148 protein-coding genes, 1 tRNA gene, 1 other RNA gene and 2 pseudogenes (1 of these 152 cut by a window edge) are annotated in these 161,632 nt (G+C 53.3%); 97 read left to right on the top strand and 55 right to left on the bottom strand.

The features are described 5' to 3' along the window. A partial coding sequence (locus K9G39_RS01045; protein ID WP_292003059.1) for an AAA family ATPase occupies nt 1–336 on the bottom strand: 336 nt, incomplete at its 3' end. 613 nt (nt 337–949) lie between these two features. Here K9G39_RS01045 and K9G39_RS01040 point away from each other — a divergent pair. After that, complete coding sequence (locus tag K9G39_RS01040) at nt 950–1,915, top strand: transposase (RefSeq protein ID WP_292003058.1); 966 nt, start codon at nt 950–952, stop codon at nt 1,913–1,915. Nucleotides 1,916–2,085: 170 nt separating this feature from the next. On the opposite strand, the gene K9G39_RS01035 is transcribed toward K9G39_RS01040, so the two are convergent. After that, the gene (locus K9G39_RS01035) at nt 2,086–3,300 is read right to left on the bottom strand and encodes an AAA family ATPase (protein ID WP_292003057.1); all 1,215 of its coding nucleotides are present in this window, start codon (nt 3,298–3,300) and stop codon (nt 2,086–2,088) included. Nucleotides 3,301–3,839: 539 nt separating this feature from the next. Between K9G39_RS01035 and K9G39_RS01030 the strand changes: the two genes are divergently transcribed. The 4 genes from K9G39_RS01030 (at nt 3,840) to K9G39_RS01015 (ending at nt 7,525) form a co-directional block, all read left to right on the top strand. Then, complete coding sequence (locus tag K9G39_RS01030; protein WP_292003056.1) at nt 3,840–4,271, top strand: thiol-disulfide oxidoreductase DCC family protein; 432 nt, start codon at nt 3,840–3,842, stop codon at nt 4,269–4,271. A gap of 56 nt (nt 4,272–4,327) precedes the next feature. After that, nucleotides 4,328–5,218 (top strand): methyltransferase domain-containing protein, encoded by an 891-nt coding sequence (locus tag K9G39_RS01025; protein ID WP_292003055.1) that lies wholly within the window; start codon nt 4,328–4,330, stop codon nt 5,216–5,218. Nucleotides 5,219–5,740: 522 nt separating this feature from the next. Then, nucleotides 5,741–7,144: an AAA family ATPase gene (locus K9G39_RS01020; RefSeq protein WP_292003054.1), complete on the top strand. Its 1,404-nt coding sequence runs from the start codon at nt 5,741–5,743 to the stop codon at nt 7,142–7,144. Between the two features lie 27 nt (nt 7,145–7,171). Next, the gene (locus K9G39_RS01015) at nt 7,172–7,525 is read left to right on the top strand and encodes a hypothetical protein (protein ID WP_292003053.1); all 354 of its coding nucleotides are present in this window, start codon (nt 7,172–7,174) and stop codon (nt 7,523–7,525) included. Nucleotides 7,526–7,789: 264 nt separating this feature from the next. On the opposite strand, the gene K9G39_RS01010 is transcribed toward K9G39_RS01015, so the two are convergent. The 4 genes from K9G39_RS01010 to K9G39_RS00995 all read right to left on the bottom strand — a co-directional run bounded on the left by K9G39_RS01010 (nt 7,790) and on the right by K9G39_RS00995 (nt 11,721). Beyond that, nucleotides 7,790–8,029 (bottom strand): GlsB/YeaQ/YmgE family stress response membrane protein, encoded by a 240-nt coding sequence (locus K9G39_RS01010; RefSeq protein ID WP_292003052.1) that lies wholly within the window; start codon nt 8,027–8,029, stop codon nt 7,790–7,792. 249 nt (nt 8,030–8,278) lie between these two features. After that, the gene (locus tag K9G39_RS01005; RefSeq protein ID WP_292003051.1) at nt 8,279–9,133 is read right to left on the bottom strand and encodes a transglutaminase family protein; all 855 of its coding nucleotides are present in this window, start codon (nt 9,131–9,133) and stop codon (nt 8,279–8,281) included. A gap of 52 nt (nt 9,134–9,185) precedes the next feature. Then, the gene (locus K9G39_RS01000; RefSeq protein WP_292003050.1) at nt 9,186–10,253 is read right to left on the bottom strand and encodes an alpha-E domain-containing protein; all 1,068 of its coding nucleotides are present in this window, start codon (nt 10,251–10,253) and stop codon (nt 9,186–9,188) included. A 19-nt stretch (nt 10,254–10,272) separates the two neighbouring features. Beyond that, nucleotides 10,273–11,721 (bottom strand): circularly permuted type 2 ATP-grasp protein, encoded by a 1,449-nt coding sequence (locus K9G39_RS00995; protein WP_292003049.1) that lies wholly within the window; start codon nt 11,719–11,721, stop codon nt 10,273–10,275. A gap of 313 nt (nt 11,722–12,034) precedes the next feature. Between K9G39_RS00995 and K9G39_RS00990 the strand changes: the two genes are divergently transcribed. After that, complete coding sequence (locus K9G39_RS00990) at nt 12,035–12,601, top strand: hypothetical protein (protein WP_292003048.1); 567 nt, start codon at nt 12,035–12,037, stop codon at nt 12,599–12,601. Nucleotides 12,602–12,655: 54 nt separating this feature from the next. On the opposite strand, the gene cimA is transcribed toward K9G39_RS00990, so the two are convergent. The 8 genes from cimA to ilvD are packed head-to-tail and all read right to left on the bottom strand — an operon-like array spanning nt 12,656 to nt 22,242. Then, entirely contained in the window at nt 12,656–14,257 is a 1,602-nt protein-coding gene (gene cimA, locus K9G39_RS00985) for a citramalate synthase (RefSeq protein ID WP_292003072.1), read from the bottom strand. Between the two features lie 13 nt (nt 14,258–14,270). Continuing rightward, complete coding sequence (locus K9G39_RS00980; protein WP_292003047.1) at nt 14,271–14,837, bottom strand: 3-isopropylmalate dehydratase; 567 nt, start codon at nt 14,835–14,837, stop codon at nt 14,271–14,273. A gap of 40 nt (nt 14,838–14,877) precedes the next feature. Beyond that, nucleotides 14,878–16,173 (bottom strand): 3-isopropylmalate dehydratase large subunit, encoded by a 1,296-nt coding sequence (locus K9G39_RS00975; protein WP_292003046.1) that lies wholly within the window; start codon nt 16,171–16,173, stop codon nt 14,878–14,880. Between the two features lie 41 nt (nt 16,174–16,214). Beyond that, a complete protein-coding gene (gene leuB, locus K9G39_RS00970; RefSeq protein WP_292003045.1) occupies nt 16,215–17,273 on the bottom strand; it encodes a 3-isopropylmalate dehydrogenase in 1,059 nt (352 codons plus the stop codon). Nucleotides 17,274–17,292: 19 nt separating this feature from the next. Continuing rightward, nucleotides 17,293–18,285 (bottom strand): ketol-acid reductoisomerase, encoded by a 993-nt coding sequence (gene ilvC, locus K9G39_RS00965; protein WP_292003044.1) that lies wholly within the window; start codon nt 18,283–18,285, stop codon nt 17,293–17,295. 42 nt (nt 18,286–18,327) lie between these two features. Further along, the gene (gene ilvN / locus K9G39_RS00960) at nt 18,328–18,807 is read right to left on the bottom strand and encodes an acetolactate synthase small subunit (RefSeq protein WP_292003043.1); all 480 of its coding nucleotides are present in this window, start codon (nt 18,805–18,807) and stop codon (nt 18,328–18,330) included. Between the two features lie 8 nt (nt 18,808–18,815). After that, nucleotides 18,816–20,537 carry a biosynthetic-type acetolactate synthase large subunit gene (ilvB, locus tag K9G39_RS00955; RefSeq protein WP_292003042.1) on the bottom strand — a complete coding sequence of 574 codons (1,722 nt, stop codon included), beginning with the start codon at nt 20,535–20,537 and terminating at the stop codon, nt 18,816–18,818. A 7-nt stretch (nt 20,538–20,544) separates the two neighbouring features. Next, the gene (ilvD, locus tag K9G39_RS00950; RefSeq protein ID WP_292003041.1) at nt 20,545–22,242 is read right to left on the bottom strand and encodes a dihydroxy-acid dehydratase; all 1,698 of its coding nucleotides are present in this window, start codon (nt 22,240–22,242) and stop codon (nt 20,545–20,547) included. On the opposite strand from ilvD, the gene K9G39_RS00945 reads away from it, so the two are divergent. The 16 genes from K9G39_RS00945 (at nt 22,241) to K9G39_RS00870 (ending at nt 35,241) form a co-directional block, all read left to right on the top strand. Next, nucleotides 22,241–22,660, top strand: coding sequence for a hypothetical protein (locus K9G39_RS00945; protein ID WP_292003040.1), 420 nt, complete (start codon nt 22,241–22,243; stop codon nt 22,658–22,660). The genes ilvD and K9G39_RS00945 overlap by 2 nt on opposite strands. A 93-nt stretch (nt 22,661–22,753) precedes the next feature. Further along, a complete protein-coding gene (locus K9G39_RS00940; protein ID WP_292003039.1) occupies nt 22,754–24,331 on the top strand; it encodes a DUF92 domain-containing protein in 1,578 nt (525 codons plus the stop codon). 20 nt (nt 24,332–24,351) lie between these two features. After that, on the top strand, nt 24,352–25,017 hold the full coding sequence (tolQ, locus tag K9G39_RS00935) for a protein TolQ (protein ID WP_292003038.1): 666 nt from the start codon (nt 24,352–24,354) through the stop codon (nt 25,015–25,017). Further along, nucleotides 25,014–25,436 carry a protein TolR gene (gene tolR, locus K9G39_RS00930; protein WP_292003037.1) on the top strand — a complete coding sequence of 141 codons (423 nt, stop codon included), beginning with the start codon at nt 25,014–25,016 and terminating at the stop codon, nt 25,434–25,436. The genes tolQ and tolR overlap by 4 nt, the downstream gene beginning before the upstream one ends. 9 nt (nt 25,437–25,445) lie before the next feature. Further along, nucleotides 25,446–26,351: a TonB C-terminal domain-containing protein gene (locus K9G39_RS00925; RefSeq protein ID WP_292003036.1), complete on the top strand. Its 906-nt coding sequence runs from the start codon at nt 25,446–25,448 to the stop codon at nt 26,349–26,351. 263 nt (nt 26,352–26,614) lie between these two features. Further along, on the top strand, nt 26,615–27,931 hold the full coding sequence (gene tolB, locus K9G39_RS00920; RefSeq protein ID WP_292003035.1) for a Tol-Pal system beta propeller repeat protein TolB: 1,317 nt from the start codon (nt 26,615–26,617) through the stop codon (nt 27,929–27,931). 37 nt (nt 27,932–27,968) lie between these two features. After that, the gene (pal, locus tag K9G39_RS00915; protein WP_292003034.1) at nt 27,969–28,445 is read left to right on the top strand and encodes a peptidoglycan-associated lipoprotein Pal; all 477 of its coding nucleotides are present in this window, start codon (nt 27,969–27,971) and stop codon (nt 28,443–28,445) included. Between the two features lie 82 nt (nt 28,446–28,527). After that, a complete protein-coding gene (pal, locus tag K9G39_RS00910; protein WP_292003033.1) occupies nt 28,528–29,025 on the top strand; it encodes a peptidoglycan-associated lipoprotein Pal in 498 nt (165 codons plus the stop codon). Between the two features lie 63 nt (nt 29,026–29,088). Further along, nucleotides 29,089–29,844 carry a tol-pal system protein YbgF gene (ybgF, locus tag K9G39_RS00905; protein ID WP_292003032.1) on the top strand — a complete coding sequence of 252 codons (756 nt, stop codon included), beginning with the start codon at nt 29,089–29,091 and terminating at the stop codon, nt 29,842–29,844. A 182-nt stretch (nt 29,845–30,026) separates the two neighbouring features. Beyond that, nucleotides 30,027–31,028 (top strand): LbtU family siderophore porin, encoded by a 1,002-nt coding sequence (locus K9G39_RS00900; RefSeq protein WP_292003031.1) that lies wholly within the window; start codon nt 30,027–30,029, stop codon nt 31,026–31,028. A 34-nt stretch (nt 31,029–31,062) separates the two neighbouring features. Beyond that, complete coding sequence (locus K9G39_RS00895; protein WP_292003071.1) at nt 31,063–31,353, top strand: ferrous iron transport protein A; 291 nt, start codon at nt 31,063–31,065, stop codon at nt 31,351–31,353. After that, nucleotides 31,350–31,577, top strand: coding sequence for a ferrous iron transport protein A (locus tag K9G39_RS00890; RefSeq protein ID WP_292003030.1), 228 nt, complete (start codon nt 31,350–31,352; stop codon nt 31,575–31,577). Before K9G39_RS00895 ends, K9G39_RS00890 begins: the two co-directional genes overlap by 4 nt. Then, entirely contained in the window at nt 31,577–33,925 is a 2,349-nt protein-coding gene (gene feoB, locus K9G39_RS00885) for a Fe(2+) transporter permease subunit FeoB (RefSeq protein WP_292003070.1), read from the top strand. The genes K9G39_RS00890 and feoB overlap by 1 nt, the downstream gene beginning before the upstream one ends. A 78-nt stretch (nt 33,926–34,003) precedes the next feature. Further along, nucleotides 34,004–34,228, top strand: coding sequence for a FeoC-like transcriptional regulator (locus K9G39_RS00880; RefSeq protein WP_292003029.1), 225 nt, complete (start codon nt 34,004–34,006; stop codon nt 34,226–34,228). Nucleotides 34,229–34,334: 106 nt separating this feature from the next. Next, nucleotides 34,335–34,691 (top strand): hypothetical protein, encoded by a 357-nt coding sequence (locus tag K9G39_RS00875; RefSeq protein WP_292003028.1) that lies wholly within the window; start codon nt 34,335–34,337, stop codon nt 34,689–34,691. Nucleotides 34,692–34,734: 43 nt separating this feature from the next. After that, complete coding sequence (locus K9G39_RS00870; protein WP_292003027.1) at nt 34,735–35,241, top strand: flavodoxin; 507 nt, start codon at nt 34,735–34,737, stop codon at nt 35,239–35,241. Nucleotides 35,242–35,335: 94 nt separating this feature from the next. On the opposite strand, the gene pscD is transcribed toward K9G39_RS00870, so the two are convergent. Together pscD and K9G39_RS00860 are read right to left on the bottom strand one after the other, a co-directional pair. Further along, nucleotides 35,336–35,770 carry a photosystem P840 reaction center protein PscD gene (pscD, locus tag K9G39_RS00865; protein WP_292003026.1) on the bottom strand — a complete coding sequence of 145 codons (435 nt, stop codon included), beginning with the start codon at nt 35,768–35,770 and terminating at the stop codon, nt 35,336–35,338. Between the two features lie 540 nt (nt 35,771–36,310). Beyond that, complete coding sequence (locus K9G39_RS00860; RefSeq protein WP_292003025.1) at nt 36,311–36,445, bottom strand: hypothetical protein; 135 nt, start codon at nt 36,443–36,445, stop codon at nt 36,311–36,313. Here K9G39_RS00860 and K9G39_RS11145 point away from each other — a divergent pair. Together K9G39_RS11145 and K9G39_RS00855 are read left to right on the top strand one after the other, a co-directional pair. Continuing rightward, nucleotides 36,403–36,816, top strand: a complete 414-nt coding sequence (locus tag K9G39_RS11145; RefSeq protein WP_363319346.1) for a LysE family transporter — start codon at nt 36,403–36,405, stop codon at nt 36,814–36,816. The genes K9G39_RS00860 and K9G39_RS11145 overlap by 43 nt on opposite strands. Beyond that, a complete protein-coding gene (locus K9G39_RS00855; RefSeq protein ID WP_292003024.1) occupies nt 36,807–36,932 on the top strand; it encodes a hypothetical protein in 126 nt (41 codons plus the stop codon). Before K9G39_RS11145 ends, K9G39_RS00855 begins: the two co-directional genes overlap by 10 nt. 64 nt (nt 36,933–36,996) lie before the next feature. Here K9G39_RS00855 and K9G39_RS00850 read toward each other — a convergent pair whose 3' ends face one another. The 8 genes from K9G39_RS00850 to K9G39_RS00815 all read right to left on the bottom strand — a co-directional run bounded on the left by K9G39_RS00850 (nt 36,997) and on the right by K9G39_RS00815 (nt 43,695). After that, nucleotides 36,997–38,271 (bottom strand): Y-family DNA polymerase, encoded by a 1,275-nt coding sequence (locus tag K9G39_RS00850; RefSeq protein WP_292003023.1) that lies wholly within the window; start codon nt 38,269–38,271, stop codon nt 36,997–36,999. Nucleotides 38,272–38,324: 53 nt separating this feature from the next. Continuing rightward, nucleotides 38,325–38,777 carry a translesion error-prone DNA polymerase V autoproteolytic subunit gene (gene umuD, locus K9G39_RS00845; RefSeq protein ID WP_292003022.1) on the bottom strand — a complete coding sequence of 151 codons (453 nt, stop codon included), beginning with the start codon at nt 38,775–38,777 and terminating at the stop codon, nt 38,325–38,327. 229 nt (nt 38,778–39,006) lie between these two features. Continuing rightward, on the bottom strand, nt 39,007–39,162 hold the full coding sequence (locus K9G39_RS00840; RefSeq protein WP_292003021.1) for a hypothetical protein: 156 nt from the start codon (nt 39,160–39,162) through the stop codon (nt 39,007–39,009). A 272-nt stretch (nt 39,163–39,434) separates the two neighbouring features. Next, a complete protein-coding gene (gene dnaK, locus K9G39_RS00835; RefSeq protein WP_292003020.1) occupies nt 39,435–41,366 on the bottom strand; it encodes a molecular chaperone DnaK in 1,932 nt (643 codons plus the stop codon). A gap of 86 nt (nt 41,367–41,452) precedes the next feature. Continuing rightward, a complete protein-coding gene (locus tag K9G39_RS00830; protein ID WP_292003069.1) occupies nt 41,453–41,857 on the bottom strand; it encodes an Hsp20/alpha crystallin family protein in 405 nt (134 codons plus the stop codon). A 380-nt stretch (nt 41,858–42,237) separates the two neighbouring features. Beyond that, a complete protein-coding gene (locus K9G39_RS00825; RefSeq protein WP_292003019.1) occupies nt 42,238–42,627 on the bottom strand; it encodes a metalloregulator ArsR/SmtB family transcription factor in 390 nt (129 codons plus the stop codon). Nucleotides 42,628–42,767: 140 nt separating this feature from the next. Continuing rightward, nucleotides 42,768–43,034, bottom strand: a complete 267-nt coding sequence (locus tag K9G39_RS00820) for a zf-HC2 domain-containing protein (protein ID WP_292003018.1) — start codon at nt 43,032–43,034, stop codon at nt 42,768–42,770. 28 nt (nt 43,035–43,062) lie between these two features. Continuing rightward, nucleotides 43,063–43,695: a sigma-70 family RNA polymerase sigma factor gene (locus tag K9G39_RS00815; RefSeq protein ID WP_292003017.1), complete on the bottom strand. Its 633-nt coding sequence runs from the start codon at nt 43,693–43,695 to the stop codon at nt 43,063–43,065. A 275-nt stretch (nt 43,696–43,970) separates the two neighbouring features. Between K9G39_RS00815 and K9G39_RS00810 the strand changes: the two genes are divergently transcribed. Next, nucleotides 43,971–45,482 (top strand): NAD(P)/FAD-dependent oxidoreductase, encoded by a 1,512-nt coding sequence (locus K9G39_RS00810; protein WP_292003016.1) that lies wholly within the window; start codon nt 43,971–43,973, stop codon nt 45,480–45,482. A 121-nt stretch (nt 45,483–45,603) separates the two neighbouring features. Here K9G39_RS00810 and K9G39_RS00805 read toward each other — a convergent pair whose 3' ends face one another. From K9G39_RS00805 to mfd, 4 genes are all read right to left on the bottom strand, one after another. After that, nucleotides 45,604–46,815, bottom strand: a complete 1,212-nt coding sequence (locus tag K9G39_RS00805) for an alanine dehydrogenase (protein WP_292003015.1) — start codon at nt 46,813–46,815, stop codon at nt 45,604–45,606. Nucleotides 46,816–46,882: 67 nt separating this feature from the next. Beyond that, on the bottom strand, nt 46,883–47,629 hold the full coding sequence (locus tag K9G39_RS00800; protein ID WP_292003014.1) for a 2Fe-2S iron-sulfur cluster-binding protein: 747 nt from the start codon (nt 47,627–47,629) through the stop codon (nt 46,883–46,885). Nucleotides 47,630–47,810: 181 nt separating this feature from the next. After that, complete coding sequence (locus tag K9G39_RS00795) at nt 47,811–48,485, bottom strand: 2Fe-2S iron-sulfur cluster-binding protein (RefSeq protein WP_292003013.1); 675 nt, start codon at nt 48,483–48,485, stop codon at nt 47,811–47,813. A 103-nt stretch (nt 48,486–48,588) separates the two neighbouring features. Then, nucleotides 48,589–51,915: a transcription-repair coupling factor gene (gene mfd, locus K9G39_RS00790; RefSeq protein WP_292003012.1), complete on the bottom strand. Its 3,327-nt coding sequence runs from the start codon at nt 51,913–51,915 to the stop codon at nt 48,589–48,591. Nucleotides 51,916–51,983: 68 nt separating this feature from the next. Here mfd and K9G39_RS00785 point away from each other — a divergent pair, with 68 nt between their 5' ends. From K9G39_RS00785 to K9G39_RS00770, 4 genes are read left to right on the top strand one after another with little or no spacing between them, the layout of a single operon-like run. Further along, a complete protein-coding gene (locus K9G39_RS00785) occupies nt 51,984–52,964 on the top strand; it encodes an ABC transporter ATP-binding protein (RefSeq protein ID WP_292003011.1) in 981 nt (326 codons plus the stop codon). A gap of 17 nt (nt 52,965–52,981) precedes the next feature. Then, nucleotides 52,982–53,683, top strand: coding sequence for a response regulator transcription factor (locus tag K9G39_RS00780; RefSeq protein WP_292003010.1), 702 nt, complete (start codon nt 52,982–52,984; stop codon nt 53,681–53,683). A 1-nt stretch (nt 53,684) separates the two neighbouring features. Next, nucleotides 53,685–55,484, top strand: a complete 1,800-nt coding sequence (locus K9G39_RS00775; RefSeq protein WP_292003009.1) for an ATP-binding protein — start codon at nt 53,685–53,687, stop codon at nt 55,482–55,484. Then, nucleotides 55,481–56,761, top strand: a complete 1,281-nt coding sequence (locus tag K9G39_RS00770) for a mechanosensitive ion channel family protein (protein ID WP_292003008.1) — start codon at nt 55,481–55,483, stop codon at nt 56,759–56,761. The genes K9G39_RS00775 and K9G39_RS00770 overlap by 4 nt, the downstream gene beginning before the upstream one ends. Here the strand turns inward: K9G39_RS00770 and K9G39_RS00765 are convergent. Then, entirely contained in the window at nt 56,758–57,291 is a 534-nt protein-coding gene (locus K9G39_RS00765; RefSeq protein ID WP_292003007.1) for an NUDIX hydrolase, read from the bottom strand. The genes K9G39_RS00770 and K9G39_RS00765 overlap by 4 nt on opposite strands. Nucleotides 57,292–57,369: 78 nt before the next feature. On the opposite strand from K9G39_RS00765, the gene bcp reads away from it, so the two are divergent. From bcp to K9G39_RS00730, 7 genes are all read left to right on the top strand, one after another. Next, nucleotides 57,370–57,840 carry a thioredoxin-dependent thiol peroxidase gene (gene bcp / locus K9G39_RS00760; RefSeq protein ID WP_292003006.1) on the top strand — a complete coding sequence of 157 codons (471 nt, stop codon included), beginning with the start codon at nt 57,370–57,372 and terminating at the stop codon, nt 57,838–57,840. Between the two features lie 8 nt (nt 57,841–57,848). Further along, nucleotides 57,849–58,412 carry a YqgE/AlgH family protein gene (locus K9G39_RS00755; RefSeq protein ID WP_292003005.1) on the top strand — a complete coding sequence of 188 codons (564 nt, stop codon included), beginning with the start codon at nt 57,849–57,851 and terminating at the stop codon, nt 58,410–58,412. Nucleotides 58,413–58,605: 193 nt separating this feature from the next. Continuing rightward, nucleotides 58,606–59,008: a transfer-messenger RNA gene (gene ssrA, locus K9G39_RS00750) on the top strand. Nucleotides 59,009–59,739: 731 nt separating this feature from the next. Further along, complete coding sequence (locus K9G39_RS00745; protein ID WP_292003004.1) at nt 59,740–61,185, top strand: DUF3375 domain-containing protein; 1,446 nt, start codon at nt 59,740–59,742, stop codon at nt 61,183–61,185. Next, on the top strand, nt 61,185–61,820 hold the full coding sequence (locus K9G39_RS00740) for a DUF4194 domain-containing protein (protein WP_292003003.1): 636 nt from the start codon (nt 61,185–61,187) through the stop codon (nt 61,818–61,820). Before K9G39_RS00745 ends, K9G39_RS00740 begins: the two co-directional genes overlap by 1 nt. Next, nucleotides 61,813–65,178, top strand: a complete 3,366-nt coding sequence (locus K9G39_RS00735) for an ATP-binding protein (protein ID WP_292003068.1) — start codon at nt 61,813–61,815, stop codon at nt 65,176–65,178. The genes K9G39_RS00740 and K9G39_RS00735 overlap by 8 nt, the downstream gene beginning before the upstream one ends. Further along, the gene (locus tag K9G39_RS00730) at nt 65,175–66,350 is read left to right on the top strand and encodes a DUF3322 domain-containing protein (protein WP_292003002.1); all 1,176 of its coding nucleotides are present in this window, start codon (nt 65,175–65,177) and stop codon (nt 66,348–66,350) included. Before K9G39_RS00735 ends, K9G39_RS00730 begins: the two co-directional genes overlap by 4 nt. 153 nt (nt 66,351–66,503) lie before the next feature. On the opposite strand, the gene K9G39_RS00725 is transcribed toward K9G39_RS00730, so the two are convergent. The 14 genes from K9G39_RS00725 to K9G39_RS00660 all read right to left on the bottom strand — a co-directional run bounded on the left by K9G39_RS00725 (nt 66,504) and on the right by K9G39_RS00660 (nt 78,891). Next, nucleotides 66,504–67,235, bottom strand: coding sequence for a PmeII family type II restriction endonuclease (locus K9G39_RS00725; protein ID WP_363319348.1), 732 nt, complete (start codon nt 67,233–67,235; stop codon nt 66,504–66,506). Nucleotides 67,236–67,535: 300 nt separating this feature from the next. After that, nucleotides 67,536–68,345, bottom strand: a complete 810-nt coding sequence (locus K9G39_RS00720) for a BRCT domain-containing protein (protein ID WP_292003001.1) — start codon at nt 68,343–68,345, stop codon at nt 67,536–67,538. Nucleotides 68,346–68,757: 412 nt separating this feature from the next. Beyond that, nucleotides 68,758–69,240, bottom strand: coding sequence for a phage terminase small subunit P27 family (locus tag K9G39_RS00715; protein ID WP_292003000.1), 483 nt, complete (start codon nt 69,238–69,240; stop codon nt 68,758–68,760). Between the two features lie 134 nt (nt 69,241–69,374). Further along, nucleotides 69,375–69,818, bottom strand: coding sequence for a hypothetical protein (locus K9G39_RS00710; RefSeq protein ID WP_292002999.1), 444 nt, complete (start codon nt 69,816–69,818; stop codon nt 69,375–69,377). A gap of 53 nt (nt 69,819–69,871) precedes the next feature. Beyond that, complete coding sequence (locus K9G39_RS00705) at nt 69,872–70,780, bottom strand: DUF6371 domain-containing protein (protein ID WP_292003066.1); 909 nt, start codon at nt 70,778–70,780, stop codon at nt 69,872–69,874. Between the two features lie 52 nt (nt 70,781–70,832). Then, nucleotides 70,833–72,293, bottom strand: a complete 1,461-nt coding sequence (locus K9G39_RS00700) for a phage/plasmid primase, P4 family (RefSeq protein WP_292002998.1) — start codon at nt 72,291–72,293, stop codon at nt 70,833–70,835. 115 nt (nt 72,294–72,408) lie between these two features. Beyond that, complete coding sequence (locus K9G39_RS00695) at nt 72,409–72,678, bottom strand: hypothetical protein (RefSeq protein WP_292002997.1); 270 nt, start codon at nt 72,676–72,678, stop codon at nt 72,409–72,411. A 3-nt stretch (nt 72,679–72,681) separates the two neighbouring features. Further along, nucleotides 72,682–72,912 (bottom strand): hypothetical protein, encoded by a 231-nt coding sequence (locus K9G39_RS00690; protein ID WP_292002996.1) that lies wholly within the window; start codon nt 72,910–72,912, stop codon nt 72,682–72,684. Nucleotides 72,913–73,007: 95 nt separating this feature from the next. Next, a complete protein-coding gene (locus K9G39_RS00685) occupies nt 73,008–73,700 on the bottom strand; it encodes a hypothetical protein (protein ID WP_292002995.1) in 693 nt (230 codons plus the stop codon). Between the two features lie 24 nt (nt 73,701–73,724). After that, on the bottom strand, nt 73,725–74,996 hold the full coding sequence (locus K9G39_RS00680) for a site-specific integrase (RefSeq protein WP_292002994.1): 1,272 nt from the start codon (nt 74,994–74,996) through the stop codon (nt 73,725–73,727). A gap of 126 nt (nt 74,997–75,122) precedes the next feature. Further along, nucleotides 75,123–76,046 carry a site-specific DNA-methyltransferase gene (locus tag K9G39_RS00675; protein WP_292002993.1) on the bottom strand — a complete coding sequence of 308 codons (924 nt, stop codon included), beginning with the start codon at nt 76,044–76,046 and terminating at the stop codon, nt 75,123–75,125. A gap of 459 nt (nt 76,047–76,505) precedes the next feature. Continuing rightward, nucleotides 76,506–76,787 carry a Txe/YoeB family addiction module toxin gene (locus tag K9G39_RS00670; RefSeq protein WP_292002992.1) on the bottom strand — a complete coding sequence of 94 codons (282 nt, stop codon included), beginning with the start codon at nt 76,785–76,787 and terminating at the stop codon, nt 76,506–76,508. Further along, nucleotides 76,769–77,026: a hypothetical protein gene (locus tag K9G39_RS00665; RefSeq protein WP_292002991.1), complete on the bottom strand. Its 258-nt coding sequence runs from the start codon at nt 77,024–77,026 to the stop codon at nt 76,769–76,771. Before K9G39_RS00665 ends, K9G39_RS00670 begins: the two co-directional genes overlap by 19 nt. 266 nt (nt 77,027–77,292) lie before the next feature. Continuing rightward, on the bottom strand, nt 77,293–78,891 hold the full coding sequence (locus K9G39_RS00660; protein ID WP_292002990.1) for a peptide chain release factor 3: 1,599 nt from the start codon (nt 78,889–78,891) through the stop codon (nt 77,293–77,295). A gap of 179 nt (nt 78,892–79,070) precedes the next feature. Between K9G39_RS00660 and K9G39_RS00655 the strand changes: the two genes are divergently transcribed. The 8 genes from K9G39_RS00655 to K9G39_RS00620 all read left to right on the top strand — a co-directional run bounded on the left by K9G39_RS00655 (nt 79,071) and on the right by K9G39_RS00620 (nt 88,818). After that, a complete protein-coding gene (locus tag K9G39_RS00655) occupies nt 79,071–80,402 on the top strand; it encodes a sodium:alanine symporter family protein (protein ID WP_292002989.1) in 1,332 nt (443 codons plus the stop codon). Between the two features lie 96 nt (nt 80,403–80,498). Next, nucleotides 80,499–81,032, top strand: coding sequence for an inorganic diphosphatase (locus tag K9G39_RS00650; protein ID WP_292002988.1), 534 nt, complete (start codon nt 80,499–80,501; stop codon nt 81,030–81,032). Between the two features lie 234 nt (nt 81,033–81,266). After that, nucleotides 81,267–82,151, top strand: a complete 885-nt coding sequence (locus K9G39_RS00645; protein ID WP_292002987.1) for an ADP-polyphosphate phosphotransferase — start codon at nt 81,267–81,269, stop codon at nt 82,149–82,151. Nucleotides 82,152–82,186: 35 nt separating this feature from the next. Continuing rightward, nucleotides 82,187–83,599: a class II fumarate hydratase gene (fumC, locus tag K9G39_RS00640; RefSeq protein WP_292002986.1), complete on the top strand. Its 1,413-nt coding sequence runs from the start codon at nt 82,187–82,189 to the stop codon at nt 83,597–83,599. 742 nt (nt 83,600–84,341) lie between these two features. Continuing rightward, complete coding sequence (locus K9G39_RS00635; RefSeq protein ID WP_292002985.1) at nt 84,342–84,875, top strand: 3-deoxy-D-manno-octulosonate 8-phosphate phosphatase; 534 nt, start codon at nt 84,342–84,344, stop codon at nt 84,873–84,875. 50 nt (nt 84,876–84,925) lie between these two features. Further along, nucleotides 84,926–85,798: an N-acetylneuraminate synthase family protein gene (locus tag K9G39_RS00630; RefSeq protein ID WP_292002984.1), complete on the top strand. Its 873-nt coding sequence runs from the start codon at nt 84,926–84,928 to the stop codon at nt 85,796–85,798. Between the two features lie 220 nt (nt 85,799–86,018). Beyond that, a complete protein-coding gene (htpG, locus tag K9G39_RS00625) occupies nt 86,019–87,899 on the top strand; it encodes a molecular chaperone HtpG (protein ID WP_292002983.1) in 1,881 nt (626 codons plus the stop codon). Between the two features lie 43 nt (nt 87,900–87,942). Then, nucleotides 87,943–88,818, top strand: coding sequence for a VIT1/CCC1 transporter family protein (locus K9G39_RS00620; RefSeq protein ID WP_292002982.1), 876 nt, complete (start codon nt 87,943–87,945; stop codon nt 88,816–88,818). A 43-nt stretch (nt 88,819–88,861) separates the two neighbouring features. On the opposite strand, the gene K9G39_RS00615 is transcribed toward K9G39_RS00620, so the two are convergent. Further along, entirely contained in the window at nt 88,862–90,424 is a 1,563-nt protein-coding gene (locus tag K9G39_RS00615; RefSeq protein ID WP_292002981.1) for a bifunctional aminoglycoside phosphotransferase/ATP-binding protein, read from the bottom strand. A 254-nt stretch (nt 90,425–90,678) separates the two neighbouring features. Here K9G39_RS00615 and K9G39_RS00610 point away from each other — a divergent pair, with 254 nt between their 5' ends. The 5 genes from K9G39_RS00610 to K9G39_RS00590 all read left to right on the top strand — a co-directional run bounded on the left by K9G39_RS00610 (nt 90,679) and on the right by K9G39_RS00590 (nt 96,558). Beyond that, nucleotides 90,679–91,143, top strand: a complete 465-nt coding sequence (locus K9G39_RS00610) for a universal stress protein (protein WP_292002980.1) — start codon at nt 90,679–90,681, stop codon at nt 91,141–91,143. Nucleotides 91,144–91,192: 49 nt separating this feature from the next. Next, a complete protein-coding gene (locus tag K9G39_RS00605) occupies nt 91,193–92,713 on the top strand; it encodes a fumarate hydratase (protein WP_292002979.1) in 1,521 nt (506 codons plus the stop codon). A 72-nt stretch (nt 92,714–92,785) separates the two neighbouring features. Continuing rightward, nucleotides 92,786–93,064: an OadG family protein gene (locus K9G39_RS00600; RefSeq protein ID WP_292002978.1), complete on the top strand. Its 279-nt coding sequence runs from the start codon at nt 92,786–92,788 to the stop codon at nt 93,062–93,064. Nucleotides 93,065–93,129: 65 nt separating this feature from the next. After that, a complete protein-coding gene (locus tag K9G39_RS00595) occupies nt 93,130–94,959 on the top strand; it encodes a biotin/lipoyl-containing protein (RefSeq protein WP_292002977.1) in 1,830 nt (609 codons plus the stop codon). Between the two features lie 48 nt (nt 94,960–95,007). Further along, a complete protein-coding gene (locus tag K9G39_RS00590; RefSeq protein WP_292002976.1) occupies nt 95,008–96,558 on the top strand; it encodes a sodium ion-translocating decarboxylase subunit beta in 1,551 nt (516 codons plus the stop codon). A gap of 276 nt (nt 96,559–96,834) precedes the next feature. On the opposite strand, the gene hisB is transcribed toward K9G39_RS00590, so the two are convergent. Beyond that, nucleotides 96,835–97,437 carry an imidazoleglycerol-phosphate dehydratase HisB gene (gene hisB, locus K9G39_RS00585; RefSeq protein ID WP_292002975.1) on the bottom strand — a complete coding sequence of 201 codons (603 nt, stop codon included), beginning with the start codon at nt 97,435–97,437 and terminating at the stop codon, nt 96,835–96,837. Between the two features lie 6 nt (nt 97,438–97,443). Further along, on the bottom strand, nt 97,444–97,686 hold the full coding sequence (locus K9G39_RS00580; protein ID WP_292002974.1) for a DUF2905 domain-containing protein: 243 nt from the start codon (nt 97,684–97,686) through the stop codon (nt 97,444–97,446). An 88-nt stretch (nt 97,687–97,774) separates the two neighbouring features. Between K9G39_RS00580 and secG the strand changes: the two genes are divergently transcribed. The 6 genes from secG to K9G39_RS00555 all read left to right on the top strand — a co-directional run bounded on the left by secG (nt 97,775) and on the right by K9G39_RS00555 (nt 103,356). Then, on the top strand, nt 97,775–98,143 hold the full coding sequence (gene secG / locus K9G39_RS00575; RefSeq protein WP_292002973.1) for a preprotein translocase subunit SecG: 369 nt from the start codon (nt 97,775–97,777) through the stop codon (nt 98,141–98,143). Nucleotides 98,144–98,159: 16 nt separating this feature from the next. After that, nucleotides 98,160–98,235: transfer RNA gene (locus K9G39_RS00570), tRNA-Lys, on the top strand. Between the two features lie 560 nt (nt 98,236–98,795). Next, nucleotides 98,796–99,110 carry a transposase gene (locus tag K9G39_RS11140; RefSeq protein WP_363319347.1) on the top strand — a complete coding sequence of 105 codons (315 nt, stop codon included), beginning with the start codon at nt 98,796–98,798 and terminating at the stop codon, nt 99,108–99,110. A gap of 23 nt (nt 99,111–99,133) precedes the next feature. Continuing rightward, entirely contained in the window at nt 99,134–99,892 is a 759-nt protein-coding gene (locus tag K9G39_RS00565; RefSeq protein ID WP_292002972.1) for an FkbM family methyltransferase, read from the top strand. A gap of 1,509 nt (nt 99,893–101,401) precedes the next feature. Further along, complete coding sequence (locus K9G39_RS00560; protein ID WP_292002971.1) at nt 101,402–101,704, top strand: H-NS histone family protein; 303 nt, start codon at nt 101,402–101,404, stop codon at nt 101,702–101,704. Nucleotides 101,705–102,153: 449 nt separating this feature from the next. Beyond that, nucleotides 102,154–103,356 carry an LptF/LptG family permease gene (locus K9G39_RS00555; RefSeq protein WP_292002970.1) on the top strand — a complete coding sequence of 401 codons (1,203 nt, stop codon included), beginning with the start codon at nt 102,154–102,156 and terminating at the stop codon, nt 103,354–103,356. 17 nt (nt 103,357–103,373) lie between these two features. On the opposite strand, the gene K9G39_RS00550 is transcribed toward K9G39_RS00555, so the two are convergent. Then, nucleotides 103,374–104,831 carry an SLC13 family permease gene (locus tag K9G39_RS00550; protein WP_292002969.1) on the bottom strand — a complete coding sequence of 486 codons (1,458 nt, stop codon included), beginning with the start codon at nt 104,829–104,831 and terminating at the stop codon, nt 103,374–103,376. 212 nt (nt 104,832–105,043) lie between these two features. Here K9G39_RS00550 and K9G39_RS00545 point away from each other — a divergent pair, with 212 nt between their 5' ends. From K9G39_RS00545 to K9G39_RS00385, 33 genes and pseudogenes are all read left to right on the top strand, one after another. Beyond that, nucleotides 105,044–105,862 carry a lysophospholipid acyltransferase family protein gene (locus K9G39_RS00545; protein ID WP_292002968.1) on the top strand — a complete coding sequence of 273 codons (819 nt, stop codon included), beginning with the start codon at nt 105,044–105,046 and terminating at the stop codon, nt 105,860–105,862. Further along, a complete protein-coding gene (locus K9G39_RS00540; RefSeq protein ID WP_292002967.1) occupies nt 105,850–106,518 on the top strand; it encodes a GNAT family N-acetyltransferase in 669 nt (222 codons plus the stop codon). The genes K9G39_RS00545 and K9G39_RS00540 overlap by 13 nt, the downstream gene beginning before the upstream one ends. Nucleotides 106,519–106,556: 38 nt before the next feature. Then, the gene (locus tag K9G39_RS00535) at nt 106,557–106,817 is read left to right on the top strand and encodes a hypothetical protein (protein WP_292002966.1); all 261 of its coding nucleotides are present in this window, start codon (nt 106,557–106,559) and stop codon (nt 106,815–106,817) included. Between the two features lie 183 nt (nt 106,818–107,000). After that, the gene (locus K9G39_RS00530; RefSeq protein ID WP_292002965.1) at nt 107,001–108,122 is read left to right on the top strand and encodes a putative porin; all 1,122 of its coding nucleotides are present in this window, start codon (nt 107,001–107,003) and stop codon (nt 108,120–108,122) included. 175 nt (nt 108,123–108,297) lie between these two features. Continuing rightward, entirely contained in the window at nt 108,298–109,113 is an 816-nt protein-coding gene (locus tag K9G39_RS00525) for a PstS family phosphate ABC transporter substrate-binding protein (protein WP_292002964.1), read from the top strand. A 167-nt stretch (nt 109,114–109,280) separates the two neighbouring features. Next, nucleotides 109,281–110,090, top strand: coding sequence for a phosphate ABC transporter substrate-binding protein (locus K9G39_RS00520; RefSeq protein ID WP_292003065.1), 810 nt, complete (start codon nt 109,281–109,283; stop codon nt 110,088–110,090). A 209-nt stretch (nt 110,091–110,299) separates the two neighbouring features. Further along, nucleotides 110,300–111,463: a PstC family ABC transporter permease gene (locus tag K9G39_RS00515; RefSeq protein WP_292003064.1), complete on the top strand. Its 1,164-nt coding sequence runs from the start codon at nt 110,300–110,302 to the stop codon at nt 111,461–111,463. A 49-nt stretch (nt 111,464–111,512) separates the two neighbouring features. Beyond that, nucleotides 111,513–112,859 (top strand): phosphate ABC transporter permease PstA, encoded by a 1,347-nt coding sequence (pstA, locus tag K9G39_RS00510; RefSeq protein WP_292002963.1) that lies wholly within the window; start codon nt 111,513–111,515, stop codon nt 112,857–112,859. A gap of 6 nt (nt 112,860–112,865) precedes the next feature. Next, the gene (gene pstB, locus K9G39_RS00505; protein ID WP_292002962.1) at nt 112,866–113,726 is read left to right on the top strand and encodes a phosphate ABC transporter ATP-binding protein PstB; all 861 of its coding nucleotides are present in this window, start codon (nt 112,866–112,868) and stop codon (nt 113,724–113,726) included. Between the two features lie 18 nt (nt 113,727–113,744). Further along, nucleotides 113,745–114,434 carry a phosphate signaling complex protein PhoU gene (gene phoU / locus K9G39_RS00500; protein WP_292002961.1) on the top strand — a complete coding sequence of 230 codons (690 nt, stop codon included), beginning with the start codon at nt 113,745–113,747 and terminating at the stop codon, nt 114,432–114,434. A gap of 130 nt (nt 114,435–114,564) precedes the next feature. After that, complete coding sequence (locus K9G39_RS00495; RefSeq protein WP_292002960.1) at nt 114,565–115,296, top strand: PhoU domain-containing protein; 732 nt, start codon at nt 114,565–114,567, stop codon at nt 115,294–115,296. Between the two features lie 131 nt (nt 115,297–115,427). Then, nucleotides 115,428–116,504, top strand: coding sequence for an efflux RND transporter periplasmic adaptor subunit (locus K9G39_RS00490; protein WP_292002959.1), 1,077 nt, complete (start codon nt 115,428–115,430; stop codon nt 116,502–116,504). Beyond that, nucleotides 116,501–119,626: an efflux RND transporter permease subunit gene (locus tag K9G39_RS00485; protein WP_292002958.1), complete on the top strand. Its 3,126-nt coding sequence runs from the start codon at nt 116,501–116,503 to the stop codon at nt 119,624–119,626. The genes K9G39_RS00490 and K9G39_RS00485 overlap by 4 nt, the downstream gene beginning before the upstream one ends. Nucleotides 119,627–119,751: 125 nt before the next feature. Beyond that, nucleotides 119,752–120,144, top strand: coding sequence for a DoxX-like family protein (locus tag K9G39_RS00480; protein WP_292002957.1), 393 nt, complete (start codon nt 119,752–119,754; stop codon nt 120,142–120,144). A gap of 16 nt (nt 120,145–120,160) precedes the next feature. Beyond that, nucleotides 120,161–121,471 (top strand): hypothetical protein, encoded by a 1,311-nt coding sequence (locus tag K9G39_RS00475; protein ID WP_292002956.1) that lies wholly within the window; start codon nt 120,161–120,163, stop codon nt 121,469–121,471. Further along, nucleotides 121,461–122,699 (top strand): pentapeptide repeat-containing protein, encoded by a 1,239-nt coding sequence (locus K9G39_RS00470; protein WP_292002955.1) that lies wholly within the window; start codon nt 121,461–121,463, stop codon nt 122,697–122,699. The genes K9G39_RS00475 and K9G39_RS00470 overlap by 11 nt, the downstream gene beginning before the upstream one ends. Nucleotides 122,700–122,738: 39 nt before the next feature. Continuing rightward, complete coding sequence (locus tag K9G39_RS00465; RefSeq protein WP_292003063.1) at nt 122,739–123,578, top strand: glycosyltransferase family A protein; 840 nt, start codon at nt 122,739–122,741, stop codon at nt 123,576–123,578. Nucleotides 123,579–123,597: 19 nt separating this feature from the next. Then, nucleotides 123,598–124,356: an SDR family NAD(P)-dependent oxidoreductase gene (locus K9G39_RS00460; RefSeq protein WP_292002954.1), complete on the top strand. Its 759-nt coding sequence runs from the start codon at nt 123,598–123,600 to the stop codon at nt 124,354–124,356. A 101-nt stretch (nt 124,357–124,457) separates the two neighbouring features. Then, entirely contained in the window at nt 124,458–124,721 is a 264-nt protein-coding gene (locus K9G39_RS00455) for a Nif11-like leader peptide family natural product precursor (RefSeq protein ID WP_292002953.1), read from the top strand. A 69-nt stretch (nt 124,722–124,790) separates the two neighbouring features. Then, nucleotides 124,791–126,026, top strand: coding sequence for a hypothetical protein (locus tag K9G39_RS00450; protein WP_292002952.1), 1,236 nt, complete (start codon nt 124,791–124,793; stop codon nt 126,024–126,026). Further along, a complete protein-coding gene (locus K9G39_RS00445; protein ID WP_292002951.1) occupies nt 126,007–126,261 on the top strand; it encodes a hypothetical protein in 255 nt (84 codons plus the stop codon). Before K9G39_RS00450 ends, K9G39_RS00445 begins: the two co-directional genes overlap by 20 nt. A gap of 40 nt (nt 126,262–126,301) precedes the next feature. Then, nucleotides 126,302–129,961, top strand: a complete 3,660-nt coding sequence (locus K9G39_RS00440; RefSeq protein ID WP_292002950.1) for a DUF3683 domain-containing protein — start codon at nt 126,302–126,304, stop codon at nt 129,959–129,961. A 60-nt stretch (nt 129,962–130,021) separates the two neighbouring features. Further along, complete coding sequence (locus K9G39_RS00435) at nt 130,022–132,679, top strand: cation-translocating P-type ATPase (RefSeq protein WP_292002949.1); 2,658 nt, start codon at nt 130,022–130,024, stop codon at nt 132,677–132,679. Between the two features lie 153 nt (nt 132,680–132,832). Beyond that, the gene (locus K9G39_RS00430; protein WP_292002948.1) at nt 132,833–134,317 is read left to right on the top strand and encodes an amino acid permease; all 1,485 of its coding nucleotides are present in this window, start codon (nt 132,833–132,835) and stop codon (nt 134,315–134,317) included. A gap of 609 nt (nt 134,318–134,926) precedes the next feature. Further along, nucleotides 134,927–135,469, top strand: coding sequence for a glucosaminidase domain-containing protein (locus tag K9G39_RS00425; RefSeq protein WP_292002947.1), 543 nt, complete (start codon nt 134,927–134,929; stop codon nt 135,467–135,469). A gap of 13 nt (nt 135,470–135,482) precedes the next feature. Continuing rightward, nucleotides 135,483–136,847 carry a hypothetical protein gene (locus K9G39_RS00420; protein ID WP_292002946.1) on the top strand — a complete coding sequence of 455 codons (1,365 nt, stop codon included), beginning with the start codon at nt 135,483–135,485 and terminating at the stop codon, nt 136,845–136,847. Beyond that, complete coding sequence (locus K9G39_RS00415; RefSeq protein ID WP_292002945.1) at nt 136,844–138,334, top strand: MBOAT family O-acyltransferase; 1,491 nt, start codon at nt 136,844–136,846, stop codon at nt 138,332–138,334. The genes K9G39_RS00420 and K9G39_RS00415 overlap by 4 nt, the downstream gene beginning before the upstream one ends. Nucleotides 138,335–138,388: 54 nt before the next feature. Continuing rightward, nucleotides 138,389–139,639, top strand: coding sequence for a GDSL-type esterase/lipase family protein (locus K9G39_RS00410; protein ID WP_292002944.1), 1,251 nt, complete (start codon nt 138,389–138,391; stop codon nt 139,637–139,639). A gap of 200 nt (nt 139,640–139,839) precedes the next feature. Continuing rightward, the gene (locus K9G39_RS00405; protein ID WP_292002943.1) at nt 139,840–143,214 is read left to right on the top strand and encodes a patatin-like protein; all 3,375 of its coding nucleotides are present in this window, start codon (nt 139,840–139,842) and stop codon (nt 143,212–143,214) included. 25 nt (nt 143,215–143,239) lie between these two features. Further along, the gene (locus K9G39_RS00400) at nt 143,240–143,908 is read left to right on the top strand and encodes a DUF2461 domain-containing protein (protein ID WP_292002942.1); all 669 of its coding nucleotides are present in this window, start codon (nt 143,240–143,242) and stop codon (nt 143,906–143,908) included. A 55-nt stretch (nt 143,909–143,963) separates the two neighbouring features. Further along, on the top strand, nt 143,964–145,295 hold the full coding sequence (locus tag K9G39_RS00395) for an MFS transporter (protein WP_292002941.1): 1,332 nt from the start codon (nt 143,964–143,966) through the stop codon (nt 145,293–145,295). Nucleotides 145,296–145,493: 198 nt separating this feature from the next. Further along, nucleotides 145,494–145,784, top strand: coding sequence for a DUF2589 domain-containing protein (locus tag K9G39_RS00390; protein WP_292002940.1), 291 nt, complete (start codon nt 145,494–145,496; stop codon nt 145,782–145,784). Between the two features lie 37 nt (nt 145,785–145,821). Further along, nucleotides 145,822–146,007 (top strand): annotated as a pseudogene (locus K9G39_RS00385) (hypothetical protein); the annotation flags it as partial. A 339-nt stretch (nt 146,008–146,346) separates the two neighbouring features. Here the strand turns inward: K9G39_RS00385 and K9G39_RS00380 are convergent. Next, on the bottom strand, nt 146,347–147,651 hold the full coding sequence (locus K9G39_RS00380; RefSeq protein WP_292002939.1) for a type II toxin-antitoxin system HipA family toxin: 1,305 nt from the start codon (nt 147,649–147,651) through the stop codon (nt 146,347–146,349). 3 nt (nt 147,652–147,654) lie between these two features. Further along, entirely contained in the window at nt 147,655–148,002 is a 348-nt protein-coding gene (locus K9G39_RS00375) for a helix-turn-helix transcriptional regulator (protein ID WP_292002938.1), read from the bottom strand. A gap of 447 nt (nt 148,003–148,449) precedes the next feature. Between K9G39_RS00375 and K9G39_RS00370 the strand changes: the two genes are divergently transcribed. The 3 genes and pseudogenes from K9G39_RS00370 to K9G39_RS00355 all read left to right on the top strand — a co-directional run bounded on the left by K9G39_RS00370 (nt 148,450) and on the right by K9G39_RS00355 (nt 150,001). Further along, nucleotides 148,450–149,001 (top strand): hemerythrin domain-containing protein, encoded by a 552-nt coding sequence (locus K9G39_RS00370; protein WP_292002937.1) that lies wholly within the window; start codon nt 148,450–148,452, stop codon nt 148,999–149,001. Between the two features lie 64 nt (nt 149,002–149,065). Further along, a pseudogene (locus K9G39_RS00360) lies at nt 149,066–149,633 on the top strand (NAD(P)H-dependent oxidoreductase). 53 nt (nt 149,634–149,686) lie between these two features. Beyond that, entirely contained in the window at nt 149,687–150,001 is a 315-nt protein-coding gene (locus K9G39_RS00355; RefSeq protein WP_292002934.1) for a carboxymuconolactone decarboxylase family protein, read from the top strand. Between the two features lie 26 nt (nt 150,002–150,027). Here the strand turns inward: K9G39_RS00355 and rimO are convergent, their stop codons facing one another. The 3 genes from rimO to K9G39_RS00340 all read right to left on the bottom strand — a co-directional run bounded on the left by rimO (nt 150,028) and on the right by K9G39_RS00340 (nt 152,903). Continuing rightward, complete coding sequence (gene rimO / locus K9G39_RS00350) at nt 150,028–151,317, bottom strand: 30S ribosomal protein S12 methylthiotransferase RimO (protein WP_292002933.1); 1,290 nt, start codon at nt 151,315–151,317, stop codon at nt 150,028–150,030. A 2-nt stretch (nt 151,318–151,319) separates the two neighbouring features. Next, complete coding sequence (gene tgt, locus K9G39_RS00345; protein ID WP_292003062.1) at nt 151,320–152,453, bottom strand: tRNA guanosine(34) transglycosylase Tgt; 1,134 nt, start codon at nt 152,451–152,453, stop codon at nt 151,320–151,322. Nucleotides 152,454–152,567: 114 nt separating this feature from the next. After that, nucleotides 152,568–152,903, bottom strand: coding sequence for a hypothetical protein (locus K9G39_RS00340; RefSeq protein WP_292002932.1), 336 nt, complete (start codon nt 152,901–152,903; stop codon nt 152,568–152,570). Between the two features lie 241 nt (nt 152,904–153,144). On the opposite strand from K9G39_RS00340, the gene K9G39_RS00335 reads away from it, so the two are divergent. Continuing rightward, nucleotides 153,145–154,155 carry an NAD-dependent epimerase gene (locus K9G39_RS00335; protein ID WP_292002931.1) on the top strand — a complete coding sequence of 337 codons (1,011 nt, stop codon included), beginning with the start codon at nt 153,145–153,147 and terminating at the stop codon, nt 154,153–154,155. Here the strand turns inward: K9G39_RS00335 and K9G39_RS00330 are convergent. The 3 genes from K9G39_RS00330 to K9G39_RS00320 all read right to left on the bottom strand — a co-directional run bounded on the left by K9G39_RS00330 (nt 154,152) and on the right by K9G39_RS00320 (nt 157,488). Further along, nucleotides 154,152–154,829 carry an ATP-binding protein gene (locus K9G39_RS00330; RefSeq protein ID WP_292002930.1) on the bottom strand — a complete coding sequence of 226 codons (678 nt, stop codon included), beginning with the start codon at nt 154,827–154,829 and terminating at the stop codon, nt 154,152–154,154. The genes K9G39_RS00335 and K9G39_RS00330 overlap by 4 nt on opposite strands. A 139-nt stretch (nt 154,830–154,968) precedes the next feature. After that, nucleotides 154,969–156,489 carry a lysine--tRNA ligase gene (gene lysS, locus K9G39_RS00325; protein WP_292002929.1) on the bottom strand — a complete coding sequence of 507 codons (1,521 nt, stop codon included), beginning with the start codon at nt 156,487–156,489 and terminating at the stop codon, nt 154,969–154,971. 69 nt (nt 156,490–156,558) lie between these two features. Continuing rightward, a complete protein-coding gene (locus tag K9G39_RS00320; RefSeq protein ID WP_292002928.1) occupies nt 156,559–157,488 on the bottom strand; it encodes a phytoene/squalene synthase family protein in 930 nt (309 codons plus the stop codon). A 252-nt stretch (nt 157,489–157,740) separates the two neighbouring features. Between K9G39_RS00320 and hflX the strand changes: the two genes are divergently transcribed. The 5 genes from hflX to K9G39_RS00295 all read left to right on the top strand — a co-directional run. Next, nucleotides 157,741–159,045, top strand: a complete 1,305-nt coding sequence (gene hflX, locus K9G39_RS00315; protein ID WP_292002927.1) for a GTPase HflX — start codon at nt 157,741–157,743, stop codon at nt 159,043–159,045. Continuing rightward, nucleotides 159,026–159,451 (top strand): rRNA maturation RNase YbeY, encoded by a 426-nt coding sequence (gene ybeY, locus K9G39_RS00310; RefSeq protein WP_292002926.1) that lies wholly within the window; start codon nt 159,026–159,028, stop codon nt 159,449–159,451. The genes hflX and ybeY overlap by 20 nt, the downstream gene beginning before the upstream one ends. A gap of 19 nt (nt 159,452–159,470) precedes the next feature. After that, the gene (locus tag K9G39_RS00305) at nt 159,471–160,043 is read left to right on the top strand and encodes a hypothetical protein (protein WP_292002925.1); all 573 of its coding nucleotides are present in this window, start codon (nt 159,471–159,473) and stop codon (nt 160,041–160,043) included. Nucleotides 160,044–160,089: 46 nt separating this feature from the next. Then, nucleotides 160,090–160,923 (top strand): DUF4412 domain-containing protein, encoded by an 834-nt coding sequence (locus K9G39_RS00300; RefSeq protein WP_292002924.1) that lies wholly within the window; start codon nt 160,090–160,092, stop codon nt 160,921–160,923. Between the two features lie 65 nt (nt 160,924–160,988). Then, on the top strand, nt 160,989–161,632 hold the 5' portion of the coding sequence (locus K9G39_RS00295; RefSeq protein WP_292002923.1) for a DUF4332 domain-containing protein. It continues 412 nt past the right edge of the window; 644 of the gene's 1,056 nt are visible here — the first part of the coding sequence; its start codon is at nt 160,989–160,991; its stop codon lies off the right edge, out of view.

The following is a 161,632-nucleotide window of genomic DNA, read 5'->3' as shown; positions in this document are numbered from 1 at the left end:
ATTCTGGATTTCATCGAAAAAAAAGGAGCATTCTTCAATGCGCATCTCCGGATAGAGTTCCTGCCATGCCTGTAACAGGAGATCGAGTTCCTCTGTTTTCAGATCGAGACGCTCATCTTCGAAGTTGATATAGAGTACCGTGGTTATCGGTATTCCCTTTTGCAGAAGGTCGCTGATGATGTTGAACAGCAGAGAGGTTTTGCCACTGCGGCGTACTCCCACCAGCGTTATGATCTTGCTCGTATCTACAGGTATCTGCTGAGACCGTCTTTTCAGGGTCGGCAGCGGAGAGACATGGAAGTCCCTGATGATCGTTTTTAATGTTTCTTTCTTCATGATAAGGACAATTTACGAGAATATTTCCTTACAGCAAGGAAGATTATTACTGCGATAATCGAGTTCGGAAGTTCTTTTTTTTTTCGGACTCAAATCGGAACAATTACATGGCGGGTTGGAAAAATTGCCATCTGCTCAGATTGACCGGGTTGTAGTCTGAAATTATCCGACACTGGGGCAACATCCGGGAGTGACAGGAGAAACGGTACGATGATGACAAGGATTTCCGTGTGTTGCGCGGGGATTCGTGGTTCAGGCATCAGGAACTTCTTCATCGGTTTTCGAGTTGTTCGTGTCAGTTATCTTTCTGAAAACCTGAACATCTGCTATCCGGAACTCCGGAGCAATACTTCGGGACGTTGATCCGTTGCCAAAAATGCTGTGATCTGGTATCTTGAAATCAGGAGAAAACCCGATTTCCGGGCAAAATAAAAAGGGGGCAAGTGCGATGCCGCGAGGACCGAGACTTGATGCACCGGGAACCCTGCATCACGTGATTATCCGTGAAGAGCAATACTTCGGGACGTTGATCTGTTGCCAAAAAAGCTGTGATCTGGTATCTTGAAATCAAGAGAAAACCCGATTGACGGGCAAAATAAAAGGGGAGAGTGCGATGCCGCGAGGACCGAGACTTGACGCACTGGGAACCCTGCATCATGTGATTATCCGGGGGATCGAGAGGGGCTGCATTATTCGTGACGATACGGACCGGAAAACGTTTCTCGACCGCATGGGACAACAGGCCAGGGGCTCGGGTACCTGCATCTACGCATTCGCCCTCATGACGAACCATGCGCACATCCTCCTGAAAAGCGGTCCGGATGGCATATCCACCTTCATGCGCCGCCTGCTGACCGGTTATGCCCAGTATTTTAACCGCCGACATACGCGGGTCGGGCACCTGTTCCAGAATCGCTACAAATCCATTATCTGCGAAGAGGAATCGTACTTCGACAAACTGGTTGCGTACATCCATCTCAATCCGTTGCGGGCAGGACTGGTCGAATCGTTCGAAGAGCTTGCACGGTATCCCTGGTGCGGCCATGCCGTACTGCTGAACAGGGTCCGGTACGACTGGATGGATCGGGACTACGTGCTGCAGTTTTTCGGTCAGAAGAAAGGGTCGGCACGGAAGGTGTATCTGCAGTTTCTCGAAGAGGAACTTGGTATCGATCGGGAAAAGGAGCTGTCGGGAGGCGGACTCGTGCGCTCGCAGGGCGGATGGTCGAAGGTGCAGTCCATGCGCAGGCGGGGCGAGAATGCGCTTGGCGATGAGCGGATTCTCGGGGGTGATTCGTTTGTGAAGGAGTTGCTGAAGGAGGCCGAAGAGCGCAGGGATGTGCTGCTGCCGGAATACGAGCGGCTGCGCTTGCTCGATGATGATATCGAGCGTGCGTGCAGGGATGCCGGCGTCACTCCGGTTTTCCTCCGCTCCGGGAGCAAGGCCGGCAAGCTGCCGACGCTGAGAAGAGAGCTTGCAAGGAAAGCCCTGCTGGAGTACGGCCTTTCGCTTGCCGAAACAGCAAGACAGCTCGGCGTGACTGCCAATGCCGTGAGCTATATGCTCAAGCCGCAATGAGGCTTTGCGATTTCTGATGACGGCAGGGAATGGGTCCGGGTTCGGTGAACCGTTATTCTTCATGTCGCGAACTGCATCAGCTAATTCCGTTGATTCTCATTGTCATCCGCATTACCGTATTGTCAAACTGAATTATCAGGGGCGTTACTGCTGGAATTCTAATCGGTTTGTCAGTAAAGAAAACCGAAAAGCCAGAGGGGAATGGTGTTGCGGGAGCCGATTTCAAGGTCGTCAGCAACGACGAAGCTGTTTTCGATGCCGCCGATCTGCCGGAATCCCTTGCTTTTACCACCGATTTCGAATGTGTACATGTTGTTGACGAAAAAATCACCCTTGGTTGATACTTCCACTGATGTGTCGAGAATGCCGGGGTGCAGGGTACCGGCGTTTCGAATCTGGTTTACAAAAAACTGTTCCCGTAGCGTTCCGGTGTTGATGTTCTCAGTAATTGCATACATCAGGTTACTGTTTTCAAGAAATATCTTTTCCGGTTTGCTCAGGACTTCATAACCTCTTCCCTGGGAACGGACGAGATTCAGCAGCCTCGCATTCTGAAGGTTTTCCAGGTACTCGTACAGGCGTGCTCTGGAGATTTCCGTTGCTTCGGCCAGTTTTGTGATATTGGGTGTGAACGGTACCGATGTGGCAAGCAGGTAGAGCAGTTTTTTAAGCTTCGAAAGCTGTCGCGTTTCGATGCGGTTTATATAGGGGAGATCAACTTCAAGAATGTGGTTTATAACCTCGCGTAACCGGAAAGGATACGTTCCGCTGCTTTCGAGAAAGAAGGGGTAGTAACCGTATTTCAGGTAATCACGCAGTTCCTTGCGTATTGTAATCTCCTTGCTGATGGTTTCGGCAATATCTCTGTGGTTGTGGAGAATTGCATCGAGCGGATGAACAGGATAATCGGTTTCATGGACAAAGTTGATATACTCACGGAGCGAGAGTCCATGAAGGTTGAAGATAATTGCCCTTCGGCTCAGGTCGGCTTTCTCTTTGGAAATCTGCAGGAGGCTGGATCCTGAAAAAACAATACGCAGCTCCGGGAGGGAGTCGTACATCGATTTGATGTGACTCGCCCAGTCGGGATATTTGTGGATTTCATCGAGCAGCAGGAGCTCGCCGCCAAGTTCATGAAATTCACTTGCAACTTCAAAAAGATTGTGAGCAAGAAAATATGGACTGTCAACCGAGACATACAGGGCTTTTTCCGAATTGCCGTATCGGTCCCTGACATGCTGCAGCATCATGGTGGTTTTGCCGGTTCCGCATGCGCCAAGGATGCCGATGCAGCGTTCATTCCAGTCGATCAGGTCGTGGAGGTACCGCTTTTTAGCGCTTACCGACTCGATCAGCCGCAGCTGCTCCTGTTGAAATCGTTCCATGTGTTTCTCGCGTGTTATATTGTAAGATCGTATAACGTATTATACAATAATAGTGAAATATTGTAATGCGTGTAATACGTTTTTTTTGTTTCGGGGGACTTGATGACGAGCATATTCGCAGAACTCAACGAGAAAGGGGCGTGAACAATTCCGCGAGGTACGAGACTGGATACGTCGGGAGAAGGTGCATCATGTCAAGATTGTGGGCTGTGAGCGGTTGGCTGTATAAACAGAAAGACTTGATGACACGGATTGGCATGAGAATCGGTACGATGATGACAAGGATTTCCATGCGCTTCACCGGAGCTCCTGATTGAGCGATACCTTGTATCTGCGATGTGTTGATCGCTACCCCGACAACCCCGGCATAAGGAACTTCTTCATCGGTTTTCGGGTTGTTTTGGCCTCAGTCAGCTTCCTGAAAACCTGAATATCTGCTATCCGGAACTCCTTGCTTGATGGGCCCGGTGGATGCATGTTGCGACGTACCCTGTGTCAGGAAGTCATCAATGCAATCGTGAACGTTACCTTGAAACCGGATGCATAAGTCCTCGGCCGCTCTTCCTGATAACATTGTCATTTTTGACGGTGTCTGTAATCTGTGCGAATTTTCGGTGAATTTTATTTTTGAGCACGATACCGCCGGGCAGTTCTCTTTCACGCCGGCCCAGTCTCCTCTTGGAGCTTCGTTACTCAGCCATTTCGGTATCAACACTTCGCGCCTTGACACCGTCGTTCTTGTCAGGGGTGAGCGCGCCTTCACCCGCAGCGCCGCTGCCATTGAAATCGCCTCCGGACTCGACATGCCGTGGAATCTGCTCGCCGTATTCCAAGCGGTTCCCGAACCCCTGCGGGATATGATATACGATCTGATAGCGCAGAACCGGTATCAGCTGTTCGGGAAAAAAGAGGAGTGCATGTTGCCGTCCGAAGAGTTGCGCAGGCGTTTTCTCGAGCAACTTCCGGGATAATGAGCCATCCCGAGCGACATCGACCTCATCATCGTCATCGAAAAGGCATAAAAAGCATGTCAGACAACACCCCGGGTGGTTTTTTTGCATATCTCAACTGGCTTCTCAATCCGTTCCACGGACTGGAGACGACTGAAGTCTATGATCTGATTGGCACCACCGCTCTTACCGAACACAGGCTGTATCTGAATCTTGGCTACTGGCGGGATGCCGATACCATTGATGAGGCCAGTGAAGCGCTTGCCCTTCTGGTGGCGGAACGGGGCGGTATGGCTGCCGGTGATGTGGTGCTGGATTGCGGGTATGGTTTTGGCGACCAGGATATCCTCTGGGCCAGGACCATGAAACCTGAAAAAATCATCGGTCTGAATATCACGAGGTCTCAGGTTGAACGGGCCCGGATACATGTTGCGGATGCAGGGCTCCGCAATATGATAGATTTGAGGGAAGGTTCGGCAACAGAGATGCCGATTGCAGATGAATCCATCGATCTGGTTGTTTCTCTGGAAAGCGCTTTCCACTACAGGAGCCGTGAGGATTTTTTCAGGGAGGCGTATCGGGTGTTGCGGCCGGGTGGAAGGCTGGTGACGGCCGACATTGTCCCGACCAAAGACTCCGGTAACCCCTTCAGGCGGATGGAGCAATGGATTTCATGGAGTCTTGTGGCCGGTAAATTCAATATTCCGCAGGAAAACTACTATCTGATTCCCTCATACACCAGCAAGCTCCTGAGCGCCGGATTCGATGGTATCGACATCAAATCAATACGCGACGATGTCTACCGGCCTCTTCATGAGTATCTGTCAAGAGATCAGACGTTTGTCCGCAAGCTGCCTCCGGTTGCAAGGATGCTTGCAAAATCGGCATTGCGTCGGTCAGCGGAGAGTGTCTACGCCGGCCTGGACTATATTCTGTCTTATGCGGAAAAGCCGGAGAAATCCGGGTGACATATGAGAACGGCGAAGTAGCTATCGACCGGCAAACAGCTTCGCTCAGGCGACGATTGTGCCGTTTTCTCGAGAGCCACTGATACACTGACAGAGGCTGCGACGTCGGTGTTTAAACTGAATTATTCATCAACTGCTATCCCGTCATGGCGTCGAGTCATGACTTCATCCATAGAAATCGCCGGGTTGCACCCGGGCGTTACCGATATCTCGCTCCTGCGGAGCTGGAAATATGGGGGGCTGATATGCCCTGGGGTTGCACCCCACGCTACCGATATGTCATCCCTGCGGGATTTGAAGAAAAACAGTGAATATTCCGGGATGCTCCTTATTACTATGACATTTCGTGGGAGCGGAAGATTGAGCGGGGAGAGATCAAGGGGTTTTTCATGCAGGCAGGTTATTGCAAAAGCAATAATATGTAATGCATAAAAAGTGGCACATTTTCATGCGTAATTTTGTGTGATAATGGTATATTTACGGAAGAATGCCCTTTTTCACTCCTGACAACCCAAATTCAGCATGTTTAACCGATCAGCTATCCGGGATATAACCGACTGGTATCAGCGCAAAGACCGGAAGCCATTAGTCATTCGCGGTGCCCGTCAGGTTGGAAAGACAACAAGCGTTCGGCAGGCGGCGGCTGACCTCGATGTTCCGCTCGCAGAAATCAATCTCGAAAAGCACATCACTCTTGAACCACTGTTCAGGAGCTATAACCTGAATGAACTCCTGCTCAATTTTTCGTTTATCACCGGTCGGCAGATCACTCCGGAGAGTAATACGATTCTGTTTCTCGACGAAGCTCAGGCAACTCCTTCAGCGTATGCGTGCCTTCGGTATTTCAGGGAAGAGATGCCTCGACTTGCCGTGGTCCTGACCGGATCGCTTCTTGACCAGGTCTTGCATAACGAAAAACTCCCTGTACCGGTAGGCCGGATCGAGCACTATTTTATGGGGCCACTGAGCTTCGAGGAGTTTCTCGCAGCGACAGATGCATCGAAAGCCCTCGATATTATCGGTATGATGACGCCGGAAACCATGCACATGATTCCGGACAAGGTGCATGAAGAGATGCTTTCACAGGTACGCCGCTATATTCTCACCGGCGGAATGCCTTACTCTGTCCAGACTGCGATTACAACTGATTTTCATCATGAAGCGATCCTTCGGGAGCAGTCAGCACTGGTGCAGACCTACAAGGATGACTTCGCAAAATATGTCGGACGAAGTGACGCTCTGAAACTGAACAATTTCTTTACAGGCCTTATCGGGCAGGTCGGCCAGCAGTTTTCAGCAAAGCAGGCAAATGAAATAGCACTCGGGACCAGTGGAGACGGTCGGCAACTGAAGGCAGCTCTTGAACAGTTTCTCGAAGCGCGTCTTTTTTACCGGGTGCAGCACTCCAATGCGGATGCCATTCCGCTCGGCAGCGACGTCAAAACAAGAATCAGCAAATTACTTTTTGTCGATGTGGGTTTGTTGCTTGCCGTCCAGGGAGTTCCTGTGCAAAGCATCCTCAGCATGCCGTTGGAGCTTGCGAATCGAGGGATTGTCGCCGAGCAGTTCGTCGGTCAGCAGTTGCTCTATTCCAAGCCGGGTTACCTCAATCCGGAACTCTATTACTGGCAGCCCCCGAAATCCGAAAGTCAGGCCGAAATCGATTACCTCTTCGAACAAGGCAGTACCATCTATCCCGTCGAGGTGAAATCCGCAAAAGGCAGTTCCATCAAGTCGATTCACGCCTATATCATCAAAAAACAGGCTGATACCGCATTCCGGATAAGTTCATCAAAACCATCCATTCAGGAACTGACTGCAAAAATAAGTCAGAAGGAAAAAAACTTCAGTCTCATCAACCTGCCGTTTTATATGGTCAACCGTCTTGAACGGTTTACGCGGTTGTTGGAACAGGAGGGTGCCTGAGGGGCGCAGATGACTACGTAAACCAACTTGCTTGCATTCGTAATATTCCTGGAGCCAACGGAATTGTTGCCAGCGTTTTTGCTGGTAATTGTCAGACAGTATTATCGAGGGTGGAGGACAGGGCGGGAAGCGCGTGATGAGGGCCTGTTTTTTTACAGGGATACGGACCAGCAGGAGGTTTATCTTGATATCGAATCAGGTGATACCCTGTATCCTGTGGAGATAAAGAAAACAGCGTCGCCTTCGCAGCATGGAAGGTTCGGGTTTGGTGCGCTTGATAAATTGGGGCGCAACGTTGGTCCGGGGGCGGTTGTGTGTTTTGTGGGGCGTGATGTTCCGTTATCGGAGAGTGTGACGGCGGTGCCGGTGGGGTATATCTGAAGATTGTGGGCCGTTGGCGGTTTGCGGTTGGCTGGAAGAATGTGGGGGGAGATTGTGTCCCCTCTCCGCCGGCTATTGGCGAAAGGAACGTGAGCCTTTGTTTTCCTGAACCTGTGGCTTACGATTAAAAGCTATCCGCTACTGTACTGTGTTCCCTATAGGATACTAATTCCCAAGTGCATCGCCGTTACATGCGGCGACGGGCGTACGAGTGAGGAGTACCGGAAGGTGTTCGGATGACGGACACCTTCCGGTATGCGGTCTTCAGCGTTTTATCAGCCGCAGAAGGGCGATCAGCACGATAGCGCCGATGGTTGCGGTAATGAGGCTGCCGAGCAGCCCTCCGGCGGAAATGCCCAGCACTCCGAAGAGATAGCCTCCAAGCAGCGCTCCGATCACACCCACGACCAGATCGCCTACGAGGCCGAATCCTCCGCCTTTCATGATCTGGCCCGCAAGCCATCCGGCGGCAAGGCCGACAAGCAGAAACCATAGAAGAGACATGATACACTCCGTTTGGTGATTGTTGGTATCGGTTACGGCAGGGTACTACTGGCACTTCTGTCTGAAAAATACGGAATGTTGCAGAAATAACCCGATTGCCTTTTCATCGCGGTTTATCGCCGGAAGGTCATGAGTGCCAGCCGAGCCGGTCTCGATAATTTTAAGGGACAGGCCGGGTCCGTTCGGTTTGTCGGGATTCATCGTTTGCTCCCGCAGGGAGAAAGGCAATACGGAGGTATGGCTGTGGAATCAGCCCGGATAGGACTGATAGACGGCTGCCGTGGATTCGAGGGAGCTGACCCGGACGGCCACGCTGAGCTTTTCGGAGGAGGTGCCCTTGTAGGTGCCCCTTACCGGCGGAACGTCGGCATAGTCGCGGCCGGAACCGATTTTGATGTAGCGCTCGTCGACGATCAGGGTGCTGTGGGTGGGGTCGAAGCCGGTCCACCCTTTTTCGGGACCGCAATAGACTTCACACCAGGCGTGGCTGGCTTCATCGCGGCCTTCCGGAGTACTGCCGCCGCCGAAGAGATAGCCGCTGACGTAGCGGGCCGGAATGCCGAGGCATCTGCATACGGCGATCATGATGTGCGAAAAATCCTGGCATACGCCGCGGCCGAGCGCCATGACCACCGCGCTGGTGCTGTGGACGTCGGTGACGCCGGGTTCGTAGCGGAATGTGGCGTTGATATGACGGCAGATGTCGAGCGCCTGCTGGTAGCTGTCGGTTATTCCCCTGAACGGCTCTGCAAAGCTTCGTATCTCGGGATCGAAATGCACGTAGCGGCTTTCTCCCGAAAAATCCATCAGAAATATCTCGTTCTCTTCGACGGTTCCCACCAGTGCCGAAGCTGTTTCCACAACCGAGGTGGCTACTATTTCGACCCGTTTATGGCTCTGCAGGATATTGAAGTGGTGAACCCTGTTGCCGTAGAAGTCGGTGTATTCGAAAACCATGGCTTCGGGGTTGAGCTGCAGGTTGAAATTCACGCACCGCTGCATGGTGGTGCCGTTTCCTACAGGTTCCAGGCGTACTTCCGTGGCTGTCTCGTAAATAGGGGAGTCGTATTCGAAAAGCGTGGTATGTTCAACCTTGAGTATCATTATGTAACCTACTTATTTCTCAGCGATTTTCCGCAGCTAAACGGCAGGAACTTTATTGTTGCTGCTGCTGTGACTGGCTCCAGTTGGCCCTTCCTCCGGCAAGTCCCGTGAAGGGGAGCGCCTCGGCTATGTCGTGCGGTTCTATTTTCGGCGTGTGGTAGGCAAAGTAAAGCAGATGGATCTGCTCGCCGATCCTGTTCAGTCCGATCTCGATCTCTTCGAGATAGTAGTGCAGGCCTTTGCGGTACATGTCCTCTACGGAGGTGTAGCTGAGCTCCGCCTCCATTTTGCCGATCAGCCGGTCGGCATTGTTGGCGTAGCGGTGGCGCGAGCTGCCGGAAATTCTCCAGAGCGCTTCCTGGGCCGCACAGACGGAAAAGGCGATGCTCCGCGGGAAGGTGCGGTCGAGCACCAGAAACCAGAGGATGTTTTCGGGGTCGATTTTCGAGAGGTAAACCTTCCGGAATGCCTCAAGGGCGCTGCAGCTTTTCAGCACGGCCATCCACTGGATGGTATCGAACGAATCGAGAACCGGATCGTGCTCCCGACCTTCCTTGGGCATGAGCATATGGTATTTCACGTCGATCAGCCTGGCCGTATTGTCGGCGCGTTCCAGATATTTGCCGATCTGGATGAAGTCCCACTCTTCGGTTCTCGAAAAGATGTTGTCGGTGATGCCCTGGAACAGATGCGAGGCGTTCTTGATTTCCCGGTAGAAGCTGAACGGATCGTTATGCACCTGCTGCGGCGTGACGCTCTGCAGGAAGTGGTAGAGATTGTTGACCTGCTCCCACATTTCGCTCGATATGCTGTCGATGATGCTCCGGGCGTTCTCTCTTGCCAGTCCGATCGAGGAGTTGATGGAGAAGCTGTTCTGCCGGTTGAAGACCAGATAATCGGTAACCGTATGGGCGTTGTATTCCGCATAGCGCTCCGTGAAGTTCGCCGGATCTCCGGTGACCCGGATGAGCGGGCTCCAGTAGTTGGGATGGTCGATTTCCGTGATGTCGTTAAGATCGAGCAGCAGGTTGAAATTGACCTCCAGAAACCTGGCGGTGTTTTCCGCCCGCTCGACATAGCGGCTCATCCAGAAGAGTGATTCGGCAACGCGGCTCAGCATGTTCGTAGTACGTTTATGGTTATTCGTCGATCACCCAGGTGTCCTTGCTTCCTCCCCCCTGCGAGGAGTTCACCACAAGCGATCCCCTTTTCAGGGCTACCCTTGTCAATCCTCCCGGTACGATGGTCGGCGATTTGCCGTACAGCACATAGGGGCGCAGGTCGATATGGCAGCCGCCCAGATCGCTGTCGTTGAAAAAGCTCGGATGCCGCGAAAGGGATATGGTCGGCTGTGCAATATAGTTTCTCGGATTCGCCACGATTTTTTCGGCAAACCGCTCACGCTCCTCAAGGGTCGATTCGGGCCCGACAAGCATGCCGTAGCCGCCGGACTCGTTGGCGGCTTTCACCACCAGTTTCTCGAGATTTTCAAGAATGTATTTCAGGTCTTTGGGATTGCTCGCCAGCCAGGTATCGACATTGTCGAGTATCGGCTCCTCGCCAAGATAGTAGCGGATGATTTTCGGCACGAAACTGTAGATGACCTTGTCGTCGGCAACGCCGGTGCCTATAGCGTTGGCCAGCGCCACGTTTCCCTTGCGGTAGGCGTTGATAAGGCCGGCTACTCCGAGTTTCGAGTCGGGACGGAAGACGAGCGGGTCGAGATAGTCGTCGTCGACTCGCCGGTAGATCACGTCAACGCGCTGCAGTCCCCTGGTTGTACGGGTGTATACCTTGTTGTTGTTGACCACGAGGTCCCGGCCTTCGCAGAGCTCCACTCCCATCTGGCGGGCAAGAAAGCTGTGTTCGAAGTAGGCCGAGTTGTAGATGCCCGGAGTCAGAAGCACCACGTTGGGTTCCGGCCTCGATGTGGGGCTGATCTCCTGCAGGGTGCGCAGCAGTTCCTGCGGGTAGTTGTCGATGGGCCGTACCTTGTAGCGGTCAAAGAGCACGGGAAACGCCCGCTTGAGCGCCTGTCGGTTCTGCAGCATGTAGGATACGCCGCTTGGAGTGCGCAGGTTGTCTTCCAGCACCAGATAGTGGCCGTCAGCGTCGCGGATGATGTCGCTGCCGGTTACATGGATATAGACGCCGAGCGGCGGCTTGATGCCCACAAACTCCCGTCTGAAGTGCTTGCTTCCCAGCACCAGTTCTGCCGGCAGAACCCGGTCCTTGAGGATTTTCTGGTTCGAGTAGATGTCGGCAAGGAATTCGTTAAGGGCTGTAATTCTCTGTATCAGGCCTTTTTCGATGTTCGCCCATTCGTGTGAGGGTATGATTCTCGGAATGAGATCGAACGGAAATATCCGTTCGATGCCCTCTTCGACACCGTACACAGTAAAGGTTATCCCCTGGTTTCGAAAGAAGATATTGACAATCTGACGGCGTGTTCGGATGTCGTCGAGAGAGAACTGGCCAAAGCGATGCACCATTTTATCGTAGTGGCCCCTCGGTTTTCCGTCCGGTGCAAGAACCTCGTCGAAAAACCTGTTGGGACAGGCATCGTATCGTTCGAACAGGCTGATCATAACAGATAATCCTTTAGCAGTTGAAAAATCATAACCGGATTATACCTAAACTTAAAATATTACGGGCAATAATAAAATTAATCTTAAAATTTAATACGGAAATGTAGTTAACGCCGTTAAATCATGGCTCCGCAAGCGCTTGCGTGACAGGGCCCCGGGTACGCCCTTGCGGGCATTTCAGCCCTGTTTTATTTTACAAATTAAGGTAAAAAAGCTTATAAAGAATAAATATTCAGGAAAAACTCTATTTTGACATAAATTAACTGTATGATTATATGGTTTTTTCTAATAATGCCGGGTTCGGCAATGAAGCGTGTCATCCGTACGGCTGGCTCTCGGCACCTGTTCCGGGACCGACAAAAGCGGCAGGGCAGTGGTGTCGGAAGATTCCGGCGTGCCGGATTATCCTGATGTGTTCGCCGGCGGTGATCAGGCCTCCTTTACCCTCCAAGACGGCGGCGCACTTCCCGGAATGGCTTCCGCAGCTCTCCGGGAGGGACGGACAATTGGCCGCAATATTCTGCTTTCAGTGCAGGGAAAAGCCGGAAAGAGCTTCCGTTACCGCGACAAGGGGCGGATGGCCACCATGGGAAAAAACGCGGCGATTGCCGAAAAGGGCAATGTGCGGCTGCACGGTTTTTTTGCCTGGATGATCTGGATCGGGGTTCACATCTACTATTCGAGCAGCGTCCGGCACCGCTTTTTCGTACTGATGCAGCGGGCGTGGTCGTACTTCACCTTCGGCCGTGAGGCACGGGATCGTCAGCAAGGAGTGGCGCTTTTACCCCGATCTTCCGGAACGGGCCGAACCGGTCGATCTGAAGGTTCATCCGGGGTGTCTGTACGTTGCGGAAGCGCAGCTTCAGGGAAAATGGGATGATAGGCTGCAGAAGGGGAGGCGTATCTCAGGCGCACCCTTTTCTGCAGCGCTCCTTCACTCCTGAAGGGCCTCCTGGCGGTCGGGGACCGAGGCTTTGACCCTGAAGAGATGGTAGTTCATGCTGTCGCTGAGGGCCTGCAGGCTCGCTTCGATGATGTTGGTCGAAACGCCGACCGTGCCCCAGGTTTCCTTGCCGTCTCCGGTTTCGATGAGCACCCTTACTTTTGCGCTGGTGCCCCGTTTTTCCTCGAGCACCCTCACCTTGTAATCCACCAGCCTGATGGTTTTTATCTGCGGATAGAACCTGATCAGCGCCTTGCGCAGGGCCTTGTCGAGCGCATTGACCGGACCGTCTCCGTCCGCGGCGATGTGTTCGATTTCTTTTCCTACCGAAACCTTCAGCACTGCCTGATCGACGTTTTTCGAGGCCTTGCTGGATTCGATGTACACCTTGGTTTCGAGCACTTCGAAATAGGGTGCGAAGTTGCCGAGTTCCCGGTGCAGGATCAGCTCGAAGGATGCTTCGGCGCCGTCGAACTGGTACCCTTTGTGTTCGAGCTCCTTGATGTTGTGTACGATGGTTTTCAGCAGCTCCCCTTTTTCGGGCAGCACGATGCCGAGTTCCTGCGCCTTGTAGCGGATATTGCTCTGGCCGGCCAGCTCCGAAACCAGCACTCTCTGGCGGTTGCCGACGAGTTTCGGGTCGATATGCTCGTACAGCGAGCTCTCTTTCATGACGGCGCTGACGTGGATGCCTCCCTTGTGGGCGAACGCCGACTTGCCGACGAACGGTGCCTTGCCGTCGGGCGGCATATTGAGGATTTCATATACGAACTTCGACAGCGAAGTCAGCTGTGTCAGATGTTCGACAAAGTTGAAACGGCCATCCATTTTCAGCATGATGTTGGCGATGATGCTGATGAGGTTCGCATTGCCGCACCGTTCGCCGATACCGTTGATGGTTCCGTGAATGTGTGTGGCTCCGGCCGTTATGGCGGCAAGGGAGTTGGCCACGGCCAGATCGCCGTCGTTATGGCTGTGGATGCCGACCGGGCGTCCGGTATTTTCACGCACGCTGCGTACGATTTCCGACACCTCGCCGGGCAGCGAACCGCCGTTGGTGTCGCAGAGCACCAGGCGCGAAGCACCAGCTTCCGCCGCCGAGCGCAGCATTCTGAGTGCGAACTCCGGATCGTCCTTGTAGCCGTCGAAAAAGTGTTCGGCATCGAAGAATACCTCGCGGCCGTGCGAACACAGAAATGATACCGATCGGTAGATCAGTTCGGCGTTCTCCTCCTCCGAAATGCCCAGTCCCTTGACGGTATGGGCTTTCCAGGTTTTTCCGAAAATCGTTATGACCGGAGTTTCCGACTGCAGCAGTCCCTGCAGGTTGGGATCGTTCTCGATGTTCTGAAGGGAGCGCGCCGTCGAACCGAACGAGCAGAGTTTCGAGTGCGTGAGCGGAAGATTGCGCACCTTCAGGAAGAACTCTTCATCCTTCGGGTTGCTTGACGGCCACCCGCCCTCGATATAGTCCATGCCGAATTCATCGAGCTTTTCGGTGATGAGCAGCTTGTCCTGTACCGAGAGATTGATGTGTTCACCCTGCGTGCCGTCACGCAGGGTGGTGTCGTAGAGTTCTATTGCCTTTGGCATTTCATTCATATCGTCAGCTCTTGGCCATTAAATTCTCCTGCCGGGCATAGGCGAAAATGCCTCCTGCCTGGACGATGCTGAACACGTCGCCGAGCGGAGAGAGCGTATAGGCTATTGCGGTGGTAAGGTTGGTTACGGTGTTCGCCTCGATGTCGATTTTCAGCTCGTCACCGGTTTTTATGGCATCAGTGAGCGGCTGTGAGGTTTCGTAGGGAATAACAAAGCCGCCGTCAACACAGTTGCGGTAAAAAATCCGGGCGTAAGACTCGGCGATAATGGCCTTTGCCCCGGCGACCTGCAGGGCGAAAGGGGCATGTTCGCGCGAAGAACCGCAGCCGAAGTTCGGTCCGGCGACGATGACGGTGTAGTCCGAGCGGAAGCTGCCCTCGCCGACGAACGGAATATTGCCCTCGGGAAGGCCGCCCTGCTCGGGCGGCACGCCGGAAAGGGCGTATTTGCCGTACAGCTTCACCTCTTCGGGATCGGAGAGGCTGTAGACGAGATGTTCGGCCGGTATGATCTGGTCGGTATCGATGTTTTTGCCCAGCACGTAGGCTTTTCCCTGAATGATGGTGTCCATGTATTCTTGTTCCTTAGCGTTTCATTCGTTCTCCTGCCGTTCAGAGGAAATCCCTCGGATCGGTAAGTTTTCCGGTAACGGCCGATGCGGCGGCGGTGAGCGGCGAGGCAAGATAGACCCCGGCTTTCTTGCTGCCCATGCGTCCGGGGAAGTTGCGGTTTGTCGTCGAGACCACGACGTCGTAATCGACCGAGCGCCCCACCGTGTCGGCAGGCCCGCCGAGGCAGGCTGCGCAGGAGGGAAGGGCGATGCTGCATCCGGCATCCTCGAAAATCTTTTTCAGCGTTACTCCCTCGAAGGTTTCGCATTCGAGATCGCGGGCGACCTTCACGGTTGCCGGCACGATATTGGTGTGGACGGCCACCTGCTTTCCTTTGAGAATTTTCGCGGCAAGCATGAAATCGGTGAGCTTTCCGCCGGTGCAGGAACCGATGTAGGATTTGGTGATTTTCGTGCCCTCGACGCTTCTGACGGTGGCGCGGTTGTCGGGGCTGTGCGGCTGTGCCACTACAGGCTCCATCTCCCGGACGTTGTAGCGCCTGACGCTGTGGTAGCTCGCGTCGGGGTCGCTCCGGAATACTTCATAGGGCTTGCTGCTGTGAGCCTTCACGTAGGCTTCGGTAACCGCATCGGCCGCTATGATGCCGTTCATGCCTCCGGCTTCGATAGCCATGTTGCAGAGCGTCATGCGTTCGTCTACAGGGAGAGAGTAGACCGCTTCGCCGTCGAACTCCATGGCCCGGTAGGTTGCGCCGTCGGTGCCGATGTCGCCGAGAATCTGCAGAATGAGATCCTTCGCGCAGAGGTATTCCGGCATTTCGTCCTCGAAGGTGAATTTCATGGACTCGGGCACCTTTTCCCAGAGCTTGCCGGTGCCGAGAATGAAGGCCGCGTCGGTGTTGCCGATGCCGGTGCCGAACATGCCGAAGGCACCCGAGGTGCAGGTGTGCGAGTCGGTGCCGAACAGCACGGTTCCGGGGAGGTTGAAGCCCTCTTCGGCAAGCGCGACGTGGCAGACCCCCCGGTATCGGCTGGTGCCGACATCGTAGTAGTTCGGAAGCCCCTGCTCGGCGGCGAATTGGCGCAGCAGGTCAATATTTCGGTGCGCATGTTCGTTGGCCGTAAAAATGTAGTGGTCGGGCAGGACGACGACCTTTTCGGGATCCCAGACTTTCGCGTCGGGGCCGAACTCCTGCTTGAAGATGTCGAAGGTCGGCGGACCGCACACGTCATGGGTGAGCAGGACGTCAACATTGAGCCATACGCTTTCGCCGGCCTCTACGAACCTTCGGTTTGCTGCTCTCGAAAGGATTTTCTGGGTTATGGTTTGTGCCATGGTTTCTTTAACCCTCAGTTCTGTAATGGTTTTCGGTTGTTTTAAGCGCCGAGGTTTCTGACTATAGCCGCGGTCATTTCCGTTGTCGAGACCGCGCTCCGGCCCGTGTTGGCGATGTCGGCGGTTCTGAGTCCCTCGGCCAGGGTCGCCTCGATGGCGCCGTAAATTTCGTCGGCGATATCCGGCATGCAGAAACTGTGTTCGAACATCATGGCGACCGATGCGATGGTGGCTATAGGGTTCGCCCTGTTCTGTCCGGCGATGTCGGGCGCGCTGCCGTGGATCGGTTCGTAGAGCGCATGGCTCTTGCCGATGCTCGCCGAGGGCAGCATGCCGAGGCTTCCGGTGATCATGCCGGCAATGTCGCTGAGGATGTCGCCGAACAGATTGCCGGTGACGATGACGTCGAACTGCTTCGGGTTCCGGACGATCTGCATGGCGGCATTGTCTACATACATGTCGCTCAGTTCGATTTCCGGGAAATCCCGGTGGACTTCATGCACCACGTTCCGCCAGAGCTGCGATACCTCGAGCACGTTTGCCTTGTCGATCGAGGTGACTTTTCCGCCCCGTTTCTGGGCGGCTTCGAACGCGATGCGGGCTATACGCTCCACCTCGTAGCGTTCGTAGACCATGGTGTTCCACCCCTTGTTCTCGTCGTAGCCTCTCGGCTGGCCGAAATAGATGCCTCCGGTCAGCTCCCTGAAGACGATGAAATCGGTTCCGCCTACCACGTCCGCTTTGAGCGACGATGCCTCGACAAGCGCATCGTACACCTTTGCAGGTCTGAGGTTGGCGAAGAGTCCGAGTTCCCTGCGGATTTTCAGCAGCGCGGCTTCCGGTTTGTGTTCGTGCGGCAGACTTTCCCATTTCGGGCCGCCAACGGCTCCGAGCAGCACGGCGTCGCAGTTCCGGCAGGCTTCGAGGGTTTCGTCGGTCAGCATTTCGCCGTGCAGGTCGTAGGATGCGCCGCCGAAAGGGTGCTCCTCGACCACGATTTCAAATCCGTGCTTTTGCGACAGCCGGTTCAGGATTTCCAGAGCTCCGGCTACGACTTCCGGGCCGATGCCGTCACCCGGTATGGATACGATCTTGTACATGCTTGTTGTTCCCGGTCCGTTATTTTTTAATCAGCCAGCTCATCATGTCGCGCAGTTTCGCGCCGACTTTCTCGATGGCATGGCCGCTGTTCTCGGCACGAAGCCTGTTCAGGTTGTGGTAGCCTCCGTTGCATTCGTCGATGAACTCTTTGGCGAAGCGTCCGTCCTGAACCTCTTCGAGGATTTTCTTCATCTCGGCTTTCACCGCCGGAGTGATGACGCGCGGACCGCGGGTCATGCCGCCGTATTCGGCGGTGTCGCTGACCGAGAAGTTCATTCTCGAAAGGCCGCCTTCGTAGTAGAGATCGACAATGAGTTTCAGCTCGTGCATGCACTCGAAATAGGCGAGCTCTTCGGGATATCCCGCTTCGACGAGGGTTTCGAAGCCGGCCTTGATGAGTTCTGCCGAACCGCCGCAAAGCACGGCCTGTTCGCCGAACAGGTCGGTTTCGGTCTCGTTCTTGAATGATGTCTCGATAACGCCGGCTTTGGTGCCTCCGAGACCTTTCGCCCAGGCGAGCGCCTGCTGGCGGGCTTCGCCGGTGGCGTCCTGATGCACGGCAATCAGGCAGGGTACGCCGTTGCCCTGCGTGTATGTGCGGCGCACGAGGTGCCCGGGGCTTTTCGGAGCGATCATGATGACGTTCAGCGACGCATCAGGCACGATCTGCTTGTAATGGATATTGAAACCGTGGGCGAAGGCAAGGGTATTGCCCGGCTGCAGGTTCGGAGCAATTTCGCTTTCGTAGATGGCTTTCTGGTACTGGTCGGGCAGGAGCACCATGACGATATCGGCCCATTTGACGGCGTCGGCAACGGTGTTGACCTGCAGGCCGGCTTCGCGTGCCCGGTCGCACGACGAACTGTCGGGGCGCAGGCCCACACAGACGTTCATGCCGCTCTCCTTGAGATTCAGGGCGTGTGCATGGCCCTGGCTGCCATAGCCGAGTACGGCGATATTTTTTCCCTGCAGATAACCGAGATCGGCATCCTGCTCATAATAAGCGTTCATTTCTTCAAGATGTTTTGATTGACTGTAAGTAAAAAATAGTGCTCAGGATTCACCCCGGTGAATGGCTACCGCACCGGAGCGGGCAAGCTCCCTGATGCCGTACGATCTGAAAATATCAATGGTTGTGTTGATCTTGTCCGGAGAACCAATGACCTCAATAGTAATGGATTTTTGTTTTATATCCACGACTTTGCCTTTAAAAACATTGATCAGTTCGAAAATCTCATGCTGCGTGGTTTTGCTGAGTTTCAGGGTCATAAGCAGCAGCTCCCGCTCGACATGAGGCTGTTTCGTCAGGTCGGTGACCTTGATGGTATCGATCAGCCGGTTGAGCTGTTTGAGCACCTGGCTGACGATCTGGTCGTCGCCCCGGGTGACGATGGTCATCCGGGAAAATTCCGGATCTTCGGTCTCCCCTATGGAGATGCTCTCGAGGTTGAAACCCCGGGCGCTGAACATTGAGGCGACCCTGTTGAGGGTGCCGAATCTGTTTTCGACCAGTACGGATATAATGTGTTTCATAGTGCGTTTCAAACCATTGTTTTCGGGTTCAGCCTCTCCAGCAGCATGTCGGAAATCGAGCCGCCCGCCGGGACCATCGGGAAAACCATATCTTTTTTGACAACCTTGAACTCGACAAATACGGGACCCTCGTTCCATGCCAGCGCTTCCGTGATGGCTTTTTTCGCCTCGACAGGGTTTTCGGCACGCATAGCCCTGCACCCGAAGGCTTCGGCAACCTTCACGAAATCCGGATTGCTGTCGCCGAGATCGGTGAAGGAGTACTTTTCCTGATGGAAGAGCTCCTGCCACTGGCGGACCATGCCGAGAAAGCTGTTGTTGATGAGGAAAATCTTGACCGGTACCTTGTAGTGCACGGCCGTGACCAGTTCCTGGACGTTCATCATGAACCCGCCGTCTCCGCAGAACAGCACGACCGGCCGGTCGGTGACGCCGAACGCCGCGCCGATTGCAGCCGGAAGGCCGTAACCCATGGTTCCGAGTCCTCCACTGGTGATGATCGAGCGGGGTTTTCTGAACCTGTAGTACTGTGATGTCCACATCTGGTGCTGACCGACGTCGGTCGTGACGACCGCATCTCCGCTGGTCTGCCGGGAGACTTCGTCGATGACGTACTCGGTTTTCAGCGAATCCTCTTCGTTCGTATAGACGAGCGGGCACTGCTCCCGCCATTTGCCGATCTCGGCCAGCCATGGAGTGCGGTCTTCGTGCTCCTTCGGCATCGTTTCAATCAGCGTCTGCAGAAAGTGCTTCGCATCGCCGACGACCGGCAGGTCCACCTTGATGTTCTTGTCGACGTTGGTCGGATCTATATCGTTATGGATGATATAGGCCTGCGTTGCAAAGGTGTCGGTTTTCCCGGTAACCCGGTCGTCGAAACGTGCGCCGACGGCAATCAGCAGGTCGCAGTTGTTGACGGCCTGGTTTGCCCAGAAGGTTCCGTGCATGCCGAGCATGCCCATCGAGAGCGGGTGATCGCCCGGAAAGGCGCCCAGTCCCTGCAGGGTCATGGTTACCGGAATGTTCTGCCGGATGGCGAGTTCGCGGAGCTCCTCGGACGCATTGGCGCTGATGACGCCGCCGCCTATGTAGAAGAGCGGTTTTTTTGCCTTTGCTATTTTCTGCGCGGCCTTTTCAACCTGATGCTGATGACATTTGACGGTGGGCTTGAACCCCCTGATTTCAACGGTTTCAGGCCACTCGAAGGCACAGGTCGCGTTCAGCACGTCTTTCGGCATATCGACAAGAACCGGTCCCGGCCGGCCGTTGGTGGCCAGATAGAACGCCTTGCGGATGGTGGATGCGAGCTCCCTGACATCCTTGACCAGGAAGTTGTGTTTGGTTATCGGGCGCGTGATGCCGACGATATCCGCCTCCTGGAAGGCGTCGTTGCCTATCAGGGAACTGGGCACCTGGCCGGTGAAGACAACCAGTGGCGAAGAGTCCATATAGGCATTGGTGATGCCGGTAACGGTATTGGTCGCGCCCGGTCCGGAGGTGACGAGCACGACGCCCGGCCTGCCGGTGGCCCGCGCGTACCCTTCGGCCATGTGGGTCGCTCCCTGTTCGTGACGTACGAGGATATGCTTGATGTCCTTGACGTCGTAGAGCGTTTCGTAAACTTTCAGCAGGGCTCCTCCGGGGTAGCCGAAGATATATTCAACGTTTTCACGCCTCAGACATTCGAAGAATATTTCCGATCCGTTCAGTTTCTGTCCTGATGCAGGCATAGTCGGGTTATTTTGGTTCACAGTAAACAGGGGTTTTCATGATCGCTCCGGTACTTGCCGAAGTAACAAGCTGCGAGTAGCGGGCAAGGTATCCCTTTTTGATTTTTGGTTCGAAAGGCTTGAGCGCGCTGAGCCTTGCGGCCACGACCGCATCGGAAAGCTCCATCGTGATGGTGCGGTTCGGGATGTCGATGGTGATCATGTCGCCGTTTTCAAGCGCGGCGATCGGTCCTTTTTCGGCAGCTTCGGGCGAGACGTGGCCGATGCATGCGCCCCTCGATCCTCCGGAAAAGCGTCCGTCGGTGATGAGCGCTACCGAGCCGCCGAGCCCGCGGCCCATGATTGCACTGGTAGGGGAGAGCATTTCAGGCATTCCCGGCCCGCCCTTAGGTCCCTCGTAGCGGATGACCACCACATCGCCGGCCTTGACGTCGCCTTCCATGATGCCTTTGAGTGCATCGTCCTGCGAATCGTATACTTTCGCCGGCCCGGTATGCTTCATCATTTCCGGACTTACAGCACCGGTCTTGATGACTGCACCCTGCGGGGCGAGGTTGCCATACAGGACGGCCAGGCCTCCCGTAGCGGAGTAGGGATTCTCGATGCTTCTGATGACGCTCCGGTCGAGCACTTCCGAGCCGGAGATGTTCTCTCCGAGTGTTTTCCCTGTAACGGTCGGTGCCGAGAGGTCGAGCAGGCCGTCGATATGGCTCAGCTCTTTCAGGATGGCTGAAATGCCCCCGGCGCGGTCGACATCCTCGATGTGGACATCCATGGTGGCCGGACTGACCTTGCAGATATAGGGCGTTTTTGCCGAAAGGGCATTGAGTTCCGAGAAATCGAAATCCAGTTCCGCTTCATTGGCTATGGCCAGGGTGTGCAGGATGGTGTTGGTGCTGCCACCCATGGCGAAGTCGAGCGCAAAGGCGTTGAGCAGGGATTTCCGGGTGATGATGTCTCTGGGGCGTACATCTTCCCTGACCAGATCGATGATACGGCGGGAGGCCTCCCTGACCAGTTCGTTGCGCCGGGGATCGACGGCCAGTACGGTTCCGTTGCCGGGCAGGGCTATGCCGAGCGCCTCCGAGAGGCAGTTCATCGAATTGGCGGTAAACATGCCTGAACACGAGCCGCATCCGGGGCAGGCGCTGTCCTGGATGGTTTCAAGCTCCGATTCCGTGATCTCTCCGGTGCTGCACTGGCCGACGGCTTCGAAAACCGAGATCAGGTCGACGGTTTTGCCCGAAGGGGTATGGCCGGCTTTCATGGGGCCTCCCGAAACGAAAATCACCGGAATATTGATGCGCAGGGCGGCCATCATCATGCCGGGGGTGATCTTGTCGCAGTTAGGAATACAGACCAGACCGTCCAAGCGGTGAGCCTCCGCGACGGTTTCGACGCTGTCGGCAATGATCTCGCGGCTTGCAAGCGAATAGCGCATGCCGATATGACCCATGGCTATGCCGTCGCAGACACCGATGGTGTTGAATTCGAAGGGCACGCCTCCGGCTTTGCGCACCTCCTCTTTTGCAATTCTTCCCAGCTCCTGAAGGTGCGCATGGCCCGGTATGAGCTCGTTGAACGAGTTGCAGATACCGATGAAAGGCTTTTTGAAATCACTGTTCGATGCAATGGCACCGGTAGCTTTCAGAAGGCTGCGGTGCGGCGCTTTTTCAAATCCGGTTTTTACCGTATCAGATCTCATGATGAAAGTGTTGACAATTAACAAAACAACCCCAGGGCCTGCCGTTCCCGAAGCCATCAGATTTGTTATTGTCAAAAAGGATAAATGGACTTGGGACCGGCTTTCTGTTCAGAGCACAGAAACAATAATCTGTACGGGAAGTACAGATACCGAAACTCCGATCCTGATACTGAGGGTATCGAGCATGCTGCCTGCATTGCCGCTGTTTTCAACAGGGCTCATGACTGCCGCATCGGCAGGAGTGTTTATTGCAGAGCGGTTATGTGTTCCTGTTTCAGGCATGTACTCGGTCAATACAGGTTTTCTTGTAATGCGTTGCACGAAAAGCAACAAAATAAATCCGGCGATAATTTACATTATAGCTTTTATTAAAGCAAACATGAAAAATAGTAAAAAGCTCCTCAGGATTTTTTTATAATTACAGTAACTGTTACCGTAATTATGGTGAATGTCACCCGCACGGTAATTGTTCCTGTTCCAGACGTATCTGCAACGAAAACAAGCAAGCAACATGCTGAATCTTCAGGCACCGCTCCCTCAGGATCTCCCGTCGTTTTTTATGACCATCTCCCTCGTGCTGTCCGTTATTCTGCTGGGGGAACTCCTTATCCGAAGGTTCAGCGTCAGCGCCTTCGTTGTTCGCAAAATCATTCATCTCGGCATGGGTATCGTGGTGTTTTTTGTGCCCTCTTACTTCGCCACGAACTTTTATCCGCTGCTTGCGGGCCTGCTTTTTCTTTTGCTGAACGGTCTGAACCTGTTCAGGGGTTGGTTCCTGTCGCTGCACTCCGATACGGTCGAGCCGGGAGGAGAGCCTGGTCTGAACAGTTACGGATCGATGCTTTTTCCTCTTGTATTCATGCTTCTTGCCCTGTTTCTGTGGGACGATAACAGGTGGATCCTGCAGTCGGCCATGCTCGTTATGGGTATAGGAGATTCGCTTGCGGCCCTTGTAGGCAGCACGGCGGGACGCCGCCATATCGAACATCTGACCGAGAGCCCGAAAACGCTGGAAGGATCGGCAACCATGTTCGTGGTCTCCTTTCTCCTGCTGCTCATGTGCCTGGTTTTTTTCGGCGGCGACATCAACGGGGCCCTTGCTTCGCAGCCTTTCTGGATAATCCTGCTCTTCGCTCTCTTTCTCGCCCTCGTTGCCACGGCGGTCGAGGCACTGCTTTCCAGGGGGCTCGACAACTTTTTCATTCCGGTCGCCATCGCCTATGTGCTCTATGTGCTCGAAATGAACCACACCGTCCAGCTCTGGAACTTTATTGCAGGCGGCCTGCTTGCGCTGTTCATGGCGGTGTTTTCCGTGAAGGTGAAATTTCTCAACAACAGCGGAGCCACGGCGACGTTTCTGCTTGGAACGACCATTTTCGGAATCGGGGGCATCGCATGGACCGTTCCGATGCTGACCTTCTATCTGCTCTCTTCGGTACTCTCGAAACTCGGCAAGAAAAAAAAGGCGAAATTCGACCTGGTTTTTGAAAAGGGTTCCCAGCGGGATGCCGGTCAGGTTTACGCCAACGGAGGTATCGCATGGATTCTCATGATCGTTTTCTCCCTTACCGGTCATCCGGCGGTGTTTTTTGCCTATCTCGGCACGCTTGCCGCCGTTCAGGCCGACACCTGGGCGACGGAGATCGGCACCATGTGGCCGAATCCGAAAGCATGGCTTGTGACCTCATTCAAGGAGGTGCCTGTCGGAACATCCGGAGGCGTATCGGTGCCCGGTACCTCCGGGGCGTTCATAGGATCGCTTTTCATATGCGCCAGTGCGCTCCTGGTCAATGTCGGGTGGCTCTTTGAGTTCGGCGTACTGCAATCGCTTCTGCTTATCGGTTTTTCAGGTCTTGCGGCAAGCCTTGTCGACAGTTTTTTCGGAGCCACCGTTCAGGCTCAGTACTACGACCCCATAAGGGAGAAGGTTACCGAAAGAACGCACAGTGTCGCTGCCGACGGCTCGCTTGTCGAGAACCGGCTGCTCAAGGGCGTTCCTTTTGTAAACAACGATCTGGTCAACACGCTTTGCGCGCTTTCGGGTTCGGCTCTGGCTTATATTGTCGTCGTGAACCTCGGGATTTTTTAATTAACCTCCATTGAACTGATATGGCTGATTCTCAATTCGGGCTTTTTTCGCTTGTTTCGGATTCCGGGCCGGTTGTGCTTGCCGTCCTTTTTCTGCTGCTCTCTTTTTCCGTTGTGTCATGGGCCATCATTGCGTATAAATTCGGCCATATCAGAAAATCCAGGCATGAATCGGATGAATTTCTCGACTGTTTTTTCGAGATCTCAAATCTTGACAGGGTTTTTGCCGAAAGCGAAAAGTACAGGAACGGCTCCCTTGCAAGGGTATTCCGTGCGGGCTATCTCGAGTACCGGGCGACTGGAAAAGTCGGGGAGACAGAACGGATCAGGCGTGCGATCAAACGGGAGGTCAACGTTGAAAACAAGCGGCTTGGCCGTCTTGTGCCGTTTCTTGCCACGGTCGGCAATACGGCGCCCTTCATCGGACTTTTCGGTACGGTCTGGGGCATCATGAACTCCTTCCACAACATCGGCCTGACGCAGTCAGCCTCCCTTGCCGCGGTCGCACCCGGTATTTCGGAGGCTCTTGTCGCTACGGCCGCCGGGCTTGCCGCGGCGATTCCCGCCGTTATGGGCTATAACTACCTGATCCAGCAGATCGGCACTATCGAGCGGGATCTCGAGGATTTTTCAGGAGAGTTCGTCTCCGCATGTCTTGAGAAATCCGATACTCCACCCAGCGCATGATGACATCAGGAAAAAAAGGGTTGATGAGCGAAATAAACGTGACGCCGTTTGTCGATGTCATGCTTGTGCTGCTCATCATTTTCATGGTGACGGCCCCGATGATGACCCATGGCGTGAAGGTCGATACGCCCCAAACCACCCATGAGAAAATGGATATCGATGCAAAGGCCCTCATTATCAGCATTGACGAGAACAGGCAGGTATTCATCAATCAGTATCAGCTTGACGCCGCTGAAGTGGGGGAGCGTCTTCCTGCCATTCTCGATGTGCGGCAGACCAGGGAGGTTTACCTGAAAGCCGATAAATCGTTGCCTTACGGTCTTGTCATGAGTGTGATGGCTCAGATACGGGAAGCCGGTATCGAAAAAATCGGTATGGTCACCGAGCCGCAGCCGGTTCAGGCGGATCGGGAGAGGTAGGCGCAGTCTATGAAAAGAAGTCAGGAATTCAGGATCGAGAGAAGGCGGTTTTCGTTCTGGCTTGCCGTCGCGGCAGGGACGCACCTGCTGGTGCTGCTTTCGGCGCTGGCCTATCAGCATTTTCTCGGAAGCAGTCCCAACCCTCCTAAAATCGTCAATGTCAGCCTTGTCTCGCTTCCCGGTCCGGGGGGGGCATCGCTGCCTGCCGGGGAAGGGGAGCCCGGACCGGCTTCTTCGGAAACAGTGCCTCGGGAGTCTCCGGACGCTGCTCCGGAAGCCGTCAAAACCGTCGAGCCCGAGCCTGTTGCCGTTCCGGTGAAAAAAACGGTTTCCAAGCCGGCAAAACAGAAAATCCCGGAAAAACCGGTCAAGGAAAAGCTGCCGGCAAGGAGTGAGCCGGTTTTGAAGACGCCCGAAAAACCGGCAGATATCGGCAAGGCGCTCGAAAAGCTGAAGCAGTCGGTGGACCGTAAATCGGCGGCATCCGGTCCCGCAAAGCAGGATAACCTCGGCAGTGCGCTTGCCCGCCTGCAGCAGAAGGTCTCTTCGCAGGGTTCAGGCAAAGGTACGGGCGGCGGCGGTTCGGCAGCCGGCAGCGGTACCGGGCGTGGCGGCGGCGGTAAAGCCGATCCCTACAAGGTACGTATCGCCTCGATTATCCAGAAGAACTGGGAGTTCTCATCGCAGATGCTGCAGAACAGTTACGGTATGGAAGTTAAGGTGCATATATTCATTCTCGACGACGGCACGATCAGCGAGATCACCTTCGACAGAAGGGCACCGAGTGCATACCTGAACAATTCGGTGAAAAGAGCGCTCGAAAAATCATCCCCCCTGCCCGCGCTCCCGTCGGATTACGGTTCCGGCGGCATATCGATCGGTTTCGTGTTTACCCCTGAAGGTATCGATATGTAGAGATGGTAACGGAGCCGGCCGGCGTGCAAGGGAGTTGTGTTGATCAAACAGAAGCATGTTATTTCTTGTATGTGTTTTTTATGCGTATATTCCATTTACATGTACCTGTTTAACCCTGTTTAACCGTCGTTGGCAGTTTTCGAGTGCTTTTGGACGGTTTTCCTCGTTGACCCCTGTGTTTAAAAGATAGCATTTTGCACTGATAAAGATATTTAGTAGTATAAACGTAACCGTTAACTGCCTTTTCTATGATCACTTGTGGCATGAATTCAGGAACTTCGAAAGGTGTGATTACCTCACTACTGTTGCTCTGGTGCCTGTTTCTTTCGCCATTTTTTCTGCATGCCGAGGAGCAAGGGGAGTACATTGCGATCCGCAAACAGGGCGGAGGCAAGATTGCGGTTGTTCTCGACCGTTCTGCAGCAAAAGGCGGAAAAGAGTCCGAATGGGCAAGGGAATTCGATAAAACCGTCAAGGACGGCCTGGTTTTTTCCAACCTTTTTACGATCCTTCCTCCACCATCGAATGTTCGTGCCGGGAGTGATGGCAAGGGCGGCAGCGTTAATTTCGGCGCCCTCAGTTCGGTAGGAGCCGAAGTGTATGCGGGAGGGGCAGTTTCAAAAAAAGGCGGCAAGGTCAACATCGACATGGAGGTCTATGATACCTTCGGTACAAAGCTTCTCCTGAAGAAGTCCTACAGCGGCAAGGAAGAACAGCTCCGCTCTCTGGGACATGCATTCTCTGCCGATCTCATCGAGCTTCTGACCGGCAAGAAATCCTTTTTCGGCAGCAAGATAGTTTTCATATCCAGCAAGTCGGGATCAAAAGAGGTATACCAGTGCGATTTTGATGGCTATGGCGTTGAGCAGGTTACCAGTTTCCGCTCTATATCCCTTACTCCGGTGCTTTCACCCGACGGTCGTTATCTTGCTTATACATCTTACACCTCGGGGCGTCCCACGCTCTATATCAAAAACCTGCACGACAACAAGGTTTCGTCGGTCGCCAAGAACGGGGTCAGCGTCGATCCCGCATGGAGAAACGCAAGTGAGCTGGCTACCACCCTCTCATTCGAAGGCGATCAGGAGATCTATCTCGTACGGCCTGACGGAGGTATTGCCAGAAGGCTGACCAACAGCAAGGGTATCGACGTCTCACCGACTTTTTCAGCCGACGGCCGTCAGATGGCTTTTGTATCGTCAAGAAACGGTCTTCCCCAGATTTTCATTCAGGATATGCAGTCCGGACTCACCAGGCGGCTTACCTACAGCGGACGTTACAATACCCAGCCTTCATGGTCTCCTGCAGGTGATAAAATTGCCTACTCGACATGGGAAAAAACAGGGGAAATCAATATATTTGTTATAAATGCCGATGGTTCTGGCTTGAAAAGGCTTACCAGTGGTGTACGTGAAAACGAATCGCCTTCATGGTCTCCCGATGGGAGTATGATAGTTTTCACCTCCAATCGTCAGGGAGGAAAGAAGCTCTATGTTATGAGTTCGAACGGAGAAAACCAGCGGCGTTTATTACAGATGGATGGCGATCAGATGCAGCCGTCCTGGTCTTTGTTCCGTTAGTATATTTTTTCGTTAATAACCTTAAAAAGGGGGAAGCATGAGAACCGTAAAACCACTACTCAGAAGCATGTTCATACCAGGCATGCTCTTTCTTGGAGCCTGCTGCTGCCAGGAAGATGTTGTCGTAGCTCCTGAAGTAATACCGCCGCCGTCTGTCGAGCTTGGCGATATTTTCTTCGATTACGACAAGTCTGAGCTCCGTGCAGAAGCTGTTCAGCAGCTTCAGAAGAACTTCGACTGGATGAAGCAGAACGTCACCGGTACCCTCATTGTCGAAGGTCACTGCGACGAGCGCGGCACCAACGAATACAACATGGCTCTCGGCGAGCGTCGTGCCAATGCAGCCAAGGACTACATGGTCAACATCGGTGCCGATCCTGCAAGAATGCAGGCCGTCAGCTTCGGTGAAGAGCGTCCTTTCGCTCTCGGCCACGATGAGGCTTCATGGGCTCAGAACAGAAGAGCGCACTTCGTCGGACAGGGCGCAGCTGCACCTGCACCTGCTGCAAAATAAGACAGGCAGCTTGCTTGTTTGTAACTACGGGGCAGGCAGTGATGCCTGCCCTTTTTTTTCACGATATAAATATCAGGATACCATGAGAACCAGATTAGGGGCATTGCTTGTAATAGCCATGATGGCCAGTGCCGGATGTTCGTCAAAAAGCGCCGTTACCTCTTCAGACAGCGATGCCGGACAGGGATCTTCCCTTCAGGGCAGCGCATCGGGCGCAAGCCGCGGATACGGATTCGACGAGTATCAGACCGGACCTATCGGAGACGTTTTTTTTGATTACGACAGTTCGATTCTCGCAGCCGAAGCTCAACAGCGCCTGACGGAGAATGCCTCGTGGATGAAAAGCAACTCAGCCAGGCAGGTCATTATCGAAGGCCATTGCGACGACCGCGGTACTTCCGAATACAACATAGCTCTTGGAGAGCGCAGGGCTATCAGTGCCAAAGAGTTCATGGTGAGGCTCGGCGTTGCCGCATCGCGCCTTGAAACCATTACCTACGGAGAAGAGCGCCCGTTTGACAAGGGTCAGAACGAAGAGGCCTGGGCAAAGAACAGAAGGGCTCATTTTATTGTAAAATAACCGGCATGCCCCGCAGTTCGGGGCGTATCCGACGATATGATGAACTAATCCTTATTCCGACCTATGAAAATCAAGGGCGTTTTATTCTTTCTTTTTCCGGTAGTAGCGCTTGGCGGCTGTGCGTCCAAATCCGATCTTGTTGTTGTTTCCGACGATGTCAGAAAACTCCGGACGGAATCGGAAACCATAAAATCACAGTCTGCGGCCTCATATTCCGACGTTCAGCAGGTTCGCGATGAGGTTTCACAGTTGCAGGGCAAGCTCGAGGAGATGGGCTACAGGAACCGGCAGACCTTCGGTCGGCTGGGTCTTGAGGATTCGCTCCTGGTGCAGAAGATGGACAATATCGATACCCGGCTCGGACGTATTGAGCAGCAGCTTGGACTCGGTTCGCAGAAGTCTGCGGTATCGAAGGGCAGCGTGGGTGCTGCGGGTTCTGTTCCCGCTTCAGTTTCAACCGACAGTGCGCTTCTCAACGACGGCGTGCAGAAGCTCTCAAAAAACAGTTACGCTTCGGCAAGGGAGAGTTTTACGGCGCTTATGCAGACCTACCCGAAATCGAGCCTGTTCGACGATGCGCAGTTCTATATCGCCGAAAGCTACTTCAGCGAGAAATGGTACGAAAAGGCCGTTCTGGAGTATCAGGTCGTCATCGCCAAATACACGAAAAGCAACAGGCGTCCGGCAGCACTCTACAAGCAGGGGCTTGCCTTCGAGCAGCTTGGCGATCAGGTCAATGCGAAAGCCCGGTTCAGGGATATCATGAACGTTTATCCGTCTTCGCCGGAAGCGGCCATGGCAAAAAAGAAGCTGCAGTAAAGTCCTTCAGGACTCGACTGGTCGGCGGAACCCCGGTAATTCCGGGGTTTTTGCTTTTCTGTTTATAATTTGTAATTAATCCAGATAATAATATATTCAACGATTAATTATAGATAATTCGTGAGCGAGGCTCAGCCCATTTTTTTTTCTCATCGTCAATCTTTAACCGCATTTCATTAGTCATGAACAGATTAAAAAAAACCATCTCACTCGTCTGTCTCGGCGTTCTGCTCTCTTTTCCCGTTTCAGCCGCCGAAAGCGAGTCGGGAAAAACCGAGATCATTAAAGGGGTGACTTTTTCCGGGCTTGTAGAGGTCGAAGGTACCTACGTCGACAGCGATGGCGCCAGTTCGAGCGATCTCTCTCTTGCAACTTTCGAGCTCGATCTTGAAGCCAGAGTGACTGACTGGCTCAGCGCCCATGTCGTACTGCTCTATGAAGAGGACGGCGACGACGAGCTGCTCGTGGACGAAGCCTACATCAGGATGAAAAAAGAGGATATGCCGTTCTTCGCCGAAGCAGGGCGTATGACCCAGGCCTTCGGTAATTTTGCAACCGGCATGATTTCCGACCCTCTGACCCTCGAACTTGGCGAAACCAAGCATCACGCTTCGCTTCGGGCAGGCTACGAAGCCGATCCGCTGACGGCGTCTCTCGCTCTTCTGAAGGGTGATGTGCAGAAAGCAGGAAAGGATGATATCAACACCTTTGTGGCGGCCATAGGCGCTGCCGGAGAGGTGAGTGAATCGTTCCGCTACGGGCTTGGTGCTTCATATATCAGCAACATCGCCGATACCGATGGTCTGCAGGACGCCTATGAACCCTATGGCCATGAGACCTCGGAGTTTGTCGGGGGATACTCCGTTTACGGTATCGCCGGCATAGGCAGCTTCGAATTTCGGGCAGAATACCTCACAGCGGCGGATACATTCTCCGATGGCGATCTGGCAGGCATGCAGCCGCAGGCCTGCAATTTCGAAATCGGTTATGATTTTCCGCTTCCGCTCCATCTGGCCCTTCGTTATGCCGGCGCGGATGATTTCGAGGTGGAAAAGCAGTACGGAGCCACACTTGCCTATGACCTTGCCGAAGAGGCTGTGCTTGCGCTGGAGTACCTGCACATGAAAAACGACGACAGTACGAAAAGCGATATGGTGACGCTCCAGCTTGCCATGGAATTTTAATAATCGGGGAGAAGAGGTGATGTGTCCATTGGCAATGTTGACCTGCGGTGAAACGGCAGAAATAGTAGGCGTAAGGCATGCCGAGCGGCATCAGTCTGGAGCGTGTGCCCGTCATGGCGAATGCGGCAGTGAAGGCAGGCACCGGCACGGCAGGGGTGAGGCGCGATCGGCCCGCCTTTCCGAGATGGGTTTTTCTCCGGGCCAGGTAGTCGAGGTGGTGCAGAACACTCCCGGTGTGCCGCTGCTGCTCAGGGTCAGGGATGGAAAAATGGCGCTTGATAAGCGAACGGCAATGCAAATAATAGTAAGAAGGATACTCAAATGAATTTATCGGAATTAAGAAAAGGGCAGGCCGGCAGGGTTGTGAAGATCGACGCTGTACCGGCTTTACGTAAAAGGCTTCTCGATATGGGGTTGCTGGCTGGCGAGGTAGTCAGGGTTGAGGGTGTTGCGCCGTTTGGCGATCCTATGGAAGTGTCTGTCAGAAACTACAGGCTTTCGCTTCGAAAAAAAGAGGTTGAAGGAATCCTTGTAGAGGAGGTGAAATGATGCAGACAGAGGAAATGATTGGAGCAGTGGTGAAGCCGGAAGGTATGAAGGTGAAGGGGAGTGTTGTAGCCGTCGTGGGGAATCCGAATTGCGGCAAGACCACGCTGTTCAACATGCTGACCGGATTGAACCAGCGGGTTGGGAACTGGCCTGGCGTGACGGTGGACCGGAAGATCGGTCACTTTACACATAACGGAACACTATATGAGCTTGTCGATCTGCCCGGCATTTATTCGCTTTCGGCACTTTCCCAGGATGAGGAGATAGCCCGGGACTATATTATGTCGGGTGAGGCGGATCTTATCGTCAACATTGTTGATGCTTCAAATCCCGACAGGAATCTCTACCTGACGAGCAGGCTGCTTGAAATGCAGGTTCCGGTAGTCGTTGCGCTCAACATGATTGATGTGGCTGCAGAAAAAGGCATTGAAACCGATGTCGCAGAGCTTTCCATGCGTCTCGGAACAGCGGTTGTGCCTCTGGTCGCATCGCGCGGTGAAGGAATCGGCGAGCTGAAAGCGGCTATTGCCAGCGGGGTTGTTGAAAAAAGGGTGGCAGGCAAACGGGTTACCTATCCAGGCGCTCTCGACAAGGCTATCAGGGAGATGTCGGCGGAGGTTTCCCCGGCAGCCGCAGCGTTGCGGTACGATCCGGCATGGCTTGCTCTCAAGCTGCTCGAAGGTGATCACAGTCTCGAAGCGAAACTCGACGACAGCATGCGGCAGATTGTCGAGCGTCGACGGGAAACGCTGGTCAGGCAGCTCGGGGATGATGCCGATATCGTCATAGCCGATACCCACTACCGTTTCGTTGGCGATCTGTCGGCAAGTGTCGTCAAAAGAAGTGACGATAAGAAGGTGATATTTACCGATCGTATCGACCGGGTGGTGCTTAACAGATTCCTCGGCATCCCGATGTTTCTGCTTGTGATGTATCTGATGTTTCTTTTTACCATCAATATAGGAGGCGCCTTTATTGATTTCTTCGACATCGCTGCCGGCGCACTGTTTGTTGACGGTTTCGGGTTTCTGCTCGCATCCCTCGGATCCCCCGAGTGGCTTGCCGCCATCATTGCAGGAGGGCTGGGCGGTGCTCTGCAGACCATGGCCACCTTCATTCCGCCCATCGGATTCATGTTCATTTTCCTCTCCATCCTCGAAGATTCAGGATACATGGCAAGAGCCGCCTATGTCATGGACCGGGGAATGAGGGCGATAGGCCTGCCGGGGAAAGCCTTCATTCCCATGCTTGTCGGCTTCGGCTGCTCGGTGCCGGCCATCATGTCGGCAAGGACCATGAACGACGAGCGCGACAGGGTCATGACCATCATGATGGTGCCATTCATGTCCTGCGGCGCAAGGCTTCCGGTTTATGCGCTTTTCGCGGCGGCATTCTTCCCTGTTGGAGGTCAGAACCTTGTGTTTCTGCTCTATCTTATGGGAATAGCCGTTGCCGTGATGACCGGATTCATCCTGAAAAATACCCTGCTAAGGGGCGACGTATCCCCGTTTATCATGGAGATGCCGGCATACCATCTGCCGACGCTGCAGGGTATTGCCCTCAGGGTGTGGGAGCTGCTGAAGTCATTCCTTTTCAAGGCCGGGAAAGTGCTGGTGCCGGTCATCATGGTGCTGAGCATCATGAACTCGCTTGGCACCGACGGAACCTTCGGCAATGAAGATACCGAACGTTCGGTGCTTTCAGTTACCGGAAAGGCCATAACGCCGGCATTCACCCCGTTCGGTGTCAGCGAGGAGAACTGGCCTGCCGCCGTTGGGCTCTTTACCGGTATTTTTGCAAAAGAAGCCGTGGTTGGAACGCTCGACAATCTCTATGCGCAGATGTCGTCAAGCGAAGAGGGCGAGGCGGAAAAGGAGGTGTCGTTCAGTCTCTTTGGCGCGCTGTCGGAGGCATTTGCCACGATACCTGAAAATCTTGCCGGTGTGACGGAAACGTTGCTCGATCCTCTCGGCATCTCGATCGGCGATGTATCCGACAGGGCAGCTGTCGCCGAAGATCAGGAGGTCGGCACATCTATTTTCGGCTCGATGGTATCGCTTTTCGACGGAACGGCAGGCGCCTTTGCCTACCTGGTGTTCATACTGCTCTATTTCCCATGTGCGGCAGCCATCGCCGCAGTCTATCGCGAAACCAATATCGGATGGACACTTTTTGCAGGTGCATGGACTACCGGACTTGCGTATTTCTTTGCCGTCATCGTCTACCAGACGGCAACATTCAGCCTTCATCCGGCATCATCGGCGGTATGGATCGGCTGCATGGCGCTTCTGCTTTTTGCGGCGGTCGGTCTGATGTATCTGAAGGGCGGACGTGCTGAAGTCCGATAGGCTTCGTCAAATGAAAAAAAGGGGCGGTTGCGTGCATGGACCGCTCCTTTCGCGCAATCATAACAAGAGGAGGATGGCATGACACTTACAGATCTCAGGGGGTTTCTCAGAGAGAGAAACCGGGTATCGCTCGGTGAAGTTGCCGGGCATTTCAATACCGATCAGGGTACCGCAGAGTCGATGCTCGACCACTGGGTCAGAAAAGGGAGCGTCGAAAAGAAAACCGGAGATGTTTTTTCAAGCACCTGCTGCGGCAAGTGCGGCGGGCACAAGGTAACCTGGTATCAGTGGATCGAGGGGTAAGCGAGCCGGCGGGAACGGATTACGACGAACGGTTTGTTCAGCATTCCGTTTTTTTTGTAACGGTTTTATTAATTATAAAAAGACTAAATAAATAAAAGGAGGAGCTATGAAGCCTGGTGGAGAGAGGAAAAACGGCTGCCATTTTCATTGTCAGGTTCAGAAATGCACATGCGGTGCATTTCATCTGCATTACCGGTATGCCATGGTGGTGCTGCACAAGCAGGCACTCTTCCAGATCATGGAAGAGTGCTATCGGAGGGAAGAGCAGTACGTCGGCGACAAATCGGGATGCAACCCTGCTCCCATGATCATCATGCTTGGAATCGTTTCGCTGATCGTTCCCGAAGAGGATTTCAGCATGTTCAGCAATGCAATTCATGAGGCGGTTTCAGAGGAACTTGGTTTGCCTGCGCTTTTTGGCGAAAGCTCTCCTTTGCCGGGAACGGAAGATGGCGGAATGTAAACAGGAGCACTATTCGATCAACAGTTAAAACACCAAACGGAACATGAAAAAAATAGGCCTTTTCTGGGGTTCGCAGACCGGTAATACCGAAAACGCAGCCGATCTCATTGCCGCCGTAATCGGATACGAACATGTGGACAACTACAATATCCGGGATGTTGGTGCCGATACGCTTGCCGGATATGATTCTCTTCTGATCGGCACATCGACATGGGGAGCCGGGGAGCTTCAGGATGACTGGTACAATGTATTCCCGAGTCTCGATTCTCTCGACTGCAGGGGAAAAACCGTCGCGTTTTTCGGACTTGGCGACCAGTTGAGTTACGGCGACTATTTTCTCGATGGCATGGGAATCCTTTATGAAAAATTTTTCGAAAGAGGCGCAAAGGTGATCGGGGCATGGCCCGCTGAAGGTTATGACTACTCCGGTTCGCGGGCTTTCGTTCACGGCTCTTTTGTCGGTCTGGCTCTCGATGCCGACAATCAGGACCATCTGAGCGCTTCCCGTATTCAGCAGTGGGTAAGCCTGATCAGACCGGCGCTGCTTTAAATGGCGGAATTGCGGCGTGGCCGGCATGAAACAAAAAAAGCTATGCAAAAGGTTGCATAGCTTTTTTTTGTACAGCTGAAGAAAATTCGGACGCTTATTTGAAAAACTCGTTAAGCGTGTAGGTGCGTCTGTCGATTTCCACGCACAACTCTTTGTTGAGCGAGTTATAAAACACCGGTATGTCTCTCATGGTCCACTTTACTCCCCGCTTGTCGAAATCGATCACATAACGGTTTTCGTTATCGAGAACCTTCTGCTCGAGATTGATGGCGATGTCGGGCTGGGTGGTCAGCACATAGATTTCGATCTCTCCGGCAATGAGTCTGCTGATCATCTCTTTGGTTGGAGAGAGCTTCGTTCTGCCGGATGCAGGGCATATTTCAAGTTGAAGGCGGTCGTTCCGGTCTCTCTTGGCCGAAGTAATGAAATATTTTTCGGCTTTATGAACTGCGTTCCCCGACCAGGGACCCGAGGTGCTTGATCGTACCTGGTTTTCTCCGGTAAATGGTCGACTGAGCTGAGGTTGCATCGTTTGCACATGATTTGGATTGGCAAATAAAACACACAGCGGTGTGTACCTTCAACAGTTTCCAAGTTAGCAAAACATCGTCAAATAAAAAAGGGATTCCGGTCGAATCGCCTCCAGTCGATCTCTTCTGTACTTTTCCCGGTTTTTTCGAAGGAGACGGTTTTTTCGCCCTTCGGCAGAAAGTCCTTGCGGCAGGGTCGCTTTTTTTATCTTTGATATACAAAGTGTTTTTCCGTATCTCCTTGCAGTTTCATAGCAGTTGCCCTGTTGGCTAACCCCTTCCCCGGTGAGGAGATTGCTGCTATTCTCTCGGCATGGTATTTTTCCTTAGGGATCTTTTTCAGCGTATGTGCTTTCAGACGCAGAAAAAAACGGCCGGGTCATGACCTGTGATGCACCGGTGGTGTTTCCTCTCTTTCTCGATGAAGTCTGCAGCGGTGAATGCCCGGGGAGCGAAGGGATGCTACACCTTTTTTACGGGAAAATGCTTACCTTCAGCGTAATACCCGATACCCCTCAGAGTTCCGTTTGTAAACCCTGTCAGCCTTTTTGCGGTATGGCCGCCAAACCGTTTCGTTTCAGGAAACGCCTTCCTGCAGGCATAAAAGCCTCATCTGTCGCCGCATCGAACCATGCGGGAGGAGATTTCTGATGGATTCCTTCGGTATTCAGCATTACGCGAGTTTCGTTTCGGCGATCGTGCTTTTCCAGCTCATGCCCGGACCGGGCACTGTGGTGATTCTCGATATCGCTGGGCGGCGCGGCAAACGGGCGGGATTGGCCGCAGTCGCAGGGACGCTTGCGGGCGACTGCGTTTTTACATGCTTGCCGCGGTGACCGGTCTTGCTGCGCTCATGCAAAGCGGGTCTGCGCTTTTGCAGACCTTGCAGTGGCTCGGGGCAGGGTATCTCTGCTGGACCGGATTGCAGCAGTTCCTTGTCGCCGGCAGGGGTTTCGCCGGCGAGCAGGTGAACGTGGGAGTTTTGTACGCTTTTTCCCGCTCTTTCTGCTTCCCGGTGTTTCGGCTTTCACGCTCATGGCCATGATAACATGGTGGCATCCCGGGCTTGTCTCCACGCAGAAAGTTCGGGGTCTGGCACGCCGGATTGCCGGTCTTGCGCTCATCGGCTTCGGCGTCAGGTTCGCCTTCGCCGGCAGGTAGTCTTCTTCGGGAGAGTTTTTTTCTGTGCGTTCGTGTTTGCCGGAAATCCCGGGTTTTTCGCTTTCTATTCTCCCAACGTGATGATGTCGTTCCAGCCAGTGGTGTAGTGCGCTGACTTCATTGTCTGGTTCGGTTTCCAGGCATTTTCGTTCTCTGCGGCTATCCGGACTGCTGCGGGGCCGTACCGGCGGTTGATGTGCTCCATCGCCTCCATGAGGCTCTTCTGTCGGTCATTTCCGGCCGCAGCCTCTGTGTCGAACAGCGTGAGCTCCCGACCGAATGATTGCGCCGGCGTGAGACCGCTGACGATAACACCCGCCTTTTTGTACTCGAATCCTTCCCTGTAGATCGATGCCAGCGCCAGTTCCGCGGCCCGGATTACGGAGATGGTGTCCTGCGACGGCCGGAGCATGGCCAGGGTCCGGGTTCCCCGGTATTTCAGGTGCGGTTCGTTGAACGGGCTGGTGCAGATGAAGACCGTGAGCATCGATGCCACGGAGCCCTCCTGCCGGAGCTTACGGGAGCATTTTCCGGCAAAGGTTGCCACTGCCTGCTGCAGTTCGTCCAGCGAGGTAACCGTGCGGCCGAATGAACGGGAGGTACAGATGCTCTGCTTTGGCGGTCTGATCTGTTCCAGCGGAAGGCATGAGTGACCGTTGAGTTCCTCCTGAATGCGGATTCCGGGGATGTGCAGGTTTTTCCGGATCCACGATGCCGGGGCGAGGGAGTAGTCGAGGGCGGTCCGGATGTTCCGCGTTTCGAGCAGCCGGTTCCATTGCCGTCCGATTCCCCAGATATCTTCAACTTTCAGGGTAGCCAGGGCTTCGGAAATTTCTTTCTGTGTGGAGAGCATGCAGACGCCTTCGTACCCCGGGTTTTTCTTCGCCATCCGGCTGGCCGCCTTGGCCAGGGTTTTCGTGGAGCCTATGCCGATGCTGACCGGAATGCCGGTGTGCTTTCTTACCGTGTATCGGATACGGCTTGCGTGATGTTCCAGTCCGAACCGGCTGAAGCCGCCGAGGTCTATAAAGGCCTCGTCGATGGAGTAGATCTCGATTTCAGGTGCAAGGTCGCCGATTGTGGCCATCACCCGGGATGACATGTCGCCGTAGAGCGGGAAGTTTGCCGAAAAGATCCTGACCTGGTGTTTTTTGAGGATATCCCGGAACTTGAAGGCCGGGCCGCCCATCGGCAGGCCGAGAGCCTTTGCCTCGTCGGAGCGCGCGATAAAACAGCCGTCGTTGTTCGAGAGCACGACCACGGGTTTTCCGGTCAGCGACGGGTTGAAGACCCTTTCGCAGGAGACGTAGAAGTTGTTGCAGTCGACCAGAGCGAACATGACCGGTGGTTTTTTTGATTTGTTGCGTGGTTGGCGGTTGTTTACCAGGAAATTCAGCGGGCCTTGTGGATGACGTAGGTGACGATACCCCAGACACTGAAGTCGTTTGCTTCAGTGATCCGGATCGGCTTGAACCGTTCGTTTGCCGGCATGAGGCAGAGTTCTCCATCCGTTCGGGCGATGCGCTTGACGGTGAACGCTCCGTCAATGAAGCAGACCGCAATATCGCCTTCCTTTGGGTCAAGGGCCTTGTCGATCACCAGCAGATCTCCGTCGAGGATGCCGGCACCGGTCATGGAGGTTCCTTTGGCGCGGGCGTAGAAGGTTGCTGCCGGATGCTTGATGAGAGCCTTGTTCAGGTCGAGCGTCACCTCTTCGTAATCCTCCGCCGGGGAAGGGAAGCCTGCGGAGATACCGGTTCCGGCAAGCGGGAGTTCAAGTTCCGAGGCAAGATCGGCGGTAAAAAAATCCAGCACAGGGCCGGTATGGATTCGGGATAGCTGCATAGTGCAATGTGTTGAGTTTTTTCCCGCTTTGCAAGAGCGATGTTGCAGCTGTAAACCCGATACGGACAAAACACGGGAAGGTGGTATGTCCTTTCGGTAACCGGAATTGGTTCTCAGGCTGTTGAGTCGTTGTGCGAGCGGGCAGGCGGCTTGCCGTGCGGCCAGTGTTGCCGGTAAAAGCGAATGCGGGTTTCAGGCTGGCGCCATGAAACTCACCGTGCTTTTTTGCTTAACGGATGTGAAAATAGAGGAGAGAGCGGGCTGCATGACGGCCAATGACGAAGCGAAGGTTTTCGCTATCCACCTCGACAAGGCGTCGGGAGCCTACGAGTACAGCCTCAGCGTCGATGCCCAGGGCCCGAAAGGCATGTTCTCGGGTTCCCATGTACCTCAACTTCACCGACCAGAGCGGAGAGCGCTACCTGCTGACCGTTTTCGACCATGTCCGCAAGACGCATGCCCTGCAGTACAACAGTGCCGCACGGCGATCATGAAGATTGAATGGAGCAACACCGCGAAATAGCCGTCCCCTTTGCACGGTTCCGTTCCGGTGACGGTGAAACAGGTTTTCATGTAAACAGACGAGCCCCGGGTTTTATCCCCGGGGCTCGTCTGTTTTTTTCGCTCAGTCCGTTACGACCATGTCGGTTCAGCGGCTTACTTGTCGTTGCCGTCGATCACTTCGTACTCGGCGTTTTCGACCTCGCCCTCTCCGCCTTTTTTGCCGCTCTGGTCGCCGCCGCCGGCCGAAGGGCCGGAAGCACCGGGAGCGCCAGCGCCTGCACCAGCATCCGGGGTCTGATAGAGGTTGGAGGCTACATCGCTCCACTCCTTGTTCAGGTCATCCATTGCGGACTTGATCGATTCTGCGGTGCCGTTCTTGTAGGCCTCTTTCAGCTTTTCAAGTGCGCCTTCCATGCGCGGCTTCCTGTCGGCCGGGATCTTGTCGCCAAGTTCGACGAGCTGCTTTTCGGTGCTGAAGATCAGCGAGTCCGCTGCGTTGCGGATGTCGATCTCCTCCTTCTTTTTCTGGTCTTCGGCAGCATGTGCCTTGGCATCCTGCTTCATTTTTTCGATTTCAGCATCGTTGAGCTTGCCGCTGGCCTCGATCCGGATGGTCTGTTCCTTTCCGGTGGCCTTGTCCTTTGCCGATACGCTCAGGATACCGTTCGAATCGATGTCGAAGGTCACCTCGATCTGCGGAACGCCTCTTGGTGCCGGCGGAATGTCCCCGAGGTGGAAACGCCCGAGGGTCTTGTTGTCGGAAGCCATGGGCCTTTCGCCCTGAACCACGTGGACTTCAACGGATGTCTGGCTGTCGGCAGCCGTCGAGAACACCTCCTGTTTCTTGGTAGGAATGGTGGTGTTTGCCTCGATAAGCCGGGTCATAACGCCGCCGAGCGTTTCGATGCCGAGCGAGAGAGGCGTGACGTCGAGCAGGAGCACGTCGGTCACGTCGCCCTTGAGCACGCCGCCCTGAATGGCTGCACCGATGGCAACAACCTCGTCGGGGTTTACGCTTCTGTTGGGCTCACGGCCGAAAAACTCCTTGACCAGGGCCTGTACTTTCGGAATACGGGTTGAACCGCCCACCAGCACGACCTCGTCGATTTCCTTCATTTCAAGCTTCGAGTTTTTAACGGCGCGGTGGCAGGGTTCGAGAATTTTTTCGAACAGGTCTGCGCTCATGGCCTCGAATTTTGCCCTTGTCAGGTTGATAACCAGATGTTTTGGGCCCTCCTGGGTTGCCGTGATGAACGGCAGGTTGATTTCCGTGTCGGTTCTCGACGAGAGCTCGACTTTGGCTTTTTCGGCTGCCTCCTTGAGTCTTTGCAGGGCAATGGCGTCACTGCGAAGGTCTATGCCTTCCTGCTTTTTGAACTCGTCGGCAAGGAAGTCGATGATTTTCTGGTCGAAGTCGTCTCCGCCAAGATGGGTGTCGCCATCGGTGGACTTCACTTCGAAAACGCCGTCTCCGAGTTCGAGAATCGAGATGTCGAACGTTCCTCCGCCAAGGTCGAAAACCGCAACCTTTTCGCTTTCCTTCTTTTTGTCGAGACCGTAGGCAAGTGCTGCGGCTGTAGGTTCGTTGATGATCCGTTTTACATCGAGACCGGCAATTTTTCCGGCGTCCTTGGTTGCCTGCCGCTGTGCGTCGTTGAAGTACGCCGGAACGGTAATGACGGCTTCGGTTACCTTTTCGCCGAGGAAGTCTTCGGCAGTCTGTTTCATCTTCTGCAGGATCATTGCAGAGACTTCCTGCGGAGAGTAGATTTTGTCGTTGATCTTTACCCGCGCCTCACCGTTTTCGTTGATGATATCGTACGGGGCCAGCTTTTTCTCGTTGGGCACCTCGTCATATTTGCGTCCCATAAAGCGCTTGATCGAAGATACCGTGTTTTTCGGATTGGTTATAGCCTGTCGTTTAGCCGCCTGGCCGACAAGCCTGTCGCCCGTTTTGGTCACAGCAACGATAGAGGGAGTCGTACGGTTTCCTTCGGAATTTTCTATAACCGTCGGCTGCGTGCCCTGCATGACGGCTACACACGAGTTCGTAGTTCCGAGGTCGATACCGATAATTTTTCCCATAGTTGTAATTCCTTTTTCCTGATTGTGTATGAATGATTATCCGGCTTTCATCCCCTAAGGGTTGGAAGCCGGACTGGTGAAGCTGTTTACCTGATCGATATTTCCTTGGTTTTCCTGACCGGCTGTGCTTTCGGCAGGGTAACATGCAGTACGCCGTTTTCGAAATCGGCGCCGATATTTTCCTGGTCGATCATCTCTCCGAGATTGAAGCTTCTTGAAAAGCTGCCGTAGGAGCGTTCGATCCGGTGGAAATCTTTTTTCTTTTCTTCTGATTCCTGCTTGCGTTCGGCCTTGATGGTCAGCACGTCGTCTTCGATATTCAGTGCGATCTGCTCTTTCGTGAGGCCGGGAAGTTCGGCATCGATGTGAAAGGCGTGCTCATCTTCCGATATGTCTACCTTGAATGCCGGTGCGCTGGCTGGAGCCATCTGGTTGCCCGACCAGATATCGTCGAAAAGTCTCAGGGGGTCTTTTGCCAATTTTACAAGCATCTGTGTGTCCTCCATGGTGTAATGTTAACTTACGTTGTTTTTTATAACAGTGTATGCATCTGTACATCAGTAAAAATGCAAATAGCATGCCAAACCTGTTTTTGCTGATTCCGGGGGTGTCAGGTGTGCTTGTTTGTCAGAGATATGGTCATTTTGTCATATCCCCGAAAGAGTTTTTCTTGAAATTGTGTCAGAGTTCGTCGGTATTGCCATGCAGCTGCTGCGGGAACGGAAAATTAAGCCCGAGGTAAACGGCCGTGAGAGGCGAGCGGGAAAGGTTGATGGAACACAGAAGGAAATGACAGGGCTTGGGCACGGAGCATGGTGAATGCGCCTTCGGGGAAGAGAGCGTAAGGTTTTCGGGGCGAGGAAGCAGGGGCTCAGGTGGTAAGATTGCTGTTGACTTTCTGAATCCAGCTCAGGCGGTCCTGCAGGTTTTCAACCACGCTTTTCGAAATAAGGTAACAGGCAAAGATAATGCTGTCGTCGGCGATGCGGTAATAGCATTTCAGTCCTTCCTTTCTGCGGTGGACAACTCCGTTGTCGTGCATGAGGGCGAGATGTTTGGAGATGTTCGCCTGACTCGCATTGACCTCTTTAACGATGTCCTGAACGGTGCGTTCCCGTTCGCAAAGCACCCGAAGGATTCTCAGTCTCATTGGCTCGGAAAGCAGCTTGAAGCGGTTCGATACGGCTTCGAGCATTTCATCAGGCATATTGAGATTCCACTTCTTTACTTCATCTTCGGATATCGTAATCGTTTTACCCATAACAATCTTTTTGTTGGCAGGCAGGTCATAACCACCCCGCACTGCAGAATGACGGCCCCATTTGTAGCGTTATAGCTATATAGCTATAAATTCATACTATTCAAACCAAAAAAGCCCTCTTGTCAGGGCTTTTACGGAAATTATGAAATTTGATCGAACAGGAGGGATTCTTCGGTTTGTCGGCTTGAAATGATTCCGAGCTGGAGCACGGAATCGACAAGCGACTGGGGAGCTTTGAATCGTACGATTTTCTCCCGGATAATCAGTTTGGTCTTTTTTGCTTCGGTGAACTCTTCGGCACACGCCATGCACTCGGAAAGATGCTGCTGAAACTCCTGCTCCTCCTTTGGCGTCAGCTCCCCGTCAAGTGCGCAGCTCATCAGCACTCGGGCTTTTTTGCAGTTCATAGTAAAAAAGGTCTGGATGTGTATTGTGTTACTCTTCTTTTTTATCGGTATTAAAGCCATATTTTCTGGCATAGTTTTCAAGTTGACCGCGAAGCAGTTTCCGGCCGCGGTACAACCTTGACCTTACTGTCCCGATAGGGCTTTCCACCATATTGGCAATCTCCTCATAGGTGAATCCCTCGATATCACACAACTGTATCACTTCCCTGAACTCTTCAGGCAGCGATTGCAGCGCCTGATAGACCTCTTCATGCATGAGCGAATGGAAATAGTCCGAATCGGCTTCGCTTGTGTCGCTTCTTGTATCCTTTATCGAATGATAAAAATCCTTTATAAGATCGTAATCAACTTTGCCCGGCTCCCGCGAATTTTTGCGGAATCTGTTGATATAATTATTTTTAAGGATTTTAAACAGCCATGCCTTGCAGTTTGTTCCCCGTTCAAAAGAATTAAAGAATTTGTAAGCCTTGAGGTAGGTTTCCTGAACAAGGTCTTCCGCATCGTCGGGGTTCATGGTCAGATGCAGGGCGTAGTTATAAAGAGAGTTGATGTGGGCAACAGCTTCTTCCTGAAACTCCTGCTGTTTTTTCAGTTCTTCACGGGTAAGGGTTTCCTTGACCCGTTTCTGTTTTTTTTTCTCTGGGGATTCGTTAGTATCCATAACATGTTTTGTTCTTTATACCGGCAATCGTCACCCAACCGTGCAGGTTCAAGGTGTTACGCGGTTAAATAGTTAATTTATAACATTTATTTTAAAGAAGACAAACTCGGCGGGCTATTAAAGGGTCCCGCTGTCATTTGTCGTGACAGATCCTTACCATGGTCGAGGGATGTTCCGCATGACGGGACGCGAGGTTTTGCGGGTTCATGCACGGAGAAGCAGGCTGCACGCGGTACTGATCGGCCGGGGAGTACTAAAACTACAGGTGTTACCCTATGAGTGAGCAGGCGGAAGTTATTGTGATCGGAGCGGGCATCGGAGGGCTTACTGCCGCCGCGCTGCTTCAGGAAAGAGGCATTCGTACCGTGGTTTTCGAAAAAAACGGCTTTCCCGGCGGAAGCTGTTCGTCATTCGAGAGGAGCGGTTACAGATTCGATGCCGGTGCTTCGGTTTTTTACGGTTTTTCCGAAAACGGCAAAAGCGGGACGCTGAACCTGCACACCAGGATATTCCGCAAACTCGGTGTAGAGGTTGCTACGGTTCCGGATCCCGTCCAGATTCATTACCATCTGCCCGAAGGTTTCAGCGTGGCGGCATCATACAGCCGGCAGGAGTTTCTCGACTCCCTTGCCGCCCGTTTTCCTCTCGAGAAGGAGGGTATAGAGGGCTTCTACCGTGAGCTCGAGGAGGTGTACGACATTCTCAGTTCCCTTCCGGCCGGTTCGCTCGAGGATGTTGCGCATCTGGCCTCTGTCGGCGGCCGCTATCCGCTCAAGACCGTCATGCTTGCCCTCAAGACTTTCCGTTCGATGGGTAAAACCGCCCGGAAGTATATCCGCAACGAAGAACTGCTCCGTTTTATCGATATCGAGTCCTATTCCTGGGCGGTGCAGGACGCTCTTTCGACTCCACTGGTCAACGCAGGGATATGCCTTGCCGACCGGCACCACGGCGGCATTAACTACCCTCTCGGCGGATCAGGCAGGATTCCAGAAGCGCTCTGCAGGGGCCTGGAGAAGTTCGGCGGCAGCGTTCGCTACCGTTCGGAGGTCACCGAAATCATCGTGGAAAACGGTATGGCCCGCGGGGTAAGGCTCGCCGGTGGTGAAACCGTTTTTGCAGGGTCGGTCATCACCAACGCCACCGTTTGGGACACCTTCAACCGCATGGTCAGGGATTCCCGCTACCGGGTGCCCGAAGATCGGTTTCTCAGGGCGCCGAGCTGGTTCCAGATGTTTCTCGGCGTTGATGCCTCGCTCATTCCCGAGGGCTTCCACGTGCACCATATTCTCGTTGACGACTGGAACGCTTACGATACGCCCGGCGGCACCATCTATTTTTCCGCACCCACCATTCTCGATCCGTCGCTTGCCCCGCCCGGCCGGCATATCGTGCATGCTTTCGTGACCTCGGAGACCGAAATGTGGGAACGGTACGATCGCGGCAGCGCCGAATACCGAGAGGCGAAGGAGCGCTATGCCGATTCGATCATCGCCCGGACGGAAAAAATTCTTCCGGGGCTCCTGAAAGCCGTGAAGCTGAAAGTTCTGGCGACCCCGCAGACCCACGAGCGCTACCTGAACCGCTGGAAAGGTTCATACGGCGCTATGCTCAAGCCCGGTCAGAATATCCTGCTGAAACCCCAGAACCGTACGCTGGTGAAGAATCTGTTCGCGGTAGGGGACAGCACCTTTCCGGGCCAGGGGGTCATTGCGGTGACCTATTCGGGGGTGTCGTGTGCTTCGCTGGTGGCGCGCAGGCTGGGAAAGCCTCTCGATTATCTGTAGATACCGGCAGGTCGGCCCTCTGCGGGTCGAATTGGCACTCGCGCCCCTCTAAAGGGGCTTGGGCTGGTGGTGGTGCGGCGTTTATCCGGAGCCGAAGACGGCTTCCTGGCGGGTTTTCTCTTCAGCTTGCTGCCAGCAGCATGTCGATCTCCCTGAAAGGGAAATCGGTCAGTTCGGAGAGGATCTTCTTGGTCACATACCCCTTGAACAGATAGGTGCCTTTTCTCAGGCTGTGGCTTTTCCACAGGATGTCGGCAACGGTTTCATGTTCGGTCAGTTTCAGAAGGAAGGGGAGCAGGGTGTTGGTGAGGGCGAACGATGCGGTTTTGGCTACGGCGGAAGGAATGTTCGGAACGCAGTAGTGCGTTACGCCGTGCTTGACATAGATCGGATTGGTATGGGATGTGTGGCGGCTTGTAGCGAAGCATGCACCCTGGTCTATGGAGACATCGATAATGACCGATCCCGGCTTCATCGACTTGATGACCTGTTCGCTCACCAGTGGATGGATGATTTTCTTTTTCGGGCTGAGTGCTCCGATCAGGACGTCCGAAGTTTTTGCAAGCTCGGAAATATAGTGGTCGTTGGCGATCGCCGTTACCAGATGGCGGTTGAAAAAGGCTTCGAACCGTCGCAGCCGGTTGATCTCCTTGTCGATCACCGTCACCTGGGCTCCAAGGCCAAGTGCATCCTGTGCGGCAAACAGCCCAACGGTTCCCGCGCCGATAATGGTCACATTGGCCGGAGGTACACCGGCAATGCCTCCCAGAAGAATGCCGCTTCCTCCGTATCCGGTCTCAAGATATTTCGCTGCAGTCTGGATTGCCAGCGAACCGGCTATTTCGCTCAGGGTCCTTACAATGGGGAGTTCGCCGTCGCGTGTTTCTATGAATTCGAAGCCCAGCGCGGTGACGTTTTTTTCGAGCAGCGTTTTTATGAGATGCCGGCTGATTGTGCCGAGATGCAGCGCCGAAATGAGCATCTGACCGGGTGTGAACAGAGGCAGTTCTTCCTGCTGCGGTGGGGATACCTTGACAATGACGTTCGACTGACCGAAAAGCTCTTCCGGCGAAGGCGCGATGATTGCGCCCGCTTCGGCGTAGTCGCTGTCGGAAAAGTTGCAGAATTGCCCGGCAGTTGTTTCGACGATAACCCTTATGCCGTGCTCGGTCAGTATCTGTACGCCCGCCGGCGAAATAGCCACACGCCGTTCATCCTGAGCTCTTTCCCTGGGAATCCCGAGAGAAATGTTCATGGTTTTTTCCGGCTTGATCAGCCATCGTTCAAGTGTTTTGACGCCAAGGTCAAACTCGAAATCGCAACCGTATCCCATCGAGGGTTCGTTTAGCAAAAGTTATAAGGCCGGGGCAGACCTTGGGCCTGCCCCGGCAGGCAGTGGCTTATTTCACTCTTATGGTTACACTTTCAACAGCTTTCGTCTGCGGCGTATTTCCGGATGTACAGGTCGATCCGGGCAGGCTGAGGCGTCCGCCCGAAACCGTGCAGAGCATGCCGGACGCTGCGTTGAAGATACCGCCGGCCGCTCCGGAAATCAGTGAAACGGGTGCTTGCAACGCACCGGATAGCAGTGAACCACTGCCTTGCAACGCACCCGAGACGAGGGCGACAGGAGCCTGGAGTACCGGAATGGCTTCCATTACTGTATGAACGGCGAGTCCGGCTCCGTACTGGAGGCCTCCCGCGATTTTACCGATGGAGTCCAGTGGATTGAGCTTTCCTTCCCTGACCCGCGAGACGAGATTGGCCGCACCGCCGGGAAGCTTCGTGACGACATTGAACCCTATGGTCTGGGCATAGGTGATGAATCCCGGTACGTTGAGACCGATCACGATCCTTCTGAGGTTTTCGGCTCTTGTGAGCACCCTGATGGTGCCTTCACCGGTTATGATCGTCTGGCACGCCAGCCGGCCACCTTCCTGGAAAAGTTTGTCGGAAATAAAAGCTTTTTCCTCATCGCTCGGCGGTGAAAGCAGCTCGGCCCCTTCCTTTACATACACAAAGCAGCTCTGGCATATGCCGTTACCGCCGCAGATGCATCCGATATGAGCGTTATGGCGCTGTGCCGCTTGCAGGAGAAGGTCGCCGGCCGCCACTTCGCATGGTTTGTCGTTGATGTAGATGATCATGGCTGTAGAGTGTTAGTGATGAACAGGCTGTTATACTACCCCTCGATATAAAATATAATCAATTTCATCACACCGCAATCACCGGGTGACCGGTCACGGGGCGGTTTCGATTGACCGGTGGATTTTGTGCGGCGTATCAAGCAAAAGAGGCCCACCGAAAGGGGCCTCTTTTGTAGGCAAATCAGGCCGGCACACCGTTGCCATTATGAGGCGCCGGGGCCGTTTTTCTGTCTGGCTGTGGATGGCTGGATGCGGTACTGGCGGCGCAGCATCCTGAAAGGAGATGGCTCATGCTTTCCCTGTCGAGCAGTTTTCCGGTGCACGGTTCAGGGGAGAGTGAGCTTTTTCCTTTCCCGGCTGGCGTTCCGAAAAACGCTTCGGCAACAAGCTGGATGGCATCGCCGATACCTTTGACGACGTCGGAGAAAATCTGTGCGAGGTCGAATTTTCCCTGGAGTGTACGGTTGATCTGCAGGGAAACGGTTTCAGGGATTTTCACCAGCGACTCCCATCCCATTATTGCCGAATAAGCCGGAAGCAGGTGGGGAGCGGTTTCAAACATCTCCTTGACCTCCTCGACGGCGCTCAGCACTTTTATGGTTCCGGGTTTTTCGATTGTGGTAAGACAGGCCATTCTTGTTCCTTCCTCGATCAGGCGGTCGGAAAGCATGGCTTTTTCCGTTTCGCTGAGGGGAGAGAGCAGCTCCGCGCCTTCGAGCACTTTTACGTAACAGGTCTGGCAGATGCCGTTGCCACCGCAGAAATATCCTATATGGCTGTGATTGGTGCGTGCAACATCGATAAGCCGCTCCCCGGTTGCAGCTTCACATGATCGGTTGTTTATGGTGATAGTCATTGCTTGTATCGTTTTATGCTTATTCAGTTGAACACTTGCAAATCATGTAACGAGACGGCAATGGTAAAAAGTTGCGGGGGTGTGAAGGTATGGGGGAAAATGTTCAGGAAATCGCTTCGGATTGCGGCTGTTCCTGCGCCGCATCCCTGAGCTGTCGGAGTACGTCGGTGTAAGTCGCAAGAAGGGCCTCCGCCGTAGCGGGCGTGTTTTCGGGCCGTCGGAGCATCAGTTTCATTTTTTTCTCCATCGAAAAACCCGGCCTGAACGGTTTCATCCAGGGTTGCTGTACCGAGGGGAACAGTGACTGAAAAAAGGTCAGATGATCGATGTTTTCCTGGGTGCTGTCGGGCAGGAAGATGGTGAAGAGGTCGGGCTGGATGTCGATTTTCGTGATGCCGGTCGATGCTCCGAGGAGCTTGAGCTTCGAGAGCATGAGCATGTTGGCCACCTCTTCGGGCAGGGTTCCGAAGCGGTCGACGAGTTCGGAACGGATGGCTTCCAGCTCGCTTTCGCTTCGGGCTTTGGAAATTTTTTCATAAAAGCTGAAGCGCTCGTGAACCGCATGAATGTAGTAGTCGGGAATAAGGGCATCGAAGAAAAAGACCAGATCGCAGCTTCCCGAAGGTTTGAGGGGTACGGTGCCTCCTTCGGCAAAAAGGTCCCGGAAGTGCGTCGATTTGAGTTCGGCGACGGTCTCTTCGAGCATTTTCTGATAGAGGTCGAAGCCAAGCTCGTGAATGAACCCCGACTGTTCCGCCCCGAGCAGGTTCCCGGCTCCCCGGATGTCGAGGTCGCGCAGCGCCACGGTAAAGCCGGATCCCAGTTCGGTAAAGCTTTCGATGACGGCGAGCCGCTGCACGGCTTCGCGTTTGAGGGTGTGCAGCGGAGGGGTAATCATGTAGCAGAACGCTTTCCGTTCGCTTCGGCCGACCCGTCCCCGGAGCTGGTAAAGATCGGAGAGCCCGAACATGTCGGCCCGGTTGATGATGATGGTATTGGCGTTCGAGATGTCGAGGCCCGAGCCGATGATCGAGGTCGATATGAGCACGTCGACCTCCTGCTGCATGAAGTCCATCATGATCTTTTCAAGCTGGCGTGAAGGCATCTGGCCGTGCGCGCAGACGATCCTTGCATAAGGCACAAGCTCGCGGAGCTTGTGCTGAACCTCTTCGAGCCCGCTGATACGGTTGTGCAGGAAGAACACCTGACCCTGACGCCGTATCTCCCGTTCGATGGCCGACTGGATGACGGCGGTGTCGTAGTCCGAAATGACGGTTTCCACCGGCTGCCGGTTTTTAGGCGGTGTCGAGACTATCGACAGATCTCTTGCGCCGAGCATCGAGAACTGCAGCGTCCGGGGAATCGGCGTTGCGGACATGGTGAGCGTGTCGACCTCGGGATACAACTCCCTGAGCCGCTCCTTGGCTTCGACGCCGAAGTGCTGTTCTTCGTCGATGATGAGCAGTCCCAGATCCTTGAAACGGACATCCCTGGAGACCAGCCTGTGTGTGCCGATTACGATGTCGATTTCGCCCCTTTCGATTTTCTTCAGCCGTTCCAGCTGCTCTTTTTTCGGTACGAACCGGCTGAGCACGGTTATGGATACCGGGAAATTGGCGAAGCGGCGTTCGAAGGATTCGAGATGCTGGTGGGCAAGAATGGTTGTGGGGGCGAGGATGGCTACCTGCTTTTTCGATTCCACGGCCTTGAAGGTCGCCCGCATGGCGATTTCGGTTTTACCGAAACCTGCGTCGCCGCATATCAGCCGGTCCATGGGGTGCGGTTTCTGCATGTCGGCCTTGACCTCCTCGATCGCCTTGAGCTGGTCGGGGGTCTCCTCGAAAATGAACGAGGCTTCGAACTCGCGCATAAAGATCGAGTCGGGCTCGAATGAAAATCCTGGCTTCATGGTTCGTTCGGCGTAGAGCCGGATCAGGTTGATGGCGATATCCCTGATTTTCTTGCGGACCTTCTCCTTTTTTGCCGCCCACTTGCTGCTTCCGAGTTTCGAGAGCGTTGGGCGCGAGCCCTCAGCTGCGGTGTATTTCGACAGCAGGTTGATGTTCTGGACATTGACGAAGAGCTGGTCGCCGTCCTCGTATTCGACCAGGACGCACTCCTGTTCCGAATTGCCCGCGGTTATGGTTTCAAGGGACTTGAAAATGCCTATGCCGTAATCCTCATGAACGACGTAGTCCCCTATCTTGAGCCGGTGCAGGTCCTTGAGCGAGATGCCCTTTATTTTCCGCTTCCGGTGCGTTCTGTGAGTGTGGAATTTTCCGAAAATATCGGATTCGCTGTACAGCTCGATTTTCCCGAACGAAAAGCCCGAATGGAGGTTAAGCGGTACCCACTCGACGCTGATGCGTCCGGTTCCGGCGCTTTCGTGCAGTTCGTCACCGAGAAACTCGGCAAGTTCGTCGATCTCCCTTTTCGAGGCCGATGCGAACACCGGGCTTCGTTTTTCTGCGGCGTTTTTCTGCAACTCGGCGGCAAACAGGCGGAAGTTGGCCACGAACTTCTGCTGCGTCTGCGAGCGGAAATCGAGCCCGTCGCAGGCAAGCGGCGATATTCGAATCTGGCGGAACTCCGAAAGCGCCTTTTCCAGGGCATCGCGATCATCGGCTGCCTCGAGCTCCATCGTGTCGTCGACGATGACGAGCGCCGAGGGGGGCAGGAAGTCGAGAATGGTGTTCCGCTTCGCTCCTTCGTCTTCGTCGCCGCCGGCGAAGTTGCCGGTGAGGGTTATGGTGCCGAGTGTTTTTCCGGAAAGCTGGGAGTTGATGTCGAAGAGCCTGATCGAGGTGACGGTGTCGCCGAAAAACTCGACTCTCACCGGCTCCTGCACTCCGAAAGAGAAAATATCGATGATCGATCCGCGAACGGAAAATTCGCCCTCATCCTCCACGAACTCGCGGTGCTCGAACCGGTTGGTGCGAAGGAAGGCCTTCAGACGCTCGTAGCCGCATTCCTTGTCCCTATGGAGCTGGAAGAGCTTTCCCGGCACTTCGTTCGGCCGGCAGAGCGGATCGAGCAGTTCGCTGAACGACGAAAGCAGCAGCACCTGCTGGCGCTGGGAGAGCGCCTTCATGGCGGGAGGCATCTGGTCGGAGAGGCTGAGAAAGAGACCTTCGGGAACGAGAAGGCCGAAATCGTTTTCGTACAGTTCGCCCTTTTCCGGTCCGGCGAGCACCAGCAGCGGCGTTTCGGCCTCAAGAAAAAGCGTTGCGGCGATCAGGGATGCGAGGGAGCCGTTGAGGCCTTTTATCCTGACCTGAGTCGGAGGTAGTCCGGTTTCGGTGAGGCTCTCTTCGAGCGACTGCTTCAGCTGGAGGAACGGTTCGCTCTGGCGGATGGTATCGAAGAGGAACGGGAGGGGTTTTTTTACAACCGGCATGCTGTTGCCGTCTAATGCGGATAACGTTTTCATATAAGTCTGACAAACCCTATTTTCAAGCTTGGCCCGGCATTCAGGCCGGACCTCTATAACCCTGGTCTATGCACATTCTCGAACTGAACAATCTCAAAACCTATTATGCTACCGGATACGGTGTGGCAAAAGCTGTAGACGGGGTGAGTTTTTCGCTCGCCGAAAACCGCACGCTCGGTATCGTGGGTGAATCGGGTTGCGGCAAGTCGGTTACGGCACTCTCCATCATGAGACTTGTTCCCATGCCCCCGGGCTACTTCGCCGGCGGGGAAATTTTCTGGAAAGGTAACAATATACTCAAATTGCCGGAAGAAGGAATGCAGCGGATCAGAGGCAACGAGATTGCCATGATTTTCCAGGAGCCGATGAGTTCCCTCAATCCGGTCTTTACCTGTGGCAACCAGATCATGGAGCAGATTCTGCTGCACCGCAGGATTTCGCGGAAGGAAGCCAGGGAGCGTTCCATCGAACTGCTTCATCTTGTCGGCATTCCCGATCCGTCGCAGCGCTTCTCCTCCTATCCCCACGAGCTTTCGGGGGGCATGCGCCAGCGGATCATGATCGCCATGGCGCTCTCCTGCAACCCGGCGCTGCTGATTGCCGACGAGCCGACCACGGCCCTCGACGTTACCGTACAGGCCCAGATTCTCGATCTGATCGGAAAGCTGCAGAGCGATACCGGCATGAGCGTGATGCTCATCACCCACGACTTCGGCGTCGTGGCCGAGCTTTGCGAGGAGGTTATCGTCATGTACGCTTCGGGTATCGTGGAAAAAGGCGCTGTCCGACGGATTTTCAGCAATCCGCTGCATCCCTACACTCGGGGGCTCCTGAAATCCATTCCCCGTCTCGGTTCGCGAAAGGAGAGGCTGCACGTTATCGAAGGGAGTGTGCCGAGTGCGACCCGGCTGCCCGACGGCTGCAGGTTCGCCGGAAGGTGTCCTCTTTCCGACGACCGGTGCCGGAAGGAAAAACCGCCGCTCATCGTCTACGAAGAGGATCATGAGGCTGCCTGCTGGAAGGCAGGAGAACGTTTTCCCGGCGAATAACAACTAATGCAACAACGATGTCTGAACCACTGCTACTCGTCGTCGAGGACGATCAGAACCTTGCCAAACTGCTCGGCTACAATCTTGAACGTGCCGGATACAAGTTTCATCTTTCCGGCACGGGAGAGGATGCTCTCGATCAGCTTGCCCGGCGCAGTTTCGATCTTATTCTGCTTGACATCATGCTGCCGGGGATCGACGGATTCGAAGTCTGCCGGAAGGTGAGGGAGCACCAGCTTCTCAAGGATATTCCCATCATCATGCTGACAGCGAAAGGCGAGGAGATCGACAAGGTGCTGGGTTTCGAGCTCGGCATCGACGACTACGTGGTCAAACCGTTCAGCCCCAGGGAGCTGAATCTGCGTATCCGCGCCATTCTCAAGCGCGATCGGCGGCAGCGGGCCGGTATTCATGAGGTGCTCAGCGCCGGAGGGCTCGATGTCGATATCACCCGCCACCAGGTCACCCTCGAAGGGAAGGCTCTGGTGTTGACCCTCATGGAGTTCAAGCTGCTCGTCGCCCTGCTCAAGCGCCGCGGGCAGGCCCAGTCGCGGGAGATGCTGCTGAGCGACGTGTGGGACGTCGATAAAACCATCAATACCCGAACCATCGATACCCATATTACCAGACTTCGCGAAAAGCTCGGAGAGACCGGAAAAATGATCAAAACCGTCAGAGGACTCGGCTACAAGTTCGAAGAGCAGGGAGAGGAAGCCTGAGATGCTTGCCAGGGTATCGGTAAGGCTCGGCATCGTTTTCGGTCTGCTTGTATTTTTTACCGCAGCACTCAGCTATTTCTCGCAGGGCCGCCTTATAAACCAGCTCCTGCTCGAAGGTATCCGGCAGGAAGTCTATCGGGAGCTCAGTCTCAGCCGCGAAATGCTTGAAAAGAGGCCTGCAGGGTGGGATGCCCTGTCGGCATCCGATCTCTGGGCGGACCGTACAGGAAGGATTCTCGATCTCAGGGTTACCCTCATCACCCCGGACGGGCGCGTAGTGGGGGATTCCTACGTTCCCCTTTCGAATCTCGGATCAATGGAAAACCATCTCGGGAGGCCTGAAGTACAGGCGGCGCTGAAAACCGGGTACGGCCAGCATATCCGCTACAGCCGAACCGTAGGCGAGAACATGCTCTATATGGCCGTTCCCCTCGGCAAGCCACGGCTCTACGGGGTGCTGCGTTTCGCCAAGCCGGTACGCGATATCGGCGCGCTTGAAACGGAGGTGCGCAAAAGTATGGAAGCCGGGTTGTTCTGGGCGCTGCTTTTTTCCCTGCTTGCCGGCCTGATAACGGCAGTTATTCTCGCCCGGCCGCTCAGGAGGCTTGCCGAAGCGGCTGAAAAGCGGGTTCACGGTGATTTCAACGGCCTCATACCGGTACATCGCAACGACGAGATCGGCAAGCTTGCCCGGGGTATCAACTATCTTTCGGAGGAGATCACCCGGCACCGACGACAGGAGGAGTGGTATCAGGCGGTGTTTTCCGGCATACGCGAGGCCATCATTGTAACCAACGCTTCGGGCGAGATCATTCTGGTCAATCCGGTCGCATCCCGTCTTTTCCGTATAGAGAGCTCCATTCGCACTTCGAGGCCACTCAGGACCCTTTCCGACCGGGGGCTTCAGGAGCTGCTCGAGGGTGTTCACGAAAAAAGGAGCACGCTCCTGAAGGAGGAGGTTACGCTTGCGACCGCCAAAGGCACCCGGATCATGCAGATCAGTTCCATGCCGGTGATGAAAGGGAGCCGCCCGGAAGGGACGGTTTTCGTGTTCAACGATATCACCCGGCTGAGGAACCTTGAAAGGATCAGGCGTGATTTCGTTTCGAGCGTTTCCCATGAGTTGCGCACGCCCCTCACCAGCATCAAGGGGTATACCGAAACGCTGCTCGAAGGCGCCATGCACGATCCCGAGCACGCAGCGGCTTTTCTGCAGATCATTCTCAAGGAGAGCGAACAGCTTACGGCCCTGGTCAACGATGTACTCGACCTGTCGAGTATCGAATCGGGCAAAATCCAGTATACCTTCGCTCCCGTGGATTTACGCGGCATTATCGACAGGAATGTCGAACTGCTCATGCCGGCCATCGGAAAAAAACAGATGCGCATGGAACGCAACTATAAGCCGGATGTCGTTGAAGTCTTCGGCGATGCGGGATATCTCGATATCGTTGTGCGCAATCTCCTCGACAATGCCGTCAAGTACGCCGACGACCTGAACGGCCGAATACGGATTTCGCTTTTCCGTTCAGGCGATGAGGTTACCATGGAGATAGATGACAACGGTATCGGAATCGCACAGGCCGACCTCAACCGTATTTTCGAGCGCTTCTATCGCGTCGACAAGGCACGTTCGCGCCGTCTCGGCGGTACGGGACTCGGACTCGCCATCGTCAAGCACATCGTGCTCGCCCACAAGGGGCATGTGGGAGTACGTTCAAGAATCAATCAGGGCTCGACCTTCAGCGTAACGCTCCCGGCGGCAGGCACCGAATTTTCTATCAAGAAGGAAACAATATGAAGGTGTTTATCGAATGGTTGCTTGCAGAGGGTTTTGAAAAAGAGCAGGCTACATTGCTGTCAACAGCACTGCTGGTTCTTGCATCGGTGTTGATCGTGGTGTTAATAGAGTTTGCATCGAGGAGAATCCTGCTCAGGGTGGTGACAGTTTTTACAAGAAAAACACCGACCAGAATGGACGACCTGCTGCACAAGCATCGGGTTTTTTCCTGGATGGTCCGTCTTTTACCGCCCGTTCTGCTCTACAATCTGGTTCATCCGGTTTTTTCGTTTTATCCCTATCTCATTGTCCCGGTACAGTCGTTGCTGTCGATATACTTTACTATTGTTGCCATTCTTCTGTTTCTCGGAGCTCTTGATGCCCTTCTGGAATATTACGACGGGCATCCGGCATCGGATCGGGTTCCGTTGAAAAGCTTCATTCAGGTCATTAAAACTTTCGTGGTGAGTTCCGGGGTGATTATCGTGATAGCGAAGCTGCTGGGGACTTCGCCTCTGGTGTTTTTCAGCGGTCTTGGTGCCTTTACGGCAGTGATCATTCTGATTTTCAAAGACTCGATACTCGGGTTTGTCGCGGGTATCCAGCTAACCACGAACAATCTTGTGAAGCCGGGCGACTGGATCGAAATGCCGAAATACGGGGCAGACGGAGAGGTGAGCGACATTTCGCTTGTAACGGTTTCGGTGCAGAACTGGGACAAGACTATTACGGTTATACCCGCTTATGCGTTGATTTCAGAAGGGTTCAGGAACTGGCGGGGGATGAGCGAATCCGGCGCGCGCAGAATCATGCGTTCGATCAACATCGACATGCGGAGCGTGCAATTCTGCGATGCGGCCATGCTCGAGAAACTGCGCAGCATCGTATTGCTTCGCGAATACCTTGATGCAAAAACCAGAGAACTTGAGGACTACAACAGTCGCTTTGCTTTCGATGCCGCAGTTCCGGTCAACGGTCGCCGGTTGACCAATCTTGGTACATTTCGTGCCTACGTAATGGCCTATCTCCGCACACACCCCAAGATCAACACCGATATGACTCTTATTGTCCGACACATGCAGCCCGCGGAAAACGGTATTCCCGTCCAGTTTTATGTGTTCTGCAACGATGTCGCCTGGGGGAATTACGAAAATGTTCAGGCCGACATCATGGACCACCTGCTGGCAGTGCTGCCGTTTTTCGGACTTCGGGTTTTTCAGAAACCGTCAGGTAACGACCTTACTGAAGCCGCAAGGGTGTTCGGAGGCCAGCAGCAGGATATCGCCCCACAGCCTTAAAGCACAGGGTTTCCTGTGACTCCGGCAAGGTTTTCGAACCTCCGGTTCTCCTCGATGATGTGCCGGTGCAGGGGGATGTTGATCTGCGGACAATTACACTCGCCGAAAAAACCCGCTTCAGATACCTCGTGGTTCGGGGTCATGCACTCATGGTCGACGACGACGACCTTGTAGGCTACAATCAGCAGTGATCCGTAAAGATCGACGTTGCGGTGGTAGATGCCGATAAGCCGTTCCACCCGGCCGTCGAGGGATGTTTCCTCCATCAGCTCCCGCAGGCACCCCTCGTGCGGTTCTTCGCCCTCTTCAAGAAATCCTCCGGGAAGGGCCCATTCGTTGATTGCCGGTTCGTGAGCCCGGCGGATTACCAGGAGCTCGTTGTGCCGGTTTACCGTATAGGCCACGGCAACCGGCAGTGGGTTCCGGTAGTGAACCCACCCGCAGGAGGCGCAGAACATCCTTGTCCGGCCCTCTATTACGCCCTCTGAAAGCGGCTTGCCGCATACCGGACAAAATGAGTATGAAATCATGGTGTTATGGAGAAACTTTTTGCCTGAGGCTTTGATTTAGTAGGTAAAACGTTTCAGTAACATAAATAAGTTTCACCGATGGCACTTCTTTCTCCAGGCTCTGCAGCACCGCCGGTTTCAGGGCCCGATCAGTTCGGCAGGCAGATTTCCCTCGAAGACTACCGGGGGAAAAAAGTGGTGCTTTACTTCTACCCGAAGGATGATACGCCGGGATGTACGAAGGAGGCTTGCGCTTTTCGCGATAATTTCCCTAACTTTATAAAGATAGGAGTAGAAGTCCTGGGGGTGAGCATCGACAGCGGTGCAAAGCACGCCAAATTTGCCGACAAGTACCAGTTACCATTCCGTCTTGTGGCCGACGAAGAGAAAAAGATCGTCGAGTCGTATGGCGTGTGGGGCAAAAAGAAGTTCATGGGAAAGGAGTACATGGGTACCAGCCGGGTAACCTATCTTATCGATGAACAGGGAATGATTGAAATGGTATGGCCGAAAGTGACGCCGGCCTCGCATGCAGAGGAAATATTGAACTATCTGGGTAAAAAAACGTGACATCTGGCATGGTAAACGAATTCGAGCATCTCAGGCCTGGCAAGCTCCTGCTTGCGTCGGCCAATCTACTTGAGTCGAACTTCAAGAGAACGGTTCTGCTCATGTGCGAACACAACGAACAGGGCTCCATGGGCTTCATTCTCAACCGACCCATGGAATTCAAGGTATGCGAAGCGATAGCCGGTTTCGAGGATATCGAGGAACCCCTGCATATGGGCGGTCCGGTACAGGTCGATACGGTTCACTTCATCCACTCCAGAGGCGAGAGCATCGACGGCGCCGTGGAGATTTTCGACGGCATATACTGGGGCGGTGACAAGGACCAGCTGAGCTTTCTCATCAATACCGGCGTGATCCATCCGGGCGAGATCCGTTTTTTCCTCGGCTATGCCGGCTGGGGAGCGGGGCAGCTCGAACAGGAGTTCGAAGAGGGCTCGTGGTATACTGCAGAGGCTACCAGGGAGGTGGTTTTCGGAGGAGAATACGAGCGCATGTGGAGCCGTTCGGTTCGTTCGAAAGGCGGCGAATACCGCATTGTTGCCAATTCTCCGGAACTGCCGGGTCTCAACTGACTGCCGTTCAGCCGCCGAATACAGTGAGGAGGATTACCACGACGATCCAGGAGATCACTCCCCAAACGAGAACCTTTTTCGACGAAATGTTTTTAAGCATGCTGCAATCTGAACGTTAGGTATTGTTTTGCGGTTATTATTTGAATGTATATATATGGTTGCCATCGGGCAACACTGTTCTTTGCATGGTATTGGGGATGACAGGCTTTCGACAGGGCAGGTGTGAAATAATGCTGCACTCCGAGTTTCAGCATGGACGGACTCGTTAAAGAAGTCTATGTAACAAATAGATGCAGACGATTATTCGTATGCAATGGCTGCCTGATTAGCACAAGTTAATTAATCGGCCATCGTTTTGCGGCGGAGGCGCTTACTCTGAAAACGCAAAATGGCATAATCCGCGCTTGAGCTAACGCTCGCGCAAGTAAGCTTCATTCGTTTTTGCCTGAAGGGGCGGATGAATACACATTCAGGATAAGGAACCGAACGCTGCCGGAGGTGTACATGGTTCACGAAAATTCAAACACCGGAGATGAGTGTGGTGGCCTTATTGAGCAGTGTTCTGGACGCGGGTTCGAGTCCCGCCATCTCCACAAAACCCCGGAAAAACCCGTCGCAAGACGGGTTTTTCGCGTTTTGGTCTGTTCGGTTTTCAGGTTTTCGGAAACGAATATGCGTTTCGAATCATGATGAAGAAACACCGTCGTTCCATTTGCCTGCAAGGCTACGATTATTCGCAGTCCGGGGCATATTTTGTTACAATATGTACGCATAATCGTCAGTGCCTGTTCGGGGGGCCTGTTTCCGGGTTAGTCCCACCCATAATCCTGTCGTAAAAATCCGCCGTAACCAAATATAGCAATGCCGGTTCATGCAGTTCCTGTCCAACGCAGCAGAGAAGGATATTGCAGCGCAATTATTGGGAACATATCGTGCGTACCGAACAGGAGTTGACCCGCCTCAGGGAATACATTAGAAACAATCCGTCCAATTGGCAATCAGACACATTGCATAATTCCCCGTAGGGGCAGGTCCTCGTGCCTGTCTGGAAGTGAAATGGTTCAATCCGTATGGAATGAAATTTCCGGGAATAACGCCGATCCGTTCGTAATTATGCCCGATCATGTTCATGCAATCGTGGTTCTATCGCGATTTCGCGGATGTGGTGCATAAAAAGGATGGCAACATAGTACATCAATGTGTTGTTGTGGTAATTTATCTGCAATGAAAGGCGATCGAAAGAAAACCGGAGAAAAAATTTTAATTTCGCCTCAAATCCGATACGCTTCTATGTGCGTCTTTTTTTACCAAAACCAATAGTGCACTTTTGGCTCTCGACTATACCACACTGGAGCTTCTCCGCCAGAATCATCCTGCATGGCGGCTTCTTCGCGCCCAGCATGCGCCACTGGTAGCCAGTTTTCTGCACCGGGTGTTTATTGTTCCCAATGTGCGGATACTTTCCCAGGCAGATCTGGTCGAGGCGCTCGAAGACGAGCTGTTCGCCTTGCGCCAGCAACAGGGTGCAGATCTTTTTCCCGGTACGGCTCAAAACTATCTGAACGATTGGGCCGACAACGAGAAGGGATGGTTGCGCAAATTTTATCCGGAAGGAACAGACGAACCGCATTTCGACCTGACTGCGGCAACCGAAAAGGCGTTGTCCTGGCTTGATGGGTTGAGCGAGCGTACTTTTGTCGGCACGGAGTCGCGACTTATTACCCTGTTTGAACTGTTGCGCCAGATGAGCACGGGAAGCCAGGCCGATCCTGAGGTACGTATTGCGGAACTCCAGGATCGTCGTCAGGAGATCGATGACGAGATCGATCGCATCCTTGCCGGCGAGATATCGCTGCTGGATGATACGGCTCTGAAGGATCGTTTCCAGCAGTTTTTGCAACTGGCACGTGACCTCTTGTCCGATTTTCGTGAGGTGGAGCATAACTTTCGTATTCTCGATCGCCGGGTACGTGAGCGAATTGCCCTCTGGGAGGGATCGAAGGGTGCGCTGCTCGAGGAGATCATGGGAGAGCGCGATGCCATCGCAGATTCCGATCAGGGCAAAAGTTTCAGGGCATTCTGGGATTTTCTCATGTCGCAGTCCCGCCAGGAGGAGTTGAGCCTGCTTCTGGAAACGGTGTTGGATTTGCCGCCGATTGTGACGATGCGCCCCGACAGCCGTTTGCGGCGCGTACACTACGACTGGCTGGAGGCAGGAGAGCACACGCAGCGGACGGTGGCCCGGCTTTCCGAGCAGTTGCGCAGGTTTCTCGATGACAAGGCGTGGCTTGAGAACCGGCGTATCATGGATATTCTTCGGGGGATTGAAACCCATGCGCTTGAGTTGCGCGAAGATTTTCCTTCGGGTGGCTTTATGCCTCTCGAGGGTTTTTCGGCACTCATCGAACTGCCTTTCGAACGGGCGCTTTATCGACTTCCATTCACTCCATTGATTGCCGGCATCGCCCTCGACGAAGGGGATGCGGAGATCGATACCGCAATTCTTTACGCCCAGGTGACGGTCGATCGGGCCGAACTGTTGCGAAATATCCGGATCGAACTTCAGACGTGCAGCCAGATCACCATCGGGGAGGTGGTTATGCGTCATCCGTTACGAAACGGGCTGGCCGAGCTGGTTGCTTATCTGCAGATTGCCGGGGAGTGGCCCCGGAAGACGGTGGATGAAGGTGAGGATGATGAAGTCAGGTGGCAGAGTGCGTCGGGAATCACCCGGCAGGCGACCTTGCCTCGTATTATTTTATTGAGAAACTGATGATGAACCATACAGACATAGAAAACAGCTATCCTCCCCACCCGGTTCAGGATCTCTCTTTTGTCGTGATTCCTCTTTTGAAGGGGGTGATCTACCAGGATGAAAGCCCTGCATTATGGAACTCTCTGTTTAACCTGTCGTCAGCCGTGCGTGATTACGTGGCGGTGCTTGGTCTGGAATTGATTTTCGACGAAGCTGAAGGGTATGCTTTTTTGCGTTCCCGCTCTGAAAGCGGAGCAGAGGGGACGATTCCAACTCCCCGCCTGATGGCACGCCGTCAGCTCAGCTATCCGGTCAGCCTGCTCCTGGCGCTGTTACGCAAAAAACTTGCCGAATTCGATGCCGGTGCCGGAGAGACGCGACTGATTCTGTCGAGGGATGAAGTAGTCGAACTGATCCGGATTTTTCTCCCTCCCGGCAGCAACGAGGTCAGGCTGATCGATCAGGTGGATGCCTCGCTCAATAAAATTGCCGAGCTTGGTTTTATCCGCCGTTTGCGGGGCGAGAGGCAGATGATCGAAGTCCGCCGGATCATCAAGGCTTTTATCGATGCCCAGTGGCTGGCCGATTTCGATCGTCGGCTCGACGAATACCTGCAGCGTCCTGCGGAACCGATGGAGGGTCGCGATGAGTGAGCTGCTTGAAATGGGATTTGTTGCCGATGATCGTCTGGCCGGTTTTCGATTGCAGCGTCTTGAGGTTTTCAACTGGGGAACCTTCGACGGGCGAGTCTGGACGTTGCGGCTTGGAGGAAAGAACGAACTTCTGACGGGGGATATCGGATCGGGAAAATCGACGCTGGTCGATGCCGTGACCACGCTTCTGGTGCCGAGCCAGCGTATTGCCTATAACAAGGCGGCAGGCGCCGATACCCGCGAGCGTTCGCTGCGTTCCTACGTGCTTGGCTATTTCAAGTCGGAACGTCAGGAGAGCGTCGGAGGCGCAAAACCGGTCGCCTTGCGCGAAATCAACAGTTATTCGGTGATTCTCGGCGTGTTCCATAACGAAGGGTATGACAAGACGGTGACCCTGGCCCAGGTTTTCTGGATGAAGGATGCGGTCGCACAGCCTGCACGTCTGTATGCAGCATGCGAACGCGACCTCTCCATCGCTCGGGACTTTACGGGCTTCGGTACTGATATCGCCGGTTTGCGCAAACGACTGCGCAGTGAAGGCGTTGAGCTGTTCGACAGCTTTCCGCCTTACGGGGCATGGTTCCGTCGCCGTTTCGGCATCGACAACGAACAGGCGCTCGATCTGTTCCATCAGACCGTTTCGCTCAAGTCGGTGGGCAACCTGACAGATTTCGTGCGCACGCACATGCTCGAACCGTTCGACGTGGCGCCCCGCATAGCCGCTCTTATCCAGCATTTCGAAAATCTCAATCGTGCTCATGAAGCGGTACTCAAGGCTCGACGTCAGATAGAGATGCTGAACCCTCTCGTGGCTGATTGCGATCGTCATCATGAGATTGCCGCGACAGCCGACAACCTTCGCTCATGCCGCGAATCGCTGCGCCCCTGGTTCGCAACGCTCAAGCTCGACCTGCTCGACAAGCGTCTTGCCTCGCTTGATGAGGAACTGAGTCGACACAGTATGGCTGTGGAGCGCCTGCAGGAACAGCGCCGGTTGCAGCAGGAACGTGAGCGGGAGTTGCGCCGCACCATTGCCGAAAACGGAGGCGACCGGATAGAGAGCATCGGCGCCGAAATCCGCCAGAAACAGGCAGAGCTTGAACGGTGCCGCCAGAAGGCGGCGCGGTATGAGGAGCTTGTTCGTCAGCTCGGGGAACATCCCGCTTCGAACGTGGATGAGTTCCTTAATCAGCGATCCGCTCATGGCGATATGCGCGAGGAGTGCGCAGACGGAGAGGCGAGGGTCCAGAATGATCTCAACGAGGCGGGTGTCCTTTTTACCCAGGGACGGCAGGAGCATGAGCGGCTGACAGCCGAAATCAGAGGACTGAAAGCACGGCGCAGCAACATCGATGAGAAGCAGATCGCCATTCGTCGTTCGCTATGCCATGCGCTGGATATTGCGGAAGATGATATGCCGTTTGCCGGCGAGCTGCTGCAGGTGCTCAAGGAGGAGCGGGAGTGGGAAGGGGCTGTCGAACGTCTTTTGCGGAACTTCGGTCTCTCCCTGCTGGTGCCTGACCGTCATTACGGCGCGGTTGCGGAATGGGTCGATCGTACCCACCTTCACGGAAGGCTGGTCTATTTCCGGGTGCGGCAGCAGTCGCAGGGGGGGCGGCAGCCTGATCATGAAGCCTCTCTCGTGCGCAAGCTCGCCATCAAGGCCGATTCGCCCTATTTCGACTGGATGGCGCAGGAGGTCGCTCATCGCTTCGATCTGGTCTGCTGCAGGAACCAGGAGGAGTTCCGGCGCGAGAAAAAAGCCATTACCCTCACCGGACAGATCAAGGCGCCGGGCGAACGCCACGAAAAAGACGACCGCCATCCGCTTGACGATCGCAGTCGCTATGTGCTGGGGTGGAGCAATGCCGCCAAGATCGCAGCGCTCGAAGAGAGTGCCGTGCGGCAGGAGAAGCATCTTGCCGGACTTGCCGGTCGGATGTATGCGTTGCAGCAGGAGCAGAAAGCTCTGAAAGATCGCCTCACCGTCCTTTCAAAGCTCGACGAGTATCCCGATTTCCGCGATCTTGACTGGCAGCCGATGGCCGTCGCCATCGCCAGGCTCGAAGCGGAAAAACGCCATCTCGAAGCAGCTTCGGATATTCTGAAAACCCTTGCCGGGCAGCTTGCCGAAGTGGAGGGCGAACTGCAGGCCACGGAGCACCAGCTCGACGAGCGCAAGGACAAGCGGTCGAAAACCGGGCAGAAGATCAGCGGGTTCAGGGAGTTGCGGCAGCAGGCGGAGGCGCTGCGGGACGAAGCCGGCGCGGAGGCAGCGGGGCAGTTCGCCCTGCTCGAGTCGATGCGCGACGAAGCGCTTGGCGGGCAGCCGCTGACGGTGGAGTCATGCGACAACCGCGAACGGGAGATGCGCGATTTTCTGCAGAACAAAATCGACTCGGAAGACAAAAAGCTTTCCCGCATCGCCGAAAAGATCATCAGGGCGATGACCGAGTACAAGGAGGAGTGGAAACTTGAAACCCGCGAGGTCGATGTGAACATTGCCGCCGGATTCGAGTACCGTTCGATGCTCGATCAGCTTCGGGCGGACGACCTGCCTCGTTTCGAGGTTCGGTTCAAGGAGCTGCTCAACGAGAATACCATCCGCGAAGTAGCCAATTTTCAGTCGCAGCTCGCGCGCGAACGGGAAAGCATCAAAGAGCGCATTGCCCGCATCAACGAGTCTCTGACGCAAATTGACTATAATCCCGGCCGCTATATTACCCTCGAAGCGCAGATGAGTCTCGATGCCGATATCCGCGACTTTCAGTCGGAACTGCGTGCCTGCACCGAGGGGGCCCTTACCGGCTCGGATGACGCGCAATATTCCGAAGCCAAATTCCTTCAGGTACGGCGGATCATCGACCGGTTCCGTGGTCGGGAGGAGCATGCGGATCTCGACCGGCGCTGGGCCGCCAAGGTTACGGACGTGCGCAACTGGTTCGTATTCGCGGCGAGCGAACGGTGGCGCGAAGACGACAGCGAGCATGAACACTACGCTGATTCGGGAGGCAAATCAGGCGGTCAGAAGGAGAAACTTGCCTATACCGTGCTTGCCGCAAGTCTGGCCTATCAGTTCGGCCTGGAGTGGGGGGCGGTGCGTTCGCGGTCGTTCCGGTTCGTGGTTATCGACGAGGCATTCGGGCGCGGTTCCGATGAGTCGGCCCAGTACGGTCTGCAGCTTTTCGCACAACTCAACCTGCAGCTGCTGATTGTCACTCCGCTTCAGAAAATCCATATTATCGAGCCCTACGTTTCGGGAGTGGGTTTTGTTTATAACGAGGACGGACGGGCTTCGGTGCTGCGCAATCTCACCATCGAGGAGTATCGCGCAGCGAAACAGGGAGAACCAGGATGAACTGGACGACTCCTGCTGATCTGAGGGCCCAGGTGCAGAAACTCTGGGATCGCGAACGGCTGCTATCAGCTCTGATGGATGGCGAGGAGCTTTTTCCCCGACGTCTGAGCCTGAAAAGACCCGATTCACGGCAGCTCAGCGAATCGTTTTCCGAGGTCCGCGACTGGATTGCGCAGCTTTCGGGTGCGGCGAAGCACTACCGGATCGTCTGGCGCACGTTCAATCATCGCGTTCTCGGTGTCAACGAAGTTCCGGCGGAACTATGGATCGATTCGCTTCGGGATGCGCTGGCCTTCATCGGCAAGGTGCGCGATGCCGAACGGTTTACCGATCTCGTTCGTCTGACTCGCCAGAGGCAACCCGAACTGATTCCGTGGCTCCGGAAGCGTCCGTTGCGCACACTTGAACTTGCCGAATCGTGGCCGAATCTTCTGCAGATCGTCGCCTGGCTGCAGATGCATCCGCGTTCGGATATTTATCTGCGTCAGGTCGATCTCCCGGGCGTGCACAGCAAGTTTATCGAAGCGAATCGTAGCGTGCTGAGTGAGCTGTTCGACCTCGTGCTTCCATCGGACGCTATCGATGCCGAGGCTTCAGGTGCAGGGGGGTTCTGCCGCCGTTACGGATTCCGGGAAAAACCCTTGCGGGTACGCTTCAGGATTCTCGATTCGGATCTCGCACTCCTGCCGGTTGATGCCGATCAGGATATTACCCTGACGCAGCAAGTCTTTGCCGGGCTCAACCTTGCGGTTGATAGGGTGTTCATTACCGAAAACGAAATCAACTTCCTTGCATTTCCCCCTGTTTTCCGCTCGATGGTGATTTTTGGAGCCGGTTACGGTTTCGAGAACCTTGCAGACGCCCAATGGGTGTGCGAGCGGAAGATCCATTACTGGGGGGACATCGATACCCACGGCTTCGCCATTCTCAATCAGTTGCGCGGGTTTTTTCCTGAAGTGAAGTCACTGCTGATGGACAGAGAGACGCTTCTGGCTCACAGAACGCTATGGGGCGTTGAGCCATCACCCGAGACCGTGGAGCTGACAAGGCTGACCGGTGAGGAAATGGCGCTGTACGACGATTTGCGCAGTGGCAGCCTGGGTGAGCGGGTCAGGCTGGAGCAGGAGCGCATCGGGTTTGATTATCTGCTTACTGCACTTTCGAAATTGTGACGTTTTTTCGGCGAAGCGCAGGAACAGTTGGTTGGTGGGTTGTGTTCCGGTAGTTGCAAAATGCTATAAAAAATGATTTTTTAGCCACGGGTTTTGAGCGGAATGAGGATGGGAAGGGGCGCGATCTGAAACAAATTTTGGAAGTCACATGTTTCAGCTGGCCGACGAGTTGAATTCCACGAGTTTTTTCCAGTCGATGGTCCCGTTGTCCTTGCAGTATTCGCAGGTAAAGGTCTTAGTGAACATGTTGATTCTCTGGGCGTAGGATTGCTGAAATTCATCGTTTTTTTCTTTCGCTTTATGTCCCAATGGTTCGATGATTTCTGTGTAAAGTTCGGCATTTCCAGAGATGAATTCCCAAAATTTTTGACCGCAGTACTTGTAATAATCCCCTTTATCGGGATTGGTGCTCTTTCCATAGCAACAGCCGTTGATCGCAACAACCTGCAGTCCTGAATTACTGGTACGAAGCGTTTTAGCCGCTGTTCTGAAGTCGGATTTCATTTTTTTTATCTGGCTTGCATTTCCCCAGTTCGGGCCGGACTTGATGTTAACCATGAATCGCTGCCCATCGTTATCAAATTCAAGATCTATTCCATCAATTCCTGATTTCCAGCCCCCATAGACTTTTCCGTTGATGAAAATTGCAAGTCCCTCAAGCCAGTCGCCGAAAATTGTTTCCTCGTTCGATGAAATATGAGCATCGACAAGGCCCCTGATGATTTCCTCGGCAGTCAGAACGTACTTCGCCTTGAAAAGGTAGGGATTTTTTCTCTTCAGGACTTTTTTCAGGCTCAAGCCGTCGAGGCTTGCAATCCTTTTCTGGTGAAAGGTACCGATATTGTTTTCAACGTATGTCGATACGTCGTTCAGGGATTCATACAGACATCAGTATTTACAGGCTTCTCCGGTCATTTCGTCACAAAACCATCACAAAAACGGAAAAACAGCCCCAGTGAGACAACAAAAAAGCCAGGAAAATACGTTCCCGGCTTCAATTCTTCTTATGACTATTGCTGATTAAGAAATTTACCCGCAAGCCATACTGGTAGATGGTTTCATTTCGGACACTCATCAATGAAATACTTTTTGTAAACCTGAAACTCCCGATCTAAGCCCGATAAAACCCCGAAAAGACACTACTGTAATTCATGCCCTGTCTAATTTGTTTTCTGACCGATAATATTAGAGTGCTGAAAGCCACATTTCCTCGTTGATAATTTTTACGATACACCCTTTTTGATCCCGATTGAGTACAGCGTTTTGTATTTTGAGCCCATAATTTGAAAATTTCCAATCTCTTGAGGATAATGCCCCTATTACAAGGTAATTCAGTTTTTTTGTAACTGACTTCATCGGTATGCCACCTCGTTTAGAAATGAGCGCTTCGCACTCTTTACGTTCTCCGTGCAGAAATGTTCCCGTAAGGCAGAAAGTACGTTCTGAGAAGATGATTTCAGCATCCGAATCAACAGGGAAACGGGTAGATAAGCCCTCAGTGATACCCTGAGCTATAGAATCACCAAACAATGAATTGATAGCATTCTTCAGAATCGTTCTTTCATTTTCCGTTATTACTCCATCCTGTAAAACAGCTTTTAGTTTTGAAAATAATTCAGAACCCGGCCAAGAATTTCGCAGAAAAGTGTTTCTATCAAGAAATTCGGCAAGGTATTCGATTTCAGTATCATTCAGGATACGGTCGGAGCTGATTCCTTTGCAAATACCAAGTAATAATTCATGACCATTTTCAGGGCCATAGTTTACTATTAGCTTGTCATTGTCGTAAACAAGAATACTTGCAGCTGCTCGGATACCCGCCACTTCTTCATGTGAAACATGGCATTGTTGGCATATCTTGCGGATTTTTTGTTGTAGCGAACCCATTAAGGCATTTCTGAATAACTCTTCATTTTCATCTATCCATACACTGAGAAATCCGATTTCAGAATCAGTGATAACCGTATCGGATTGGATACCCTCAATGATTCCCATCAGGCTATAGAGGGCTTTTCTACGATTCGCATAATAATTGAATGCTATGTTTTCAGGCTGGCCGTTCTGATCAAGATTGCAAGTACCCATTTTGATTCTCTTTAATGTTATGCTGCCAGACAATAATTTTTTTTAGATAAGATATTCATATAAAACAAAAAAAGCCGAGAAATACGCTCCTTGCAGTCATCCTGAACCTGCCCGATACGTCTCTTTATTTGTTCGTTTATTCGTTCCTTTGTTGCGTTTTGGTGGTATATCGCCAACGCTCTGAGCCTTAACCCCTGAGTATAAAGCTTTCCGGCCATTACTGGAATTCTTGCCTATCCATCGAATGCAAAAAACGCCACCTCTCTCATGAAAAACGACGCTCATAAATCGCCCACGTTGAACGATCTCGCGTAAAGCCATATCATTCATTACCCTGCATCCGGCCCCTGCTGGCTATCTCGGCTGAAAACTCATCCCACTCACTGCTCGGCTTTTGCTTCTCCGGTGCCGTCACTTTCGACCTTGAGACAGGCGACAAACCGAACTGAAGTCTCATCGCGTTTATCAGTTGGAGCATGTCTCGCGCAATCTGCCACGCCGGGTTTTTCACTTGCGCGCCGTCCTCTCTTGCGCTGTCCACGACAAAGCACCCGCCAATCTCCTGCATCAACGCTCGGTAGTCTGCGACAAGCTGGCAATAATCCGCCATCATAGAAATATCGGCAACCGTCAGAACTCCGTTCTCGATAAGTGGAACGGCTTCCTGTCGCCAAACTGCCCGCGCCGCCGGTGTAAGATGTTTCGGTGGTTTGGTGCTCGCTGCCGGGAACTCAGGTTCTCCGTCGTGCCGTGCAGGTCTGTATGTGCCTTGTAAGATGTGCATTTGCTTCGGTAGTCTTTTCATTGGTGTGAATCGCTTGTTGGTTGACAAAAATACTCGAAATTATCGGCGCACTAAAAAAAATCCCCAGCAGTGTTATTCTGGCAAGCCCGTTTTTAAAAGTTTCTTTCCGCCCCCTCCCTTCCCCGTCGCTCCGGTCACGTGATCTCGTACTCGTCGCCGTATCCATCCGTCCGCCGTCCGTCATTGTCGAATTCGATACCTTCAGATTGCAATGTTCCCGTAATATGTAGAACCTGATCCGCTACGATCTCCGCCACGTGCAGCGCCATATCCGGGTTTCCTGATACCCAAGAGTTATATAAGCTCAGCATCAAACAACGCACCTCCTGAGAGTTGATAAAGTCTGATTCAAAGGCTCGCCGGGATACATCGGCAATGGTCTCAGATAATTCAGGAGTTAGGAGCGGGAAGATTTTCTCAGAAAAAACCGGCCCCGTTTCCCTGAACGCTCTGTCTGCTATCCTCGTAACACTCCCCCAACTCTCTCTTTTTCTACTCATGTGCTTTCCCGTTTGTCCGGCTCGTGCCGATTGTTTGTAATGTAAAACCTTCATCTGAACCCCGATCCTTGCCGCCATATCGGCGCGCTGCTGGATCTTCTCGCTGGCTCTCCCATAGCCGCCGTTCTATCTCAAGCTGAAAGCGCCTGCCTGTTTTCCATCAAGAGATAATCTGCCAAGTCCAACCCTGCAGCCCTGTCCGTGTCGGTTGCTCGTCTCTCAAGAATATCACTCACCGTAAAGCCAGGCATTCCCTTTGCAATCTCGCTCCATTTGTCGAACGCGCCCAAGTCAGGGAATAACGTTACCTTGCGGTTCCGCAATACTCGCAGTGCCTCCCGTGTCTTGTCTGTATTGCCTCTCTTGCCGCCGAGCGCCAGCCATGAGTATTCCGGGATGAATCCTGCAGCAACGATAGCCGTCTTTTCGCTCTCAACAAGGGCAACGGGCTTTTCTTCCCTGATAAGCAGGTGCTCTCCGAACAGGCACTGTTTCAGGTGGAAAGGCTCGATATTGAGAACCTTGTGTACCCAATTGGTATGATTAAACGGTTCTTTCACCCTGCGCCCCGTCTCTGCGTTATAGAGCATGATTTTCCCGCTCCTGATCCTGCCTGCAACGTCCTGCTGCCAGAATATCGAAGCTCCCGGCCAATGCTTCGACGTGCCAACGTGATAAGCATCGACAAGCTCGAAAGCTTTCTCAATCCCGAACACGCTGGCAAGCCACCACGCGAAATTGTTCTCATTGTAATTCCTAAGGCTCTTATTCGCCATCTCTGCATCAATAAGCGAAGGCTCAGGCTCAAGTATCGGCCCCTTTCGTCTCGGTGCTGCTGGCGGCCTTGCGCCTGCCTGCCTTAAGTACTCACTCGGTCTCAGGTGATAACCGCATGAATCCTCTCTGTCGCATCGGCCTACATCGTCAGCAATCTGTTCGCCGGTCACGGTATCAACGTACCGAACAAAGCGCCGCTGCTGGCATGCCGGGCAGATATGTTTCGATCCGCTCCGCTCCAAGTGATAACGGTACTCAAACATTACGCTCAAAAAAAAGATTGTTTTACCACTGTCATAAATGTCACTTTTGTCACTAAAACGGCTCCTCATCCGCGCGCCGGGAACAACCGAAGCCCCACCCGGTACCCCTCTTGACCTTCTCAAACCCGCAAGCCTCCAAACGCTTTGAGAAATTCCGCTTATTTAATTCTCGGTAACCGTCATCAGCACAAAAGCTCTTATAGCCTTTGTAGAGGTCTCCCAGTGTCTCGAAGCCAACACCTGAAGGCTCAAGCGCTCGATCGTCAACGAACATTTGAACAGAATCGCTTTCACGTTTATACTGATCGACCGCGTGCCGTGCGGCATCGCAATTGCTGAAGTTTTTCTGTTGGAGTAACCGTCGCAAGCCTTCTAACGCCCAATTAAAAACGCCCGGCAATTCCGAAGCAATTATCTTACCGGCCAACTGCTTGTCCTGCTCGTGCTCAGGAATCGTAACCGTGAACGGAATAATCAGGAACCGCCGAAAATATGCGTTCGTGTGTTCAACATCTCTCGGCAGTTCGTTCGCATTGAAAATCAGTTTCGCGTATTCCTTCAGAATAAAGGGTTTCCCGTACGGTAACCTCGCTTCGACCGGCTCACCTGAAACGATCTGTTTGAATATGCTTGCTTCGACCTTACTGTTAATCTCAGAAGCGTAATTCACAAGCTTATCCGCAAGCATCGCCCGGTAGTAAGCATTTCGGCTGTCGGTCAAGCTGGCAAGGCTGTAGCTGCTGGCATTGTCTGACCCAAGCAGGGCAAGAAGTATGTCGAAAAAGACGCTCTTCCCGTTCGCGCCGCCGCCGTAAAGCATGAGCGCCTTTTCGAGTTTCAACCCACGGATGAAGACGTAACCCACGAACTCCGCTAAAACTCGCTGCGAATCCGGATCCGGTAAAACTCTCTCAAGGAACGACCGGAACAAAGGCGCCTTAGCATCCTCCCTGTACTCGAATGGTAAAACGTGCGTCAGAAAGTCCGCGCGCCGGAACTCTCGTAACTGCTGGCCGGACTGTGTAATTTCGAATGTCCCGTTCTGCAGGTTGATGAGTGTTCGACCCGTGCCCATGTCCGGCTGGGTTAGATGCGCCTCGCTATGAAACTGCTTTAACAGCTCTGCCCGGAATTTGTAATCATCTGCCCGATACCTCGGAACGCCTGTCCGGAGCGCCGCCGTACCCAAGAACGCTTCCATATCGTCATCCTCGACCCGCCGCCAATGCGACCCGGTGAAAACATAAACCGCCCCGTTTCTTTTGCATAAGCCCCAGTTCTTGCACTCAGCCAAACGGACAACGCTTTTGATAGAATAGATTCGGTGATGAACTGCTCGAACCTCTCCGCCGCCCGTGAATCCGGTAAAATTGACCGGCTCGATCTGCTCAAGAAGCTGCTCAAGAATCTCATTTGGTGACAAAAGTGACATTCCAGACAATCCCAAAACATCTTTTTTTTCTGGCTCCGACTCAAACGCTTCGGCTCTGATCTCGTCAATGATACTGGTCATAATCCAAGCCCTCCCATGAATCGGTTGAGCTGAACAAGGAAAGCTCTTAACCTGAGAATCAGGCTATCGTCGAATAGCCCGGTCGAATTCTTGCCGTGTGGGCGCTGTTGATTTGTCATTGACCTGCCCTCCGTTCGCAACGCGCAAGAAGCTTGCCATCTGAGCCGACGAAGTAGCTGAATCGCAAGCGTGACGGGAAGTCCTTCAGGAGCACGTAAGCATCAATGCAGGCCCGCCGGACATTTCGCTCGTAGGTCTCGAAGGCTTTGAAATTATCGGCAGGCTGGATATTTTGAGACTGTTCCCGCTGGTCTCGCCCATCAGCATCAATTTCCTTCTTAAGCCTCACCTTTCGCCCGGTGAGGCTTTTGCTTTTTCGCGTCATCGCTCAGCCCTCCCCTTGCTCGACGCTGCCGCTCTCGATCCATTGCTGAACCTTATCCACGGGAAAAAGGAGTCTGCCGTTTGGCGCTTTCTGGCAAGGAATTTTCCCAAGCATCGACCACTTGAATACTGTCGATTTGGAAACAGTCATGCCCGCATAGTCATGCAGGAAAGTGACAAGCTCAGGAGTAGAGAAGAACTTTTTCTCAGGTCTGGTAAGAAGTGTGCTTTCCATAATAGCAACATGTTTACTTGAAGTTCTGTTAACTGCAAGTGCATGTTACTAATGGATTTATAGGAAGGACGAATAGGTATAAGGTGTCCTTATTTCTACCTATTCTTTTTCTCGTTCAATTGCCTTTTGTATGTCTTAAATGCCTGCTCAAACACTGATAGCGCAACCAAAACTGGAGACTCTTTCTTAAAATCATCATATAGCTTTGCGATATAACCTGTCTTGGTTTTCGCTCCAACCGGTCTCCGCCCTCCTTTTAATGGGAGATAAAGCAGTTGATCATCAGGAGCCGCCAGTTTATGGCGTTCTTCGATGAACTGTAAGCATCGGGATTCAGCGTTTAAACTGTGTGCTTGATCGACTGGTTCCGATAAATCAGCCGGGAGCCGCCGTAGGAGATTATGAGCCTGAAACATGAAATACTGCTCATACGGCATCAATCCTTTTTTTAAGCTCCATTCTCCCGAATCGACAAGTTCTTTCGTCCACCGGCTGGCATCAGCCTTACTCGCCATTCCTAAAATGAGCCACCCCCGAACCCTATCGCTCAACAAAGAATCAATATCCTCCGTAGTCGCAACATCAGACAGCTTTTCCCGGAACGTCTCGACCTCAGTAATGCGCCGATATCCTTCTTTAACTATCCGGTCATGCTTTAAGCCCTCATCTGTCATTGCGCCACAGCAAAGCTGTTGTTCCCGGTGAAACCTCGCTTTGCCTTGCTCTTTCTCAATAAAGGATTCCGCTGCATCCTGAAGAACCTTGATGACGCCCCAATGAATATTCATATCATCCACTTGTTTTATTGTTGTTTACTGAACCTCAATTGCAAGTTCAACCGCTGTATATCGCTGCCCGTCGAACAGATAGCGCCCGTCATCATCCCGAGGCAACGATAACGCCGCTGCAATCTTCTGGCCTTTCACCTCAAGCGCCTTAGATAGCGTGCTCTTTCCCGTGCCGGCTGCTGCTGGTGGCGCCGGGAACACTGCCTGATCCGCCGGGAATGACTGAAGCACGTCTGGTAACGACTGAACCGCTGCAAGCCTCTTGGAATCAACAAGCCTTATATATCGCTGCGTAGTCCCTATGTCCGTATGTCCTAACAGTTTTGAAACCGTATAATGATCCACGCCGGCAGTAAGCGCCGATGTGGCGAAGGTGTGCCGGGAAACATGGAAGTGTAACCGAAATTTCAACCCTGCCGATAATCCCCAGACGTGAAGAATCTGCCCCAATCGGCTCCGACTCGGAAGGATGAACACGCTATCGCTACCCTCTGGAGCGAATTCCGCATAGATCCCCCGAACAGCTTGCAGAACCTTCACGGCATCGGCAGTAAGAGGATAGTTTTCATACTGGCCCGTCTTAACCTGCTGAAAGCGGATGTACGGGACTCCATTGACCAAAGAAACCTTCTGCCATGTGAGCGCCTCAATATCTGAAATTCTTAGCCCGGTGAAGCAACCGAAAAAGAACGCTTGCTTAATCATCTCATTACTGCATTCCGCCCGATGCAACGCCTTGAGCTGCTCGACCTGAAGGAATTCCGTCTCAATGGCAACCTTCTTTATTCCCGATACTTTGCCGGTAAAATCCTGCTCGATGTACCCAAGCCTCCAAGCTGCCCGAATGACTGTTTTCACGGAACGGAGATAATCCGTCGCCGTGTTCTGGCTGATAGTCTCAATAGTCAGTAGGTGCGCTTTGAACCGTTCCAACCAGATAGAATTCAGTTCACTGAACAATAGCTTGCCCCCGGTGAACCGCTGGAGAATCGGTATAACATTCATAAAAACGGAATGTCTCCCTTTTTCTGCGTAGCTCCGATAGTAATCAAGAAAATCATCCGTCTGTCTTGCTTTCCTGCTGAATGTGCCGGCAGGATCCCGCTCAAGCTGCTTTTCAATCTGTCGTCGCTGCTCTTCCGTCTCAGCCTTCGCTTTGGCGTACGCCTTACGGTCTTTCTGGCTTGCCTTTAATCCGGTAGACTGCCGGAAACGCCCGAAGTCTTTATGATAAACGTCTATCGAAAACGCTATATCTCCCGACGCTGCTTTTCGCTCGATAACCTTCACGCCCATATCGCCGATTCCCCTGTTTTTGTGACACGCCTTGTGAAATCTCACAAATTAATCACAAAACCATAAGAAACAAAGCGAAAAGTGAAGCAATCAAAGGATAGGGAGGAAGGCTGTAGAGTATTGTAATCAGTAAGAGAAGGGAAGAAAAGGGAAGGTATCGTAATACGTCAATATACACGGTACAAGAAATTCAGGGAGATTTGTTGCATAGCTGTTCTTTTTTTCCAGCAGGTAAAGTTCCGTCGGTTCGAGTTCGTTTCTGACCATCTCGTAGTACTCAGGGACAATTTCTATGCCGATCGAGTTTCTTTTCATTCTTTTGGCTACAGCGTTGGTTGTGCCGGAGCCCATGAACGGGTCGAGTACCGTGTCGCCTTCTTTGGTGAAGAGCTTGATGAACCATTCCGGAAGTCCTTGCGGAAATGCAGCACTGTGGTTTTTGTTGTTACACTCGGTTGCCAGATGGAGTACATTTGTTGGATATGCCTTTTCCCGGTCAAGCCAGTTTGAAATGTTTTTCCCGAATCCACTGCCGACTTTGGATTCATCACGGGTTTTGTCTGTTTCACTGAGCCTTTTGAGACGGCTTTTCGACCACTCGCCCATAGGAACCATGACGGTTTCCTGGTTCATGTAGAACTGCTTGCTTTTATTGAACTGTATCAGTCTTTCCCAGGAGTCTCTGAACCGGTTTGGCCATTTACCGGGATAGCAGTTTTTTTTATGCCAGATGAACTCCTCGGTCCAAAACCAGCCCTGTTGTCTTTTCATCTCAAGGATGAGCTCCATCACGTAGATACTTCTTTCTCCGTTGACAACCTTTTCCTTTATGTTGAGAACAAACGTGCCGGTAGGTTTGAGGACTCTCAGGAGTTGTTCAGTTATAGGCAGGAACCACGCAACGTATTTATCCGGATGAATTCCGCCATAGGTTTTTTCTCTTTGATCTGCATATGGCGGTGAGGTGAATATCAGGTCTACCGAGTTGTCCGGCAGCTCTTTGAGGATATTCAGGCAGTCACCCAAATAGAGATCGGTTTTAATTTCCATTACTTCTCGTATGAATCAGGTTCAGGTTTTTGCTGTGATATTCCATCATGCAGGGCAGGGGAGGCTCATTATCGCTACCGGGTAAACTTACATTTTTTCCCTGATTTTTTTGCCTGAGCCATTCAGATTGCTGGTGAGTTACATGCGGCAAGTTCCGGGTTTTCATGCCTGAAGGTTTGCGTTACTGCGTTTACCTCGTTGGGTGTTCAGTTCCAGTCATCAGGGCTTCCCAGAGATCCGGAGCCCTGTCCGTCAAACGTATTTTCAGGCGGGGAAGGGAGGTTACTCCCCGGCGGTCTTGAATTCGGAGGTGGCGTGGAATTCAAGTTCGTACGGAACTCAGGGTCGTGACTGAAAACATGAAGTTTAATTGCAGTGGGGTATATTCCAATGATGGAGCATACCCGAACAACTGAACAGGATTAGAGCGAGTTCCTGTCAGCCGGTTCAACTGTTTTTTTACGTGTCGTCGTAATGGCCGCAGAGGGAAAGGATGTAAACGATGACAACGTTTTCGTCGATGCGATAGATGAGCCGGTCTTTTTTGTTCAGTCTTCTCGACCAGTATTTCGACAGCTCTCCTTTGAGCTGTTCCGGTTTCCCGCTTCCTTTCGTTGGATGTTCCCGAAGTTCGTTGAAGATTTTTTCGATCTTGCGCTGAACGGACTTGTTACCGCTCTGATGCCAGTGTTTAAGATCGCTGTCGGCCCTTTGGGTTACGATTATGGAATATTTTCCCATAAGTCCCTGACGTCATTGACCTCACGGATGCGACCCTTGGCAATGTCATCCTCTGACTCTTTCAGTACGCTGAGGAGCTCCTGATTGGAATAACAGGAGTCTTTGTCACTGATCTTGCGGGCGGGAATGATTTCATAGGTTTCGCTTTTCCCGCACTGAATGATGACTCGTTCCTTCTGGACGAGGTTCAGATACTTCCGCAGGTTTTTCCGCAGTTCGGTTGTGCTGATTGCGATCATGGTGATGTGCTTTATGTGTTACCTCATAATGTACAAAACAAATCAAACATCCATGCTATCAGCTTCCGAATCGAGCCGAGCCACCTGATGAAGATCACGCTACTCCTTTCCGGAATTACGGCAATACCGGGGCATGAGCAAGTGCTCTGCGCGGGCTGGCAAAGAGGGAAATCCCGGGTCGGGGGGAGTCAGGGTCATAGGTGAAATTGTATGATACGTAAAGCCCGTCGCGAGACGGGCTTTGGCATTTCAGGCGGGAGAGGAAATCACTCCCCGGCGGTCTTGAATTCGGAGGTGGCGTGGAATTCAAGTTCGGGGTAGTCCTCGCGGGCGACCTTCAGCATCCATTCGCTTTCGGCCAGGAACACCGGGTGCTCTTCGCGGTCGAGCGCTATGGCGGTCGATTTGCGGCGCATGAACTCCTCGAGCTGCACCTTGTTGTCGCTGGTTATCCAGAATGCCTTGTGGTAGCGGAGCGGCATGAAGTCGCACTGGGCGCCGTACTCGTGTTCGAGGCGGAACTTGATGACGTCGAACTGCAGTTCGCCCACCGTGCCTACGATTTTGCGGCTGCCGTACTGCACGAAGAGCTGCGCCACACCCTCTTCGGTGAGTTGCCGGATTCCCTTGTCGAGCTGCTTGGTCTTGAGCGGGTCGCGGTTTTCAAGCAACTTGAAAATTTCCGGCGAAAAGCTCGGAATGCCCCGGAACTGCAGATCCTCGCCTTCGGTGAGCGTGTCGCCGATTTTCAGCGAACCGTTGTCGTACAGGCCGATCACATCCCCCGGCCAGGCTTCGTCGATCACGCTTTTTTCGTTAGCCATGAACTGCGTGGGGCTCGAGAACCGGATTTTCTTGCCGAGGCGGGTGTGGTAGTAGAACTTGTTGCGCTCGAACTTGCCTGAACAGATTCTGAAAAAGGCGGTCCGGTCGCGGTGGTTGGGGTCCAGATTGGCGTGGATCTTGAATACGAAACCGGTCATGGCCTCTTCCGAAGCTTTTACTACCCTCTGTGCGGCCTCCCGCTCATGCGGGCTCGGGGCTATGGCCAGAAACGTTTCAAGCAGCTCCTGTACGCCGAAGTTGTTGATGGCGCTTCCGAAAAAGACCGGCGCCAGAAGGCCGTCGCGGTAAAGCTCCGGGTTGAAGGGCTCGTAGACCCCCTCTATCAGGGAGACCTCCTCCCTCAGCCTCTCGCAGAAGCTTTCCGGAATCCACTTTTCCAGTTCCGGATCTTCGGGGCTTTTGATCTTGATGAGCGTTTCGCCGATTCTGGTGGCGTTGGCCTCGAACAGGTTCAGCTCTCTCCGGTAAAGGTTGTAGACCCCTTTGAAGGTCTGGCCCTGGCTGATTGGCCAGGTGAGTGGACGGACTTGTATCTGAAGCTTGTGTTCGAGTTCGTCGAGCAACTCGAAAGGGTTTTTGCCTTCGCGGTCCATCTTGTTGATGAAGATGATGACCGGAGTATTGCGCATCGAGCAGACCTCCATAAGCCTTTCGGTCTGGGCTTCGACGCCCTTGACGCAGTCGACGACCAGAATGACGCTGTCGACGGCCGTGAGGGTGCGGTAGGTGTCTTCGGCGAAATCCTTGTGGCCGGGCGTGTCGAGAATGTTGACCCTGCGCCCCCTGTATTCGAATCCCATCACCGAGGTGGCTACCGAAATGCCTCGCTGCTTTTCGATTTCCATGAAGTCGCTGGTGGCCGTCTTGCGGATCTTGTTGCTCTTGACCGCTCCGGCTGTCTGGATCGCGCCGCCGAAAAGCAGAAACTTTTCGGTAAGGGTGGTTTTGCCGGCATCAGGGTGGCTGATGATGGCAAAGGTTTTCCGTTTTGCGGTTTCCTTATTCAAGGCTGCGTCCATGCTTTGCTCAGTGTGTTTCCGCTACTGCGGAAGGTGAAAAATCGCTGTAAGCCGCAAAGATACAAAGATAGGGGGTAAAAAAAGAATCGACGGGTTCATGCACTTAGCGTACAATACCGTATTTTCAAGCTTGATCTGATGTTACCAGCTTTTATCCTTAACCCGATTCCGGAGGCAGCGTGAGCGGACTTGAAAAACTTCTTGACCAGATCAGCGGATATGTCTGGGGCGTGCCCCTGCTTGCCGTGCTGTTCGGCACCCATCTGTTTCTTACGTTCAGGCTTGGATTCATCCAGAAGCACACCTTCAGCGCCATCCGTATGTCGCTTACAAGAACAAGGGAGGGTGAGGGTGAGATCAGCCACTTCGGCGCTCTGGTGACGGCGCTTGCCGCCACCATCGGTACCGGTAATATCGTCGGTGTTGCCACTGCGGTAGCCGCAGGAGGACCTGGTGCGGTACTCTGGATGTGGCTGACCGGCGTGTTCGGTATGGCTACCAAATATTCCGAGGCGCTGCTTTCGGTGAAGTACCGGGTCGTGGGCGGGGACGGGACGGTTTCGGGCGGACCTATGTACGTGCTCGAGAAAGCCATGAACATGAAGTGGCTCGCCGTGCTGTTCGCTGTGTTCACCGTAGTCGCATCATTCGGCATCGGCAACATGGTGCAGGCCAACTCCATAGCCGCGATGGTCGAGAGCAATTTCAATATTGCCCCCTGGATCACCGGCGTGCTGCTTACGGTGTTCACTGCGGTGGTGATCATCGGCGGCATCAAGTCGATCGCGAAGGTGTGCGAGTACCTGGTGCCATTCATGGCGCTGCTCTACGTTATCGGGTGCTTTGTGCTGCTGTTTCTTCGCCAGGACTCGCTGCCCGAAACCCTGCAGCTCATCTTTTCGTCGGCATTCAACGGCCAGGCCGCTCTCGGCGGATTTGCCGGAGCGGGAGTGCGGGAGGCCATGCGTTTCGGTATCGCTCGCGGCCTTTTTTCCAACGAATCGGGACTCGGCAGTGCTCCCATTGTCGCAGCAGCAGCACAGACCAGCCATCCGGTGCGCCAGGCGCTGATTTCGGCAACCGGTACATTCTGGGATACGGTTGTGCTGTGCGCAGTTACCGGCATCGTCGTGGTCAACTCCGGCATGTGGCAGAGCGGGCTGAAAGGTGCGGAACTTACCAACGCAGCCTTCAACGAAGTACCCTATATCGGCAATGCCGTGCTTACCTTCGGGCTGCTGACTTTCGTATTTTCAACCATTCTCGGCTGGTCGTACTACGGCGAAAAAGCCATGGAATACCTGTTCGGCAAACAGCTTGTCGTGCCCTACCGCTGGGCATGGGTAGCGGCGGTCATGGTCGGTTCGGTCGCTTCGCTGCAGGTGGTCTGGACCTTCGCCGACATCGCCAACGCGCTCATGGCTCTGCCGAACCTTGTGTCGCTGCTGGTGCTGAGTCCTGTGGTCGCTGCCGAAACGAGAGCGTATTTTCAGCAGAAAGCCGAAAGCTGAGATTCTCTTGCCGTCTCTCTTGAAGCCTTTGAAAAAAAATGCTATAATGCCACGGCTTTTCCGTGTTTGACCTATAACCAATTCAAGACATCCGTTATGAATTTCAATCCCTGGCATCATGTTGAGATAGGAGAAGATCAGCCTAATATTGTCAATGCCATTATCGAGATTTCACGAGGCAGTAAAACAAAGTATGAACTGGACAAGAAGACCGGCATGCTGAAGCTCGACCGGGTACTTTTTTCCTCGGTATTCTATCCTGCCAATTACGGCTTCATTCCCAAAACGCTCGGTGACGATCACGATCCGCTCGATATCGTGGTGATTTCCCAGTGCGATATTGTTCCGCTGTGCCTGGTGAGGGCAAGAGTGATCGGTGTTATGCGCATGGTCGATCATGGCGAGGGCGACGACAAGATCATTGCCGTTGCCGAAGATGACGTGAGCATGAACGGTATCAACGATATCGATCAGCTTCCTCCGTACTTCAACTCCGAGCTCCAGCACTTTTTTGAAGAGTACAAGGCTCTCGAGCATAAAACCGTTCTTGTCGAGCAGTTCCAGAATGCCGAAATCGCGCGCCAGAGCGTGGTGCATGCCATCGACAACTATAACAAGGTTTACGCATAAGCGGTTTTGTTGATGAACCCCTGAAGTTGGGGTTTCGCTGCATCCCTGTTTCCTGCCGCGAAGGGTTTTTCCGCTTGCCCTTCGCGGTTTTTTTTGTCGCCTGCGGTTTTTCAGGAAGAGAGAGGGGGCGCCTCCGGTCGGGCTAAACGAACGAACTGCCGGCTTAATCCGTTTCTACTGTATAGTTTTTGTTTGCCGTTCCCCGTCTTTCCTAACTGTTGAAAAACAGCGGTTATGAACAGTGTGATCTCTCCTGAAAAATATCGTGTTCAGCAGGGTGTGCCGATGGATCTTTCGGTACTTCCCACCCTCGAGCCTCCTCTCTACTCCTCAAAAAAAGAGTGCACTGCGGTGCTCGACCGGCACGTCAGACAGCTCAGTGAAATCCAGCAGCGCCACTATGCCGACAACCGGTATGCGGTACTCCTGATTTTTCAGGCCCTGGACGCCGCAGGCAAGGACAGCGTGATACGTCATGTCATGTCGGGAGTCAATCCGCAGGGGTGCCAGGTTTACAGTTTCAAGCACCCTTCGCCGCATGAACTCGATCACGATTTTCTCTGGAGAACCAACTGCGTCCTGCCGGAGCGGGGGCGCATCGGCATTTTCAACCGCTCCTATTATGAAGAGGTGCTCATCGTGCGTGTCCACCCCGAAATTTTCGTGCGTCAGGGGATTCCCGAGGTGCGTATGAAAAACGGCGACGTCTGGAAACAGCGATACCGGTCGATCAACGAGCTTGAACGGCACCTCTACCGGAACGGCACCCGGATTCTGAAATTTTTTCTGCACCTGTCGAAGGAGGAGCAGCGCAAGCGTTTTCTGGAAAGGATCGACAAGCCGGAAAAGAGCTGGAAGTTCAGCATGGCAGACATCGGAGAGCGCCAGTACTGGCGTGAATACATGAAGGCCTATGAAGCCTGCCTTTCGGCAACCAGCACCAGCTACGCTCCCTGGTACGTCATTCCGGCCGACGACAAGAAGAATACGAGGCTTCTGGTCTCGCGCATTATTCTCGACATGTTTCAGGGGCTTGACCTCAGATTTCCCGAAGCCGACGCCCGGAGGTCGGAGGAGTTGCGGGAATGCCGCAACATGCTTCTGCGTGAGGAGTCGTGAAGGATCGCCCCGATCAACGACAACGCCATGCAGCCATGAACGACAGACGAGAAAAAGACTCCATGGGCGAGGTGCTGGTGCCTGCCGCGAAATACTGGGGGGCACAGACGCAGCGCTCGCTCATGAACTTCAGGATAGGCCCTCCGGGTTCGATGCCCCGTGAGGTGATAAGGGCTTTGGGGTATGTGAAAAAAGCTGCGGCAATCGCCAATTGCGAGCTTGGGGTTCTCTCTCCGGAAAAGATGAATGCGATTGCTCTCGTGTGCGACGAGCTCATTCGGGGAGAACTGTTCGACCATTTTCCGCTGGTTGTCTGGCAGACCGGATCGGGCACCCACACCAATATGAACGTCAACGAGGTGATCGCCAACCGTGCTCATGTGCTGCTCGGAAACCGCCAGGGAGAGGGCCAAAGGCTGCTGCACCCCAACGACGACGTCAACATGTCGCAGTCTTCCAACGATGTTTTTCCTGCAGCCATGTACATCGCCGCCTTCAGCTCGCTCTCGGCGAAAACCCTTCCCGCCATCCGGCAGCTTCATGCAGCGCTTTCGGAAAAAGCAGAGGCGTTCGAAAGAATCATAAAGACCGGACGTACGCATCTCATGGATGCGGCTCCGCTGACGCTCGGCCAGGAGTTTTCCGGTTATGCCGCCCAGGTTGCGCACGGTATCGGCTGGCTCGAAAGTTCCCTACAGCCTCTCGCCATGCTGGCACTTGGGGGCACCGCGGTCGGTACCGGCCTCAACGCTCCGGCGGGGTTCGCCGAAAAAGCGTGCGGGAACATCGCTTCGCTGACAGGTTATCCCTTTATGGCGGCCCCCAATCCCTTTGCCTCGCTGGCGTCACACGATGCGCTTCTGGGTTCGCACGGAGCCCTGAAGCTTCTGGCCACAAGCCTCATGAAAATCGCAAACGATATCCGGCTTCTCGCTTCGGGGCCGCGCTGCGGCATCGGTGAGCTGGTGCTTCCTGCAAACGAGCCGGGTTCGTCGATCATGCCGGGAAAGGTCAATCCCACGCAGGCCGAAGCACTCACTATGGTGTGTGCGCAGGTAATGGGTAACGACGTAACGCTTTCGGTGGCCGGATCAGGAGGCATGCTCGAGCTGAATGTGTACAAACCAGTCATGATCACGGCCTTTCTGCAGTCGGCCGAGCTGCTGGGCGATGCATGCCTGTCGTTTACCGCAAGATGTGTTCAGGGCATAGAGCCTGACAGGGAGGCTATCGACGGTCATCTGGCAGGTTCCCTGATGCTTGCAACGGCCCTCAACCCTCACATCGGATACGACAGGGCATCGGAAATCGCCTGGAAAGCCTTTCAGGAAAAGCTTTCACTCAAAGAAGCCGCTCTTTTGAGCGGTTATGTAACGGAGGCGGAGTACAACAGGTGGGTGAATCCCTCGGCCATGACCGGTATGGGGCTCCGGAATGAAAACGGGTGAAAAATATTTGTGTTTTCCTGAACAAAATCGCCTTTTTTTTTGTTGTGTATTAAAGGTTGTGTGGTTATTGTTCTTTAGAGGTTTTCTCCCTGCTACCGGCTCGTTCATGTAAAACTGAGAGAGCCGGTTTTTATTTTCAGGCTTCAGGGCGCTTGTATCTGTTCCGACATAGTTCGCAGTTTTTTTCTTTCTCTTTTACAGATATTCCGTTTTTTCGACACCTCTGTTTATCGCTGCCGATATTAGCTCCGGATGTTCAGCAGGTTCATTTCGGGCACCGTCCGGTGATGCGGTCGTACCGCCGAACGTATGAATCGGGATGTTTTTTTTGCGGTGAAGTATTCTTTTCTTACTCCTGCCGTATTGCGCCGGATATTTGTTGACAACCTCCAGGGTTCTGGGGTAATACGGCGTCTCATGCCGGAAAAATTATTGCGTCAGAGCAGTACCGGCAGGATTTCCTTGTTTGCTACATAAATGTTTTTAAACAGGATAACCGGTTTTTCGCGTTGTTTCCGGAATACGCCGTATTGCGTTACTCATGCAGTTAAAGCCGTTGCCGGGGATGTTGAAAAAAATGTGGATAACCTGTTGGTAACTTTTTTTCTGCAGCCGCCGGACGATGCGTTTTTTGCCGGAGGGCTTTAAAGACACAGAAATGTTCTATATTTGCGGGGAAGATCGGACGGTCGGGCGGGTGATCCCCGTCCTTTTTTATGATATTTTTTTTCTGCACTCACTCATGATCGAACTCGGAAACGCGGAACTTCGGCGGCGTGCCGCCGGCATCAGGCTGGTCATCTCGGACAATGACGGCGTATTCACCGATAACGGGGTGTATTACGGCGAGACGGGAGAGGTGATGAAACGCTATTCCATCCGTGACGGCATGGGTGTCGAGAGGCTCAGGGATCACGGTGTCGATACCGCGATCATGACCGGCGAGGTGTCGCCGAGCATTGCCCGCCGCGCAGAAAAGCTGCGGATGCCGCACCTCTATCTCGGCGTGAAAGACAAGCTTTCAAAACTTCCGTCGGTTCTCCGGGATACCGGCCTGGAGCTGCACGAGCTCGCTTATATCGGCGATGATGTCAACGACCTCGGCATCATCGGGGCTATATCCCCCCGGGGCATTACCGCATGCCCCGGCGACGCCATGTCTTTCGTGGAGCCTTTTGTTCACTATGTCTCCCGGCAAAAAGGGGGATACGGAGCCTTCAGGGATTTCGCCGAATGGCTGATCGCCCTCCGGACGGACGCTCCGCTGCCGGCCTGAGCCGCACTGCGGTCTTCGCAGGTTTTTTTATTAATTTTTTCAAGGATTGTATGGCGGAAGTAAAAATCGGAAACAGATATGTCGGAGACTCTCATCCGGTATACGTTATCGCTGAAATAGGCATCAACCATAACGGGTCGCTCGATGTGGCGCGGCAGCTCATCGAAGGGGCAGCCCTTGCCGGATGCGACGCCGTGAAGTTCCAGAAGCGCACGCCGGAGCTTTGCGTGCCTGCCGACCAGCGCGATATCGAGCGCGATACCCCCTGGGGCAGGATGCGTTATATCGATTACAGGTACAAGGTCGAGTTCGGCCGCGAGGAGTATGCAGAAATCGACGCATTCTGCCGGGAGAAAGGCATTCACTGGTTCGCGTCCTGCTGGGACGAGGAGGCGGTCGATTTTATGGAGCAGTTCAACCCGCCCTGCTACAAGGCTGCGTCGGCTTCGCTCACCGATCTGGCGCTTCTGAAAAAAACGGCATCGACAGGACGCCCTCTCATCATTTCCACCGGCATGTCGACCATGGAGGAGATATCCATGGCGATAAGCGAGCTCGGCATCGCCAACCTGCTTGTGGCGCATACCAATTCAACCTATCCGTGTCCGGTCGAGGAGCTGAACCTTCGCGTGATCGAAACGCTGAAAGCCGCCTGGCCGGATATACCGGTTGGCTACTCGGGCCATGAGGTCGGTCTTGCCACCACATGGGCGGCCGTGGCTCTTGGAGCCACCTTCATCGAGCGTCATGTCACGCTCGACCGCGCCATGTGGGGATCGGACCAGGCGGCCTCGGTCGAGATATCGGGAATGAGCCGGCTTGTTTCCAATATTCGTGATATCGAAAAAGCCCTCGGAGACGGTCTCAAACGGGTCTATGAGGGTGAAATGGCTGCCCGCAAAAAACTTCGCAGGGTGCAGTAGCCCCCGGAGGGCCTGATTGACCCGCAAGTCGCAGGGGCTCATTGCAGCTGAAGCCGGCCCTTCGCCCTGCGGGTCGGTTACGGGGCGTTTGTTATATTTCAATCCCTCGCTTAAATTTACCCCTCGATTGCATGGCGCGGAGCACATGCCCTTGTTTTTGTCTTTTCATTCCGATGCCGGAATGATTTTTCTAATGAATTAACCAAACCAGTGTGCAATTATGAGCAGCAACAACGGTTCATCAGTGCAGGAGTTCGAATATAAGGCCGAAATGAAACAGCTTCTGGACCTCATCGTCCATTCGCTCTATACCCATCCGGAAATTTTTCTCAGAGAGCTTATTTCCAACGCTTCAGACGCCCTGAGCAAGGTGCGCTTCAATGCGCTTACCGACCAGGATCTTCTGGAAGGAGAGGGCGATCCCGGAATCAGGATAACCGTCGATCCGAAGGAGCTTACCTTCGTTATCGAGGACAACGGCATCGGCATGAGCGAGGAGGAGCTGATTGCCAATCTCGGCACCGTCGCCAAATCCGGGACACTCGGTTTCATGCAGGCCCTGAAGGATCAGCAGAAGGAGCTCGACGGCAATCTGATCGGCCAGTTCGGCGTGGGTTTCTACTCGGTATTCATGGTGACCGACGAGGTGACGGTTGAAACCAGAAGCGCCAGGCCCGGTTCCGAAGGCTACCGGTGGCGTTCTTCGGGAGAAGGCACCTACACCATCGAAAAGATCGAAAAAGCCGGACGGGGCACCACCATTTCCTTCAGGCTCAAGGAGGAGTCGAAAGAGTTCGCCGAGGAGTACCGTATCGAGCATATCATCAAGAAGTATTCAAATTTCGTCGATTTTCCCATCACCCTGGGCGGAAGGCAGATCAACAGCGTGACGGCGCTCTGGCAGCGTTCGAAGAGCGAAATGAAGGAGGAGGAGCTCAACGAGTTCTACAAGTTCGTCGCCAACGATTTTCAGGACCCTCTCGACTATCTGCATGTTTCCGTCGAAGGCATGGTGAGTTTCAAGGCGCTGCTTTTCCTGCCGAAGGAAGCCCCGCCAGAGCTGCTCTACCGCCAGAGCGAGCTTGAAAACCGCGGTCCCCAGCTCTACGTAAAAAAAGTGATGATCCAGCACGAGTGCCGCGACCTGCTGCCGGAATACCTTCGTTTTCTGGTTGGCGTTGTCGATACCGAAGATCTCTCGCTCAACGTATCGAGGGAGATCGTCCAGTCGAGCCCGGTGATGGCCAAAATCCGCCAGATTCTCACCGGAAAGATTCTCGGCTGGTTTGAGGGCCTGGCCAAAGAGCAGCCCGAAAAGTTCCGCACCTTCTACAAGGCGTTCGGGCCCATCGTGAAAATCGGTCTGAACACGGATTTCACCAACCGCGACAAGCTGATCGAGCTGCTTCGTTTCGAAAGCACGAAAACCGCTCCGGACGAGTATGTCACCCTCGGCCAGTATGTCGGGCGGATGGCACCGGATCAGAAAGAGATATACTTTCACTCCGGCAGCAGCCGCAGCCAGCTGCTGGCGCATCCCAACCTCGAGTATTTCCAGGACAGGGGTATCGAGGTGCTGCTGCTCAGCGACCCCGTCGATGTGTTCGTGATTCCCTCCATTCACGAGTATGAGAAAAAACCTCTGAAATCAATCGAAAAAGCCGATATTGATTTCACAAAAACGGCGGAGAATGATGGGAGCGAGCCGCTGCCGGAAAACCTGCTGCAGCCTGTTCTCGGGCTTTTCAGGGATGTGCTGGGAGACCGGATCGAGGATGTCGTCGAGTCGCACCGGCTGGTCAGTTCTCCGGTAACGCTGGTCAGCGGAAAGGATGCGCTCGACAGCCAGATGGAGCGGATGATGAAGATGATGCAGGCCGACATGCCTGCCGGCAAAAAGATTCTCGAGGTTAACACCTCCCATCCCATTATCAGGAACCTTTCGGGCATGTACATGGCCAATGCCGCCAATCCGCTCATCGGAACGGTTATACGGCAGCTTTACGACGCGGCGCTGCTGCACGAGGGCGGGCTGGATTCGACTACCGAATTTCTTTCGAGGATGAACGAACTGATCGAGGCGGCAACCCTGCAGCGCTAAGCGGGTCCGTTGAGGCTTTAACAACTTTTTAACCGGTTGATTTGTGAAACAGAGCAGGGATTTCGATGCGCGGGAGGTAGCCGTTTTCCAGAAAAACGAGATCACCGAGCATTTCATCTACAAAAACCTTTCCCGCAAAGTGAGCGGGGTGAAGAACCGCCGCATTCTCAGCCAGATCGCCGACGACGAGCTGCGGCACTACAACGTCTGGAAAACCTACACCCGCAGGGATATTGCGCCCAGCAGGATGAAGGTTTGGTTCTACACCTTCGTCAGCATGGTGTTCGGTTTTACCTTCGGCATCAAGCTCATGGAAAAATCCGAGCAGAACGCCCACAACGCATACAACCGCATGCCGGGCAGCTTCAAGGAGATAAACGGCATCATCCGCGACGAGGAGGAGCACGAACAGGCCCTGATAACCCTGCTCGACGAAGACCGCCTCAAATACACAGGCTCCATCGTGCTCGGCCTTAACGATGCGCTTGTCGAGCTGATGGGCGTGCTTGCGGGTCTGACCTTCGCCCTGCAGAACACTCCGCTCGTGGCGCTGACCGCCTCGATCACCGGTTTCGCCGCAGCGCTCTCCATGGCGGCTTCGGAGTACCTGTCGACCAAGTCGGATCCGGGCGGAAAAAATCCTCTCAAGGCGGCAATATATACCGGCGTAGCCTATCTGCTCACGGTGCTGGTGCTGGTGACCCCTTACCTGCTGTTCGACGATTTGTATCTCTGTCTCGGCATGGCTTTCGCCGCAGCCGTCTGCATTATCGGTTTTTTCAATTACTACATCTCCGTTGCCCGCGATCTCTCCTTCAGGAGCCGGTTTTTCGAGATGGTCGGCCTCAGTTTTACGGTAGCAGCACTCAGTTTTGCCGCCGGATACGGCATACGGCTGGCTTTCGGCATCGAGGTTTAGACTTCCTTTTCGTGCTCGGGTAATCATGCCCCGGAGGTTCCGTTCAGAGCGGCGCCTCCGGGTGCCGCAGGAAATGCACGATGCCCCGGTAATCGACATCCCGGCCTGTATCGATGAGGATTTCGTCGGGGCGTTCCTCTTCCGGGAGCGGTTCGGCCGCCTCGAGCTGTCGCTGCAGTACCGCTTCATCGGCTTCCGAAGGATCTCGTCCTTCAAGGAACCTCGCCTTTACCCTCTCGCGGAGTATCGCGTCGTCGGCATGAAAATGCAGGATGGCGAAGGGGCAGCCGTATCGGGCGGCAAGCTCCCTGAACCGCCTCCGCTCGCCTTTTTCGAGAAATGTCGCGTCCACCAGAACAGGAAAACCCTCTTCAAGAGCTGTTGCCGCGATCTCCGCAAGACGCCGGTAGGTAGTTTCGGTGAAAGAGGCCGTATAGATGTCCAAACCGTCGCGGTTACGGCTGCCGGCATCCGGACCGATGCCGGCAAGCCGCTTTCGCTCGATATCGGAGCGGATATGAACAGCCTGCATCTGGCAGGCTATCTCCCCTCCATGCGTGCTCTTTCCGCTGCCTGAAACACCGCAGGTTATCATGAGCCGGGCCGAAACCGGCAGCGTATAGTGAAAGGCGTGACGCACATAGGAGAGGTGTTCCTCCCGGATGGCGTGCCTGCGAGCTTCATCCGCTTCCTGTTCGTAACGGATAGCGGTTACCTTTGCCCGTACCGTTGCCCGGTAAAGGCTGTAGAAGCGCAGGAGGCGCAGGCTTTCGAAGTCGCCTGTAGCCGAAAGCCAGCCGTTGAGGAAACGCCATGCGAGCCCTGGGTTGCCGCTGTGCTCGAGATCCATGAAAAGAAAGGCGATATCGCTCGTTACGTCGATCATGGAGAGCGCCGGGCTGAACTCGATGCAGTCGAAAATCAGTACCCGGTCCTTTTGCCAGACCATATTGCCGGTATGCATGTCTCCATGGCAGTGCCGGATGAATCCTCCTGCTTTTCTTTCCAGAAAGCGGGCGGCAAGGCGGCGATGCTCATCGAGCGCCCACCTCCTGATTTTTTCGAGCAGTACTTTTTCGGCATCGCAGGCAACGAGCTCTTCGGTATGACGGAAATTTTCAAGCAGGGGCAGAATCAGTTTTTCCGGCCTGCCGTACTCCGAATCCGGATCCGCATGCGGTATGGTCCGATGAAATGCGGCAACCGTCCGGATGATGCTGTCGATATGTTCTGCATGAAGCCGGTTTCCGGCAAGCAGCCGGTCGAGTTCAAATGCACGGTCGAACTGCGCCATTTTTACGGCATACTCGATTGCCGTGCCGCTTCCCCCTATTCTGAGGGCTTCCTGTGAACGGGTAACCGGTACGACATCGAGGTAAAGTTCCGGTGCGAGCCGTCGGTTCAGGCGCAACTCTTCATGGCAGAAGTATGCCCGTTTTTCGAGGGTGGAAAAGTCGAGAAAACCGAGATTTACGGGCTTTTTAATCTTGTAGGCCCAGGTACCGGTCAACAATACCCATGAAATATGGGTTTCCACCACCGTTATGGCTTCGGTCGGGTGGGGGTAGGCATCCGGCCGGATCAGTGCTTCCAGAATGGCTTCCATGTTGCTCCTCTCCTCGGGTAACGGGATTTTCAGGGGCTCGTCGCTCTGCCGGTAATTAAATCAAATATAACAGCCGAAGAAACAGGAGCATCTCTCTTTCTCCGGTTTTTCCTCCGGAGACGGGAGTGCGGCAATGAAGCATTCTCTGCAGACGCTGCAGGAGTACGGATGTTTTAACCGGAAAAAAATGTAGATTCAAGGTTTGAAAAGCAGCGCCCACGATTCTTTTTTTCACCTGTCATCAGGCACCTCTTATGATCCATCTTTCAAAGATTCTCTGCCCGACGGATTATTCGGACACCTCGGACAAAGCGGTCAGGTATGCTATTGACTTCGCCCGCAAGCTTAACGCTCATGTCCGGTTTCTGCATGTTCAGCCCCCTGAAAACATCGCCATGAAAACCGCGGCGAGCTACGGCCTTAACCTCGCTGTGCAGGAGAACGACGACGTTATTCCGCAAGCTTTTGCAGGAGTGCTCATGGCTGAAAAAAAGAACGGTCTGTGTGCCGATATCCATGTGCTTCGAGGAGAGGCTTCAAAAGTGATAAGCGATCATGCAACTGCATGGGGAGCCGATCTGATCATCATGGGTTCCCACGGAAGAACCGGCATCATGCGCCTCATGGTGGGCAGCGTGGCCGAAGCGGTTTTCCGGTCCGCGGGTGTTCCCGTGCTGCTGGTGAAGCAGTCGGATTCCGAAAAAGCCGCAAACAACTGACCGGCCGCGCGGCTGCCGGTTTATTAACAGCATCTATCCTTTCAGTGCCATGAACAATTTCAGGGAATCAGTACTCGCGCTTATTACCGAAACATCGGCAAACCTGCCCGGCGACGTGCGCCGAGCCATCGCAGGAGCTATCGATCGGGAGGACCCCGCATCGCAGGCAGGGCTCGCCATGTCGGCCATCTCGGTCAACATCGACATGGCAGTGGACAACGTATCGCCCATATGCCAGGATACCGGCATGCCCACCTTTTTCATCCACTCTCCCCGGGGAGCCGACCAGCTCATGATGAAGCGCGAAATCGAGGAGGCCGTAGCCGAGGCCACGCGCACCGGAAAGCTTCGCCCGAACGCGGTGGATGCCCTCAGCGGTAAAAACTCGGGCAACAATCTTGGACGGCATGTGCCGGTCATCCATTTCGAGCCGTGGGAAAAGGATGAAATCGAGGTGCGGCTGATCCTCAAGGGAGGGGGGTGCGAAAACAAGAACATCCAGTACTCGCTTCCCGCGGAAATTCCCGGTCTCGGCAAGGCAGCACGCGACCTCGACGGTGTACGCAAGTGTCTTCTGCACGCGGTCTATCAGGCGCAGGGCCAGGGGTGCAGCCCCGGCTTTATCGGTGTAGGAATCGGCGGCGACCGCACCAGCGGATACGAACTTGCCAAAAAACAGCTCTTCCGTCGGGTTGACGACACCAATGCGGATGCCGAACTGCAGGCGCTCGAAGAGGAGATTCTTGAAAAAGCCAATACGCTTTCCATCGGACCCATGGGATTCGGGGGAAAGACCACCCTGCTCGGCTGCAAGATCGGCGCCTCACACCGGGTTCCGGCAAGCTTTTTCGTTTCGGTGGCCTATAACTGCTGGGCCTATCGCCGTCTCGGCGTGCTCGTCGATCCCGAATCGGGATCGATCGTCAGCTGGCAGTACCGAGACACCGACGAAATCCGGCGAATGGCCCGGGGCGAAGGCATTCCGCTGACCGGCAGGGAGGTCGTACTGCAGGCTCCGGTCGGTGAGGACGAGGTGCGCAGGCTGCGGGTCGGCGATATCGTCATCATCAACGGCGTCATGCATACCGGTCGCGACGCCTTTCATCATCACGTCATGCACCACGACCTGCCGGAGGGCATCGATACCCTGGGCGGCATTCTCTATCACTGCGGACCGGTCGTCATGAAAAACGAGGACGGCAGCTACCGCGTAACCGCCGCAGGACCGACCACCTCGATCCGCGAAGAGCCCTACCAGGCCGATGTGATCGAAAAACTCGGTCTGCGGGCCATTATCGGCAAGGGGGGGATGGGCCCGAAAACCCTCAAGGGGCTCCAGGAGCACGGTGCGGTCTATCTCAATGCCATAGGAGGCGCCGCACAGTACTACGCCAAATGCATCCATACCGTCACGGGGGTGGATTTTCTCGAAGAGATGGGGGTTCCCGAGGCGATGTGGCATTTCGAGGTGGACTCGTTTCCGGCAATCGTCACCATGGACGCGCAGGGCAACAGCCTTCACCGGAAGGTGGAGGACGAGTCGTTCGGTCTGCTTGGATCGATGGCCTGAGCTGTTTTGAAAGTGGATTAATCTGCGTACATTGAAATTCAAAATTTATAACAATTTTAAATACTGAACAGTATGGTTCTGGATGGATTGATTCTCATGGTTATCGGTATGCTGACGGTATACCTTTTTCTCGTTGTGATGAACATGCTGATAAAAGCCCTCTCATCGGTTTTCAGCGAGCATGCCCTTCAGGAGGAGAAGATGCTTCTCGAAGAAGCCGAATCGAAACGCCGGAAAAAGAGGGAGAAAGAGATGAAGAAAACGGTCATGGCGGCTTCTCCTTCGGCCGACGAGGCCTCACGCATGACGGCCGTGATTACCGCAGCGGTGCATGCGCATGCAAGCCGGTAAAGGGCATATCGGCGGCGGCGAGGGAGTTTTAATTTTACCAAGCGTATAAAAACCAGACGAGGTTTATGAAAAAAATTCGGTTTATGGATGTATCCTTCCGTGACGGCTTCCAGTCCTGTTACGGTGCAAGGGTGAAAACTGCGGATTTCATTCCCGCGCTCGAAGCGGCGGTGCAGGCGGGTACCGATAACTTTGAAATCGGCGGCGGCGCGCGTTTTCAGAGCCTGTACTTCTACTGCCAGGAGGATGCATTCGACATGATGGATACGGCCAGACGGATCGTCGGCCCGCACATCAACCTGCAGACCCTTTCGAGGGGCGCCAACGTGGTCGGACTGGTATCGCAGTCGCGCGACATCATCGACCTGCACGCCCGCATGTTCAGGAAGCACGGCATCACCACCATCCGTAATTTCGACGCCCTCATGGATGTGCGCAACATCGCCTACTCCGGCCAGTGCATCCACAACGCCGGACTGAAGCATCAGGTCGTGATCGCCCTGATGGGCCTTCCTCCGGGACTGAAGGAAACCTACTGCCACACCCCGCAGTTCTATCTCGACAAACTCCGCGAGATTCTCGATGCCGGCATTCCCTTCGACAGCGTAGCCTTCAAGGACGCTTCGGGCGCCACAACTCCGGTTGTGGTTTACGAGTCGATCAAGGGCGCACGTAAAATGCTGCCCGAAGGCACAGTCATCGAGTTCCACACACACGATACCGCCGGGATGGGTGTCGCCTGCAACTACGCGGCCATCGAGGGCGGAGCGGACATCATCGACCTTGCCATGGCCCCGGTCAGCGGCGGTACGGCAGAGGTCGATATTCTCACCATGTGGCACCGTCTCAGGGGCACCGACTACACGCTCGACATCGATCACGAGAAGTACATCGAGGTCGAGGCTCTTTTCATGAACCAGATGGACAAGTACTACATGCCTCCCGAAGCCAAGGAGGTGAACCCGCTCATACCGTTCTCCCCGATGCCCGGAGGCGCGCTGACGGCCAATACCCAGATGATGCGCGATACCAATTCGCTGCACCTTTTCCCCGAAGTGATCCGCAACATGCGCGAAGTGGTGGCAAAAGGCGGATTCGGTTCTTCGGTTACGCCGGTTTCGCAGTTCTACTTCCAGCAGGCGTTCGCCAACACGGTTCAGGGAGAGTGGAAAAAGATCACCGACAGCTACGGCAAGATGGTGCTCGGTTACTTCGGACGTACGCCGGCTGAACCTGATCCGGAAGTGGTTCGCCTCGCCTCCGAGCAGCTCGGACTGCAGCCCACCACCGAAGACGTGCACGACATCAACGACCGCAATCCCGAACTCGGCATCGCCTATAACCGCCAGCTGCTCGAAAAAGCCGGTCTTCCGGTAACCGAGGAGAACATCTTCATTTCAGCGACCTGCGGTGCCAAAGGCATCTCCTTTCTCAAGGGCGACAAGCCGCTCGGCATCCGCTTCAAGGCCGACGTCGAGGCTGAAGCCGCAGCAAAGGCCGCTCCGAAAAACGCTTCTTCACCAACCGTATCAACCGCTAAACCAGTAAAAACAGGCATGTCATACTATATCATCACCGTGGACGGCAAGTCCTACAATGTTTCGGTTGCCGACGGTACCGGCGCAGTAAAATCAGCCGCTCCGGCGGTTCCTGCCGCAGCGGCTCCCCAGGCCGCAGGAGAGGGGACTCCGGTAGAAACCTCGCTGCCGGGTACCGTTATGGCCATCGAGGTGGAAGTCGGAGACACGGTCAGGGAGGGTGATGATGTGGTGATCATCGAGGCCATGAAGATGGAATCGCCGGTGAAGGCTACAAAAAGCGGCAGGGTGGTTTCGATCGATGTCGCCGTCGGCGATACCGTGGCCACCGGCGACGTGTTGCTTTATATCGCATGACCCTGGCCAGTAAACTCTTAATTTTTAATGGTTAAGCATAACATATTCATGCGTAAAATTCTTTTTCTGATGCTCTCCCTGCTGTGCTTCACCACGGCGGGGCATGCGCAAGGTTTTTTTCGGACCGAAGAGGGCATTGTAACCCTTGCGGTGCCTGAAGATCTCGAGCTGGTGAAAGTTCCGGTGCGCGACAGCCGGATGCTGAAAGTCGGCGACGATGTTCGCCAGGGCGATTTTCTCGGGCTGTTCGCCGACCAGCACCACAACAAGATCACGGTGAGCGCGGGCGTGTCGGGTCATGTTACCTACATCAACGAAAGCCTCTACAACAAGTACACCAGGGTTCCTGCCGGTGCGGTGCTGCTGAAGATCGAGAAGCAGGATCTGCTGACCAGTGTGCAGGGATCGAGCGCCTCGACGGAACGCCTTTCACTCAAAACGGTGTTCGGCAATCTTATCGAAAGTACCGGCGTCTACGCCCTGATCGTCGACAGCAGGCTGACCTGGACCGAGGGGCTTGGCCGCATACTCATGATGAGCGTCGGCGCTCTGCTGATATACCTGGCCATCGCCAAAGGCTTCGAGCCGCTGCTTCTGATTCCCATCGGCATGGGTGCCGTGTTTTCCAACATTCCTCTTGCCTACATCAACGACGAGGGCGGCATTCTCTACTATGTCTTCAACGTAGGCATCCAGAGCGGCGTCTTTCCCCTGCTCATCTTCATGGGTGTCGGCGCCATGACCGATTTCGGACCCATGATCGCCAACCCGAAAACCAGTCTGCTTGGCGGCGCCGCACAGCTCGGTATTTTCGGCTCACTGATCGGAGCCCTTGTGCTTTCCCAGTATGTTCCGGGCATCAACTTTTCCATGAAGGATGCCGCTTCGATCGGCATTATCGGCGGCGCCGACGGCCCGACCTCCATTTTCGTTGCCTCACGCCTCAGCCCGGCCCTGCTCGGCAGTATCGCAGTTGCGGCATACTCCTACATGGCGCTCGTACCGATCATCCAGCCGCCCATCATGAAGTGGCTCACCACCGAGGAGGAGCGCAAAATCAAGATGAGCCAGCTCCGTTACGTTTCAAAACGTGAGAAGATCCTCTTTCCGATCATCGTCATCGTGCTCTGCGCCCTGCTGCTGCCTTCGGCCGCTCCCCTGATCGGCTTTCTCATGTTCGGCAATCTCATGCGGGAGTGCGGTGTTGTCGAGAGGCTCAGCGATACGGCTCAGAACTCGCTCATCAACATCGTCACCATCTTTCTCGGTCTCGGCGTCGGCAGCAAGCTTTCCGCCGAGAAGTTCCTCAACATCGAGACGCTCGGCATCATCGTGCTCGGCCTTATCGCCTTCTCGCTCGGTACTGCCGGTGGCGTTCTGATGGCGAAGTTCATGAACCTCTTCCTGAAGCAGAAAATCAATCCGCTGATCGGTTCGGCTGGCGTGTCGGCGGTGCCGATGGCCGCACGCGTATCGAACAAGGTCGGTCTCGATGCCGATCCGCACAACTTCCTGCTCATGCACGCCATGGGTCCGAACGTTTCGGGAGTTATCGGTTCAGCCGTTGCAGCCGGCGTACTCCTTGCGGTGTTCATGTAAACCGGGGTTGTCAAGGGGCATACAAACAGAAGAGGCTGTTTCGAAAGCAAGACCGAGACAGCCTTTTCTGTTCTGCCCCAGGCAAACCTGAAGGGAAGGGGATCCCGGTAAGACCAGCTCTTGAAGACCACCCGGCTATGCGATTTTTTCCCATAGATTTAAGATGCCAATAACAACGCAAAAAGGCCACCTTTTCAGGTAGCCCTTTTGCGTTGTCGGCTATCGTTTTGGGACAGCCTCTTTTCTTTTCATGGCTTTTTTAGAGCGGAGCTGTTTCTACAGCGTTCCCTTTGTCGAGGGCAGATCCTGGCCGGTTATGGCCACGGCCATTTTCATGGCATAGGCAAACGCCTTGAACATGGCCTCGATCATGTGGTGGGTGTTTTTTCCTTCAAGAATCGCCAGATGGATGTTGGCATGCATGGTTCTCGACAGGGACAGAAAGAAATGCTCGACCATTTCGGTTGAAAATCCACGGATAACCGAACGTTTGAAATCCGCCGAGAAGGCGCAGTAGCTCCGGCCGCCGAGATCCAGGGCGCAACGGGCAAGCGTTTCGTCCATGGGGATCATGGCCCAGCCATAGCGCTGGATTCCCGTTTTGCTGCCAAGCGCCTGATTGAGGGCGGTTCCGAGCACCAGCGCGATATCCTCTACCGAGTGGTGGTCGTCCACCTCCGTATCCCCTTTGCAGTCGAGGGTGATGTCGATGCCCGAGTGTTTGCTGAAATTGGCGAGCATATGGTCGAAAAAGACCACTCCCGAACGTATGCTGGCGGTGCCGGTGCCATCGAGGTCGATGGTGGCCGTAATATCGGTTTCCTTTGTCGTTCTTGTTACGGTTGCCTTTCGGTCAGCGGTGTTCAAGGTTTGCAGCATGAGCGGTCAGCGGATAAATTTGTTGATGATGAACAGCACGAGGCTCAGGAGTACGGACAGGAGTATCGATGATCCGACAGGGAAGAAGAGCTGGAAGTTTTCCTTTCTGATACGGATATCGAGAGGAAGGTTGCCGAACCAGTTCAGCCATCCCGGTGTTCCCGCTTTTTCTGCAGCCATAAGCAGCAAGCCGAAAATAACGGCACAAAGCCCGGTCAGAACAAGGAATTTCCCCGCGTCAGTAAACACCAGCTTGGAAATATTTCAAAAGTTGCTAAATTAAGGCCTTTGTCAGTGATAAGATACGATATTTGGAACATTAATACAGCGGCTGGAAATGCATGTCTTTCTTGTAATTGTCGGTTTGCTTGCTTCGATTCTGCTTGTAGGGTCGGTTTTACTGCAAAGCCCGAAAAGCGGAAGCGGTCTTACCGGCGGTATTGCCAGTTTGGGTACGGTTCAGACTCTCGGAGTCAGAAGAACAGGTGACTTCCTCAGCAAGGTTACGGCTGCCCTGGCTGCCGTCGTCATGATTGCTGCTTTCATAGCCCAGTTCACCCTTCCGGCAAGAGAGGCAAAACTGAAAGGGTCGAAAAGCATTCTCCAGGAGAGCGCGCCGGTCTCCCCGGTTGTACCGCTCAAGAGCGTTCCCTCACTTCCGAAAGCGCCGGTTTCTCCGCTACTTCCTGCTGCTCCGGCGAAATAACATACTTTACGGTAATGCACCCGTGGCTCAATCGGTAGAGCAACTGACTCTTAATCAGTGGGTTGGAGGTTCGAGTCCTCCCGGGTGCACCAGCAATATAAACCGCAGTTCCGCAAGGAGTTGCGGTTTATCTGTTTTTAGGGATGCGTTGTAATATTACCGGAAAGCAAATTTTGTCGGACATGTCAGACATGTTCGCTGGAAGTTGAATTATATCAGTTTTGCGCTATTGGCGACTTCGGAGGCATTCTGTTGTTCCATGGCGGATACGAGCGGCTTGTCAGTTATAAGGCGGCCGAAGGCAGTGTTTATGACGCCACTTCGGATATCTCTATAAAGCCATTACAGCTATTGCGTGTTCAAATTGCTGCGTTGGTCGGTGTTTGAAATCATGTACTTGTGGGTACACTTTGGTTTCTGCGTTCTGTCCTTCCTTGTACTTTGATCGCTTCATCATGTTTTATAGGGGTGCCTGTTTGTGTTCTGTGACAGGTGTATCGACAGCAATGAGTCAGGTGACAATATCCTGTGCGGCATCAAATATGAGTGGCTGCGGAACCCTTAAACATGACCGATAAACGACGGGCAAGCTTCTATCAGCTCATGGTCTGCGAATTGAAACCATGGACGGCCAGGACATTAAAAAAAACATATTCAGAGCATTTTTACTGTTTACCAGCCGAGACGGTGCAGACTAACTTTTCAGCTGTCGGGTGGCGTCGTTGGATGTTTGGAGCTGAAGCCCTTAATTGCGCTTAATGAGATGCTGGCCCGCCCTAAGGATAACCGCTTCAACTATTTCAAACACCAGGATTCAAGTGCGGTATCTGAAGGGTTGAGCTGCAAGATCCGGCTTATCAAGGCCTCTGCGCGAGGGGTTCACAGCTTTGAGAGTGGCAATCAAGTGTTGCTGTATTTAGCGATCAGCTTTCCCGTTAAATTTTGCGAAGAACCTTTTCTTATTTGAAATCGCTCAACTCAGAAGAATCTATGAAATCATTCAAGTCATTTTACAGGCAGGTTGAGGGTCGGGTGGTAACATTTATCCGGCAAATGATAGGGCAGGAACCACGAAATTCGGTGGAGGTTCATTGCAGCAAGGAGCGCATCGGCAACTGGGTTATCTGTCCGATCGGGATTTCATCTTCAAGCAGGATACTTTCCCTTGGCGTCGGAAAAGATACGGGTTTTGACAGGGAGTTGATTGAGAAATATGCATGCAAGATCCATGCATTTGATCCAACACCATTAACGTTGGACTGGATCAGAACCCAAGAGTTTCCGCCGGAGTTTAAGTTTCATCCGTTTGCAATCGGAAACAGGGATTCTGTCATGATGTTTTACCACAGGATAATCAAGGGGAAACGGTCTGAAACCATGATGACCATGGTTAATGAAGGTTCTGGTGAGTCCACGGGTATCGAGGTGGGAGTTAAGCGCATGACGACCATTCTCCGTGAGCTTGGTTTTGATGGAATAGATATTTTGAAAATGGATATCGAGGGTGCCGAATATGATGTAATACAGGATATCCTTGATTCAGGAATTACTGTTTACCAACTTGTGGTAGAGTTTCATCATCGCTTCAGGACTCTTTCTGTGGATATGACGATATCGATACTGCAGAAGCTGCATGCAGCTGGATTTCGTATCTTCCACATATCCGAAAAATGCAAGGAGTATTCGTTTATACACGAATCGACCTTGAAGCAATATCTTGCAACCGGGAGTAACATAGTTCAAGCATAAGCGAGATATTTACAGAGATTCCGGCAAGAACAATCGCCACAAGAATTTCTTTGATGCAGGAGGATGCCCGGATTCTGCATTCAGGGTTGGAACTCATGTCGCACAAAAAGCAATGGCCCTCACGTGGAATGTTTTGGGCATATTACCGGGTTCGCCGGCGGAAAAGCTCAGTTTGTGGAATTTTTCCGATGGAGTGCCGGCAACCATTTATATACGATCACCGACACCCTGGATGAACACTTCCCGATTCCAGGGCCGGTTGTTGCGCTCGATAAAGAATTTCGGTATTTCCTGTTGCAGTACCCGTAAGGGTGCGTTACTGGTTTTGCTTTTCAGCCAGCAAACCTGTATGACTGATTGTTCGGTTTTTAGAGCGGCAGAATACTTAAACTCTGTTTTATCCTCTTCTTTTACAATGATAAACAGTTTTTTGTACCGAAAAGCGTTCCTGAAAGCGCCTTCTTTTTAACCCCATTATTGCTACGCGCCATTCGGGGGATTCTTGGCCTTGAAGTCATAACTGAAGCTTTTCCGTTTCTTTTAGCTCATACCGGTTCCTTGCTTTTTGGCAGGTTACCAACTTATATTACCGTCTAAAAACAGGGTGCCATTTCAGTTTGCCACCGGGTCTTTTGAACTATCCGCAATTGAAACAGCACAGCGTGTCTCCCCGGATCCCGAACAGACATTACAAGTTATTCTGTTAATGTCAGTTATTACGCCAGCTCGTAACACTGGCCTTCAAAGGTTGTATAAAGAGCGAACAACAGCTATTCTTCGCTGCTTTACTGATGGGCAGGAATTGACTCCTGTTGAGGGCAACAATCTCCCTGGCAGGATGAAAATAATCATACAGTTCGTCATTGCTTCTATCGATACGAAGCATCCATTGCATTTGGTTACCCCATGATTCCGGTTTCCATAAAGGGCTGCTTTTATTAATGATCCTGAATGCAAGAAAAATATTATGGGTCTATACTTTTTATCTCATAGCGTGTTTGTTTGATGAGAAGCTCCGGCAAGGACTTGCAATTCTCTTCTTTTTTTCTATAAGGCAGCATCATAAGATGATAGCGAAAATACTCTGTAAAAAGTGTGATTTTTAGAAATGACGAAAAAAATACTACAGTAAATCAGGTCATTGATTATGTTCGGCTGCCCACTTTCGTCAGGAAGCTGAACCTGAACTTGTTGTCCTTTTCACTGGTCTGAAAAGAATACTTCCTGCGCCTTCTCCTGAAGCGCAATTGCTTTAAGTCGATCACAACCCATCTCAGTCCCTTTGGCCGTTCTCTCTTCCTGCAAATAAGATGCTTGTGTGATATGAGAGTAAATATTTTTTCTTGAGACCATTTATGGGCATGAAAACATTGTCGGGTGGTTTTATTTCCCTGAATGAGACAGCTCCTATAATAAATTGATGGTTGTATTCCGGAATTTTTTATTGGAAAAAATTTTTATATTGTATTGTTCTCGGTATCTCTTGAAATATTATAATCACGAATTATTATGCAAACCATTGCAGAATTACAGGCCCAAATGGCTGCAATCCAGAAACAGATCGAAGAGCAGAGAGCGGCAGGTAAGAGGGAGGCTATCAGCGCGATAAAAGCGAAAATGGCTGAGTTCGACATTACGGTGGAAGACCTTCAGTCGAGAGGTTTTTCAAGAGGTTTTAAAGAAAAAAAACCATCTGTGATCAAATATCGCAAAAGCGATAGTGAAACATGGGTAGGCAGAGGCCCCAAGCCGGCTTGGGTTAAGGATGTCGAAGCTGCCGGCGGAAAAATCTCCGATTATCTCGTTCAGTAGGGACTCTTAATTGCAATTCCGGCAATCTCCGCGAGTAAAATTGCTTGAGATTGCCGGAATATGCCTTTCTCATTCCTGTACGATTACTATACCGAAAAGGCTATTGCGATATGTTCGCATAATTTTGCGGTTTTGATTGAGAGAGTCCTTGGTATTGATTTTATCGAAATTTTACCTCATTAGCCACATAAGCGATATCCTGTGCTATTGGACGCATAAGATGGTATTTTCCTGCCTGTTTATACTCCTTCGCAAGTCGATCTGTTTTTTTGTGAATTTTGTGTTTATCAGGGTTGCAGCGGTACTCGACCTCTGTACGGTTTGTCAAGTATCTGATCGGTGAAACGTGTGGCGGTTTTTTTGCTTCGATATGCCTTTCTTATGGGTTTTCGGCATTATATTGCCTCAACGTTAGAAAACCTGATGACACCGAGGACGACCATCCGTCTATGAACATTATTGACCGCTATATCCTCAAGTCCCATGTCGGACCATTCTTTCTTTCTTTTTTCACAATAATATTTGTTCTCGTCCTGCAGTTTCTCGGAGGGTTCTCGGACCGTTTTCTGGGCAAGGGCATCGGCCTGGCCGATATCGCTGAGCTGGTAATGCTGCAGTCGGCCTGGATGATTGTATTTGCCGTGCCCATGGCGGTGCTGATTTCCGTGATCATGGTTTACGGTGCCATGACGAACGCATCGGAAATGACGGTGCTAAGGTCTTCGGGGCTCTCCCTTTTTCGTCTCGCGGCTCCAGTAATGCTTGTTGCTTTTGGGCTCTCGTTGCTTGTCGAGCGCTTCAATAATGTTGTGATTCCTGATGCCAATTACCGCTCAAAAGCTCTCATGGCCGATATCCTGAGAGCTAAACCCTCCTTCGGTCTCACGGAAAACGCCTTTTCGAGCTTTATCGACGGTTATTCCATTTTTGTCAGGCAAACCGATGAGGCTTCAGGGGAGATGAGGGGGGTACGGCTTTACGACCTGACGAGGCCTGGACACCGAACGATGGTAAGCGCCGAAAAGGGCATTATCGGGTTTTCACCTGATGACCGTTATCTCGTGATGACGCTTTTTAACGGGGAGCTGCATGAAATCGGGTATCCTGAGCTGATACAATACCGGACGATGAGTTTTGCACGCCACCGTATTGTTTTCGAGTCTTCAGGATTCGGTTTCAGCCGGACTTCAGAAGACCGGATGAGGGGTGATGCACGGGAGCTTTCCGCTGGTGAGCTGCTTGCTGCAGGAAAAGTCCTGAAGCGTGAAATTGCCGCTGTGGAACGGAGTTCAGCCTCTGCCGATACGAGGCAGGAAGTTCGGCGGCGCCTTGTATTGCTGCAGGAGAAATACAATGGGTACATGGCGGAATTCCATAAAAAATATGCTCTTCCGGTTGCCTGTCTGGTTTTCGCCTTTGCCGGTGTGCCGCTCGGGGTTCTTGCAAGACGAGGTGGGTTCGGTGCGGGTGCGGGGCTCTCCCTCCTGTTTTTCGTGCTCTACTGGTACATGATCATTTCAGGCGAAAAGCTTGCCGAAAGAGGTCTTCTTGATCCCGCACTCGCGATCTGGTCAGCCGATGCGATTCTCGCACTGGCGGCTTTTTTTATGATCCTGCGTTTGAACGGTTCGGTGGCGGCCGGTTCCCGGTAATATCCCTCTTTCAGCCGCTACAGAAAAAAAGAAATTCCCAGAAATGTCAGTGAAATCAGTGCTGCCGATGTGATGTTCATGATCATGCCGGCTTTTATGACGGTTTTCAGTGATACATGGCTTAGTCCGCCGAAGGCCAGCGTGTTTGCAGGAGAGGCCAGGGGCGTCATGTATGCAGCGCTGGCTCCGACGGTCAGCGAGAGCAGAAGCAGGAGCGCGCTGAGCGAGGTGTGCGGAGCCAGAGTTATTATCAGTGGGGCGAAGATGGCCACGATAGCGGTATTGCTGAGCAGTTCGGATGAAAAGACCGCAGCGATGTTCATGGCGGGAAGAAACAGCATCGGGGTTTTCAGTGGCTCAAGAAAACCGAGGACAAGCTCACCGAGAGCGGTTATGAGGTAGCCGTCGCTTTCAGGCGTTGCGGGATTGTCGCCGACGTTTACGGCAAGATAGAGGATCGAACCGAAAATTATGATGAGCAGCAGCCCGAAATAGGGGATGTCGAGGATGATTCTGTTGATGGAGAGTACGGCATTGCCGTTAGGCGTTTCAAGGCTTCCGGGTTGCTCTCGAAACAAGCGACCCCAGACGGTATCGAAAAGTTTCTGCAGCATTCTTTCCGCAAAGAAATGGAATTCGGAGAGCGGAATTCGCAGATGCCGTTCTATCTCTATCGACATACGACTGAAGAGGAGTACCGGGGATACGGCCACGAAGAAGATGAGAAAGACCGCGTTTTTGCGGATGCTGCGGGGTGAATTTTTTTTTTCGGGATAGAGAAAGGAAAACAGGGTGATGAATACTCCGTAGCAGAGAAAGGAAATATCTATCCATGACAAGCCGGATAACAGCGGAGCCGGTTGCCGGAAAAACTGTATTCCGGTCATGGTGGTGATGAAGAGCATGTTGATGGCGAAAAACAGCAATGGACGATGGGGGAAGAGGGCTGTTTCGGAGTTTGTGGAGTAGACAAGTGCTGTTTCGCTGCAGTTTCGGGCCGCATGGAGAAGTATCATGCGTCCGGCAGTTACGATCAGCATCGAAACCGGCAGGCCGACCATCAGCCAGGAAAAGAAGTTGACCTGTTCCCGGTTTTCGATATGGTAGAATTCCAGCAGGCCTACGGCGAAAGCGTTGAGCGGATTGCCACTGAGGGATGCAAGTCCTCCGGTGGTCGCACCGAAGGTCAGGGCAAGATAGAACATCGTTGCAATCTCTTTTTTTGACGCACGATCCTTGAGAAAGCCCATAAGCCGGTTGATGACCGGAAGCAGGGCAAGCACAACGACGGTATTGGAGAGAAATATCGAGAGGCCGTAGGAGATCAGGAGAACCGATGTCAGGAGCGAGCGGAATCCTGATCCACCGTGCCGGAGCAGAAATGCGATGAGCCTGTAATGGGTGTTCGTTGCAATGAGCACCTGCGAGAGCAGAAAGCCTGTTGTCAGGATGATGACATTCTGAAGCAGGTTCATTGGTTGATAATCTATGCTTTAGAAAAGCGATCGATTTTTTCCACAGAGCTTCTTTTCATTGTTGCACACATAATAAGCAGGGAGGTCTACAATTTTCAGAATCGTTACACAACCGTAACCGTTACCCAACACTGATTTTCTTAATTGCCTGAAATGGTTGGAAACTGCATTCCTCCGGTTTTTTCGACAGAGAAAAAGGTAATGAAAAAATCATGCAAACCCTTTTCAGGCCCCTTCCTTACCTGACCTTCCCAAAAGCTTTGCTGCTCAGGCTGCTTATGGTTCCCAACCTGTTTCTGAACCGTGCGACGGGGGTGGAAAACCTTATGCAGTCCACTTCGGCAATCTATGTTTTCAACCATAACAATGCTCTTGAATCGTTGCTGGTTCCGGTTTTTCTCATGTTTCATCTCGGGGGCAGAACGGTCAGTTTTGTCATCGACTGGATGTACGGGAAAATTCCCGTGCTCGGCTGGCTGATGCGATTGACCGATCCTTTGTATGTCTATCATAAACGCTCAACTGTTTCGCTGATTGAGAGAAGACGGCCTGCATCACCATCTTCAGGAGTTGTCGAACGCTGCTGCGCGAGGCTTGAAGAGGGGGGCTGCATCGGCATTTTTCCCGAAGGCAAAAGAAACCCTCATCCCGAACGGCTTGCCAGGGCAAAGCCTGGTGTCGGCCATATAGCTCTCCAGACCGGAAAACCGGTAATACCGGTGGGCATAGATTTTCCCTTGCGCAGGCAAAAAGGCCGAATACCGGTTTTCGGCAGAATGGTTCTTACAGTCGGTGTTCCACTCTACTTCCCCGAATGGTCGGAGCGGTATTTGGCCCTTAAGACAGGAGGCGGCAAAGATGCCGAGAGTCGCAGGCAGATGCATGCTCTGGCGGAAGCGGTGACCAGCGCGCTTATGCAGAAGCTTTCGACGTTATGCGGGAAAACCTTCGGAGATCCCCAGTCTCCTCTTTCAGGCTCGTTCGCTTACAACCATACAACCAGTAAAAAGGAGCTGCCATGTCCGGTATAACTGTTCAGCGGGTATTGGGTCCTGAGGACCGCCAGGGGGTTATCGACATTATCGAGCAGGTTTTCCTGAGGGAGAAAAACTGGATCAGCAGCGCGCACACCCAGATCCCGGAGGAGCTTGCAGCCGAGCAGCATTTTTCCTGGTTTCTTGCCAGGGTGAACGGACGTCCCGCAGGTGTGCTCAGGCTGCTTTATGACCCATCGCTCAACCTCCCCGAGGAGTACCAGGTGAGCTTCATGCCGGGTATCGATGCCGAATACCTGAAAAATCAGGGCAGGTATGTGGAGATAGGTCGCTTCATGATTCCCGGTGAATACCGGCGAAACCACCGGATCGCGCTTCGTCTCATGAGGGCTGCAACCGAAGAGGTTGTCGGGCGCGATTACACCCATTTCATTACCGATGTTTTTGAAAACGAACAGCACTCACCCCTGAACTTCCATACGAGGGTACTCGGATTCGAAGTGATCGGCCGGCATCTGTTCGGTGATCTGAACTGCAGCAGCACAAGGATCATTCTCACGCTCGATATCCTGAAACTCTACAGCCGGGTCAAAGACAGCAGAAGCAGAATATACAGTGAGTTGACCGCAGGCCTGCACTCCCTTCTCGAGTACAAGAAGCGAAAGCTGCAGGCGGACATTTCGAAATCGTAGCACATTTTCCGCTAACACATATTACCGGGAGGAGACCCATGCTGCAGCTCGATGAACTGAGAGAGAATATAAAGGCCGAGTTTTATGTGCACGAAGAGCTGAAGCAGCATGACGTCCACAAGGTCAACGCACGTGCTGATATCATCATCAAGCCTTCAGGTCGCAAGGACCTGCAGAAGCTGCTCTTCCGGCTTGAAAAAAACGGTTATCCCCATATCGTCATCAACTCGAAGGGTAGGGTGGTGTTTCCCGACGAACGGTTTCGGGGAGCGGTTATTGTGACGGATATCAAACTGTAGGTGTGCCTTTTTCAGTTGGCCGATTCGCTTTTTATACGGCGCTTGTCGAGTTTGCAATCTTGTAGCACTCCCTTAACGATTCCTCAACAGAAGGAGTGGTAGATTAGCCCACGAATCGGAACATGCACGAAACAGCATGGAAGTATTCATGAACGCATCACACTAACCAATCCTACTCTTATTATGAAAAAAGTCGCTTTACTGGTCGGTCTGGCAGCTGCTCTCGGCTTCAACAACGCTGAAGCTGTAGACTGGAACTGGAAAGGGGATATTCGTTACCGTTACGAATCGACATTTACAGATAATGAAAGCAATGATAACGATCATAGCCGCGATCGTCACCGCATGCGTGTGCGTGTAGGCGTTTACCCGTGGATAAACGAGGAGCTTTCCGCCGGTGTGCAGCTTTCTACAGGAGGTACCGAGCCGACATCGCGTAACGAGACCTTTGATGACCTTTTTGCTTCTGACGGCATCTATCTGAACGAGGCCTATATCGATTATCATCCGATGTTTCTGAACGGAGAGGTCAATGTCATTCTCGGTAAAAGGGATGTGGCCAAAACTCTCATAGTGATGAAGGACCTTGTCTGGGATGGAGATCTCACTTTTGAAGGCGCTACCCTGCAGTATGGCAAGGATGCCGACGGCAAGGAGAAAGATGGTATCAGCGCTGTTGCCGGTTACTATCTGATCGATGAAAACAAGAGCTTGACTACAAAAGAGCAGGATGCCTATATCTTTGCCGGTCAGATTGCGTACACCGGTGAAGTGAGCGATTTCGGTTTCAAGATCGGTGCCGGCTACTACGATTTCGTACACCTTGACGGTTACTCTGTTGATGCTGCCGTAGTATCGAAGCCTCTTTCAGCTGCATTTACACCGCTTGATTTCAACATCGTTGAGTTTTTTGCAAGTGTAGGCGGCAACATCACCGAAACGCTTCCCTGGAAGGTTTACGGCCAGTATGCCTTCAACACGGCAAAGAATGAGGATTTCAGCGCCATTGACGATGACAAGAGAGACTCGTATCTGATCGGCCTGCAGATCGGTAATGCCAAGAATCCCGGTCAGTGGGCTCTGAGCGGTGAGTATGTCTCGATTGAGGAGGATGCGGTTGCCGATATCACCGATTCTGATCGCAATGGAGGCAGCTTCACCGATCTTGAAGGTTTCAAGATCGGCGCGATGTACCATCTTGTCCAGAATATGACGCTCGGAGCGACCTACTACAATTTCAACAAAATCGATGTTGACGATCCTACCAATCACCTCTTCCAGGCTGATGTAGTGGTGAAGTTCTAAGTGTTTTGTGTGGTTGTTCTTTTTCTCCGTTCGGGTTGTGTGTGTCTGTTCTTTTACGCAGCAATGCTGCCCATGAGGCGATGGGCAGCGGTGCTGTATGCCCGGAGATTTTTCGAAATGTCTTTTTCTGGATTCCAGTATTTATCCAACATCAATAAAATCAAATAGACAAACAATGAATCTTTTCAGGAAAATAGTATTAGGTGCCGCGGTTCTCGGTTTCATGGCCGGAGGAACTGCTGAGGCTGCAAACAAGATCGTGATGGACGGTTCCACTACGGTCGGCCCGATTGCAAAATCGTTCGCGGCATATTTCACCAAAACCACAGGTGTTCAGGTAACGGTCAGCGAGTCCGGCTCGGGCAATGGCGCGAAAAGCCTTATCAACGGAACCTGCGATATTGCCAATATGTCGCGCGAAATGAAGGACAAGGAAGTTGCCGCCGCAAAGAGCAAAGGGGTAAAGCCGGTCGAGCATATCGTTGCAATGGATGGTCTTGCTATTGTAGTTCATCCGAGCAACCGGGTCAATGCGCTATCCAAAGCCCAGATTCGCGGCATCTATAACGGCAAGTATACCAACTGGAGCCAGGTCGGCGGTCCGAATGCCGCTATCGTGAAGATACAGCGCGAATCGAACAGCGGTACGCAGGATTCTTTCAAGGAACTGGTTATGGGCAAGGATAACCCGATTTCAAAAAAGGCTGAAACCCAGGCCAGCAATGGAGCCGTGAAGAACCGTGTCGCTTCGACCCCTGCCGCTATCGGTTTTATTGGTCTCGGGTTTGTGGATAATGCCGTGAAGGCAGTGATGGTTGATGGTGTCGAGCCTGACGAAAGAACCGTAAAGAATGGTACATACCCGATTACCCGTCCACTTTTCATGTACACAAACGGCCAGGCGACCGGTGTTGTCAAGCAGTTCATCGATCTGAAAAATACGCCTGAAGGAAAGCGCATGATCAGTGAACTTGGTTATGTGAACCGCTGAGGACAATCTGTTTTTCTTTATGTTGTTCTCCTTTCCTGTTCTTTGAAAAAGCCGCCTTTTCCAGGCGGCTTTTTTGTTTGTGTTCCTTTTCGTAATTCCTCCGGCTTTTCATACCTTTATCGACAGGACGATCAACAACATAATCAACGGATATCAAGATGAAAACGATGAAGCATGTTCTGCTGCTGGTGGCCTTTTTCGCCGTGGTGCTCTCCTCTCCGCTGTCTGCGGCGGGCAAGAGTATCGTTTTGGACGGTTCCACGACGGTCGGTCCTCTTGCGAAATCCTTTGCCGCATACTTTACGAAGAAGTACGGCGTCAGGGTTACCGTAAGCGAATCGGGGAGCGGCAACGGCGCGAAAAGCCTCATCAACAAGAGCTGCGATATCGCCACTATGTCGAGGGCGATGAAAGCCCAGGAGCTTGCTGCGGCAAGGAAAAAAGGCGTCAATCCTCTTGGACACACGGTGGCGCTCGACGGCATCGCCATGGTCGTTCATCCCGGCAATCCGGTCAGGAACCTGACGAAAGCGCAGATCGCGGATATCTACAAGGGGCGTATTACCAACTGGAACCAGGTCGGCGGTCCGAACGCCCGCATCGTAGTGATCCAGCGGGAATCGAACAGCGGCACCCAGGAGGCGTTCAAGGAGCTGGTAATGGGCAAGACCGCGCAGATTTCCAAAACCGCAGAGACGCAGTCGAGCAACGGAGCAATCAAGAACAGGGTGTCTTCGACCCGCTCGGCCATCGGTTTTGTGGGTCTCGGTTTTGTTGACCGCTCGGTCAAGCCGGTTGCGGTCAACGGCGTGCTTCCTTCTCCGCTCACGGTCAGGAACAGTACCTATCCGGTTTCCCGTCCGCTCTATATGTACACGAACGGCCAGCCTGCAGGTTCGCTGAAAAAGTTCATCGATTTGCCGAAAACACCCGATGGAAAGCGGATGATCGGTGAGCTTGGCTTTGTTGTCAAGTAAAAGTCGACTGTCGATTTTATTGTATGTTGGTTAAGCCGGTCCATAGTTATGGTTCCGGCTTTTTTTATGGTGTACCCTGGATGATTTGTTGCACAGTTGTAACATAATCCGGTTTTTTTCTTCATTGAAAGGGTATAGATTAGGGCGGTCATAACGATGGGCAGGAGCAATGATGCTCAGGGTAAATCCGGTAATAAATTGCCACCATGATGAGTGAAGATAATTTAAAAGAGAGCGGGCGTTCGGGAGCCTTCATAGTCAGCGCTCAAAAAAGGAAGATGCAGAAGCTTGCCAAAACGGGAGGCGAGTCGATTCTTCTCCTGATAGCTTCCTTTGTAGCAATTGTTGTGCTCTTTATTTTCTATTTCGTTGCTGTTGACGCAGTGCCCTATTTTCAGCTTCGGGGATTCAGGGAGTTTTTTACCAGCAGTAACTGGTATCCTGCCGATGAGCCGGGCGAGTTCGGCGCCCTGGCCATAATCTACGGCAGCGGCATGGTCACGCTCGGTTCAACGCTGCTTTCGGTGCCAATGGGTATTGCGGCGGCCATATGCCTCAGCGATATTCTTCCATTTTCAGTCAGGCAGTACGCCAAACCGGTTATCGAGATGCTTGCCGCCATTCCTTCGGTGGCATTCGGTTTTTTTGCGCTTGTGATTTTTGCTCCACTGCTCCAGACTCATGGAGGGCCCATTCTCATGTGGGCATGGTGGATACTTGCCGCTCCGTTTCTTTTGCTTGCCGTCATAATCCTGTCGGATCTCCTTACCGCAAAAATCGAAAACCAGAACCGTCGTCAACAGATATCCCTTGTGCTTCTTGCCGTTTTCGGAGTCGGAGCGCTTGCTTTTCTTTACTGGGTGGGGTCGGTATTGCAGGGAATGGAAATAATCACCGGCACCAATGCCCTCAATGTTTCGATCATTCTGAGCTTCATGGCCCTTCCCACCATCGTGAGCGTTTCGGAAGACGCGCTGCAGGCGGTGGGACGGGACCTGCGGGAGGGGAGCTATGCGCTTGGCGCGACACGTGCCGAAACCATCGTTAAAACCGTACTTCCGGCAGCCAGCAGCGGCATTCTTGCGGCGGTCATTCTTGGAGTCATGCGGGCTCTCGGCGAAACCATGGTGGTCTGGATGGCTTCCGGAAACTCTTCGCATATTCCCGAGCCCTGGTTCAACTACCTCGAAGCGGTCAGGACGCTTACGGCAACCATCGCAGGCGATATGGGCGAAGCCGACCAGGTTACCGGTTCGGCCCGTTATCATGTGCTTTTTGCTATGGGCCTTCTTCTTCTCGTCATCAGTTTTATCTGCAATCTGGTAAGCGAGCGGATCGTTGTGCGTCAGAGAAAGATTTTGTCGGGGCAGTGATGATCGTGATATATGCGTGTGTCGTTTTTTGTAATCAGAATCTGCAGTCATGAATCTCGGAACAAGAAAAATACTTGACCGTTCATTTACCGCTGTCGGTTTCGGCTCGATTGCGGTTATGGGTATCGCGCTTCTCATCGTTCTGGTGCCGATAATAACCAACGGCATCGGGTCGGTATTCTTTACCGGAACCATCGAGCATCGGAACATGCTTTTCAATGAGTTCGGGCGTGGAAACAGGGAGGAGCTTGCAAAGGAAAATGCAGCATCGGAGGTATATCGCAAGCAGATCTACGGCATGCTTTCTGCATTCGAGGCTGAACTCGAAACCATGGATTCCGAAAAAAAGCAGGATTATCTTTCGAAATATGGCCCGGTAAAAACAGCTCTTCAGACCTTGATAGGGCCTTTGCCCGGTGAGGCTGAAGCGATTCTTACCCGCTATAAGTACGGACAGACCCGCTGGGGCAAGGCGGAGGAAAAGCTGCATGAGTTTCTTTATGAGACCAGGTGGGACAACTCCAACCCTGATGCCATGGCGAAGGAGTACTTTGTCAGCCAGGCAACGGAGTTTGAAGGTACCTCACTCGTAAAACTCTTTCCTTTTGTCGAGGAGCATCTTGAAGATGTGCTTCGTCCAAGATTTACGGTTTACTGGGGATTTCTGACGGACAGCTCGGTCGATTCCCATATTTTCGGAGGTATCTGGCCGGAAATTCAGGGAACGTTTTTTCTCGCTGTCGGCGCCATGCTTTTTGCTTTTCCTCTTGGAGTTATTGCGGCCATCTACTTTACCGAATATGCAAGAGAGGGTTTTTTCAACAGTATATTGCGTAGTGCCAACAGCACGCTTGCGGGAGTTCCGAGCATCGTCTTCGGTCTGTTCGGTCTGGCTTTTTTTATCAATACCCTGAAGGTTTCTGAATCGAAAAGTGTTTTGGCCGGTTCACTGACGCTTGCCATCATGATTCTTCCGACCATTATCCGTGCAGCTGAAGAGGCCATTCTTTCCGTTCCGAAAACATACAAGGAGGCCTCTCTGAGCCTTGGTTCGACAAAGTGGAATACCATCATGACCGTGATTTTGCCTGCGGCGCTGCCGGGCATCATTACCGGCGGTGTTATCAGTCTTGGCAGGGCGGCAGGCGAGACTGCCCCTATTATTTTTACGGCAGCGGTCAGTGTCGGTTCGGCGATCGGTCTTGCCGATGTGTTTTCATCACCGACTCCGGCTCTCTCCTGGAATATCTACAATCTTGCCAGCGAACATGAGGCTGCCGCTGAAATCCGGCATGTCCAGTACGGTATGGTGCTTGCATTGGTCAGTATCGTACTCATGCTGAACCTGTCGGCAATTCTTCTGAGAGCACGTATTTCCAAAAAATTAAAAGGCTGAGGAACAATGCACATGACAGCAGATGCACGTGAGGTATCGCAGACCGCGTCTGGAGCGGCAGCAACGCGTGATATTTACCTGCCTTCTGAAAGAAAGAAAATATCAGGAGGCGGAACTCCTCACGTTGTAGCAAAGGATTTCTCTATTTATTACGGCGAATTCGAGGCGGTCAAAAAGGTCAATGCCGATATCCTTTCGAAATACGTAACGGCGATAATTGGACCGAGCGGCTGTGGAAAAAGCACCTATCTTCGTGCGATAAACCGGATGAACGATCTGATTCCGAGCTGCCATACAACCGGGGCCCTTCTTTTTGACGGGGAGGACATTTATGGTAAATTTACCGACGAGGTGCTGCTTCGTAAAAAGATCGGGATGGTGTTTCAGAAACCGAATCCGTTCCCGAAATCCATTTTCGACAATATTGCCTACGGGCCGCGACTGCATGGCATCAACGACCGCAAACAGCTTGCTGAAATCGTCGAGAGGAGCCTGAGAAAAGCCGCCTTGTGGGATGAGGTGAGTGACAGGCTCGACAAGAACGCTCTCGGTCTCAGCGGCGGACAGCAGCAGCGGTTGTGTGTTGCAAGAACGCTCGCGGTTGAACCGGAAATACTCCTGCTCGATGAACCGACCTCCGCGCTCGATCCAAAGGCGACAGCAAAGATCGAGGATCTCATCCAGGAGCTGCGGGGCAGTTACACCATCATGATCGTCACCCACAATATGCAGCAGGCATCGAGGGTATCGGATTACACCATGTTTTTTTATGAAGGGGTTCTGGTTGAATATGCTCCTACGGCCCAGCTGTTCACCAATCCGAAAGACAGGATGACCGAAGATTATATAACCGGAAGATTCAGCTAACGAAACCACTTTACCGTCATGTCAGACAGACCGGTTCATGAACTTATCAAAGAGCTCTCCGAGTCGCTTGTTCAGCTTTCAAACAAGGTGCTGCAGAATTTCTACAACGCCCTTACCGCAGTAAAGAATCAGGATGAGCAGCAGGCAAGGGAGATCCGGCTTATTGACGACGAGATCGATCTGAACGAAGTTCGTCTTGAAGAGCGCTGTCTTGCCTTTCTCGCCCTCCAGCAGCCTGTAGCTCGGGATCTGCGTACCATTGTGACCATCATGAAAATCAATGACGATCTTGAACGTATCGGTGATCTGGCGGTTCATATCATCGAACGTATGCCGGAAATCAACTCGGAGATGCTCGACAAATTCGATTTCGAGACGATGGGCCATCATGCCGGAGAGATGACCGCAAAAGCAATCGAGGCATTCGTCAACAAGGATCGAATTCTTGCCGACCGGGTTGAGGCCATGGATGAAGAGATCGACGCCATGCATAGTGCGGTGTTCAAGAAGGTCGCCCGGCAGATGAAAGACAGTGATGCCGATATCGACCAGCTTATCGCGGCGCTCAGCATTTCCCGTTATATCGAACGAATGGCCGACCATGCCACGAGAATAGCCGGTGAGGTTATCTATCTGGTTACAGGTGAAATTGCCAGGCATACGGAAAGCGGTACGTATGAGAAGCTTATTCAGTCGCTCAAGGATTGAACCGGAGGATACGGAGATCTCCGAAAGGTGCGATTTGTTTTTTTTCCTTGAATTAACCCTTGCGGGAAACTAAATTGAAAGCACTTTTTCTCCATCCGGTTTTTTAACGCAAGCATGGTAGTGTAATCATATGGCAAATCTTTTAGGCAAGTTTTTCGGAGAGACACCGAAATCTGTCGAGACTCCGAAAGCGTTTACTATCCAGATCGATCCGGCCAAGTTCAATCTTTCGACCAAACCTGACGGCCCGGTTCATATTCAGCTTGAGTCGCTCAAGCAGAAGCTTACCAAGCTTTCCTCGAATGTCGAAAACAACCTGATGCTCAGCATCCGCGCGTCAACCAAAAAAAATGTTGAACTTGCTGCATCGGCCTTCAAATTCGATGAGGAGTATATTCAGAAAGGAAAGTTCGAAGTAGAGTATCTTACCCTTGCCTATGCATCGTTCCAGAATCTCAATGACGAGCAGATTGCGATAGTCAATAACGCCCGCATGATCCTGAAGGAGCTTGAAAGACTCGCGCAGTTTGCGCTAAATATTGCCGAAAAGGCTGCACATGTGCAGTTTGCCAACGTTCAGGAGCTGCACAAGGACGAATACGGCCTCAAACCGATGGGCGACATTACCGCTGAAATGATCAAGAAAGCCGTCGAGGCTTTTGTAAGCGGTAACTCGAAACATGCCAGCGAAACACTCGACATGATGAAGGAAATACAGGATCTGTACGATAAGGCGCTGGTCAAGATCAAGTCTTCGGTTAATGATCAGAATATCACAAACCTGACCGGTATACTCTCGATTCTCAACCATGTCAAGGCCTCCGCCGATATTTCCTGCTCCATATCGCGCCACTTCTGCTGACGGAGCCCGATGCTTTTCGAACCGATGTTATTGCAAAGAGAAGGCGGAGCTTGGGTTCCGCCTTCTGCGTTTCAGGGATTATGCGAAGAGGGAAGCGGTACAGTTCCCCTTTTTTACGATCAGGATATACGATGAAACAGAAAAAACTCGCGATAGTCATTCTTGTCATTGCTGCACTATCGGGCCTTTTCTGGTGGCAGCAGCACCGTTCCGAACCTTTGCGGCAGGATTCGGCCTATTCGCTTGATGTTCCGGTAACGGTTGTTCCGGTACGGCTGGCTGTTGTCCGTGATTCGCTCGCACTTACCGGTACGGCGGAAGCCTTCAGGGATGTCGAGGTTTTTTCGGAAACCGGCGGTCTGGTCAGAAAAGCCATGGCGGAAATCGGCGACAGGAAAGCCTCGGGAGAGGTGCTGTTCGTTGTCGATGACGAATTGCAGCATTCGGCTTTGAAAAAAGCGAATGCCGCGTTCGAAAAAGCCGATCTCGACCATACCCGTTATCTTAATCTGTTTCGTGAAGGCGCTGTATCGCCTTCCGGTCTTGAGGTCATCCGGCTGAAACGAGAAGAGGCGGAAGCCGATCTGATAGAGGCTCGCAGGAAATACCGGGATACACGTATCAAGGCACCGGTATCGGGAACCGTTACCATGAAGATCCTCGATGAAGGCGAGATGGTTCAGCCTGGCATGAAGGTAGCCAATCTGGTCGATCTGTCGCAGGTTCGCATCAGGTTTTTTCTTTCCGAAAGAGAGGTACGGGGCATTGCTCCAGGGTACCCCCTCGAGATACGGGGTAGCGACGGTGCAGGCCCCCCGGTACTGCAGGGCAGGGTTACTTCGGTAAGTGGCAAGGCTGGCCGTGACAAAACCTACGAGGCCGAAGCCGTACTTCCGAACTTTGAGACCTCGCCTTTGAGGGCTGGAATGTTTGTCAGGGTCATCCTTGCCGCAAAGGAGAGTCGTGAGGCTCTGGTTGTTCCCAGGACAGCGCTTGCCGGAAGTATTATGAAGCCTGAAGTGTATGTGGTGCGAAACGGCGTCGCCCGTCTTCGAAAGGTAACTGCAGGCAGCGAGTTCCAGGAGCAGCTTGAAATTCTCGGGGGTCTGGCCGCGGGCGAACAGGTGGTGACGAGCGGGCAGAATGAACTTCACGACGGTACGAAAGTAACCATCATCCCGCAGAAAAACATGGACAGCGCACGATGACCCTGACCGAACTTGCCATAAAGCGGCCGAGCCTCGTTGTCGTTATTTTTTCCGTACTCGGTATTCTGGGTTTTTTCAGCTACAGGCAGCTGCAGTATGAACTGCTCCCGAAAATGACGCCGCCGGTCGTTTCCATTTCTGTGCAGTATCCCGGCGCTTCTCCCGGTGAAGTGGAAACATCGGTAACCAAGCCGGTTGAAGAGGCGGTTTCGGCACTTGAAAAAATCGTGACGGTTTCGTCGGTATCTTCAGAAGGGCTTTCTGCCGTTACCGTGGAATTTTCCAACGATGCCGATATCGACAAGGCACTTCAGGATGCCCAGCGCAAAGTCAATGAAATTCGTGAACAGCTGCCCGACGACGCCAGGGAGCCGGTGATCAGCAAATTCGCACTTGATGAGGTGGCAGTCCTGCGCATAGGCGCAACATCCTCGCTTCCCGACACGCGTTTCTACCAGCTGCTCAAGGATGACATCAAACCGCAGCTTTCGAGTATTTCGGGTGTAGGCCAGGTCTACCTGACCGGCGGCCGGGAACGCGAAATCAGGGTGAACCTCGATATTGGCCGTCTTCAGGCATACAATCTTACGGTAACGGATGTGCTCGATGCAATCGACCGGGCGAACCTCGATTTTCCCACGGGAAAAATCGATGCTTCCGACCGGCAGTTCACGCTGCGTCTTGCCGGAAAATTCAACGGTCTCGGCGAGATGGAAAACCTTGTCATCCGTTCTTCCGAGCCGGGCAGCGATATCCGTCTGAAAGATGTGGCCGAAGTCAGCGATGCGTTCAGGGAGATCACCACCATGACGCGGGTAAACGGCAGAGGCGCCGTCGGCATCATGATCATGAAGCAGAGCGACGCCAATACGGTCGATGTCAGCAGGCAGGTTCGCCAGAAGCTGAAAGAGCTCGAAACGCTTTATGGCAACAGGAATCTCCGGTTCAATATCGCCCAGGACGCCTCGACCTTTACTGTCGAAGCCGTTACCGCCGTGCAGCATGATCTTGTGATCGCCATACTGCTTGTCGCTCTGGTCATGCTGCTCTTTTTGCACAGCGTGAGGAATTCCCTGATCGTCATGCTCTCGATTCCGACCTCCCTGGTAACCACCTTCATCGGGATGTATGTGTTCGATTTTTCCCTGAACCTGATGACGCTGCTCTCCCTCTCTTTGGTTGTGGGTATTCTGGTCGATGACTCGATCGTTGTACTCGAAAACATCTACCGGCACCTTGAAGAGGGCGAAGCCCCCCGGAATGCGGCGCTCCGTGGCAGGAATGAAATCGGATTTACCGCGCTCTCGATCACCCTTGTCGATGTAGTGGTCTTTCTTCCGCTCTCGCTGGTCAGCGGCATCGTCGGGAACATTCTCCGCGAATTCGCCATTGTCATGGTGCTCTCCACCATGGTCAGCCTTTTCGTCTCCTTTACCGTTACACCGCTTCTCGCCTCGAGGTTTTCACGGGTTGAACGGCTTCAGCCCGTCAATGCACTTTCCCGCTTCGCAATCGGCTTCGAACATAACTTTCAGCGTCTTCGGGAGTGGTACGTAACCTCGCTCCGCTGGAGTCTCAGGAACGGATGGAAAGTCATTGCCGGTTCGACGGTGCTGCTCCTGCTTTCGTTCAGTCTGCTGGTGTTCGGGTTCATCGGCGGGGAGTTCATCGAGGTTTCCGATCGGGGAGAGTTTTCCGTGATAATGGAATATGAGGCGGGTACCCGACTCGACGAAACCGACCGCATGACCAGGGAGATCGAACGCAGGATATCCAGCATGCCCGAAGTCGAAAAAATATTGGCCAATGTCGGAGCCTCGAGCGAAGGCTTTTTCAACCAGAGTGCCGATAATGTTTCCGAACTCAATATCACCCTTGTTCCCAAGCAGGAGCGAAGCCGTTCAACCGACGACTTCATGCAGGATATCCGCATAAGCCTTCGGGATATTCCCGGTCTGAAGGCAAGCATCAACCCCATCGGCATATTCGGAACGGCAAACGAGACGCCGGTTATTGTCGTTTTAAGCGGACCCTTCCGCAATGAGGTCATCCTTGCCGCCGAAGCGCTTCGCGACAGCCTCCGCAATACACCGGGGAGCGCGGATGTCAAGCTTACCGCTTCGGCCGGAAGTCCCGAAATACGGGCGAAGATAGACCGGGAAAAAATGGCCTCGTTCGGCCTTACCATTGCGGAGGTCGGCGCCGCGCTTCGTACCGCCTATGCGGGAGACGATGCGGGAACCTACCGGGAGGGTGACAATGAGTACGACATCCGGGTCATGCTTGACGAATATTTCCGGCGGGATACCCGCACCGTCGAACAGATAACTTTCCGTACCCCGAGCGGGGAACAGGTACGTCTCGGCCAGTTCGTCACTTTCGAGCAGGATCGCGGCTATACCAGGCTCCAGCGGAAGGACCGAAACAATGCTGTCTGGGTAAAAGCCCAGGTTATCGGCCGCCCGGTGGGCAGTATTGGTCAGGATATCGAACGCATCATCGCGGGCATGAAGAAAAACGGCGTCATGCCCGCGACGGTCTCCCATGCATACGAGTCCGACCTGAAGCGCCAGGGGGAGTCATTCTCCACCCTTCTCGTCGCGTTTCTCGTAGCCATTGTTTTCGTCTATCTCATCATGGTCGCCCTTTACGACTCCTATATCTGGCCGATGGTTGTGATGTTCTCCATTCCGCTTGCCGTGATCGGCGCGCTTTTCGCGCTTGTGGCCTTCGGCAAGTCGCTCAGCATTTTTACCATTCTCGGTATTATCATGCTGGTCGGTCTTGTCGGCAAGAACGCCATTCTGCTGGTGGATTTCATTACAAAGTTCCGCAGTGAAGGCATGGAGCTGCATGCGGCCATCATTGAAGCCGGTCGGGAACGTCTGCGTCCCATTCTGATGACCACCTTTACCCTGATATTCGGCCTCATGCCCATCGCGCTTTCGGGAAGCTCGGGCTCCGAGTGGAAATCAGGGCTTGCCGTTGCCTTGATCGGTGGTCTCGGAAGCTCCATGTTTCTCACTCTTCTGGTCATACCCGTTGTGTATGTCGGTTTCGACCGGCTTCGGAGCAGGTTTGATAGGTTCATGAACCGATGGCGTCCTTCGCCGGAATCCTGAAAAAAAGCCTCCAGGCACGGATGCTCTTTATCTGATGTTTTTTATTAACCGCCGTTATATGATTCCTTTACGACTGAACTGTTATCTTGCAGTATAGGATTACGTTTTCACTATCGTTGCGAAGTATGAAATTATTTGCGGAACAGGGCAGCGTAATGCTTTTCAGCCGGCTTGCCCTTGCGTTTTCATGGATCTACCAGGGGGCGGTCCCCAAGCTTGTGTGCAGAAGCGACGGAGAGACCGATCTTCTCGGCCATGTTATTCCTGTATACCAGTGGGCATGCATGGCGGTGAGCTGGATGGGCGCAGGAGAGATCGTTTTCGGCTTCCTGCTGCTTGCGACCCGGCGGATATGGATATTCCATCTCAACATCGCCGTACTTTTTTCGTTGTTGATCTTTGTGCTGCTCTTCGAGCCGCAGCTTTTTACCGAGCCGTTCAATCCTCTGACGCTCAATGTCTCGCTCATCGCGCTTTCGCTTGTTGCGATCGCTGAGTTGAAAAAAATGAAAAACTGACGAAAATCCGATCTTCATGGACCACCTCCACCAATCCGACAGCCCGTTAGAAAGGGTCGTAAAGCGTTTTTTTACCGTCTCGGTAGCCGTTATAGCCGTTGCGGCTTTTCTCGGCGCAGCAGGGGCCTTCACCGGAAACCCCTTTCTTTACCGCATCCACCCGTACATCTTTTTCATCGGCTTCGGCAATCTCGCCATTCTGCTCTTCAACCGCTACCTGACAGCCACCATCTATCCCGAGCTGGTCGTCGATCCGGCGAAACAGATGCGTTATATCATTTCCGTGCTGCTGGCGCTTGTTGCCATTACCGTCGCCGTTTTCATGGAATGGCCCCTGCTGAAAGCCGCAACAGGGCTTTTCCTCATGATCCTCGTTTCCGGCCCGCTTCGCGAGATATTCACGACGCTTTCCGTCGGAAAAATCTGGAAAGAGGTTTCCGTGCGCTACTACATTTTCGATGTGCTTTTTCTGCTCAATGCCAATCTCGGGCTCTTTACCCTCGGCCTGAAAGAGGCCTTTCCCGAAAGCGGCCTCATTCCGTTTTTCGTCACCCAGTCATCCTATTTTCTCGGCTCCTCGTTTCCCCTTAGCATCAGCGTCATGGGATTTCTCTATACCTATGCATGGAGAGACTCATCGAAAAGAGAGCTGATCAAAACCCTTTTCAGCCTCTGGTTTTATATTTTCGTCGGGGGCGTCCTGATTTTTCTCATCGTTATTCTCATCGGCCATTATTTCGGCATGATGCTGGTCAGCCACATTCTTCTTTTCGGTGTCATGGCATTGCTCGGGGGGTTCGCCCTCTATCTCTACAACTTTTTCAAAGCAAGCTTTCACCATCCGGCGCTTGCTTTTCTTCTGAGCGGTCTGGCCCTGCTTTTCGCAACCAGTGCATTCGGCATCATGAACATTTATTACATCAAGGGGATTCCTTTCGGTTATCATCCTCCTATCCGCATCGATAAAATGTGGATCTATCACTCGCATACCCATGCGGCCCTGCTCGGATGGATCACTTTTTCCTTTATCGGCATGATCTACATCGTCATTCCCTCGATCCTCAGAACCGGTTCGCTTGAGAAGCTCAGAAGCGAACAGGCTTTGTCGGCGTTGCTCGACACCATAACCATGAAAAAGGCATTCAGGCAGCTTTCGCTCATGCTACTCTCGTCGACCGGGGTGCTGCTCGGGTTTTTTCTCGACAACGATATACTGCTCGGAAGTGCGGGAGTGGTTTTCGGGTGCTGTGTGGCTTACCTGCTGAAAAATCTCAAAACGGAGTTTTACCGTGAAACCCTTACAACACTTGAGACACATGCAAAGTAATACCCGTCGTCATATCCGTCCGCTTCTTCTTTTCTGCACTCTTGTGCCGCTTTCGTCCGTTCCGGCTTCGGCATTCAATGCCGCCGATTTCCATGCGCTGAAAGCTGGAGTGAAATCATGGAACAGTTACAGGACAGGGCTTTCGGGACGTGTTGCCGATCTTTCCGGAGCCCGCCTCAAAGGCATGAACCTGAGGGGTGCGGACTTGAGCAAGGCCGATCTTTCCGGCGCCGATCTCGCCAGTGCCGATCTCAGCAAGGCCAGGCTCGATCATGCCCGACTCGACTCGGCCGTGCTGCATTCGGCAATGCTGGTCGGGGCTTCACTGGACGGAGCGAGGCTTCCTAATGCCGATCTTGAAGACGCCGTGCTTGAGGTAGCGTCGCTCAAAGGCGCCTTTATGCAGACCGCGGTACTCAAAAAAGCAGACTGCTCCGGTGCCGATTTCAGTGGCGCCGATCTTCAGGAGACGAATTTTCGTGAAGCGAGGCTTGCCGGCGCACTGCTCACCGGTGCGGATCTCCGCGCGGCTTACCTCTGGAGGGCCGACATGAGCAGGTCGGACATCAGCGGTATCAGGGTTTCGTCCTCCACGGTGCTGGCTTCCGGCAGCTATGCCTCTCAGGCATGGGCATCGGAGCATCGCGCGGAGTTTATCGACGATGCGCCCAAACCCGCTCCGGTTGTTGCCGGAGGGGCTGATGCCCGCCAGGCTTTTCCTGCCGGATCAGGAAAGGACAAAAATCCTGAGTCCGGGAAAACAGGATCGAAAGGGAACCTGTGGCGCATGTCCGGTTCCGGCGCCACTGTCCTCTATGATCAGGTGCTCTACAAAAAACTGAAATCCGGGGTATTCGCCTGGAACGATATGCGCAAGCGTGACCGGTCGATGGAGGTAAATCTCCGTGAAGCGAAGTTCGATCAGAAAAACCTCAGTTACGCCGATCTTGCCCATGCGAAGCTGCAGGGCGCAAGTTTCAGGAAAACCGATCTTTTCGATGCCGATCTTCGGAACGCCGATCTCTCGGGGTGCGATATGCGTGAAGCGAATCTTGAAAAGGCCGATCTGGGCGGAGCCGATCTTTCCGGTGTGAACCTCTGGCGGGCAAATCTCAGCCGGGCGCGTCTTAACGGCGTGAAGGTTTCCGGTTCTACCATCCTCGATACCGGCAAAAAGGCCAATCGGGAGTGGTGCGGACGGCATGATGCCGTATTTATTCATGAGTAAGCCTGATGGCTTAAGAGCTGTTTTTATGGAGGTATTATGATGTTTTCCCATAACCGGCCAGTGGTGTCGGTCGCTGTACCTATGTACAATAACTCCCGTTTTATCGGCGATACCATCCGATCGATTCTCGGGCAGTCTTTCACCGATTTCGAACTTTTGATTTATGACGATCATTCAACCGACGATTCACTGGAAATTGCCGCATCGTTTTTCGATTCCCGTATAAAGATTTTTCGGAGCCAGGTAAATCTCGGGCCCGAGAAAAACTGGAACCGCTCGATCAGCGACGTCAGGGGCCGTTATGTCAAGCTGGTATGCGGCGACGATATCCTTTTTCCCGAATGCCTTGAAAAGCAGGTCGCTGTACTTGAAAATCCTGTGCATGCAGGGGTCAGCCTTGTCAGCTGCCAGCGAACGATCATCGATCCCGAAGGCAAACCGCTCATAAAAAAAGTCAACTTCATGTCCGGTGGCCGCATCGATCCGGTCGATGTGATCAGAAAGATGATCCGTATGGGCACCAACATCATCGGAGAGCCGGTCTGTGGCCTCTATCCGGCTGAACTTATCAGGAAAATAAGCGGCTACAGCGCCGTTGTACCCTATACCATCGATCTTGATTTCTGGATGCAGCTGCTCAAGCACGGCGATCTTTACATGATCGATGAACCACTCTGCGCCTTCCGGATATCGAACCTTTCCTGGTCGTCGAGAATAGGGGAGCTGCGCCACAGCCAGTTTCTCGAGTTCATGGAACAGGCAGCTTCCGACAAAAGCCATGAAGTAACGGATCTGGATATGTTTATCGGCCGTATCAACTGTGCCGTCCAGTCCATGACCAGTCTCATGGGCTTCAAGCTCTTCGCCAACCACGAGTGACACAGAGGAGAACACAATCATGAGGCTCAGGGGTAAAACGGCGCTCATCACGGGAGCGGCAGGGGGCATCGGGAGCGCTGTTGCGCTCTGTTTTGCCGAAGAGGGCGCCACTCTTGTGCTGAGCGATATCGATCTCGACGGTTGCCAAACCGTATGCCGCGAGATCAGGGAGCATGACGGCAAGGCATGGGCTGCCGGAGCGGATGTGATCAGTGAAGAAGAGATTGTCGACCTGTTTGCGGCGATACGCAAAACGGAAGGCCGGCTCGATATTCTTGTAAACATCGCCGGGGGCGATCTCGATCCCTTTTCCGGGGCCGACTCGATCAGCAGCGAGGCGATAGACCGGAACCTTTCGCTCAATCTCAGGTCGTGCATGCTCTCCTGCCGGGAGGCCGTCAAAATCATGCAGCCCCGAAAGTACGGACGGATCGTCAACATGAGTTCTCTGGTTTACCGGGGTGCCGAGCAGCAGTTTTCCTATGCTGCGGCCAAGGGTGGCATTGCCTCATTTACCCGTTCCCTTGCCCTGTCGCTCGGCCAGAGCAATATCACCGTCAATGCCCTTGCTCCGGCTCTTGTCGATGTTCCCGTATTCCGGAAAGCTCTCGGTTCCGAACGCTGGGAAGCCTTGTCCAGGGAGTGCGCTTCCCGTTATCCTCTCAAACGGGTTGCCCGCCCTATAGATGTTGCAAAAGCAGCGCTGTTTCTCGCTTCGGACGACGCATCCTTCATAACCGGTCAGATTCTCGAGATTTCCGGGGGCGCGAGACTTTAGGCGTGGTTATGATTACTGCCCTGTTTTGCCGATATTGACAACAGGCGGTACCCTTTACCCCGACTGTTTGTTTTTACCAAACCCTAAAAGGAGACAGAGGCATGTCAATAGAATCCGCAAGGCAATTTCTTGTACAGCTGACCGAAGAGGAGGATTTTCGCGACAATCTGGTGCGGCAGCTTGCCGAAAAGCGTCGCGAGCTGGTCAGCGCTGCCGGTTATGATTTTACCGAAGAAGAACTCGAAGCGGCAAAATCGGTTCTGCCTCCCGGGGCTCTCGGCCATGTTGCCGGATGGTTCTGTGATGTTGAAAATGACCGGACGCCCCTGCGCGGCAGACGTTGCGGCGGGGGTCTCTGGCATTGAACGGTGGCTTTCAGCGTTCCGGTTCCCTTTTTCCCTGTTAACCCCTATTAACGCCTCAATACCATTGTCATGAAGCCGATCTGCATCAACAACTACTGTTTCGACCGCGTTCACATCTGGGTTCAGTACGACTGGCTGGTTCCGCAGTTCGTCGAACTGGTTATTGAAGTGTTCTACCCGAAAAACAGGGACGCCAACGGGCTTGTTATGTTCAGCCACGGCTTTCTGATCGGCAACGATCTTCTTTTCTATCCGAAGAAGGTTGCCGGAGCGCTTCTGAACGATAACCCGCTTTTCGGCATCAATCCCTCTTCGTATTACAACTACAGCGAGGCTATCGTTGAAAGGAACTGGGCCATGGGGTTCGTTACCGCCGCACACATGCAGTCGGCTCTCATACCGTGGGTCGATCTGGGAGGGAACCCGAGAGTGGGGCAGGAGGCATACGCCGCTGCTTCCTATCTCATCAAATACGGGGCTACGGACGAGTTCTATAAAATAGACGAGCACAACAGTACCCGCAGTATTCATGACCGTGAGATTCTCAACAGGACCCGCTTCATGAAGGGTAACAATGTCATTTTTGCCGGCCATTCCGTCGGCGGAGCGCATGCCCAGGCCGCTGCGACAGGTTTCGAGAATCTGCGGAAACTCGGCGGAAAAAACTTCCGTCCTTTCAATCCGGTGATTTATGACCGCGAGTTCCTTCCCGCATATTCCGAACGGATGGAAAAGTGGAAACCGGAAGACAGGGCCAACCCTGTCGGCCTCTTGCAGCTCTCACCGGTGGATATGAAGATCCCGCTCATTGCACCCGGCATGGAACCGTACCGCAAAATCCTCTCCCGAACCGGGATGCCGGAACTGATGGTGGTTGGCCAGTGCGACTGCGCCACTCTGGAGAGCTCCAATCCACCCTCCTGGTCGCCTACCGCAGGCACCGCAACCCAGTTCACCCAGCTCTTTTCTCCCGAAAGCTGGTCATCGGTCGCCCGTATCGAAAAAGGCGCCCACTGCGGCTATCTCACCGAAAAGAGCGAGCTGTGCAAGCAGGCCGACAACCCCTCGAAGTGCACGCTCTGCCCCGGTGTGGAAACCTATGAGCCCAACGGAGCCGAAACCGCGTTTACCATCGAAATGTTCAAGCGATTCATAAGGATGTATCCCGATGCAGGCGCTTTTCCGGGCAAGTTTGAGGAATGGAAACAGAGTGATTTCATCCAGTGGCTTAACAGGGAAAGCCCCGATGGTATCGTCAGGCTGGTTCCGTTCGCCGACGGGCAGTATGTCGATTTCGCCCGGTAACGAAATGATTCTCCGCGGTTTCCCGCAGCACTTTCAGCTGCAGGATGCCGCGGCATCGATTTCGCTTCTCTTGCCTCCGGCAGGTTTCCTCTTGCGGAATTCTCAACAGCTCAAAAAGGTTTGTAAGGTTATCGGATTGCAAATCAATCCGTTGGCAGCTCTTTCCGGTTTCCGGTTGGAGTTGGAATTGAAAATATTTGTACTTTCCAGTCGTCAAAAAACCTCTGCAGGGTGAAGAGAGGCGACGATCAAGGATTTGAAAAGGTTTTATCAGCATGATGCTAACTACCGGCCCCGAAACAGCAAAGCTTTCGCATGCTGTTCCAAGGGAAATACCATTCAACTATACTTCTGCTGACGACAGGCAGGCTATTGCCTCGCTGCTTGGTCGCGATATTGTAAGAACGCTCGACGAGCTTCGCGAACACAGGGTTACCGGTCGTTCGGCTCGCCTGCTCATGAGCAGTATCGGTGAAATTCTCATTCACCGGCGCAATCCCTACCTGTTCCAGGAACTGGTGGATTCGCCGCAGCGCCGCCAGCGCCTCTTCGAACGTGCTGCAAAGGATCTCGATATCATCGCAAACTCCGCAAACGGCGAAACTCGCGTGATTACCGTGGTTGCTGCCGTACGTGAACAGCTTGACCGCTTCCGCACGGCAGTGGAGAACACTCCCGAACTGCGCCGCAGGCTCAAGCGGGAGCTCGGTGCTGTGGTTGGGGTGAAAAACGTGCTGTTCGATCCCTTCTCCCTTGCTGCCCATGCGACCGACGCTACCGACTGGCGACTGCATCTTCCCGTTGCCGTCGTGACTCCCTCAGAGGAACAGCAGGTGGCTCCGCTCATTACGGCCATCGCCAATCTCGGGCTCAAGATCATTCCCCGCGGTGCGGGTACCGGGCTCACCGGCGGCGCGGTTCCGCTCCGTTCGCGCTGTGTCATCATAAATATGGAGAAGCTGAATCGGAGCCGGGGCATATCCATGCGCGATTTCCGTCTGGACGACGGCTCCGTGCGTCAGGCTCCGGTCATAGAGCTCGAGGCAGGCGTCGTTACCGAAAAGGCCATGCACGAAGCCGAAGAACAAGGGCTGGTTTTCGCGACCGATCCGACCAGCGAATGGTCGTGTACGGTGGGTGGCAACATCGCCGAGAATGCCGGCGGCAAGATGGCCGTGCGCTGGGGTACCTGCATCGACAACCTTCTCGAATGGCGCATGGCAATGCCTTCGGGAGAGCGCTGGACAATCAGGCGGACCGATCACCAACTGCGTAAAATCCTGCATGAGGACACGCTCTCTTTCGAAGTGCTCGATGAAAGCGGAAAAAGGCTTGAGAGGATTGAGCTTCGCGGAACCGATATCCGGAAAAAAGGGCTCTGGAAGGACATTACCAACAAGGCTCTCGGCGGAGTTCCGGGATTGCAGAAGGAGGGAACCGACGGGGTGATCACCTCCGCAGTGTTTGTGCTCTACAGGCAGTATCCCGAAAAGAGGACGCTCTGCCTGGAGTTTTTCGGCCAGGATATGGACGAAGCCAGCAGGGTGATTGTGGAGCTGTCGAAGATTTTCCCTCTGCCGTTCAACGACGAAGAGGCGCTGCTCGCGCTTGAACACTTCGACGACGAATACGTGAGGGCTATCGATTACAAGGTGAAGGCTCCGCGTCCCCAGACTCCTAAGGCCGTGCTCCTGATTGACATTGCCGCCCGCACTCCCTCTGAAGTACAGCGGGGCATTGACCGGGTAGGGGCCCTGCTCGAACACCACCCGAACACCCTCATGTTCCTGGCCCGCGACAATGCCGAGTCGGTGCGCTTCTGGGCCGACCGCAAGAAGCTCAGCGCCATCGCCCGACGTACCAACGCTTTCAAACTGAACGAGGATATCGTCATTCCTCTTGAGGCGCTTGCCGAATTCGCGCGCTTCATCGACCATCTCAATACCGCCGAAGAGCGCTACTCGCAGCTCCGTTTCATCGAGCGGGCCTCGGAGATCCTGCAAACCGCCAGAGTGAACGAAGACGGCGGGCAGTTCGCCTCCAAAGTGCCCACTGGTCTGGAGCTCTGCGGCGAGTTCCGCAGGAGGGTGCTTGATGCGTCGGACGAATCGCTGCGTTCCCTGGCGATTCTGCATGAACTTTCCGGGGAGCTTTCCGAGCTTCTGCAGGGTTACCCGAAAATCCAGGGCGCGGTGGAGCAGGCCAACCACTATATCCGGAACAGCAGGATTGCCATCGCCACCCACATGCATGCCGGCGACGGCAACGTGCATGTGAATATACCCGTGCTCTCCAACGACCGGGTGATGCTCGATAGGGCCGACAAGGTGGTCGATCAGGTGATGGAAAAGGTTGTCTTTCTCGGTGGCGTAGTTTCGGGCGAGCACGGCATCGGTGTCACCAAGCTGAAATATCTGGATGCCGCCATTGTTGACGAACTTGTTCGATACCGCCGGAAAATCGATCCCAGGGGGCTCATGAATCCGGGAAAGCTCGAGGATATGGAGGTGCTCGGCCATATCTTCACGCCATCCTTCAATCTGCTCGAGCTGGAAGCGCATATTCTCAAACGTGCCAAGATCGAGGAGCTTTCCAAAAAAGTCGATTACTGCATCCGGTGTGGAAAGTGCAAAACTGACTGCTGCGTCTACTACCCGGCCCGGGGCATGTTCTACCATCCCCGCAACAAGAATCTTGCTATCGGCTCGCTAATCGAGGCACTGCTCTTCGATGCCCAGCGGGAGCGTTCCACCGATTTCGAACTGCTCCAGTGGCTCGACGAGGTTGCCGATCATTGTACTATCTGCCATAAATGCCTGAAACCCTGTCCGGTCGATATCGATACCGGAGAAGTTTCCGTACTCGAGCGCGAACTGCTTGCCGGAAGGGGGTTCAAGCACTCCTCGCCGGTAACCGAGATGACCCTGCACTATCTCGACAGTCGCTCGACGCTTTTCAACAGCGTTTTTCGCAATACGGTGCTTCGTTTCGGCGGAGCGGTACAGCGGGCCGGCAGCCGCATTACCGCACCGCTGCAGCCCGAAGACGATCCTCCGGCACTCTATCCGCTCAGGATGTTGCGCTCATCGGTGCCGCCGGTGCCACGGAAAACCCTTCGTGACGTTCTTCCCGAGTGCGGACAGGACCAGGTGCTGGTTTTCGAACCTTCGGGCGTAATCAACAGCACGGTTTTTTATTTTCCGGGATGCGGTTCGGAACGCCTCAACTCGACCATCGCCATGGCCGCGCTTCATCTGCTGATTGAAACCGGCACACGGGTAATTCTCCCGCCACCTTTTCTCTGCTGCGGTTTTCCGGCGCATGTCAATGCCAAGAGCGATCAGTATTCGAGCATCGTTCTGCGTAATACCGTGCTTTTCAGCCAGATTCGCGAAATGTTCTCCTATCTGGATTTCGACGCCTGCGTGGTGACCTGCGGCACCTGCCTTGAAGGACTCGACGCCATTGAAACAGGAAAGCTTTTCGGGGGAAGGATCATCGATACCGCTGCCTACGCTCTCGAGAAAGGGTTCAGGCTGCAGGAACCGGGTGGCAGGTATCTCTATCACGCTCCCTGTCACGATTCGCTGGGAGGCAAGGCGCTCGATACCATCGGAAAGCTCGGAGGGTTCGAATCTGTGAAGGCTGTCGCTCACTGCTGTTCCGAGGCAGGAACTCTCGCGCTTTCAAGGCCGGACATTACCGATGCCATGCTTCACCGCAAGCGCGACGCTATTCGGGAAGCCATGAACGGATCGGGGGAGAACGTGATGCTGACCAACTGTCCATCGTGTGTACAGGGACTCGGCAGAAATCTCGATCTCGGCATCGTGCCGAAACATCTTGTGGTGGTGCTTGCCGAAAAGCACTCCGGCCCGGAGTGGCTTGAAAAACTGTACGTCCAGGTAAACCGGGCGTCGGCAGTCAGCTTCTGATTTCCTGAAAGGGGGAATAGCAGGCCGGTTACCTTGAGCAACCTGCAACGGGGGTAACATATGACTATTGAACTCTGGCATACCCTGACTTCAGAGGCCGTGCTCGTTCGCCTCGGCGTGACTCCGTCCGGACTCGGTTCCGAAGAGGCGGATCGCCGCCTTCGGGAGTACGGCCCCAACATCCTGCAGTCGAGGAAGGGCGTCAGCCCCTGGAAGCTGCTCTTCGACCAGTTCAAAAACGTCCTGATCATAACTCTGCTCCTGGCCACCGTGCTGTCGGCTTTTCTCGGCCACGGCCTGGAAGCCGCCGCGATTGCCGTGATCGTACTCTTCGCCGTCCTGCTCGGCTTCATTCAGGAGTTCAGGGCGGAAAAAGCCATCGACGCGCTTCGGAGCATGGCGGCTCCCCAGGCACGAGTGATCCGTGACGGCAGGGAGCAGCTCGTTCCGGCCTCAGAGGTTGTGCCTGGCGATATGGTGATGCTCGCCGCAGGAGACCGCATACCCGCCGATGCCCGGCTGGTTGTGTCGGTCAACCTGCAGGTCGAGGAGGCATCCCTGACCGGCGAATCCCTGCCGTCCGAGAAAGACGCCAGTGCGCTTTTGGCAGGAAATGCCGGAGCCGGGGACCGCAGGAACATGGTGTTCGCCGGAACCTCGGTGAGCTATGGCCGCGGGTCGGCGGTGGTGGTGGCTACCGGAATGCAGACCGAGTTCGGCAGGATAGCAGCCCTGCTCCAGCAGGTTGAAACAGAAAAAACCCCGTTGCAGAAAAATCTCGACAAGGTAGGCGCCGCTCTTGCCCGTGCCGCGCTGGTCATCGTGCTGGTGATCGTGGCTCTTGGCCTGTTTCGCGGTCAGTCATTTATCGATATGCTCATTTTCGGCATAGCACTGGCCGTAGCAGTAGTGCCCGAAGCGCTTCCTGCCGTTGTCACCATCTCGCTGGCGCTCGGCGTACAGCGCATGGTAAAGCGCAACGCCCTCATGCGGAGGCTGCCCGTCGTCGAAACGCTTGGCAGCACCACGGTGATCTGTTCCGACAAAACCGGCACGCTTACCCGCGATGAAATGACCGTCCGGGCCCTCTACACCTCCGGCACCATGGTCGAAGTCGGCGGATCAGGCTATATTCCCGAAGGTGGGTTTTCGGTTGCGGATGGCGGGCCCCTTCCCGGCAGCCTGCTTCGCTTTCTCACGGCGGGCGTACTCTGCAGCGACGCCCGATTGCTGAAAAACGAAGAGGGGGAGTGGGATATCAAGGGCGACCCCACCGAGGGGGCGCTCCTTGTTGCAGCCGTGAAAGCCGGGCTCGACATTCCGGAACTGCAGGAACGTTTTCCCCGCCTCGACGAGTTACCCTTCTCCTCCGAAACGAAGCGCATGATCACCCTGCATGACGAAGGCGGGGTTCCTAACGCCTTCATCAAGGGCGCTCCGGAAGTGATTCTTCAGGACTGTGCGACGGTGGTGACGCCTGTAGGCGTAGCTTTTCTGGATTCCTCCATGAAAGAGCGGCTGCACGCCGAAGCTGAAGCCATGGGCCGAAAAGCCCTCCGGGTGCTCGCCATCGCCGAAAACCCCGGTGCGGAGATCGGTACGGCTTCCGTCGGCATGAATTTTCTCGGATTCGCCGGAATGATCGATCCTCCGAGGCCCGAAGCCGCAGAGGCCGTGCAGCGCTGTATCGAGGCAGGCATCCGCCCGGTTATGATTACCGGTGACCACCCGGTGACCGCTGAAGCCATTGCCCGCGAACTTGGTATTCTTCGCGACGGCAGGGTGGTGGCAGGAACCGCACTGCAGGAGATGAGTGACGAGGAGTTACGCCGATCGGTTGGAGGAATCAGCGTGTTCGCCCGCGTAGCCCCCGAACACAAGCTTCGTATTGTCGATGCCCTGCAGAAAAACGGCGAGATCGTTGCCATGACCGGCGACGGGGTCAACGATGCTCCTGCGCTCAAAAAAGCCGACATCGGTATTTCCATGGGTATTACCGGCACCGATGTTTCCAAGGAGGCCTCGGCCATGATGCTGACCGACGACAACTTTGCCTCGATTGTCGCGGCGGTCGAAGAGGGGAGAGGAATATACGACAATATCAAGAAATACCTGACCTATCTGCTCTCGTCAAACATCGGAGAGCTGGGCCTCATGGCAGGCGCCTCGCTGTTCGGTCTGCCGCTACCGCTCACCGCCGTACAGATTCTTTACGTCAATCTCGCCACCGACGGCCTTCCCGCACTTGCGCTGGCCGTCGATCCGCCCGAGAAGGATATCATGAAACGCCGCCCGAACGATCCCCGTCAGGGCATTTTCACCCGTTCCGTGCTTGCGCTCATGCTTGCCGGAGGCATTTGGTCCACCGTGGTGAACATGTCGCTATTCAATTGGGCTCTTCACTCCGGGCGCCCCTTACGCGAGGCGATGACCATGACCTTCGTTTCCCTGGTGCTGATCCAGTTTTTCAAGGCTTACAACTTCCGCTCCGAAACCCGTCCGCTCTATTTCAGGCCGCTGGCCAACCGATGGCTGAACCTCGCCATCCTGTGGGAGCTCATTCTGCTGGCTCTCATCATCGCGGTTCCTTTTCTGCGGATACCCTTCAGCACCTTCTGTCTTACGCCAGAGGACTGGCTTATCGTGCTGCTTTCGTCGCTCACCATCGTTCCGGTCATCGAGCTTGTGAAACTGCTGATCCGCAAAGGGGTGGTTTAGGAAAGGACAAGTAACAGATGTGCCAAGTATCAGTGGCCTTCGGTGGTACGCTGTTCGTTTTCTCTTGCACTTTTTTAGGCTGAAACCCCGAAAATGCGTTAATTAAGGCTTATATCCCATCTTTTAGACCATCAACAAAATCGGATTACACCTTTGAAGAACAGTTTCAGGAAAAAACCTCTTGCGCTGCTGCTCGAAGAGATGAACGGCGAACACCGTCTGAACCGCATTCTCGGTCCCGTGGCCCTCACAAGTCTCGGCGTAGGAGCCATCATCGGTACCGGCATCTTCGTGCTGATCGGCGTCGCCGCCCACGACAAGGCAGGCCCTGCTGTCACGCTTTCTTTCGCCGTGGCTGGACTCGCCTGTATTTTCGCGGCGCTCTGCTATGCCGAATTCGCCTCCATGGTGCCGGTTGCCGGTTCTGCCTACACCTATGCCTACGCTACTCTCGGGGAACTTTTCGCCTGGATTATCGGCTGGGATCTCATTCTTGAGTATGCCGTCGCCTCGGCTACGGTTGCGCACGGATGGTCCCACTATTTTCAGGACTTCATAAGCATATTCGGGCTCGGGGTGCCAGCGCTGTTTTCCCGTGCACCGCTCGATTTTGATCCTGAAACAGGCATGCTTGCCCTCACCGGCTCGCTTTTCGACCTGCCCGCAGTGCTCATTACCGCGATCATCACGGTGATTCTTGTCAAGGGTATCAGGGAGAGCTCCGGGTTCAATACAGCCATGGTAATTGTAAAGGTCGCCATCGTTCTGCTTGTCATCGTACTGGGCTCGCAATATGTCAATCCGGAAAACTGGCAGCCTTTCGCCCCCTTTGGATTCTCAGGCCTTAGTGTTTTCGGCCATCTCGTACTTGGAGAGCCCGGTATTGGAGGGGCGCCTGTAGGCGTGCTGGCAGGGGCGGCCATGATTTTTTTCGCCTATATCGGCTTTGACTCCATCTCCACTCATGCAGAAGAGGCGCGGAATCCCCAGAAAGACATTCCCATTGGTATCATATCTTCGCTCATTGTTTGTACCGTACTTTACATTGCCGTCGCCGCGGTCATCACTGGTATGGTGCCCTATAACGAGATCAACATCGATGCGCCGGTATCGCACGCTTTCAGCCGGGTGGGTCTCGGATGGGCGCATTTTATCATTTCACTGGGAGCGATAGCAGGCATCACATCCGTGCTACTCGTCATGATGCTAAGCCAGCCGCGTATCTTCCTTGCCATGGCGCGTGACGGACTGCTGCCTAAAAGCATTTTCGGGGCCATTCACGAAAAGTTCAGAACCCCCTGGAAATCCACTATTCTCACCGGTATTTTCGTGGCAATTATGGGCGGGCTACTGCCGCTCCGGTTGCTTGCCGAGCTGGTCAATATCGGTACGCTTTTCGCTTTTGTCGTGGTCTGTACGGCTGTGCTCATCATGCGCCGCAAGCACCCCGAAGCCGAACGCCCTTTCAAGGTGCCCTTTGTGCCTTTCGTGCCGGTTGCCGGAATTCTTACCTGTCTCCTGCTCATGTTCTCTTTGCCAGCTGAAAACTGGATCAGACTTCTGGTTTGGCTGATCATCGGCATCGCCATATATTTCATCTACGGAAGGCGCCATAGTGTGCTGTGCGGAAAGAAATGAACTGTGTTTGCAATGATGGAGCTGTTCGAATCAAAACAAACCAGGCATGTAGAAAGGTGTGTAAAAAAGGCAATAATGGTGAAAGATCCGTTGAAAAGATTATATTTCAATTCGGATGTAAGCGATTTTATTGATCATTCACGGTGTTGATCAGGCCGCTTTATGAACCTGGTCGGTGTTCCGACATGTCAGCAGGTTTTCCTGTGGGCTCTTTAGCTGTTCCTGTTTTTCTGCATGCTTGAACACATGGCTGCTTGACAGGGGGATTCCCGTCTCCTGGACGCAAACAGTTGCGCATGCAGTTCGTTTTTCCTGGCTGGGCCGGTTACGGACTGCCACTCGTCAAGGCTTCAGGTGCTATCAGGGCCTCGGATTCCTCACGGTATTTTCTTCTCATTTTTTTGATAATGACAGCAAGAAATGGGTATTCATTCCGTGATGCCCGCACTCCTCTCGGGAGAGTGATCATCGCTCGCAGATGATGGGAAATGCTTGACAGGTTAAAAAAAATTTCGCTTCACACTGATAGAACATTGTTTGTTTTTGGCATGAAAAACCCTGTTGTTTTCCAGTGATTCAGGAATTGACAGGCACTATTGTTACGTAAATATGATCAGATCTCAGAAGAAGTGGAAAATAAAAATATCAAGACAGACCGGCACTGATTTTGGTAGCAAGTGTGTTTTGAAAATTGTATTTCTGCAGGTAATATATTTGCTTTTTACTGCTTTTTTCTTGCCTGTCGCTATAGCCGCGGACAGGTCTTCGCAAACCTACATACAGAATTATAAGGATATAGCTATTTCGAAATCAGATGAATACTCCATACCTTATAAGGTTATTCTTGGTATAGCTATTGTTGAGTCTGGTTCCGGTCAGAGCAGGACTGCAAAGGAGCTGAATAATCATTTCGGTATTGTCGGGAAAAATAGCCTCAAGCGTAAAACAAGATATCGTCAATATGGAGATGCTAAAGAATCATATGATCATTTTTGCCGTTTGCTCAGAAAAAAAGAGTTTTATTCTGGAATGAAGAATATCCGGGATCATGAGTTATGGGTACGAGCAATAAGCCGGACGGGATATTCTGAAATGCCGTTAGTCTGGGAAAAAAGGGTTTTGGGTGTAATTGATGATATAAATATTTTATAAATCTGTTTTTTTGATGGAGAATCATAACCATAAAGTCCTCCATTTTACAGTAATATCTTTTTTGTTTCTTTTTCTTCTGTCCTGTTTTAGTGATTATGTGTCACAATACTGGAAGCAGGTTCTTAATATTGACATTCTTTCTGATATAAGGCGCCAGCCTGAAAAGCAGTATAATTTAAAAGAAAATAAGCCTGCAGATGCTCAGGATGCAGCTGATATTGATAGTGTCGATTTCGGACAATATCAAATACCGGGTGTGATTGTCAATTTCCGGACAGATACCAGCAGTGCGGTTTTGCCGAGAACAATGTATAAGCTGAATGCCTTGATGAGGGGTGAAAAGGTTAAACTGCGCATAGCCTGGCTTGGGGATTCATTGATTGAAGGTGATCTGATAACACAGACAGTTCGGGATCTTCTTCAGGATGATTTTTGTGGAAATCGGGGAGTTGGTTTTGTTCCTATCAAGTCAATAACAGCAGGTTTCAGAACCAGTGTTACGGCGGTAACAAACGGTGCATGGAAGGACGATAATTTCAGAAACGGAAAGAACAAGGAGCTTCAGTTCCTTTCGGGACACACATTTTACTCAAGAGGTGGGCATCTTCTTCTCAAAGACAATACGATAAAGGATACAACACAGATTCTTGAAAAGTGGCTTGTATGCGGTCCTGCATCAAAGGAGGGTGCAGTTGTTGTCAATGGAGAACGGCTTACTATCTCAACACCTAATCTGTTTAACAGGATATTGCTGGAAAAATCGATGGCAACAAAAGTACGGGTATCATTACAATGTGATGGTATTCCTTTGTATGGTGTGAGTATTGAACCGGAATACGGAGTTATCATCGATAATTTGTCCTTCAGGGGAATCAGCGGGTTCGAGCTCGGCAGAATTGACGGTTCTTTTCTTGAGGATATTTCAAGTAGAGGGCAATATGATTTGATTGTGTTGCAGTATGGGGTGAATCTTATGTTCAGGTCGCGAGACACAAACTATGACTATTATTACAAGGGTATGGACCCGGTAATAAAAAAAATGAAGCAGTATATGCCCAATGCTGAGTTTATGGTGGTAAGTAGTTCGGACAGGGCATTCCGCTATGGATCAAAATGGAGTTCTGCTATCGGTATTGATTCGCTGGTTGCAATACAGGCAAAACTTGCTTTCGAAAACGGCATTCCTTTTTTTAACCTTTATCAGACAATGGGAGGCAGTGGGACCATTGTCAGCTGGGTCGAGAACCCCGAGCGTCTTGCAGCAAAGGATTATATCCATATGTCCCCACGTGGCGCAGAAATACTTGGGAGATTTTTTTATAATGCCTTTAAAAATGACTACACCAAATTTGTGTGTCGAGAAAATAGCTATCAATGATAAGTCATATTATTGATTTTGATGCCTTGCTTAGGCAGTTGCTTTACGATCCACAGAATCCACTTCTGTTTAACAATGGTTTTTTTGTTTACTTCTTTTTTGTTTTCATACTTCTTTACTATCTGTTCAGGGAATATTATATTGCTCGTGCTGTTATTTTATCTGTATTTTCTCTTTACTTTTTTTATAAGGCGAGTGGATCATTTGTGCTTCTTGTGATTGTTTCAGCTGTTGTGGATTATGTGCTATCAAATTTTATATATAGGCAAAACAGGACATTGGTAAAGAGATTGTTGCTGATACTGAGTATTGTAATCAATCTTGGGCTGCTTTTTTATTTTAAATACACGAATTTTTTTATTTCAATAAGTAATGATTTTTTTGGTAGTAATATTCATCCATTAAATATTGTTCTTCCGATTGCTATTTCATTTTATACATTTGAAAATTTAAGTTATACAATAGATGTTTATCAGGGAAAAATTGAGCCGGAAAATAATTTTTTAAATTACCTGCTTTTTCTTTCTTTTTTCCCGAAACTCGTTATGGGTCCGATTGTCAGGGCGAGTGATTTTATTCCGCAGTTGAAGCGTCCTTATTATGTTGGAAAGGATGACTATGCAGAAGGATTATATCTTATAATATCGGGGCTGTTTAAAAAAGTTGTAATATCTGATTATATATCTGTCAATTTTGTTGATTATGTTTTTGGTGACCCATCGCTGCATACGGGATTAGAGTGTCTTATTGCTGTATATGGTTATGCAATGGTTATCTATTGTGATTTTAGTGGATACAGCGATGTGGCCATAGGTATTGCAAAGTGGCTCGGGATAACGATACCTCCAAACTTTCAATCCCCATATGCAAGTGTTTCAATTACTGATTTCTGGAGAAGATGGCATATATCTCTATCGAGTTGGCTAAGGGATTATCTTTATATCCCACTTGGTGGTAATCGATATGGAAAAGTCAGGACACATGCAAATCTCATTGTAACCATGCTTCTGGGAGGTTTTTGGCATGGTGCGAGCCTGAATTTTATCCTATGGGGAGCCCTCCATGGCTTTGGTCTTGCATTCAATAAAATCTGGTCAGGTTTCAAGGCAAACCATTCATTCTCATTTCCGTTGCCGTCTGTTACTCGACTCATTTCTGTGTTATTGACTTTTCATTTTGTATGTTTTGGATGGATATTTTTCAAGGCTTCCAGTTTTGATATTGCATTCAGGATGCTTAATCAAATAGTATACAATTTTTCATTTGATGGTATTATGCCATTTTTTTTGAACTATTATCAAGTGCTTGCAATGATTTCGCTGGGCTTTTTTCTTCATATGCTTCCTGCTAATGTGAAGGATGTTGTGAAAAGCAGATTGGAGTCCATGCCTGTTCTTGTCGGAGTTACAGTATTTCTGATGTTTGTTTCTGTATATGCCTATTATAAAACAACAGAGCCCATAATGCCTATATATCTTCAGTTCTGATTTATATACTCCTTCTTGATGTTTTGTGTTTTGCTTGTAATTAAGAGGTGTTATATGGTAAAAAAATATTTTTTCGTAGCTGTTTTTATTCTTTTCAGCATCCCGTCAGCATTATACGGGCGCAATGTATCATTGCCTGTTGTGTCCGAATTGTTCCAGGATAGTGTCCGTCAGGTTTTTGTCAATGGAGAACGCAATCGTTTGCACAACTCCAAACAGCTCCATGGACTGGCAATAAAGTTACAAAAGACAGCAGCAACAGCTGCTCGTGTGGTCCGGTTTATTCATATTGGAGATTCACATTTACAGGCGGATATGATGTCGAAAGTCCTGAGAGAGGGTTTGCACAGTCGTTATGGAAATGCCGGACGAGGGCTGATATTTCCTTATCAGCTTGCCCGAAGCAATGCTCCTTCAGATGTAATGGCTACCTCTGGAGTGCCCTGGAACTATTCACGTCTCACAGAGTTGAAGCCGAAAATCGATTGTGGTGTGTGCGGTTATGCAATAAAAACCGATTCACTCCAGGCATCTCTTTCCATTGGATTGCGTTATGCCCGGATTGACGATGATGGCTTCGATATGGTTCGTTTATTTGTCGGAAATACAACAGGATGTATTGATATAGGCACTTCAGGATACAGAAAAGAAACGGTATGTCTGGAGCCGGAAGATGTCAATGGCAAACTGATGGTTGATGTTGGTGGCAAGACAAGGAACATAAGTATTGCAAAGAGTGCAACGGATTCCACCGGATTAGTTTTTTATGGGGTCTCATTCGAGAACAAGAATGCAACAGGAGTACTGTATCATACCATAGGGGTCAATGGTGCTGACTTCGATTCCTATCTGAGAACGCCGCTTTTCTGGCAACAACTGCCTTTCTTACAGGCAGATTGCTACATTATATCTCTTGGAACCAACGATGCGCAGAACCAGCAGCTGAACCCTGATGAATTCAGTTACAGAGTAAATACGATGGTATCGAAACTCAGGGAAACTTCACCTGGTGCCGTCATTATTCTGACAACTCCCCCGGTTTCATATTACAGACGAAACTATCCAAATCCTGTACTTAAAACAGTTTCTGAGGAAATATGCCGGCTCGGCAATACAAAAAATATCTGTACCTGGGATCTTTACAGTATTTTAGGCGGCTTTTCAGGCGCTGAACTGTTTCGCAGAACAGGACTGCTCCGGCCGGATCTGGTTCATTTCAGCAAACAGGCATATCAGCTTCAGGGTGAGATGCTGCTCAAGGCTTTGCTGGATGCCATCGATGAACAGAACCGTGATCATCACTGAATTATCCATTCCGTGCCCTGTAGCATCAATCATTAAGTTTTCTTTGTTATAATCGCAGATTTTTGCGATCAATGGCAACGCTTCATATCTTTATCTGAAAAGAGCCTTCAGCGATGCGCGTCCGTCTTTCCGCGTATATATAGCCAGCGAGCTTCAGCAGTATTCCGCACGACTTTTTCAATCGAAAACCCCTGTCTGCAATGGCTGCCTCCGGTTCCCCGAAATCCGAAATCCGCTTCGCCGTCGTCATGTACGGCGGCGTATCCCTTGCGATCTACATGAACGGCATCGCCCATGAGCTGCTGCGCATGGTCCGTGCGACTGCTACGGGGCAGGACGGCGTTACACCGCTCATTCCTTCGGGGATGCTTGATCGAGTGGAAACCGTCTACCGGAAGATTGCCTACCGCCTTGCCGGCGCTACGAACGTAGATGAAATGCTGGTGCGCGATGCCGCATTGGAACGCAAATTCACTATTGATGTCATTTCAGGTACCTCGGCAGGAGGGATCAATGGCATTTTTCTTGCCAAGGCACTTGCAACCGGTCTTGGCATGGATGATCTCAAGAATCTCTGGATTGCCGAGGGTGATGCCGCTTTACTCATCAACGACTCAAGGTCTGTGAAAGATACCGTGCTGAAGGTCGAGCGCTCGCCCCAGTCGCTTTTTAACAGCAGAAGAATGTACCAGAAGCTGCTTGAGGCGTTTGAAAAAATGGATGATGCAAGACAACCTGGATCCGGCAATTCTCCCTCCGCGTATGTGCGGGAACTCGACCTGTTCGTTACCACGACTGATATTCTTGGCCTCATCCTGCCCATCGAATTAACCGACAGCACGGTTTACGAACGCAGGCACCGCAATGTGTTCAGGTTTTCAAGTTCGGATACAAGCCAGACCACCTGGAACGATTTCGTGAAGGAGAACAATCCCATGCTGGCTTTTGCGGCCCGTTCCACCTCATCGTTTCCCTTTGCTTTTGAGCCTGTCATGCTTAGCGATATCGACGAGGTGCTCAGGCGGAAAGACTATGGCGAGGAGTTTCTTTCGAGTGGTGATCGATGGAAGCGGTTTTTCCGCGGATATCCCGACAAGCCTGCTTCAGGTTGCGTTTCATACCGCAACCGGCCGTTTGGCGATGGGGGCTATCTCGATAACAAGCCATTTTCCTATGCTGTTGAAACCATCTCGGCGCGCCACTCCGATCTGCCGGTCGAGCGCAAGCTGCTCTATATAGAGCCGGTTCCCGACCATCCCGAATCCGATCCTGAAAAAAACGGCCGGCCAAACGCGATTGAAAACAGCATTGCCGCTCTCCTGAAACTGCCTCGTTACGAAACCATACGGGGCGACCTCGAAAAAATTCTCGAACGAAACCGACTGTTAGAGCGGATAGAACAGATTACCATAAATCTCGATGCTGACAAACTGCAGTCCGGGTGGGTCGCTCCCTATGTCTATGTCTACAGGGCCTGGCAAAAGAAAATCGAAAAAGGCGAAGATGCCGGAGCCGAGCCGTTCTGGGCAAAGCCAGGTCTCAATGACAGGGAGTGGGGAATGCTCGACATGGCTGATATGACCCTTCGAAAAGGCCCCGGGTATGCGGCATACCAACGGCTGGAAATCGAATCGGTAACCGATGATTTCGGCACATTGCTTGCCCGTGTTGCAGGGTTCGACGAACAATCCGATACGGCACGAGTGTTCAGAAACCTCGTGCGTGCATGGCGGGAAGAACGGTTTGTCAGATACCGGGGATCGGAGTACGATACCGACCGGAAAGAAGATGCTCACACGGAAATGCCTCCACGTACCATGAACACTTTTTTGCACTGGTTCGACCTGACATTTCCCCTCAGGAGATTGCGGTTTCTTAAGCGCCGCATCGACCGGTTTTATGCCATGGATACAAAGGAGCTGTCAAAAGATCTCGAAAAGTGGCTTGACGAACCGGTTCCTGCCGGCTCGGACGATTGGATTTCGTCCTTCAGGGTCGAGCTGCTCTCGGCAAGGAAGGATGCTCTTGCGATGCAGAGCCGACTTATTGAAGTGGGCCGCGAGCTTCGTTCGCGTTTCAGGCCTCGCGAAGGAACGGACGGGAAAGATGCCAACCCGCTCTATGATCTTGTGGCGGAGCTTGTCGATGCTCTTTCCGGAAGCGACGATGTTCGTCTTTCGACGTCGATGCAAAGCGGTTCCGCTAAACAGACGGGTGATGATCGGGATGCTACTTTCAGGCCGGTTATCGATTTTTTTCTCGGTTCCGGACGTTCCGGGGGCAAAAGCGCGCAACAGGCAAGCGAGGAGGTGGCCGCCGGTTTTCTTGAAGGCAACAAAAAGGTAATCCGGCTGCTCGACAGGATTGCCATCAAGGTCAAAAACCGGTTGACCCGGGCTATAGAGGAAAGCGACGGAGTGTGTCGAAAGGCACTTTGTATCGACGAAACCGTTACAAAGAATTCTGATTTCGGCGCAACTGCCGCCCGTTCTGTTCTCGGTAACACCTACCGGAGCTATAGCGATTACGATATGGTGCTTTTTCCCATCCTCTACGGCACAGCCGCCGACGAAGGAACCAGAATCGACGTGTCGCGCATCAGCCCTGAAGACGCGACTTTTCTTGTGGACGAGCGGAAAGACCGTCTGAAAAAACTTGCAGGAACAGCGCTTGGCAATTTCGGTGCTTTCATGGAAGAGCGGTGGCGGCGCAACGACATCATGTGGGGCCAGCTCGACGGGGCGGAGCGCATCATCAGGGCGCTTCTCCCCGATGCCGCAGATGCCGATTCCTATATCGGCGAGGCGCATGCGGCAATCGTGCTCGATACGATGAGGGAGATGGGACCGGACGAATCGAAAGACCTGCTCGTTGAAGCCTTCATGCGCCCGGCTTCCGGCAAGCCTGTTCCTGAGTCGTTTGTGTCGTTCATCCGCAAGCTGAAAGCGTATACAACGAGAATGGCCCGTTCGCGCTATGACTATTCACAGGCGTTTCGCGACATCGATGAACGGGAATTGCGTGATCATTACCTTCGGGTGTTTCGTTCCAACCATGTGCCTGAACCCGAAGCTGCGCTGAAAAATGCAGCAAGGGCAACCACCGTGACCGGCAAAATCCTTTCGGGTATTGCCGATCAGTACGGTGTTGCGGGAAAGGGGTTACTTGCCGTGATGATGCGTGCTGGCACATTGCTCTGGTGGCTTGTTGAGGCTTCGGTGCCACGCAGCATGACGAACCTCGTCTTCAAGCACTGGATGCAGCTTCTTTACCTGTTTGAAACACTGCTCCTGATACTCGGCCTCCTGTTCGTGAACCCAGGAGTTCAGCGTCTTGGTCTCACGATTCTCGCCCTTACCGGCGCTGTTCATTTGACCGTGCTCTGGCTGCGTGACCTGTTGCTTTTCAAGAACAAGTGGGCGCTTGTTTTTAAAAGCCTCGGAACAGCGCTGATACTGGTGCTTTTGCTTTCGGGCATCGCTTCCATCGTTGCGGTCAGCGGCTTGCAGCAAGAGTGGTGGGGAGTGGTTGAGGGAGTGCACAAGTGGTTCGTATCGATGAATTTGTGGGATTGACAATAACTGACAAGAGATACATGCCATGATTACCCCTTCAACACTGTTGTTTCTCCGAGGCCTGAAGGCCCGGAATACCCGCGAGTGGTTCGAGGAGCACAGGCCGGAGTTCCGGGATGCTTACGGAGAGGTGATCGGGCTCACGGCTGAGATGCTTCGGGAGGTTTGCGCCTTCGATCCCGCAGTTGCCGCGTCGGGTCTCAATCCGAAAAACTGCATCATGCGCATCTACCGCGACGTGCGCTTTTCAAAAGACAAGTCGCCCTACAAAACCAATTTTTTCGTGTTCGTCAACCGTGGAGGGCGCAGGAGCCCGTTCGGCGGCTACTACGTGCATATAGGGCCGGAAGGGGAGTCGTTTGCCGGAGGCGGTGTCTACATGCCCGAACCAGCGGTGCTTGAACTTCTGAGGGAAGAGATCGGCGGGCATTTCAGCGAGTGGCGCTCGATCATTTCGCATGAAGCCTTCAGCAGGGAGTTTCCCGAAGGCGTGCTGCCTTCGGGACTTCTGAAAAGACCGCCGAAAGGGTACGATGCCGACGACCCGGCCATTGACTATCTCAGGTACAAGGGGTACTACACCCAGCGTTTTTTCAGCGACGCCGAAGTGACCTCGCCGGGCTTTGCCCCGAGGCTCGTCGCACTCTACCGGACGGTGAAGCCGATGGTGGATTTTCTCAACCGGCCGCTGTAGCGAACTGTTATCCGTTTCCCCCATAACCATAACCATAACCGTATTGCCGTCCATCATGCATTCCCCCTCATCTTCTGCCGTCGAGCCTGCCGCCTACCGCAAGGCCGCATGGCATCTCGTGCCGTTTCTCTTTTTCTGCTACATCCTTGCCTACCTCGACCGGGTCAACGTGGGCTTCGCAAAACTGCAGATGTCGCGGGACCTCGGTTTAAGCGATATTGCCTATGGCACCGGGGCTGGGATCTTCTTCATCGGCTATCTGCTTTTCGAGGTGCCGAGCAACATCATTCTCTCAAGGGTGGGCGCGAGGATATGGATAGCGCGCATCATGATCACCTGGGGCATCATTGCCAGTCTGCAGATATTCGTCGCAGGCGAGCACGCTTTCTACCTTTTGCGTTTTCTGCTCGGGGTCGCCGAAGCGGGCTTCTTTCCCGGCATAATTCTCTACCTCACGATCTGGTTTCCTTCGAAGTACCGTGCGCGCATGGTTGCCTGGTTCATGACCGCGGTCGCCATTGCAGGCGTTGTTGGCGGGCCGGTTTCCGGTGCCATTCTCAAGGTCATGGACGGGTTCGGCGGGCTGCAGGGCTGGCAGTGGCTCTTCGTGCTCGAAGGGCTGCCATCGGCCGCGATGGGCGTTGCGGTGCTTTTTTATCTCGACGATTCGCCCCGCGACGCCTCATGGCTCGACACTGAGGAGAAGGAGCTGCTGCTGCGCCGGGCGACCCTCGACGAGGAGCGGCGGCTGCAGGGCGGTTCGGCATCACGTACGGCGGGATACGCCATGAAAAACCCGAAAGTATGGGGGTTCAGCGGAGTGTATTTTCTTGTGGTCATGGGGTTGTACGGCATCTCGTTCTGGCTGCCTCAGATCATTCGTGACACCATCACCACCGACGAGCGGGCTATCGGCTGGATATCCGTGATTCCCTGGTTCACCGCTGCCGTGGTGATGGTGCTCAACGGCGTGCATTCCGACCGGACCGGTGAGCGCCGCTGGCATGTCGCGGCGCCCTGCCTGGCTGCTGCTGCGGCATTCGCCCTTTCGGCCATGCCGCAGGTCGGAGGGTGGTACGGTATCGCGGCACTCTCGGTAGCCACCGCAGGCATCATGTCCGCGCTCTCCTGCTTCTGGTCGCTGCCATCGTCAATGCTCGGCGGCACGGCCGCCGCTGCCGGCATCGCGGTCATTAACTCGTTCGGCAATATCGCCGGATACGTAAGTCCTGAACTGGTCGGGAGGATACGCGAAAGCGCAGGGGAGCGGATGGAACTTGTGCTCGCCATGTTCTCCCTCTGCCTGCTTTTCGCGGCGCTTTCCACCCTTGCGGTTACGCGAGGAGCTTTCGGCTTTTCCGGCGAGGCCGCCGGAGAAGGGGCGTGAAGGATTGTCGTATTCTACCGACATGCCGTCCCTGACGGGACTTGTAAAGGATGTTTCTTGTCAAGCTCCGAAGGGGAGGCTGGTTGGTGTCACAGGTTACGAGCCCTGCGTGTTCATGACGGGAATACGCCGTAACTTCCTGAAAAATATCGTTGAAATTCGTGTCTGCATTCAGGGAACCCCAAACCATGAACCGCAATGCTTGTAAATATGGAAGATCAGTTCAAGGGACTGCCGATGGCGGATCTTATCGGCGGGCCGCTTCAGGCCGCATGCGAAGCACAGATGCGCCTTGCTGAGGCCACCGCTGATTTCATCAGGAGTGTCTGCTTCGACATCGACCCGACAGGACAGCGTCCGCCCGTCATGAGGGTGGAGTTTGTCCGCCCCGAAGCCCACGAACCCGAATATCTGCATCTGCCGCTCGAAGGTCTTGGCAATGCCGAGTTGTTCGACAATATCGAAAAGCTGAAAAGTGCCGGGATATAAAGGCAAGCCTGAACAGGCATGATGTTTCGTTCATTTCGCCGCCACAAACGGAAATATCAGGATGACCACCTTGCTTCTTGATAATGGTGCGGATATCGGCCGGTATCTGATTGAAAAAAGTGCCAATCCGGATTTGTGCGACCGGAACTATGAAACACCGCTTACATTTGCAAAAAAGCATGAGCTCCATGAGTGCGTGTCGATTCTGGAGAGGGCGCGGTAATCGAATGCAAAAAGGTTTTTTCCTAAGCCCCGCAGAGGCGTAAATACCGGTAGCACAGGGTGCGACATATGTAATGGAAAGCCGTATTTGTTGGGGGATTGCCGGTATTCTACCGATATATCGTTCCTCCGGGACTTATGGGTGTTTTTTCTTCGAGTTCCGTCAGGAGCGACATATCGGTAGCACGGAGTGGTGCCCTGCGTTTCACGTTCATATCTACTTGTTCCTGCAAGACTGAGGGACGCAGTGCAACAAGATATAAGTCTCGGATTGTCGCAGAATGGTGGCGGAAAGGCTCGAAAGATTTGAGCAATCAGGTTTCCTCCGCAGGTTGGTCGATTATTTCAGATGGACAAGGGTTTTGGCGATCCGGTCGCGCAGGCCGGGCGAGACGGCTGCTTCGTCGGCATATTGTTTCCATTGAGCTACCGTTGCGTTGATTTCGTCGATTACTTCCGAGGCCTTTTTGTTTTTGATTGATCTGCCGATTTCAAGAAGGTCTTCTCTGGTGATGTCCGTCCGTTTTCCGTTGATGCTCAGGGCATGCTGGCTTACCCATCGATGATCGGGCTGGTATGCGTGGCAGAGATCATAGGCCGGAGCCAGTTCCCACCGGGCATCCTTTTTCAGCCTGAACGAAAAGTTTTTGGTGTGGTCGTCGCAGTTTCGGGCCGCCACGTTGAAAACCATTCTTCTGAACATCTGCTCGGCTTCGGGATAGGTCAGTTTCAGTTCGCGCATGGTCTGAAAAAGCTGCTCATAGCTGAAACTCGTTACCGAGATGTAGTCGAAGTGCTTCAGAGCGCTGAAGGTTTGTATGTGATGTTTCGTTGAACCGCCTTCCCGGTCGAAGCGTTTGGTCATAAAGTGAGCACGGCCGTTTTCTTCCAGCAATCGTGACGGCATCATGGTTATGCCGCAGGCTGTGGCCATGTTGCAATACGCCATTTCAACCCTTCCATAGCCGTGGCTCGTGCCCAACTGAATGTCGCTCACGCCGTCCAGCTTGACGAGCCAGTGCTCGAAGCCTTTTGGGGCAGTGGACTGTCCTGATCGGACCTCGCCTGTTTTTTCGTTGTACGCAATGACGGCCTTCGGCCTTGCCCCCCCGGCAGACGTGCCGATACGGAGCAGTTCCGGTATGGCTTTCTCCTCGTCCGTCCTGAGGTTGGCGGCAAAAGCCTCTTTTCCGGAGAGCATTTTTTTTGCCATGTCCACCAGGCTCTCTATCTCTACGGCGAAGGTCCGTTTGCTCTCTTTCATGGTGGCGGGCTGAAACTCCAGGGCGCCCATGCCCCGGGTTCCGATGAAGCAGAGCATCTCCACCGGATTCATGCTGTCCTGCGGACGGCCCTGCCAGGCAAGCCACTGGTTGATCAGTTCGTTTCCGTAGCGGTCGGGCAGCACATCGGCCAGTAAGCCGGGCAAGCCCCTGAAAGAGTCCAGGGCAGGTTCGGCTTTTTTGCGCAGGGCCGGAAAGCCGTAGATGTTTCTGGTATCCGAAACAGGCATTTGCAGGGGTGAGATATCCCATCCCTTCGATTTGAAGCCGGTATCATATTCAAACGCAGCCAGTCCTGCGGCATCGTTCCATGCCACCGCACCGACCAGTTCTTCCCATATGCTCACTTCGGCTACGATCATGTTTCACCATTCATATTCCGCTGCATTTCCGTCTTTTTTTCCTCGTGCCCGCTGCCGTTTCTCTTTCTGCATTCTGGCCAGCGCGAGCGGGCTGATGCGCTGCTCCACCACAAACGCCTCCATTACCTGCAGCTGGTCCAATACCCTGAGTACCTGAATCAGGGTGCCGAGGGTAATCGATTCTCCCCTTTCCAGCAAGCTCAGGGTCGAGCGGCTGATGCTGGCGGCATGAGCCAGTTCATCCTGGGTCTTGTTCTGCTCCATGCGGTGGTGCCTTACAAAAGCTCCGATATGCCCGACCAGTGCATTGTCGCTCATTGAACGCCATCTTGTGAATGAATTATCAGTCATAAAGCTGCTTTTTATCGGTAATGCATGAATTATCATTTGTAAGATATCACTTTTTTTGTTTCGAGTAAATAATATGAATGACTAATCATGCGTAAGGCATGAATGATGCTTTATGTGCATGATTTATCACTCGCAATTACCTATCGAGATTCTTTTCCTTTACGCTTTGAGACGTTGATCCGTAAGTTATTTATGACGGCAGCCGAGCATTATTTCAGGCGGATAAGGGTTATTGGCGATAAAAGCCTTTTACGATAGCTTCGCTTTTGTGAGACAGGATCGTTCGGAATATCCGGATAGCCGGCAATCCGAATTCTGACGACAGGGGAGAGTAGCCCGCAGGAGAATGGAGACTTGGGGAACGACCGAATCTGCATACTTGTAATTATGGAGAAGAGAGGTCCGGCAATCGTGTCTCATTCATCAACTCCTGACAGGGAGGCAGCCATGAACAGTCCAACGGAAATGCTTGAAGCTGAACACCGGGTCATTGCCCGGATTGTCGGTATTACGCCGCTCCTTGCCGAGAGGCTTGAGGAAGGCGGTGTCATCAAGCCGGACATTCTGCAGGGCATTGTTGAATTCATGCGGATTTATGCCGACAAATGCCATCACGGCAAGGAAGAGGATCTGCTGTTTCCGGCGCTCGGAGAGAAGGGTGTTCCGATGCAGGGATGCCCTATTGGAGCTCTCGTCGCCGATCATGTTTCGGGAAGGTCGCTGGTCAGGCGCCTCGCCGAATCTGCTGAAGCATATGTCAGAAACGAGCCGGAAGCTTACGAAGGACTGATCGGCAGCCTTCGCGGCATTGCCGATCTTTATCCCGGCCACATCTGGAAAGAGGACTATCTGCTGTTTCCCATGACCAACAAGGTGCTGAATCCTGATGAGCTTGATGCTCTGTATAGTGAATTCGAGAAGGTCGATCTTCGCATCGGCCATGATAGCCTCGAACGTCTGGCCCGGCTTGCCGGTGATCTTGAACGGCAGTTCGGTTGAACTGTTTTCGGAAAGCGGTATGCTTGAAAATAATGGCTGCTCGGCAACGAACAGGAGAATTGCAATGATTCAGAAAAAGATTGCAGTTGTTGTGGGAAGCCTTCGCAGGGAATCCTTCAACCGGAAAATGGCAAGAGTGCTCATCGCGCTTGCCCCTGCATCGCTAACGCTTGAAGTAATCGAAATTGCCCAGCTTCCGCTCTATAACGAGGATCTCGATACCGACAGGCCCCGCCGTCCGGGTGGAGTTTCGTGAACGGGTAAAAGCGTTTGACGGGATCCTGTTTGTTACGCCGGAGTACAATCGGTCGGTACCGGTGGTGCTCAAGAACGCAATTGACGTGGGGTCGCGTCCCTACCGGAAAAGTGTCTGGAACGGAAAACCGGGCGCCGTGATGAGCGTTTCTCCAGGGATGATAGGGGGGTTCGGCGCAAACCACCATTTGCGGCAGTCGCTGGTGTTTCTTAACGTTCCGGTTTTGCAGCAGCCCGAGGCTTACATCGGCAACGCATCCGCTCTTTTTGACGAGAGCAGCAATCTTGCGAGCGATTCGTTCAGGGAGTTCGGAACGAAGTTTATGCAGGCCTACGCACTGTGGGTTGAGACCAACACTTGCAGCAAAGCTCAGTGAGTTTTTGGGAAGATCTGGTTATATCAAACACTTGGCACGATAGGGGGAGTTCGATGAGCGTTTCAAAGGCTTTTGCCATGTTCATGCAGGAGGCTCCGGCTCACGCCGAGGCATGGATGCAGGCCGCTAAAGCGCTGGATGCAGCCAGCGCGCTCGACAGGAAAACGGAGGAACTGGCATATTTGGCGGTTCTTGCCGCTACCGGCAATATTTCAGGGATTCCGTTCCATGTGCTTTCCGCCAAGTCGCAAGGCGCCTCGCGTGAGGAGGTGGTGAGTGCGGTTCTTGTAGGCCTGCCCGCTGCCGGGGCGGTGGTGATCGGCGCCCTTCCGCCTGCGCTGGAGGCTTACGACGGCGAAGGGCAGTAACGGTCTTTGCCGGTGAACGGTTTTTTTTACTCGATTCCGGTTACCTCTCCCTCCAGATCGTAGGGCGTCGAGTCGGTGATACTGGCTCGGCAGAACATGCCGGGTCGGACGTCGAAGCCAGCGGTTTCGAGGATGCATTCGTTATCCACTTCCGGGGCGTCGTACTCGGTGCGGCCGAAGGCCGTCCCCTCTTCCACCTGATCGACGAGCACCAAGATCTCCTTCCCCTCGTACTCCCGGTTCTTTTCCTGCGAAATGGATTCCTGCAGCTCCATGAGTTCCGCCACGCGGTCCTGTTTTTCTTCGGGGTTAACATTGTCTTCGAGCAGGTATGCGGGCGAGTACTCCTCGTGGCAGTAGGGAAAGCAGCCGAGTCGGTCGAAGCGGCTCTCCTCGACGAACCGCAGCAGTTCCTCGAACTCCTCCCTGGTTTCTCCGGGGTAGCCGGCGATCATGGTGGTGCGGAGCCGGATGCCGGGGTTCCGTTCGCGTATGGATTCGAGCAGCCGGAGGGTTCCGGCGCGGTCGATGCCCCGGTTCATGGAGCGAAGGATGCGGTCGCTTATATGCTGCAGCGGCATGTCGAGGTAGTTGCACACGTTTTCCCGCTCGCGCATGGTGTCGATCACCTCCATAGGAAAGTTCAGCGGGTAGGCGTAGAGCAGGCGGATGCGCCGGAACGCCATGTCGGAGAGGCGGAGCACGAGATCGTTCAGGAGCGGCTTGCCTCCGAGGTCGCAGCCGTATACGCTGATGTCCTGAGCTATGAGGTTCAGCTCACACACTCCCGACTCCTTCAGGATCGAGGCTTCGCGCAGCAGTTGTTCCGGCTGCTGGCTTACGTAGCGTCCGCGGATTTTCGGGATCGAGCAGAACGAGCACTGCCGGTTGCACCCTTCGGCGATTTTCAGGAACGCGTAGTGGGGCGGTGTGAGCAGCATGCGCCGGTCGAACAGCTCCTCGCGGTACCCGGCTCCGATGGCCTGAAGCACTTCCGGAAGTTCGCGGGTTCCGAAAAAACCGTCCACCTCGGGCATCTCCTCCCCCAGTTCTTTCCGGTAGAGCTCCGGCAGGCAGCCCATTACGTAGACCTTTCGCACCATGCCTTCCTGCTTTTTCCGGATGGCGGCAAGGGTTTCGGCTATGGACTCCTCCTTGGCGTCCTGGATGAAGCCGCAGGTGTTGATGAGGATGATGTCGGCGTCGTCGGCAACCTCGGTAAAAATCATACCGCTCGCGGCGGCCTGGGCCATCAGCCTTTCGGAATCGACGGTGTTTTTAGAGCAGCCGAGACTCAGGAGAAAGATGTTGCGCATGGTTATTTCAGGGTGTTGCCGTTGAACTCGCGGAGAAACTCCTTCTTCCAGAGGGTGAAGGTGCCGTTCTGTATCTCTGTCCGGGCGGTTGCCGTGAGCCACATGAAGAAGGAGATGTTCTGCATGGTGCAGAGCGTGAGGCCGAAAATTTCGCCCACGTTCAGGAGGTGGCGGATGTAGGCGCGCGAGTAACTGCGGCATACCTCGTTCGGGAAGCCTTCGTCGATGGACCGGAAATCCTCGGAGTACCTGGCAGAGCGGAGGTTCATGGTTCCCTTGCGCGTGTAGACCCGGCCGTTTCGTCCTTCCCGGGTGGGGATCACGCAGTCGAACATGTCGATGCCGCGTTCGATGGCGTTGAGAATGTTTTCCGGCGTGCCAACGCCCATAAGGTAGCGCGGCTTGTGCTCCGGAAGCAGGGTGTGCGAGAGTTCCAGCACCCGGTACATGGCTTCGGCGGGTTCTCCCACCGCCATGCCGCCCACCGCGTAGCCGTCGAAATCGAGATCCACGAGAGCTTTCGAGGAAATGGTTCTGAGGTCGGCATGCACGCCTCCCTGGGTGATGCCGAACTGGTACTGCCGGTGGCCGTAGAGCGGGCTGGTGCGAAGGAAGTGCGTTCTGGCGCGTTCGGCCCACCGCAGGGTGAGTTCTCCTGACTTTTCCACGTAGCTGCGCTCGGCGGTGGATGGAGGACATTCGTCGAGCGGCATCATGATGTCGCTGCCGATAATGCGCTGCGTATCCACCACGTTTTCAGGCGTGAACTGCAGTTTCGAACCGTCGATGTGCGATTTGAAGGTAACCCCTTCTTCGGTGATCTTTCGCAGATCGGAGAGCGAGTAGACCTGATAGCCGCCGCTGTCGGTCAGGAGGGGGCCGTTCCAGTTCATGAACCGGTGCACGCCTCCGGCCTTAAGGATGATGTCGTTGCCCGGCTTAAGGTAGAGGTGGTAGGTGTTGGCCAGAATGATATGGACGTTGAGCCCTTCAAGGAGATCGGTCGGCACTGACTTCACGCTGGCTCTCGTGCCTACAGGCATGAAGATCGGGGTGGGGATGGCGCCATGATCCGTATGGAGCACGCCGCATCGCGCTGCTGATTGCGGATCGGTGGTGGTGAGGCTGAATTGCAAGTTCATGACGGTTTTTAAGTGGTACCCGTAAGGGTTTAGACCGCCAATCTAACGACTTTTTGCGGGAAGAAAAAAACGGAGGCGTCCGATAGCCGGGAAGAGCAAAAAGATATTCTACCAGTCGTAGCCGAGTATGCGCAGGATGCGCCGGGCGTCCTTGTCGCCGAGTCGTGCGGCCGTGCGGGCATCTGCGATAGCACCTTCCTTGTCGCCGATTTTGCGTTTGGCCGCAGCCCTGCTTCCGAAGATTTTCGCGGTACCCGGAGCAAGTGCGGAGGCCTTGTCGTAATCTTCGATTGCTCCGCGGAAGTCTCCGCTGTGGTATTTTTCCTTGCCGCTCCAGTAATAATCGTCTGCTGTTTTCACTCCTTCGGGGACGTCTGCGGCCGAGAGTAGCAAGCTTAGCAGGAGGAGAATGAACGGTATGGGGGTATTTTTGTGATCGGTCATAGCTGTCCGGTATTCATACGAATTTACCTCAATGATACGTATCGAACAAGATAGAGAAAGGAGATTTTTCTATATCATTATCCTCTTTTACCGGATTTCCTGAACCTTCCTGCAGGCCATGAAAATCAAGCCGGTTTTGAGGAAGGTTCTTTTCAATGCCGGGAAAGCGAGTTTCTTTTTTTATTTTCCCTGAAATCTTTACGTGCCGTTGTGGCTCGTATCAATCTTAATCATTTTATCGATGAACGTTCTGGTTACCGGAGCTGCGGGTTTTATAGGATTCCATGTCTGCCAGCGTCTTCTTGAACGAGGAGAGAATGTTACGGGTCTCGACAATCTCAATGATTACTATGACGTGAGTCTTAAAGAGGCCCGCCTCAAGCTTCTCCAACCGTACGCGAATTTCCGTTTCGTGAAAACCGATCTGGCTGACCGGCAGGGGATGGAAAAACTTTTTCGTACGGGAAAGTTCGATAAAGTGATCAATCTCGCGGCCCAGGCGGGAGTGCGCTACTCGCTCATTAACCCTCACGCCTATATCGAAAGCAACATCCAGGGTTTTCTGAACATTCTCGAAGGCTGTCGCCATAACGGCGTCGCTCATCTTGTGTATGCTTCGTCGAGCTCGGTCTATGGGGCCAACGAAACCATGCCGTTTTCCGTGCATGACAACGTTGACCATCCGCTCTCCCTCTATGCGGCCAGCAAGAAAGCCAACGAGCTGATGGCGCACACTTACAGTCATCTCTACAATATACCCACAACCGGGCTGCGTTTTTTTACCGTTTATGGTCCTTGGGGACGCCCCGATATGGCGCTTTTTCTTTTTACCGATGCCATCCTGAACAACCGCCCGATCCAGGTGTACAACTACGGGAATCACCGCCGTGATTTCACCTTTATCGACGACATCGTCGAGGGGGTGATCCGCACGCTCGATCACAATGCCGAAGGCAACCCGGAGTGGTCGGGGTTACACCCGGATCCCGGTTCGAGCCGTGCGCCCTGGAAGGTGTACAACATTGGCAATAGCAAACCGGTCAACCTGATGGACTACATCGCTGCGCTTGAGCTGCAGCTCGGAAAAACAGCGGAAAAGGAGTTTCTGCCCATGCAACCGGGTGACGTACCTGATACCTATGCCGATGTCGACCAGCTCAAGCAGGATGTGCACTACAAGCCCGAAACGCCTGTCGAGGAAGGGGTAAGGCGGTTTGTGGCGTGGTATCGGGACTATTACGGTATCGCTTAAGCGGGAAGAGTATAGTAGCTTATGGTACCTTCCGTTCGCAGTGTGAGAGCTCCCGATCGTACCAGAGATATGAGTCGCTCTCTGGCTTCCCCCAGGGGAATTCCTGCCATCTTTCCGTATTCGCCGGCGGTGATCTGCCTTTGCTGCTGCAGGTAACCAAGCAGCATTTTTTCTGCAGAGCCGAACGACAGTTTCAGCGGATTTTTTTTCGACTGCATCAGGATTATCCTGTCGTCGCAGAGCGCCCGGTTCCGGTTTCCTTCGCGGGTGTATACCCGTTTTTCCGTCACGGATTTTCCGGTGCGGGGGTCTGTCGCCTGTTCGATGTGATAGTGCGGTTTGTCGGGACTTTCAGGAACGAGCACCATGAGCACCAGCCTTCGTTTGAACTCCTCGTGGTAGATCTCGATTTCCGGTTCCGGATCGATATGCAGTTTTACTCCTTCATCGACGATTTCAAGGATCTCTTTTTCGCTGTGGATGCCCACGATCCTTTTGTCGTCGTCCACTCCGATGAGAATGACGCCACCTGAGGTATTGGCGAAAGCCGTGATGGGTTTGGCTATTTTGGAGGGCGAGTGAACGAGCCTTTTGAACTCGGTCTGCCCGTTTTCTCCCTCTGCTACGAGTTCAGAGAGGGAGAGCTGCTGGAAACGGCTGCGGATAGGGGTCATAAGGGGCCTGTTCAATGTTGAAAGGAACCTCGGTTGCGTCCTGTCGATCTTTTGCTCCGGCTGTTCCGGTCATGCCCCCACTGTACCCCTGCCGGCATGCCGCTTCTAAAGAGTTGATGGAGGGGGGAATCCCGTAATCCTATTCCGGTTTCAGATGCGGGAAGAAAATGACATCGCGGATCGACTCCTGTCCGGTGATCAGCATCACCATGCGGTCTATGCCGATGCCGAGCCCGGCGCAGGGGGGCATGCCGTATTCCAGCGCCCTGAGGAAGTCCTCGTCCACCACCATGGCTTCCTCGTCGCCGCGCAGGCGTAATTTCGCCTGCGCTTCGAGGCGCTCCCGCTGGATGACCGGATCGTTCAGCTCCGAGAAGGAGTTGCAGAGTTCCTTGCCGCCCGCGATCAGCTCGAAGCGTTCGACGAAGCCTGGTTTGGAGCGGTGCTCCTTGGCGAGCGGCGACATTTCGGTTGGGTAGTCGGTAATGAATGTGGGTTGAATGAGCTTCGGCTCGACAAATTCACCGAAGATTTCATCGATGATCTTTCCTGCGCCGATTTTCGGGTCGAGTTCCAGACCGAGATCCTTTGCCGCCGAACGCAGTTCGCTTTCGTTTTTGCCGCTGACGTCTATATTGCAGTAATCTTTGATGGCGTCGACGATGGTCAGCCGCCTGAAGGGCGGTTCAAGGGAGATTTCGTTGCCGAGGAAGCTGGTGGTGTGAGTTCCGTTGACGCCGAGGGCGGTGCGGTAGAGCAGTTCCTCGACAAGCTCCATCATCCAGTTATAGTCCTTGTAAGCCACGTAGAGTTCAACCTGGGTGAATTCGGGATTGTGGAACCTGTCGATGCCTTCGTTGCGGAAATCCTTGGCGAACTCGAAAACGCCGTCGAAGCCGCCCACGATCAACCGCTTGAGGTAGAGCTCGTTGGCGATGCGCAGGTAGAGCTGCATGTCGAGCGCGTTGTGATGTGTCGTGAAGGGTCTTGCTGCAGCTCCGCCGTAAATCGGTTGCAGAATCGGGGTTTCAACTTCGAGCCACCCCTTTCCGGTGAAGAAGCCACGCATGAATGTGACGATCGCCGAGCGCTTGATGAAGGTGTCGCGGACTTCGGGGTTGACGATCAGATCGACATAACGCTGCCGGTAGCGAAGTTCCTTGTCGCTGAATGCGTCGTATACAACTTTCTGGCCTTCGACTTCTTTTTCCTTTGCGACAGGTATGGGACGCAGCGATTTGCTGAGCAGTTCGAAATGGAGGGCGTGCACGGAAATTTCGCCGGTTTTCGTCCTGAAGCTGTAGCCTTCGACTCCTACAATATCGCCGATATCGAGCAGCTTGAAGGTGCTGTAGGCGGCATCTCCCACCTCGTCTTTTTTCAGATAGATCTGGATGCGGCCTTTCGAATCCTGCATGTGAAAAAACGAGGCTTTGCCCATCTTTCGGATGGTCATGATCCTTCCTGCTACCGATACCGGCGTCTGTTCTTCATCGCGGAATGCTTCAATGATATCGGTCGAAAAGGTCGTTACGTCGAATTGGCAGGGATAGGGGTTGACTCCTGATTCCATGAGGTGCAGCCGCTCGTCGTAACGGCGCTGCATCTGGTCGTTGAGGGAAAGCTGCGGTTGTTCCTGGTGCTGGTTCTCTTTCGGCATGATGGCGGTTGAAATGAATAATGGTAATTTGCAATGATGACGGTGCCGACGCTCTTGCGGCTCGCATCGCTATGATACTCTTGTTTTGTACCAGATGCCGGGAATGGTACGGATTTTCTGGTAGAACGAACGGTATGCCCTGCGGGAAAAGACATCGTAGCCGTTTTTTTCGATAGCCTTGAGGATGTTGCAGTAGTTCTGGCTGCTTACCATGACGGCGAAGCGGCTCTCTTTTTCAAGCATGGGAATGCCTTTTTCGGCGGAACGGTAGTAGCTTCTGGCCCGTTCGATCTGGAACTTCATCAATTCGAGGAAGTTGCCGTTCATGGTTTTCTTCATGAACTCCTCCTCGCTGTAGTTGAACCGTTTCAGATCCTCCATGGGAAGATAGATCCTGCCGCGGTCGATATCCTCGCCGATATCGCGAAGGATGTTGGTAAGCTGCATGGCTATGCCGAGTTCGATGGCGTGCTGCAGCGCCTGCCGGTCGCTGTAGCCGAAAATTTCGGAAGTCATGAGCCCGACGACAGAAGCGACCTTGTAGCAGTAGACGTAGAGATCGTCGAAGGTTTCGAATTTCCTGAACTCGATATCCATGGCTACGCCGTCCATAAGGTCCAGCGGGAGCTCTATGTCGATGGGGTAGGTTTTCAGTGTGTCGTGCCACGCCATCATGATCGGGTCGTCGGCGACCTCTCCCTGGTAGCAGCTTTTCAGCCTTGTTTTCCAGTTTTCCAGCAGGCCGTTGATCTCCTGCCGGGTGATCTGTCCGTTGGTGAGCTTGTCTTCGGCAAGATCGACAAGGTCGTCAACTGTTCTGAGCAGGGCGTAAATAGCAAAAATAGGGTTCTGCTGGCGTTTCGGCAGGAAAAGCGTCGCCAGATAAAATGTTTTGGCGTGATGTTTCGATATTTCTCGGCAGTACCGGTATGCATTGTCGAGGGTGAGCGTTTTTCCGGTCCCCTGCAGGGCAGTCTGTCCATTATAACGGTAATTCATGTAACATGAGTGCTTTACTATTCAGACTCCATTTCCCGGTACCGTAGGCGTGCGGCGAAAAACCCCTTTCGGCAAACGACCTCAAGGCTTGTTTCCCTGGATGCTTATGAGCGCAAAAATGTGTAACTTTTAAAGATAGAGAAACGTTTTTCTCTGTGTTGCATCAAGATATAACAATGCGTCAAATATCACAAAAAGCCGCATGGCACCTTGTTGTAATTCCTTTACTTACGTAATCGTTACCCTTTCATATTGAATACATTTGTACTTGATCGCCCACGCGAACGGGCGGTGCTTATTGGGTTGTGTACCCCTCCCGAGATACCGCGGCAGCAGGTGGAGGAGTATCTTTCAGAACTTGCTTTTCTTGCCGATACGGCGGGAGCGGATGTGCTCGATACGATTATCCAGGAGCGCAAGCTGCGCGATCCGGCCTATTTTATCGGCAAAGGCAAGGTCGAAGAACTCGCCGGGTACATCAAGGAGAATGCGATAGATATCGTTATTGTCGATGATGACCTCTCCCCAGGCCAGGCAAGAAATCTCGAACGGGCATTCGAGTGCAAGGTGATCGACCGTACCGGACTGATCCTGCAGATTTTTGCGATAAGGGCTAAATCCGCTCGTGCTAAAATGCAGGTTGAGCTTGCCCAGCTCGAGTACATGCTTCCCCGGCTTTCCGGCCAGTGGACTCATCTGTCGAAACAGAAGGGAGGTATCGGAACCAAAGGTCCCGGAGAAACGCAGATCGAAACCGACCGCAGGCTGGTGCGCAACCGGATTTCGTGGCTGAAGAAAAAACTGCGGGAGGTTTCGCTGCAGCACAGTACCCAGACGCAGGGTCGCCGCCTGATTCCCGGAGTTGCCCTTGTGGGCTACACAAACGCCGGCAAGTCCACGCTGATGAACGCGCTTTGTCCCGAAGCCGGGGCTTTTGCCGAAAACCGCCTGTTCGCCACGCTCGACACCAAAACAAGGCGTCTGGAACTGAAAATCAACAAGCTTGTGCTGCTTTCCGATACGGTTGGATTCATCAGAAAGCTGCCGCACAACCTTGTGGAGAGTTTCAAATCGACGCTCGACGAGGTGCTGCAGGCCGATTTTCTTCTGCACGTGATTGACGTGAGCCATCCGGGTTTCGAGGAGCAGATGCAGGTGGTCGGCGAGACACTGAAGGAGATAGGGGTGCAGCACGACAACATTATCGAGGTTTTCAACAAGATCGACGCGCTCGAGGATTCGGCCGTGCTTAGGGAGCTGCGTACGCACTACCCCGACGCGGTATTCATATCGGCGGCTCGGGGAATCAATCTTTTCGCCCTGAAGGAAAAAATCAGCGACCACCTGGCAAAGGATTTCAGGGAGCGGAAAATCCGCACCCACGTGTCGAACTACAAGCTGATAGGATATCTTTACGAACATGCGGAAGTGATTGAAAAGCATTATCTTGATGAAGAGATCGAACTGACCTACAGAGTGCACAAAAACAGTATCAAGCATATCGACGCGCACATCAACGCTTTCCGGGAGATGGAGCATGCCGCTGCAGATCTTTAACACCACAAGGAAGCCTCTTCCGGAAGAGCTGCTTGAGCGCGCAATCGGCGATGTTTTCGCTGCCGAGGGGTTCAGCGCGGAGGATATTGTGGCGGTCTATTGCGGACGCAGGATGATCCGGAGCATCAACCGGGAGTTTCTGCAGCACGACTACGCTACCGATACCATCACCTTCCGCTACAACAAGGGACGTGAGGTGGAGGGGGAGTTCTACATTTCGCTCGACGTGATCGAGGAGAACGCCCGCCGTTTCGGCTCGGATTTTCTTCGGGAGCTGCTGCGCGTGACCATCCATTCGGCCCTTCACCTGATCGGTTACGAGGATGGAACGCCCGAAGATCGCCTCCATATGCAGGAGAAGGAGGAATTCTATCTCGATCGATGTCGTGATGCCGTAAATCCGTAAACCAGAAATCCGGTAATCAATGGATAATCAGGATTTTTCCGAATCGCCGCTCGAAAAGCGCTCGCCCCTGAAACGTTTTTTTTTGGTTGCCCTGCCGGTTGTCATGCTTCTGCTTGGCGGCGGCATCGCTCTCGTTTACTACCTCGGAGAGCTCCGGCTCCGGGATGCCGCCGAAAAGGCATCGATCGAAAAGCTTCGATATGAAGATGCCCTCGACGAGCGCGCGCTCGCCCTGCAGCGCTCCGACGTCAGGCTTTTCGCCGTTCCGCTCGCCTGGGCGGTTCGCCGGGAGCTGATGCAGCAGAATTACGGGCAGATCGACGAGTATTTCAACGAACTGATCGCAAGAAAGCAGTTCGGTGTGCTCATGTTGCTCGATCCGGATGGAACTGTCAGGGTCTCTACCGACAGGAAGTTCCTGGGGCGTGCATTTTCAGGGCTCTATCCCGGCATGAATGCCGCTTCGGAGGAGATCGTTTCCTACTCCCTTTCCGAGGGAAGCAGCCTGTTTCTGGTGCCTGTTATGGGGTTGAACACAAGAATCGGCACCATTGCGTTTGTATACTCGTTCGAGCAGCTTTCCCGTCCCTGAGGAATTTTTTTTCGTCACTTTTTTCAACCATAACCATTTTACGGACATGCGTAAACTGTTTCCTGTCGTTATTCTGGCCCTTTTTGCCGTTCTCTCGATGGGAGCGTGCGGCAACAGCTCAAAAGACGGTGAAAAGCCTGCTGCCGAAAGCGGCAAACCGGGCGGTTCCCTTCTTCCTTTTTCACGTGAATTCGAGGGCGTGCTTACGATGAAAACCACTATTCCCGAGGCGGGAACCACCGAAACGAAAATGTTCATCGCCAAGGAGGGGGTGCGCATGGAGACGAAATCGAACATAAAAAACATGCCCGCGGGCCTGCAGATGGTGATCGTTTCTCCCTCTGAAACTCCCAATCTGGTCTATCTCATCAACGAGAGCAGCAAAACCTATACGCTTATCGATACCGACGAGATGAAAAAAGAGGCCGCCGGAGAGGGATACTCCGATTTTTACAAGGATGCGAAAATCGAGAATCTCGGCAAGGAGAGCGTCAACGGCTACTCCTGCACGCACGTCAGGGTGACCAACGGTGAAAATGTTTCGGATATGTGGGTTTCGAAGGATGTGCTCGATTACGCCACCTATGCACGGATGCAGAGCACCCGAGACAAGGATATGCCGGAATTTGCCAAACGCATGAAAGCCGCCGGTTATGACGGTTTTCCGGTGAAAATGGTGCAGTCACCTTCCAACGTCACCACGGAGCTGGTCAAGGTCGACAGGCAGAGCCTCGATGCATCGCTTTTTGCTGTGCCTCCCGGCTACACGAAAACCGAGTTGCCAGCCATGAATTACGAATCATCCCCAAGGCAGCGCGAAGAGGTGGAGGCGATGATGAAACAGATGCGTGAGAAAATGAAGGCCCAGCAGGGTCAGTAGGAGGTAACGTCGTTCCTTTGTCGTGAGGCTCGATTGCTCTCAAAAAAACCATCAATTAAGTGATCATGAACCTGTATATCAACGACCAGCCTTGCGAAGCCGCAACAGGGCAGACTCTCGGTAAAGCGGCTCGCCTCAACCACAGTCATGTGGGTTATGTGTGCGGAGGGCACGGCATCTGCCAGGCCTGTTTCGTGACGGTGCAGGAGGGCGGTGACCAGCTCTCAACGCTCTCCGACGTCGAAAAGGCGTTTCTTTCAGACCGTCAGATAGAGGCAGGGGGACGGCTGGCCTGCCAGGCAACCATCATCGGAGAGGGTACCATCAGGGTGTTATCGCGTCCCGAAGAGGCCAAGCGTCTTCTTATGTCTAACCCGCCGGGATTGTTCGCCTACGGGGCTGAAATGGGCAGGGATGTCGCCTCGCGTATCGTGCCAGGAGTAGCCAATCTTGCCGGAAGGCTTCAGAGAGGCGAACTCGGAGGGCCCGGAGCCCTCGGTGATCTGTTCGAGTCCGCAGGGGCTGCGGTTCAGCTCGTTCTCAGCGATGGCCCGAAAATGATGCCGTTCAGGGAGCAGATCATGGCGCTGCTCGGAGCGCTTCCTGTAACAGTGCCGTTCCTCGCCCTGCAGCAGCCGGCGGCAAAACCTGAACTGATCTCGCTTACGGTCAGCGCAAAAGCTTCCCGGGCATCTGCAGCTCCTGCAGG

The organism is Chlorobium sp., from assembly GCF_021740465.1.
In the GTDB taxonomy this organism is placed as follows: domain Bacteria; phylum Bacteroidota; class Chlorobiia; order Chlorobiales; family Chlorobiaceae; genus Chlorobium.
Note: the sequence above shows the minus strand (reverse complement) of the source record. Positions and strands in the feature narration are given on the sequence as shown.

Bases quoted from the DNA above. Each gene is read 5' to 3' on its own strand.
- K9G39_RS00400 (WP_292002942.1), top strand. From the start codon at position 143,240: ATGATTACCCCTTCAACACTGTTGTTTCTCCGAGGCCTGAAGGCCCGG.
- K9G39_RS00445 (WP_292002951.1), top strand. From the start codon at position 126,007: ATGTCGATTTCGCCCGGTAACGAAATGATTCTCCGCGGTTTCCCGCAG.
- K9G39_RS00840 (WP_292003021.1), bottom strand. From the start codon at position 39,162: ATGGGAACCCGAGAACATGCCTTTCGGGCCCTGGGCATCGACGCTGAG.
- K9G39_RS00435 (WP_292002949.1), top strand. From the start codon at position 130,022: ATGACTATTGAACTCTGGCATACCCTGACTTCAGAGGCCGTGCTCGTT.
- K9G39_RS00880 (WP_292003029.1), top strand. From the start codon at position 34,004: ATGACACTTACAGATCTCAGGGGGTTTCTCAGAGAGAGAAACCGGGTA.
- K9G39_RS00535 (WP_292002966.1), top strand. From the start codon at position 106,557: ATGCTGCAGCTCGATGAACTGAGAGAGAATATAAAGGCCGAGTTTTAT.
- K9G39_RS00785 (WP_292003011.1), top strand. From the start codon at position 51,984: ATGCACATTCTCGAACTGAACAATCTCAAAACCTATTATGCTACCGGA.
- K9G39_RS00675 (WP_292002993.1), bottom strand. From the start codon at position 76,046: ATGGAAATTAAAACCGATCTCTATTTGGGTGACTGCCTGAATATCCTC.
- ilvC (WP_292003044.1), bottom strand. From the start codon at position 18,285: ATGAACGCTTATTATGAGCAGGATGCCGATCTCGGTTATCTGCAGGGA.
- pstA (WP_292002963.1), top strand. From the start codon at position 111,513: ATGAATCTCGGAACAAGAAAAATACTTGACCGTTCATTTACCGCTGTC.
- K9G39_RS00780 (WP_292003010.1), top strand. From the start codon at position 52,982: ATGTCTGAACCACTGCTACTCGTCGTCGAGGACGATCAGAACCTTGCC.
- K9G39_RS00465 (WP_292003063.1), top strand. From the start codon at position 122,739: ATGTTTTCCCATAACCGGCCAGTGGTGTCGGTCGCTGTACCTATGTAC.
- K9G39_RS00485 (WP_292002958.1), top strand. From the start codon at position 116,501: ATGACCCTGACCGAACTTGCCATAAAGCGGCCGAGCCTCGTTGTCGTT.
- pscD (WP_292003026.1), bottom strand. From the start codon at position 35,770: ATGCAACCTCAGCTCAGTCGACCATTTACCGGAGAAAACCAGGTACGA.
- K9G39_RS00540 (WP_292002967.1), top strand. From the start codon at position 105,850: ATGTCCGGTATAACTGTTCAGCGGGTATTGGGTCCTGAGGACCGCCAG.
- K9G39_RS00300 (WP_292002924.1), top strand. From the start codon at position 160,090: ATGCGTAAACTGTTTCCTGTCGTTATTCTGGCCCTTTTTGCCGTTCTC.
- K9G39_RS00670 (WP_292002992.1), bottom strand. From the start codon at position 76,787: ATGGGAAAATATTCCATAATCGTAACCCAAAGGGCCGACAGCGATCTT.
- pal (WP_292003034.1), top strand. From the start codon at position 27,969: ATGAGAACCGTAAAACCACTACTCAGAAGCATGTTCATACCAGGCATG.
- tolB (WP_292003035.1), top strand. From the start codon at position 26,615: ATGAATTCAGGAACTTCGAAAGGTGTGATTACCTCACTACTGTTGCTC.
- K9G39_RS00475 (WP_292002956.1), top strand. From the start codon at position 120,161: ATGGACCACCTCCACCAATCCGACAGCCCGTTAGAAAGGGTCGTAAAG.
- K9G39_RS00735 (WP_292003068.1), top strand. From the start codon at position 61,813: ATGAGTGAGCTGCTTGAAATGGGATTTGTTGCCGATGATCGTCTGGCC.
- K9G39_RS00810 (WP_292003016.1), top strand. From the start codon at position 43,971: ATGAGTGAGCAGGCGGAAGTTATTGTGATCGGAGCGGGCATCGGAGGG.
- leuB (WP_292003045.1), bottom strand. From the start codon at position 17,273: ATGTACAAGATCGTATCCATACCGGGTGACGGCATCGGCCCGGAAGTC.
- mfd (WP_292003012.1), bottom strand. From the start codon at position 51,915: ATGAAAACGTTATCCGCATTAGACGGCAACAGCATGCCGGTTGTAAAA.
- K9G39_RS00490 (WP_292002959.1), top strand. From the start codon at position 115,428: ATGAAACAGAAAAAACTCGCGATAGTCATTCTTGTCATTGCTGCACTA.
- K9G39_RS00900 (WP_292003031.1), top strand. From the start codon at position 30,027: ATGAACAGATTAAAAAAAACCATCTCACTCGTCTGTCTCGGCGTTCTG.
- K9G39_RS00530 (WP_292002965.1), top strand. From the start codon at position 107,001: ATGAAAAAAGTCGCTTTACTGGTCGGTCTGGCAGCTGCTCTCGGCTTC.
- K9G39_RS00425 (WP_292002947.1), top strand. From the start codon at position 134,927: ATGATCAGATCTCAGAAGAAGTGGAAAATAAAAATATCAAGACAGACC.
- K9G39_RS00800 (WP_292003014.1), bottom strand. From the start codon at position 47,629: ATGATCATCTACATCAACGACAAACCATGCGAAGTGGCGGCCGGCGAC.
- K9G39_RS00980 (WP_292003047.1), bottom strand. From the start codon at position 14,837: ATGGACACCATCATTCAGGGAAAAGCCTACGTGCTGGGCAAAAACATC.
- K9G39_RS00890 (WP_292003030.1), top strand. From the start codon at position 31,350: ATGAATTTATCGGAATTAAGAAAAGGGCAGGCCGGCAGGGTTGTGAAG.
- K9G39_RS00320 (WP_292002928.1), bottom strand. From the start codon at position 157,488: ATGAATTACCGTTATAATGGACAGACTGCCCTGCAGGGGACCGGAAAA.
- K9G39_RS00680 (WP_292002994.1), bottom strand. From the start codon at position 74,996: ATGGGCGTGAAGGTTATCGAGCGAAAAGCAGCGTCGGGAGATATAGCG.
- K9G39_RS00695 (WP_292002997.1), bottom strand. From the start codon at position 72,678: ATGACGCGAAAAAGCAAAAGCCTCACCGGGCGAAAGGTGAGGCTTAAG.
- phoU (WP_292002961.1), top strand. From the start codon at position 113,745: ATGTCAGACAGACCGGTTCATGAACTTATCAAAGAGCTCTCCGAGTCG.
- K9G39_RS00380 (WP_292002939.1), bottom strand. From the start codon at position 147,651: ATGATCGTAGCCGAAGTGAGCATATGGGAAGAACTGGTCGGTGCGGTG.
- K9G39_RS00370 (WP_292002937.1), top strand. From the start codon at position 148,450: ATGAACAGTCCAACGGAAATGCTTGAAGCTGAACACCGGGTCATTGCC.
- K9G39_RS00715 (WP_292003000.1), bottom strand. From the start codon at position 69,240: ATGAAAAGACTACCGAAGCAAATGCACATCTTACAAGGCACATACAGA.
- K9G39_RS00945 (WP_292003040.1), top strand. From the start codon at position 22,241: ATGATGAAAGTGTTGACAATTAACAAAACAACCCCAGGGCCTGCCGTT.
- K9G39_RS01040 (WP_292003058.1), top strand. From the start codon at position 950: ATGCCGCGAGGACCGAGACTTGACGCACTGGGAACCCTGCATCATGTG.
- pal (WP_292003033.1), top strand. From the start codon at position 28,528: ATGAGAACCAGATTAGGGGCATTGCTTGTAATAGCCATGATGGCCAGT.
- K9G39_RS00825 (WP_292003019.1), bottom strand. From the start codon at position 42,627: ATGGGTAAAACGATTACGATATCCGAAGATGAAGTAAAGAAGTGGAAT.
- K9G39_RS00565 (WP_292002972.1), top strand. From the start codon at position 99,134: ATGAAATCATTCAAGTCATTTTACAGGCAGGTTGAGGGTCGGGTGGTA.
- K9G39_RS00995 (WP_292003049.1), bottom strand. From the start codon at position 11,721: ATGATCAGCCTGTTCGAACGATACGATGCCTGTCCCAACAGGTTTTTC.
- K9G39_RS11145 (WP_363319346.1), top strand. From the start codon at position 36,403: ATGCGGGAGGAGATTTCTGATGGATTCCTTCGGTATTCAGCATTACGC.
- K9G39_RS00450 (WP_292002952.1), top strand. From the start codon at position 124,791: ATGAAGCCGATCTGCATCAACAACTACTGTTTCGACCGCGTTCACATC.
- dnaK (WP_292003020.1), bottom strand. From the start codon at position 41,366: ATGGGAAAAATTATCGGTATCGACCTCGGAACTACGAACTCGTGTGTA.
- ybgF (WP_292003032.1), top strand. From the start codon at position 29,089: ATGAAAATCAAGGGCGTTTTATTCTTTCTTTTTCCGGTAGTAGCGCTT.
- K9G39_RS00415 (WP_292002945.1), top strand. From the start codon at position 136,844: ATGATAAGTCATATTATTGATTTTGATGCCTTGCTTAGGCAGTTGCTT.
- K9G39_RS00770 (WP_292003008.1), top strand. From the start codon at position 55,481: ATGAAGGTGTTTATCGAATGGTTGCTTGCAGAGGGTTTTGAAAAAGAG.
- cimA (WP_292003072.1), bottom strand. From the start codon at position 14,257: ATGCCAAAGGCAATAGAACTCTACGACACCACCCTGCGTGACGGCACG.
- K9G39_RS00650 (WP_292002988.1), top strand. From the start codon at position 80,499: ATGAATTTCAATCCCTGGCATCATGTTGAGATAGGAGAAGATCAGCCT.
- K9G39_RS00590 (WP_292002976.1), top strand. From the start codon at position 95,008: ATGCGTAAAATTCTTTTTCTGATGCTCTCCCTGCTGTGCTTCACCACG.
- K9G39_RS00705 (WP_292003066.1), bottom strand. From the start codon at position 70,780: ATGTTTGAGTACCGTTATCACTTGGAGCGGAGCGGATCGAAACATATC.
- K9G39_RS00690 (WP_292002996.1), bottom strand. From the start codon at position 72,912: ATGGAAAGCACACTTCTTACCAGACCTGAGAAAAAGTTCTTCTCTACT.
- K9G39_RS00555 (WP_292002970.1), top strand. From the start codon at position 102,154: ATGAACATTATTGACCGCTATATCCTCAAGTCCCATGTCGGACCATTC.
- K9G39_RS00765 (WP_292003007.1), bottom strand. From the start codon at position 57,291: ATGATTTCATACTCATTTTGTCCGGTATGCGGCAAGCCGCTTTCAGAG.
- ilvD (WP_292003041.1), bottom strand. From the start codon at position 22,242: ATGAGATCTGATACGGTAAAAACCGGATTTGAAAAAGCGCCGCACCGC.
- K9G39_RS00480 (WP_292002957.1), top strand. From the start codon at position 119,752: ATGAAATTATTTGCGGAACAGGGCAGCGTAATGCTTTTCAGCCGGCTT.
- K9G39_RS00795 (WP_292003013.1), bottom strand. From the start codon at position 48,485: ATGACTATCACCATAAACAACCGATCATGTGAAGCTGCAACCGGGGAG.
- umuD (WP_292003022.1), bottom strand. From the start codon at position 38,777: ATGCAGCTATCCCGAATCCATACCGGCCCTGTGCTGGATTTTTTTACC.
- K9G39_RS00340 (WP_292002932.1), bottom strand. From the start codon at position 152,903: ATGACCGATCACAAAAATACCCCCATACCGTTCATTCTCCTCCTGCTA.
- K9G39_RS00805 (WP_292003015.1), bottom strand. From the start codon at position 46,815: ATGGGATACGGTTGCGATTTCGAGTTTGACCTTGGCGTCAAAACACTT.
- K9G39_RS00615 (WP_292002981.1), bottom strand. From the start codon at position 90,424: ATGGAAGCCATTCTGGAAGCACTGATCCGGCCGGATGCCTACCCCCAC.
- K9G39_RS01000 (WP_292003050.1), bottom strand. From the start codon at position 10,253: ATGCTGAGCCGCGTTGCCGAATCACTCTTCTGGATGAGCCGCTATGTC.
- pstB (WP_292002962.1), top strand. From the start codon at position 112,866: ATGCACATGACAGCAGATGCACGTGAGGTATCGCAGACCGCGTCTGGA.
- K9G39_RS00700 (WP_292002998.1), bottom strand. From the start codon at position 72,293: ATGACCAGTATCATTGACGAGATCAGAGCCGAAGCGTTTGAGTCGGAG.
- K9G39_RS00605 (WP_292002979.1), top strand. From the start codon at position 91,193: ATGAACAATTTCAGGGAATCAGTACTCGCGCTTATTACCGAAACATCG.
- K9G39_RS00875 (WP_292003028.1), top strand. From the start codon at position 34,335: ATGAAGCCTGGTGGAGAGAGGAAAAACGGCTGCCATTTTCATTGTCAG.
- K9G39_RS01030 (WP_292003056.1), top strand. From the start codon at position 3,840: ATGCATAAGTCCTCGGCCGCTCTTCCTGATAACATTGTCATTTTTGAC.
- htpG (WP_292002983.1), top strand. From the start codon at position 86,019: ATGAGCAGCAACAACGGTTCATCAGTGCAGGAGTTCGAATATAAGGCC.
- K9G39_RS00405 (WP_292002943.1), top strand. From the start codon at position 139,840: ATGGCTGCCTCCGGTTCCCCGAAATCCGAAATCCGCTTCGCCGTCGTC.
- K9G39_RS00545 (WP_292002968.1), top strand. From the start codon at position 105,044: ATGCAAACCCTTTTCAGGCCCCTTCCTTACCTGACCTTCCCAAAAGCT.
- ilvN (WP_292003043.1), bottom strand. From the start codon at position 18,807: ATGAAACACATTATATCCGTACTGGTCGAAAACAGATTCGGCACCCTC.
- K9G39_RS00860 (WP_292003025.1), bottom strand. From the start codon at position 36,445: ATGCTGAATACCGAAGGAATCCATCAGAAATCTCCTCCCGCATGGTTC.
- K9G39_RS00495 (WP_292002960.1), top strand. From the start codon at position 114,565: ATGGCAAATCTTTTAGGCAAGTTTTTCGGAGAGACACCGAAATCTGTC.
- K9G39_RS00940 (WP_292003039.1), top strand. From the start codon at position 22,754: ATGCTGAATCTTCAGGCACCGCTCCCTCAGGATCTCCCGTCGTTTTTT.
- K9G39_RS00630 (WP_292002984.1), top strand. From the start codon at position 84,926: ATGGCGGAAGTAAAAATCGGAAACAGATATGTCGGAGACTCTCATCCG.
- K9G39_RS00550 (WP_292002969.1), bottom strand. From the start codon at position 104,831: ATGAACCTGCTTCAGAATGTCATCATCCTGACAACAGGCTTTCTGCTC.
- ilvB (WP_292003042.1), bottom strand. From the start codon at position 20,537: ATGCCTGCATCAGGACAGAAACTGAACGGATCGGAAATATTCTTCGAA.
- K9G39_RS00685 (WP_292002995.1), bottom strand. From the start codon at position 73,700: ATGAATATTCATTGGGGCGTCATCAAGGTTCTTCAGGATGCAGCGGAA.
- K9G39_RS00470 (WP_292002955.1), top strand. From the start codon at position 121,461: ATGCAAAGTAATACCCGTCGTCATATCCGTCCGCTTCTTCTTTTCTGC.
- K9G39_RS00975 (WP_292003046.1), bottom strand. From the start codon at position 16,173: ATGGCACAAACCATAACCCAGAAAATCCTTTCGAGAGCAGCAAACCGA.
- K9G39_RS00410 (WP_292002944.1), top strand. From the start codon at position 138,389: ATGGTAAAAAAATATTTTTTCGTAGCTGTTTTTATTCTTTTCAGCATC.
- K9G39_RS00305 (WP_292002925.1), top strand. From the start codon at position 159,471: ATGGATAATCAGGATTTTTCCGAATCGCCGCTCGAAAAGCGCTCGCCC.
- K9G39_RS00720 (WP_292003001.1), bottom strand. From the start codon at position 68,345: ATGGGAATCATTGAGGGTATCCAATCCGATACGGTTATCACTGATTCT.
- K9G39_RS00460 (WP_292002954.1), top strand. From the start codon at position 123,598: ATGAGGCTCAGGGGTAAAACGGCGCTCATCACGGGAGCGGCAGGGGGC.
- K9G39_RS00375 (WP_292002938.1), bottom strand. From the start codon at position 148,002: ATGACTGATAATTCATTCACAAGATGGCGTTCAATGAGCGACAATGCA.
- rimO (WP_292002933.1), bottom strand. From the start codon at position 151,317: ATGCGCAACATCTTTCTCCTGAGTCTCGGCTGCTCTAAAAACACCGTC.
- K9G39_RS00645 (WP_292002987.1), top strand. From the start codon at position 81,267: ATGAACAGTGTGATCTCTCCTGAAAAATATCGTGTTCAGCAGGGTGTG.
- K9G39_RS00710 (WP_292002999.1), bottom strand. From the start codon at position 69,818: ATGGCGGCAAGGATCGGGGTTCAGATGAAGGTTTTACATTACAAACAA.
- K9G39_RS00665 (WP_292002991.1), bottom strand. From the start codon at position 77,026: ATGATCGCAATCAGCACAACCGAACTGCGGAAAAACCTGCGGAAGTAT.
- K9G39_RS00440 (WP_292002950.1), top strand. From the start codon at position 126,302: ATGATGCTAACTACCGGCCCCGAAACAGCAAAGCTTTCGCATGCTGTT.
- K9G39_RS00755 (WP_292003005.1), top strand. From the start codon at position 57,849: ATGGTAAACGAATTCGAGCATCTCAGGCCTGGCAAGCTCCTGCTTGCG.
- K9G39_RS00520 (WP_292003065.1), top strand. From the start codon at position 109,281: ATGAAGCATGTTCTGCTGCTGGTGGCCTTTTTCGCCGTGGTGCTCTCC.
- K9G39_RS00775 (WP_292003009.1), top strand. From the start codon at position 53,685: ATGCTTGCCAGGGTATCGGTAAGGCTCGGCATCGTTTTCGGTCTGCTT.
- K9G39_RS00870 (WP_292003027.1), top strand. From the start codon at position 34,735: ATGAAAAAAATAGGCCTTTTCTGGGGTTCGCAGACCGGTAATACCGAA.
- K9G39_RS00855 (WP_292003024.1), top strand. From the start codon at position 36,807: ATGGCCATGATAACATGGTGGCATCCCGGGCTTGTCTCCACGCAGAAA.
- K9G39_RS00895 (WP_292003071.1), top strand. From the start codon at position 31,063: ATGTTGACCTGCGGTGAAACGGCAGAAATAGTAGGCGTAAGGCATGCC.
- fumC (WP_292002986.1), top strand. From the start codon at position 82,187: ATGAACGACAGACGAGAAAAAGACTCCATGGGCGAGGTGCTGGTGCCT.
- K9G39_RS00740 (WP_292003003.1), top strand. From the start codon at position 61,185: ATGATGAACCATACAGACATAGAAAACAGCTATCCTCCCCACCCGGTT.
- K9G39_RS00395 (WP_292002941.1), top strand. From the start codon at position 143,964: ATGCATTCCCCCTCATCTTCTGCCGTCGAGCCTGCCGCCTACCGCAAG.
- ybeY (WP_292002926.1), top strand. From the start codon at position 159,026: ATGCCGCTGCAGATCTTTAACACCACAAGGAAGCCTCTTCCGGAAGAG.
- tolR (WP_292003037.1), top strand. From the start codon at position 25,014: ATGATGACATCAGGAAAAAAAGGGTTGATGAGCGAAATAAACGTGACG.
- K9G39_RS00330 (WP_292002930.1), bottom strand. From the start codon at position 154,829: ATGACCCCTATCCGCAGCCGTTTCCAGCAGCTCTCCCTCTCTGAACTC.
- K9G39_RS01035 (WP_292003057.1), bottom strand. From the start codon at position 3,300: ATGGAACGATTTCAACAGGAGCAGCTGCGGCTGATCGAGTCGGTAAGC.
- K9G39_RS00525 (WP_292002964.1), top strand. From the start codon at position 108,298: ATGAATCTTTTCAGGAAAATAGTATTAGGTGCCGCGGTTCTCGGTTTC.
- K9G39_RS00455 (WP_292002953.1), top strand. From the start codon at position 124,458: ATGTCAATAGAATCCGCAAGGCAATTTCTTGTACAGCTGACCGAAGAG.
- K9G39_RS00335 (WP_292002931.1), top strand. From the start codon at position 153,145: ATGAACGTTCTGGTTACCGGAGCTGCGGGTTTTATAGGATTCCATGTC.
- K9G39_RS00390 (WP_292002940.1), top strand. From the start codon at position 145,494: ATGCTTGTAAATATGGAAGATCAGTTCAAGGGACTGCCGATGGCGGAT.
- K9G39_RS00660 (WP_292002990.1), bottom strand. From the start codon at position 78,891: ATGGACGCAGCCTTGAATAAGGAAACCGCAAAACGGAAAACCTTTGCC.
- K9G39_RS00595 (WP_292002977.1), top strand. From the start codon at position 93,130: ATGAAAAAAATTCGGTTTATGGATGTATCCTTCCGTGACGGCTTCCAG.
- secG (WP_292002973.1), top strand. From the start codon at position 97,775: ATGCATGTCTTTCTTGTAATTGTCGGTTTGCTTGCTTCGATTCTGCTT.
- feoB (WP_292003070.1), top strand. From the start codon at position 31,577: ATGCAGACAGAGGAAATGATTGGAGCAGTGGTGAAGCCGGAAGGTATG.
- K9G39_RS00560 (WP_292002971.1), top strand. From the start codon at position 101,402: ATGCAAACCATTGCAGAATTACAGGCCCAAATGGCTGCAATCCAGAAA.
- K9G39_RS01010 (WP_292003052.1), bottom strand. From the start codon at position 8,029: ATGTCTCTTCTATGGTTTCTGCTTGTCGGCCTTGCCGCCGGATGGCTT.
- K9G39_RS00355 (WP_292002934.1), top strand. From the start codon at position 149,687: ATGAGCGTTTCAAAGGCTTTTGCCATGTTCATGCAGGAGGCTCCGGCT.
- K9G39_RS00635 (WP_292002985.1), top strand. From the start codon at position 84,342: ATGATCGAACTCGGAAACGCGGAACTTCGGCGGCGTGCCGCCGGCATC.
- hisB (WP_292002975.1), bottom strand. From the start codon at position 97,437: ATGCTGCAAACCTTGAACACCGCTGACCGAAAGGCAACCGTAACAAGA.
- K9G39_RS01020 (WP_292003054.1), top strand. From the start codon at position 5,741: ATGTTTAACCGATCAGCTATCCGGGATATAACCGACTGGTATCAGCGC.
- lysS (WP_292002929.1), bottom strand. From the start codon at position 156,489: ATGCCGAAAGAGAACCAGCACCAGGAACAACCGCAGCTTTCCCTCAAC.
- K9G39_RS01005 (WP_292003051.1), bottom strand. From the start codon at position 9,133: ATGATACTCAAGGTTGAACATACCACGCTTTTCGAATACGACTCCCCT.
- K9G39_RS00515 (WP_292003064.1), top strand. From the start codon at position 110,300: ATGAGTGAAGATAATTTAAAAGAGAGCGGGCGTTCGGGAGCCTTCATA.
- bcp (WP_292003006.1), top strand. From the start codon at position 57,370: ATGGCACTTCTTTCTCCAGGCTCTGCAGCACCGCCGGTTTCAGGGCCC.
- K9G39_RS00830 (WP_292003069.1), bottom strand. From the start codon at position 41,857: ATGCTTGTAAAATTGGCAAAAGACCCCCTGAGACTTTTCGACGATATC.
- K9G39_RS00820 (WP_292003018.1), bottom strand. From the start codon at position 43,034: ATGAACTGCAAAAAAGCCCGAGTGCTGATGAGCTGCGCACTTGACGGG.
- K9G39_RS01025 (WP_292003055.1), top strand. From the start codon at position 4,328: ATGTCAGACAACACCCCGGGTGGTTTTTTTGCATATCTCAACTGGCTT.
- tolQ (WP_292003038.1), top strand. From the start codon at position 24,352: ATGGCTGATTCTCAATTCGGGCTTTTTTCGCTTGTTTCGGATTCCGGG.
- K9G39_RS00730 (WP_292003002.1), top strand. From the start codon at position 65,175: ATGAACTGGACGACTCCTGCTGATCTGAGGGCCCAGGTGCAGAAACTC.
- K9G39_RS00815 (WP_292003017.1), bottom strand. From the start codon at position 43,695: ATGGATACTAACGAATCCCCAGAGAAAAAAAAACAGAAACGGGTCAAG.
- K9G39_RS00925 (WP_292003036.1), top strand. From the start codon at position 25,446: ATGAAAAGAAGTCAGGAATTCAGGATCGAGAGAAGGCGGTTTTCGTTC.
- K9G39_RS00610 (WP_292002980.1), top strand. From the start codon at position 90,679: ATGATCCATCTTTCAAAGATTCTCTGCCCGACGGATTATTCGGACACC.
- K9G39_RS00600 (WP_292002978.1), top strand. From the start codon at position 92,786: ATGGTTCTGGATGGATTGATTCTCATGGTTATCGGTATGCTGACGGTA.
- K9G39_RS00420 (WP_292002946.1), top strand. From the start codon at position 135,483: ATGGAGAATCATAACCATAAAGTCCTCCATTTTACAGTAATATCTTTT.
- K9G39_RS00850 (WP_292003023.1), bottom strand. From the start codon at position 38,271: ATGTTCGCTCTGGTCGACTGCAACAACTTCTACGTCTCCTGCGAAAGG.